At 67.8% G+C, this 230686-nt stretch carries 182 protein-coding genes, 2 tRNA genes, 3 rRNA genes and 6 pseudogenes (1 of these 193 only partly in view); 89 read left to right on the top strand and 104 right to left on the bottom strand.

The features are described from left to right. The 6 genes from ntrC to AC3ANK_RS18295 all read right to left on the bottom strand — a co-directional run. Positions 1-104: the beginning of a nitrogen regulation protein NR(I) gene (ntrC, locus tag AC3ANK_RS18320; RefSeq protein WP_484171681.1), read on the bottom strand. The gene continues 1330 nt to the left of window position 1, outside the view; the window shows 104 of its 1434 coding nt (coding positions 1-104); the start codon lies at positions 102-104; the stop codon falls past the left edge of the window. A 10-nt stretch (positions 105-114) separates the two neighbouring features. Continuing rightward, positions 115-1176, bottom strand: coding sequence for a two-component system sensor histidine kinase NtrB (locus tag AC3ANK_RS18315; RefSeq protein ID WP_484171680.1), 1062 nt, complete (start codon positions 1174-1176; stop codon positions 115-117). Positions 1177-1215: 39 nt separating this feature from the next. Then, positions 1216-1977 (bottom strand): hypothetical protein, encoded by a 762-nt coding sequence (locus AC3ANK_RS18310; RefSeq protein ID WP_484171679.1) that lies wholly within the window; start codon positions 1975-1977, stop codon positions 1216-1218. Positions 1978-2251: 274 nt separating this feature from the next. Then, complete coding sequence (locus AC3ANK_RS18305) at positions 2252-2599, bottom strand: hypothetical protein (protein ID WP_206862002.1); 348 nt, start codon at positions 2597-2599, stop codon at positions 2252-2254. 17 nt (positions 2600-2616) lie between these two features. Continuing rightward, the gene (locus AC3ANK_RS18300) at positions 2617-3363 is read right to left on the bottom strand and encodes a hypothetical protein (protein ID WP_484171678.1); all 747 of its coding nucleotides are present in this window, start codon (positions 3361-3363) and stop codon (positions 2617-2619) included. A gap of 29 nt (positions 3364-3392) precedes the next feature. Continuing rightward, positions 3393-5774 carry an arylsulfatase gene (locus AC3ANK_RS18295; RefSeq protein ID WP_484171677.1) on the bottom strand — a complete coding sequence of 794 codons (2382 nt, stop codon included), beginning with the start codon at positions 5772-5774 and terminating at the stop codon, positions 3393-3395. 407 nt (positions 5775-6181) lie between these two features. Between AC3ANK_RS18295 and AC3ANK_RS18290 the strand changes: the two genes are divergently transcribed. After that, positions 6182-7531, top strand: a complete 1350-nt coding sequence (locus tag AC3ANK_RS18290; RefSeq protein WP_484171676.1) for an alpha/beta hydrolase family protein — start codon at positions 6182-6184, stop codon at positions 7529-7531. A 214-nt stretch (positions 7532-7745) separates the two neighbouring features. Here the strand turns inward: AC3ANK_RS18290 and AC3ANK_RS18285 are convergent, their stop codons facing one another. The 9 genes from AC3ANK_RS18285 to AC3ANK_RS18245 form a co-directional block, all read right to left on the bottom strand. Next, positions 7746-8414 carry a sensor histidine kinase gene (locus AC3ANK_RS18285; protein ID WP_484171675.1) on the bottom strand — a complete coding sequence of 223 codons (669 nt, stop codon included), beginning with the start codon at positions 8412-8414 and terminating at the stop codon, positions 7746-7748. Beyond that, entirely contained in the window at positions 8411-10138 is a 1728-nt protein-coding gene (locus AC3ANK_RS18280) for a response regulator (RefSeq protein WP_484171674.1), read from the bottom strand. The genes AC3ANK_RS18285 and AC3ANK_RS18280 overlap by 4 nt, the downstream gene beginning before the upstream one ends. Then, positions 10123-15693 (bottom strand): HAMP domain-containing protein, encoded by a 5571-nt coding sequence (locus tag AC3ANK_RS18275; RefSeq protein WP_484171673.1) that lies wholly within the window; start codon positions 15691-15693, stop codon positions 10123-10125. The genes AC3ANK_RS18280 and AC3ANK_RS18275 overlap by 16 nt, the downstream gene beginning before the upstream one ends. A 91-nt stretch (positions 15694-15784) precedes the next feature. Next, positions 15785-16747, bottom strand: coding sequence for a lysylphosphatidylglycerol synthase domain-containing protein (locus AC3ANK_RS18270; protein ID WP_484171672.1), 963 nt, complete (start codon positions 16745-16747; stop codon positions 15785-15787). Continuing rightward, positions 16744-17961 (bottom strand): cardiolipin synthase ClsB, encoded by a 1218-nt coding sequence (gene clsB, locus AC3ANK_RS18265; RefSeq protein ID WP_484171671.1) that lies wholly within the window; start codon positions 17959-17961, stop codon positions 16744-16746. The genes AC3ANK_RS18270 and clsB overlap by 4 nt, the downstream gene beginning before the upstream one ends. After that, positions 17958-18713 (bottom strand): endonuclease/exonuclease/phosphatase family protein, encoded by a 756-nt coding sequence (locus AC3ANK_RS18260; RefSeq protein WP_484171670.1) that lies wholly within the window; start codon positions 18711-18713, stop codon positions 17958-17960. Before AC3ANK_RS18260 ends, clsB begins: the two co-directional genes overlap by 4 nt. Positions 18714-18822: 109 nt before the next feature. Further along, positions 18823-18966 (bottom strand): hypothetical protein, encoded by a 144-nt coding sequence (locus AC3ANK_RS18255; RefSeq protein WP_484171669.1) that lies wholly within the window; start codon positions 18964-18966, stop codon positions 18823-18825. Between the two features lie 377 nt (positions 18967-19343). Next, positions 19344-20381 (bottom strand): NAD(P)H-dependent flavin oxidoreductase, encoded by a 1038-nt coding sequence (locus AC3ANK_RS18250; protein WP_484171668.1) that lies wholly within the window; start codon positions 20379-20381, stop codon positions 19344-19346. A 252-nt stretch (positions 20382-20633) separates the two neighbouring features. After that, positions 20634-20876: a hypothetical protein gene (locus tag AC3ANK_RS18245; protein WP_484171667.1), complete on the bottom strand. Its 243-nt coding sequence runs from the start codon at positions 20874-20876 to the stop codon at positions 20634-20636. A 104-nt stretch (positions 20877-20980) separates the two neighbouring features. Here AC3ANK_RS18245 and AC3ANK_RS18240 point away from each other — a divergent pair, with 104 nt between their 5' ends. After that, a complete protein-coding gene (locus tag AC3ANK_RS18240; RefSeq protein ID WP_484172900.1) occupies positions 20981-22372 on the top strand; it encodes an amino acid permease in 1392 nt (463 codons plus the stop codon). A 67-nt stretch (positions 22373-22439) separates the two neighbouring features. Here AC3ANK_RS18240 and AC3ANK_RS18235 read toward each other — a convergent pair whose 3' ends face one another. The 5 genes from AC3ANK_RS18235 to glnA all read right to left on the bottom strand — a co-directional run bounded on the left by AC3ANK_RS18235 (position 22440) and on the right by glnA (position 27389). Beyond that, entirely contained in the window at positions 22440-23852 is a 1413-nt protein-coding gene (locus AC3ANK_RS18235) for an ammonium transporter (RefSeq protein ID WP_484172899.1), read from the bottom strand. 268 nt (positions 23853-24120) lie between these two features. Beyond that, the gene (locus AC3ANK_RS18230) at positions 24121-24459 is read right to left on the bottom strand and encodes a P-II family nitrogen regulator (RefSeq protein WP_115842812.1); all 339 of its coding nucleotides are present in this window, start codon (positions 24457-24459) and stop codon (positions 24121-24123) included. A 23-nt stretch (positions 24460-24482) separates the two neighbouring features. Beyond that, a complete protein-coding gene (locus AC3ANK_RS18225) occupies positions 24483-25250 on the bottom strand; it encodes a TorF family putative porin (RefSeq protein ID WP_484171666.1) in 768 nt (255 codons plus the stop codon). A gap of 167 nt (positions 25251-25417) precedes the next feature. Then, entirely contained in the window at positions 25418-25885 is a 468-nt protein-coding gene (locus tag AC3ANK_RS18220; protein ID WP_206862014.1) for a GNAT family N-acetyltransferase, read from the bottom strand. A gap of 94 nt (positions 25886-25979) precedes the next feature. Then, entirely contained in the window at positions 25980-27389 is a 1410-nt protein-coding gene (glnA, locus tag AC3ANK_RS18215) for a type I glutamate--ammonia ligase (protein WP_206862015.1), read from the bottom strand. Positions 27390-27691: 302 nt separating this feature from the next. On the opposite strand from glnA, the gene AC3ANK_RS18210 reads away from it, so the two are divergent. Continuing rightward, entirely contained in the window at positions 27692-28546 is an 855-nt protein-coding gene (locus tag AC3ANK_RS18210) for an undecaprenyl-diphosphate phosphatase (RefSeq protein WP_206862016.1), read from the top strand. Between the two features lie 82 nt (positions 28547-28628). Next, positions 28629-29468 carry an META domain-containing protein gene (locus tag AC3ANK_RS18205; RefSeq protein ID WP_484171665.1) on the top strand — a complete coding sequence of 280 codons (840 nt, stop codon included), beginning with the start codon at positions 28629-28631 and terminating at the stop codon, positions 29466-29468. 178 nt (positions 29469-29646) lie between these two features. Here AC3ANK_RS18205 and AC3ANK_RS18200 read toward each other — a convergent pair whose 3' ends face one another. The 13 genes from AC3ANK_RS18200 to AC3ANK_RS18140 all read right to left on the bottom strand — a co-directional run bounded on the left by AC3ANK_RS18200 (position 29647) and on the right by AC3ANK_RS18140 (position 41484). Next, a complete protein-coding gene (locus AC3ANK_RS18200) occupies positions 29647-30273 on the bottom strand; it encodes a YbhB/YbcL family Raf kinase inhibitor-like protein (RefSeq protein WP_484171664.1) in 627 nt (208 codons plus the stop codon). Positions 30274-30350: 77 nt separating this feature from the next. After that, positions 30351-32423 carry a tetratricopeptide repeat protein gene (locus AC3ANK_RS18195; RefSeq protein ID WP_484171663.1) on the bottom strand — a complete coding sequence of 691 codons (2073 nt, stop codon included), beginning with the start codon at positions 32421-32423 and terminating at the stop codon, positions 30351-30353. Between the two features lie 93 nt (positions 32424-32516). Then, entirely contained in the window at positions 32517-33059 is a 543-nt protein-coding gene (locus AC3ANK_RS18190; RefSeq protein ID WP_484171662.1) for a hypothetical protein, read from the bottom strand. Between the two features lie 109 nt (positions 33060-33168). Next, positions 33169-34173, bottom strand: a complete 1005-nt coding sequence (locus AC3ANK_RS18185; RefSeq protein WP_484171661.1) for a YheT family hydrolase — start codon at positions 34171-34173, stop codon at positions 33169-33171. 45 nt (positions 34174-34218) lie between these two features. Beyond that, on the bottom strand, positions 34219-35025 hold the full coding sequence (locus AC3ANK_RS18180; protein WP_484171660.1) for a lysophospholipid acyltransferase family protein: 807 nt from the start codon (positions 35023-35025) through the stop codon (positions 34219-34221). Positions 35026-35149: 124 nt separating this feature from the next. Next, complete coding sequence (locus AC3ANK_RS18175; protein ID WP_206862022.1) at positions 35150-35584, bottom strand: hotdog fold thioesterase; 435 nt, start codon at positions 35582-35584, stop codon at positions 35150-35152. 221 nt (positions 35585-35805) lie between these two features. After that, positions 35806-35991: a hypothetical protein gene (locus AC3ANK_RS18170; protein WP_206862023.1), complete on the bottom strand. Its 186-nt coding sequence runs from the start codon at positions 35989-35991 to the stop codon at positions 35806-35808. A 31-nt stretch (positions 35992-36022) separates the two neighbouring features. Then, entirely contained in the window at positions 36023-36211 is a 189-nt protein-coding gene (locus tag AC3ANK_RS18165; protein WP_206862024.1) for a hypothetical protein, read from the bottom strand. 364 nt (positions 36212-36575) lie between these two features. Further along, the gene (locus AC3ANK_RS18160) at positions 36576-38648 is read right to left on the bottom strand and encodes a phospholipase D family protein (RefSeq protein WP_425492597.1); all 2073 of its coding nucleotides are present in this window, start codon (positions 38646-38648) and stop codon (positions 36576-36578) included. Next, entirely contained in the window at positions 38645-39256 is a 612-nt protein-coding gene (locus AC3ANK_RS18155; protein ID WP_484171659.1) for a YceI family protein, read from the bottom strand. Before AC3ANK_RS18155 ends, AC3ANK_RS18160 begins: the two co-directional genes overlap by 4 nt. Beyond that, entirely contained in the window at positions 39253-39729 is a 477-nt protein-coding gene (locus AC3ANK_RS18150; RefSeq protein ID WP_206862026.1) for a SixA phosphatase family protein, read from the bottom strand. Before AC3ANK_RS18150 ends, AC3ANK_RS18155 begins: the two co-directional genes overlap by 4 nt. A 71-nt stretch (positions 39730-39800) precedes the next feature. Continuing rightward, a complete protein-coding gene (locus tag AC3ANK_RS18145; protein WP_206862027.1) occupies positions 39801-40433 on the bottom strand; it encodes a ParA family protein in 633 nt (210 codons plus the stop codon). Between the two features lie 130 nt (positions 40434-40563). Next, positions 40564-41484, bottom strand: a complete 921-nt coding sequence (locus AC3ANK_RS18140; protein ID WP_484171658.1) for an AEC family transporter — start codon at positions 41482-41484, stop codon at positions 40564-40566. Positions 41485-41650: 166 nt separating this feature from the next. On the opposite strand from AC3ANK_RS18140, the gene AC3ANK_RS18135 reads away from it, so the two are divergent. Next, positions 41651-42796 carry an MBL fold metallo-hydrolase gene (locus AC3ANK_RS18135; protein ID WP_484171657.1) on the top strand — a complete coding sequence of 382 codons (1146 nt, stop codon included), beginning with the start codon at positions 41651-41653 and terminating at the stop codon, positions 42794-42796. On the opposite strand, the gene AC3ANK_RS18130 is transcribed toward AC3ANK_RS18135, so the two are convergent. From AC3ANK_RS18130 to AC3ANK_RS18105, 6 genes are all read right to left on the bottom strand, one after another. After that, on the bottom strand, positions 42797-44458 hold the full coding sequence (locus tag AC3ANK_RS18130; protein WP_484171656.1) for a putative 2OG-Fe(II) oxygenase: 1662 nt from the start codon (positions 44456-44458) through the stop codon (positions 42797-42799). It abuts the gene before it with no gap. Next, entirely contained in the window at positions 44458-46170 is a 1713-nt protein-coding gene (ggt, locus tag AC3ANK_RS18125; RefSeq protein ID WP_484171655.1) for a gamma-glutamyltransferase, read from the bottom strand. The genes AC3ANK_RS18130 and ggt overlap by 1 nt, the downstream gene beginning before the upstream one ends. A gap of 344 nt (positions 46171-46514) precedes the next feature. Continuing rightward, on the bottom strand, positions 46515-47144 hold the full coding sequence (locus AC3ANK_RS18120; protein WP_206862031.1) for a tetratricopeptide repeat protein: 630 nt from the start codon (positions 47142-47144) through the stop codon (positions 46515-46517). Positions 47145-47396: 252 nt separating this feature from the next. Further along, on the bottom strand, positions 47397-49781 hold the full coding sequence (locus tag AC3ANK_RS18115; RefSeq protein ID WP_484171654.1) for a family 20 glycosylhydrolase: 2385 nt from the start codon (positions 49779-49781) through the stop codon (positions 47397-47399). 122 nt (positions 49782-49903) lie between these two features. Then, positions 49904-52555, bottom strand: a complete 2652-nt coding sequence (locus AC3ANK_RS18110) for a TonB-dependent receptor (RefSeq protein ID WP_206862033.1) — start codon at positions 52553-52555, stop codon at positions 49904-49906. A 142-nt stretch (positions 52556-52697) separates the two neighbouring features. Continuing rightward, the gene (locus AC3ANK_RS18105; protein WP_484172898.1) at positions 52698-53747 is read right to left on the bottom strand and encodes a glucokinase; all 1050 of its coding nucleotides are present in this window, start codon (positions 53745-53747) and stop codon (positions 52698-52700) included. Between the two features lie 365 nt (positions 53748-54112). Between AC3ANK_RS18105 and AC3ANK_RS18100 the strand changes: the two genes are divergently transcribed. From AC3ANK_RS18100 to AC3ANK_RS18085, 4 genes are all read left to right on the top strand, one after another. Beyond that, positions 54113-55423, top strand: coding sequence for a sugar MFS transporter (locus tag AC3ANK_RS18100; protein ID WP_484171653.1), 1311 nt, complete (start codon positions 54113-54115; stop codon positions 55421-55423). Between the two features lie 132 nt (positions 55424-55555). Beyond that, complete coding sequence (locus AC3ANK_RS18095) at positions 55556-56587, top strand: LacI family DNA-binding transcriptional regulator (RefSeq protein WP_484172897.1); 1032 nt, start codon at positions 55556-55558, stop codon at positions 56585-56587. A gap of 465 nt (positions 56588-57052) precedes the next feature. Further along, positions 57053-58369 (top strand): peptidase MATCAP family protein, encoded by a 1317-nt coding sequence (locus AC3ANK_RS18090; RefSeq protein WP_484171652.1) that lies wholly within the window; start codon positions 57053-57055, stop codon positions 58367-58369. 190 nt (positions 58370-58559) lie between these two features. Beyond that, positions 58560-58922 carry a cupin domain-containing protein gene (locus AC3ANK_RS18085; protein WP_206862036.1) on the top strand — a complete coding sequence of 121 codons (363 nt, stop codon included), beginning with the start codon at positions 58560-58562 and terminating at the stop codon, positions 58920-58922. A gap of 111 nt (positions 58923-59033) precedes the next feature. Here the strand turns inward: AC3ANK_RS18085 and AC3ANK_RS18080 are convergent, their stop codons facing one another. The 6 genes from AC3ANK_RS18080 to mutM form a co-directional block, all read right to left on the bottom strand. Then, on the bottom strand, positions 59034-60581 hold the full coding sequence (locus AC3ANK_RS18080) for a type VI lipase adapter Tla3 domain-containing protein (RefSeq protein WP_484171651.1): 1548 nt from the start codon (positions 60579-60581) through the stop codon (positions 59034-59036). A 23-nt stretch (positions 60582-60604) separates the two neighbouring features. Continuing rightward, positions 60605-62737: a T6SS effector phospholipase Tle3 domain-containing protein gene (locus tag AC3ANK_RS18075; protein ID WP_484171650.1), complete on the bottom strand. Its 2133-nt coding sequence runs from the start codon at positions 62735-62737 to the stop codon at positions 60605-60607. After that, positions 62721-65210, bottom strand: coding sequence for a type VI secretion system Vgr family protein (locus tag AC3ANK_RS18070; protein WP_484171649.1), 2490 nt, complete (start codon positions 65208-65210; stop codon positions 62721-62723). The genes AC3ANK_RS18075 and AC3ANK_RS18070 overlap by 17 nt, the downstream gene beginning before the upstream one ends. A gap of 100 nt (positions 65211-65310) precedes the next feature. Continuing rightward, entirely contained in the window at positions 65311-68139 is a 2829-nt protein-coding gene (locus AC3ANK_RS18065) for a serine/threonine-protein kinase (protein WP_484171648.1), read from the bottom strand. 116 nt (positions 68140-68255) lie between these two features. Then, positions 68256-68816, bottom strand: a complete 561-nt coding sequence (locus tag AC3ANK_RS18060) for an ECF-type sigma factor (RefSeq protein WP_115844418.1) — start codon at positions 68814-68816, stop codon at positions 68256-68258. 150 nt (positions 68817-68966) lie between these two features. Next, the gene (gene mutM / locus AC3ANK_RS18055) at positions 68967-69794 is read right to left on the bottom strand and encodes a bifunctional DNA-formamidopyrimidine glycosylase/DNA-(apurinic or apyrimidinic site) lyase (RefSeq protein ID WP_206862041.1); all 828 of its coding nucleotides are present in this window, start codon (positions 69792-69794) and stop codon (positions 68967-68969) included. A 55-nt stretch (positions 69795-69849) separates the two neighbouring features. Between mutM and AC3ANK_RS18050 the strand changes: the two genes are divergently transcribed. From AC3ANK_RS18050 to AC3ANK_RS18035, 4 genes are all read left to right on the top strand, one after another. Then, positions 69850-70716: a CHAD domain-containing protein gene (locus AC3ANK_RS18050; protein WP_484171647.1), complete on the top strand. Its 867-nt coding sequence runs from the start codon at positions 69850-69852 to the stop codon at positions 70714-70716. 136 nt (positions 70717-70852) lie between these two features. Further along, a complete protein-coding gene (locus AC3ANK_RS18045) occupies positions 70853-72040 on the top strand; it encodes a DesA family fatty acid desaturase (protein ID WP_206862043.1) in 1188 nt (395 codons plus the stop codon). Positions 72041-72060: 20 nt separating this feature from the next. Continuing rightward, a complete protein-coding gene (locus tag AC3ANK_RS18040) occupies positions 72061-72513 on the top strand; it encodes an EF-hand domain-containing protein (RefSeq protein WP_484171646.1) in 453 nt (150 codons plus the stop codon). Positions 72514-72699: 186 nt separating this feature from the next. Beyond that, positions 72700-73506: an MBL fold metallo-hydrolase gene (locus AC3ANK_RS18035; RefSeq protein WP_484171645.1), complete on the top strand. Its 807-nt coding sequence runs from the start codon at positions 72700-72702 to the stop codon at positions 73504-73506. 53 nt (positions 73507-73559) lie between these two features. On the opposite strand, the gene pdxR is transcribed toward AC3ANK_RS18035, so the two are convergent. Then, positions 73560-75008: a MocR-like pyridoxine biosynthesis transcription factor PdxR gene (gene pdxR / locus AC3ANK_RS18030; protein ID WP_484171644.1), complete on the bottom strand. Its 1449-nt coding sequence runs from the start codon at positions 75006-75008 to the stop codon at positions 73560-73562. 72 nt (positions 75009-75080) lie between these two features. On the opposite strand from pdxR, the gene AC3ANK_RS18025 reads away from it, so the two are divergent. The 3 genes from AC3ANK_RS18025 to AC3ANK_RS18015 all read left to right on the top strand — a co-directional run bounded on the left by AC3ANK_RS18025 (position 75081) and on the right by AC3ANK_RS18015 (position 79575). Further along, positions 75081-75548 carry a cupin domain-containing protein gene (locus AC3ANK_RS18025; protein WP_484171643.1) on the top strand — a complete coding sequence of 156 codons (468 nt, stop codon included), beginning with the start codon at positions 75081-75083 and terminating at the stop codon, positions 75546-75548. 94 nt (positions 75549-75642) lie between these two features. Further along, positions 75643-77994, top strand: a complete 2352-nt coding sequence (locus AC3ANK_RS18020; RefSeq protein WP_484171642.1) for a Tex family protein — start codon at positions 75643-75645, stop codon at positions 77992-77994. Positions 77995-78228: 234 nt separating this feature from the next. Beyond that, positions 78229-79575 (top strand): M20 family metallopeptidase, encoded by a 1347-nt coding sequence (locus tag AC3ANK_RS18015; RefSeq protein ID WP_484171641.1) that lies wholly within the window; start codon positions 78229-78231, stop codon positions 79573-79575. Between the two features lie 61 nt (positions 79576-79636). On the opposite strand, the gene AC3ANK_RS18010 is transcribed toward AC3ANK_RS18015, so the two are convergent. Further along, the gene (locus AC3ANK_RS18010) at positions 79637-80116 is read right to left on the bottom strand and encodes a tRNA (cytidine(34)-2'-O)-methyltransferase (protein WP_484171640.1); all 480 of its coding nucleotides are present in this window, start codon (positions 80114-80116) and stop codon (positions 79637-79639) included. Positions 80117-80147: 31 nt separating this feature from the next. Next, complete coding sequence (locus AC3ANK_RS18005) at positions 80148-80858, bottom strand: SDR family oxidoreductase (RefSeq protein ID WP_484171639.1); 711 nt, start codon at positions 80856-80858, stop codon at positions 80148-80150. Positions 80859-81030: 172 nt separating this feature from the next. Between AC3ANK_RS18005 and AC3ANK_RS18000 the strand changes: the two genes are divergently transcribed. The 4 genes and pseudogenes from AC3ANK_RS18000 (at position 81031) to AC3ANK_RS17985 (ending at position 86833) form a co-directional block, all read left to right on the top strand. Further along, positions 81031-83883 (top strand): M16 family metallopeptidase, encoded by a 2853-nt coding sequence (locus tag AC3ANK_RS18000; protein ID WP_484171638.1) that lies wholly within the window; start codon positions 81031-81033, stop codon positions 83881-83883. Positions 83884-84090: 207 nt separating this feature from the next. Beyond that, a pseudogene (locus tag AC3ANK_RS17995) lies at positions 84091-84384 on the top strand (DUF4156 domain-containing protein); the annotation flags it as partial. A gap of 344 nt (positions 84385-84728) precedes the next feature. Beyond that, the gene (locus AC3ANK_RS17990; protein WP_115844387.1) at positions 84729-85751 is read left to right on the top strand and encodes a 3-oxoacyl-ACP synthase III; all 1023 of its coding nucleotides are present in this window, start codon (positions 84729-84731) and stop codon (positions 85749-85751) included. Positions 85752-85933: 182 nt separating this feature from the next. After that, positions 85934-86833: an alpha/beta fold hydrolase gene (locus AC3ANK_RS17985; protein ID WP_484171637.1), complete on the top strand. Its 900-nt coding sequence runs from the start codon at positions 85934-85936 to the stop codon at positions 86831-86833. A 568-nt stretch (positions 86834-87401) separates the two neighbouring features. On the opposite strand, the gene AC3ANK_RS17980 is transcribed toward AC3ANK_RS17985, so the two are convergent. Next, positions 87402-87785, bottom strand: a complete 384-nt coding sequence (locus AC3ANK_RS17980) for a YkgJ family cysteine cluster protein (protein ID WP_206862054.1) — start codon at positions 87783-87785, stop codon at positions 87402-87404. A gap of 101 nt (positions 87786-87886) precedes the next feature. Here AC3ANK_RS17980 and oleC point away from each other — a divergent pair, with 101 nt between their 5' ends. Both oleC and AC3ANK_RS17970 read left to right on the top strand, forming a co-directional pair. Next, positions 87887-89539 (top strand): olefin beta-lactone synthetase, encoded by a 1653-nt coding sequence (oleC, locus tag AC3ANK_RS17975; RefSeq protein WP_484171636.1) that lies wholly within the window; start codon positions 87887-87889, stop codon positions 89537-89539. A gap of 3 nt (positions 89540-89542) precedes the next feature. Beyond that, positions 89543-91096, top strand: coding sequence for a winged helix-turn-helix domain-containing protein (locus AC3ANK_RS17970; protein ID WP_484171635.1), 1554 nt, complete (start codon positions 89543-89545; stop codon positions 91094-91096). On the opposite strand, the gene AC3ANK_RS17965 is transcribed toward AC3ANK_RS17970, so the two are convergent. Next, positions 91080-92180: a serine hydrolase domain-containing protein gene (locus tag AC3ANK_RS17965; RefSeq protein WP_484171634.1), complete on the bottom strand. Its 1101-nt coding sequence runs from the start codon at positions 92178-92180 to the stop codon at positions 91080-91082. The two genes, AC3ANK_RS17970 and AC3ANK_RS17965, sit on opposite strands and share 17 nt — an antisense overlap. A 177-nt stretch (positions 92181-92357) precedes the next feature. Here AC3ANK_RS17965 and oleD point away from each other — a divergent pair, with 177 nt between their 5' ends. The 7 genes and pseudogenes from oleD to AC3ANK_RS17930 all read left to right on the top strand — a co-directional run bounded on the left by oleD (position 92358) and on the right by AC3ANK_RS17930 (position 98172). Next, positions 92358-93353 carry a 2-alkyl-3-oxoalkanoate reductase gene (gene oleD, locus AC3ANK_RS17960; RefSeq protein WP_484171633.1) on the top strand — a complete coding sequence of 332 codons (996 nt, stop codon included), beginning with the start codon at positions 92358-92360 and terminating at the stop codon, positions 93351-93353. A gap of 88 nt (positions 93354-93441) precedes the next feature. Next, on the top strand, positions 93442-93600 hold the full coding sequence (locus AC3ANK_RS17955; RefSeq protein WP_115844375.1) for a DUF1328 domain-containing protein: 159 nt from the start codon (positions 93442-93444) through the stop codon (positions 93598-93600). A gap of 110 nt (positions 93601-93710) precedes the next feature. Next, the gene (locus AC3ANK_RS17950) at positions 93711-94358 is read left to right on the top strand and encodes a ubiquinone biosynthesis accessory factor UbiJ (protein ID WP_484171632.1); all 648 of its coding nucleotides are present in this window, start codon (positions 93711-93713) and stop codon (positions 94356-94358) included. After that, positions 94355-96031 (top strand): ubiquinone biosynthesis regulatory protein kinase UbiB, encoded by a 1677-nt coding sequence (ubiB, locus tag AC3ANK_RS17945; protein WP_206862060.1) that lies wholly within the window; start codon positions 94355-94357, stop codon positions 96029-96031. Before AC3ANK_RS17950 ends, ubiB begins: the two co-directional genes overlap by 4 nt. A 145-nt stretch (positions 96032-96176) precedes the next feature. After that, positions 96177-96848: pseudogene (locus AC3ANK_RS17940) on the top strand (pseudouridine synthase); the annotation flags it as partial. 225 nt (positions 96849-97073) lie between these two features. Then, positions 97074-97493 carry an alternative ribosome rescue aminoacyl-tRNA hydrolase ArfB gene (arfB, locus tag AC3ANK_RS17935; RefSeq protein ID WP_206862062.1) on the top strand — a complete coding sequence of 140 codons (420 nt, stop codon included), beginning with the start codon at positions 97074-97076 and terminating at the stop codon, positions 97491-97493. Between the two features lie 73 nt (positions 97494-97566). Further along, positions 97567-98172 (top strand): lysophospholipid acyltransferase family protein, encoded by a 606-nt coding sequence (locus AC3ANK_RS17930; RefSeq protein WP_206862063.1) that lies wholly within the window; start codon positions 97567-97569, stop codon positions 98170-98172. A 40-nt stretch (positions 98173-98212) separates the two neighbouring features. Here AC3ANK_RS17930 and AC3ANK_RS17925 read toward each other — a convergent pair whose 3' ends face one another. Continuing rightward, the gene (locus AC3ANK_RS17925) at positions 98213-99181 is read right to left on the bottom strand and encodes a LysR family transcriptional regulator (RefSeq protein ID WP_206862064.1); all 969 of its coding nucleotides are present in this window, start codon (positions 99179-99181) and stop codon (positions 98213-98215) included. Positions 99182-99291: 110 nt separating this feature from the next. On the opposite strand from AC3ANK_RS17925, the gene aceB reads away from it, so the two are divergent. The 4 genes from aceB (at position 99292) to AC3ANK_RS17905 (ending at position 106287) form a co-directional block, all read left to right on the top strand. Then, a complete protein-coding gene (aceB, locus tag AC3ANK_RS17920; protein WP_484171631.1) occupies positions 99292-100911 on the top strand; it encodes a malate synthase A in 1620 nt (539 codons plus the stop codon). Positions 100912-100988: 77 nt separating this feature from the next. Continuing rightward, complete coding sequence (gene aceA / locus AC3ANK_RS17915) at positions 100989-102290, top strand: isocitrate lyase (protein ID WP_484171630.1); 1302 nt, start codon at positions 100989-100991, stop codon at positions 102288-102290. 297 nt (positions 102291-102587) lie between these two features. Continuing rightward, complete coding sequence (locus tag AC3ANK_RS17910) at positions 102588-103640, top strand: GGDEF domain-containing protein (protein WP_206862067.1); 1053 nt, start codon at positions 102588-102590, stop codon at positions 103638-103640. 22 nt (positions 103641-103662) lie between these two features. Then, positions 103663-106287, top strand: a complete 2625-nt coding sequence (locus tag AC3ANK_RS17905) for a putative peptide modification system cyclase (protein ID WP_484171629.1) — start codon at positions 103663-103665, stop codon at positions 106285-106287. On the opposite strand, the gene AC3ANK_RS17900 is transcribed toward AC3ANK_RS17905, so the two are convergent. The 3 genes from AC3ANK_RS17900 to AC3ANK_RS17890 all read right to left on the bottom strand — a co-directional run bounded on the left by AC3ANK_RS17900 (position 106230) and on the right by AC3ANK_RS17890 (position 107531). After that, the gene (locus tag AC3ANK_RS17900; protein WP_206862069.1) at positions 106230-106577 is read right to left on the bottom strand and encodes an NHLP-related RiPP peptide; all 348 of its coding nucleotides are present in this window, start codon (positions 106575-106577) and stop codon (positions 106230-106232) included. The genes AC3ANK_RS17905 and AC3ANK_RS17900 overlap by 58 nt on opposite strands. Positions 106578-106718: 141 nt before the next feature. After that, positions 106719-107153, bottom strand: a complete 435-nt coding sequence (locus AC3ANK_RS17895; RefSeq protein ID WP_206862070.1) for an NHLP-related RiPP peptide — start codon at positions 107151-107153, stop codon at positions 106719-106721. A gap of 24 nt (positions 107154-107177) precedes the next feature. Further along, entirely contained in the window at positions 107178-107531 is a 354-nt protein-coding gene (locus AC3ANK_RS17890) for an NHLP-related RiPP peptide (protein ID WP_484171628.1), read from the bottom strand. A 132-nt stretch (positions 107532-107663) separates the two neighbouring features. On the opposite strand from AC3ANK_RS17890, the gene AC3ANK_RS17885 reads away from it, so the two are divergent. The 3 genes from AC3ANK_RS17885 to AC3ANK_RS17875 all read left to right on the top strand — a co-directional run bounded on the left by AC3ANK_RS17885 (position 107664) and on the right by AC3ANK_RS17875 (position 110076). Then, the gene (locus tag AC3ANK_RS17885) at positions 107664-108833 is read left to right on the top strand and encodes a putative peptide maturation dehydrogenase (RefSeq protein ID WP_484171627.1); all 1170 of its coding nucleotides are present in this window, start codon (positions 107664-107666) and stop codon (positions 108831-108833) included. Positions 108834-109075: 242 nt separating this feature from the next. Then, positions 109076-109546, top strand: a complete 471-nt coding sequence (locus AC3ANK_RS17880) for a hypothetical protein (RefSeq protein WP_484171626.1) — start codon at positions 109076-109078, stop codon at positions 109544-109546. A 53-nt stretch (positions 109547-109599) separates the two neighbouring features. Further along, positions 109600-110076 carry a hypothetical protein gene (locus tag AC3ANK_RS17875; protein ID WP_484171625.1) on the top strand — a complete coding sequence of 159 codons (477 nt, stop codon included), beginning with the start codon at positions 109600-109602 and terminating at the stop codon, positions 110074-110076. Between the two features lie 140 nt (positions 110077-110216). Here the strand turns inward: AC3ANK_RS17875 and AC3ANK_RS17870 are convergent. Beyond that, positions 110217-111098, bottom strand: a pseudogene (locus tag AC3ANK_RS17870) (YifB family Mg chelatase-like AAA ATPase); the annotation flags it as partial. A gap of 135 nt (positions 111099-111233) precedes the next feature. Between AC3ANK_RS17870 and AC3ANK_RS17865 the strand changes: the two are divergent. Beyond that, positions 111234-113420, top strand: coding sequence for a phage infection protein (locus AC3ANK_RS17865; RefSeq protein ID WP_484171624.1), 2187 nt, complete (start codon positions 111234-111236; stop codon positions 113418-113420). 130 nt (positions 113421-113550) lie between these two features. On the opposite strand, the gene AC3ANK_RS17860 is transcribed toward AC3ANK_RS17865, so the two are convergent. Further along, positions 113551-113781, bottom strand: a complete 231-nt coding sequence (locus AC3ANK_RS17860; RefSeq protein ID WP_484171623.1) for a helix-turn-helix domain-containing protein — start codon at positions 113779-113781, stop codon at positions 113551-113553. An 87-nt stretch (positions 113782-113868) separates the two neighbouring features. On the opposite strand from AC3ANK_RS17860, the gene AC3ANK_RS17855 reads away from it, so the two are divergent. Continuing rightward, positions 113869-114825, top strand: a complete 957-nt coding sequence (locus AC3ANK_RS17855) for a lysozyme inhibitor LprI family protein (RefSeq protein WP_484171622.1) — start codon at positions 113869-113871, stop codon at positions 114823-114825. Between the two features lie 2 nt (positions 114826-114827). Here the strand turns inward: AC3ANK_RS17855 and AC3ANK_RS17850 are convergent, their stop codons facing one another. Further along, the gene (locus tag AC3ANK_RS17850) at positions 114828-115517 is read right to left on the bottom strand and encodes a recombinase family protein (RefSeq protein ID WP_484171621.1); all 690 of its coding nucleotides are present in this window, start codon (positions 115515-115517) and stop codon (positions 114828-114830) included. 84 nt (positions 115518-115601) lie between these two features. Between AC3ANK_RS17850 and AC3ANK_RS17845 the strand changes: the two genes are divergently transcribed. After that, entirely contained in the window at positions 115602-116093 is a 492-nt protein-coding gene (locus AC3ANK_RS17845; RefSeq protein WP_484171620.1) for a hypothetical protein, read from the top strand. A 240-nt stretch (positions 116094-116333) separates the two neighbouring features. On the opposite strand, the gene AC3ANK_RS17840 is transcribed toward AC3ANK_RS17845, so the two are convergent. The 3 genes and pseudogenes from AC3ANK_RS17840 to ubiK all read right to left on the bottom strand — a co-directional run bounded on the left by AC3ANK_RS17840 (position 116334) and on the right by ubiK (position 119100). Next, entirely contained in the window at positions 116334-118130 is a 1797-nt protein-coding gene (locus AC3ANK_RS17840; protein ID WP_484171619.1) for a recombinase family protein, read from the bottom strand. A gap of 49 nt (positions 118131-118179) precedes the next feature. After that, positions 118180-118818, bottom strand: a pseudogene (locus AC3ANK_RS17835) (magnesium chelatase domain-containing protein); the annotation flags it as partial. 12 nt (positions 118819-118830) lie between these two features. Then, positions 118831-119100 carry a ubiquinone biosynthesis accessory factor UbiK gene (ubiK, locus tag AC3ANK_RS17830; RefSeq protein WP_206862089.1) on the bottom strand — a complete coding sequence of 90 codons (270 nt, stop codon included), beginning with the start codon at positions 119098-119100 and terminating at the stop codon, positions 118831-118833. 177 nt (positions 119101-119277) lie between these two features. Here ubiK and AC3ANK_RS17825 point away from each other — a divergent pair, with 177 nt between their 5' ends. After that, positions 119278-119616 carry a P-II family nitrogen regulator gene (locus tag AC3ANK_RS17825; protein ID WP_206862090.1) on the top strand — a complete coding sequence of 113 codons (339 nt, stop codon included), beginning with the start codon at positions 119278-119280 and terminating at the stop codon, positions 119614-119616. Positions 119617-119639: 23 nt separating this feature from the next. Here AC3ANK_RS17825 and AC3ANK_RS17820 read toward each other — a convergent pair whose 3' ends face one another. Together AC3ANK_RS17820 and speE are read right to left on the bottom strand one after the other, a co-directional pair. Beyond that, entirely contained in the window at positions 119640-120299 is a 660-nt protein-coding gene (locus AC3ANK_RS17820; protein ID WP_484171618.1) for a phosphotransferase, read from the bottom strand. 302 nt (positions 120300-120601) lie between these two features. Then, on the bottom strand, positions 120602-121456 hold the full coding sequence (gene speE, locus AC3ANK_RS17815) for a polyamine aminopropyltransferase (RefSeq protein ID WP_484171617.1): 855 nt from the start codon (positions 121454-121456) through the stop codon (positions 120602-120604). Between the two features lie 186 nt (positions 121457-121642). On the opposite strand from speE, the gene speA reads away from it, so the two are divergent. From speA to AC3ANK_RS17800, 3 genes are read left to right on the top strand one after another with little or no spacing between them, the layout of a single operon-like run. Continuing rightward, positions 121643-123532, top strand: a complete 1890-nt coding sequence (gene speA, locus AC3ANK_RS17810) for an arginine decarboxylase (protein ID WP_484171616.1) — start codon at positions 121643-121645, stop codon at positions 123530-123532. Further along, entirely contained in the window at positions 123529-123798 is a 270-nt protein-coding gene (locus AC3ANK_RS17805; protein WP_484171615.1) for a YciI family protein, read from the top strand. Before speA ends, AC3ANK_RS17805 begins: the two co-directional genes overlap by 4 nt. A gap of 41 nt (positions 123799-123839) precedes the next feature. Continuing rightward, positions 123840-124694 (top strand): NAD(P)-dependent oxidoreductase, encoded by an 855-nt coding sequence (locus tag AC3ANK_RS17800; RefSeq protein ID WP_242525270.1) that lies wholly within the window; start codon positions 123840-123842, stop codon positions 124692-124694. A gap of 285 nt (positions 124695-124979) precedes the next feature. Here AC3ANK_RS17800 and AC3ANK_RS17795 read toward each other — a convergent pair whose 3' ends face one another. The 3 genes from AC3ANK_RS17795 to radC form a co-directional block, all read right to left on the bottom strand. Beyond that, positions 124980-125858, bottom strand: coding sequence for an SPOR domain-containing protein (locus tag AC3ANK_RS17795; protein WP_484171614.1), 879 nt, complete (start codon positions 125856-125858; stop codon positions 124980-124982). Beyond that, positions 125859-127547, bottom strand: a complete 1689-nt coding sequence (gene argS / locus AC3ANK_RS17790; RefSeq protein WP_206862098.1) for an arginine--tRNA ligase — start codon at positions 127545-127547, stop codon at positions 125859-125861. A gap of 63 nt (positions 127548-127610) precedes the next feature. Then, positions 127611-128285 carry a RadC family protein gene (gene radC, locus AC3ANK_RS17785; RefSeq protein WP_206862099.1) on the bottom strand — a complete coding sequence of 225 codons (675 nt, stop codon included), beginning with the start codon at positions 128283-128285 and terminating at the stop codon, positions 127611-127613. A 224-nt stretch (positions 128286-128509) separates the two neighbouring features. On the opposite strand from radC, the pseudogene coaBC reads away from it, so the two are divergent. From coaBC to AC3ANK_RS17770, 3 genes and pseudogenes are all read left to right on the top strand, one after another. Then, positions 128510-129732, top strand: a pseudogene (coaBC, locus tag AC3ANK_RS17780) (bifunctional phosphopantothenoylcysteine decarboxylase/phosphopantothenate--cysteine ligase CoaBC). 131 nt (positions 129733-129863) lie between these two features. Then, the gene (gene dut / locus AC3ANK_RS17775) at positions 129864-130322 is read left to right on the top strand and encodes a dUTP diphosphatase (RefSeq protein ID WP_206862100.1); all 459 of its coding nucleotides are present in this window, start codon (positions 129864-129866) and stop codon (positions 130320-130322) included. Positions 130323-130336: 14 nt separating this feature from the next. Then, positions 130337-132655: a phosphomannomutase/phosphoglucomutase gene (locus AC3ANK_RS17770; RefSeq protein WP_484171613.1), complete on the top strand. Its 2319-nt coding sequence runs from the start codon at positions 130337-130339 to the stop codon at positions 132653-132655. A gap of 207 nt (positions 132656-132862) precedes the next feature. On the opposite strand, the gene AC3ANK_RS17765 is transcribed toward AC3ANK_RS17770, so the two are convergent. From AC3ANK_RS17765 to AC3ANK_RS17755, 3 genes are all read right to left on the bottom strand, one after another. After that, positions 132863-133510: a hypothetical protein gene (locus AC3ANK_RS17765; RefSeq protein WP_206862102.1), complete on the bottom strand. Its 648-nt coding sequence runs from the start codon at positions 133508-133510 to the stop codon at positions 132863-132865. Between the two features lie 91 nt (positions 133511-133601). Then, on the bottom strand, positions 133602-134267 hold the full coding sequence (gene pyrE / locus AC3ANK_RS17760; protein ID WP_484171612.1) for an orotate phosphoribosyltransferase: 666 nt from the start codon (positions 134265-134267) through the stop codon (positions 133602-133604). Then, positions 134264-134794 carry a GNAT family N-acetyltransferase gene (locus AC3ANK_RS17755; protein ID WP_206862104.1) on the bottom strand — a complete coding sequence of 177 codons (531 nt, stop codon included), beginning with the start codon at positions 134792-134794 and terminating at the stop codon, positions 134264-134266. The genes pyrE and AC3ANK_RS17755 overlap by 4 nt, the downstream gene beginning before the upstream one ends. Before the next feature lie 82 nt (positions 134795-134876). On the opposite strand from AC3ANK_RS17755, the gene AC3ANK_RS17750 reads away from it, so the two are divergent. The 3 genes from AC3ANK_RS17750 to AC3ANK_RS17740 are packed head-to-tail and all read left to right on the top strand — an operon-like array spanning position 134877 to position 137402. Next, entirely contained in the window at positions 134877-135650 is a 774-nt protein-coding gene (locus AC3ANK_RS17750) for an exodeoxyribonuclease III (RefSeq protein ID WP_484171611.1), read from the top strand. Continuing rightward, positions 135640-137040 (top strand): AmpG family muropeptide MFS transporter, encoded by a 1401-nt coding sequence (locus AC3ANK_RS17745; protein WP_206862106.1) that lies wholly within the window; start codon positions 135640-135642, stop codon positions 137038-137040. Before AC3ANK_RS17750 ends, AC3ANK_RS17745 begins: the two co-directional genes overlap by 11 nt. Before the next feature lie 26 nt (positions 137041-137066). Beyond that, positions 137067-137402: a hypothetical protein gene (locus AC3ANK_RS17740; RefSeq protein WP_206862107.1), complete on the top strand. Its 336-nt coding sequence runs from the start codon at positions 137067-137069 to the stop codon at positions 137400-137402. 19 nt (positions 137403-137421) lie between these two features. Here the strand turns inward: AC3ANK_RS17740 and AC3ANK_RS17735 are convergent, their stop codons facing one another. Both AC3ANK_RS17735 and AC3ANK_RS17730 read right to left on the bottom strand, forming a co-directional pair. Continuing rightward, positions 137422-138594, bottom strand: a complete 1173-nt coding sequence (locus AC3ANK_RS17735; protein ID WP_484171610.1) for an anhydro-N-acetylmuramic acid kinase — start codon at positions 138592-138594, stop codon at positions 137422-137424. Between the two features lies 1 nt (position 138595). Continuing rightward, the gene (locus AC3ANK_RS17730) at positions 138596-140038 is read right to left on the bottom strand and encodes a peptidoglycan DD-metalloendopeptidase family protein (protein ID WP_484171609.1); all 1443 of its coding nucleotides are present in this window, start codon (positions 140036-140038) and stop codon (positions 138596-138598) included. 192 nt (positions 140039-140230) lie between these two features. On the opposite strand from AC3ANK_RS17730, the gene tyrS reads away from it, so the two are divergent. From tyrS to rrf, 6 genes are all read left to right on the top strand, one after another. Continuing rightward, positions 140231-141457, top strand: a complete 1227-nt coding sequence (gene tyrS, locus AC3ANK_RS17725; protein WP_484171608.1) for a tyrosine--tRNA ligase — start codon at positions 140231-140233, stop codon at positions 141455-141457. Between the two features lie 568 nt (positions 141458-142025). Then, positions 142026-143570, top strand: a 16S ribosomal RNA gene (locus tag AC3ANK_RS17720). A gap of 114 nt (positions 143571-143684) precedes the next feature. After that, positions 143685-143760: transfer RNA gene (locus AC3ANK_RS17715), tRNA-Ala, on the top strand. A gap of 74 nt (positions 143761-143834) precedes the next feature. After that, positions 143835-143911 (top strand) — tRNA-Ile (locus tag AC3ANK_RS17710). 232 nt (positions 143912-144143) lie between these two features. Beyond that, positions 144144-147007: ribosomal RNA gene (locus AC3ANK_RS17705) — 23S ribosomal RNA — on the top strand. Positions 147008-147164: 157 nt separating this feature from the next. Continuing rightward, a 5S ribosomal RNA gene (gene rrf, locus AC3ANK_RS17700) occupies positions 147165-147279 on the top strand. Together the 16S, 23S and 5S rRNA genes with 2 tRNA genes alongside form the textbook arrangement of a ribosomal RNA operon. Positions 147280-147847: 568 nt before the next feature. Here rrf and AC3ANK_RS17695 read toward each other — a convergent pair. From AC3ANK_RS17695 to AC3ANK_RS17680, 4 genes are all read right to left on the bottom strand, one after another. After that, entirely contained in the window at positions 147848-148579 is a 732-nt protein-coding gene (locus AC3ANK_RS17695; protein ID WP_484172896.1) for a 2OG-Fe dioxygenase family protein, read from the bottom strand. Positions 148580-148613: 34 nt separating this feature from the next. Next, positions 148614-149012 carry an MAPEG family protein gene (locus AC3ANK_RS17690; RefSeq protein ID WP_484171607.1) on the bottom strand — a complete coding sequence of 133 codons (399 nt, stop codon included), beginning with the start codon at positions 149010-149012 and terminating at the stop codon, positions 148614-148616. A gap of 96 nt (positions 149013-149108) precedes the next feature. Next, positions 149109-150857, bottom strand: a complete 1749-nt coding sequence (locus tag AC3ANK_RS17685) for a M28 family metallopeptidase (protein ID WP_206862425.1) — start codon at positions 150855-150857, stop codon at positions 149109-149111. Positions 150858-150978: 121 nt separating this feature from the next. Continuing rightward, positions 150979-151641 (bottom strand): DUF4097 family beta strand repeat-containing protein, encoded by a 663-nt coding sequence (locus AC3ANK_RS17680; RefSeq protein ID WP_484171606.1) that lies wholly within the window; start codon positions 151639-151641, stop codon positions 150979-150981. Between the two features lie 147 nt (positions 151642-151788). On the opposite strand from AC3ANK_RS17680, the gene gpmI reads away from it, so the two are divergent. The 4 genes and pseudogenes from gpmI to AC3ANK_RS17660 all read left to right on the top strand — a co-directional run bounded on the left by gpmI (position 151789) and on the right by AC3ANK_RS17660 (position 156349). Then, positions 151789-153327: a 2,3-bisphosphoglycerate-independent phosphoglycerate mutase gene (gene gpmI, locus AC3ANK_RS17675; protein ID WP_484171605.1), complete on the top strand. Its 1539-nt coding sequence runs from the start codon at positions 151789-151791 to the stop codon at positions 153325-153327. Between the two features lie 89 nt (positions 153328-153416). Beyond that, positions 153417-154592: a murein hydrolase activator EnvC family protein gene (locus tag AC3ANK_RS17670; protein ID WP_242525316.1), complete on the top strand. Its 1176-nt coding sequence runs from the start codon at positions 153417-153419 to the stop codon at positions 154590-154592. A 129-nt stretch (positions 154593-154721) separates the two neighbouring features. After that, a pseudogene (locus tag AC3ANK_RS17665) lies at positions 154722-156053 on the top strand (S41 family peptidase); the annotation flags it as partial. 5 nt (positions 156054-156058) lie between these two features. Then, on the top strand, positions 156059-156349 hold the full coding sequence (locus tag AC3ANK_RS17660; RefSeq protein ID WP_484171604.1) for a hypothetical protein: 291 nt from the start codon (positions 156059-156061) through the stop codon (positions 156347-156349). Here AC3ANK_RS17660 and AC3ANK_RS17655 read toward each other — a convergent pair. The 3 genes from AC3ANK_RS17655 to AC3ANK_RS17645 form a co-directional block, all read right to left on the bottom strand. Next, on the bottom strand, positions 156327-156896 hold the full coding sequence (locus tag AC3ANK_RS17655) for a hypothetical protein (protein WP_484171603.1): 570 nt from the start codon (positions 156894-156896) through the stop codon (positions 156327-156329). The genes AC3ANK_RS17660 and AC3ANK_RS17655 overlap by 23 nt on opposite strands. 9 nt (positions 156897-156905) lie before the next feature. Further along, complete coding sequence (locus AC3ANK_RS17650) at positions 156906-157226, bottom strand: DUF1820 family protein (protein ID WP_484171602.1); 321 nt, start codon at positions 157224-157226, stop codon at positions 156906-156908. Between the two features lie 83 nt (positions 157227-157309). Then, entirely contained in the window at positions 157310-158002 is a 693-nt protein-coding gene (locus AC3ANK_RS17645; RefSeq protein WP_206862417.1) for a rhomboid family intramembrane serine protease, read from the bottom strand. 239 nt (positions 158003-158241) lie between these two features. Between AC3ANK_RS17645 and AC3ANK_RS17640 the strand changes: the two genes are divergently transcribed. Continuing rightward, entirely contained in the window at positions 158242-159585 is a 1344-nt protein-coding gene (locus tag AC3ANK_RS17640) for an OmpP1/FadL family transporter (RefSeq protein WP_484171601.1), read from the top strand. A 57-nt stretch (positions 159586-159642) separates the two neighbouring features. On the opposite strand, the gene AC3ANK_RS17635 is transcribed toward AC3ANK_RS17640, so the two are convergent. From AC3ANK_RS17635 to putA, 4 genes are all read right to left on the bottom strand, one after another. After that, positions 159643-160359, bottom strand: coding sequence for a winged helix-turn-helix domain-containing protein (locus AC3ANK_RS17635; protein ID WP_484171600.1), 717 nt, complete (start codon positions 160357-160359; stop codon positions 159643-159645). 179 nt (positions 160360-160538) lie between these two features. Beyond that, positions 160539-162311, bottom strand: a complete 1773-nt coding sequence (locus AC3ANK_RS17630; protein ID WP_484171599.1) for a S8 family peptidase — start codon at positions 162309-162311, stop codon at positions 160539-160541. Between the two features lie 69 nt (positions 162312-162380). Continuing rightward, the gene (locus tag AC3ANK_RS17625) at positions 162381-165602 is read right to left on the bottom strand and encodes a YadA-like family protein (protein WP_484171598.1); all 3222 of its coding nucleotides are present in this window, start codon (positions 165600-165602) and stop codon (positions 162381-162383) included. Between the two features lie 291 nt (positions 165603-165893). Continuing rightward, the gene (putA, locus tag AC3ANK_RS17620) at positions 165894-169115 is read right to left on the bottom strand and encodes a bifunctional proline dehydrogenase/L-glutamate gamma-semialdehyde dehydrogenase PutA (protein ID WP_484171597.1); all 3222 of its coding nucleotides are present in this window, start codon (positions 169113-169115) and stop codon (positions 165894-165896) included. 345 nt (positions 169116-169460) lie between these two features. Here putA and coxB point away from each other — a divergent pair, with 345 nt between their 5' ends. The 5 genes from coxB (at position 169461) to AC3ANK_RS17595 (ending at position 173873) form a co-directional block, all read left to right on the top strand. Beyond that, complete coding sequence (gene coxB / locus AC3ANK_RS17615) at positions 169461-170393, top strand: cytochrome c oxidase subunit II (RefSeq protein WP_206862411.1); 933 nt, start codon at positions 169461-169463, stop codon at positions 170391-170393. 25 nt (positions 170394-170418) lie between these two features. Next, positions 170419-172035, top strand: a complete 1617-nt coding sequence (gene ctaD / locus AC3ANK_RS17610) for a cytochrome c oxidase subunit I (protein ID WP_206862410.1) — start codon at positions 170419-170421, stop codon at positions 172033-172035. Between the two features lie 160 nt (positions 172036-172195). Further along, positions 172196-172330 (top strand): hypothetical protein, encoded by a 135-nt coding sequence (locus AC3ANK_RS17605; RefSeq protein ID WP_267896508.1) that lies wholly within the window; start codon positions 172196-172198, stop codon positions 172328-172330. A gap of 77 nt (positions 172331-172407) precedes the next feature. Next, positions 172408-172953, top strand: coding sequence for a cytochrome c oxidase assembly protein (locus AC3ANK_RS17600; RefSeq protein ID WP_206862450.1), 546 nt, complete (start codon positions 172408-172410; stop codon positions 172951-172953). A 44-nt stretch (positions 172954-172997) separates the two neighbouring features. Continuing rightward, complete coding sequence (locus tag AC3ANK_RS17595; protein ID WP_206862409.1) at positions 172998-173873, top strand: cytochrome c oxidase subunit 3; 876 nt, start codon at positions 172998-173000, stop codon at positions 173871-173873. Between the two features lie 145 nt (positions 173874-174018). On the opposite strand, the gene AC3ANK_RS17590 is transcribed toward AC3ANK_RS17595, so the two are convergent. Continuing rightward, positions 174019-174234, bottom strand: coding sequence for a twin transmembrane helix small protein (locus AC3ANK_RS17590; protein WP_158983730.1), 216 nt, complete (start codon positions 174232-174234; stop codon positions 174019-174021). 66 nt (positions 174235-174300) lie between these two features. Between AC3ANK_RS17590 and AC3ANK_RS17585 the strand changes: the two genes are divergently transcribed. Genes AC3ANK_RS17585 through AC3ANK_RS17565 form a run of 5 tightly spaced genes read left to right on the top strand, consistent with a single transcriptional unit; the run spans position 174301 to position 179162 of the window. After that, positions 174301-175023, top strand: coding sequence for an SURF1 family protein (locus AC3ANK_RS17585; protein ID WP_484171596.1), 723 nt, complete (start codon positions 174301-174303; stop codon positions 175021-175023). A 9-nt stretch (positions 175024-175032) separates the two neighbouring features. Further along, positions 175033-175653, top strand: coding sequence for a hypothetical protein (locus tag AC3ANK_RS17580; RefSeq protein ID WP_484171595.1), 621 nt, complete (start codon positions 175033-175035; stop codon positions 175651-175653). Between the two features lie 43 nt (positions 175654-175696). Next, positions 175697-176863 (top strand): COX15/CtaA family protein, encoded by a 1167-nt coding sequence (locus AC3ANK_RS17575; RefSeq protein ID WP_484172895.1) that lies wholly within the window; start codon positions 175697-175699, stop codon positions 176861-176863. A gap of 11 nt (positions 176864-176874) precedes the next feature. Continuing rightward, entirely contained in the window at positions 176875-177798 is a 924-nt protein-coding gene (locus AC3ANK_RS17570; RefSeq protein WP_484172894.1) for a heme o synthase, read from the top strand. A gap of 26 nt (positions 177799-177824) precedes the next feature. Continuing rightward, positions 177825-179162, top strand: a complete 1338-nt coding sequence (locus AC3ANK_RS17565) for a Xaa-Pro dipeptidase (protein WP_484171594.1) — start codon at positions 177825-177827, stop codon at positions 179160-179162. Between the two features lie 207 nt (positions 179163-179369). Here the strand turns inward: AC3ANK_RS17565 and AC3ANK_RS17560 are convergent, their stop codons facing one another. The 6 genes from AC3ANK_RS17560 to rpsU all read right to left on the bottom strand — a co-directional run bounded on the left by AC3ANK_RS17560 (position 179370) and on the right by rpsU (position 185818). Beyond that, positions 179370-179933: a hypothetical protein gene (locus AC3ANK_RS17560; RefSeq protein WP_206862405.1), complete on the bottom strand. Its 564-nt coding sequence runs from the start codon at positions 179931-179933 to the stop codon at positions 179370-179372. A 178-nt stretch (positions 179934-180111) separates the two neighbouring features. Further along, positions 180112-182097 (bottom strand): S9 family peptidase, encoded by a 1986-nt coding sequence (locus tag AC3ANK_RS17555; protein WP_484171593.1) that lies wholly within the window; start codon positions 182095-182097, stop codon positions 180112-180114. Between the two features lie 102 nt (positions 182098-182199). Then, positions 182200-182721 (bottom strand): hypothetical protein, encoded by a 522-nt coding sequence (locus AC3ANK_RS17550; RefSeq protein WP_484171592.1) that lies wholly within the window; start codon positions 182719-182721, stop codon positions 182200-182202. Positions 182722-182822: 101 nt separating this feature from the next. Beyond that, positions 182823-184595 carry a DNA primase gene (gene dnaG / locus AC3ANK_RS17545; protein ID WP_484171591.1) on the bottom strand — a complete coding sequence of 591 codons (1773 nt, stop codon included), beginning with the start codon at positions 184593-184595 and terminating at the stop codon, positions 182823-182825. Between the two features lie 360 nt (positions 184596-184955). After that, positions 184956-185402 carry a GatB/YqeY domain-containing protein gene (locus AC3ANK_RS17540; protein WP_206862401.1) on the bottom strand — a complete coding sequence of 149 codons (447 nt, stop codon included), beginning with the start codon at positions 185400-185402 and terminating at the stop codon, positions 184956-184958. Between the two features lie 200 nt (positions 185403-185602). Next, positions 185603-185818, bottom strand: coding sequence for a 30S ribosomal protein S21 (rpsU, locus tag AC3ANK_RS17535; protein ID WP_031371286.1), 216 nt, complete (start codon positions 185816-185818; stop codon positions 185603-185605). Positions 185819-185989: 171 nt separating this feature from the next. Between rpsU and tsaD the strand changes: the two genes are divergently transcribed. From tsaD to AC3ANK_RS17515, 4 genes are all read left to right on the top strand, one after another. Continuing rightward, positions 185990-187027: a tRNA (adenosine(37)-N6)-threonylcarbamoyltransferase complex transferase subunit TsaD gene (tsaD, locus tag AC3ANK_RS17530; RefSeq protein ID WP_484171590.1), complete on the top strand. Its 1038-nt coding sequence runs from the start codon at positions 185990-185992 to the stop codon at positions 187025-187027. An 87-nt stretch (positions 187028-187114) separates the two neighbouring features. Beyond that, entirely contained in the window at positions 187115-187468 is a 354-nt protein-coding gene (folB, locus tag AC3ANK_RS17525; protein WP_484171589.1) for a dihydroneopterin aldolase, read from the top strand. Positions 187469-187487: 19 nt separating this feature from the next. Beyond that, a complete protein-coding gene (gene folK, locus AC3ANK_RS17520) occupies positions 187488-187970 on the top strand; it encodes a 2-amino-4-hydroxy-6-hydroxymethyldihydropteridine diphosphokinase (protein WP_484171588.1) in 483 nt (160 codons plus the stop codon). A 153-nt stretch (positions 187971-188123) separates the two neighbouring features. Beyond that, complete coding sequence (locus AC3ANK_RS17515) at positions 188124-188948, top strand: DUF6159 family protein (protein ID WP_484171587.1); 825 nt, start codon at positions 188124-188126, stop codon at positions 188946-188948. A gap of 193 nt (positions 188949-189141) precedes the next feature. On the opposite strand, the gene AC3ANK_RS17510 is transcribed toward AC3ANK_RS17515, so the two are convergent. Continuing rightward, positions 189142-189894, bottom strand: a complete 753-nt coding sequence (locus AC3ANK_RS17510; protein ID WP_484171586.1) for a pteridine reductase — start codon at positions 189892-189894, stop codon at positions 189142-189144. A 74-nt stretch (positions 189895-189968) separates the two neighbouring features. On the opposite strand from AC3ANK_RS17510, the gene AC3ANK_RS17505 reads away from it, so the two are divergent. The 3 genes from AC3ANK_RS17505 to AC3ANK_RS17495 all read left to right on the top strand — a co-directional run bounded on the left by AC3ANK_RS17505 (position 189969) and on the right by AC3ANK_RS17495 (position 194537). Continuing rightward, entirely contained in the window at positions 189969-191201 is a 1233-nt protein-coding gene (locus tag AC3ANK_RS17505) for a class I SAM-dependent methyltransferase (RefSeq protein WP_484171585.1), read from the top strand. A gap of 5 nt (positions 191202-191206) precedes the next feature. Further along, positions 191207-191617, top strand: coding sequence for a VanZ family protein (locus AC3ANK_RS17500; protein ID WP_206862394.1), 411 nt, complete (start codon positions 191207-191209; stop codon positions 191615-191617). 250 nt (positions 191618-191867) lie between these two features. Then, a complete protein-coding gene (locus tag AC3ANK_RS17495; protein ID WP_206862393.1) occupies positions 191868-194537 on the top strand; it encodes a TonB-dependent receptor plug domain-containing protein in 2670 nt (889 codons plus the stop codon). Positions 194538-195016: 479 nt separating this feature from the next. Here the strand turns inward: AC3ANK_RS17495 and AC3ANK_RS17490 are convergent, their stop codons facing one another. The 5 genes from AC3ANK_RS17490 to AC3ANK_RS17470 all read right to left on the bottom strand — a co-directional run bounded on the left by AC3ANK_RS17490 (position 195017) and on the right by AC3ANK_RS17470 (position 200059). Continuing rightward, positions 195017-196243, bottom strand: coding sequence for a multifunctional CCA addition/repair protein (locus AC3ANK_RS17490; protein ID WP_484171584.1), 1227 nt, complete (start codon positions 196241-196243; stop codon positions 195017-195019). After that, positions 196240-196617 (bottom strand): PH domain-containing protein, encoded by a 378-nt coding sequence (locus AC3ANK_RS17485; protein ID WP_206862391.1) that lies wholly within the window; start codon positions 196615-196617, stop codon positions 196240-196242. Before AC3ANK_RS17485 ends, AC3ANK_RS17490 begins: the two co-directional genes overlap by 4 nt. Before the next feature lie 87 nt (positions 196618-196704). Continuing rightward, positions 196705-197025, bottom strand: coding sequence for a hypothetical protein (locus AC3ANK_RS17480; protein ID WP_206862390.1), 321 nt, complete (start codon positions 197023-197025; stop codon positions 196705-196707). An 82-nt stretch (positions 197026-197107) separates the two neighbouring features. Then, a complete protein-coding gene (locus AC3ANK_RS17475; protein WP_484171583.1) occupies positions 197108-198007 on the bottom strand; it encodes a complex I NDUFA9 subunit family protein in 900 nt (299 codons plus the stop codon). A gap of 27 nt (positions 198008-198034) precedes the next feature. Beyond that, complete coding sequence (locus AC3ANK_RS17470) at positions 198035-200059, bottom strand: lytic transglycosylase domain-containing protein (RefSeq protein WP_484172893.1); 2025 nt, start codon at positions 200057-200059, stop codon at positions 198035-198037. Between the two features lie 170 nt (positions 200060-200229). Between AC3ANK_RS17470 and AC3ANK_RS17465 the strand changes: the two genes are divergently transcribed. Then, positions 200230-201030: a sulfite exporter TauE/SafE family protein gene (locus AC3ANK_RS17465; RefSeq protein WP_484171582.1), complete on the top strand. Its 801-nt coding sequence runs from the start codon at positions 200230-200232 to the stop codon at positions 201028-201030. A gap of 8 nt (positions 201031-201038) precedes the next feature. On the opposite strand, the gene AC3ANK_RS17460 is transcribed toward AC3ANK_RS17465, so the two are convergent. Further along, positions 201039-205280: an ATP-binding protein gene (locus AC3ANK_RS17460; protein WP_484171581.1), complete on the bottom strand. Its 4242-nt coding sequence runs from the start codon at positions 205278-205280 to the stop codon at positions 201039-201041. A gap of 510 nt (positions 205281-205790) precedes the next feature. Here AC3ANK_RS17460 and AC3ANK_RS17455 point away from each other — a divergent pair. From AC3ANK_RS17455 to AC3ANK_RS17435, 5 genes are all read left to right on the top strand, one after another. Next, positions 205791-206360 carry a fimbrial protein gene (locus tag AC3ANK_RS17455; protein WP_484171580.1) on the top strand — a complete coding sequence of 190 codons (570 nt, stop codon included), beginning with the start codon at positions 205791-205793 and terminating at the stop codon, positions 206358-206360. 79 nt (positions 206361-206439) lie between these two features. Beyond that, positions 206440-207165: a fimbrial biogenesis chaperone gene (locus AC3ANK_RS17450; protein WP_242525312.1), complete on the top strand. Its 726-nt coding sequence runs from the start codon at positions 206440-206442 to the stop codon at positions 207163-207165. Positions 207166-207323: 158 nt separating this feature from the next. After that, a complete protein-coding gene (locus AC3ANK_RS17445) occupies positions 207324-209888 on the top strand; it encodes a fimbria/pilus outer membrane usher protein (RefSeq protein ID WP_484171579.1) in 2565 nt (854 codons plus the stop codon). 171 nt (positions 209889-210059) lie between these two features. After that, the gene (locus tag AC3ANK_RS17440; RefSeq protein ID WP_484171578.1) at positions 210060-210764 is read left to right on the top strand and encodes a hypothetical protein; all 705 of its coding nucleotides are present in this window, start codon (positions 210060-210062) and stop codon (positions 210762-210764) included. Beyond that, a complete protein-coding gene (locus AC3ANK_RS17435; protein WP_484171577.1) occupies positions 210728-211090 on the top strand; it encodes a fimbrial protein in 363 nt (120 codons plus the stop codon). The genes AC3ANK_RS17440 and AC3ANK_RS17435 overlap by 37 nt, the downstream gene beginning before the upstream one ends. Positions 211091-211229: 139 nt before the next feature. Here AC3ANK_RS17435 and AC3ANK_RS17430 read toward each other — a convergent pair whose 3' ends face one another. From AC3ANK_RS17430 to AC3ANK_RS17420, 3 genes are all read right to left on the bottom strand, one after another. After that, positions 211230-212750, bottom strand: coding sequence for a DUF1254 domain-containing protein (locus tag AC3ANK_RS17430; protein WP_484171576.1), 1521 nt, complete (start codon positions 212748-212750; stop codon positions 211230-211232). A gap of 45 nt (positions 212751-212795) precedes the next feature. Beyond that, a complete protein-coding gene (locus AC3ANK_RS17425; protein ID WP_484171575.1) occupies positions 212796-214175 on the bottom strand; it encodes a DUF1214 domain-containing protein in 1380 nt (459 codons plus the stop codon). A 114-nt stretch (positions 214176-214289) separates the two neighbouring features. Continuing rightward, a complete protein-coding gene (locus AC3ANK_RS17420) occupies positions 214290-214652 on the bottom strand; it encodes a hypothetical protein (protein ID WP_484171574.1) in 363 nt (120 codons plus the stop codon). Positions 214653-214701: 49 nt separating this feature from the next. On the opposite strand from AC3ANK_RS17420, the gene AC3ANK_RS17415 reads away from it, so the two are divergent. The 5 genes from AC3ANK_RS17415 (at position 214702) to AC3ANK_RS17395 (ending at position 222939) form a co-directional block, all read left to right on the top strand. Next, positions 214702-215256 carry a fimbrial protein gene (locus AC3ANK_RS17415; protein WP_484171573.1) on the top strand — a complete coding sequence of 185 codons (555 nt, stop codon included), beginning with the start codon at positions 214702-214704 and terminating at the stop codon, positions 215254-215256. Between the two features lie 69 nt (positions 215257-215325). Next, positions 215326-216060: a fimbrial biogenesis chaperone gene (locus AC3ANK_RS17410; protein ID WP_484171572.1), complete on the top strand. Its 735-nt coding sequence runs from the start codon at positions 215326-215328 to the stop codon at positions 216058-216060. A gap of 196 nt (positions 216061-216256) precedes the next feature. Beyond that, positions 216257-218815, top strand: coding sequence for a fimbria/pilus outer membrane usher protein (locus AC3ANK_RS17405; RefSeq protein WP_484171571.1), 2559 nt, complete (start codon positions 216257-216259; stop codon positions 218813-218815). Next, complete coding sequence (locus tag AC3ANK_RS17400) at positions 218812-219786, top strand: fimbrial protein (protein WP_484171570.1); 975 nt, start codon at positions 218812-218814, stop codon at positions 219784-219786. Before AC3ANK_RS17405 ends, AC3ANK_RS17400 begins: the two co-directional genes overlap by 4 nt. Positions 219787-220038: 252 nt before the next feature. Then, a complete protein-coding gene (locus AC3ANK_RS17395; RefSeq protein ID WP_206862379.1) occupies positions 220039-222939 on the top strand; it encodes a TonB-dependent receptor plug domain-containing protein in 2901 nt (966 codons plus the stop codon). Here AC3ANK_RS17395 and AC3ANK_RS17390 read toward each other — a convergent pair. The 5 genes from AC3ANK_RS17390 to AC3ANK_RS17370 all read right to left on the bottom strand — a co-directional run bounded on the left by AC3ANK_RS17390 (position 222917) and on the right by AC3ANK_RS17370 (position 226615). Continuing rightward, on the bottom strand, positions 222917-223273 hold the full coding sequence (locus AC3ANK_RS17390; protein WP_206862378.1) for a hypothetical protein: 357 nt from the start codon (positions 223271-223273) through the stop codon (positions 222917-222919). The genes AC3ANK_RS17395 and AC3ANK_RS17390 overlap by 23 nt on opposite strands. A 33-nt stretch (positions 223274-223306) precedes the next feature. Continuing rightward, entirely contained in the window at positions 223307-224062 is a 756-nt protein-coding gene (locus tag AC3ANK_RS17385) for an endonuclease/exonuclease/phosphatase family protein (protein ID WP_206862377.1), read from the bottom strand. Positions 224063-224077: 15 nt separating this feature from the next. Next, entirely contained in the window at positions 224078-224893 is an 816-nt protein-coding gene (locus AC3ANK_RS17380) for a thiol:disulfide interchange protein DsbA/DsbL (RefSeq protein WP_206862376.1), read from the bottom strand. Positions 224894-224996: 103 nt separating this feature from the next. After that, a complete protein-coding gene (locus tag AC3ANK_RS17375) occupies positions 224997-225647 on the bottom strand; it encodes a thiol:disulfide interchange protein DsbA/DsbL (protein ID WP_206862375.1) in 651 nt (216 codons plus the stop codon). Positions 225648-225766: 119 nt separating this feature from the next. After that, positions 225767-226615: a c-type cytochrome gene (locus tag AC3ANK_RS17370; protein ID WP_206862374.1), complete on the bottom strand. Its 849-nt coding sequence runs from the start codon at positions 226613-226615 to the stop codon at positions 225767-225769. A gap of 206 nt (positions 226616-226821) precedes the next feature. Here AC3ANK_RS17370 and yihA point away from each other — a divergent pair, with 206 nt between their 5' ends. Then, on the top strand, positions 226822-227436 hold the full coding sequence (gene yihA, locus AC3ANK_RS17365) for a ribosome biogenesis GTP-binding protein YihA/YsxC (RefSeq protein WP_206862373.1): 615 nt from the start codon (positions 226822-226824) through the stop codon (positions 227434-227436). Positions 227437-227867: 431 nt separating this feature from the next. On the opposite strand, the gene AC3ANK_RS17360 is transcribed toward yihA, so the two are convergent. Next, entirely contained in the window at positions 227868-230639 is a 2772-nt protein-coding gene (locus AC3ANK_RS17360) for a TonB-dependent receptor (RefSeq protein ID WP_206862372.1), read from the bottom strand. Positions 230640-230686: the final 47 nt, after the last annotated feature.

The following is a 230686-nucleotide window of genomic DNA, read 5'->3' as shown; positions in this document are numbered from 1 at the left end:
ACGCGATAGCCGGCCTCGCGCAGCGCCGTGGCCAGCACGAAACGCACGCTGCGGTCGTCGTCGACCACCCAGATGCGGGCGTCGTTCGCGTCGTGCGGCTTCATTCGGGCAACCTCATTCGGGCGATTCCTCGACGTGCATCGGCAGCAGCAGGGTGAACACGGTGTGGCCCGGGCGCGAGCGGTACGCGAGCGAACCGCGATGCTCGCGCGCGACCTGCTGCGCGAGCGCGAGCCCGAGCCCGCTGCCTTCCGCGCGGCCGGACACGAGCGGCAGGAACAGGCGTTCGCTGAGTTCTTCCGGTACGCCACGTCCGTCGTCGACGATCTCCAGCCGCAGCGCGATCGGATGCACCGCATCGGCGATGCGCACCGCGTGTTCGGCGCGCGTGCGCAGCGTGACGTTCGCCGCGCCGGCCTCGATCGCGTTGCGCACCAGGTTCCAGACCGATTGCATGAGGCGGTCGGAATCGCCGGCGAACTCGGGCAGGCTCGGGTCGTAATCGCGCACCAGCCGCACGGCCCAGCCCGCCTCGCTTTCGGCCAGGCGCAGCACGCGTTCGAGCACCGCGTGGATGTTGAGCGGCGCGTGCGGACGCGGCGGCGCGGGCGTGAGCAGGCGATTGACCAGCGCGGTGAGGCGTTCGACTTCCGAGCCGATCATCGCCACCAGTTCACGCGAATCGCCGTGGTTCTCGCCGTCGAGCCGACGCGCGAGCAGCTGCGCGGCACCCTTCAGCCCGGCAAGCGGGTTGCGCAGTTCGTGCGCGAGTCCCTTCAGCGACGCGGACAGCGCCGACGGCAGCAGCAGCGCCGGATCGTCGCCGGGGAATTCATCGACCGGATGCGCCTCCAGCAGCCAGCCGCCGTCGTCGCGCCGGCTCAGCCACACGTCGGCGAAGCACTCCTCGCCATCGGCGTAACGCAGGCGGCTGCGGCGCAGGCGCAGCGGGGCGTCGGTCGCGTCGAGCCGGCCCATCGCGTCGGCAAGACGCCCTTCGCCACCATCGAGCCCCGCCAGCGGCCAGCCCATCAGGCGGCGCGCGCCGACCCCGAGCCAGCGCGAGAACGCCGCGTTGCAGCCGACGATCGCGCCTTCCTCGTCGCTCCACGCGACCGGCGTGGTCAGGACGTCGAGCTCGGGGCGGGCGGTCTCTGGCGAGGGCGGGACGGGCATTGCACCATGTTAGTGCAGGCGCGCCCGGCGAATGCGCCTCTACGGGGTGGATTCGTCCGGCGCGGGTGCGGTCACCTTGTCCACCTCGCCGACGTTGACGGTGCCGGCGCCGATCCGCTTCATCAGCGCGCGCAGGTCGAGTTCCTCCTGCGCCCAGTAGGCATCCGGGCGCATGCGCTGGTCGGCGTAGAACGTGGTGCCGTCCGAACGGGCCGGACCCGGACGCGTGCCGCCGCCGCCCGCCCAGAACTCGGGCCGGCCGAGGCTCACCGTGAGGGGCGAGGTCAGTTGGCCGGTGCGACTGCCGGTCTGGTTGCGCGCGAACCGGCGCAGCTCGCGGTTGGTGCGTTCGCGTGCGGCCTCGTCGCCGTAGCGCTCGTAGAAGCGCGGGCCCTGTTCCAGCACCTGTGCGCGCTGCTCCACCGTGAGCGCGGACCAGATGCGTTCGCGCATGCCGACGAGGTCGGGGTTGTCGCTGCCATCGGCCGCCAGGTCGGCCCAGATGTAGGCCTGCACGGGATCGCGATCCACGCCCTCGCCGTTCCAGTACATCATCGTGAGCAGGTGCCGGGAGAGCTTGTCGCCATAGGACGCGGCGCGCTCGAACTGCTGCCGCGCCTCTTCCATGCGGCCGTTGTCGTAGGCCCACAGGCCGTGCCAGCGCGCAAGTTCGTTGGGATGGCCCTGCGCCTGCTGCAGCGCGACCTGATAGGTCTCCAGCGTGATCGCGCGCTCCTGCGCCCACGCGGGCGCGGCGATACAGCCCACGACCAAGCAAACGCCCGTCAGAAGCGGATGCATCGACTGCCCTCCATTGGTGATCGATCGCGTCGCCGCGAGCATACCCCCGGTTGCGTAGCCCGGGTAAGCGGAGCGCACCGCGCCTCCGTGCAACTCGGTTGCGGTAGTGATGAACGCGCCGCAGCGCGCTGCACCCTAGACGCGCGCGCGTTCCTGGGGACTCGCCACGGCAACCCGGGTGCGCTTCGACGTCGACGCGCATCATCCCGGGTGCGGCCTTCGGCCTTGCCCGGGCTGCAAAGGCCGGCAATCCGAAGCGCTCCCGGCAAGCGCATCACCGGTACAGCAGGATCAGATGCGCCACCCGCCAGAACAGCACCAGGTACACGGCGACGAGCAGCGTGTGCCATCGGCGCGGCAGGCGCGCCTTCGACAGCCGGTGCATGCCGTCGGCGAGGTTCAGCAGCACCAGCGCCGCGCCGATCGCCGCGACGAGATAACCGGTCGAGCGGAAGGCGAGGGGGCCGATCTCGCGCGGGTCGTGCCGGGTCGCCTCCAGCCCCGCGGCCAGGACCAGCGTGGCGACGACCAGGTTGCGCGCGTGCTCGAAGATCAGCCGCGACACGCCACGTTCGAACAGCACGTGCCGCAGCACGCGCAGCCGGTTCGCCCCTCGCGCCATGCCGCCGGTCCCGCGCGTCAGAACGCGAAGCCGTAGCCGATGGCCGGACCCTTGACCACCAGGTCCGTGGAGACGTCGCGCGCCTGCGCGTCCACGTCGAGATAGCGGTAGCCGAAGTACCACGCGCCCGACTTCATCCGGTAGTTCGCGATGAGGCTCGCGTTCCACGTGCCCTCGGTCTCGCCCCACGATCCGTCGCCGCGCAGCGTCAACCCCCAGCGTTCCGCGAACGACCAGGTGTAGCGCGCGCCGAGCATGAAATCGCTGAAGGACTCGTCCAGGTCCACGCGCATCTGCGGCACGCCGAGCGGGCCGGTCGGCGTGATGGTGCTGGCGATGTCGAGGTCGAGATAGCGCAGCCCCGCGAACACCTCGCCGCCCGTGAAGCGCTGCCCGCCGGGGCTCCACACCGCGGCGGCCTCGAACAGGCGCGTGTCGAGGTCGGATTCGGCCTGGAAGAGCCGGCGCGAGGAATCCTGCGACAGGCCGAGGTAGGTGAAGTCGGCGAACGCGCCGAAGTGCTCGCCCTGACCTTCGGCGTGCATCTGGAACGCGCCGTCGAGCTTGTCCACCACATCGCCGAAGCTCAGCCGGCGGGTGATCGCCGCCGACGCCGGGGGCGGTGTCTCCAGGTCCGTGCTGATGTCGACCGCCCACACGTAGGGCGCCACGATCCAGTTCCAGCGATCCTGCGCGCCCGCGGTGCCCGACCAGGCGAGCAGGCCCAGCGGCAGGACGAATGCACAACGCGTCATCGGCCTCATGGCGTTTCCTCCCTGCGACGAAGCGGCGCTTACTTCAGGTACTCGACGTCGAGCTTGTCGATCGTGCCGTTGTACGCGAACGGCTTGCGATCGAAGTACGCCTGCGACACCGGCGAATAGCTGTCGCGACCGACGTCGAAGGCATCGTTGGCGGTGAACGTCAGCGGCGCCGACCGCGGCACGCGGCCCTGCGCGACGGCCTTGCCGTTGACGCGAACTTCGACGTCGAGCGGCCCGGCGTGCTTCTCGTCCGCCTTGCGCGTTTCCACCTCGATCTTCACCTTGCCGGTGGGAAGCGGCGCGGACGACGCGAAGTTCGTGCGTTCGACCTCGAACAGGTTGTACTCGTAGTTCAACCTGCCTTCCTCGACCCACAGCGCGAGGCCGCCGGAGAACGCGCCCAGCGCGTACAGCACGCCCTTCGAATCGGGCTTCAGTTCGGTTTCGATCGTCACCAGGTTGCTGCGCGCGCCGAGCTTGGGCGCGGTGAACTCCGGCACCGCGAAGACTTCCTGCGTGTAGCTGAACTGCGTGGCCGGATTCGACGGTGCATCCTCGGGATGGAACACCGCCGACCACAGGCCGCCGCCAACCGGCCACACCTTGTTCGCCTTCGCCTGCGCATCGAACGACTGCTTCAGCGCAGCGACCTTGTCGGGATGCTGCGCCGCCACGTCCTTCGCCTGCGAATAGTCGGTGCGCAGGTCGTGCAGCTCCCATGCGTCCTTGTCGGGCGACCAGGTCATGATCGCCGGATCGACGCCCGCCTTCCACGGAATGCGCGGGCCGAACACCGAGGCGATCCACTCGTCCTCGTAGTAGGCGCGGCTGCCCATGATCTCGAAGTACTGGCCTTTCTTGCGTCCCGCCGCCTTCGGCGCGTCGAAGGTGTAGGCCATGCTCACGCCGTCCAGCGGGTCCTGGGTGATGCCGTCGACGAGCCTGGGCGGGGTGATGTCGAGCACGTCGTAGATCGTCGGCACGATGTCGTTGACGTGGTGGAACTGCGTGCGGGGCGTCTTGTCGGGCTTGATCGTGCCCGGCCACGACACCACCAGCGGCGTGCGCGTGCCGCCGAAATGCGCGGCGACCAGCTTGGTCGAGCGGTGCGGCGTCGAGCCGGCCCATGCCCAGCCGGCGTGGTACATGTTGTCGGCCTTCGGCGAGCCCAGCACCTCCATGCCGCCGAGTTCGTTCATCGCGCGGATGTGGTCGCTGATCTGCGTGGCGATGCCGTTCTGCGCGAGCAGTTCGCTGATCGTGCCGTTCTGGCCTTCCGCGCTGGAGCCGTTGTCGCCCCAGATGTAGAAGACCAGCGTGTTGTCGCGGACGCCCATCTCGTCCAGCGCATCGATGATGCGACCGGCCTGGTGGTCGGCATGCTCGGTGTAGCCGGCGAACACTTCCATCAGGCGGCGCTGGAAGGGCTTTTCGTCCTCGGGAATGTCCGACCACGCGGCGAGCGAGTCCGGACGCGGCGTCAGCTCGGTGTTCTTCGGGATCCAGCCGAGCTTCTTCTGCCGCGCGAACACGTCCTCGCGCATCTGGTCCCAGCCGGCGTCGAACTTGCCCTTGTAGCGGTCGGCCCATTCGTTGGCGACGTGGTGCGGCCCGTGCGCCGCGCCCGGCGCCCAGTACATGAAGAACGGCCGTTCCGGCGCGAGCGCGTGCACCTGCTTCATCCACGCCACGGCCTTGTCGGTCATGTCTTGCGTGAAGTGGTAGTTCTCCTTGCCGTGCGAGGGATCGATGCGCACGGTGTTCTCGACCACCGCCGGTTCCCACTGCGAGGACTCACCGGCGAGGAAGCCGTAGAAGTAATCGAAGCCGATGCCTTCGCCCGCCGGCCAGTCGGTGTACGGGCCGATCGCCGTGGTCTCGTTCGCCGGCGTGTTGTGCCACTTGCCGAACGCGGCGGTCGAATAGCCGTAATAGCCCAGCACCTTCGCCGCGGTGGCCGAGGTGCGCGGGATGCGGCCGGTGTAGCCGTCCCAGTCGTTGGCGAGTTCGGCGATCTGCCCGTTGCCGACGCGATGGTGGTTGCGACCGGTCAGCAGCGACGCGCGCGTGGGCGAACACATCGCGGCGTTGTGGAAGCGGTTGTACGACACGCCCTGCTTCGCCAGGCGGCTCAGGGTCGGCGTGTCGATGACGCCGCCGAACGTGCCGGGCAGTGCGGGCCCGACGTCGTCGAGCATGATCACCACGATGTTCGGCGCGTTCGCGGGCAGGTGCGGTTTCGCCGGCAGCGGACTGTAGGTGGACTGCGCGATGGTCGGCCCCGCCTTGCTGCCGGAAGGGTTGGGCGGGAACGGCAGCGATTCCTGCGCGAACGCCGGCGCGGCGAGCAGCATGGCGCCGATGGCGATGGCGAGATTGCGGACTTTCAAACGGCTTCGAATGGCGGGCATGCGAACCTCCGTCGGGACGCAGACCGGGGGCGTTCTGCGTTGGGTGTCCTTGCTCGGCCGGGCGGGATTCACGAGCGCGCGCTGCGGCCGGGAATGCATTCAAGCGGGGCTCAGCCTTCTCAACTTGGCGTGAAGGCGGGGTGAAGCGGTCGTGCACGGCCACCCCTCCCACTCTTGTGGCCCGGGCAAGCGAGGCGCACCGGGGTCTGCAAGGTTGGTTCGCGCGTCATCCCGGGTGCGGCCTTCGGCCTTACCCGGGCTACAAACGCGGAGGTGGATGTCGATGCACGAACGCGCGCGCATGCATCGCCGAACGCGCATTCAAACCGCCACGCCACCTCGCGCATCCCAGCCCACGTGGCATCGCCCGATGCCGTACAGTCGGCGCGGCCGACGGAGGATCGCCCATGCGGAAGGTGTTGGTGACGGTGCTGGTGCTGGTCGCGGCGGGAGCCGCCGCGGTGTTCTGGTGGACCCGGCCGGAGCGCGACAAGCCGCTCGATCCGCGCATGGCCTGCCACGTGGGGATCTACAGGCTCGATGACGGGCGCCTGGTCGACGTGGCGCCGGTCTCCGACGAAGGCCTGCGCTGGCGCACGATGGACGGGCGCACCGGCAGGGTGGTCCAGGACGCGGCCGGCAAGTGGAGCGGCACCGTCGGCTGGAGCGAGCGCCCCGACACGACGCAGGTCTCGCTGGGCAGCTGCGAAACGCCGGCGTTCGCCTTCGAAGGGCATCGCGGCACGAAGCTCGAATTCCCCGCCGTCGAAACGCGTTTCCAGGGCAATGACGAAACGCTCGCCGGCCGGCTGGTGATGCCGCCGGGCAAGGGGCCGGTGCCGATCGCGGTGATGGTGCACGGCTCCGAGCGCTACTCGGCGCGCACGTTCAACGCGTTCCAGCGCATCTTCCCGGCGCACGGCATCGGCGTGTTCGTGTACGACAAGCGCGGTACCGGCGACAGCACCGGGCGTTACAGCCAGGACTTCCACCTGCTCGCCGACGACGCCGCCGCCGCGCTGAAGGAAGCGCGCCGTCTGGCCGGAGCGCGTGCCGATCGCGTCGGCTACAGCGGCGGCAGCCAGGCGGGATGGATCGAGCCGCTGGCGGCGCAGCGCAGCGATCCGGACTTCGTCGCGGTGAGCTACGGCCTCGCCGACAGCCCGCTGGCCGAGGATCGCGACCAGGTGCAGCTCGACCTGATCGAAGCAGGCTTCAGCGGCGACGCGCTGGCGAAGGCGCGCGAAGTGACCGACGCGACCGGCGAGGTGATGGCGTCCGGCTTCAAGGACGGCTACGACCGCCTCGAGGCGCTGAAGGCGAAGTACGGCAAGGAGCCGTGGTGGGATGCGATGAAGGGCGAATACACGCGCGACCTGGTCACGCATTCGCCGATGATGCTGCGCCTGTTCGGCCCGATGCGCGAGGAGGGCACGACCTGGCGCCACGACCCGATGCCGCCGCTGCGCGCGATGAAGGTGCCGCTGCTGTGGCTCATCGCCGGCAGCGATGCCGAAGCGCCGCCGGAGGAGACGCGACGCCGGTTGCTGTCGGTGGCGCGGGTGAATCCGAACGTGGACGTGGTCGAGTTCCCGGGAACGGATCACGGGATCATCGAGTTCGAGACCGGGGCGGATGGCGAGCGCACCGGGCTGCGGTATGCGGACGGGTACTACGCGATGCTGGTGGACTGGATTCGCGACGGGGCGTTGAAGGATCGCGCCTATGGGAATGCGGAGCGGTTGGCGCCGAGGTGAGTTGGCGCTTCAGCGCTGCCGGGCACCCTCTCCCTCCGGGAGAGGGGTTGGAAGGCGCCGCTTGCGAACCACCGGTTCGCGCGTCTTCGAACGCCCGAACGGTATGCGTTCGGGCCGGACAGGGTCGGGGCGTGCGAGGTAACGATGCGGCGATGCATTTCATCGGCGTTGCCGAGCGGTGCACCTCACTCCCTGCAAGCAGGGGAGGGAGCTGTCACCTCCGCACCGGCAACCGCAGCACCACCTCCACCGGATCCCCATCCCCCGCACGCGTGCCCAGCTCGCCGCCGTGGCCCGTCGCGATCGCGCATGCGATCAGCAACCGCAACCCGAGGCCATCGCCCGCCGGCGCCACCTGCGGCTCGGTGAACAGCGTCTCGACGTTGCTGCCCGCGCGCAGCGCCGGGCTCAGTGGCCCGGTGAGCTGCACCCAGCCGTCGCTCATCGCGATGGTCGCCGACGGCTGCGTGCCGTTCGCCGCCGCGCCGTCGCGCGGCGCCGAGACCAGCCAGAAGAACGTCGACAGCAGGTTCGCCAGGCGCGACGCGTCGCCTTCGAGCAGCGCGTTCTCGGCGTCGTTCTCGTAACGCACCTCGACCGCGTCGGCGCCGAGGCCGCGGCTGGCCTCGACGATCAGCGCCAGGTCGATCGGTCCGCTGCGCGTGAGCAGCCGGCCCTGGTCGGCGCGCACCCAGTCGCCGATCTCGTCGATCATGCCGGTGAGCCGGCGCATCTGCCGATCGATCAGCTCGAACAGCTCGTCGCGTTCGTTCACGTCGTTGCCGCCGTGGCGCAGCAGGAACAGGGCGGACTGGATCGGTGCGAGCGGGCCGCGCAGGTCGTGCGCCCACTTGCTCATCCAGGACGGACTGGAACCGGTCATGGCGATGTGTCCTCCGCGAGCGGACGCAGTCCCTTGCTGCAGATGTCGGTGATGGCCTGGATGTCCGGCGGCTTCACCAGGTGATGGTCGAAGCCGGCCTGCAGCGTGCGCAGGCGATCCTCGGGCTGGCCCCAGCCGGTCACGGCGACGATCACCAGCGCGTCGCCGTGCGCGGTGCGCAGCGCACGGGCGACGTCGTAACCGCTGCGGCCGGGCATGCCGACGTCGAGGAACACGACCTCCGGCGTGAAGGACGCCACTTCGTCCTCCACCGCCTGCGGGTCGTACACGGCGCGCGTTTCGTGGCCGAGCAGGCGCACCATCATCGCCAACGTGTCGGCGGCGTCGTGGTTGTCGTCGACGACCAGCACGCGACGCGTCGCCGCGGTCGCTTCGGGCGCGGGTGCGGCTTCCTGCATGGCGGACACGGACGTTCCCGCGCACGGCAGCCGCACGCGGAACGTCGATCCGCGTCCGGGGCCGTCGCTGTGCACTTCCACGCGCCCGCCGTGCATCTGCGTCAGGCGCTGCACCAGCGTGAGCCCGATGCCGAGTCCGCCGCGCGAACGCTCCACGGTGGTGTCCACCTGGTGGAACATCTCGAACACGGTGTCCATCTGCTCGGGCGTGAGACCGATGCCCGAATCGCTGACCCACACCTGCACCTGGTCGCCGTCGAGCGCGGCGCCCAGTTCGATGCGGCCCTGCGCATCGGAATACTTCGCCGCGTTGTTGAGCAGGTTCGCGAACACCTGCGCCAGCCGCGCGTGGTCCGCTTCCAGCGGCACGGGGGTGTCGGGCAGTTGCAGGTGCAGCGTGTGGCCGCCGTCTTCGATCAGCGGTCGCGCGGTGTCGACCGCGGCGGCGATCACGTCCTGCAACACCGTGGGCGCCGGACGCAGGGTCAGCTTGCCGCGCGTGATGCGCGCGATGTCGAGCAGGTCCTCGATCATCCGCACCAGCAGCGACAGCTGGCGCTCCATCATCGCCAGCAGCGGATCGTGGTCGTCGGGTTCGCGCAGGCGGCGCACCGCGAGCGCGTTCTGCAACGGTGCCAGCGGGTTGCGAAGTTCGTGCGCGAGCGTGGCGAGGAACTCGTCCTTGCGCTGGTCGGCCTCGCGCAGGCGGCGTTCGGCGCGCGTGCGTTCCTTGTTCTCGGCGATCAGCTCGCGATTGCGCAGTTCCAGTTCCGCATTGGCGGCGCGCAGCGAGGCGTTCAGGCGTTCGAGTTCGCGCGCCTTCTCCGCCTGCAGTTCGCGATGCGCGGTCGCCAGGTTCGCGTTGAGCGCCTGCAGCTGGCGCCGCTTGCGGTGCAGCTCGGCGAGCACGGACACCTTGGTGCGCATGATCTCGGGGATCACCGGCACCATCACGTAGTCCACCGCGCCAAGCTTGTAGCCGCGCAGGCGGTCCAGGTCGGAGAGGTTCACCGCGGTGACGAAGATGATCGGCGTGTTCTCGAAGCGCGGATGCTGGTGGATCATCGTCGCCGTCTCGAAGCCGTCCATCACCGGCATGTTCACGTCGAGCAGGATGACGGCGTACTCGTCCTCCATCAGCAGCTTCAGCGCTTCCATGCCCGAGCGCGCGTCGACCAGCTCCTCGCCCAGCGGCTCCAGGATGGTGCGATAGGTCAACAGGCGCCCGGGCTGGTCGTCGACCAGCAGGATCTTGACCGGCGCGGCGGCCGTGGCCGCCGCGGCATCGTTCAACGTTGCAGCCATTGACGCAGGACTCCGAGCAGCTGGTCGGTGACGACCGGCTTGGCCAGGTAGTCGGAGGCACCGGCCTCCAGGCATTTTTCGCGATCGCCCTTCATCGCCTTGGCGGTGAGCGCGACGATCGGCAGCGTGCGACGATCGCCCAGCGCGCGGATCTCGCGCATCGTGTCGTAGCCGTCCATGCCGGGCATCATGATGTCCATCAGCACCAGGTCGAGTTGCGGCATCTCGCCGACCTTGCTGATCGCATCGCGGCCGTTGCCGGCGGTGTGCACGTGCATGCCGTGGCGTTCGAGCACGCTGGACAGCGCGAAGATGTTGCGCACGTCGTCGTCCACCACCAGCACGTTCTTGCCGCGCAGGCCGTCGTCGGATTCGTGCAGGCTGCGCACCATGCGCTGCTTGGCCGGTGGCAGGTTGCCGATCACGCGGTGCAGGAACAGCGCGGTCTCGTCGAGCAGGCGTTCGGGCGATTCCACGCCCTTGATCACCACGCTGCGCGCGACGCGGCGCAGGCGTTCGCTTTCATCCGCGCTGAGGTCCTTGCCGGTGAACACCACGATCGGCACGTGCTTGAGCGAATCCTCGGCCTGGATGCGGTCGATCAGCTCGAAGCCGGTCATGTCCGGCAGGCGCAGGTCGAGCACCGCGCAGTCGTACTCGCCTTCGAGCAGGTTGCGCAGCGCGTCCTCGCCGGAGCCGGCGGTGACGATCTCGACGTCGTCGTGGCGGAGCAGTTCGACGATGCTCATCTGCTCGTTGGCGTCGTCCTCCACCACCAGCAGGCGCTTCACGCGCGGCGTCGCGTAATCCTTGATGCGCTGCAACGCCTCGCCGATGGTCTCCGACGTGGACGGCTTGGCCAGGTACGAGAACGCGCCGCGCTCGATGCTGTGGTGGCGGCTTTCCTCCACCGTGACGATCTGCACCGGGATGTGGCGCGTGGATGCGTCCTGCTTCAGTCGTGCGAGCACGGTCCAGCCGAGCATGTCGGGCAGGAAGATGTCGAGCGTGATCGCCGTCGGCTTGTACTCGCGCACCAGGCGAAGCGCTTCGTCGCCGCGATTGGCATGCAGTACCTGGAAGCCGCGCGAACGGGCGAGGTCGCGCAGCACCGACGCGTAGTGCGCGTCGTCCTCGACGATCAGCAGCGTCGGCACGTCGGCCACCAGCGCGTGGCGGTCGTCCTCGAGGCGCTCCGTCGCGGGCATGTCGGCGGCGGCGACGTGCTCGGCCGGCACCGGCACTTCCACACGCACGCGGTTCGCGCTGCGGCCCGCCTCGGGCAGGGTGCGGTCCTGTCCGCTGCCGGGGTTGTTGCCCACGTAGTTGAGCGGCAGGTACAGCGTGAACGTACTGCCTTCGCCCTCCACGCTGTGCAGGCGCAGTTCGCCGCCGAGCAGGCCCGCGATCTCGCGGCTGATCGCCAGTCCGAGGCCGGTGCCGCCGTACTTGCGCGCGGTGCCCGCATCGGCCTGCTGGAACGCTTCGAACACGATGCGCTGCTTGTCCGGCGAGATGCCGATGCCGGTGTCGGTGACTTCGATGGCGACCACCACCGGCGCGCGCGACAGCACCGGGTGGTCCTCGCTCCAGCCGCGCGTGACCGGACGCGCGCTGAGCCGCACGCTGCCCTGTTCGGTGAACTTGAACGCGTTCGACAGCAGGTTCTTCAGGATCTGCTGCAGCCGCTTGGGGTCCGAGCGCAGCGTCGGGCCGAGGTCGCGGGTGAAATCCACGGCGAAATCGAGCTTGCGGCGTTCGGCTTCGTGGCGGAAACCGCGTTCCAGGTTCTCGCGCAGGTGCGCGAAGCTGATCGTCTCGATGTCGATGGTGACCGTGCCGGACTCGATCTTCGACAGGTCCAGGATGTCGCTGATCAGGTGCAGCAGGTCGGTGCCGGCGGCGTGGATGGTGCGGCCGAATTCGACCTGGCGCTCGCTGAGGTTGTCTTCCGGATTCTCCGCCAGCTGCTGGCTGAGGATCAGGATGCTGTTGAGCGGCGTGCGCAGCTCGTGCGACATGTTGGCGAGGAACTCGGACTTGTAGCGCGAGGTCTGCGCCAGCTCCGCCGCCTTTTCCTCCAGCGCGCGGCGCGCGTGTTCGATCTGCAGGTTCTTCTGTTCGACCTCCGCCTTCTGCGCGGCCAGCAGCGAGGCCTTGAGCGCGATTTCCTCGTTGGTCTGCTGCAGTTCGTTCTGCTGCGTCTGCAATTCGCCGGCCAGCTGCTGCGACTGCGACAGCAGGCGCTCGGTGCGCATCGTCGCCTCGATCGTGTTGAGCACGATGCCGATGCTGCCCGACAGCTGCTCCAGGAACGCGCGCTGCGACGGAGTGAACTCGTGCAGCGTCGCCAGTTCGATCACCGCCTTGACCTGGTCCTCGAACAGCACCGGCAGCACGATCACGCTGCGCGGCGCGGCTTCGATCAGGCCCGACTGGATGCGCACGCCGTGCGCGTCGTCGTCGCGTCGGATGTTCTCCAGCAGGATCAGCCGCGCCTCGGCCGCGCACTGGCCGACCAGGCCCTCGCCGAAGTCGAGCGTGCGGCTCGCCATCGGCGCGCTGTCGGCGTAGCCGGCGAGCTGGCGCAGGCGGCGCACCTCGCCGTCGGCGCCTTCGTCGACGATGTAGATCAGGCCCTGTTGCGCATCCACCAGCGGCGCGAGTTCCGACAGCAGCATCTGGCCGAGCGTGAGCAGGTCGCGCTGGCCCTGCATCATCGAGGAGAACTTGGCGAGGTTGGTCTTCAACCAGTCCTGCTCGCGGTTCGACTCGGTCGTCGCGCGCAGGTTGGCGATCATCGCGTTGATGTTGTCCTTCAGATCGGCCACTTCGCCGCGCACGTCCACCTGGATCGAACGCGTGAGGTCGCCCTGCGTCACCGCGGTGGCCACCTCGGCGATCGCGCGCACCTGGTTGGTCAGGTTCGCCGCGAGCTGGTTCACGTTGGCGGTGAGGTCCTTCCAGATGCCCGCCGTGCCCGGCACCTTCGCCTGGCCGCCCAGGCGCCCTTCCACGCCGACTTCGCGCGCCACGGTCGTCACCTGGTCGGCGAAGATCGCGAGCGTGTTGGTCATGTTGTTGATGGTGTCGGCCAGCTCGGCGACTTCGCCCTTGGCTTCCACCGTGAGCTTGCGGTGCAGGTCGCCGTTGGCCACCGCCGTCACCACCGCCGCGATGCCGCGCACCTGCGTGGTGAGGTTGGACGCCATCGAGTTGACGTTGTCAGTGAGGTCCTTCCACGTACCGGCCACGCCCGGCACGCGTGCCTGGCCGCCGAGCTTGCCTTCGGTGCCGACCTCGCGCGCCACGCGCGTCACCTCGGCGGCGAAGCCGTTGAGCTGGTCCACCATCGTGTTGATGGTTTCCTTCAGCTGGAGGATTTCGCCTTCCGCGTCCACCGCGATCTTGCGCGACAGGTCGCCCTTCGCCACCGACGTCGCCACTTCGGCGATGTTTCGCACCTGCGTGGTGAGGTTGGACGCCATTGAGTTGACGTTGTCGGTGAGGTCCTTCCAGGCGCCGGTCACGCCCGGCACCTGCGCCTGGCCGCCGAGCTTGCCTTCGGTACCCACTTCGCGCGCCACGCGCGTCACCTCGGCGGCGAAACCGTTGAGCTGGTCCACCATCGTGTTGATGGTCTCCTTCAGCTGGAGGATCTCGCCCTTCACGTCCACCGCGATCTTGCGCGACAGGTCGCCCTTCGCCACCGCGGTGGTGACTTCGGCGATGTTGCGCACCTGCGCGGTGAGGTTGGACGCCATCGAGTTGACGTTGTCGGTGAGGTCCTTCCACGTGCCCGCGACACCCGGCACCTGCGCCTGGCCGCCGAGCTTGCCATCGGTACCCACCTCGCGCGCCACGCGGGTCACTTCGGCGGCGAAGCCGTTGAGCTGGTCCACCATGGTGTTCATGGTGTCCTTCAGCTGCAGGATTTCGCCCTTCACGTCCACGGTGATCTTGCGCGAGAGGTCGCCCTTCGCCACGGCCGTGGTCACCTCGGCGATGTTGCGCACCTGCGAGGTGAGGTTGGACGCCATCGCGTTGACCGAGTCGGTCAGGTCCTTCCACGTACCGGCGACGCCCGGCACGACGGCCTGGCCGCCCAGGCGGCCTTCGGTGCCGACTTCGCGCGCCACGCGCGTCACTTCCGACGAGAAACCGTTGAGCTGGTCCACCATCGTGTTGATGGTGTCCTTCAGCTCCAGGATTTCGCCGCGCACGTCCACGGTGATCTTGCGCGAGAGATCGCCCTTCGCCACCGCCGTGGTCACCTCGGCGATGTTGCGCACCTGCAGCGTCAGGTTGGACGCCATCGAGTTCACGTGGTCGGTGAGGTCCTTCCACGTGCCGGCGACGTCGGGCACCTGCGCCTGGCCGCCGAGCTTGCCTTCGGTGCCCACCTCGCGCGCCACGCGCGTCACTTCGGAGGAGAAGCCGTTGAGCTGGTCCACCATCGTGTTGATGGTGTTCTTCAGTTCGAGGATTTCGCCGCGCACGTCCACGGTGATCTTGCGCGACAGGTCGCCCTTGGCCACGGCGGTGGTCACCTCGGCGATGTTTCGCACCTGCGAGGTGAGGTTGGACGCCATCGCGTTGACCGAGTCGGTCAGGTCCTTCCACGTGCCGGCGACGCCGGGCACGACGGCCTGGCCGCCCAGCCGGCCTTCGGTACCCACCTCGCGCGCCACGCGCGTCACTTCCGAGGCGAAGCCGCGCAGCTGGTCCACCATCGTGTTGATGGCTTCCTTGAGCTGGTGGATCTCGCCGCGCACGTCCACGGTGATCTTGCGCGAGAGGTCGCCGTTCGCCACCGCGATGGTCACGTCGGCGATGTTGCGCACCTGCGCGGTGAGGTTGGACGCCATCTGGTTGACCGAGTCGGTCAGGTCCTTCCACACGCCCGAAACGCCCTTCACCTTGGCCTGGCCGCCGAGGCGTCCGGCAGTGCCCACTTCGAGTGCGACGCGCGTCACTTCCGAGCTGAACTCGCCCATCTGCGCGATCATGCGGTTGACGATGTTCGCCGAGCGCAGGAACTCGCCCTTGAGCGGACGGCCGTCGGCTTCCAGCGGCACGGTGCGGGTGAGATCGCCCTTGGCGACGCCGGCCATCGCCTCGCTCATCGTCTCCACCGGACGGACGAGGTCGTCGATCAGCGCGTTGACCGAGTCCTCCATCTCCAGCCACTGGCCTTCGCGGTTGGCCGGCACGATGCGCTGGCGGGTCTGGCCTTCGCGGCCGACGGCTTCGCCCACGCGCGCCAGTTCGGCGGCGAGGCGGCGGTTGTGGTTGATGATCTCGTTGAGGATCTGCGCGAGCTGGCCTTCCTGTCCCTGCCAGTTGAGCGGCAGGCGCACCGAGAAGTCGCCGGCGCGCACCGCGTCCATCGCTTCGATGATCACGTCGAGCCGATCGCGTGGCGGATCGCGCAGGGGCTCGCGCAACGGCTCGGCCTGCGCGCGCCGTTTCGGTGCCGTCGCGACGGCCTTCGCTGGCGACGGCTTCGCCTTGCGCGCCGATGGCGAACGGCGCGATTTCGTTTCCGTGGTCACCCGAACATCCCCCATGCACTGCGGCTTCGCGGAAAATCACCCGAGCTTATCGCAGCGCCGATGACGGGATGTTCACGGGGATTGGCGTGTTCTATGGGTCGGCGGGCACCCGCGCGTGGCCGCGATCGCCCCCGCGCACGCGCGCTTCGAGCGCGGCGTAGCCGGCGATGGCCAGCAGCAGCGGCCCCAGGTAGTAGCACGCGCGATAGGCCAGCAGCGCCGCGAGCATCTGCGGCGGCGGCACCTGGTGGCCGAGCAGCGCGATGAACACCGCCTCCAGCACGCCGATGCCCGCCGGGATGTGCGCGATGGCCGATGCCACCGCCGCCGCCAGCAGCGCGCCGAGCACCGACGCGTACGACACGTGCGGCGGCATCAGCACGAACAGCAGCGCGGCCATCAGCGACCAGTTGGTCGCGGCGAGGGCGAGCTGGACCAGCGCGAGGGGCACCGAAGGCAGGCGGAAGTGGTGGCCGCGCAGGTGGAAAACCCGGCCGTGCGTCACGCGGCAGGCGACGAGGTACACCGCCACCGCGACCAGCATGGCCGCGCCGAGCCACGGCAATGTGCGCCCGGATACCGGCCAGTGCGGCGGCGGCACGACCCGTCCCGACGCGAACAGCGCGCCCGCCAGCAGCAGGTAGCCCAGCCAGTTGGTGCCGACGGTGAAGGCGACGATGCGGCTGATCGTGCCCAGCCCGAGCCCCGCGTGCGCATACAGCCGATAGCGGAAGCCCGCGCCGCCGACCAGCGCGCCGACGTTGAGGCTGAAGGCGTAGCAGACGGTCGATATCGCCATCACCCGCGGTGCCGGCAGCGGGTGCCGCACGTAGCGGCGCGCGGCCAGGTCGTAACACGAGTACAGCAGGTAGCTGCCGACGGTGATCGCGATGGCGATCGCCAGCGTGCCCGACCCGTAGCCGGCGAGCGTGGCGCCCACTTGTTCCCAGTCGACCGAGCGCGCGTAACGCACCAGCAGGAACGCGACCAGCGCCAGGAAGACATAGAACGCGATGCGCCGGGCGCGACGCCAGCGGTGGCGGTGCGCGGTCACTTCGACGAGTCCTCGGAATCGTCGGGCCGCACCAGCGCCGTGCGCGGCGTGTGCGCGGGCAGCCAGCCGGCCCATTCGGGGAACTTGCGCAACACATGGAACAGCAGCGGGCGCGTGATCGGCTGCCAGAACCTGCCGCGCGGCACGTCCGCCGGGTCCACTTCCTTGCAGTGGTTGTCGATCAGCGTGCCGAGGCGGCGGCGCAGATCGCCCGCGAACTCGCGGTCGCGGATGAACACGTTGGCTTCCAGGTTCAGCGAGAGGCTGAGCGGGTCGAGGTTGCTGGAACCCACGGTGCTCCATTCGTCGTCGATCACCGCCACTTTCCCGTGGAACGGGCGCTGGCAGTACTCGTGGATGCGCACGCCCGCATCGACGAGATGGCGGTACAGCCAGCGCGCGGCGATCAGCGCCATCGGCGTGTCGGGCTCGCCCTGGAAGATCAGCTGCACCTTCACGCCGCGCCGCGCGGCGTCGCGCAGGTCACGCAGGAAGCCGTAGCCGGGGAAGAAGTAGGCGTTGGCGATCACGATTTCCTGCCGCGCGGCGCGGAAGGCTTCGCGATAGGCCTGTTCGATGCTGCGCGAACGGCGGCCGTTGTCGCGCGGGAGGAAGCAGACGTCGGCGTTGCCGGCGGGCTTGCCGGTCTCGTGCGTGGTGTCCGGCTCCCAGCGCTCGCCGGTGCCGCGCGTGGCGATGGCGTGGCGCATGAAGGCATGGATGTCGGCGACGACCGGGCCTTCCACTTCGACCGCGTAATCCTGCTTGGCGGTGGGACCGAAGTCTTCGAGATGGTCGGCCGAATAGTTGATGCCGCCGACGAAGCCGATGCGTTCGTCGATCACGACCAGCTTGCGGTGCATGCGCCGGAACACGTTGAGACGGATGCCGAACAGCGTGGGTTGCCGGTCGAACATGCGCAGCTGGACGCCGGCTTCGGTGAGCGCGCGCAGGAAATCCTCCGACAGATCGGGCGAGCCGAACGCATCCACCAGGAAATGCACGCGCACGCCGCGCCGCGCCGCCGCGATAAGCCGCTGCTGCAGCGCGATGCCCACCTTGTCCTCGAACCAGATGAAGGTTTCCAGCAGGATTTCGCGTTGCGCCGCGTCGATGGCCTCGAACACGCGCGCGAAATACGCCTCGCCGTTCTCCAGCAGGCGCGCGCGGTGGCCGTGCCGCCAGCACGAATCCATGACGCGCCAGAACTTCACAGCTGGACCCTCGCCAGCAGTGGCAGGTGGTCGGACAGGTGCGACCACGGACGCGACGCCAGCACGCGCGCTTCGACCACGCGCGCGTTGCGCACGTAGATGCGATCCACCGGCAGCGTCGGCCAGCGCGAGGGAAAGGTGCGCGCCAGCCGTCCGCGCGTGTGTTCGAACGCTTCCACCAGTCCGCAGCGGCGGACCAGCCGATGGCCGCGCACGCGCCAGTCGTTGAAGTCGCCGGCGACGATCAGCGGCGCATCGTGCGGCACCTGTCCGGACACCACGTCGCACAGCAGGCCGATCTGCCGCTGCCGGTGCGATTCGCGCAGGCCCAGGTGCACGCAGATCGTGTGCACCTCGGCTTCCTGGCCGGTGTCCTCGTCGGGCACGCGCACGATGGCGTGCAGGAGGCCGCGGTTCTCGTGGCCGTGCACGGAGACGTCGCGGTTCTGGTAGGACGCGATCGGGAACTTCGACAGCAACGCGTTGCCGTGATGGCCGTGCGGGTATGCGGCGTTGCGGCCGTAGGCGAACTGGGTCCACAGCGTGTCGGCGAGGAACTCGTACTGCGGGCCCGACGGCCAGTCGGCATGGCGTTGCGCGTGGCGCGCGTGTTCGCCGAGCACTTCCTGCAGGAACACCATGTCGGCCGACACGCCGCGGATCGCTTCGCGCAGTTCGGGGAGCACGAACCTGCGGTTGAGCAGGCTGAACCCCATGTGCATGTTGACGGTCAGGACGTTGATCGAGGTCATGCAGCGACGTGTCGTCGGACTGTCCTGCATTCTGCCGACGGCCCGCGCGATGTCGCGTGAGGGCCGGTGGGGGCGCGGCAGGGGCGGTGTGCACGGCCGTCGCGCCGGCTCAGAGCCATCGGCGCACGCGGCGCGCGTGTTCGGGAAACGCGACCGGAAAGCGTTTGGCGAGCGCCGCTTCCTCGGGCGGGATCTGCAGGCGATCGACCCAGACCACGTAAGCGGCCACGGCGGCGACACCGAGCGGATGCACGATCGCGATCGCCCAGCCGGCGAGCGAATCGTTCTCTGCGCGGGATGCCCGACATCGAAACAAACGTTCAAAGGTCGGATCCAGCTGTTGCAGCTCTTGTAGCCCGGGTAAGCGGAGCGCACCCGGGGGCGCGATGCGATTCGGATGCGATATCGGCCCGGGGCCCCGCTTTGCGACGCGATGACATCGGTGAGGGGTGATGCGGAGCGATGGCGCGGCGAGGGCGTTGGCGGCGGTGTGCCCGGAGCTCCGTCGCCCCCCGGTGCGCTCCGCTTACCCGGGCTACAAAAGCCCTCGGCGTCTCGGCTCCCTGCTACGCGAACGCAACGCACGCGCCGCAAACCATGCGCTCGCCACACGCCACACCCGGCGCTTCCTCACCAGCCCCGCGCGAGTTCCTTCGTGACCTCCGCCGCCGGCACCGCGCGGCAGCCGGTGGTGTTCTGCCCGGCCCAGAGCGGCGAGAAGTCGCCGCTGCCCGCCGCTTCGGCCTTCGCGCGCAGCGGCGACACGGCGCCGGCCGCGAGCGGGAAGGCCGGCACGTCATCGCGCATCGCACCGAGTTCCCGCATCAGCCGGTTGCGGATGCCGCGCGCGGGACGTCCGGTGAAGAGATTCGTCAGCACCGTCGACTCGCCGGCGTCGGTGCTCAACGCCAACCGGTGCACGGGGCTGGTCGTGGTTTCCGGGCACAGCAGGTAAGCGGTGCCGACCTGCACGCCGGCCGCGCCCAGTGCCTTGGCCGCGGCGACGCCAGCCGCGTCGGCGATGCCGCCCGCCGCGATGACCGGCACGCGCACCGCGCGCACGATGCGCGGCAGCAGCGCGAACGTGCCGGACTGCGCGTCGAGGTCGTCGGAGAGGAAATGCCCGCGATGCCCGCCGGCCTCCAGCCCCTGCGCGATGATCGCGTCCACGCCCTGCGCCTGCAGCCAGCGCGCTTCCTCGACCGTCGTCGCCGACGAGAACACCTTCGCGCCGGTCGCGCGCACGCGTTCGAGCAGCTCCGACGACGGCAAGCCGAAATGGAAACTCACCACCGCCGGCGGCAGTTCCGCCAGCACGTCGGCGAGGTCGTGGTTGAAGGGCGCACGCGCCGGTCCGGCGACGAGTGCCGCGGGATCGAGCCCGAACTCCGCGTAGTACGGCGCCAGCACCGCGCGCCACGCGGCCTCGCGTTCGGCATCCGCGCCGGGTTGCGCGTGGCAGAAGAAGTTGACGTTGATCGGCCCGCTGCCGCGTTCGCGCATCGCGTGGAGATCCCGACGCAGCGCTTCGGGCGTGAGCGTGGCCGCCGGCAGCGAACCGAGGCCGCCGGCCTGCGTCACCGCCAGTGCCAGCGATGCGCCCTGCACCCCCGCCATCGGCGCCTGCACGATGGGGAGCGTGATGCCGAGGAGGTCCTGGATCGTCATGGGTCCACTGTAGAGGCCGGCGGCAGGATTCGGGAATGGCCGGACTTCCCTCCGTGCGGTCGCCATGGGTCGCGCCGGCGTGTCGGGTTTGCTCCGACGCCGTCTTCCGAATTCCCCGACAGCGCCCGGCCACCATGCCGCGCAGACTGAACGGGCCCCGGCGCCGAGGCCGATCCTCTTCCCCTCGGACCTCCCCGTCCGAACTCCAGTCGGCTGCCCATCCGGCGCCGGGGCGAAGTCCCTCCGACGCGATCACGTGGACAGCAGCGGCCCCGGACGGGCTTCGTCGTCCTCGCGATAGCTCTCGCCGGTGAGCGCCATCGCCGCCGCGAGCTGCTTCACCGCCTCGGACTGCGGCGTGCCTTCCTCGATCTGCCACCGCGCCTCCGCGCCGTCGGCATGGACCAGGCGCAGCACGCACGCGCGGCTGCCGGGGAAGGGGCCGGTCGCTTCGATCCGCCAGCCCGGTGGCAGGGTCTGGGTGCGCGTGTCCATGCGGCGACGGTAGCGCGGCCGGTGGCAGGCGCGCGTGATCCCTCCACCGGCACGGTGCCGCCATGCCGCGACGCGGTATGGTGTCGCCCCTCGAAGCCGCCAAGATGCCGATGTCCGAAGCCACCGTTTTCCCGAACGCCGCGCCGCAACTGGGACACGCCCTCAAGCCGCGCCAGCTGATCATGATGGGCCTGGGGAGCGCGATCGGCGCCGGGCTGTTCCTGGGCTCCGGCGTCGGCGTGCAGGCGGCGGGACCGGCGGTGCTGGTGTCCTACCTCATCGCCGGCGCGCTGGTGATCATCGTGATGAACGCCCTGGGCGAGATGGCCGCGGCCAAGCCGGCCAGCGGCGCGTTCTCGGTCTACGCCGCCGACGCGCTGGGCGCGACCGCCGGCGCCACCGTCGGCTGGCTGTGGTGGGCGCAGGTGGTGGTCGTGGTCGCCGCCGAATCGGTCGGCGCGGCCGGCCTGCTCGCGACGATCTGGCCGCAGATCCCGGTGCCGCTGTCCTCGCTCGCCTTCATGCTGTTCTTCACCTTCATCAACCTGATGGGGGTGCGGAACTTCGGCGAATTCGAATTCTGGTTCGCGATCATGAAGGTCGTCGCGATCCTCGCCTTCATCGCGATCGGCGCCGCGCTGCTGCTCGGCCTGCTGCCGGCGGTGCCGTCGCCGGGGCTGTCGAACGTCACCGGCCACGGCGGCTTCGCGCCGAAGGGCTGGGCGGGCATCGGCGCGGCGCTGCTGGTGGTGGTGTTCGCGTTCGGCGGGACCGAGATCGTGGCCGTCGCCGCGGCCGAAACCTCCGATCCCTCGCGCAGCCTCGCGCGCGCGATCCGCACCGTCGCCTGGCGCATCCTGGTGTTCTACATCGGCTCGATCAGCGTGATCATCGCGGTCGTGCCGTGGACCAGCGAAGCGCTGCGCTCGCCGTTCGCCGCGGTACTGGAAGTGGCGCGCATCCCGTATGCGTCCACGACGATCACGCTGATCGCGGTGATCGCGCTGCTGTCGGCGCTCAACGCGAACCTCTACGGCGCCTCGCGCATGATCTACTCGCTCGCGCAGCGCCGCGAGGCGCCGCACTGGCTGGCGCGCGTGAACGGCCGCCAGGTGCCGGTGCTCGCGGTGCTGTCGTGCGTGGTGTTCGGCTTCGTCGCGACGGTGTGCGAGCTGTGGTATCCGGACCGCGTGCTGCCGGTGCTGCTCAACATCGTCGGTTCGACGTGCCTGCTGGTGTGGACGATCTCGCTGGTGTCGCAGCTGATCCTGCGTCGCCGCGCCGATCGCGCGGGCACGCCGCTGCCGTTCCGCATGCGCGGTTTCCCGTGGCTGACCGGCGCGGCGCTGGCGATCCTGGCGCTGATCTTCGCGCTGCTGCTCGCCAACGGCGAAACGCGCGGGCAGTTCCTGTCGATGGCCGCGCTGACCGCCGGCATCGCGCTGGCGAGCGAGCTGGCGCGGCGTCATCGCGGAAAAAAGCGCGCGACGGCGTGAGCCGTCGCGCGCTGCCGCGGCGTGCGCGGGAGGGGTTACGCACGCCTTTGCCCTGGTTCGCGACGGCTCAGGTCTCGTAGGCGGATTCGCCGTGCGAGGTGATGTCCAGGCCTTCGCGTTCGGATTCCTCGCTGACGCGCAGGCCGACCGTGTACTTCACGATCACGAAGGCGACCAGCGCGACCACGCCGGAGAGCACCACCGTCACCAGCACGCCCTGCAGCTGGATCCACACCTGCGAGGCGATGCTGTACTCCGGTAGCGCGGTTTCGGTGACGTAATCCCAGATGCCCGCGCCGCCCAGCGAAGGCGACGCGAACACGCCGGTGAGCAGCGCGCCGAGGATGCCGCCGACGCCGTGCACGCCGAACACGTCGAGCGCGTCGTCGGCGCCGAGCAGCCGCTTCAGACCGTTCACGCCCCACAGGCACACCGCGCCGGCGAGGGCGCCGATCACGATCGCGCCGCACAATCCGACGAAGCCCGCGGCCGGCGTGATCGCCACCAGTCCCGCCACCGCGCCCGACGCCGCACCCAGCATCGACGGCTTGCCCTTGCTGATCCATTCCATCGCGGTCCAGCCGAGCACCGCGGCGGCCGTCGCGAGGAACGTGTTGACGAACGCCTGCGCGGCGACCGCGTTGGCTTCCAGCGCGGAACCAGCGTTGAAGCCGAACCAGCCGACCCACAGGATCGACGCGCCCACCATCGTCTGCGTGAGGTTGTGCGGCTTGATCGCCTCGCGCCCGTAGCCCACACGGCGGCCGATCACGTACGAACCCACCAGTCCCGCGACGGCGGCGTTGATGTGCACCACCGTGCCGCCGGCGAAATCCAGCGCGCCGCGCGCGAACAGGAAGCCCGACTGCGCGAGCACGCCGGGCACCGCGTCGTTGCCGGTGAACGCATCCGGGCCCGGGAAGAACCACACCATGTGCGCCATCGGCGTGTAGGCGAAGGTGAACCACAGCACGGTGAACAGCAGCACGCCGGCGAACTTCACGCGCTCGGCGAACGCGCCGATCACCAGCGCGCAGGTGATGCACGCGAACGCGCCCTGGAACACGAAGAACACCAGTTCGGGAATGTAGACGCCCTTGGTGAACGTCGCGCCCATCGCGCTGGCGTCGAGTCCTTTCGCGAACACGCGGTCGAACCCGCCGATGAACGGATTGCCCGGCGTGAACGCCAGCGAATAGCCGTACAGCGCCCACAGGATCGCCACCAGCGAGAACACCAGCAGGCACTGCATCAGTACCGACAGGACGTTCTTGCTGCGCACCAGGCCGCCGTAGAACAGCGCCAGGCCCGGCAGCGTCATGAAGATCACGAGCGCGGCGCAGACCAGCAGCCAGGCGATGTCGCCCTTGTTGGCGGTGGGTGCGGCGGCGTCCTGCGCGAAGGCGAGGGCGGGCGTGGCGAGGGCTGCCAGCGTCGCCAGCGCGGCGAGTGCGGGCGTGCGCGTGCGAAAGCGTGCGATTGCGCGGGCATGCAAGCTGTCCGCGTTTTCCCGCGTCGCGATCTCGAAGCCGGTGCTTCCAGAATCCTCGCTTGCCGGAACCGCGTGCGTCCGCGCGTGCGTATCGTCGTCCCCGCGAAGGCGGGGATCCATCTGTGCATGCATCACGGTGAGGTTTCCTTCTTTCGTCGAAGTTGCGGCGATCGGGTCGATGGATTCCCGCCTTCGCGGGAACGACGGCATGAACGCGTCGATGTGATCGGTATGGGAGGTCGTCATGGCCGCCCCCTCACAACGCATCGTCATCGAGCTCGCCGGTGCGGATCCGCACCGTGCGCTCGAGCGATTGCACGAAGATCTTTCCGTCGCCGACCTTGCCCGTGCGCGCGGCGTTGGCCAGCGCTTCCAGCGCCGCTTCCAGCGAGCTTTCCGCGACGGCGCATTCCACTTTCAGTTTCGGCAGGAAATCCACGACGTACTCGGCGCCGCGGTACAGCTCGGTGTGGCCTTTCTGCCGGCCGAACCCTTTCACTTCGGTGACGGTGATCCCGGACACGCCGACTTCGGTGAGCGCTTCGCGCACCTCGTCGAGCTTGAACGGCCGGATGATCGCGGTGATCAGTTTCATCTCGCAGCTCCGTGGGTGGATGTTCAGAACGTCTTCGTGAGCGTCAGCACGACGGTGTCGTCGCCCAGGTAGTTGCCGTGGACGTTGGTGTAGAGGGCTTCCTCGGCGTCGGTGTCGCTGTAGGCCAGTGCGATGGCGAAGCCGCCGTCGAAGGACTTGGTGACGCCGAGCTTCCAGTCGACGTACTCGAAGTCCTCGTTGTTCTCGATCCACTGCTTGCCGGCGTGCGCGTTGAGCGTCCAGGTCGGCACGAAGTCCCAGTTCACCGCGGCGTCGAGATAGCCCGAGCCATCCGAATCGGCGTAGCCGAACAGGTCGGTGAGGGCGTAGGAATACTTGGCGGCGAACACGCCGGCGCTGATGCCGAAGTACAGTTCGGCGGTGTCCGGGCTGTTGAAGCCGGACGGATAGTCGCCGGGATACCAGTAGTACAGCGCGCCGACGTCGAAGCCGACCGCGTCGCTGAACCTGCCGCGATAGCCGCCGTAGAAATCCAGCTCGACGCTGTTGGAGATGTCGTCGTCCAGCACCGGCGTGTCGGAGAGCCAGCTCACGTTGCTGCCCCAGCCGCCGACGTAGAAGCCGCTGTCGGCCGCGTATTCGATGCCGGCCTGCAATGCCGGTTCGGTGTTGTTCTGCGAGATGCCGCGAAACAGATAGTCGCTCGTCAGCGCGACCGAGCCGGACACGCCGGCGATCGCCTCACTGGGCAGGGCGAACGAAAGCGCGCCGGCCAGCACGACGGTGGCGAACGATGCAGCGGACTTGCTTGCATGGATGCGAGACGACATGACGCAGGCTCCTCATAAGCGGTGGCCCCTCCCCGGTCATTTGGTGTTCGTGCTCTGCGATGTCGGGCGATTCGCCGGTGCCCGGATCGCGCGGGACGCACTCGCCTTGCGGCGGGCGGCGGCCCGTCGTTTTTGTTCACCTCGTGCGTTGTGTTGCGGTGGAGCGGTTACGGCCGCGCTTGCACGGCCCGCGTCATGAAGACGCTGTTCGGATCGTCGGTGTAGTCCGCGAACGGACCGCAGGGTTCGAAGCCATGGCGCGCGTACAGCGTGCGTGCCGCTTCGAATCCCGCCATCGAGCCTGTTTCCAGGCTCACCTGCGTGTACGCGCGACGCTGCGCTTCGGCGAGGATGTGCGCCAGCATCGCGGCGGCCACGCCCTTGCGGCGGTGCCGTGATGCGGTGCGCATCGACTTGATCTCGCCGTGCGCGGCATCGAGCTGTTTCAGTGCGCCGCAGCCCATCAGTTCATCGTCCTGCCAGGCCGACCAGAAGGTGATCGGCGGCTGGCGCAGGCCGTCCAGGTCGAGCGCGTGGATGCTTTCCGGCGGAGACAGCTCCGCCATGCCGCGCAGGTGTTCCTGCAGCAGCGCGACGACGTCGGGATGATCGAGACCGCCGGTGCGGATCTCCATCGCGAACCTCCGTGGGAGAGGGATCGAACTCGGAGCGGATTTTCGTGACGCCAAGCAACACGGCCCGGAGCATCCGCCCCGGGCCGTCCGATCGTCAGATCGTGTAGTACATCTGGTATTCCAGCGGATGCGTCGCCGCGCGGAAGCGCGTGACTTCCTGCATCTTCAGCGCGATGTAGCCGTCGATGAAGTCATCGGTGAACACGCCGCCGGCCTTGAGGAACTCGCGATCCTTGTCGAGCGCTTCCAGCGCCTGGTCCAGGCTGTGGCAGACGGTCGGGATGTTCTTCTCTTCTTCCGGCGGCAGGTCGTACAGGTCCTTGTCCGACGGCGCGCCCGGATCGATCTGGTTCTTGATGCCGTCCAGGCCGGCCATCATCAGCGCGGCGAAGATCAGGTAGCCGGAGTTCATCGGATCGGGGAAGCGGATCTCGATGCGGCGCGCCTTCGGATTGGCGACGTACGGAATGCGGCACGAGGCCGAGCGGTTGCGCGCCGAGTAGGCCAGCATCACCGGCGCTTCGAAACCCGGCACCAGGCGCTTGTAGCTGTTGGTGGTCGAGTTGGCGAAGGCGTTGATCGCACGGGCGTGCTTGAAGATGCCGCCGATGTACCACAGCGCCATCTGCGACAGGCCGCCGTAACCGTCGCCGGAGAACAGGTTCACGCCGCCCTTGGCCAGCGACTGGTGCACGTGCATGCCGCTGCCGTTGTCGCCGACGATCGGCTTGGGCATGAAGGTCGCGGTCTTGCCGTTGCGGTGCGCGACGTTCTTGATGACGTACTTGGTCGTCAGCAGTTCGTCGGCCTTCTTCACCAGCGAGTTGAACTTGGTGCCGATCTCGCACTGGCCGGCGTTGGCGACTTCATGGTGGTGCACTTCGACCTCGATGCCGACCTGTTCCAGCGTCTTGCACATCTCGGCGCGGATGTCGTGCAGCGTGTCCAGCGGCGCGACGGGGAAGTAGCCGCCCTTCACCATCGGACGGTAGCCGGTGTTGCCGCCGTCGTACTCGCGGCCGGAGTTCCAGTGCGCTTCCTCCGAATCGATGTGGAAGAAGGTGTGGCCCATGTCGTTGGCGAAGCGGACCGAGTCGAAGATGAAGAATTCCGGCTCCGGACCGAAGAACGCCTGGTCGGCGATGCCGCTGGCCTTGAGGTAGGCCTCGGCGCGCTTGGCGACGCCGCGCGGGTCGCGCGAGTAGGCCTGCATGGTGGCCGGATCGAGGATGTCGCAGGTCAGCACCAGGGTCGGATCGGCGGTGAACGGATCCAGGAACGCGGTGCTGGCGTCGGGCAGCAGCACCATGTCGGACTCGTTGATGCCCTTCCAGCCCGAGATCGAGGAGCCGTCGAACATCTTGCCGTCCTCGAACAGGCTCGGCTCGACGATCGACTTCGGGAAGGTGACGTGGTGCTGCACGCCGCGCATGTCGACGAAGCGCAGGTCCACGAACTCGACCTTGTGGTCCTTGATGAGCTTTTCTACGTGATCGATCGACATGGGGTAACTCCGGGATTCGGGATTGGAGATTCGGGATGGGGAAAGCCGGCCGCGTTCGCGGTGACCCTCATTCACAAGCATGGGCCGTGCCAACGTTCACGCGGTGCTAACGCATTGATTCGAAAGAGCCAGCGGCCGGCGCCCTGATCGCCTTGCACCAGAACAGTGCGTGAAGCAATGCGATTGCGTCGACATGGTGCACGCAGGCCCGTCCGGTATGCTGCGCCGTTTCGTGCCTGGCCGCCAAGAACACGTCCGCGGTTCCACGAATCCCGATCCCCCATCCGAATCCCAGCTCCCCAATGACCGACCTGCTAGCCGCCCTGCTCCTCGGCATCATCGAAGGCATCACCGAATTCCTGCCGATCTCCAGCACCGGCCACCTGCTGATCGCCGAACGCTGGCTCGGACATCGCAGCGATCTGTTCAACATCTCCATCCAGGCCGGCGCGATCCTCGCGGTCGTGCTGATCTACCGGCAGCGCCTGTGGGACCTGGCGATGGGATTCCTGGGGCGGCGCGCGCTGGCCGAACACAGCCCGGCCGGCATGCCGATGGACGCCGCGCAGGCGCGCGATTACGCCTTCAAGCTGGCGGCGGCGTTCGGCGTGACCGCGGTGCTGGGCCTGGTGGTGAAGAAGCTGGGCTTCGAACTGCCCGAGCAGGTCACGCCGATCGCATGGGCGCTGGTGCTCGGCGGCCTGTGGATGATCGTGGCCGAACACTTCGCGGCCAAGCGCGCGGCGGCGCTGGGCGAGCGCGCGACGATCACCTGGACGGTGGCGATCCTGGTCGGCATCGCGCAGGTGGTGGCGGGCGTGTTCCCGGGCACCTCGCGTTCGGGCGCGACGATCTTCGTGGCGCTGCTGGCCGGCACGACTTCGCGCGCGGCGGCGACGGAATTCGCCTTCCTGGTGGGCATCCCGACGATGTTCGCCGCCACCGCCTATGAGCTGATCGACGTGGTGCGCAGCGGGCAGGCCGGGCACGAGGACTGGGGCGACCTCGGCGTGGCCTTCGTGGCCTCGGCGATCACCGCCTTCATCTCGGTCAAATGGCTGTTGCGCTACATCCAGAGCCACCGTTTCACCGCATTCGCGATCTACCGCTTCGTCCTCGGCGCGGCGCTGCTGTACCTGGTGCCGGCCGGCAGTTGAGCCGCGGCGGCGTTCGCGCCGCGCGCTCCATTGAGTTCCCAATGCCGGGCCAGGACGGACCCGGCCACCGGAGGAGACGTCCATGAAGCGATTCGCCCTGCTCACCCTCGCCCTCGCACTGGCCGCCTGCACGCGTTCGCCGCAGGAGGCTTCGACATCGCCCGCGACCGGCAACCCCACGGCGACCGCCACGCCCGCGGCGGATGCGGCGGCGCTCGACACCGCCGTCCTCGGCGGCCATCACTGGGCGCTGGACACCGCCGTCGACGCGAACGGCCAGCGCATCGACGCGCTGCTCGCGCACGCCGACAAGCCGGTGCGCCTGGATTTCAGCGACGGCCGCGTGGCGGTGTCCAACACCTGCAATCGCATGTCGGGCCGTTACACGGTGGAGGGCGCGAAGCTCACCATCGGCGACATGGCCTCCACGATGATGGCCTGCGCCGACCAGACGCTGATGGCGCTGGACCGCGCCGTCGGCGAACGCCTGCGCGGCACGCAGACGGCCGCGCTGCAGGGCGGCGCCTCGCCGACGCTGAAGCTCACCAACGCCGGTGGCGACGTGCTCACCTTCCGCGGCGAACCGACGGCGCAGGCGCGTTTCGGCGGGCCGGGCGAGACGGTGTTCCTGGAGATCGCGCCGAACGCGAAGCCGTGCACGCATCCGGACGTGCCGAACCGCCAATGCCTGCAGGTGCGCGAGGTGCACTTCGACGAGAAGGGCATCCGCACCGGTACGCCGGCGGAATGGCAGCCGCTGTACCAGGACATCGAGGGCTTCGAACACGTCGAAGGCGAGCGCAATGTCGTGCGGGTGAAGCGCTTCGTCTCCGGAAACCGGCCCGAGGGCGAGCAGGTGGCGTACGTGCTCGACATGGTGGTCGAGAGCGAGGTCACGCCGGGAGCGGCGCCGCGGCGGTGATGGGTGGCATGGGTGACGGCGCGTGGGCGCCGTCGTCCCGGCCTGGCGGAGGACGCGGTGCTTCTGTAGCCCGGGTGAGCGAAGCGCACCCGGGTTGGAGCGGCGACCGCGTTCCCGGGTGCGCTTCGCTTACCCGGGCTACAACGGCGGCAAAGGCGGCGACGACAACCTCGGCCGCTCAGCCCTTCACCGACGCATTCAACGAATACGTCCCGTAGATCGCCACCTCGTCCAGCACATGCGCGTGCATCGCGCGCTGCACGTCCTTCGCGGTGAAGCGTTCGGGCAGATCCAGGCGCGCGACGTCCAGCGCGTACAGGCGGAAGAAATAACGGTGCAGGCGCAGATCGTTCGGCGGCGGGAACGGGCCGTCGTAACCGTGCCAGTCGCCGGCCATCGAGGCGTCGCCGGCGAACCAGCCGGTGTAGTCGTTCAGACCCTGGCGCGCGCCGGCCGGACCGGGCGGGTTCTGCTTGCCGTGGGCGACCACGCCGTCGCTGCAGCTGCCCGCGGCGATCTCGCGCACGTCGGCCGGAATGTCCGCGACGGCCCAATGCACGAAGTCGGTGCGCGGCTGGTCGGCGGGAATCTCGACGCCGGGCTTGCCGACCATCTCCGCCACCGTCGGCACGTCCGGATCGATGCACAGCAGCGCGAACGACTTCGTCCCGGCCGGCACGTCGTCCCACGCCAGGTGCGGATTACGGTTCGGCGCGAAGCCGAAGCCGTCGGCGGTGGGCTGGCCGGCGGCGAATTCGGCCGGCAGGCGTTCGCGATGCTGGAAGCTGTTGCTGCGGATCTGCATGGCACTCGTCTCCGGTGATTGGAAGGAACGCGGACGCGCGCGTCACGGCCCCGTCGCGATGCGAGGGGCGCGCGACATCACTCGGCCGGATACCCCAGGCGCCGCGCGACCGGCGTGAGCAGGTCGAACGCGTCGCCCAGCGCGTCGCGGAAGTGGCGCCAGTGGCCGGGATCGAGATGCGCCGGACCGAATGCCTGCTGCGGCGCGACCGCCACGCGGATCTGCAACGCGTCGGCGACGGCCTGCGCGACCGCGGTCGGGTCGTTGGCGATGTCGTCCAGCTTGATCAGCCGGTGCGGGAAGAGGTCCTGCTCGTGCAGGTCGGCGATCTGCGAGAGCGTCGCCGCGAGCCAGCGCGCGCCCGCTTCGGGCGAGGACAGCGCGAACGGCACCGGCGAGCCGAAGGCCAGCCAGTCCACCAGCATGTCGCGCGGATCGCGCACCGCGATCATCGCCACCGCCTCCGGCAGGTGCGCGCGCAGGCCGGTCAGCAGCGCGTTGTCCCACCACAGCAGCCAGTCGAACACGTTGCCGTCGTTGATGCCGCGCGAGGGCAGCGCGGCGCGCCACAGTTCGACCATGTAGGCCGGGTCCAGCGAACCGTCGACCAGGCCCGGCACCGTCGTGTAGCGCTGCATCGGATCGTTCGGCGGCTGCGCGCCGAAGCGGTCGGCGCGCAGCGGCGCGCCGGCGTGCTGGAAGGTGATCGCCAGGCGCTCGACCAGCGAACCCGGCGCGCCCCACAGCAGCAGCACGGCGGAGGCCGGATCGGGCAGCGGCGCGAGGTCCGGCAGGCGCAGGGCCGCGGTGCTGATCTCCGGCAGCGGCAGGCGTTGGTCGACCACCTCGGCGTGCAGTTCGGCCCAGGTCGCGGCGGCGGCGTCGGGCTGGCCGGCGATGTCGAAGCAGCGGCCCAGCAGCTGGCGCAACGAGCGCTTCACGTTCGGGTCCGGCGCCTGCGCGAGCAGGCTTTCCACGCGCTCGACGGCGGCTTCGGGATCGCGCTTGAGCAGGCCGTCGATCAGGCGCAGCTCGGCCTGCGTGTGGCCGGGCTGGAGTTCGGTGATGCGGCGGGCGATCGCTTCGGCTTCATCGGCCTGGCCGAGCCGGTCGTGCAGCGTGCCCTGCGCTTCCAGCGCCGGGACGAAGTCGGGCATCGCCGCGCGCCAGCGTTCGATCACCTCGCGCGCCGCGTCGCTGGCGAATTCCTCGAACAGCAACCGCGCGCGCCACAGGTCGGCGGCCTCGGGGTGTTCCTCCAGCGCGGCGTCGAGCGTGGTGCGCGCTTCGTCGAACAGGTTCTCGCGACGCCAGGCTTCCAGCAGCGGCAGCACGTTGCGGCGATCCAGCGGCTGCGCGGCGAAGGTCTGGCGCAGCAGCGCGAGCGCGCGATCGTTGCGGCCGGCTTGCAGCTCCAGCTCGCCGACCAGGCGCTGCATCGGCACGGTCGTGTCGGCGCCTTCCAGCAGCGGCGCCAGTTCGTCCGCGGCTTCGCCCGGACGCCCCTGGCGGCGCAGCAGGTCGGCCACGAGCACGCGCAGCGGACGCGAGGTCGGGTCCTGCTCCAGCAGCCGGCGGAACGCCTGTTCGGCGAAGGCGAAATGGCCCTTGGCGAGGTAGGCGAAGCCCAGCGAATGACGCAGCTGCGGATCGTTCGGCGCGCGCTCGGCGGCGGTGCTGATCAGCGACAGCGCGCGGTCGACGTCGCCGCGACGCATCGCGACGCCGCCTTCCAGCGCGGCCACGTGCGGGTGTTCCGGCGCGATGCGCGAGGCGGTGCGCGCCAGCCGCGCGGCTTCCTCCAGGTCGCCACGGCCGAGCGCGAGGTGGCCCTGGATGATGTACGCGGGGAACTGGTTCGGATCGAGCCCGGTGGCGCGGGCGAGCGCGGCCTGGGCTTCGTCGAGCTGGCGTTCGTGCAGCAGCAGGCCGGCGCGTTCGAGGTGGAGATCGGAATCCTCGGGCGCCAGGGCGATGGCCTGGTCGATCGCCGACAACGCGGCCTCGCGTTCGCCGCCCAGGCGCAGCGCGGCGGCGAGCAGGCGGTGCGAGTTGGCGTCCTGCGGCTGCGCGGCGACGGCCTCGCGCGCGGCGGCCAGCGCTTCGGGGGCGGCGCCGCGGCGCAGGGCATCGATGATGGGTTCGTGCATGGACTACTCGGACGCTCGTCTAGGCGAAAACGTCGATTGTAGCCGCATGCGCGGGGCCGCCCGGGCGTGCCGGACGGGCGCCGGAAGCCGGTTTCAGCGGACCAGCGGACCCCGGCCGGGCATCCCCGGCGGAGGCGGCATCGGCGCCTCCGCCGGTCCGTGGTAGCCGGGGCCATAGGCGCCGGGCCCGTAGTAGCCAGGCCCGTGGTAGCCGCCCGGCCCGAACGCCGGACCGTCGGCGCGACCGACGTTGATGTCGATGTTGACGTGGCGCGTGTCGCCGTCGTCGTCGGTCGTGGTCTTGTCCAGGTTGAGGTTGACCGCCTGCCACTGGCTGCTGCCGGCGCCCTTGGACCAGCCGACGCCCGCTTCGACCGCACCGTGCACCTGCCAGTCGCCGTTGGCGGTGTCGGCGGCGGTTTCTTCCGGAACGCCCGGGCCGCCATGGTCGCCGTACCAGGTGCCAGGCGGATCGTTGCGGTAGTTCGCGCCCGGATCGGTGCTGGCGAAGTGGATGCGTTCGGCCGGCACGCTCAGGTCCAGCGCGGGCGGATCGGCTTCGTCCTGCGCGATGGCGCCCGTGCTCGCGCATGCGGCGAGGGCGAACAGGGCGGCGCGGATGGCATCGCGTTTCATGCAGGACCCCTGTGGAAGTGGCGAAGGCGCGTCGCCGACCGCGCGACGCTAGCAATGACGGGTTGAATGCTGGCTGTCGGGATGACGCGTGGCGTGCCTTCCCGCGCCTTCAGCGGCCCAGCATCCTGCTGATGCGCCCGGCGATCCAGCGCTCGGCGAAACCGTCCAGCTTCGCGCTTTCGAGGAAGCCGCAATGGCCGCCCCACGGCGAGATCTCCAGCAGCGCGCCGGCCGGCAGCTGCAGCTTGCGGAAGGCGTCGATCGGAATGACCGGGTCGTCCTCGGCCATGAGGATGCTCGCCGGCACCTGCAATGCGGCCAGGCGATCACCGGCGATCGAATAACCGTCGAAATAGCGCTCCAGCGTGCCGAAATCCGTGTGGCGTTCGACCATCCACTGGGTCAGCGGGCGCATGCGCAGGCCGAGCACCTGGTCGTCGAAGGCGTGCGTCTGCGGGAACAACGCGCGCTTGCGCGCCAGCGATCCGCGCCACTTGCGCTCGAAGTACCACAGGTAGACCGGCAGCCCCTGCTCCATCGAATCCATCGTGCGCGCCGGATCCAGCACCGGGCACACCGCGGCCACGTGCGCGAGGCGCAGGCCCGCGGTCGGCGCGCGCAGCGCCAGGCGCAGGGCGAAGTTGCCGCCGAGCGAGTAGCCGGCCACGGCCATCGGGCGGTCGGGATACAGCTGCGCGACCTGCACCGCCGCGCGCACCACTTCGTCGATGCGGTTGGAGTGGAACAGGCCTTCGTTGAGGTGGTGCGTGTCGCCGTGGTCGCGGAAGTTGAGGCGGAACACCTCGAAGCCTTCGCGCAGCAGCTCCACCGCGGTCAGGCGCATGTAGCTGGAATCCACGCTGCCTTCCCAGCCGTGCAGCAGCAGGACCAGCCCGCGCGAGGCCTTTTCGGGAAGGGCGGTGTGCACGCCCTGCAGGCGCACGCCGTCGCCGGCGTCGACGGTGTGCAGGGTGCTGACCGCGTCGAGCTGCGCGAGGCTGCGCTCGCCATGGCGACGGCGCAGCGGACTGGAGCCCAGCACCGACTGCACGTGCGCGTTGCGCAGCCAGCGCGGCGGACGGTAGTCGGACGCGTTCAGCATGCCGGAAGCCATGGCGCCTCGGATCGCATTACTGCCTTACACCTGCCAACGTGAAGTTCAGCTCTTCATGGCCTCGACGATCCGCGCCCGCGCGGTTTCGGCGATGCGGCGGCGGCCGTCGGTTTCGCCGGGCAGGATCGGTTCGAGGAAATGCACCTCCGCCAGCCGCGGCGGTTCGCCGAGCAGGCGCAGGAAGTTCGCCAGGAAGCTCTCGCCCGGCTGGAACGCCACCACGTGCTGCGCGTCGCCATGCTCCCCATAGCGCAGCGCGACCGGCTGCACCGGCACGCCGGCTTCGACGGCGGCCAGGAAGATGCGCGCGTGGAACGGGCCGATCTCGCGCCCGCCGCGCGTGCCGCCTTCGGGGAACACGCCGACGCTGCGGCCCTCGCGCAGCCGGTTGAGCATCTCGTGCAGCACGCCGCCGAGCGACTCGGTGCTGCCGCGCGCGTGGAAGATGGTTTCGCCGCGCGAGGCGAGCCAGCCCACGACCGGCCAGCTGGCGATCTCGCGCTTGGCGACGAAGCCCATCATGCGCTGGCTGTGCAGGGTTTCGATGTCGATCCAGCTGACGTGGTTGGCGACGAACATCGCCGCGCCCGGCAGCGGCGTGCCGACGCGGCGCAGGCGGAAGCCGAAGATCCACATCAGGCCGGCCGACCAGGCGCGGATCGCGCGGTGCTCCAGCGGCTCGTCGCCGACGCGGACGTTTCCGGTCAGCGGCGTGGTCGTCAGCAGGGTCAGGGGCAGGTCGACGAACACGTGCCACAGCAGCAGCGGCACGCGGATCAGATAACGGAGCGCGCGCGCGGCGGGCGCCGTGGCCGGCGCCGTCGCGCCGGCGTGGGGGGACGGCGCATTCATTGAACGCACGATACCTAAGCCGCGAGGCCGCCACCAGCGCCGCGCACAGGATGCGACGTGCCGTCCAGACAGGTTCCGCAATGCGCGGGCAGGGAGCCGCCGGCGCGATCGACGGCGCGAAGGCTCAGGGCCGCGGAATCACCGCCAGCGTGATCCGCGAGATGCACACCAGGCGCTGGCGTTCGTCCTCGATGCGGATCTCCCACACCTGCGTGCGCCCGCCCACGTGCAGCGGTCGTGCGGTGCCGGTGACGGTGCCCTCGCGCACGCCGCGCAGGTGGTTGGCGTTGATCTCGATGCCGACGCAGGCCTCGTCCTCGCCGACGCAGAGCATGCCGGCGCTGCTGCCGAGCGTCTCGGCCAGCAGCACCGACGCGCCGCCGTGGAGCAGGCCATAGGGCTGCCGGGTGCGTTCGTCGACCGGCATGGTCGCGCGGATGAAATCGTGCCCGACCTGCGTGAACACGATGCCCAGTGGCTCCATCGCGGTGTTGCGCGAGAGCGCGTTCAGCGCGGCGAGGTCGGGCGGGGTGCGGAATGGGGAGCGGGGCGTATCCATCGCCACACCATAGCCGAGCGTCCGGGCAAAAAGGGGCCCGGCAGTCAGTGCGTCGTTACGGAGAGAGTCCGACGCACCGGCTCCGGGCCAGGGGGGAAATGGAGATGACTTCTTACGACGGGGAAGCGATGGGGTTCGGGCATGGTCCTGAGCGGGTGGTGCCGCCCTTGCGGGCGTGTCGGGCGTGCGGCTGGGACACCGCTACCTTGTCGCGATCCTGCTTACGCGCAACGGAAGCGCGGCTGCATCCAGTCCCGGGCGTAGTGGCGGGTGGCGGCGTAGCCGCTGCTGTTGCCGTAGCCCACGCCGAAGTCGCGATCGCGATGGACGTGGCGCACCGGCAGCGGGACGACGACGTTCGCGCGCGGGGCGTTCGGGTTGGTCGGGATGGCAAGGAAGGCGTTCATGGCGGTGTCCTGGAGTCCGGTCTTGCGGGGATCAGGCAAAGCGGAAGCGCGGGGGCGCCCACTCGGTCGTGTAGCGGCGGTTGCTGGCATAGCCACTGCTGGAGCCGTAACCGACGCCGAAATCGCGTTCGCGGTGGTTGCGCGACGGGGCGTTCATCAGGGCCAGCGGGGAAACCGGAACCGACTTGGCGGAGGAAGCGAAAGTGTTCAGGGCGTTCATGGCGGGGTCCTTCGTGGGGTGGGGTAGTGCCTCGGTGTGTTGGTAAAGTACAACACCAGATCTATTCCGCCATGGGCCAGAAGTCACCCCACCGAAGACCTACCTTGGCGAGGCACGGCCGCAGCCGGAACTCGCTGATATAGATGGACATTTCTGGCGTTCCGTTGCCATGACTGATGGCAGGGGGGACCCCGCCGGCCGCGCAGGCGCGCCCGGCGCTCTCTGACCGGGGCGAGAGGGAGGGTGAAAACCGTCACGTTCAGGAAGCTGGCTGCGCGACCGCGGATGGGGGGCGCAGCGGCCAGTGCGCGAAAAGCGCAGGTTCGGCTCCTTCCCCTGCAAGCTGGAGAGGGGGAAACAACCCCTACAAAATCGGCGCCAAGCCCGCCCCGAACGCGGTGAAGATCCGCGTCGTGATTCCCTTCAACCCCACCGCCACTTCCGGGAAATCCCCCACCGGCTGGTAGCACGCGCGGAAATCCGGATCGCTCGGCAGCAGCGGTTGCGGGCATTGCTCGCTGCGCACGAATTCGTAGCTGGTCGCGTAGCGCATCGGCCACAGGTCCAGGATCGGCATCGCCTCGAACATCTTGCCGATCGAGTAATTGAGCCCCGAAAACACCGGCGGCTTGTCGCGGCGCGCGATCACCCACGAATTGGCCGGCGCGATGTCGCGCTTGATGCTCGCCCGCAGCGCCTGGGCGAAGTCGCGGTCCTCGATCACCACCGCGCTCTCGGTGTTGTAGTGATCGCCGCGCGGATCGAAGTTGTGCGTGCCGACCACGCCGATGCGCCCGTCGATCACCATCGACTTGGCATGCAGTCCGATGCGCACGCCCGCGCGCTGCAACGGCACGGGCTGGTTCGCGCGACGCGTGCTGTAGCGCAGCGCGGTGTATTCGCGCGAAAGCGCGCGCTGGTACTGCGCACGCTCGACGCTGCTGCGGCGGTCGTAGCGGTCGCGCAGTTCGCGATGGACCTTGCCCCGATCGACCGGCGTGACGTCCTGTGCCTCGTCGTCGGGCCGGGCCGAAGACGACGCCGCGGTGCCTCCGCTTTCGCCGGTCAGCGCGCGGCTGGGCGAGATCGAACCCGGGTCGGCATCGGAACCGTTGTCGGGCGCGTTCCCGTCGGGAAACAGGTCCGGCAGTGCGCCGGTCGCCGCGATGTCGATCGGCGCGTCCGTCGGGAAGGGCTTGTACTCGAAGATGTTGAAGCCGAACTCGCGCAGGTAGCGGCGCTTGTACTTGTACGACAGCGCGTAGGCGATGAACGCGTCCGTCGCCGCCAGGCTGTTGGTGGAGATGATGATCTTCGGGCGCTGCTCGAACGGGCGCTGGTGCAGCTGCCGGAACAGGTCCTGCGCCGCATCGGACAGCACCAGGTACGGCGTCTGCAGGACGACTTCCTCCTGCGCCGATTCGATCAGCCCGCGCAGCGAACCGGAGGCCACCGCCTGCTGGTCGGCGTCTTCGGCGTGGTGTTTCTCCGGCGTGTCGGAGATGTAGCGCACCTCGCCCACGCGCATCGCCCGCGAAGCCAGGCGTTCCTCGACGAGCGCGCGATCGCCCGCGTCGCGCAGCATCGCCTTCGCGCGCTCCGGGCGCTCGAACTGCGCCGGCGGCAGCGCCGGGACGCCCTGGGCGAGCAGCCGCGCGCCGACGTCGTTGAGCCGCTCCACCGGCACGCTGCGGCGATCGTTCCAGAACAGCGCGAAGTCATCGCGCATCACCCGCGCCACGGGACCGGCGACGAGCAGGTCGCGGTCGCGGAAGTTGTACTCGTCGTCCCAGTCGTAATAGTCGTCCTGGTAATTGCGCCCGCCGGTGATGCCGACCGCGCCGTCCACCAGCAGCAGCTTGGTGTGCATGCGCTGGTTGAGCTTGCGCCAGCAGCACGCCGCCGCGAGCGCGTACTGCGGGTAGGTGATCTGCGCGCGATCCAGCACCGGGCTGTACAGCTTCAGCTCGAAATTCGCGTGCGCGCCGGCCAGTGCGGCCAGCGTGTCGACGTGCTTGAGCGCGGAAAGCTGGTCGATCAGCACGCGCACGCGCACGCCGCGGCGCGCGGCGGCGAGCAGTTCGTCGAGCACGAGCCGCCCGGCGTCGTCCTCGTCGAAGATGTAGGTCTGCAGGTCGATGGCGGTGGTCGCGCTGCGGATCAGGTTCACGCGCGCGAGCAGCGCGTCCGGGCCGCGGTCGAGGATCAGCGCGTAATGCGCCGGCGCTTCGGGCGTGGATTCGGCCAGCGCCCGCGTGGCCAGTTCGCGCAGCGGCGAGCGCTGGGCGCAGGCGTCCAGGCGGGTGCAATCGACCTGCGTCGAACGCGCCTGCACCACCATCGCCGTCGCGTGGTCGCGCTGCGTGTGCGACAGCGAGGCGCAAGCGCCCAGCGCCAGCGACAGCACGGCCACGCCCAACCGCACGATCGCTCTCACGGCGCGGCCTCCACCAGGCGCACGCGCAGCATGAAGCGGACGCGGTCGACGAGCGCGAAGCGCCAGCCGTCCAGGCCGTAGTCGTCGCGGCTGATGCTGCCGCTGGCGACCACGTCGCAATCCCGGCCGGGCGCGTCGCAGTCGGCGCGGTTGATGGTGAACGTCTCCATCCGGGTCATGCCGTGCATCGACAGCCGGCCGCGCATGCGCCCGCCGGTACGGATGAGGGAATCGGGGTGCGGTTCGGAGACGAATTCAATGGTCGGGAAACGCTGTGCATCGAAGAAACTCGGGCCGCGCGCGAGCGCGGTGTAACGATCGGAACCGGCGACGATCACCCCGTCGGTGCGCAGCACGATGCGTACGCGACGGCGGCCGTCGGCGAGGGTGGTCACTTCGCCTTCGTACTGCGGGAAGACCCCCGACACCCGCTGCCCCCAGCGGGTGCGCAGCTCGAAGCCGAAGCGGGTGAAGTGCGGATCGAAGGACCGGGAGGAGACGGCAGGGGTCGTGCCTTCGACGGCGACCGGCTCCTGCGCCCATGCCGGCCAGAGGGCCAGCAGGGACAGCAGCGCGATGCAGGACAGGCGCGGCGGGCGTTCCCTCACGGCCACCAGAAGGCGCTGAGCTGCGCCGAGCCGGGCTCCAGGCCGGCGTCCGCAGGCACCGTCAGGACCGCGATCCCCGCCGGCGGCATGCCGCGGTAATCGCCGGACTGCCCGCTGTGCAGCAGTGCCGCCAGGCGCTCCAGCCCGGGATTGTGGCCGACCAGCATCAGCCGTTCGGCTTCGCCGTGCGCGTCGGCCAGCGAGATCAGCGTGCCCGGCGTGGCTTCGTAGATCGACGGCTCGATGCGCTGGTCGACGTAGCCGATCGCCGCCAATACCGCTTCGAGCGTCTCGCGCGTGCGGCGCGAGGGCGAGCACAGGATGCAGTCCGGGATCAGCTTGTTCTCGGCGAGCCAGCGACCGGCGGCCTCGGCTTCGGCCAGTCCTTCGGCCGAGAGCGGGCGGTCGAGGTCGGCCTGTCCGTTGCCGGCGGGTTCCGCGTGGGCGTGTCGTAGCAGGATCAGTTCACGCATGCGCGGGCGGCTCCGGTTCGGCGAGGACAGGCGGGTTCATGGCCGCCATTATCACGTAACGACGTGATGGCTCAGGCTTTCCTGAGCCATTTGAGCAAGGGCTGCCAATCGTCCTGGTGTTCGCGCACCTGTGCGGAGTGGTAGTCGAACAGGCTCTTCCCCAGCCCGGTGAGCACCACGTAGGCCTGGCTGTCGCGCAGCTGCGCGACCACCGGATAAGGCCACGCCGCGAGCAGGTCGAGCGCCTGCTGCGAGGCGTTGGTCCACGGCTTGAGCTTGTTGCCCACCAGCCCGACCCGCAGCTGGCCCTTGCGCACGCGCGGGTGCTTCGCGAGCGAATCCAGGAAAGGCACCGTCGCCTCGATGTCCAGCGCGGACGGCTGCACCGGCACGACCACGGCGTCGGCGTCCTCGAGGAAGGCGTCGAGGTCGTCGGCCATCGCGCCGGCGGCGGCGTCGATCACCAGTCGCTGGGTGTCGTCGGGCAACTGTTTGCGCCACGCCTTGCGGCGGGTGCCGTCGAGCGGCAGCACCGCGCTCTCCAGCCCCGCCCGGCGCTGCGCCCAGCGGGTGGAGGATTCCTGCGGATCGGCATCGACCAGCGCGGTGCGCAGGCCTTCGAGCGCCGATTGCGCGGCGAGGTGCGTGGCGATCGTGGTCTTGCCCACGCCGCCCTTGGAACTGGCCACCAGCACGGTCTTCATGCGGACTCCCCTCTGGATGGAAGCCGCAGCGTACACGGGGCCGGGCGACGGAACCATGCGCCGGACGCCCGCCCGGGCCGGGCGAAGGGCGCGTCACCCGGTAGGCGAACTCCGCGATGGAGCGTAAGCCTCACCCGCCCAGCACCCTCGCAAGCGCGGCCGACCACAGCGGCAAGGTCGCCAGCGACAGCAGCAGCCCGTAGCCCACCATCGCCGCCGCCAGCCGCGGCGCCAGTCCGTGGGCGATGGCGAGCGCGCCGGCGGTCACCATCGAGGGCATGGCCGCCTCCAGCACCGTCACCCGGGCCATCGGTCCCTCCAGTCCGAGCAGGGGCACCAGCAGCAACGCGATCGCCGGCATCATCGCGAGCTTCAGCACCAGCCCCATCGCCAGCGGCTTGAGTTCGTCGCGCGGCAGCGCCAGGCGCACGGACAGGCCGATGGTCAGCATCGCCAGCGGCAGCAGGGCGTCGGACAGCCGCTGCAATCCGCCGTCGAGCCACGCCGGCGGATCGGCCGGCATCACCGTGAAGCCCGCGACCAGCGCCCATAGCGGCGGGAACTTCGCCACGCGCAGCGCCATCTCGCGCGGCGACGGCGAATGCTCGCCGCCGTAGCGCGCCAGCGCCCACAGGCCGAACGTCGACAGGATCAGGAACGTGCCGAACTGGTCGTACACCACCGCATAGGGCAGCGCGTGGTCGCCCACCAGCGCGCGCGTCAGCGGATAGCCGAGGAAGCTGGTGTTGCCGAGCGCGACGGTGAGCATCAGCACCGCGGTCTCGTCGCGCCGGAACTTCAACCAGCGCGACAGCCCCGCCACCGCCACCACGGTCGCGCCCAGCAGCAGCCACGGCACCGCGATCACGCCCAGCAGCGAGACCTCCAGATGCAGTCGCGGCACGTAGCGCAACACCGCCGCCGGCAGGCAGACGTAGAGCACGACGAGGTTCAGCGTCTGCGCCGCATCGCCGGGCAGCACGCGCAGGCGCTGGAACAGATAGCCCAGCGCGAGCATCGTCAGGACGAGGGCGAATGCGTCGAAGGCCATGGAGCGCTTCCCAGGCGAAGGCACTATCGTCACCGCTGCGACGCACCGCCTCAAGCTCGACCAATGGCCATGCCATCCGCAAGGCCGATCGAGGCCGTGACCTCCGGGCCACGCGCGGCGCGCGCGCTGGCGTGAACATGCGGCGAGTTTCCACCGAGCGCCCGCCATGGCCCGCGTGTTCCCCCGTGTCCTCGCCACCGCGCTCGCGGCCTGCCAGTGCCTGCCGGGCGTGGCGCCGGCGTTCGAGAATCCAGCGCCATCGCGTCCCATCGCACAGGACGGCTACTTCCAGACGATCGCGCGCGTCGACGACGGCCTGTGGCTGATCGCGCAGCCGCAGCCGTTCCACATCCAGCCCATCGGCAACGTCGTGGTGATCGAACAATCCGACGGCGTCGTGCTCATCGACGGTGGCGGTTCGCCCGGCGCGGGACGGCGCATCGTCGATCTCGTGCGCTCGGTGACCGGCAAACCGGTGAAGACCATCGCGATCACGCACTGGCACGGCGACCACGTGCTCGGCGTGGCGTCGATCGTGCAGGCGTGGCCGACGGCGGAAATCATCGCCACCGACGTCACCGCCGCGCATCTTCGCGGCCGTTCGATGAAGGCCTACCCGAAAGGCGCGCCGGACGCCGCGCTGCAGGCCGCATTCGACCAGCGCCTCGACGGGGCGGAAACCTCGCTCCGCGACGCGCTCGCCAAACCGGATCTGTCGACGCGCGAGCGCGAAGGTTTCCAGGCATCGCAGCGGTTGCTCGCGCAGTACCGCGAGGACACGCGCAATCTCGTGCTGGCGCTGCCGACGCGCACCTTCGTGGAGTCGCTGAAGCTCGACGACGCGACGCATCCGGTCGAACTGCGCCATCCCGGTCGCGGCAACACCGACGGCGACCTGATCGCGTGGCTCCCGCGCCAGCGCGTGATGGCGACGGGCGATCTGCTGGTCGCGCCGGTGCCGTTCGGATTCAACGCGTATCCCGCCCAGTGGCAGGCCTCGCTGCGCGCGATGCAGGCGCAACGTCCGTCAATGTGGCTGCCGGGCCACGGCGCACCGATGCGCGACGATGCCTACGTCGGGCGCGTCATCGAACTCATCCAGCACACGCGCGACGCCGTCGCGCCGCTGGCGAAGCAGGGCGTCGGCGCCGATGCGGCGAAGAAGCGCGTCGACCTGTCCGCCGATCGCGCGCGCTTCGCCGGCGACGACGACTGGCTCAAGCGCTGGTTCGATCGCTACTGGACGCAGCCGTTCGTCGATGCGGCGTATCGCGAGGCGAAGGGCGAGCCGATCGAGCAGGGCGAAGGCTGATCACACCGCCGCGAGATCGAACGAGATGCTGATGCGCTCGCCACTGCCGGTGTACGGCAGCGTGCGGTGGAACAGGTACGAGGGGAACAGCAGCAGCGTGCCGACTTTCGGGCACAGGTGCCGCAGCGCGGCGTCGGGTGGCTGCGGAAGGCTCGCGAACGGGCGGCCGAACTCGATCCAGCCCGCGTGCGTGTCGTCGTCGTCATGGATCGCCGGCGGCAATTCCACGTAATACGCGCCGGAAAGCCACGAATCCTCGTGGATGTGGGTGTCGATGAAGCCGCGTTCGGCGGCCTGCGTCGCCCACACGTGCATGCGGTAACGGGCCGGCAGATTGCGCAGGAACACATCGTTCGCCAGCGCATCCCCGCCGAGCGAACCGTCGCCCGCACGCGCCGCGCGACAGCGTTCGATGAACGCGTCGATCGCCTCGCGCAGGCGTTGCTCGAAGCCGGTGATCGCGGGCGTGCGGTCGGCGAGCAGGTCGCCGCTCAGGTACGCATTGCGTGCCGCGAGCCCGGCCGGCTCCCAGCGCTGCTGGCTGTGGCGACGGATGTCGTCCGCGAGCGCGACGTGGAATTCGTGCGCGTCAGTGAAACCGTCGGGCACGGGCAATGCGAACGCATGCACGTGCCGATGCAGCCCCAGCCACTGCGCCGCGCGCGCGGCATCGTCCTGCGCGACGGCCACGCCGAGGTGCGCGATCGCGCGCTGGTCGTCGGGCGCGTGGCGAAGCGCGTCGGCGAGTTCGTCGCGCGCTGCCTCGAGCCGCCCGTCGTGCAGCAGCGCGATGCCGTGCTGGCGGTGCAGCGTCGGCGATTCCACGCCGGTCGCCAGCGCGTTCGCGTAGACCGACACCGCTTCGCCCGTATTGCCGTTGAGCTGGAGCTGCTCGCCGAGCGTGTCGATCGCGTCGATGTCGTGCGGCGCGAGTTCGAGCGCGCGCCGCGCATGCGCTTCGGCGCCCGCCGGGTCGCCAAGCTTGCGCGAGAGGATCGCCGCGTTGCGATGCGCTTCGCCCAGCGAGGGATCCAGTTGCAGCGCGCGCAACGCATGGTGCAGGCCTTCCTGCAGCGACGCGCGATCGAACAGGTTGGACTGCAGCGCGGCCAGTGCCTGGTGTGCGTTCGCATCGTCCGGGCGCAGGCGCAGCGCGTTGCGCGCGGCGGCGATCGCGGCGACGTAGTCCTGTCGCTTGCCGAGCGCGGCGGCGAGGTTGTTCCAGGCTTCGGTCCAGTCGGGTTTCAACCGTGCAGCCGTTTCGAAACCGGCTGCCGCCTGCGCGTGATCGCCGGCATGGAAGGCCGCCGTGCCGTAACGGAACGCGGCGCGCGGCTCCTGCGGCAGGCGTTGCATCGCCAGTTGCAGCGATGCGAGCGCGGCTTCGATCTCGCCCGCATGCAGCTGCATCGTGCCCAGATCGAGCGCGGTCGCGCCGTCGTCCGGACGCAGCGCGAGCGCGCGTTGCAGGGCCGTGCGCGCGTCGGCCGCTTCACCGAGCGCCTGCAACGCCATCGCGTACATGCGCCATGCATCGAAGGAATGCGGCGCGCGTTGCAGCGCCGCTTCGCAATCGGACCGCGCGGGCGCCGGCTGCCCCTGCTGCAACGCGGCCCATGCGCGGCGCAGCAGCGGGACGACGTCGGCGTCGGCGCCGTTCATCAGTAGCCCGCGGCCTGGCCGTCCTTGCGCGATTCGCTGGCGCCGATGTAGCCGCCGTTCGGGTTCACCATGATCGCCTGGTAGCCGCCGTACGGGCCGTCGGCGAAGCGCACGCTGTGGCCCTTGCGCATCAGCGCGCGCACGGTTTCGTAGGGGAATCCGGATTCCAGGTCGAGCTCGCCGCCGTCGCTCATCGCAGTGGCCTGTCCGGCCGGATCGGTGCTGCCGTCGTGCTGGATGCGCGGCGCGTCGCCGGCTTCCTGCAGGTTCATGCCGAAATCGACCAGGTTCATGATGATCTGCGCGTGGCCCTGCGGCTGCATCGCCCCGCCCATCACGCCGAAGCTCAGCCACGGCTTGCCGTCCTTCGTCGCGAAGGCGGGAATGATGGTGTGGAACGGCCGCTTGCCGGGCGCGTAGGAATTCGGGTGGCCGTCCCTGAGCACGAACTGCTCGCCGCGATCCTGGAAGATGAAGCCCAGGCCCGGAGGCGCCATGCCGCTGCCCATGCCGCGGTAGTTCGACTGGATGAGCGAGACCATCATGCCGTCCGCATCGGCGACCGTGAGATAGATCGTGTCGCCTTCGTTGAGCTGCGGGATCACGCCGGGCTCGACCGCGCTGGCGGCCTTGTCCATCGAGATCAGCTTGCCGCGCTCGCGCGCATACGGCTTGGAAAGCAGCTTCGCGGTCGGGGTTTTGTAGAAGTCCGGGTCCGCATACGACGCGGCGCGGTCGGCGAAGGCGAGCTTCTTCGCTTCGGCGAACAGGTGCACGTGCTCGGGGCTGCCGAAGCCGTAGGACTTGAGGTCGTAGGGTTCGAGCAGGTTGAGGATCTGCAGCGCGGCGATGCCCTGGCCGTTGGGCGGCAGCTCCCACACGTCGACGCCGCGGTAGTTCGTGCTGACCGGCTCGACCCATTCGCCGTGGTGCGCGGCGAGGTCGTCGTAGCTGAGGAAGCCGCCGTTCGCCTTGAAATACGCGTCGATCGTGCGCGCGATGTCGCCCTTGTAGAACGCGTCACGACCACCGCTGGCGATCTTCTCCAGCGTGTTGGCGAGGTTGGGGTTCTTCCACATCTCGCCGGTGCGCGGGGCGCGCCGCTTGCCGTTCGCGTCCGCGACGGTGAACTGCTCCGCGTAGCCCGGCCACTTCGACAGCGCCGGCACGCTGCGGTCCCAGTAATACGCGATGACCTCGTGCACCGGATGGCCTTCGCGCGCGTAGCGGATGGCCGGCGCGAGGTCGTGCGCGATCGGCTTGCGGCCGAAGCGTTCGTGCAGCGCGAACCATGCGTCGACCGTGCCCGGCACGGTGACCGGCAGCGGGCCGTGCGGCGGGACGTCCTTCAGGCCGCGGCGCTGGAACTCGGCCAGCGTCAGCGACTTCGGCGAGCGGCCGGAGCCGTTGTAGCCGTGGAGCTTCTTCGACTTCGGATCCCAGACGATGGCGAACAGATCGCCACCGATGCCATTGCCCGTGGGCTCCATCAGGCCGAGCGCGGCGTTGGCGGCGATGGCCGCATCGACCGCGCTGCCGCCGGACTTCATCACGTCCAGCGCGATCTGCGTGGCGAGCGGGTGCGAGGTGGCGGCGATCGCATGCGGGGCGTAGACCTCGCTGCGGGTGGCGAAGGGCTTGCCGGTGATGCGGTCGGCGCACATGGCGGTGATGGGCAGGCTGAGCAGGGCGGTGGCGAACAGCAGGCGCATGAGGTGCGTGGATCCCCGGTGTGAGGGTGCATCCTAGCGCGATGGGGCGTGCGGGATCGGCTGGTTCCGCAGTACGCAGGCGTGCGTGGTTGGGGCACGCCGTGGGGTTTCATCCCCCGATGGCCGCGGGGTTGGGAAGGCATGACGTACACGGCCTGCGTAGCCCGGGTAAGGCCGCAGGCCGCACCCGGGGCAGCGTCACCGGAGACGCAACACCCGGGTGCAATTCGCTTGCCCGGGCTGCAGGAACGGCAACCGCATCACCGCACGGCATGCCCCGAGCCCTGTCCCGGTGGGAGAGGAGTAGACCATCCCATCCGAAGAGGGAATGGCAGCCGGATCGCTTACGGCCAGCTGGGCGGATTCGCCGCCCACGCAGCCTGTACTTCCGCCAGCGTCGAACGCTCCGCATCGCGCCACTCCGGCAGCAGGCGCGCGAACTGCGCGGTGCTGTTCCACTGCTGCGGTTCGCTGCGCACGGCGGCGGCGTACCACTGCACGGCTTCCTCCTTGCGGCCGAGCGACCACAACGACAGCGCCAGCGTCGGCGGCATCCACGAGGCGGTCACCGAACGCGCTTCGACCAGCGTGCGCCACTGCGCGAAGGCGGCTTCGAAATCGCCGGTGCGATACAGGTCCCAGCCGTAGTTCCAGACCACGGAACGCCACAGCGCATCGCTGCGGTCGATCGCGCCCAGCGCGCGTTCGTACAGCTGCTTGCCGAGGTCGGTGCGGCCGGCGTCCATCGCCATGTGCGCGAGCTGCGCGACCTCGCCCTTCGCGCGCGGATTGCGTTCGATCGCCTTGACCAGTTTCTCGGTCGCGGCGTCGCCGGATTCGCGTACGACGACCACCGGCTTGACGGTGTTCGCGTCCGCGTCGAAATAGAACTCCGACGGACGCGGCAGGCTTTGCGCCGACACGGCGCCGGAGACGGCCAGCAAGGCCGTCGCGAGAAGAGTGCGACTGAGCATCTGTGAATCCCCCTGTGCAACGCAGCAATCCTAACCCGTACCTGGGCGGAATCGCGGCGTCGTGACGTCCCATTCCGGGTTATCGACGGGGTCGCGGCAAGCTGGAGGGCCGGTTCGGCAAGGCGGGGCGGCGCCGTGGCCGCCCCGCTCCGAACCCCGCAGGGGATCAAACGGGACCCGATGGCATTCGCCGGCCCGTGAGCCGGCGACGCCCTGCCCCTGCATGCGCAGGGGCGTTCCCATACACCCGGATCAGCGCGCCGCGGGCAGCAGCGCCACCTCGTCCAGCACCCACATCGGGTTGTGCTCGCCCGAGGCGAAGCGGAAGCACAGGTCGTGACGGCCGGCCTGGCCCGGCAGCGGCGCGGTCAGCGTGGTCAGGCCGTCGGACTTGCGGGCCGGGGCCAGCGGCAGGACGGCGATGGGCTCGCCCTCGCAGTCGTCCAGGTGCACTTCGAGCGCGCCGCCGGGCACCTTCGCCGGACGCGTCACGACCTTGCCCGCCTCCTTCCACAGCTGGAAGTTGTGCGGCAGCTGGCCGACGCGCACTTCCACCGTCGCGATGCCGTCGAGTTCCGCCTCGTCGTAGATCCAGCACGGATCGAAGACGTCCGCCGTCAGCAGCTGGCGATCGGCGTTGCCGCCACCGGCCGGGGCGTCGTCCTCCATGCGCAGGGTCAGGTCGTTCCGGCACGAGCGCAGCGCGTGGCTGCCGCGCGCGCGCAGGCCGCGCACGTCGAGCGCGAACGCGCGCGATGCCGCGAGCACGCGATCGTCGGCGAAGGCGTTCGCCTTGATCGTCGACGGCAACGCCAGCTCGAGCGGATGCGTGTACGCCTGCGAGGTCGCGGTCGGTTCGCTGCCGTCGAGCGTGTAGCGGATCGTGCCGAAGCCGCTCTGGTTCGACAGCGCAAGCGAGCCTTTGCCGTTTGCGATCGGCTGCGGCGTGAAGCGCACCGCGAACGCGCTGTCGGCCGCGTCGAAGCCGGTCAGGCGATAGCGCGTCATCTGGAACGCCATGCGCTGGAGGAAATCGTTCCAGTCCAGGCGCGATTCCGGCGACCAGGTGACTTCGGCCAGCGCGGCGCCGCGCGGGAACAACGCACGTTCGACGCGCTGCATCGTGCGGTGGTGCTCGGTCCACAGGTTGCCCTGCGCGCCGAGCACGTGCGTGGCCTGCTCCGCGCTCAGCTGCGCCGGCACGACCTTGAAGTCGTACACGTTCCGGAGCGACTTCACTTCCAGCCGCCCCGGCGTTTCGTCGCCGGCGTCGCTCTGCACGTGGTTGAGATAGAGGTCGGGCGAAGGCGACAGCACCACGTCGTGGCCGGCGCGCGCGGCTTCGATCGCGCCGTCGGTGCCGCGCCACGACATCACCGTCGCGTCGGCCGGCGGCCCGCCTTCGAGGATCTCGTCCCAGCCGATCAGGCGCTTGCCGTGGCCTTCGATGTACTTGCCCAGCCGGCCCATGAACCAGCTCTGCAACTGCATGTCGTCCTTCAGGCCCAGCGACTTGCGCTTCGCCTGCACCGTGGCCGACTGCTCCCACTGGTCCTTCGCCGCCTCGTCGCCGCCCAGGTGCACGTAGCGGCCGGGGAACAGCGGCATCACTTCGTCGAGCACGTTCTGCAGGAACCCGAACGTGTTGTCGTCGACGTTGAACAGCCATGTGTGGATGCCCCAGTCCGGCGACACCGGCGGCGCCTGGCCGGTCACGCCGAACTCCGGATATGAGGCGATCGCCGCCTGCGCATGGCCGGGGAGGTCGATTTCCGGCACCACGGTGATGTAGCGCTCGGCGGCGTACTTCACGATGTCGCGGATCTCGTCCTGCGTGTAGAAACCGCAATACGGCTTCGGCTTGCCGTCCGCATCGCGCCCGGCCGCGCCGGCGGGAATGCGGCAACCGCCCACTTCGGTGAGCTTCGGGTACCGCTTGATCTGGATGCGCCAGCCCTGGTCGTCGGTCAGGTGCCAGTGGAAGGTGTTGAGCTTGTGCAGCGCCATCTGGTCGAGCACGACCTTCACTTCGTCCGGCGTGCGGAAATGGCGCGCGACGTCGAGCATCAACCCGCGCCAGCCGAAACGCGGCGCGTCCTCGATGCGCTGGGCGGCGATCGACGCCTCGCCCTGCGCGCCGTCGGCGAGCAGCTGCCACAGCGTCACCGCTCCGTAGAACAGGCCGGCGGGCTTGCGCGCGGTGATCTTCGTGCCCTGCGCCGTGATGTCGACGACGTAGGCCTCGTCGCCGGCCGGCGCGATGTCCGGATCGATCGCGAACACGACCGCCGCGCCCTCGGCTGCGCCTTCGACCGGCGGCGCGAAGCCGCGCGCCTGCTGCACGCGCGATGCGAAATCGCGGGCGATGCGCGTGGCTTCCGCATCTCCACAGGCGACGGCGATGCGCGACTGCGGGCCGAACGCGAAGCGGCCCTCGCGCAGTTCGACCTTCGCCGGGCGCGGAATCACCGGCGTTGCGGCGACGTTTGCGGAGATCGTCGTTGCCGCCGCCGTGTCCGCCGGTGTCGCGGCGGTGGCCTTCGTTGCGTCCGCTTTCGGCGCGTCCCCGCGCTGGCAGGCGGACAGTCCCATCGTCAGCGCCACCGCGGCGACGCCCAGCATGAATTGCCGTTTCATCGTTCCCTCACTCTCTGTCGCGTGCGCCGCGCCGGGCGCCGGAAACAAGCGGGCCCGGCATGACCGGGCCCGCTGTGTTTACACCAGATTTCGATCCGATGTGGTTTCGACCACTACGACCATCAGTAGTTGAAGCGCAGCGTCAGCGCATAGCGGCGGCCCGTCAGGTAACGGTTGGCCGGCTGGCTCTTGCTGCCGAAGTACTGGAAGTACTCCTCGTCCAGCAGGTTCTGCGCGTCGAACGTCACCTGCCAGTTGTCGTTGAAGCGCCAGCCCAGGCTCGCACCCAGATCGCCGTACGCATCCACGCTCACCGGCGGTGCGCCGGCCACGAAGCCGCCTGCCAGGTAGCTGCTGCGCCAGCTGTACGTCAGGCGGGCCGACAGCGGGCCCTTCTCGTAGTACGGGCTGAAGCTGATCTGGTTCTCCGACTGGTACGGCAGGTCATTGCCATTCGCGGTCTCGCCGTCGGCGTAGGTGTAGCTGGAGTTGAGGCCGAAGCCGCTTTCGCCGAATACCTGCTGGTAGCTCAGCGTCGCGCCCTTGACCTTGCCCTTTCCGGCGTTGCGCGGACGGATGATGCTGTAATCGCAGAAGCCGTCGGTGGTGCAGGCGCCGGAGGCCACGAGCGCGAGGAACTGCGCCGGATCCGGATCGTCGCTGATCGAGTTGAACTGGCGCTCGATCTGCGCATCGCTTTCGATGAAGTTGTCGATGTCCTTGTAGAAGACCGACAGCGCGGCCAGCGCGCCTTCGTCGAAGTACCACTCGGCCGTCATGTTGAGGTTGGTCGACTCGTACGCACCCAGTTCGGCGTTGCCGCCGCTGCCGGTCAACGTGGTGTCGTTGAGGAACAGGTTAGGCGCCATCTGGTTGTACGGAGCCCACGCCACGACCTTGGCTGCCGCGAAGCGCAGGATGACGTCATCGGTCGCCTCGTAGGCCAGGTTGAACGACGGCAGCCAGTAGTCGTCGTCGTTCTTCTGGGTGAGCCACCACTCCGGCTGCGCGGGCAGCGTGGGAACGTCGCCGTTCAGCACGTACGCGGAGCTTTCGATTTCCGCCTTCACGTAGCGCAGGCCCACGTTGCCGCGCACGCGGTCGTAGGAGAAGTTGCCCTGCACGTAGGCTGCGGTGTTCGTCTGCTCGAGCGAATAGGTGTTGTTGAGGAAGCTCGCCGCGTCCGGCGCCGCGAAGTTCGGCGGGCTGTTGCGCACCCAGTTGATCACGTTGTCGCGACCGGCGTAGATGTGGTTGCCGTGGTCACGCGAGAACCCCGGGAAGCCGCCCATGGTGTCGGCGAAGCCGATGGTGCCCACATCCGCCAGGCTGCCGACCGGCGAAATCGGATACACGTTGAGCGAGAAGTCCTCGGTGTGCTCGTGGCGACGCACGCCGGCCTGGATCTCGTAGAACGGGCTGTCGAACTTCTTGCTGAAGTCCAGCTGGCCGTAGGTGTCCTCGGACTCGGTCTCGAATATGCCGTTGTTGCCGAAGAAGCCTTCGCCCACCCAGTTCGCTGGATCGCGTGCGGCTTCCGGATCGTCGAACGTGATGCCCTTGTTGATGTCCCAACTGTACGCGCCGCGGAACACCGGCTCGATGAAGTACTGCACCAGATCGTTGTCGGCCTTGCTCTGGCCGATCTGGCCGGAAAGGCCCCAGCCGCCGCCTTCATAGTCGAACGTCAGGTCCAGGCCCTTCGTCGTCGGCTCGGATTCGCGGGCGTTGTTGTCGTAGAAGACCGGAGCGTTCGCACCGGCGTGGCCGCTGGTGACGATGCCGTTCGGTCCCACGTTCAACCCGTCGACGGAGGCGGCGTCGAACGTCAGGAAGTTGTACATCGACTGGTTGTAGTTGTCGAAGTCTTCCTTGATGTACAGACCGCTGAGGTTGAACTCGAGGTCGTCGGTCGCCTTGAACTGCAGGTTCGCGGCGATGCTGTCGCGCTTGCGCTCCTGCTGGAACCACGCGGCATTGATGAAGTTCGGAACCTGCGCGTCGCCCGGCACGTTGGTGACGTTGGGGAACGAGGAAGCCGGAACGTAGCCGAAGATCTCGATGCCCTGGCGATCGACCTGCTCCTCGTAGTGCTGGGCGGCGATGTTGAAGCCGATGGTCTCGGCATCGTTCTTCCAGCTGTACAGGATCGACGCGCTCGGCTTGCCTTCGCTCGCCTGGTCGCTGTAGTTGTAGCCGATGGAGCCGCTGATCGAATTGGCGTCCATGTCGAATGGCTTGCGCGTGTACATCATCACGGTGCCGCCGAGACTGCCCTCGGGCAGGCGGGCTTCAGGCGACTTGAACACTTCAAGCCGGCCGATGATCTCGGACGCGATCTGGGTCTGGTCGAAGCCACGGTTGGGCTGCTCGCCGAACAGCCAGATCGACTGCGCGACCGGGTGACCGTCGAGGAAAGTCAGGTTGAGGCTCGGGTCGGTGCCGTCAATGCTGACGCGCTCGCCCTGGCCGAAGCGGCGGTCGATGGTGACACCCGGAATCTGCGACATCGCCTCGGCGACGTTCGTATTCGGGAACTCACCGATGTCCTCCGCTGTCAGTGCCTCGACGACGGCGTCGGCGCTGCGCTTGGTGTCCATCGACTTCATCAGGCTAGCGCGGATGCCGGTGACCGTGACGGTGTCGAGGTCGGTGGCCTGCGAGGACGTGGCGCTCTGCTGCGCGGTGGTGGCCTGTTCCTGCGCCGCCACATTGCCGCCAATACTCAGCGCGAACACGATGCTGGCCGATAGTGCTGTCTTGCGAAGCTTCATTGCTCTCCCTCCCACGGGTTGATGTACGACTCCGCAGTGCCGGTTCTTGCCTGCCGGCGTTACGAAGCCCGTTTCCTGGCCGGCGCAAACGGGCGCGCGGCCGTATTCCTTGTGTGGTTCGTGGCGTGGTTGGCGACCGCGCTCACGCGCCACCGCCTCCCGACGGCCCGCACTGCGACAGGCTGCTTTGCGACAGGTGTTCCAGGGTCCAGCTGGCGGCGCCGATGACGCCCAGCCGGTCGTTCTCGATCAGCCGCACGGGCACGCGCTCGAGCGCGGCGTGCATCACGCCCTTGTCGAGCAGGCGTGCGTGGAATTCGCTGTGCGGCAGGAAATCCTTCAGCTGCGGCAGGATGCCGCCGGCGATGAACACCGACTTGGCGCTGCTCACGGTGATGAGGTCGCCGATCACGCTGCCCAGCAACGCGCAGAAGGTCAGCACGGCCTCGCGCGCGGGCGCGTCGAAGCGGCGCGCGGCTTCGGTGATCGCGGCCGGCGCGCGCAGTTGCGGCTCGATGCCGTCGATCGCGCAGATCGCCTCGTACAGGTTCACCAGGCCCGGGCCCGAGACGAAACGCTCGGTCGGCACGTGCGAGAAGCCGCGCCCGCGCGTCCATTCGAGTATCGCCGTCTCGCGCGCGTTGCCCGGGGCGAAGGCGATGTGGCCGGCTTCGGTCGGCAGCACGACCGTGCCGCCGCGATGCGGGATGCGCACTGCCGCGCCCAAGCCGGTGCCGGGGCCGACGACCAGCACCGGACCGGCCGCGCCCGCGCTCACGCCGGGCGTGAGCAGCAGCGAGTCGGCCGGATCCATGCACTGCGCGGCATGCGCGGCGGCCTGGAAATCGTTGATGTAGTGGAGCTCGCTCAGGCGCAGTTCGCCGCGAAGCTGCGACAGCGAGATGCGCCAGGGCAGGTTGGCGTTGATGACCACGTCGTCCAGCACGACGCCGGCCGAGGCGATGGTCACCCGGCCGATGCCCGCGCACGCGCCGTGGCTGGCGATGAAGTCGGCGAGGATCGCGCCCAGGCTCGGATATTCGGCGCACACGTACTTTCGGTGCGCGAGCACCACGACGGCCGATTCGTCCGCGCCGCCCGCGCGGACCAGACCCACGCGGGTGTGAGTTCCGCCGACGTCGGCGGCCAGGAAGCGGATGTCGACCCGGGTCAGCGGCGGCACGGCGCTCATCCGCGCAACGCGCGCGGAGGCTGCGCGTTCGAGTGGCATGACCGGTCTCGTGCTTCCTTCGTATCCCACCGCATGGTTCCTCCGCTCACGCCGGGTCCCAGCCGGCGCGGCCGAGATTGGCGCGCCTCTGACAACGTTGTCAACCGGAAGTTACAAATTTGTCAGAAACACCGGTGTCAGTCCCGACGAACGGCCAAATCCATGCTGCGCCGCAGCAGCGAAAAAGGCGCCATCGCTGCGCGGCAGCGACTTTGTAGCCCTTCGCTGGCTTGCGGACGGAAGTTGTGACAACGTTGGCCCACCGGATGTCGCGCAGGCCAAGCCGGTCGCCATCCAACACCGCATTCCTTGGGAGGGGAATCCGCATGTCCACGTCCACGCCCGCCGCCTCGCGCAGCCATTACGGGTCCATCGCGATCATCGGCGCGCTGTTCTTCATCTTCGGTTTCGTCACCTGGCTCAACGGTCCGCTGATTACCTTCGCCAAGCTCGCCTTCAACGTGAGCGAATCGGCGGCGTTCCTGATCCCGTTCGCGTTCTACATCTCGTACTTCGTGCTCGCGCTGCCTTCGTCGGTGATCCTCAAGCTCACCGGCATGAAGAAGGGCATGGCGCTGGGCCTGTTCCTGATGGCGGTGGGCGCGGTGGTGTTCGGCCAGTACACGACGGCGCGCGTCTATGGCGGCGCGGTGACCGGCATCTTCGTGATCGGCGCGGGCCTTGCGATCCTGCAGACCGCGTCCAATCCCTACATCAGCATCCTCGGGCCGATCGAAGGCGCGGCGCAGCGCATCGCGGTGATGGGCATCTGCAACAAGGTCGCGGGCATCCTCGCGCCGCTGGTGATCGGCACGCTGGTGATGCACGGCATGGGCGACCTGTCGACGCAGGTGGCCAACGCGGACGCGGCGGGGAAGGAGCAGTTGCTCAACGAATTCGCCGCGCGCATCCACGACCCCTACATGTTCATGGCGGGCCTGCTGGCACTGCTGGCGGTCGGCATCGTGTTCTCGCCGCTGCCGGAGATCAAGGCCGAGGACGTCAACGCCGACGGCGACACCGGCAGCACGCGCAAGACCAGCCTGTTCCAGTTCCCGCACGTGTGGCTGGGCGCGCTGTGCATCTTCGTGTACGTGGGCGTGGAAGTGATGGCGGGCGACGCCATCGGCACCTACGGGCAGGGCTTCGGGTTGCCGGTGGACAGCACCAAGTTCTTCACCTCCTTCACCCTGTTCGGCATGTTGCTGGGCTACGTGGTGGGCCTGATCGCGATTCCGCGCTTCATCTCGCAGGAACGCTATCTCACCTTCTCCGCCGTGCTCGGCGCGTTGCTGGCGGTCGGTGCGTTCCTGACGAAGGGGTACGTGTCGGTGGGCTTCGTTGCCGCGCTCGGCTTCGCGCACGCGATGATGTGGCCGGCGATCTTCCCGCTCGCGATCCAGGGCCTGGGCCGCTTCACCGAATACGGTTCGGCGTTGCTGATCATGGGCATCGCCGGCGGCGCGGTCATCCCGCAGCTGTTCGTGCACCTCAAGCAGGACCACGACTTCCAGCTGGTGTTCGTCGCGCTGATGGTGCCGTGCTACCTCTACATCCTGTACTTCGCCAAGCGCGGCCACAAAGCCGGGCAGCGGCACGACGTGGTGAACGGCGCCGCCGCTTCGCAACATGGCTGACCGCTTCCGCATTCCGGTGATGGCCGACCGCCCGACCACACGCCACCGCACGTCATTCCCATCGTGGATGGCGGTGGTTAGGCTAGTCGTTCCCATCGAATCGCCATGAAGTCGGGACCACGCGAGGCTCCGGTGCGCAGACCCACGATCAAAGACGTCGCCGAGCGCGCCGAGGTGTCGCTCAAGACGGTCTCTCGCGTCATCAACGACGAACCCAGCGTGCAGGCACGCACGCGCGAACGCGTGCGGCAGGCGATCGCCGAGCTGGGCTACCAGCCCGATCCATCCGCGCGCAGCCTGCGCAGCGCGCAGCCGTACGCGCTCGGGCTGGTCTACGACAACCCGAACCCGTACTACGTCATCGCCGTGCAGAACGGCGTGCTGTCGGTGTGCCGCGAGACCGGCTACGGATTGCAGATCCATCCCTGCGATTCGTCCTCGCCCAACCTCGCCAGCGAGCTCATCGAGCTGGTGCAGCATTCGCGCCTGGCCGGACTCGTCCTCGCGCCGCCGATGTCGGAACGCAACGAACTGGTGACCGAGCTGGTCGCGCACGGCATCCGCCTGGTGCGCATCGTCTCGGCGGCGGCCGATCCGCAGGACGGCAGCGCCTGCGTCTACGTCGACGACCGCGACGCCGCCTACGACATCACCGAACACCTGATCCAGCTGGGCCACAGCCGCATCGGCTTCCTGTGGGGCGGCAAGTCGCACGGTTCGTCGTGGGAGCGCTACAAGGGCTACGAGGACGCGCTGCGCGAATACGGCATCCCGCTCGATGCGGAGCTGGTGGTCGAGGGCGATTACGCCTTCGACGACGGCTTCCGTGGCGCGCGCCGCCTGCTCGCACTGCCCGACCGCCCGACCGCGATCTTCGGCAGCAACGACGAAATCGCCGCCGGCGTGCTGGCGGCGGCCAAGTCCAGCGGCATGAACGTGCCCTACGACCTGTCGATCGCCGGCTTCGAGGACAGCCCGTTCTCGAAGCAGAGCTGGCCGGCGCTGACCACGGCCAAGCAGGCGACGCAGGACATCGCGCGCCACGCGGCGCACCGGCTGCTGCAGGAAATCCGCGAACACGGGCCGAAGCCGGTGCCGAACGAGGGGTTCAGCCCGGAGCTGGTGGTGCGGGGATCCACGGCGCCGCCGCGGCCGAAGGCATGAGATCCAAGCCTCTCTCCCTGCGGGAGAGTGGGTGGGGGCGAGGGGCGACAGCGCCGCGAGTCGATCAGCCCTTCGCCACGCGATAAGTACCGCGTATTCATCGGCATCGTCCTGATACGAAGGGGCGGCAAAGACAAGCGGGGGCGGAGAAGGAATGGCGGCGGCTGGCTGCATCGTGCGAGGCCGCATCACGCGCATTTGCAGCCCGGGTAAGGCCGAAGGCCGCACCCGGGACGAAGCGCGTCAACGCCGAAAGCACCCCGGGTGCGCTCCGCTTACCCGGGCTACAAGAGCTGCGGCAACGGCGTGAGCGCGGCGAACCAGCAGTGCAGCAAGGCGCTGTGGTTTTGCTCCTGACGCTCCGTTACCCGAACGGTGAGGACTTCGTGGCGGCGGGTAACCTCACGGCGCCGAAACGATCCTGATGCTCTCCTACCCAGCCGGGCGCATCGATCGGGGCCGACCATGAACGCGAATCCGCACTTCGCTTCCGTGCTGGACGAGCCGGGGATCGCCCGGCTGCTGGAACAGGACGCCGCGCTGGTCGCGCTGGGGCGCCAGGTCTGCGTGCTGAAGGCGATCGGCTGGCCCGCATCGCTGGAAACGAAGTTCCTCGAGCAGTGGCGCCAGGGCCGGCCCGAACTGCCCCAACCGCCGACACAGCCGGTCGACCTGTCCGCGACCCTCGACGGCCTGCGTGCGCTGATGCGCCAGATCGACCGCCGCCATCCCGTCGGCCGCTGGCTCTACAAGACCGCGTGGAGCTACAACGTCGCCGCGCAGATGCTCGGTGCGATCGGTTCGCCGGAGTTCACCCGCTGCTCGGCGCTGCTCTACGGGCGGCCCGATTACCGCTACCGCAGCCAGGACATCACCAACGTCGACAGCGCGCGCGAAGTGCTGTCGATCACCGACGAACTGATCGACAGCCGCCTGCTGCCCGACGTGCCGGCCGACATTCCCGCCGACGAGTTCGCGCGGCTGCTGCGCGAGCACATCGTGCCGTTCTTCCACCATGACGATGTCGAGGTCGTGCTCGATCCGGAGCTTCCGTCGAAAGCCACCGCCGGGAGCCGTCGCATCAAGCTGCGCTCCAGCGCGATGTTCTCCGAACGCGACCTGCACCAGCTGGTCGAGCACGAAGCCTTCATCCACACCGCGACCCTGCTCAACGGGATTCATCAACCGCACGTGCATTCGCTCGGCATCGGCGCGCCGCGCACCACGCGCGTGCAGGAAGGGCTGGCGACGTTCTCCGAGATCGTCACCGGAGCGCTCGACATCGCGCGCCTTCGCCGCATCGCGCTGCGCGTGGTGATGGTGAAGCAGGCGCTGGACGGCGCGGATTTCATCGAGGTGTTCAAGGGCTTCCTCGATGCCGGGCAGAGCGAGAAGGAAAGCTTCTGCAGCGCCGCGCGCGTGTTCCGCGGCGGCGACGTGCGCGGGCGCGTGTGCTTCACCAAGGACGGTGCGTACCTGGAAGGCGTGATGCTGGTGCACGTGTTCGTGCGCAAGGCGCTGCAGGAAGGGCGCGGCGAACTGCTGCCGATGCTGTTCGCCGGGCGGCTGACCACGGCGGACGTGATCGAACTGGCGCCGTACCGCGAGAACGGCCTGATCGCGCCGCCCCTGTACGTGCCGCCATGGGCGCGCGACCCGCAACGGGTCTTGGCGACGATGGCGTTCTCCACGGCGACCCAGCGGCTGCGGCTGGACCGGCTGGACCTGCAGCGTTTCGTCGAGTTCGAGGACGAGATCATCGAGGAATCGGGCATCGGCTGACGGCCGGCCCGCGCGCGGTGCCGCGTTTGCTTCCACGTCCGCGCGGCCACCCGACCCGCGCGGGGCAGCGCAACGTCGGGATCACCGCTGGCGAGCGCACCGACCCACCGACATGCTGCCCGGCCTGCCCCGCGACATGCCCTGACGCCCGGACGTTCCCGCTCGCCGCAATGAGCAGGGAGTCTCAGCCATGAAACATCCGATCGCGATGGCTTGCGCCGTCGCCTGCGCGGGGTGCATCGGCACCGTCGCGGCCCAGGACCTGGCGCAGACCGCCGGCAGCAACGCCAAGGTCGTGCTGGACAACGCCGACGTGCGCGTCATCGAACTGAACATGCCCGTCGGCGCCAGCACCGGCAAGCACGAGCACAAGACCGACCAGCTCGTCGTGTTCCTTACCGACGGCACGGCGCGGCAGACCGGCGCCGACGGCGAATCGAAGACGCTGACGCGCAAGGCGGGCGAGGTCGCGTGGAGCGCACCGACCACGCACGACACGCTGAACGCGGGCGACAAGCCGGTGCGCACGCTGGTGATCGAGCTGAAGAAGTAACCACGGTGGCAAAGCGAAGGCAGGGACGCCTTCGTCGCTGCGCTTGCGTGTTCCCACACGGCGTTCGCCTCGCCATTCCGCGAAGGTGGAATGGCGAGCGCCTTCCTGCGCCTATGCGACTGGATCGGACGCGTTACCAGCGCCCAGCATCCTGATCGGATCAAGTTCGCCATCGATGAGGCGGCGATCCGGATAGATCATGGGCTCGCGCGATACTTCGGCTTCACGCTTGCGGGGCAAGTCGGGTTCGGTGGACTGCTGCGGGCGCAGTTTCGGTTCGAAGCGGTCCTCGGGTTGCGCCTGCGCGGGTGTGATCAGGAAGAAGCTCGCTTCATCCTTTCGTCGCAGCGGGATGACGGCACTGGGCGAGCCGGATTCGGCGGTAGCCATGGTCGCTAATGCCAAGGCGACGAAGGGTGCGGCGGTGCCGGTGTCGCCCAGGCGCGCGGTCACGTCGATGCCCTCGTCGGGTTCGGTCAGATCCAGCGGACTGCCGGCCTGCCGCAGCACCGGTGCCAGCTCCGCCATGCCTGCGCCCGGACGGCCGGCGTCGAAGAACACGCGTGCGGGTGCGGCGGTCTGGACCATCGTGGCCCAGGCTTGCTCCAAGGCGGCCTGCTGCTCGCGTTGCCTGAGCGGCTTGTCGTGTTCATCGACGCGCCGCGCGACGACAGGGCGGTGCAGCGTCGCGAGAGTGGGCATCTCGTCCCATTGCTTGAAGTGTGCGCGTGTCCACGGTGTGGGAAAGAACGGCGTTGGCTTGAACGGACGAGGTGGGGTGCTTTCCCATGCATGGAAACCCGGATACAGCGGGTTGCCATTGATCTGCGTATAGGGTGCGAACGGGCGCAGCCATTCGACGCGTTCGCGGCGGGCGAGGAGCAGGGCGCTAGAAGCGGCAGAAGGATTCTCCCTTCGTCTGCGTCCACCGCTGTACGGTCCTCCCCAAGGGCCTTCAACGTAGACCAAGAGGGCTGGAATGTCCGGATGACGCTCAAAGGTACGGAACACGCCCTCCACTACCTCGTCAGGATTGTTGTTGTAGATGGTCCCGATCTGATTGATCTGGCTCCAGTGCAGCCCGGCAGGCATGCGCATGCTATCGAGGTAACGCTCGTAGTAGGCCTGCATTTCCTCATCCATGGCGCGTTCTGGCTCCCGGAACACCGCCACTGCCGGAATTGGCCATGCCTCCACCATGTCGTACAGAGCAAGTTCCAAAGTTTGTGCTTGGCGCTGTTCGGCAATTCCCCAGCTGCCCGCATGTTCCCACGCGGGGTCATCATCCGAAGGCAAGACATTTTGATGAAAGTTAGTCGCCTTCTTGACCTCACTCCAGACTTCTCCTTGGCGGTACATCTCGATAGAGAGTCCGACACCAACAACGTCCAGCGTAGTCAAGCGTTCTTCTGCACTCATGCGCGGTGCCTCGGGAATGGGTGAGGGCATCGGAGCGCCGGGCCAGGTATTGCGGCTCAGGCCGGCGAAATCATCAGGTGACTGCTTCGAGTCATAATCGGCCGGCCGTGGCGGTGCACGATCGAAAGCCAGCGGGTCTGGCATCCATCGCTCGGCTGCAGCGAGCCAGCTTTGCTTGTCGTCGCTCGTGGAACTGGTCGATGTGCAGGCCGCCAGACAGAGCAGCAGCAATGAGAACACGAGACGTGTAGGTCGATGCACGGTCAGGCCCCACGCAGAAGTCGGTCGAGCACGGCGTTGTCCGCTGCGACGCGCGCATCGTGCTGCTCGCGCAGCGCTGTCGAATGAGCTTGTTCTTCCATTGCATCCTGGAGGGCCGCAGCGTGACGTGTGTCCCCCGTGGACGGTTGCTGACCACCTGCGCGAGCCGCCAGGGTTTGGCTTACCACCAAGCGAGGTAGCTCGCACTTTGCCCACTTCACAGGCAGCTGCCCTGTTTGACGATAGGCAGCAGTTGCGTTGATCAGCTCCCGAGGAGCCCCGGACTCGTTCTTGATTAGATCGAGCGCCTTCCTATAGAGATCTCTCTCCTTCTCCGAGAGTTCCGGGTCGTCGTCAGCCTTCTGGCGGACCTTTTTCCAATCCGTCCTCCAATCCGCCACGAGACACAAATACAGGTGATACACCGGGTCATCGATTGCCTTCGCCTGCCCGATCGCCAGGTCGTACGCGGTGACATAGCGACTGTGCTGCGCATTGGCGACGATGCTGGAGTGGAAGGAGTTCTTGTTGTCGTCGGTGCCCTGCGTGTCCATCCAGCGTCGACGGCCCTGTTCCGGGGTCTCTTCCGGCTTCAGATCCTGTGTGATGGCGATGGAGGCGTCGATCGGCGAGAGTTCCTGCCACGCCGGCCCGAGGTGCGGTTTGAGCGGCGGTGACAGTGCTTCGCCGGTGATGCGCACCTGCTGGCCGGACCAGAAGCCGCCGCGACCGGCCTTGTCCGTTGCGGTCAGCGTGGTGCCGGTCCAGGCGTTCTCGTTCCAGGTTTCCAGCACGTAAGGGCCGGGTGGCGCCCCGACCAGCAGCGGACGGCCGTCGCGCACGCGGCGGGTGAAGCAGCGCTGGCGGAAGCGCTCGCCCAGCGTCGGCAAGGCCGACACCTTGCGGGCGTAGGACTCCGCCGCCGGCGGCGCCGTTCCGTAGAGCCGCGCCTGCTCCCACCGCTGGTACGCGGCGGCATCCAGCGCCTGGACTTCGTCCGGTACGCCCTGCCAGTCGATGCCCTGGACGTTGAACAAGGCGACGGTCTGATCGTCGGGACAGAAGTACAGGTAGACCTTGCCGCGGTTGTCGCGCTCCACGAACGGCACCGGCCTGCCCTCGACGCGTTTGACGGCGGCGTTGGGTTGCCATTGGCCGCCCGCGACGACGCCCTTCGCGCAGCCCGGTCCGCCCAGCCGCGCGAAGGCGGGCTGTGAATGCTGCGTGCCCGTCATGAAGCGCACGATGTTCTGCAACGTGGCGAGCCGGGCAGGCGTCGTCTGCTGCAACTGGCCCAGCTCCATGCCCTCGGCGAACGTTTCGAACAAGCCGTAGGGCGGATGATTCATCACCAGCGTATCGATGGGGCGGTCGCCGGACTCCTCCAGGAAGGCGTTGGCGAGCAGGGTGATCAGGCAGCCCTGGCTGTGTGCGACGACGTTGATCGTGTCGTCCGGCGAATTGCCGCGCACCATGCGGACCAGCATCGCCAGGCGCTGCGCCGCGAGCACCATGTAGTGCCGCGATGGAGCCTGCAGCAGAGGACGGGTGGCGCCGGGGCTGACGTGCTTCGACGAAATCGGCGTCGGGCCCATCTTCCCGCTGAATCCGGGCTGCCACATGTCGGGCACGGTCGTGGTGGCGTTGGCGAACGGCCCACCGTTCTTGGCGCCGTCCTTGTCCAGACGATTCCCGTAGCGGTCGAGGTATTCGCCGTGGCGCTGCCTTCTGTCGATCCATGGAATGAATCGACCGCGCTTGTCGGTGTAGCCGCCTTCTTCTTCGCGAAATCCCCAATAGAACGGAATGACCGGACTGTTGACCTCGCCCTTCGTGTGGTCGCGCCGGAAGTACACCGCGTCAGGATCGCTCGCGTCCCGGTCCTTCGCGGTGGGCACACGGTACCGCGCCGGGCGCAGCTGGCTGCCGGGATACTGCCGATCGAGCCGTTCGCCAAGCCCCTGGCAGAGGCCCTTCTCCTGCTCCACGTAGGCTTCGCCGACGTCGTTGACGCCATGGATGAGGATCACGATGCCCGGCTTGGGCAGCGGCAGCGGTACTTTCACCGTGGTGCCGCCCGGAAGCGTGCACAGCTTCGCGGTCGCCACCGGTGCGGCGTCATTCGGCTTCGTCATCGAACACCTCCAGTTGTGCGATGCGCAGCGCGTCGCGTTGCAGCAGTGGCGTCAATCCTTGCGCGTCGGTGCGGCCCTCCATGACTGCACCGTCGTCCAGCGTGATCCGGAATCGCCGATCGGGGATGGGCTGCGTTCCATCCGGCGTGACCAGGCCGAATCGGCCGGCGGTGTCCACATGGCCGAACGAGGCGAGCGCCTCTTCCAGCGATGCCGGGCCGGTACGATCGACGTCGGCCTTGACGGTGAACTTGCCCGGGCATCCCAACTCGATGTTGCCGCCCGACATGGTCAGGTAGGCGCCACCGCACATGAACGTCAGACGCTCGGCGCCGTGGACGACCACGTGCTTCGCGCCCAGCTGCATGTTCTCGGCCGCCTGCGCGCGCAGGTGGCCGTGTTGCGCCTGAAAGTCGATGTCGTCGCGGTGGGCGATCTGGGCGATGCCGCCGTCGTAGGCGAACTGGCTGATGCCGTGACCTGCCGTGATGCGAATGCGCTGACTGGCCGTCGCACTCATGTCGTGCTGAGCGGATACCTCGATGTTCTCACCGGCGGCAAGCAGCATGGTTTGCGGAGTGCCCGCGACGATGCCGTCGGGAGCGCCGAGCGCGATGATCGCCTTGGCGCCGGCTTCCCCGGGCCGATCGTTGGCACCTGCACCGAGTTGTCGTATCGCATCCAGTGCCGTTGATCGGGCCGAGTGATCGGCGGCGGGTGCCTGATGTTGTGCGGCCGTATCCAACAGGGCGGCAACGTCTTCGTTGAACTTGTGCAGGAGGTCCAGCAGCTCGGATACGTCGAGCTGACGGCCTCGGGCGAGTTCACGCGCATAGGCGCTGAACAGCAGCGAGCTGGCGCGCAGCGCTCCGGCCTGATCGCTGCGCAGCTCGAAGCCTTCGCCGCGTGGCTCACCACGTCCGTCGGGTGTTCGCGCGTGGGTGAGATTGCCGATGTTCAACTGCGTCGCGCCGTGGCTGCTGTGCAGTTGTGCCTTCAATTCGCCGCTCGTGTCGTCGATCAGCAGCTCGTTATGACCGCTGCCCTTGTGTTCGCGGCTGCGAATCGTACTGACCGTCTTGAGGCCAGGCAGGGCAAGGGGTGGCCGATTGGCGGCATGAAACGTGCGTCCGGTTACGATCGGTTGATCAGGATCGCCGTTCACAAAATCGACGATGACTTCCTGGCCCACCCGGGGCAGGAACAACGTACCAAAGCCGGCCCCCGCCCAGTTCTCCGAGACGCGGATCCAGCACGAGCTGTTCTCCATGGGTGCTTGCCGATCCCACGGGAACCAGACTTTCACGCGGCCGTGCTCGTCCGGGTAGATCTCCTCCCCTTTTTCGCCGACAACGTGGGCGATCTGTACCCCGTCCATCACCGGGCGCGGCAATGCAGGAGGGCGCCATTCCATGTGGCCGGGGACGGCCTCGGCGGTGTACTCGTAATACGTTCCCTGGTTCGCTTGCGCGCCGTCCTCTTCCTGCGAGACGTCCTGCCGGCCGGAGTGGCGCATGGCGATGACGCGCCAGTCGCGATTGAGCGCGTCGCCAGGGTGTCCTTCCAGCAGGAACGCGAGCCCGGGCCAGAGACGCGCATCGTCGCCCGCGAGCGTGGCGATGGTTGCACCGGTGCGAAGCTGTTGCAGCTTCGTCGCGGTAAAGGGCTTTCCCGATTGATCGCGCTTGTATCTTCCGGGGAAATCGTAGTGTTCGTACCGGCCGATCGCGTCGCGCGCGATGCTGGCGTGTTCCAGCGAGTAGTCCGGATTCCTGAATGTATTGTCGCGTTGGGTGACCTGCGTCGGCGCAAGTTCCCGGCGAAGCGCGAACTGCCACAGCCTTGGTTCGGGCGCATCGCCACCGGCCTGGGGTTGGTACACCACCGTGCCGATATCGTCCGGATCGGGGAGTCGCGGAGCCGCCAACAGTGAATCGGTCAGCACCAGCTGCGACTGCGCGAAAGCGTCGAAGAAGAAGACGAAGCCCTCCTCGGCTGCGAGTCGGGCAAAGAACGCGAAGTCCGTCTCGCGGTGTTGAATGCAGTACTCGCGCACTTCGTGCGATCGCGACGCCACGAAGCGACCCTGTTGGCCGCGGTCCTTCAACCGGATCTTGAGAATGTCCGGAACGGAAAGTTGCTGATGAATGCGGCTGCCATGCCATAGGCGCAGCCTCGCCAGAGACGGTTCGACGACTACGCGGTAGCGCGTGCGTCTGAATCCGGCCACGCACTGCTCGAACAACGACACGCTTCCGTGAAGCGCCCGCACAGCCAGGTCGTCCCGCTCGATCGTAAAGGTCGCGTCGACATCAAGCAGCGAATCCAGATCAATGTCGGAATCCGCGCTGGACAGCTCCAGTTCCAGACGGAATGGTTCGGAAAGCCCTTCTCTCAGTTCGAACCGGACGATGTCAAATACGGGCCCGCCAGGAACTTCGAATCGGAATCGGATTTCGGATTGAGCAGCCATGCACACCCCGTTCCTTGCGATGAAGTCCGCAAGGTCGGCTGCCTTGATTCAATAGTCGAGGCGACATTTTCCCGCGACTCGGCGCGCCGCTCGGACGAGATCACCCGCACCCGCGCACGATCGCCGCCACTTCCCGCGGAATCGCCCCGCCGTCCGGCTGTGCGTCCCGCAGCTGTTCCTGCAAGGTGTCCAGCCGCGCCATTGCCGGATCGCGATCGGGTCCGTGGCAGCGCAGCTGCGCGGCATAGGCCTGCGCGCGCCACGCGGTGCGGCGCAGGTCGAGGTCGCTGTGCGACAGGCCGGCGAGTGCGTCGAGCCGCGTCAGCGCGCCGTCGTCGCCGTCCAGCGCCTGCGCGCGGGCGAGGGCGAGTTCCGCCTCGCGCGTGTTCGGATGCGTGCTGCCATAACCGCTGCGGGTGAGCGTGACCGCCTGCGCGAGGTGCGCCATGCCCTGGTCGTGTTGGCCGAGCGACAGTTCGATCTGCCCCAGCAGCCGATCGCTGTCGCCGACCAGCGCATGGCGCGGTCCGAACTGCGCGATGCGGAGTTCGCGCGCCTCGCCGATCGAGGTGAGCGCGGCGCGATCGCGCCCGCTCGCATGCAGCAGGCGTGCCTGATCGAACAACGCGTCGGCCAGCCGCATCTCATCGCCTTCGCGGCGCGCGAGCGTCACCGCGCGCTGCATCGACGCCAGCGCCGTGGCGACGTTGCCGCGTTCCCACGCGACCCGACCGAGTTGCCGCTCCAGTCGTCCCAGTTCGCTGGCGCCGCGTCGCGCCTCGCCCGGATCGCCTTCGACTCCCACGCGCCGCTTCTGCATGGCGATCGCCTCGCGCAGTTCGCGCTCGGCCTGCGCGTAGCGGCCCTGTTCGATGTGCAGGCCGGCGAGCTGGCGGCGCAGCGAAAGGGTGGCCGGATGCTGCGCGCCGTACACCTCCAGTGCCAGCGCGAAGGCGTCCGCGGCGGAGCGTTCGGCGGTGTCGGTCTGGCCCAGGCCCTGGCGCAGCGACGCCATGCGCGATCCGATCTCCACCATCAGCGCATGCCGCGCGCCGACCTTCTGCTGAAGCTGATCGCGCGCCTGCTCGTAGCCCTGCAACGCCGCGCCCGACTGACCGGCGTCGGCCTGCAGGTTCGCAAGATCGATGAGGTTCTCGACGGTGCCCACGTCGTCGCGATCATCGCGCCGCAACGCAAGCGAGCGTTCGAACAGCTGGCGCGCGCCCTGGCGCTCGCCGTTGTCGCGGCGGCAGCGGCCCAGCTGCGAGTAGAACTCGCTCACCTGCGGCGGCAGTTGCGCCTGTTCGCGACGCGCCGTCGCCAGCGCGGGCTGCATCAGGCCGATGCACTGCCGCGCCTCGCCGAGCAGGCGCAGCGCCTGTCCGCGTTGCGTCAGCGATTCCAGTTGCAGGCTCACCGGCACGTCCGCGGCGGTGTCCAGGATCACCGCCTGGCGGTTCAGCAGCGCCAGCGCTTCGCGGTAATCGCCCAGGCCGATGCGCAGCCGCGCGATCACGCCCAGCAGTTCCGCGCGTGCGCGCGGCTGTAGCGCGAGTTCGCGATTGCCGCGTTCGAGCGAGCCGTCGAGCAGCCCGCGCAGGTCGAGCGCCTGGCCTTCGGGTGTGCCGCGCGCGCTTTCGAACACGCCGACCATGAAGTCCTGCATCGCCTGCGCGCGACCCGCTTCGGCCACCGCCTGGCGCGCCTGCCAGGCGACGATCGCCAGCGCCGCGCTCAGCACGATCGCCACCAGCGCGCCGGTCGCCAATGACCAGCGATGCCGGCGGAGGTATTTGCCGAAACGATAGCCCACGTTCTGCGGACGCGCCTGCACGGGGCGCCCGGCTTCGTAGCGGCTGAGATCGAGCGCGAGCGCCTCCACCGACGGATAGCGTTGTTCCGGGCGCTTGGACAACGTCTTCAGCACGATGTTGTCGAGGTCGCCGGCGAGCATGCGCGCCTGACGCCGCAGCGCGTGCACGTCGGCGCCGGCGTCCTCCGCGCTACGCAGCACGGTCTGCGAAGGCCGCTGCGGATCGGCGGCGAGGATCGCCTCCTCCCACTCCGCGTCGGTCTGTCGTTTGAGGCGATACGGCTTGGTGTCGGTGAGCAGTTCGAACAGCACCACGCCCAGCGCGTACACGTCGGTCATCGTCGTGACCGGCTCGCCGCGCACCTGTTCGGGCGCGGCGTAGTGCAGGGTGAACGCGCGCACGCCGGTGCGCGTCTGCTCGATCATCGGCGCATCGGAATCGAGCAGCTTGGCGATGCCGAAATCCAGCAGCCGCACGTCGCCGCTGGGCGTCACCAGGATGTTCGACGGCTTGAGATCGCGATGCACGATCAGGTTCGCGTGCGCGTGGCTCACCGCGTCGCAGATCTGGTGGAACATGCGCAACCGGTGCTCGAGCGGCAGCAGGTGGTTGCGGCAGTAATCGGTGATCGGTTCGCCTTCGACGTATTCCAGCGCGAGATAGGGCAGACCGTCGCTGCTGATGCCCGCATCGAGCAGGCGCGCGATGTGCGGATGCGCGAGGCGCGCGAGGATCTGCCGTTCGCGCGAGAAGCGCAGGCGCAGGTTGCTGTCGGCCAGGCCCGGGCGCAGCAGTTTCAGCGCGACGCGGCGCTGGTAAAGACCATCGGCGCGCGCGGCCAGCCACACCTGGCCCATGCCGCCTTCGCCGAGCAGGCGTTCCAGGCGATACGGTCCGACCTCGCCGCCGGCGCGCAGCGCCGACAGCGGCGGGATCAGCGGTTCGGAAAGGAAATCCTCGTGGCTTTCGTCGAGCGTGATGAGCGTCTGCAGCTCATCGGCGAGCGCGGGATCCTCATCGCGCAATTGCGCCAGGCGCAGCTCGCGCGCCGGCGGCTCCAGTTCGAAGAGCGCGTCGAGCAGCGGGGAGATGCGTTGCCAGCGCTCGGGATCCATGGGGGCTCAGGAACTAGAAACGAGGAGCGGGAGACGATCGGGGAATCACGAACCGGGGCACTGCGGGCGCAGGCGCACTTACTCGTTTCACGTTCCTCCGCACTCGTTCCCCGCCGTTACTCCTTCAGGGATGCCAGCAGAAACAACCGCGCCTTCTGCCAGTCGCGGCGGATGCTGCGCTCGGAACGTTCCAGCAGCGCGGCGATTTCCAGTTCCGACAGTCCGGCGAAATAACGAAGTTCCACCACCTGCGCCAGGCGCGGATCGACGGCGGCGAGCTTGGTCAGCGCGGTGTCGAGGCCGAGCGTGTCCTCGTCCAGGCGCAGGCCGCCCTCGACGTCGTCGGGAAGCTCCGTCACCCGATGCAGGTCGCCGCCGCGCTTCTGCGCCAGGCGTTGCCGCGCGTAATCGACCACCACGCTGCGCATGGCGGAGGCGGCATAGGCGAAGAAATGCGCGCGATCGTCGAACTGCGCCTCGCGGCGGCCGATCAGCTTGAGGTAGGCCTCGTGCACCAGCGCGGTCGCGTCGAGCGTCTGGCCGTGCTGGCCGGCAAGCTGCCGGCGCGCCATCGTGTGCAGTTCCTGGTAGAGCGTCGCCAGGACGCGATCCAGGGCGCCACGGTCCCCTTCCCGTGCGGCATCCAGCAGCAGCGTGATATCGGCGGTATCGGCCATGGGCAGCCCCGTGCGCAGTGCTCCGGACTATACGCTTTTCCGTGACTGTCACCACGAAATAGTCGCGTCAGGATTTCACTCGAAATACCCTCAGTTTTTTCCGACAGGCTCCTCTCGGAACGCCCGTCCGGAACCGCTGTCGAGTCCGACCTACTTCTGGCAATGGCCGCACCAGACCGTGGTGCGCTGGCCGATCGACGCCTGTTTCAGCAGCCGTCCGCAACGCGGGCAGGGTTCGCCGCCGCGGCCGTAGGCGGAGAGTTCCTGCTCGAAGTAGCCCGGCGCGCCGTCCGGGGCCAGGAAGTCCCGCAGCGTGGTTCCGCCGCGTTCGATGGCGTGGCCCAGGACGCGGCGGATCTCGTCGGCGAGTCGCTGGTAGCGCTCGCGCGAGACCTTGCCGGCAGCGCGCAGCGGCGAGATTCCCGCGGCGAACAGCGCCTCGGCCGCGTAGATGTTGCCGACGCCGACAACCACCCGCTGGTCCATCAGGAAAGTCTTCACGGGTGCGTTGCGGCCTCGGCTCAGGGCGAACAGGTAATCGCCGTCGAACTCGTCCGAAAGCGGTTCCGGGCCCAGCCCGGCGAGCAGTTCGTGGGTTTCGCCCGGCGGCTGCCACAGCAGGCAGCCGAAGCGGCGCGGGTCGTTGAATCGCAGCACGCGCGCGCCTTGTCGACCGGTGGCATCGAGCTCGATGTCGACATGGTCGTGCGCGCGCACCGGCGTGTCGGCGGGCAGCACGCGCAGGCTGCCGGACATGCCCAGGTGCAGCAGCGCGCTGCCGGCCGCGGTGTCCAGCAGCAGGTATTTGGCGCGACGGCGCACCGCCTGCACGCGCTGGCCGGGGAGCAGGCTCACGACCTCGTAGGGAATCGGCCAGCGCAGGTCCGGCCGGCGCAGGACGACGCCGGTCACGCGGCGGCCTTCGACGTGCGGCGCGAGGCCGCGACGGGTGGTTTCGACTTCGGGAAGTTCGGGCATCGGGGCGAGGGTACTATCGGTTGCGTGCTGTCCGCCTGCGACCGGAGTCCGATGGATGGGTGCGGCAAGTGCGCTCGACAAGGCGTCCGCGACGCCTCCGGCGGTGCCGGGGCCGGCGCTGTGCGCTCTCGCGTGCGCCGAACTGGAAAGCGCACGCGAATCGCTGGCCGATCCCGACCTTCATGAAGGCGTCCACCAGGCGCGCAAGGCGATCCGCCGCGCGCGGGCCATCCTCGCGCTGGGCGACGGCCTGCTCGGGCCCGGCGCGGGGCTGATCGATCGCGAACTGCGCACGCTCAATCGCAGCCTGTCGTTCCTGCGCGACGCGCACGCGCTGGTCGAGGTGCTCGACCGGCTGCTCGCCCGCGAACGCAAGGACGACACGCGCAAGGTGCTGCAGCGCGCCCGCGAGGCCGCCATCGCCGCGCGTGCGCGCATCGCCGGAGCGGCCACGCGTTCGGACCCGGGCCTGCACGCGCGGCGCGCGATGCTCGACGTCCTCGGCGCCGCGCTGCCCGCGCTGGACTGGACGCGATCCACGCCCGCCGGCCTGCGCATGGCGATCGCCGACAGCGACCTGCGTTCGCACGAAGCGCGCCTGCGCGCCTGCGAAAGCGGGGAGGACGAGGACTGGCACCGCTGGCGTCGCCGGGCCCGCCGTGCCGCGCACCAGCGCCGCGCGCTGGAGGCCGTCGGCGTGCCGGTTCCGCCTGATTCGGACCGTTTCGACCGGCAGACCACCCATCGCCTCGGGCAGGCGCAAGACCTCGCCCTGCTGCTGGACCATTGCCGCCGCGATTCCCCGTTCAGCAAGGACGATCGCCACTCGCTGCGCGAGCGCGCGCAACCGGCGTTGCAGCGCGCGCGCCGGCACATCGCGCGTCACGTGGCTGAACGCCGCGACGCTTGCACGACGGACTGAACGACCCCATCACACAACCACGCCATACCGGCGCGAACGGTGGCGCACGGCTGGCATCATCCTTCCAGGCCGCGCGCAAGCCCGGTCGGAATCCTTGCCGGAAAGCGCGCTGCGCCGGCGTTCGCGGAGTCGAAGAATGTCCCTGTCCCTGCTCGATTTCATCGCTGCCGGCCTCCTGCAGGCCAGTTGGGGTGAACTGCTGATCTACCTGCTGGTGGTCACCCAGCTGACGATCTTTTCCGTCACGCTCTACCTGCACCGGTCGATGGCGCATCGCGCAGTGGATTTCCATCCCGTGCTCGCGCATTTCTTCCGCTTCTGGAGCTGGCTCACCACCTCGATGATCACGCGCGAGTGGGCGGCGATCCATCGCAAGCACCACGCCAAGTGCGAGACCGAGGAAGATCCGCACAGCCCGCAGTTCAAGGGCATCGACACGGTGATGTGGCGCGGCGTGGAGCTGTACCGCGAGGCGCGCGCGCAGCGCGAGGACATCGAGAAGTACGGCAAGGGCTGCCCGGACGACTGGATCGAGCGCCACCTCTACACGCCGCACGCGACGATGGGCCCGGTGCTGATGCTGCTGGTCAACTTCGTCCTGTTCGGCATGTGGGGCGTCGCGCTGTGGGCCGTGCAGATGTTGTGGATCCCGTTCTGGGCCGCGGGCGTGGTCAACGGCCTGGGCCACTGGTGGGGCTATCGCAACTTCGAGACCACCGACACCGCGACCAACCTCACGCCGTGGGGCTTCTGGATCGGCGGCGAGGAGCTGCACAACAACCACCACGCATTCCCGTCGTCGGCGAAGTTCGCGCTGCGCAAGTGGGAATTCGACATCGGCTGGAGCGCGATCAAGCTGCTGGAAAAGGTGCGCCTGGCGAAGGTGCTGCGCGTCGCGCCGACGCTGGACGTGCGCCCGAACATCGCCATTCCCGACGGCGAAACGCTCAAGGCGCTGCTGGCGATCCGCTTCCAGGCGATGACCGACTACTACCGCAACGTCACCCTGCCCGCGCTGCGTGAAGCCAAGCTCAAGCTGCCGCGCCACATGCGCCAGGGCCTCGCCGACGACGGCCGCTGGCTCGACGAGGACAAACGCGCGAAGCTGCAGGCGTGGCTCGCCGAGCGCCCGAAGATGGCCACGCTGGCCGAATTCCGCCAGCGCCTGGCGCAGGTGCTCGACGACCGCTCGCACGACGCGCAGGCCACGCTCGCCAAGCTGCACGCGTGGTGCACCGAAGCCGAAGCCAGCGGCATCCAGGCGTTGCAGCAGTTCTCCGCGCGCCTGAAGGGCTACGCGATCGTGCCGGCACGCACGGCCTGAGGTCGTTGCCGGTGATCGCGATGGATCGCATCGCCACACGCAGGCCCGCGCGGAAACGCGCGGGCCTTTTGCTGTGCCTCGCGCTGGCGTGCGCGTTCGACGCGTCGGCACAATCGATTCCGTTGCGCCTGAATCGCGCGCCGGCGGCGCCAGCGCCTACGGCTCCGTCCGAACCGGTCGCGCCGGCGAATGCCGGTGCGGTGGACGCCAGCACCGATTACCTCGCTCGCATGGACGCCGATGGGGACGGACGCGTGTCCCTTGCCGAATACCAGGACTGGCTCAGCTACGCCTTCACGCGCATGGATGCGAACGGCGACGGCGTGCTGACACCCGACGAACTGCCCGGCGGGCGCGGCCGGCCGGTGAGCCTCGCCGATCATCGCCGGACGGTGGCGGAGCGGTTCGGGCGGCAGGACGGCAATCGCGATGGCTTCCTCGATGCCCGGGAGCTGCTGGCACCTCCGCAATGAAGCTTTTGTAGCCCGGGTAAGCGAAGCGCACCCGGGTTTCCCCGACGTCTCAAGCCCCGGATCGCTCCGCCTATCCGGGCTACAACGGCGCGACGACGGACTGGTTCCTGCCATTCCGCACGAACTGGCCCACGCGCCGCACCGCCCGCTTCCTAGTCTGGCCCCGACATCATCGAGGCCACGACCATGCCCCGCTTCATCTGCGAAACCTGCGGCACCCAGTTCGCGCAAGGCGCCACGCCGCCGTCGCATTGCCCCATCTGCGAGGACGAACGCCAGTACGTCGGCTGGCATGGCCAGCGCTGGACCACGCATGAGGAACTCGCGCGTCGCTTCAAGCTGCGCATCGAGGACGACGCGGGCCTGCTCGGCATCGGCATCGCCGGCGACTTCGCGATCCCGCAGCGCGCGCTGCTGCTGCCCACCGGCGCCGGCCACCTGATGTGGGAATGCGTGAGCCTGGTGACCGATGAGGCGGTCGCCGCTTTGAACGCGCGCGGTGGCGTGGATCGCATCGTCATCTCGCACCCGCATTTCTACAGTGCGATGGTGGAGTGGAGCGAGGCGCTCGGCGGCGTGCCGATCCTGCTGCACGAAGCCGATCGCGCGTGGGTCCAGCGTCCCTCCGATCGCATCGGGTTCTGGCGCGGCGATGCGCTGCGATTGTCGGACGACGTCACGCTGCTGCGCGTCGGCGGCCACTTTGACGGCAGTACGGCGCTGCACTGGAACGGCGGCCCGCGCGAAGGCGGCGCGCTCTTCCCGGGCGATGCGTTGCAGGTCGTGCTCGACCGGCGGCATGTCACCTTCATGTACAGCTATCCGAACTACATCCCGATGAAGACGCGCGACGTGCATGCGATGCGCGCGCTGCTCGATGGCGTCGACTTCGCCGACGTATATGGCTTCACGTGGGGTCGCAACATCATCGGGAATGGTCGCGCGGCGGTGGATGCGTCGTTCGAGCGTCATCTGGCGGCGATCGCGGCGTGACACACGCACTCCCTCCCCTGCAGGCAGGGGAGGGGGACAAGCAATGCCGCCTGTCATCGCCGCAGCACCCCCGCCAGCACCTCCAACCGCTCCCGGATCATCGATTCATCCACGCACCCGATCCCGAACGCCACCCCATGCAATGCATCTTCCCGCCGCGACAACGTCCGTAGCGGCATCGCGCCCACCGCATGCTCACGCACGCGCGGCAGCAACGCGTCCGCGGAATCCGCATCGACGAACCGGGCCGCGACGTGGATCCCCGCTTCCGACGGCACCGCTTCGAACCACCGCGACAACGGCCCGTCCAGCATCTCGAACAACGCCGTCCGCCGGCCCGCATACACGCGCCGCATCCGCCGCACATGCCGCGCGAGATGACCTTCGAGGATGAACTCCGCCAGCGCGTCCTGCACCTGCACGTTGCCGCAGGTGTCCGCGCGTTCCTTCGCGGCGGCGAACGCGTCGCGCAGCCATTCCGGCGCCACCACGTAGCCCATGCGCAACGACGGGAACAGGCTCTTGGAGAACGTGCCGACATACACCACGCGACCTTCGCGATCGAGCGTCTGCAACGCATCGAGTGGCCGCGCGCCATAGCGGAATTCGCCGTCGTAATCGTCCTCGATCACCAGCGCATCGCGTTCGCGCGCGAAATCCAGCAACGCACGGCGGCGCGCCATCGACATCGCCACGCCCGTCGGATACTGGTGCGACGGCGTCACGTAGACGATGCGCGCCTCGCGCGGCAGCGCGTCCACGCGCAGGCCTTCGCCGTCCACGGGTACCGGCACGACATCGGCGCCGGCCGCCGCCATGGTCGCGCCCACGGTCGGATACCCCGGGTCCTCGACCGCGACCACGGTGCGCCCGGGCACCACCAGCAACCGCGCGAGCAGGTCGAACGCCTGCCGCGCGCCGGACGTCACCACCACGTCCTCCGCGCGGCACGCCACCGCGCGCGCGAACGACACGTGTCCGGCGATCGCCTCGCGCAGGCGTGGCCGGCCGTGCGGCGGCTGGTATCCGAAGGCGGCGCCGTGACGCGGGTGGAAGGCGCGCGCGAGCAGCCGGCGCCACACGTCGAACGGCACTTCGCGATGGTCCGGCACGCCCAGTCGGAAACCGGGCGTCCACGCATCGCCGCTCGACACCGCGCTGCTCCACGCCGGCGGCTGCCAGCGCGCGCGCAGGTGGCCGTCGGCGAGCCGCGGGGCCTGCGCCGCCGGGCGGGATGCGACCTCCGCGACGACCGTCTTCGCCCCCGCGCGGGTGATCACGTACCCCTCGGCGACCAGCAGGTCGTACGCGGCGATGACGGTGTTTCGGGCGATCCCGTAGGCGTTCGCGACGCGACGCGTGGACGGCAGCCCGGTCCCGGCACGCAGGCGGCGGTCGAGGATCGCCGCGCGCAGCGCCTCGTGCAGCGCCCGCGTGCGGCCGGTCGCCGCGATCCCGCCCAGGTCCAGGGGGAACTCGAAAACTGGTTCTGTGGAGGTCATCGCAACTGGTCCGCCGATGGGTCCAGTCGAAGCCTACGGTATCGACATCGACCACCGCATCCGGAGCGCCCCATGACCGCACGCCATCGCCCGCTCGACGACTTCCTCCCCGCTCGCGTCGCCGCCGCGGCGGGCACGCCGTGGATCCCGATGTCGCCGCAGAAATCCTGGAAACCGCTGCGCTTCCTCGAAGGCGGTCGCGGTTTCGTCGAACTGCTGCGCATGACGCCCGGCGCGATCATGCCGTTGCATCGCCACACCGGCGAAATCCACGCGTACAACCTCGCCGGCACGCGCACGCTCTGCACCGGCGAGGTGATCGGCCCGGGCGATTACGTCTACGAGCCGCCCGGCAACACCGACTGGTGGCGCGTGACCGGCGACGAGGAGATGACCGCGCTGGTGGTCGTGATCGGCGCGGTGGAGTTCCTCGGCCCGGACAACAGCGTGACATCCCGCGCGGACGCGCATTCGCAACGCCGCGCGTACGAGGCCTGGTGCGCTGAATACGGCCTTCCGGTGCTGGACCTGTCCGAATGAGGGCGCGCGGCGATGTCAACGGGTACCGCGCCGCGGTGCACATTGCGACAATCGCCCCTCTCCCGGATTCGCCGGGCTTTGACGATTGGAAGCAATGCAGCACACCAAGCAAGTCGCCGCAAAGATCGCCCGCCTCATCGCCGAGGAAATCAACGCACAACCGCAGCAGGCGCAGGCCGCCATCGCGCTGCTCGACGAGGGCGCCACCGTCCCGTTCATCGCGCGCTACCGCAAGGAGGTCACCGGTGGTCTCGACGACACGCAGCTTCGCAACCTCGAAACGCGCCTGACGTACCTGCGCGAACTGGAAGACCGCCGCGTCGCGGTGCTCGCCAGCATCGAGGAGCAGGGCAAGATGACCGACGAACTGCGCGCCGACATCATCGCTGCCGACAGCAAGGCGCGCCTGGAAGACCTGTACCTGCCGTACAAGCCCAAGCGCCGCACGCGTGCGCAGATCGCGCGCGAAGCGGGGCTGGAACCGCTCGCCGATGGACTGATGGCCGACCCGACGCTCGTTCCGGAGGAATTCGCCGCCGGTTTCGTCGATGCCGAAAAGGGCGTCGCCGACGCGAAGGCCGCGCTCGATGGCGCGCGCGCGATCCTGATGGAGCGCTGGGGCGAAGACGCCGCGCTGGTCGGCGAACTGCGCACCTGGCTGGGCGAGGTTGGCGTGATCCGCTCGCGCGTGGCCGAAGGCAAGGAAGCGGCCGGGGAGAAGTTCCGCGATTACTTCGATCACGCCGAACCGCTGTCGAAGATCCCGTCGCACCGCCTGCTCGCGCTGTTCCGCGGGCGTCGCGAGGAGTTCCTGTTCATCGACCTCGACCCGGGCACCGATGCCGACGCCGGCCACCTGCAGGGCGAAGGCCGCGTCGCGCATCACGCCGGCATCAAGGCGCAGGGCCGCGCGGCCGACAAGTGGCTGATGGACTCGTGTCGCCTGACGTGGAAGGCGAAGCTGCACCTGCACCTCACGCTCGACCTCTTCTCGCAGGCGCGCGAAAAGGCCGAAGCCGAGGCCATCGACGTCTTCGGCGACAACCTCAAGGACCTGCTGCTTGCCGCGCCCGCCGGCCCGAAGGCCGTGCTCGGCCTCGATCCAGGCCTGCGCACCGGCGTGAAGGTCGCCGTGGTCGATCGCACGGGCAAGCTCGTCGATACCGCGACCATCTATCCGCACGAACCCAAGCGCCAGTGGGACCAGTCGCTGATGATCCTGCGCGCGCTGTGCGCGAAGCACTCGGTGGAACTGATCGCCATCGGCAACGGCACCGCCTCGCGCGAGACCGACAAGCTCGCCGGCGACCTGATCAAGCTCGCGCCGGAGCTGAAGATGCAGAAGATCGTCGTGAGCGAAGCCGGTGCGTCGGTGTATTCGGCGTCGGAATTCGCGGCGAAGGAATTCCCGGATCTGGACGTGTCGCTGCGCGGTGCGGTGTCGATCGCACGCCGGTTGCAGGATCCGCTCGCGGAACTGGTGAAGATCGAACCCAAGGCGATCGGCGTCGGCCAGTACCAGCACGACGTGGACCAGTTCAAGCTCGCCCGCGCGCTGGATGCGAAGGTCGAGGACTGCGTGAACGCCGTCGGCGTCGACGTGAACACCGCCTCGGCGGCATTGCTCACGCGCGTGTCGGGCCTGTCGTCGACGATCGCGCAGAACATCGTCGTGTATCGCGATGCGAACGGCGCGTTCAAGTCGCGCAAGGAACTGCTGAAAGTGCCGCGCCTGGGCGACAAGACGTTCGAGCAGTGCGCCGGCTTCCTGCGCATCGCCGACGGCGACCAGCCGCTGGATGCGTCGTCGGTGCATCCGGAGGCCTATCCGGTGGTCGAGCGCATCCTCAAGCAGTGCGGCCGCGAGGTGAAGCAGTTGATCGGCGACGCGTCGCTGTTGCGTTCGCTGAAGGCAGAGCAGTTCATCGATGAAACCTTCGGCGTGCCGACGGTGCGCGACATCCTGAAGGAGCTGGAAAAGCCGGGCCGCGATCCGCGTCCGGAGTTCAAGGCCGCGCGCTTCGCCGACGGCGTGGAAGACATCAAGGACCTGCGCGAAGGCATGATCCTGGAAGGGGTGGTGAGCAACGTCGCCGCGTTCGGCGCGTTCGTTGACATCGGCGTGCACCAGGACGGCCTGATCCACATCTCCGCGCTGTCGGACAAGTACGTGAAGGACCCGCGCGAAGTCGTCAAGGCCGGCGACATCGTCAAGGTGAAGGTGCTGGAGGTCGATGTCGCGCGCAAGCGCATCGCGCTTACGCGTCGCCTCGACGACAGCGCGCCGGCGCCGCGTGGCGATCGCGACGATCGCAATGCACCGCGCGGCGGCGCACCGCGGGGCGGACGCGATGCACGCGGCGGCTTCAACGCCGCACGCGCGAACACGCCGCCGCCGATGAACAACGCGCTGGCAGCCGCGTTCGCCAAGGCAAAGAAAAGCTGAGCCCGCTTCTGTAGCCCGGGTAAGCGAAGCGCACTCGGGTTGCCGCGGCGAGTTCCACAAGGACGCCTGCACGTTGATGGTGCAACGCGCTGCGGCGCGTTCATCACTACCGCAACCGAGTTGCGCCGAGGCGCGGTTCGCTTCGCTGACCCGGCTGCAAATGCGTGCGGGCGGCCCATTGCCGCAAACCCCCGCTGGGTTAGGATCGGCGCATCACTCCGGGAGTCACCGTCGATGCGCCTGATGCCCGCGCTGCTGAGCAGCGCCCTGCTTGCCACGCCGTTGTTCGTCCACGCGCAGGCCGCCGCGCCGCAGGAACGGCCGGAAGTCGCCGCCGCCGCGAAGGCCGTGCAGCAGAAGGTCGTCGCGTGGCGACGCGATTTCCACCAGCATCCGGAGCTCTCCAACCGCGAGCAACGCACCGCGGCGAAGGTCGCCGAACACCTGCGCGCGCTCGGCCTGAAGCCGAGGACCGGCATCGCGCATCACGGCGTGGTGGCGATCATCGAAGGCGGCAAGCCCGGCCCGAAGGTCGCGCTGCGCGCCGACATGGACGCGCTGCCGGTGACCGAACAGGTCGATGTGCCGTTCGCGTCCAGGGCCACCGCGACGTTCCGTGGCGAAACCGTCGGCGTCATGCACGCGTGCGGCCACGACGCGCACACCGGCATCCTGCTCGGCATCGCCGATGCGCTGGTGAAGATGAAGGCCGACCTGCCGGGCTCGGTGATGCTGGTGTTCCAGCCGTCCGAGGAGGGCGCGCCCGATGGCGAGGAAGGCGGCGCGTCGCTGATGCTGGAAGAAGGCCTGTTCAAGGACTTCAAGCCCGATGCGATGTTCGGCCTGCACGTGTTCTCGACGTTGCAGGCCGGCCAGATCGGCGTTCGCCAGGGGCCGCTGATGGCGGCGTCGGACAAATTCACCATCAAGGTGAAGGGCCGCCAGACGCATGGTTCGCGGCCATGGGGCGGCATCGATCCCATCGTCGCCGCGGCCGACGTGATCGGCACCGCGCAGACCATCGTCAGCCGCCGCACCGATATCGCCAAGCTCCCGGCAGTGGTGAGTTTCGGCGCGATCAAGGGCGGCATCCGCTACAACATCATTCCCGACGAGGTCGAGCTGGTCGGTACCATCCGCACGTTCGACGAGGGCATGCGCCAGCGCATCTTCACCGACCTGAAGAACGTCGCCGAACACGTGAGCGTCGCCAACGGCGCCACCGCCGAGGCGAGCGTGCCGGACCAGGACGGCAATCCGGTGACGGTGAACGATCCCGCGCTGACCGCGCGCATGATCCCGAGCCTGAAGGCCGTCGCCGGCGCCGACAACGTCATCGAACCGCCGCTGCAGATGGGCGCGGAGGACTTCTCGTACTACGCGAAGGAAGTGCCGTCGATGTTCTTCTTCGTCGGCGCGACGGCGAAGGGCATCGATCCGGTGACCGCGCCGAGCAACCATTCGCCGAAGTTCGCGCTGGACGAATCCGCGCTCGACCTCGGCCTGCGCGCGTTGTTGCAGGTGACGCTGGATTACCTGCATTCACCGACGCAGGGCGCTGCCGTCGCCGACGCGCGCTGAGACGTAGCGCTTCGACGCCCTCCCCTTCAAGGGACGGGTCGGGACGGGACGGCGTCAGCGCCTAGGCGCTGCCATCGAACCCTCGTTGCCGCCACGCCTCGAACACACACACCGCCACCGCATTGGAAAGATTGAGGCTGCGGTTGTCCGGCCGCATCGGCAGCCGCAGGCGTTGCGCGGCCGGCACGCTGTCCAGCACGTCCGCCGGCAATCCGCGTGTTTCCGGCCCGAACAGGAAGGCATCCCCCGCCTGGTAACGCGGCGTATCGAAGCGCACCGTGCCGCGCGTGCTCAGCGCGAACAGCCGCGGCGGCGCGCCGTTGGCGGCGGTGATCGACGCCAGCGCCGCGGTCAGGTCCGCATGCACCCGCAGCGTCGCGTACTCGTGGTAATCCAGTCCCGCGCGCTTGAGCTGCTTGTCCTCGAGCGTGAAGCCCAGAGGTTCGATCAGATGCAGCCGCGCGCCGGTGTTGGCGCACAGGCGGATCACGTTGCCCGTGTTGGGCGGGATTTCCGGCTGGAAGAGGATGACGTCGAACATGCGTGCATGATCGCCGCGACGCGCGCCCGCGTCACCACGGCACGGGCTTTCCGCGGTAATCGAAGAACGCCCCGGTGTCGGCGATGCGCAGGCCGTCGATGACCTTTAGCAATCCGCGCACCGATTCGGCGGGCGCGATCTGCGCGCCGCTGCCGCCCATGTCGGTCTGCACCCACCCCGGATGCAGCGCGACCACCGCGATGCCGCGCTCGCGCATCGCCGAGGCGAGCAGGGCCGTCGCCATGTTCTGCGCGGCCTTCGACATCGCGTAGCTGGGCGTATGAAAGCCCTCCACCGACGCCACCGAACCGAGCACCGACGACAGGTTCGCGACCTTCGCGCCATCGACGAGGCGTTCGGCCAGCGCCTGGGTGAGCAGGAACGGGCCGGTCGCGTTGGTGCGGAGGCTGTCGTCGAGGTTCGCCGCCGGCACATGGCCGAAGCGCTCGCCCGAATGCAGCACGCCGGCGTTGTTGATCAGCAGGTCGATGCCGTCCATCACCAGCGGCAGCTCGCGCGCCAGTTCGGCGTGGGACCGGGGGTCGGCCACGTCCAGCGGCAGGACGTGGAGGCGTCCCGGATGTTCGCCCACCAGCTGGTTGAGTGCGTTCGCCTTGCCCGGATGTCGGCAGGTCGCGACCACGTGGTCGCCGCGGGCGAGCAGTTGCCGGGCGAACTCCAGTCCCAACCCCCGATTGGCGCCGGTGACCAGGCTGCGGCGAGGCGGGTGCGCAGGCGTCATCGCGAAGCTCCGGCGGGAAGGGGCGGCCAGTGTAGGGGCCGGAGCGTGAGCGTCCGACGACGGCCTCCCACCCCAACGCGAGCCAAATTCCTACGGCCGGTGGGACTTGTGGCCTAGTGCCCCCTCTCATGGGCGGCGGCTAGGATGCCCGTTCGAACCACAGGAGTCCCCCATGCCCGCTTCGTCCCGCCCGCGCATCGCCGCGCTTGCCTTCGCCCTGGCCGCCGCCTTCGGAGGCGTCGCGCTCGCCCCGGCGCACGCGTGGGCCGCGCCGAAGGCGACGGTCGACATTCCCTTCGAGGAATTCACCCTGCCCAACGGGCTGCGCGTGGTCGTGCACACCGATCGCAAGGCGCCGATCGTCGCGGTGAACCTGTGGTACCACGTGGGCAGCAAGGACGAACCGGCCGGACGCACCGGCTTCGCGCACCTGTTCGAACACCTGATGTTCAACGGTTCGGAGAACCATCGCGGCGAATACTTCGAGCCGTTCGAACTGGTCGGCGCCACCGACATGAACGGCACCACCAATTCCGACCGCACCAACTACTTCCAGAACGTCCCCACCACCGCGCTCGACATGACGCTGTGGATGGAGTCCGACCGCATGGGCCATCTGCTCGGCGCGATCGACCAGAAGACCCTCGACGAGCAGCGCGGCGTCGTTCAGAACGAGAAGCGCGAGGGCGAGAACCAGCCCTACGGCCAGGTCTGGGACGCGCTGGGCAAGGCGCTGTATCCGAAATCGCATCCGTACCACCACAGCACCATCGGCTCGATGGCGGACCTCGACGCCGCCTCGCTCGACGACGTGAAGGGCTGGTTCCGCACCTGGTACGGGCCGAACAACGCCGTGCTGGTGCTCGCCGGCGACATCGACGTCGCCACCGCGAAGCAGAAGGTGGCGAAGTACTTCGGCGACATCCCGGCCACGCCGACCATGGCGCAGCCGCAGGTCGACGTCGCGCCGCTCGCGAAATCCACGCGCGCGACCATGACCGACAAGGTGCCGCAGGCGCGCATCCACCGCGTATGGAACGTCGCCCAGGCCGGCACCCCGGACCTCGACAAGCTGCAGCTGTTCGCGCAGGTGCTGGGCGGAAGCAAGTCCTCGCGCCTGGACAAGCGCCTGCTGCATGAGGACAAGCTCGTCGACAACGTCTCCGCCGCCGCGTACGCGATGCAGCTGAGCTCCAATTTCGTGATCACCGCCGACGTGAAGCAGGGCGTCGACCCGGCGAAGGTCGAGGCGATCATCGACGAGGAACTGGCCCGCCTGCTCAAGGACGGTCCGACGAAGCGCGAGCTGGAACAGGCCCGCACCGTGTTCAAGGCCGGCTTCGTGCGCGGCATCGAGCGCATCGGCGGTTTCGGCGGCAAGGCCGACGCCTTGGCCGAATGCACGGTCTACACCGGCGATCCGGGCTGCTTCCGCGACAGCCTCAAGATCATCGACACCGCCAGCGCCCGCGACCTCACCGCCGTCGCCGGCAACTGGTTGACCAAGGGCAGCCACACGCTGGTCGTGGTGCCGGGCGATCGCACCATCGTCGCCGAGGACGCGTCGGTCACGCCGGCGCCGATGCAGCTGCCGGCGGTGGATCCGAAGTACACGACGCTTCCGGCCACCGTCGACCGCAGCGCCGGCGCGCCGAAGACCAGCCAGTTCCCCGACCTCAAATTCCCGCAGCTGCAGCGCGCGACGCTGGAGAACGGCACCACGGTGATCCTGGCCGAGCGCCACGACATCCCGGTGGTGCAGATGAGCTACGAATTCGCCGGCGGCTACAGCGCCGACCAGGGCCGCAAGCTGGGCACGTCGAGCTTCGCGATGGGGATGATGGACGAAGGCGCGGGCGAGCTGGACGCGCTGGCCTTCGGCGATCGCGCCGAGTCGCTGGGCGCCAACCTCGGTGCCGGCGCGTCGCTCGATGGCGGCAAGGCCTACCTGTCGGCGTTGAAGCAGAACCTCGATCCGTCGGTCGCGCTGTTCGCGAAGATGTTGCGCGATCCGCGCTTCGACCAGAAGGAAATCGACCGCGTGAAGGCGAGCTGGGTCGCCGGCATCAAGCAGGAGAAGGCGCGCCCGAACGGCGCGGCGATGCGCGTGCTGCCGCCGCTGCTGTACGGGGCGGGCCACGCATATGCGATTCCGTTCAGCGGCAGCGGCACCGAGGCTTCGATCGCCGCGCTGACCCGCGACGATCTGGTCGCCTTCCACCGCGACTGGGTGCGCCCGGACGGCGCGACGCTGATCGTGGTCGGAGACACCACGCTGAAGGAAATCGTGCCGCTGCTCGACAAGCACCTGGGCGACTGGAAGCCCGCGGGCGATGCGCCGGCGCGTCCGCAGATCGGCGAGGTCGCACGTCCGGCGAAGCCACGCGTGTATCTGATCGACCAGCCCGGCGCGGTGCAGGCGAACATCTTCGCCGGTGAAGTCGTGCCGTCGACGAAGGACGAGAACTCGGTCCGTTTCGACATCGCCAATTCCGTGCTGGGCGGCGAGTTCTCCTCGCGTCTCAACATGAACCTGCGCGAGGACAAGCACTGGGCCTACGGCGCCTACAGCTTCTCGGCCAACGCGCTGGGCCAGCGCCCGTGGATGGCGTTCGCACCGGTGCAGATCGACAGGACCGCCGACTCGCTCAAGGAACTCAGCCGCGAAATCGCCGATTACGCCAGCGGCAAGGCACCGCCGAAGCCCGAGGAAGTGGCGAAGATCCAGGCGACGGAAATCCGCAGCCTGCCGGGCGCATTCGAAACGGCCTCGTCGGTGATGGGCGCGATCAGCGGCATCGTCCGCTACGACCGTCCGGACGATTACGTGTTCCAGCGCAAGGCGCAGATCGAGGCGCTCACGCCGGAGCAGGTGAAGGCCGCTGCGGCGACGCTCGATCCGAACGCGCTGACCTGGGTGGTGGTCGGCGACCTCAAGCAGATCGAAAAGCCCGTGCGCGCGCTGAGGCTGGGCGAGGTGCAGGTGCTCGACGCCGACGGCAACAAGGTGACGAGCACGCCATGACGGGTGGCGTCATCGCCTCGCCGTGACGGCGCATCTGGCAGAACGCGACACCTGCAAACAGTCGAACCGCGACAAAGGCCTCAGTCGCGGTTCACTGCCTGGCGTTCACAACGGTGGCCGGTGCGGCGACAATCGCGCCCGTCCATTCAAGCGCGGCGACCGCGTCGCGCGAAACACGGGGTAACGATGCGCAAGTCGATGTTCGGGATGGTTCTGCTCGGGGCGCTGGTCGCCGGCGGTTGCACGTGGGTCGACATGGCCCCTGGCGCCTCGTCGGTACGCGTGATCGACGGCAACGGCCCGCCGGCCGGTTGCGAGAAGCGCGGCGAGGTCGAGGTGACCGTCAAGAACAAGGTCGCCTTCTACGAGCGCAACCAGTTGCGCGTGCGCGAGGAGCTGGAAACCCTGGCCCGCAACGAGGCGCTCGGCCTGCAAGCCGACACCGTGCAGCCGATGGGTGGCCCGATCAACGGTTCGCAGCGGTTCGCCGCCTGGCGCTGCGGCGCTGCGCGACGCGGCGCGGTCGTGCCGGCTCCAGCGCAGACCACGGGTAGCGCGCGGACCTATCCGCTGGGTGGTTGATGGCGGGCAAGCCTGGCCGGCGCGGGGGGAGGGCAGTCCCAGCGGTTCCTGTCAGGCGGCCCGCGAGCAACTGGCAGTTCCGTCAGACGACGAGGCATCCAGTGGGTGCCAGCGCCGGCCCCAGGGCCGCAGCCCTCATCACACCGCTGAATCCCAGCCGCCGTCCGTCGCCAGGAGCGCACCCACCATACGCAACCGGATGGCGGCGGAGGGAAATTAAGCGTTAACATGGCGTGTTCGTTTCCGTTTCCGGTCAGCCGCCCATGTTGTTCCAGCACGTCGCCATCGCCGGTCTTGCCCATATCGATGCTCCCCGCCGGCTGACCTCGGACGAAATCCACGCCCGCCTCAAGCCCACGCTCGATCGCCTGGGCATCAAGTACAACGTGCTTGAAGAAGTCGCCGGCGTGCGCGAACGCCGCCTGTGGGACGGCGAGGTCAAGGCCTCCGACGCTGCCACGCTTGCGGGCGTCAAGGCGCTGGCCGACGCCGGCATCGACGCCGATCGCGTCGGCCTGCTGGTCAACACCTCGGTCAGCCGCGACTACCTGGAGCCGTCCACGGCGTCCATCGTGTCGGGCAACCTGCGCCTGCCCGATACCTGCCAGAACTTCGACGTCGCCAACGCGTGCCTGGCGTTCCTCAACGGCATGGACATCGCCAGCCGGATGATCGAACGCGGCGAGATCGATTACGCACTGGTCGTCAACGGCGAGACGGCCGAACTGGCGTACGAGAAGACGCTCGACCGCCTCAGCCGCGACGACGTCACCGAAGAGCAGTTCCGCGACGAGATGGCCACGCTGACGCTGGGCAGCGGCGCCGCCGCGATGGTCCTGGCGCGCAGCGAACTCGCCCCCGGCGCGCCGCGTTACCGCGGCAGCGTCACGCGTTCGGCGACCGAATGGAACCAGCTCTGCCGCGGCGACCTCGTGCACGACCGCATGATCGCCGACGGCCGCATGCTGATGATCGAAGGCCTCAAGCTTGGCCAGAAGACCTTCGCCGCCGCACGCGCCGCGCTCGGCTGGGTGGTGGAAGAGCTGGACGAATTCGTCATCCACCAGGTCAGCAAGGCGCACACCAAGGCCTTCCTCAAGGCGTTCCGCATCGACCCGAAGAAGGTCCTGACCATCTTCGGCGAGCACGGCAACATCGGCCCGGCGTCGGTGCCGATCGTGCTGAGCAAGCTGCGCGAGGGCGGTCGCGTGAAGAAGGGCACGCGCATCGCGCTGCTGGGCATCGGCTCGGGCCTGAACTGCTCGATGGCCGAAGTGGTCTGGTAAGCGACGCGCACGCAGTACGAAGAACCCGGCCGCGCGCCGGGTTTTTCTTGAGCGGCGCCCGTTGATGCCGCGCACCGCACCATCCACCGAACATCCAGCGTCGTCCCGCGAATGCGGGGCCCAGCGATCCACCGAGGCGCCCGGGAATTCCGCACAAGCGGAACGATGAGCAGGAAACACCGATGACGATCCATCTGCCGCTTCCCGATTACCCCTTCACGCCGCAGCGTTTCGACGTGCGCCCTGGCATCGCGATGAGCTATCTCGACGAAGGCCCGCGCGACGGCGAAGTGGTGGTGATGCTGCACGGCAATCCGTCGTGGAGCTTCTACTGGCGCAAGCTGGTGCTCGGTCTACGCGAACGCTACCGCTGCATCGTGCCGGACCATGTCGGCATGGGGCTGTCCGACAAGCCGACCGACGAGCGCTACCGCTACACGCTGCAATCGCGCATCGATGACGTGGAAACCCTGCTCGATCACCTCGGCATCAAGGGCGACGTCACGCTGGCCGTGCACGACTGGGGTGGCGGCATCGGCTTCGGCTGGGGTCTCAGGCATTCGGACCGTATCCGCCGGCTCATCGTCACCAACACCGGTTCGTTCCCGCTGCCGGCGAGCAAGCCGCTGCCGAAGTCGCTGAAGTTCGGCCGCGACTCGGGCCTGGGCACGTTGCTGATCCGCGGCTTCAACGCGTTCTCGTCGGTGGCGTCCTTCGTCGGCGTCGAGAAGAAGATGCCCGCGGACGTGCGCCGCGCCTACGTGGGCCCGTACGACAGCTGGGCGAACCGCATCGCGACCTCGCGCTTCGTGCAGGACATCCCGCTGGGTGAAGGCGACGCCGCGTGGCCGCTGGTGCAGGCGATGGGCCGCAAACTGCCGGAGTACGCCGATCGGCCGGCCTTCATCGCATGGGGCCTGCGCGATTTCGTGTTCGACAGGCACTTCCTGCAAGGCTTCACCGATGCGCTGCCCAACGCGCAGGTGCACGCGTTCGAGGACGCCGGGCATTACGTGATGGAAGACAAGGGCGACCTGCTGGTGCCGAAGATGCGGGCGTTCCTGGATTCGAATCCGCTTTGAGCGTTGGGCTTTGCCTTCCGCCTTTGGCCTTAGGGCTTTTGCGTTGAGCCCCTCTCCCTCCGGGGGGTGGAGTAGGGACGTGCGTTGCGTCGACGATCACCGGCACCCGCTTTCGCTGAAACGCCATCACCCTGGATCCCGGCCTTCGCCGGGATGACGATGTTCTCGCGCCGGATGACGATGTTCTTGTAGCCCGGGTAAGCGAAGCGCACCCGGGGCACCGGCCACCTCCCCGGGCGCGCTTCGCTTACCCGGCTACAAAAGCCGGATTCGAATCCGCGTTACGCTTTTGGGAGGCTTCGTGTTCCGAGCTTCGAGCATCGGGCGTTGAGCCCCTCTCCCTCCGGGAGAGCGGTTGGGGCGTGGGTAGGGACGTGCGTTGCGTCGACGATCACCGGCACCCGCTTTCGCTGAAACGCCATCAGCCTGGATCCCGGCCTTCGCCGGGATGACGATGTTCTCGCGCCGGATGACGATGTTCTTGTAGCCCGGGTAAGCGAAGCGCACCCGGGGCACCGGCCACCTCCCCGGGCGCGCTTCGCTTGCCCGCGTTGCAAAAGCGGCGGCTTCAAACCTCCGGCAACGGATTCTTCTCGCCCTCGTCCACGCCCACCCAATCCTCCGGCGTGAGTACCGCCAGCCCGTGCGCCAGCCGCGCCTTGTCGCACTGCGCGCTCGCCTGCCCGAACTCCCACGACGCCGGCACCAGCGCGCAGACGGACGGACGGCGGTCGTGGATCGTGCAGCGGCTGTAGCGGCCGATGTCCGCGTCCAATGCGACGCAGCGCGGATTGGATTGCGACGTACCCCGCATCACGCGTTCGTGGGTGCGCAGGCTTTCGGTCAGCTCGGGGGGCACCTGGCCGCCGAGCTCGGGGTCGGCCTCCGACCAGTGGAAACTCACGCGGAAGAAGGCGCAGCAGGCGCCGCAGGTCAGGCAGGGGTGGCGCATGGGTGGACCGTCGCGGGGTCCGGAGACATGGGGCGGGTGCGGAATTCTGAGGCTTCCAGCGGCAGGCGCAAGCGCGGCGCCGTTCGGGCGAAAATGAATGCATGAACGAGCCGTGCAACATCGCCGTGACCCTGCCCGGACTGGCCGCCCGCTTCCCGGACCGCATCGCCATGCGCTGCCCCGGCACGCGCGGCCCGGACGGCCTGGCCCGCTTCGACCTGACCCTGACCTACCGCGATCTCGACGCCCGCAGCGACGCCGTCGCCGCCGGCCTGGCGCGGCGCGGCATCGTTCGTGGCACCCGCACGGTGGTGATGGTGCGGCCGTCCCCGGAGTTCTTCCTGCTGATGTTCGCGCTGTTCAAGGCCGGCGCCGTGCCGGTGCTGGTCGATCCGGGCATCGACAAGCGCGCGCTGAAGCAGTGTCTGGACGAAGCGCAGCCGGAGGCCTTCATCGGCATCCCGCTCGCGCACGTCGCGCGGACCGTGCTGCGCTGGGCGACGTCCGCGCGCATCCGCATCACGACCGGTACGCGCGCATGGCTGAGCGATGCGACGCTCGCGCAGATCGAACGCGATGGCGCGAACGCCGGCTCGCAGCTCGCCGCGACGCAACCCGACGACGTTGCCGCGATCCTCTTCACCAGCGGCTCCACCGGCGTGCCGAAGGGCGTGGTGTACCGGCATCGCCACTTCGTCGCGCAGATCGCCATGCTGCGCGACGCGCTGGGCATCCAGGCGGGCGGCGTCGACCTGCCGACGTTCCCGCCGTTCGCGCTGTTCGATCCCGCGCTCGGGCTCACCTCGATCATCCCCGACATGGACCCGACCAAGCCCGCGCTTGCCGATCCGCGCAAGTTGCACGACGCCATCGCGCGCTTCGACGTCGACCAGCTGTTCGGCTCGCCCGCGTTGATGGCGGTATTGGCGAACTTCGGCGCGAAGCTGCCGACGGTGAAACGCGTGACCTCCGCAGGCGCGCCGGTGCCGGCCGACGTCGTGGCGAAGATGCGCGAGCTGCTGCCCGAAGACGCCGGCTTCTGGACGCCCTATGGTGCGACCGAATGCCTGCCCGTCGCGGTGATCGAAAGCCGCGAACTGCAATCCACGCGTGCGGCCACCGAGACCGGCGCCGGCACCTGCGTCGGTCGCGCGGTCGCGCCTAACGAGGTGCGCATCATCGCGATCACCGACAACGCGATCGCGCACTGGCGCGACGCGCGCATCGTGGAAGTGGGCGTGGTCGGCGAGATCACCGTCGCCGGTCCCACCGCAACCGACACCTACTTCAATCGTCCCGCGCAGACGAAAGCCGCGAAGATCCGCGAGCCGGTTGGCGACGGCGGCGAACGCGTCGTGCATCGCATGGGCGACGTCGGCTATCTCGATGCGGAAGGCCGGCTGTGGTTCTGCGGGCGCAAATCGCATCGCGTCGAAACCGCGCAGGGCCCGCTGTACACCGAGCAGGTCGAACCGGTGTTCAACACGCACGCCGATGTGCGCCGCACCGCGCTGGTGGGGGTCGGTCCGATGGGTGCGCAGCGGCCGGTGCTGTGCGTCGAGCTGGCGAACGGCACCGATGATCGCGAATGGCCGCGCATCGAGCGCGAGCTGCGCGACATCGGTTCGCGCCACGCGCATACGGCGCGCATCGACACGTTCCTGCGCCATCCGAAATTCCCGGTCGACATCCGCCACAACGCCAAGATCGGGCGCGAGAAGCTCGCCGTCTGGGCCGCGGGTCGCGTGCGCTGACGCATGACGACGCGCTACCGGCTCGATGATCTCCTCATCGACGTGCCGCGCCAGCGCGTGGAGCGCGATGGCGTGCTGCTCGACGTCGGCGGGCTGAGCTTCCGGCTGCTGGAATTCCTGCTGGAGCAGGGCCAGCGCGTGGTCGGCTTCGACGAGCTGATCGAGCGCGTGTGGGCGCCGGCCGTCGTCAACGAGGAGACCGTCACGCAGCGCGTGCGCCTGTTGCGCCAGTCGCTGGGCGATGACGGGCGGAATCCGCGATACCTGCGCTCGGTGCGCGGGCGTGGCTATCAGCTGTGTGTGCCGCCGCAGCGCATCGATGACGCCAGCGGCGACACGACGCTTCGTCGCAGCGCGAACCGCAACCCCGTCTACGTCGGCATCGCGGTCGTGCTGCTCGTCGGCGGTGCGGTGGCGTGGTGGCTGCAACGCGGGGACGAGCAACACGAGCAGCCGCCTTCGCCGCTGCTCCAGCGTGCCGCGTACTACGCCGGCATCGGGCAGCGCGACGACAACGAGCGCGCCATCGCGCTCTATCGGCAACGCCTGCAGGAAGCGCCCGACGATCGCGACGCACTCGTCGGCCTGAGCCGTGCGTTCAGCGCGCAGGTGTGCCTCTACAACGGCGAGGCCGCGCAGATCGATCGCGCGCAGGCGCTGGCCGAGCGTGTGATCGCCGCGGATCCGAACCATGCCGCCGCGCATGCCGCGGTCGCGTATTCCTTCGACTGCCGTGGCCGCATCGACGACGCGCTGCGTGGCTACGAGCGCGCGCTGTCGCTGGATCCATCGAACGACGGTGCGCGTGCCTCGGCGGCGTATCTGTACGAACGACGCGGACGCCTAGCGGACGCGTTGGCCGCCAACCTCGCCGTCCGCGATCCGTCGCGCGCGCGGTTCCTGCAGATCCAGATCGCGGCCAATCTCGACCTGCTGGGCTATGCCGCCGAAGCGGAGACGCGCTATCGCCGCAGCTTCCAGCTGTATCCCGACAACGTGTTCTCCAACCTCGCGTGGCCGTCGTTCCTGATGCGCCACGGCCGCAACGCCGAAGCGCAGGTCGCGCTCGACGAGGCGATGAAGCGCGGCACCGATCACGCGGGCCTGCATCTGCTCGCGGCCGAACTCGCGTGGGCGCGGGGCGACCGCGATGCAGCTTGGCGCGAAGCCTCGCGTGCGGCGGAACTTCGCCCGCAGGGCAGCTTCGCCAGGACCGTGCTGTGGTCGATGTCGCCGGTGCAGCCGCCCGCGCACCTGCTCCGCGCACGTGCCGAATCGCTGCGCGCGGGGCTGCGCGCCGGCAGCGATCCGTTCGATGGGCTCGACGCCGCATTGTTGCTGGCGATGATCGACGACCGCGATGCCGCGATCGCCGCACTCTCCGATGCAGTGGCGATGGGCTATCGCGACGCGGCCTACCTGCGCGCGACGCCGCTGCTCGCGAACGTGCGCAGGTCGCCGCGATTCGATGCGCTGATCGCGGCCATCGACACGGCCATCGCGCGCGAACGCGAGGCGGTTCGCGCGCGCAAGCTGGACGTCAGCGCAGCGCCTTGAGGATGTACTCCGACATCAGCCGCTGCGACTGCGCGTGCATGTCGCGCTGGTTGTAGCGCGTGCGCGTGATCACGGCGACCAGGCGTTCGGACGGCACGACGAACACGTAATTGCCGCCGTTGCCCGACATCGCCCATGCCGCGTGTTCCGTGCCGCGCGCGTCGAATCGGAATCGCCACAGCAAATAGCCGTAATCCGCGTCGTCGCGTGCCTGGGCCTGCACGGTCGTCATCGCGCCGATCCAGTCGGCGGAAATCACCTGCTTGCCCTTCCATCGACCGCCATCGAGCAGCAGTTGCCCGAGTTTCGCCAGGTCGCGACTGCGGTAACGCGTGCCGCCGCCGCCCATGCCGACGCCTTCCGACGAACGTTGCCATTGGCTTTCGGTGATTCCCAGCGGTGCTTCGAGCACGTCGCGCGCGAACGTCGCCAATGGTCGCCCGCTCACGCGCTCCACGATCGCGCCCAGCAGGAACGAACCGGCGGTGCAGTACGCGAACGCGCGCCCGTGCGGGCTGTCCTCCGGCCGCTTCGTCCACGGCGCGTAGCCCCTGATCGGGAGATCGAGCGCGAACTGCGTCCAGTCCGCGCTGAGGTACATGCGCTCCTCGTTGCCGGCGGAGAACTGGTTGTCGTCGTCGCATTCCCATTGCGAACTCATCGTCAGCAGGTCCTCGACGGTGAAGGCGCTCTTGCGCGGGTCGGGATGGTCCCACTGCCGATCGGCAAAGAATCCGTAGACCGGCGCCTTCGCGCCATCGATCAAGCCGCGGTCGACCGCCGCGCCGACCAGCAGCGCGGTGACGGACTTGGTCGCCGAGCGCGTGTCGTTGAGCACGTCCGGTCCGCCCTGGCCGAAATAGCGCTCGTAGACCAGGCGGCCGTCGCGGGCGATCAGGACGCTGGTCGTGTCGGGCGCCTCGCCGCCGACGACCGCGGTTTCCAGGGCGGCGAGCGTGGCGACGTCGAAGCCCGCGCGGGCGGGATCGGCCACGCGCCAGCCGTCGTCCCGCGCGGTGGGCGGTGCGGCGCTTGCGGTGGCGGCGAGCAGGGCAAGGAACGGCAGGGCGAGCAGGCGACGCATCGGGCGGACTCCGGTGGTGGAGCGGCCATTGGCGCCGATGCGCGTATGAAGCGCCTGAAATGCGGATGAAGATTCATGAAGGACGGGTTGCGACGGCCTTCGCGCCCACCGGGCCGGGCGTTGGAACCTGCCGCCGGCCCCGTTATGGTGTGACCCCTTTGCGAACGGAGACGCCCGATGAAGATCCTGGTGACCGGTGGCGGCGGGTTCCTCGGGCAGGCGCTGTGCCGCGGCCTGCGCGAACGGGGGCATGAGGTCGTCAGCTTCAACCGGGGCCGATACGACGCGCTCGACCGGCTCGGCGTGGCCCAGGTGCAGGGCGATCTCGCGCAGCGCGACGCCGTCGCCGCCGCCGCGGCCGGCTGCGAGGCGATCTTCCACAACGCCGCCAAGGCCGGCGCGTGGGGCAGCTACGAGAGCTACCACCTGGCCAACGTCGTCGGCACGCGGAACGTCATCGACGCCTGCCGCGCGCACGGCATCGCACGCCTGGTCTACACCTCCACGCCCAGCGTCACGCATCGCAAGACGCATCCGGTCGAAGGCGGCACCGCCGAGACCGCGCCCTATGGCGAGCACCTCAAGGCGCCGTACGCGGCGACCAAGCAGATCGCCGAGAAGCTCGTCATCGCCGCCAACGACGCCGCACTCGCCACCGTCGCGCTGCGTCCGCGGCTGATCTGGGGCGTGGGCGACAACCAGCTGCTGCCGCGCCTGGTCGAACGCGCGAAGGCGGGGCGCCTGCGTTTCGTCGGCGACGGCAACAACCGCATCGACACGACCTACGTCGACAACGCCGCGCAGGCGCATTTCGACGCGTTCGAACACCTGCGCCCCGGCGCCGCGTGCGCCGGCCGCGCGTACTTCATCAGCAACGGCGAGCCGCGCACGGTGCGCGAGATCGTCAACGGCCTGCTCGACGCCGCCGGCGCGCCGCAGGTGTCGAAGACCATTCCGTTCGGCGTCGCGTACGCCGCGGGCGTGGTGTGCGAAGGCTTGTGGCATGCGCTGCCGTTGAAGGGCGAACCACCGATGACGCGTTTCCTCGCCGAGCAGTTGAGCACGACGCACTGGTACGACATGGCGCCTGCGCGACGCGATTTCGGCTACGTGCCATCGGTCAGCATTCACGAGGGACTCACCCGACTGAAGGCGGCCTGCATGGGCGCTTGAGGCGGCGCGGATCGTCACCTTTCGGCGACCGCTCCGTGCCTAGCATCGATTACACCCAGTCAGGCGCACCGCGCCACGGAGTGCACCGATGCTCAGCTACGCCGTCATCTTCTTCGTCATCGCGATCATCGCCGCGGTCCTCGGCTTCAGTGGAATCGCCGGCGCCGCCAGCAACATCGCCTGGATCCTGTTCGTCGTGTTCCTGGTGCTGGCCGTCATCTCGATGCTGCGCGGTCGCCGGGTCTGACCGCCTGATCCGACTCACGTAATGCCCGCGCCGGACGGCCGGTTCGAGGGGGCCGTCCGGCGCGAAAGGCCAGGGCAGGAGCGGGTGCGGGGCGCGGCTACAATGGCCGCATGACCGACCCGACTTCCTCGCCATTGGCCGCACTGAAGCCGCTGGCCGGGCGCGCCCTCGAAACCGCCCTCAACCGCGCCCTCGCGCTCGATCCCGAAACCCGCGACCAGTTGCGCGCCCTCGACGGGCGCCGCGTCGTGCTGCGCGTGTCCGCGCCCGCGCTGGCGCTGCAGGTGCGCGTGGTGGGCGAGCGGCTCGAGGTCGGCCCGGTCGCCGACGAGGAGCCCGACCTGTCCGTTCGCGCCACGCTGGGCGGGCTGCTGTCGCAGCTGCCGTTCCTTCGCAACGACGATGCACCGCCGGTCGGCAAGCTGCGCATCGAGGGCGACGCCGATCTCGCGCGACGCCTGCAACGTCTCGCCGAACGCTTCGATCCGGACTGGCAGCAGCCGTTCGTGCGCGTGTTCGGCGAGATCGCCGGCGTGCAGATCGCCAACGCGGTCCGCGCCGGCCTGCGTCACGCGCGCGGCGCCGCCGGTGCATTCGCGACGAACGCGGCCGAGTTCGTCACCGAGGAATCGCGCGACGTCGTGCCGCGCGAGGAGCTCAACGCCTTCCACGACGACGTCGACACCCTGCGCGACGACGTCGAACGCCTGGCCGCACGCGTGTCGCGACTGCGCGTCCGTGCCGGAGGCGTGGCATGAAGCCGGTGTTCCGCGCCTGGCGCATCGGCCGGGTGCTCATTCGTTACCGCCTCGACGACCTGCTCGACGACACGCCCGTCGAAGGCTGGCTGAAACTCGCGCGCCCGTTCGTGCCGCGCGCGTCCGCCGAAGTCGCCAGCCTTTCGCGCGGCGCGCGGCTGCGCATGGCCCTGCAGGAGCTGGGGCCGATCTTCGTCAAGTTCGGGCAGATCCTCTCCACGCGCCGCGACCTGGTGCCGCCGGACATCGCCGAGGAGCTCGCGTTGCTGCAGGATCGCGTGCAGCCGTTCGACGGCGAGACGGCGCGCCTGATCGTCGAGAACGCATTGCAGCGGCCGGTGAGCGAGGCCTTCGCGCATTTCGACACCACGCCGCTGGCGTCGGCGTCGATCGCACAGGTGCACGCCGCGACGCTTCCGCCCGACGCGAACGGCGTCTCGCGCGAGATCGTGGTGAAGGTACTGCGGCCGGACATCGAGAAGCAGATCGCCGGCGACATCGCGCTGCTGAAGGCCGTGGCCGGCGTCGTCAACCGCACGCATCCGGCCGCCGACAAGATCCGTCCGCACCTGATCGTCGAGGAGGTCGAGAACACCCTTGCCGCCGAACTCGACCTGCAACGCGAAGGCGCCAACGCCAGCGTGCTGCGCCGTTTCTGGCAGGACAGCGACGACCTGTACGTGCCGGAGGTGATCTGGTCGCACACCGCCGAGCGCGTGCTGACGCTGGAACGCGTGTACGGCATTCCGTCGGACGACATCGCCGCGCTGGACGACGCCGGCATCGATCGCCACGCGCTCGCCGCCAAGGGTGTGCGCGTGTTCTACACGGAAGTGTTCCGCGACAACTTCTTCCACGCCGACGCGCACGCCGGCAACATCTGGGTCGACAGCGATCCGGCGCGCCGTACGAACCCGCGCTTCATCGCGCTGGATTTCGGCATCGTCGGCCAGCTCTCGGACGAGGATCAGTACTACCTCGCCGAGAACTTCATGGCGATCTTCAACCGCGATTACCGCCGCATCGCCGAACTGCACGTGCGCGCGGGCTGGATGCCGTCGCACATCCGCATCGACGAACTCGAAGCCGCCGCGCGCGCGGTGTGCGAGCCGTATTTCACGCGGCCGCTGAGCGAGATCTCGCTGGCCGAGGTGCTGCTCAAGCTGTTCCGCACGGCGCAGCGCTACGAACTCACGCTGCAGCCGCAGCTGATCCTGTTGCAGAAGACGCTGCTGAACATCGAGGGCGTGGGTCGCCTGCTCGATCCGAAGCTCGACATCTGGGCGGTGGCACGTCCGGTGCTGCAGCGCATCCTCATCGAGCGTTACAGCCCGCAGCGCCTGGCGAGCGAGTTCCGCAAACGCCTGCCGGAACTGGTCACGCACGCGCCGGAAATGCCGCGCCTGCTGCACGCGTGGCTGACGCAGCAGGTCGAGGGAAAGCACGAGTTGAACCTGCGTTCGCGCGACCTGGTCGAGCTCAACCGCACGATCCGCACCGCGCAGCGCAAGGCGGTGGCGGCGGTGCTCGGCGTCGGCCTGCTGATCTGCGCGGCGGTGCTGTACGGCCTGGAAGCGGGCGGGCCGCGTTTCTGGTCGGTGCCGGCGTCGGCGTGGATCGCGGGGCTGGGTGGACTGTGGGCGCTGCTGGCGGCGTGGCCGCGTGGGCGATAGGAAAAAACCCCACTGTTCTTCGCTCCCTCCCCTGCAAGCAGGGGAGGGAGCAGAAGCTGACGCCTCCCCCTGCTTGCAGGGGGAGGTTGGGAGGGGGTGCGAGGCGCGTAGCGCCGAGGCTCCTGCGCTGGAGGTCATCCATGCCGACGACACGCTCGCCATCGTCAACAAGCCCGCGGGCCTGATGGTGCATGACAGCGCCCTGGCGCGCGGCGAGACGGACTTCGCGGCCGACCGTCTGCGCGAGCAGTTCGGCCGGCCGATTTTCCTGGTGCATCGGCTCGATCGCGCGACCAGCGGCTGCCTGTTGTTGGCGTTCGATCGCGAGACGGCTTCCGCACTCGGCAAGGTGCTCATGTCGCGCGAGGTGGAGAAGGACTACTGGGCCGTGTGTCGCGGTTGGCCGGAGGAGGCGTTCGCCGTCGACCACCCGCTCGATGGCGGCCCCGGCAAGCCGCTGAAGAAGCCGGCGGTGACGCGCTTCACGCGGCTGGCGACGACCGAGTTGGCGATGCCGTCGGCGGGATTCGAAACCTCGCGTTATGCGCTGCTGTGCGCGCAGCCGGAGACGGGGCGCTTCCGGCAGATCCGGCGCCATCTCAAGCATCTGTCGCACCACCTGATCGGCGACACCAGCCACGGCGACGGACGCCACAACCGCAATTTCCGCATGCTCGGCATCCACCGCATGCTGCTGCATGCGCGGCGGTTGGCGTTCGTGCATCCGGCCACGGGCGAGCGGATCGAGGTGCGGGCGCCGGTCGATGCGGAATTCGGCAAGGCGTTGGCGTTGTTCGAGGGGTTCGTGGCGGAGTAGGGAGGGGCGAGAGGTGTCGCCTCTGTGGCCCGGGGTAAGGCGAAGCCGCACCGCACCGCGGTGCAACTCAGTTGCGGTAGTGATGAACGGGCCGCAGCGCGTTGCACCCTCGACGTGCACGCGTCCTTGTGGAACTCGCCGCGGCAACCCGGGTGCGGCTTCGCCTTACCCGGGCTACAGAAGCTCCGCGACTCCCAATCCCGAATCCCGCTAAAGTCCCGCCCCATGCTCCAGATCACGCCCCGCCTGGCGATTCCCGACGCCGAACTGGTCGAGCGCTTCGTGCGCTCGTCCGGGCCGGGTGGGCAGAACGTCAACAAGGTCGCCACCGCGGTCGAGTTGCGGTTCGACATCGCCACGTCGCCGTCACTGCCAGAAGCCCTGCGCGAGCGGCTGCTGGCGAAGCGCGACCGGCGCATCACCGACGATGGCGTGCTGGTGATCAGCGCGCAGCGCTTCCGCACCCAGGAGCGCAACCGCGAGGATGCGCGCGAGCGGCTGGCGGCGTTCATCGCGGGCGGGCTGCAGGTCGCCGCGCCGCGCATCGCGACCCGTCCGTCGCGCGCGTCGAAGGAGCGACGGCTCAGCGGAAAGCGCGAACGCGGTACGATCAAGCGCGAGCGGTCCCGGCGCGACTGGGACTGATCGAAGCAAGAGCCTGCGAAGGGCCGACCGCCGCACGAACACCGCACCACCACCGCACGACCCACGAGGGGACATGTCCGACGCCGCTTCTCCGGTGCTGCCGCTGCCGCCCAGCGCGCCGCGCATCCATCGCAACGCATTCGTCCGCTGGATCGGCAGGACCGTGCTCCGACTGGGAGGCTGGCGCATGGAAGGCGCGTTCCCCGACCTGCCGAAAGTGGTGCTGATCGGCGCGCCGCATTCCTCCAACTGGGACGGCGTGTGGGGCTTCGCGGTGTTGATGGCCTTGGGGCTGGACCTGAAGGTGCTCGGCAAGGACACGCTGCTGAAGGTCCCGGTGATGGGCCCCGTGCTCAAGCGCCTGGGCGTGATCCCGGTGGACCGCAAGGCCGCGCAGGGCGTGGTCGAACAGGCGGCGCAGATGATCCGCAGCGCCGACCGCTTCTGGTACGGGCTGGCGCCGGAAGGCACGCGCAAGGTCGTGGAGAAGTGGAAGCCTGGCTTCTGGCGCATCGCCAAGGCCGCCGGCGTGCCGGTGGTGCCGGCGTATTTCCATTACGGGCGCCGGATCATCGGCATCGGCGCGCCGTTCGAGCTCACCGACCACTACGAATCCGACGTCGCGCGCATCCGCGAGTGGTATCGCAGCGTGTCCAACGGCAAGAACCACGACGCCTGACGATCACGCCTCGCTGAGGTCGCTGATCCCGGCTTGAACGTCAGCGCTCGGACTGGCCGGTCGAGTAATAATCCCCGCGTTCGAACAGCGCGGGTTTTATAAGCTCCACAAATGCCCGCGCTTGCGGCGACAAATACTTGCCCTTCCGGACCACCACGCCATAGGTGCGGGAGGGGAAATACTCGGCCAGCGAGCGCGCGGAAAGCCGTTCGCGATCGGCTTCGGTCAGGCAGATCGCCGTGACGATGCTGATCCCCAGACCCATGGCCACATACTGCTTGATCACCTCCCAGCCGCCCACTTCCAGCGCGACCGTGTAGGGCACGCGGTTCTGCTGGAACACCAGGTCGATCAGGCGATACGTGGTCAGGCGCTGCGGCGGCAGGATCAGGCCGTAGGGCGACAGGTCGTCCAGCGCGATCTTCTCCTTCTGCGCCAGCGGGTGGTCGCGCGGGGTGATCAGCATCGGCTCGAAGCGGTAGACCGGCTCGTAGCTCAGGTCCGCCGGCACGTCGAGCATCGAGCCGACCGCCAGGTCCACGGCGTCCGAGCGCAGCAGGTCCAGGCCGCTGGCGCCGGTGACGTTGTGCAGGCTCAGGCGCACTTCGGGATGCGCGGCGCGGAAGGCCTCCACGATCGGCGGCAGCAGGTAGAGGATGGTCGAGCTGCCGGCGGCGACGTTCAGTTCGCCCGCATCCAGACCGCGGATGCGCTCGTGGAAGGCGGCATCCAGGCCGTCGAGCCCTTCGACCAGCGGCCGGGCGAGGTCGTACAGCTCCTGCCCCTCCCGGGTCAGCGCGATGCGGCGGCCACTGCGCTCGAGCAGGCGCACGCCCATCTCTCGTTCCAGCGCCTGCAACTGCAGGGTCACCGCCGGTTGGCTGAGGTACAGCGCCTCGGCGGCCCGTGAGACCGACCCCAGCCGCGCCGTCTGACAGAAGGCGCGAAGCGGCTTCAGGCGGTCGCCCTTGTACGCGAAACGGGGCGTGCTGGACGGGTTGGAGGCCATCTTTGGCGATCCGTATTAGCAGAACTAATGATATGCATTGACAAAGCTTCATTGTCAAATAACAAACGCCGGCGCATGGTGGCCCTCCACGGTTACCACGGAGTTACAGCATGTCGGCAGTCATGGCGCAGCCACAGCAGGCGGCACCCGAACAGCCCGGGATCGAGGTCATCGCCCAGGTCGCCGGCCAGGCGGACGTACTGAGCCCGGCCGCGCTGGCCTTCCTCGCCGATCTCCATGCGCGTTTCGAATCCGCCCGCCAGGCGCGTCTCAAGGCGCGTCGCGAACGCCAGGCCTTCTTCGACGCAGGTGGGCTGCCGGATTTCCGCGACGACACGAAGGCCATCCGCGACGGCGCCTGGAAGGTCGCCCCGTTGCCGCAGGCGCTGCTCGACCGTCGCGTCGAGATCACCGGCCCGGTCGATCCGAAGATGGTGATCAACGCGCTGAACTCCGGCGCGAAGGTCTACATGGCCGACTTCGAGGACAGCACCGCGCCGACCTGGCCGAACCTCATCGCCGGCCAGCGCGCACTGATCGACGCCGTGCGCGGCACGCTCGAATTCACCAGCGACGCCGGCAAGCACTACGCGCTGCGTCCGTTCGGGGAGCAGGCCGTGCTGATGGTCCGTCCGCGCGGCTGGCACCTGGACGAGAAGCACGTGCGCATCGATGGCATCGCGATGTCGGCGAGCCTGTTCGACCTGGGCCTGTTCGCCTTCCACAACGCGCGCGAACTCGCGGCGATCGATCGCGGCCCGTACTTCTACCTGCCCAAGCTGCAGTCGATGGAAGAGGCGCAGCTGTGGAACGACGTGCTCGACCACATCGAACGCGCGCTGCGCCTGCCGCCCGGGCAGATGAAAGTCACGGTCCTGATCGAGACGCTGCCAGCGGTGTTCGAGATGGACGAGATCCTGCACGCGCTGCGCACGCGCATCGCCGGCCTCAACTGCGGCCGGTGGGATTACGTGTTCTCGTACATCAAGACCTTCCGCGCGCACCGCGACAAGGTGCTGCCCGAGCGCGCCCAGGTGACGATGGCGCAGCCGTTCCTCAAGGCGTATTCGGAACTGCTGATCCAGGCCTGCCACAAGCGCGGCGCACACGCGATGGGCGGGATGGCGGCGCAGATTCCGATCAGCGGCGACGAAGAGGCCAACGAGGCCGCGCTCGCGAAGGTGCGCGCGGACAAGCTGCGCGAAGTCACCGCCGGGCACGACGGCACGTGGGTCGCGCATCCGGCGCTGATTCCGCTCGCGCAAGCCATCTTCGACGAACGCATGCCCACGCCGAACCAGCGCCACGTGCTGCGCGAGGACGTGTGGGTCACGCGCGACGACCTCGTCAAGCCGTCGCTCGGAACGATCACGCGCACCGGCTTCGAGAACAACGTCGAGGTGTGCGTGCGTTATCTCGCCGCATGGCTCGACGGCAACGGCTGCGTGCCGATCCACTGGCTGATGGAGGACGCGGCGACCGCGGAAATCGCGCGTACGCAGCTGTGGCAATGGCTGCACAGCGAAGGACTGCACCTCGACGACGGAACGCCGGTCGACTTCGCGCTGCTCGAACGCGCCTTCCTCAATCTGCCGGCACGCCTGGGCGATCGCTCGCGCATCGCGGGCGGCAGCCGCATCAACGAGGCGATCGGCGTGCTCGATCGACTGACGCACTCCGACACGCTGGAGGACTTCCTCACGCTGCCCGCGTACGCGCGGCTGGATTGAAGCGCCGCGAAACACCATTCCCACCCGACCTTCCCCTGAAGGGGAGGGCTTCAAAATCGAAAGCAGAGGGCACCGCCATGAACACCTCGCTGCAAACCGCAGAACAACTCCGCCACGACTGGGCGACGAATCCGCGCTGGGCCGGCATCACGCGCCCGTACTGTCCGCAGGACGTCGTGCGCCTGCGCGGCACGGTGCAGGTGGAACATTCGCTCGCGAAGCTCGGCGCGCAGAAGCTGTGGAATTCGCTGCACAGCGAGCCGTTCGTCAACGCGCTCGGCGCGCTCACCGGCAACCAGGCGATGCAGCAGGTGAAGGCCGGATTGAAGGCGATCTACCTCTCCGGCTGGCAGGTCGCGGCGGATGCGAACATCGCCGGCGAGATGTATCCCGACCAGTCGCTGTATCCGGCGAACTCCGTGCCGCAGGTCGTGCGACGCATCAACAACACGCTGCTGCGCGCGGACCAGATCCAGTGCGCGGAAGGCACCGGTGATGTCGACTTCCTGCAGCCGATCGTCGCCGACGCCGAAGCCGGTTTTGGCGGCGTGCTCAACGCGTTCGAACTGATGAAGGGCATGATCGAGGCCGGTGCTGCGGGCGTGCATTTCGAAGACCAGCTCGCCAGCGTGAAGAAGTGCGGCCACATGGGCGGCAAGGTGCTGGTGCCGACGCGCGAGGCCATCGAAAAGCTCGTCGCCGCGCGCTTGGCGGCGGACGTCATGGGCGTGCCGACGCTGATCGTCGCGCGCACCGATGCCGAAGCCGCCGACCTCATCACCTCCGACATCGACGACAACGACAAGCCGTTCTGCACCGGCGAACGCACCGTCGAAGGTTTCTACAAGACCAGCAAGGGCCTGGACCAGGCGATCAGTCGTGGCCTCGCCTACGCGCCGTATGCGGACCTGGTGTGGTGCGAGACCGGCAAGCCGGATCTGGAGTTCGCGCGCAGGTTCGCCGAGGCGATCCACGCGAAGTTCCCCGGCAAGCTGCTCGCGTACAACTGCTCGCCGAGCTTCAACTGGAAGAAGAACCTCGACGACGCGACGATCGCGAAGTTCCAATCGGCCCTCGCGTCGTACGGGTACAAGTTCCAGTTCATCACGCTGGCCGGCTTCCACAGCCTGAACTACGGCATGTTCAACCTGGCGCACGGTTACGCGCGCCGGCAGATGAGCGCGTTCGTCGAACTGCAGGAAGCCGAGTTCGCTGCGGCCGAAAAGGGTTTCACTGCGGTGAAGCACCAGCGCGAGGTCGGCACCGGGTACTTCGACGCGGTGACGCAGACGATCCAGGGCGGGCAGTCCTCGACCGTCGCGCTGAAGGGGTCCACGGAGGAAGAGCAGTTCCACGAGAAGCGGGCTGCGGCGGCGTAAGCCTTCCCGAGACCTGCGCCGCTACTCCCTCCCCTGCAAATGCAGGGGGGGTGAAGTAGGCACCGCAGCGCGACAGAACCGCACGTTTGAACCGCGACGTGCGGGCCGCTCACCACATCGCACGCGCCGACCCTTCCCCCTCGCCGAGGCAAGAGGGCTCAGAAGCCCCCGAACCCGCAGCGGAAACCGCCACGCGCGCCCATTCAGCACCGCTTGTCCGCCCTCGCCCGTGTCCTCCGTTAGACATCCAATTCAGGTGCTATTCTCCAGCCTCCCCAGGGTCTGGGCCCTCGTTGGATGACTCGTGACAGCGTGGCGTCCCTCCGGACGCGCGATTCCATCAACTCCGGTAGCTCCAGCACGGCGCCTGCGGATGTGGCGACGGCGGTGCTCACCGAAGCGGAATACGAGCTGTTCGCCGAACTGGGCCGTCCGCGTCGCGTCGAAGCAGGCCAGCTGCTGTTCCGTCGCGGCGAGCTGGGCACGACGATGTTCGTCATCGCACGCGGTGTCGTCGACCTGGATTTCGGCGACGACCTCGTCGGCAAGCGCCTGGGCCCCAGCGAATTCTTCGGCGAACTCGGCCTGCTCATCGGCGACCACGTCCGCAGCGCGGATGCGGTGGCCGCCAGCGACGGCCTGCTGATCGAACTGCGCCACGAGGAATTCCAGCGCCTGGTCGATCGCGATCCGGGCCTGGTGTCGTATTTCCTGCGCCGCGCCATCCTGCGCGTGGTGCTGAACGAGCAGAGCCTGATTCGCCGCCTGCGTCGTCGCAACGAAGAACTGCAGTCGGCGCTCGACAGCCTGTACGCCGCGACGCACCAGCTCAACCAGACTGAAGAGCTCGTCCGCACGGACGAACTCACCCGCCTGTACAACCGCCGCGGACTCACCCTGCACCTGCAGGAATGCCGCGACCTGGGCACGCCGCGCAGCATGGGGCTGCTGCTGGTCGACTGCGACCGCTTCAAGCAGGTCAACGACGACCACGGCCACCTCATCGGCGACCGCGTGTTGCAGGGCGTGGCGAACATCCTGCGTTCGGTCGCGGGGCCGGACGATTTCGCCTGCCGCCTAGGCGGCGACGAATTCTGCCTGCTGGTGCAGACCGACCAGCGCGGCGAAGTGATGCGCTTCGCCGACTTCATCGTGACCACCGCGCAGGGCCTGATGCAGATGTCGCACGGCACGCCGCTGATGTGTCCTTTGAGCGTCGGCGCCTGCCTGATCGACCCCGCGCGCGACTGGAACGACGCATACGCACACGCCGACGCGGCGCTGTACCAGGCCAAGCGCCTGGGCGGCAACCGCGTGCATTGGCACGACATGGAACTGACTTCGGCCTGAGCCGACGGAGCGGAAGGACGCGATGAACGAGATGACCCATCGCCCCTCGATCGAAGCGCCACAGCTGCGCACGCTGCTGCTCACCGATCTTTGCGATTCGACCACGCTGGTCGAGCGCATCGGCGACGTGCAGGCGGCCACGCTGTTCCGCGACCACGATCGACTGGTGCTGGATCTGCAACAGCGCTGGCGCGGCCGGTTGATCGACCGTTCCGACGGTCTGCTGCTGCTGTTCGAACGCCCCATCGATGGCCTGGGCTTCGCGCTCGACTACGTGCGCGAACTGCGCGAGATGGGCGACGCGCGCCGGCTCGAGCTGCGCGCGCGCGCTGGCCTGCACGTCGGCGAAGTGCTCACCTGGCGCAACAGCGACGAAGCGGTGCAGGTCGGCGCCAAGCCGCTCGAAGTCGAAGGCCTCGCCAAGCCCATGGCCGCGCGCCTGATGGCCATGGCGCGCCCCGGGCAGATCCTGCTGTCGGCCGTCGCCGAGCCGCTGGCGCATCGCGCCGCGCGCGAACTGGGCGAACGCGGCCAGCACCTGCTGTGGAAATCGCACGGTCGCTGGCGCTTCAAGGGCGTGCCCGACGGCCAGCAGATCTACGAGGTCGGCGAACCCGGCATTGCGCCGCTGCGCATGCCGCCGAACACGCCCAAGGCCTGGCGCGATCTTCCGTTGTGGCGTCGCCCCGCCGCGCTCGCCGCCGAGGCCGCGATCATCGCCGGCATCGGCGTGGGCGTCTGGTTCGCCACGCGCCCCGCGCCGGCGATCGCCTTCAACCAGCGTGATTGGGTTGTGGTTGCGGACCTTCGCAACCTCACCGGCCAGAGCGTGCTCGACGACTCGCTCGAACAGGCATTCCGCATCAGCCTGGAGCAGTCGCGCTACGTCAACGTGCTGAGCGACTTGAAGGCGCGCGACACGCTCACGCGCATGCAGCTAAAGCCCGACACCATCCTCGACCGCGCCATCGCGTCAGAAATTGCCCTGCGTGATGGAGCGCGTGCGGTGATCCTACCGACGGTCGCCGAAGTCGGTGGCAAGGTGCGAGTCAGCGCCGAGATTATCGACCCGCATACGCAGACGACGATTTATGCCAAGTCGGCGGATGGCATCGGTGCCGACTCGACCCTCACCTCGATAGATGCGGTGACGGCAACGCTTCGGGAAACTCTGGGTGAAGAGCTGCCGTCAATTCAAAACGACTCGATACCACTTCCGAAGGTGACCACTAGCAGCCTGGATGCCCTCAGGGCCTATGCCCTAGGTCAACAGGCCATGGCGCGTGCCAACTATGCCGAAGCGCAGCAGTTCTATTCGCGGGCTACGTCATTGGATCCGAAGTTCGCCTTGGCTTGGCTGGGGCAGGTTCGTGTCACGTTCGGAACCGAGAATCTGCAGACGGCGCTTGAACCGCTGACGAAGGCGGAGCAGCTGAAGGATCACCTCTCCCCTAGGGAGCGCATGTACTTGGACGCCTGGACCGCGAGGATCAAGGATCCGGCGCAGGCAGTGAAGAAGTGGGAGGAGCTGGCGAAGTTCTATCCAGACTACTTCCCGGCACAGGGCAACCTTGCGATCGCGCATTATCGGGACGCCCGTTACGCACAGGCGATACGATTCGCCAAGGCGGCCACGTCCGACCAGTACGAATATGCGCCGATGAACCTGGACATCCTCGGCAGGCTGCAACTTGCGACCGCTGACTACGAGAATGCGCGCGCATCGTTCCAGCGTGCCGTGGCTCGGGGGCGTAACGGCAGTTTCCGTCGCCTCGCGGCGCTGGAAGCCACCCAGCGAAAGTATCCGAGCGCCGAGCAGATGCTCGCGAAAGTGCCCGGCGACGACCTCCACGGCTGGATCGAGAAGACCACGATCGCGCTTGACCAGGCACGCTGGAAGCAGGCCCAGGAGGCCTCCAGGACCGCGCTGGCGATGATCGATGATCCGGATAGCTTCGATGCGCGCGCGTTCCTGCTCCCCGCCGCGACTTCGAGTTGGCTGGCGGGCGACAAGCCCGCAGCGATGCGCTCTGCGCGCGAGGCGTCCCGGCGCGCGGTCGCGGCGCTTGAATCGACGACGAATGTTTATGCAGACGAGGACGTCGCCGTAGCAGTGGGAGGTGCTCTGCTCGCGCTTCGCATGGGTGAACCATCAGTCGCCGGAGACGTGGACCGCGCCCTGGCGACGCGGCCCGATCTGATGAAGGTGAGGAGCCTGGCGGAACTCCGCGATGTAATGCGCGCGGAGGTGCTGCGACTCCAGAAACGTCCAGGCGAGGCCGTGGCGCTCCTGACGCCATATCTGGACGATGGTGAGCGCTACCAGACGCGCGTCGTGCTTATGCGCGCCCAATTCGATGCGGGGAACCTGCCTCAGGCGCTCGACCACGCCCGATGGCTGCAGCGCAAGCGGGGTGTGGCATTCATGGAGCTTCGTTGTGGTCAGTGCCTGCAGAGTCTGAACATTGCAGACAGCAACATCGCAGCCTTGGTCGAAGCCCAGATCCTAAAGAAGCAGGGGAACACCAAGGAGTTCGAACAGAAAATGCAGAGCTTCGATCAGTTCTGGCCAACCGAAGCTCTACCGGATTACTTGCGAACCCAGCGCACGTCCGCAGTTGCGACGTCCAGGTTGGGGACTGTTTGATCGAGGCCACGCATCAGCATGGCGCGAATCTCGTCCCGCGCCGCCTTGATGACGTCCTTTGACACCAGATTCTTGACCTTGCACTCGCGGAACGGCTCCAGTTCAGTGGCCGGAGCCACTTCACCACAAGCCGTCATTTGTCCCGGCGACGGCGATTCATAGCCGAGGGTGCGCAGCGCGGCGAGATGATCGCGCTGGAAGCGCTCGCGAAACAGGTCGTCGGTGCTCAAAAGGTCCAGGAGCCGGTCGGCCAAAGCCGGGTCCAGCGGTGCGGTCAGCGGCTTGTTCATCCCCAATCTTCCCCGTCAAAGAGCCCGTTGCGGGCCAATCCGGCAAAATCTAACCGGTTTGTGCTTGCTGTCACAACCGCGTGTCGGATGCTTGGTTGGCCCCCGCCGCTTTCGCGGCGGGGGCGAGAGCAGAGAGACCGACTACTGCTTCAGGCGGCGGCTGCTTTCGAGACCGCTGTCCAGCTGCGGCACAGTCTGGCCGAGGCCCGCCAGCAACATGGAGAGGATTTCCTCTTGAGCAGCGCGGATGACCTCCTTGGGCGCCAGTTGCGTGATGCCCATCTTGCAATCCCACCAGAACCAATCGATCGTGTCCTGATCAAACTGCCAGGTCTCCAGCGCCATGCGCGCATCGCGCATGAAGACGTCGCGGAACTCGTCGTTGGTCGCGAGCAGATCCACCAGCTTGATCGCCGCCGGCCGGTTCATCGGCACGGTGCGGGTCTTGCCGGACGTTTCCGTCCGCACTTCCTGTTCGGTCGATATCGCTTGCATGTCCTTTCTTCCGTTGAGTGACTTGCGTTGATGGGCAGCATTTCCCGGCGCGCGGTGGCGCTGGAGCGGCACCGCGCTCACAGCGATCTCCGGCGCGCCATGACGTTACTGATGCAGGCGGTGTTGACTTGAGTAGTCCGCATCAAGCTTCGGGGCAACCTGCGACAGGCCTGCCGTCAGCATCGAAAGGATTTCATTCCGCGCAGCGCCGATCACTTCTTTCGACGCCAGTTGCCGGATGCCCATCCTGCAATCCCACCAGAAGAAGTCCTGGGTCTGCTGGTCGAACTGCCAGGTTTCCAGCGCCGTGCGCGTATCGCGCATGAAGATTTCGCGGAACTCATCGCTGGTCGCGAGCAGGTCCACCAGCTTGATGGCAGCCGCGTGGGTCATCGGCACAGCGCGGGGCTTGCCGGACGTCTCCGTCCGTACTTCCTGTTCGGTCGATATCGCTTGCATGTCCTTTCCTTCCGTTGAGTGACTGCTTGGCATTGGCCGGCGACCCGGGCGATCCCGCGCCGGCACGCCAACCTACTTCCCAACTGGCCCGGCCGCAAGCAAAGTAGCCGCTTCGCCAACAGGGACCCGGGCATGCGTATCCGTCGTTGTGGAGTGGTGTATTTCGAGCCGCGCGAACAGGTGGAATTCGACCTTTCCCTCCTGTTGACCGGCGGCGACGGTCTCAATCGCGAGCGGCGCTGGCTCGCGCTCGCGCCGCATCTGGGCCAGGAAGTCGAGGTCGATGGCGACGAGCGCGAACTGCTCGGCGTGCTTAGCCCCGGTCAATGGATCGACGCGGATTCGATAGAGGCCGACGCGGGTACGCTCGCGCGCCTGCTGCGCGAAGGGCTGGTGGTCAGCGACGCGCCCGAACACGCCGACATGCGCGAACGCGACGAATCGCTGCGTCGCACGTACTGGCATCCGCTCGCCGCGACGCTGCACGCGTTCACGCGATGGAGCGGCGTGGACACGGTGCAGAACCAGAAGGACAGCGGCACCGAAACCGCGGTCGCGATGCGGCAGGTGCTCGGTGCGCCGCCCGTGGAAGCCGCGCGCCGCGTCGACGACGATGTGTGCGTGCGGCTTCCGCGCATCGCGCCGACGTCCTTCGACGACCTGCTCGCGCGCCGTGCGACCTGCCGCAATTTCGATGCGTCGCGCACGTTGCCGTTCGACACGTTCGCGCAGGTGCTGCAACGCGTGTTCGCCGCGCAGGCGGAAGTGCGCGTCACCGACGACACGGTGTTCCTGAAGAAGAACGTGCCCTCCGGCGGCGGCCTGCACCCGATGGAGTGCTACCTGATCGTGCAGCACGTCGACGGCGTCGCGCCCGGCCTGTATCACTACCAGTCGCAGGAGCACGCGCTCGGACCGTTGCCGGCGCCGGCCAAGCCGCTGCGCGAGTTCGTGATGGACATGGTCGCGCAGCAGCATTGGTTCGCCGACGCGCACGTCGTCGTCCTGCTGTCGCCGCGCTTCGATCGGACCTTCTGGAAATACCGGAACCACGCGAAGGGCTATCGCGTGATCGCGCTGGAAGGGGGCCATCTGTCGCAGACGCTCTACCTGGCCGCGACCGACGCCGGGCTGGGCGCGTTCATCACCGGCGCGATCAACGAGGTCGAGCTGGAGCAGGCCTTCGGTCTGGATCCGATCCACCAGGGCGCGCTGGCGATCTGCGGCTTTGGCTGGCGCGGGCCGGTGATGGAGACGGCGGAGCTCGATCCGGCCGAAAGGGTGTGGCAGCGGGCGGAGTGAGCAGGGCGGGCGGCGCCGGCGGGCCGCCGGTAATGCCAGGCGAAGCGGCCGACAGGGAGGGTTGGGGAAGGGGAAGTGGCGCACGACGGCGTGCGGGTGCGGCGTGACGGCTCCCCGGGTGCGCTGCGCTTACCCGGGCTACAAAACGGGGGTGGCTGAACGATGTTATTTGCCGCACAGGGCAGTCGACATTGCCGAATCTGGCGCGATATCGTTGGAGACTCGTCACAAGGACTGTCGAAATGCGCGCCCTCCGCTTCGTTCCCGCCGTTGTCCTGGGCCTGGCACTGGCCGCCCCGGCGTTCGCGTCCGTCGACAGCCGCGTGCTGATGCTCGACGACATCCGCACCCAGCAGTACGAGATCCGTGACGGCGTGGAGGCGCGCACGGGTCGCTACAAGGACCTGTCGGCCTCGCAGCGCAGCGAACTGTTGAACAAGCAGGCGCGCATGCTTGAGACGATCGACGGCAAGCGCTCCACCGAGGAGCTCAACGACCAGCAGAAGACGGAAGTCTTCAACACGCTGGAATGGATCGAGGCCGTGGTGAACAACCAGGACGACGAGCGCATGGTCTGCGAGCGCCGTCCGGTGCTGGGCAGCACGCGCAAGGAACGCATCTGCAAGACCGCCGCTCAATGGCGCGAGCAGCGCGAGGCCGCGCGCAACATGATGGATTCGCGCGGCGCCTGCATGGATTGCAAGAGCGATTGATCGCGGCATCCCAGGCCGCAGCATGGCGGCATTCCCGATTGGAGCGCAGTGGCATGAAGATGCATTCGTTGATGGCGCTGCTGCTCGCCCTGGCGATGGTCCTGCCGTTCGACGCATTCGCGCAGGATGAGGCCGCGCCGCCCGAGAAACTCGACCGCATCCTCGCGCAGCAGAATGAACTCAAGCGCGACCTCGACGCCGGCAAGACCGAGGGCATGACCACCCGGCAGGTCAATGCCATCCGCAAGTCGCAGGCGGAAGTGTTCGCGGTGACGGAGGGCAAAACCTCGCTTGACGAACTTTCGATGGACGACAAGGTGCGACTCGAGAACGCGCTGGAGCGCATCAACGCGGAAGTGAAGAACACCCGCGCCGGTCGCGACGACAAGCAGGTGTGCTGGCGCGAGCGCATGTCCGGCACCAACACGAAGGTCACGCGCTGCGGCACGGAAGCCGAGATGCGCGAAGCGCGTGAAGGCGCACGCGATTTCCTCGAACGCCCGAAGGTTTGCGGCGACCGCTGCGGTTGATCGCTTGCACGCGCTGGCTGAAAGGCTGGAGCGATACATCGCTGGCGGGATCGCGTGTGGCGATTCACCGTCGCCCGTTCCTCGTCGTTGCGTGCGTGGCGACGCGCTTATCTGTATGCGATTCCTCTGTCGCGCTGCACTCAAGCCGCCGCGGCTTCGATCCCGCGCGTCGCCCGTCGCAGCGATATCGCTTCGGTGAGATGCGCGGTGCCGATGGCATCGGCGCCTTCCAGGTCGGCGATCGTGCGCGCCACGCGCAGGATGCGGTGCATCGACCGTGCCGACAGCTGCAGCGCTTCCACCGCGCGTTCGAGCAGCAGCCGGTCGGCGTCGGCGAGGCGACACGCGGAGGCGGTCTCGGGCTGATCCAGCACCGCGTTCGTCTTCCCCGCGCGCGCGTACTGGCGTTCCCGGGCTTCGACGACGCGGGCGCGTACCGTTGCGGTCGATTCGCCCGCGGGCGCGTCGGGCCGCAGCTCGGCCGGCGGCAGTCGCGCGACTTCGACGTGCAGGTCGATGCGATCGAGCAGCGGTCCGGACACCCGCCCGCGATAACGCCGTACCGCATCCGGGCTGCAGCGGCAGCGGCCGGACGGGTCGCCCGCCCAGCCGCAGGGACAAGGATTCATCGCCGCGACCAGCTGGAAACGCGCCGGGAACTCTGCACTGCGCGCCGCACGCGAAACGGTGATGACGCCGGACTCCAGCGGTTCGCGAAGGACTTCCAGCGCGCGGCGATCCCATTCGGGCAACTCGTCGAGGAACAGCACGCCCTGGTGCGCTAGCGAGATCTCGCCCGGCCGCGGCTGCGCGCCGCCACCGACCAGTGCGACCGCGCTCGCCGTGTGGTGCGGCGAACGGAAGGGCCGCTCGCGCCAGCGCGCCGGGTCGAGGCCGCGCCCGCTCACGGACGCGATCGCCGCCGCTTCCAACGCTTCGTCCTCCGTCGCTTCCGGCAGCACGCCGGGAAGACGCGAAGCCAGCAGCGTCTTGCCGCAGCCGGGCGGTCCGATCAGCAGCATAAAAGGGCTGATTAAACCAACCTCCCGCTGAGGCGGGGCGGACGGTCGCACCCTGTGAGATGGGGGCTGGGACAATTGGTCCATCCGCCCCGAATGGCGGAAGATGCGGCTGGGGAACCACAGGGGAATTGCGGCATGGACAAGCTGTTGCTCGATCTTGAAAACTGCTACGGCATCAAGAAGCTGAGTGCTGAACTGGATTTCACGCAAACGGGGGTAGTCGCCATCTACGCGCCGAACGGCGCGATGAAAACCTCGTTCGCTGAAACGTTCCGTGACATAGCCGGCGGTCGTCAGACCAAGGATCGAATCTTCTCTTCACGTTCGACGAAGCGCGTTGTTCGTGATGAAGCGGGCAATGAGCTCAGCGCAGACTCGGTTGTTGTAGTTAAGAGCTACGACGACGTCCTGCCGAACGAGAAGCTATCGACCCTACTTGTTAACAGTGCGCTTCGCGTCGAGTACGAGAAGCTGATCAAAGGGGTCTCCGAGTCGAAGGAGCGATTGATCAAGGCGCTGCGGGCAGTCTCTGGCTCAAAGAACATAGAGCGCGCTGTTTCATCCACTTTTACATCGTCGGACAACGCGTTCATTCAAGCGCTGGCGCGCGTCAGTGGTGAGGTGGCTAAGCAGAGTGATGCACCGTTTGCATCCGTGAAGTACGACCTGATCTTCGATGAGAAGACCTTGGGTGTAATCAGTGCGAAGGACTTTAAACAAGCTCTCGAAGCGTATGTTAAGAGTTACAACGCGCTCCTGGATAAGTCACAGTACTTTAAGCGCGGCGTCTTCAACTACTACAATGCGTCGACAATCGCTCGAAGCCTAGCGGAGAACGGCTTTTTTAAGGCGAAGCATGTCGTTCGTCTCAATGGCTCGGAGGAACGAGAGATCGCGGACGTTTCGGAGTTGGAGCAGATCATCCAGCAGGAACGCGACTCGATCACCAATGATCCTGACCTGAAGCAAAAGTACGATGCCATTGAGAAGGCGCTGAACAAGAACGCCGACCTTCGTACCCTGCACGCATTCCTCTCTGAAAATGAGCACGTGCTCCCGTACCTCGCTGATATCGAAGGTTTCCGTGAGCTGGTGATCAAGTCGTACCTGAAGGTCTGCTTTGAGCAGGTCCAGGAATTGATATCGCTCGCCGAGGCAACGGATGAGAGCAAGCGAGGTCTAGAAGAGGCTGCCGCTAAAGAGCGGACCGAGTGGGAGAACGTGATCGATGTGTTCAACGATCGCTTCTCGGTGCCCTTCCGGCTTGAAGTGAAGAACCTCGTTCCCGTCATCCTCGGAATGGACAAGCTTCCGACGCTTGGGTTCACGTTCCACGATGGAAATGAGGCTGCGTCGATCGAGCGCGACAATCTTCTGACATCGTTGAGCATGGGCGAGAAGAAGGCGTTCTACATCCTCAATGTTCTGTTTGACATGCAAGTTCGGATGCGATCTGGGCAGCCGTCCTTGTTTGTGATTGACGACATTGCTGACTCATTCGACTACAAGAATAAGTACGCGATCATCGAATACCTCAAGGATGCCGCCGACCACGACAACTTCCGGCAAATCCTTCTCACGCACAACTTCGACTTTTTCCGCACAGCATGCTCCCGAATCATGAAGGGACGCGACGCCTGCTTCATGGCGGTCAAGACGCAGGATGGAATTACGTTGCAGAAGGCATACGGGGTTAAGAACGTCTTCGACCACTGGAAGAACAACTACCATTCCAATCGAGTGATCAAGATCGCGACGATCCCATTCATCAGGAACATTGCGGAGTACACGCAGGGGCAATCTTCGGCGCCTTACGTGCTGATGACAAAGATGCTTCACATCAAGCCTGACTCAGGCACGCTGACCGTTGGTGATCTCGATGCTCAGTTCAACTCCATTCTGTCGAAGAACGTAGTGGATGCTGATCCCGGTCGAAACCTCATGGCGTTCATTCATGAGGTCGCGGCTGAATGCCTGGCGGCTCCTGAAAGCGTGAATTTCGAGAATAAGATCGTCCTCTCGATTGCCATTCGGCTAGCAGCAGAGGAGTTCATGATTAGCCGGATCAATGATCCGGCGGCGGTTGAGGCAATCAAGGGGAATCAGACCGCTGGGTTGTACGATTTGTATAAGGTCAAATTCCACGACGACGCCGACGGTAATGCCCTTATGCGTCAAGTTCTGCTCATGACGCCTGAAGCGATCCATCTCAACTCGTTCATGTACGAGCCGATTGTGGACATGTCGGACGAGCACCTTCGCCGGCTCTATCGGAAGTTAAAGCCTGAGCCGAAGAAGGTCGCTGAAGCCGAAACGGCGTAGAAGCTCGCGAGCGTCCAACTTCTACTACGCGTCAATTGTTACGACGGCTCGACCTTTACACCGCGGCATCAATGCGGTTACACCGGGGCGGCTTCCGCGGCTCTGGCGGAGTGAGCACCGCTCCGGTGCCCTAACGGGATGCCTCGGCATCCTTTAGGACCTCCCACATCGGAGCCTTCAGCCCCACGCAGACCTTCGCCAGCGTGTCGAGCTGAAGGTTTTTCTCCCCTCTCTCGATTGCGCTGTAGTAGGTCCGGTGCATGCCGATGTGATCGGCGAATCCCTCTTGACTATATCCAGCCGCCTCTCGGCGGACACGTAGCGCTTTTCCTAGTCGCTGCAGAAGGGGGGTGGCGGTCATGCCGCCACGGTAGGAAAACGCTCCTTTTAGCTCTACATAGTTGGGAGTAGACTACTTATAGGTAGCTATCCGGCAAAGGGGGTAGGCATGGGGAAGGTTCTCAGCTGCGGCGGGCTCGCATTGGTCCTGTTGGTGGTGGCGGGCTGCTCACAGGATGCGCAGGAGTCCACCGCGTATCCGTCGGCACAACAGGAGTTCTCGTCGCTCAATCGAGTGTGTCAGGTCGAATACGCTGACGGGCACAACGAGATTCAAAGATCGCTGTCGTTCAACCGTTGCAACACTGAGCGGCTTCGATTCTCGAGCCGCGGGATTACAGGATGGGTTGGCGAGATTTCGGATATCAGTACCGACCAGGGCGCGGATGTTGTGTCAGTGACAATCGACGCCGATGTTGCCGGGGTTGAGATGTCGTTCGGTACAGTCGGCAATCGCCTCTCGGATCTCTATGCCGGTTCATTGATTAAGCCGACAGACCGGTTGTTCAAGTCGCTGGCGCAGATGCGCGTAGGCGACAAGGTCTACTTCGACGCCTCGTTCCTTCCGCACCCGGAGCGCGAAAAGGGGATTTGGGAGGCAAGCCTGACCGAGCAGGGATCGATCGAGAATCCAGAGTTCATTGTTCGGTTCTCAGACATCCGGTCGTACTCGGCGAACGCAGCCGCGCCAGCGGTCCAACACAGGCAAGCACAGATACCGGCGGAGCCCGCGGCGAATCTGGACGATGAGGTGCCTGACGTTTCGCTCAGCGATATCCCACCAAGCTTCGATTGCCGGAAGGCTCGGACTGCCTCTGAGAAGACAATCTGTGCCAACTCGAACTTAGCGCGTGCTGACGCCTACACCGCTCGGATGTACACGTGCCTCCTGAAGCGATCACCGGATGAAGCAGACCGACTCCGTGCCACGCAGCGTGGCTGGCTTCCGAAGCGCGACGCGTGTGCCGACGATGTTGGTTGCCTGAGGATGGCATACGGAGATATTGCTCATGAGTACATGGCGATACAGAGCTTCGACCAATGCCAAGCGACGGAGAGTTCTTAGATTCAGCTGCTAGACACGACGTCAGTGCCCGCGGAGAGGCGATCGATGCGGGCAAGTAGGTTCTTTACGCTCGCAGCTGTCCATCGACCGCCACGTGGTGTCTTCACTCCGCTCAGCTCCAAAGCGGTGGCGAGTCTGGAATACGCAGTTATGCCGCTGCCCTTCAGGGCGCGAATCGTAGGGGCAAGATTCAGCGCATACGTATCGGCTTGACTCTGGTTTTTCGCGACTCCTTGGAGCGATAGCGAGCCAATATTCGGATTTCCGAGTAGTACACCGCGCGCCTTCGCAGCGGAGAGCGATGCCTTGGTCCGTTGAGAAATCACGTCTCGCTCGTACTCAGCCATCGCCGCGATGATGTGGATGGTGAGCTTGTTCGCAGTTGGCATATCTGCCACAACGAACTCGACACCGGTTTCGAGTAGCTCAGAGATGAAGTGAACGTTACGTGCGAGGCGATCCAGCTTCGCAATGACCAGCATCGCGCGTTTGGTCCGGCAATATCCAAGCGCCGCCCTGAGCTTAGGTCGGTCCGCTTTGCCGCCGGACTCAATTTCTTGGAACTCAGCCAAGAGGTCACCATCGACGCTCTCGACGTAGCTAGCGACTGCCTCTCGCTGTGCCTCCAGCCCCAAGCCGCTGCGCCCTTGACCCTGTGTCGAGACCCGGTAGTACCCAACGAACGCCGCCATGACGACCTCTATAAAGACCAAATGACCGTTTGGTGATTATAACTATTGCCTTCCTACATAGGGGTTTCCACTAGAAGAACCCCTGTGCCCCCAACCGCTCAGCTCCATCATGACGCCCTGCTCGCATGGGTAGCCGACCGACGTTTCGGCGTCGCCGGCACCCTTTCGTTCCGCCCCTACTTGAGGGGGGACTATGGAAAGCGCCGCTACCTGACCGTCCGCGACGCCCAGTCCACCATCAGCCTCTACCTGAGGCGGCTCGACCGTGCTGCATTCGGCTCAGCAGGGGCAAGGAAGGGGAGGCGGGTCGGTGCAATCGCCGTACGGGAGGGAGGGGATGACTGGTCGTCAAAGCATCTTCATTACCACTTCGCCCTGGCGGTGCCCGACGGGTACACCGCCGAAGATTGGGCTGGGGTCGCCGAGCGAACCTGGACCTGCCTTGACTGGTCAGGTCCAGACCAGAACGTCCTAAAGCCGATGTGGAGCGATCAGTGGCTGCCCTACATCTTCAAGACCCGCGATAAACCGAATTACCTCGACGCAATGGATTTCGAGAACTGGCGCTTGGTCTAGCGCCAGCCTCAACAAAGTTCAGTACGGATCGTCTGCTTTGGAAATCGACGAACAGGGCAACCGGCAGCGGTTGCCTTGATAGGCGAGTATTGCCTGAAGAATGCCCGCGCGCCCGACGGGAACTTGTAAACAAATTGAGCATGGAGTAATCGCTGCCCGGACCGAGGCGAGGAATGGTGTCCCGTGAAATCTCCCAACAGCGACCTAGTCCGACGCGAAGCGTCTCGCGAAGCGAAGGCTTCAGCCGAGCTGATCCCGGAGTCGGACCGCTTCCTTGAATAGACTGAAGCGCCCCGACCAATTCATCTCGAAGGAGACGCGGGTGACCGGATCAATATGGTGCTCCCGTCCGTTCCGGTAGATGAAGACGAACTCAAAGTCGAGCTTTCGAAACAGCGCGGAGAGCTCAGCCGCGGATATCCCGTAGGATGCAAGCAAGCCGGGGTCGTTCTCCACGAAGTCGTCGTCAACCGACGCGTCATACTGCTCAGGAACACCGCGCTGGGTGTCGAGGATTTCATGCGCATATCTGGTGGTTCCGCGAACTACAATCTTCTCAAGGCTGCGGCGCAGTTCGGCAGAGAGCGACCTTCGTACTTCGACGCGCCTATCTCCGCCACTCCGTGATTGGCTAATCGCCTTCAGAAGATCATCAAGTCGGGCTCGCATCGACTCGGGATCGAATCTTTCGAGCTCGAGCATCTGTTGTTCTAGGGCTGCTCGCCGAGTGCGCAGGTCATTGAGCTGGGCTTGATCGTGCTCACTTTCCGCCATGAGGGCAGCGATTGGCATATTGCTGAGGCGGATTGCGTCCGCTGCTCTAGCTAGCCGTTTTTCGTACATTTCAATCTCATCGTCGACTCGACTTGCCTTGAACGACAGGTCCGCGCGCAATCCTTCCTTCGACCGACCTTCAAGCACATAAGAAACGTCTAGATCATCCATTGCTTCGAGCAAAGCGGTCTCGATTAGCTCGTAGCGCCATGCGCGGGCACTGCATCTCTTCCCCTTCGCGTGCGCGACTGAGCAGCGCAGGTAGCGACCACCCTTCGGAGGCTGCCCCTTATTGATGTAGGTCATTCCCGCTCCGCACATTCCGCAGATGAGCAGCCCGGAGAACAGGTTCGCGTATTCGGGTCCCTTTCGACCGCGACCGGAAAGCCGCCGCCCACTCATAGCTGCGCGAGCTGCTTGGTAGAGCTCGATATCAACGATTGCAGGGTAGTACCCTGGAATAGGGTCGCCATCCGGAACTCGCGACGTTCGTCCTTCACTGAACGCGAGGCGGTGCGGGTGATACTCGCCAAGGACCGTTCTGCCATGTACCAGCTTCTTGATGTAGGACTCGCGCCAAACCGCGCGTCGTCTCGTGCTCCAAGCAGGTATGCCGCGTTGATTGAGTTCACGTGCAATCGAATATGCGCCCCAACCGTCTCGCACCATCACGAATATCTCGCGAACGATGTTGGCGCGTTCTTCGTTGGGCACTATGCCTTCATTGGTCAGATGCAGCCACGCGGGAATTCGCTTCGTCGCAATTTCAAGATTCGCTGCCCTCAGCTTCTTCTGCTTCCATGCCTTAGCAACGCGTTCCGATTTGACCTTCGATTCCTCATGGGCACGGACCATTGCAGTCAATGCAAGGAGTAAAGGTGTGATCGACTGAAACGAGTCCGAACGATAGATCTGATGAGGTTGGAGCGTGACTACCATCACCCCCTTGGAGATGATGCGGCGAAGCAAGTCGAATGAAGCCTCGACGCTTTGCCGAGACAAGCGGTCGAGTGATTCAACGACCAAGTAGCTGTCTGGCTCGACGCGGTGATTGTCGATCAGCTCCAGGAAGCGAGCCAGCGCTGAGTCGCCGTCCGTATTCTTCCCTCTGAATGCCGACTTCCCGAGATCGTGTAACTGCTCATCGACCTCAAGCCCCAGAGAAGTTGCGAAGGCTTTCGTGTCGTCCATCTGGCGCCTGAGCGAGTCGCCGCGGATTTGTTCCGCTGTCGACATTCGGACGTACGAATACACCTTCGCCATGGCGTCTCCTAAGTTACTGAGACTACTATACTTTATTCAGCCCTCAGGTTAGCAGGTGATGACCGCCTGCCGCGGCGATCTCCAGTGCGCGCCGCGCCTGCGCCTGGCCGCGCACATCGGCGAGATCGGGACCGGGCGTCCGTTGCAGTGCCGGCGCGTGCGCGTGCGGTAGCGGCTTGCGGCCGGTGAGGTGGCCGCAGACCTCGAGCAGGGTGCGCGCGGTGCGTACTTCGACGCGGCTGGCGAGCGCGGCTTCGGATCCGTTCCCGGCCGGCACGATCAGCCGGCGCTCCGCGTCGCCGGCCGCGAGCGCCGCCGGCAGCGCGCCATCGACCGCGCGCAGTTCGCCGGTGAGGCCGAGCTCGCCGAGGAATTCGCAGTCGGCCATCGCCTCCAGCGGGATCTGCCCGCTCGCCGCGAGGATGCCCAAGGCGATGGGCAGGTCGAAGCGCCCGCCGTCCTTGGGCAGGTCGGCCGGCGCGAGGTTGACGGTGATGCGCCGCGCCGGGAATTCGAACTGCGCGCACAGGATGGCCGCCCGCACGCGGTCCTTCGCCTCGCGCACCGCGGCTTCGGGCAGGCCGACGATCGACATCGTCGGCAAGCCGCCCGCCAGGTGCACTTCGACCCGAACCGCGGGCGCACGGACGCCCGATCGCGCACGGCTGTGCACGAGTGCCAGATTCATGGGGACGGCGACTTAGTGGTGCGGCAGCGTCGGCGACTGCGCGAGCTGTGCTTCCAGCTCGGCCACGGTGCGCTGGAGTTCTTCCAGCTTCTCGCGCGTGCGCAGCAGCACCGCGCGCTGGACCTCGAACTCCTCTCGGGTGACCAGGTCGAGCTTGGCCAGTCCGGTCTGCAGGACGGCCTTGAAGTTCTGCTGCAGTTCTTCCCGGCCTTCGCGCACGCTCGGGGGAACCAGGGTGCTGAGGCGTCGTGCGAGGTCGTCGATGGGGTTCAGGTCGATCATGAGGGAAGGTCCTCGGGCGTTCACCGAAGAGTGCGGGGTGGGCCGTGAGGACGCCGTCGGCGCGGGCCGCGGCGGCGTGTGGGGGAAGTCCGAAAGTGGCGTCACTCTACCCCAGGGCCACCCGGCACGGCACCGTCTTCGCTATCCTGCCGCCCACGCTGGCAGGAGAACGAAGCGATGAAGATGGTCATGGCGGTGATCAAGCCGTTCAAGCTCGACGACGTGCGCGAGGCGCTCGCCGAGGCCGGCGTGGCCGGGATCACCGCGACCGAGGTGAAGGGCTTCGGGCGCCAGAAGGGGCACACCGAGCTCTACCGTGGCGCCGAGTACGTGGTCGACTTCCTGCCGAAGATCAAGCTGGAAGTCGCGGTGACCGACGAGCAGGTGGACGCGGTGGTCGAGGCGATCATGAAGGCCGCCGGCACCGGCAAGATCGGCGACGGCAAGATCTTCGTCTGGGACCTGGAGCGCGCGGTGCGCATCCGGACCGGCGAGATGGATGCGGATGCGCTTTGAGGCGCGTGCGTTCGTGACGCGACTCAACCGCCCTTGATCCGACGATAGATCCGCTTCCAGCCCAGCCGGATCGCATCGACCCAGCGCGGCGGGGCGAGCAGTTCGGCTTCGCGCGGACTCGGCGGCTCGCCGGTAAGGCGCTGGCGCATCTTCACCACGTTCGCGAGATCGCTGCGGCGCAGTTCGCGTACCAGCGGCACCCATCGCAGCCAGCGCGGGGTGCGCATGGCGGAGGCGAAGTCGATCAGCACCGGCGTCGATCCCGCCACCAGCACGTTGGCCGGGTGCAGGTCGTTGTGGGTGATGCCTGCCGCATGCAGCGAAGCGACCGCGCCGCGCAGCTGCTGGAACACGTGCGAGCCGGCCTCCAGCGCGACTTCGCCCAGCGCCACGCCGGGAATGAATTCAATGCCCAGCGCGAGGCCGCCGATGGTGCCGAGCAGCGCCGGCGCATGGCGCCAGCCGCGCAGCAGGGCGAGCACGCGCGCTTCGCGCCGGACCAGCAGCCGCGCCAGCGGCGACAGCGGGGTCCAGCGGTAGCGGCCGTAATCCTTGACCACGGCGGGGCGACCATCCACGTCGAGGACGTAGACGTCGGGTTCGAGGAAGCGTTCGCCGCGCTTGAGCAGGCGAACGTCGGGCGGCAGCGACCGGGGGTCGCGCGGCAGGGCATTGGCGTTCATGGCGATCCGGCGACGCGCGTCGTGCTCGGGGGAGGGCGGCGCGGCGGTTCACTGAACCGGACGGTTCAGTAGCGAAATTTTAACGACGCGGATTCGCCGGGCCGATCGGGGTATGCGGCACTCACCGTTTCACGGGCGCGCCCGATTCGGCATAGCTGCAACAACGAAAAACCCCGCGGTAGCGGGGCTTCGGTGCGACGTTCTTGTAGCCCGGGTAAGCGAAGCGCACCCGGGTCCAGGCCGCGCAACGTCTCCCGGGTGCGCTTCGCTTACCCGGGCTACCAGAGCGGGTAAGCGGCGCCTCAGCCTTCGCCGAGTTCCGCCGCGACGAACGGCGGCAGCACCGCGGCGCCCTGGTGCGCATCGGCGGTGTAGTACTTCGTGTCGAAGTCCTTCGCACGCGCGTCGGCGACGCGGAAGTCGAAACCCTTCCCCTTGCGCGCCAGCGTGCAGCTCCACCAGCCGGTCGGGTAGCACGGCTGCGGGAACGGCAGGGTCTGGAACGTGGTGAAGCCGGCCTTGCCCATCTCGGCGCGCATTTCCTTGATGAGCGAGAGCAGCATCAGCGGCGACTCGGACTGCTGGACCAGGATGCCGTCGTCCTTCAGCGCGCGGAAGCAGCTTTCGAAGAAGGCCTTGTTGAACAGGCCCTCGGCCGGGCCGACCGGGTCGGTGGAGTCCACGATCACCACGTCCAGCGAGCCCGGCTCGCAGTTCTTCATGTAGGCGATGCCGTCATCGAACAGCAGCGTCGCGCGCGGGTCGTCGTTGGCGTCGCACAGTTCCGGGAACCACTTCTCGGCCATGCGCGTGACCTGCTCGTCGATGTCGCACTGGACGGCCTTCTTCACGCCCTTGTGCTTGAGCACCTCGCGCAGCGTGCCGCAGTCGCCGCCGCCGATGATCACCACGTTCTCGGGCCTGGCGTGGGTGAACAGCGCCGGGTGGGACATCATCTCGTGATAGAAGAAGTTGTCCTTCGTGGTCAGCATCATCGCGCCGTCGATGAGCATCAGGTTGCCCCAGTCGGTGCTCTCGAAGATCTCGATCTTCTGGAACGGCGACTGCACTTCGTCCAGCTTCCGGGTGATGCGGTAGCCGATCGCCGAACCGGTCGGGTCGAAGTTCTCGTAATGCCAGGAAGTGTTGGTGCTCATGCGCGCGTCCGAGGGGAAGGGCCGTCCGGAGCGCCGTCGTGGACGGCCGGGCGGCGGGAAAAGGGGCGGCATTGTAGCGGAGAGCGCGTTACGGGCCGGATTCGTCACCGATCGGCCCTGGGGACGGGACCGTCCGCCCCCGGGCTGTAGAATGCGCGTCCCCCCGCCTCCCCCGGAACCGCGCCGATGTCCCACTGGTCGCTCGATCAGGCCCGCAAGACCTACTCGATCCCGCACTGGTCGGAAGGCTATTTCGACGTGGGCGCGAACGGGCAGGTCGTCGTGCGGCCGCGCGGCGAGAAGGGCCCGGCGATCTCGCTGCCGCAGGTCGTCGACGCCGCCAAGGCGAACGGCGCCAAGCTGCCGCTGCTGGTGCGCTTCCCGGACATCCTCGGCGACCGCCTGGGCAAGCTGCAGGCCGCCTTCGCGCAGGCGCAGGCCGACTGGGGCTATGCCGGCGGCTACACGGCGGTGTATCCGATCAAGGTGAACCAGCATCGCGGCGTCGCCGGCACGCTGGCGTCGCACACCGGCGAAGGTTTCGGCCTGGAAGCGGGCAGCAAGCCGGAACTGATGGCGGTGCTCGCGCTGTCGCGCCCGGGCGGCCTGATCGTCTGCAACGGCTACAAGGACCGCGAATACATCCGCCTGGCGCTGATCGGCCGCAAGCTCGGGCTGGAGACCTTCATCGTCATCGAGAAGCCCTCCGAACTCGCACTCGTGATGGACGAAGCCGCCGCGCTCGGCGTGAAACCGGGCCTCGGCGTGCGCATGCGGCTGGCCTCGCTCGGCGCGGGCAAGTGGCAGAACAGCGGCGGCGACAAGGCGAAGTTCGGCCTCTCGCCGCGGCAGGTGCTGGACCTGTGGAAGAAGCTGCGCGATTCGGACATGACCGATTCGCTGCAGTTGCTGCATTTCCACATGGGCTCGCAGATCTCCAACGTCCGCGACATCGCCAACGGCATGCGCGAGGCGACGCGCTATTTCGTCGAGCTCTCGCGCTTGGGCGCCAACGTGCGCTACATGGACGTCGGCGGTGGCCTGGGCATCGACTACGAAGGCACGCGTTCGCGCGGCTTCTGCTCGATCAACTACGGCGTGCAGCAGTACGCCAACTCCATCGTGCAGCCGCTGTCGGATGCCTGCGCCGAACACGGGCTGGTGCCGCCGCGCATCGTCACCGAATGTGGCCGCGCGATGACCGCGCACCACGCCGTGCTGGTGGCGAACGTGGCCGAAGTCGAGGAAGCGCCGGAAGGCCGCATCCCCGACGTGCACGACGACGAGCCGGCGGTGATCCGTCACCTGCGCGAGGTCTACAGCGAGCTGGAGCAGCGCCCGCCGGTGGAGCTGTTCCATGAGGCGCAGCACCACCATGCAGAAGGCCTGCAGCTCTATGCGCTGGGCCAGCTCGACCTGGTGCATCGCGCGCGCATCGACGACCTGTTCTACGCGATCGCGCACTCGGTGCGGAAGCGCCTGAGCTACGACGAGAAGAGCCATCGCGAGCTGCTGGACGAACTCAACGATCGCCTCGTCGACAAGTACTTCGTCAATTTCAGCGTGTTCGAATCGATCCCGGACGTGTGGGCGATCGACCAGGTGTTCCCGATCGTTCCCATCGAACGCCTGGACGAGGAACCCACGCGCCGCGGCGTGCTGGCCGACATGACCTGCGATTCCGACGGCACGGTGAAGACCTACGTCGAGAACGAGGGCCTGGACACCTCGCTGCCGCTGCACGCGACGCGTTCGGGCGAGACGTACCGCATCGGCTTCTTCCTGGTCGGCGCGTACCAGGAAATCCTCGGCGACATCCACAACCTGTTCGGCGATACCGACGCGGTGGAAGTGCGCATCGAAGGCGACGGTTACCATCTCACCCAGCAGCGCCGCGGCGACACGACGGACGTGATGCTCGACTACGTCGGCTACCGGCTCGACGACCTGCGCGCGGCGTATCGCGAGAAGGTCGCCGCCGCCGCGTTGCCGGCGGACGAGGCGGCCCGGCTCGATGCCGCGCTGGAAAGCGGGCTCACCGGTTACACCTACCTCGACGACGTGCCGCTGGCATGAGCGACGGGCGAAAGCGGTACCTGGTCCTCGCGTGGCGTACGGAGGGCTTCGACGCGGCGGTGATCGCACCGCATCATGCGCACCTCGACGCGTTGCGCGACCAAGGCCGGCTGGAACTGGCCGGGCCGTTTTCCGACAGGAGCGGGGGCGCGTACGTGGTGAGGGCGGACGACCTGGCCCAGGCCGAATCGATCGCGTTCGCGGATCCGCTGCATACCACCGGTGCGTCGGACGTCACCGTGCATGAATGGAACGCCGCGCCCTGAGCGGCACACGCGTTCCCCTTATCAACAAACGGAACAAGCAGATGAAAGTTGGCTTCATTGGCCTCGGCGCGATGGGCGCCCCGATGGCCCGCTACGTGCACGCCAAGGGCCTGCTCACCGCGGTGGGCAACCGCACCCAGGCCAAGGCCGACGCGTGCGCCGCCGAACTGAACGTGCGTGCCGCGCGTTCGGCGGCGAACTTCGCCGACTGCGACGTCGTGGTGCTGTGCGTGTCACTCGACGCCGACGTGCTGGAAAACGTCACCGCGCTGGCCGACGTGCTCAAGCCGGGCGCGATCGTGATCGACCATTCGACCGTCGCCGTGGATACCGCGCGCCGCTGCGCCGCGATGCTGGCGACGCACAACATCGGCTTCCTCGACGCACCGGTGTCCGGCGGCGTGGAAGGCGCGCGCAACGGCAAGCTGTCGGTGATGGTGGGCGGCGAGGCGGACGTACTCGAAACCGCGCGCCCGGTGATCGAAAGCTACGCCGCGCGCATCAGCCACATGGGCGCGACCGGCGCCGGCCAGGCGACGAAAGCCGTGAACCAGGTGCTGGTGGCCGGCATCAACGAAGCTGTCTGCGAAGGGCTCGCGCTGGGCGAGAAGCTCGGCCTGGATCCGGAAAAGCTGCTCCCCACGCTGATGGCGGGCGCGGCGAACAACTGGTTCCTCGACAAGCGCGGCGCGACGATGCTGCGCGACGAGTTCACGCCGGGCTTCAAGTGCGCGCACATGCTGAAGGACCTGCGCATCGTCTCGGCGATCGCTCGCGATACGGGCGTGCGCATGAGCACCGTCGAACAGGCGCTGGCCGACTACGCCGAGCTGATCGAGCGCGGACAGGGCGAGGCGGATACGTCGGCGCTGATCACGCTGAAGCGGGGCGGGTAGGCCGCTCAAGGTTCATCGGGGCCTTGCATGCAGGCGAGGCTCCCCGGCCCGGACTTGAGCGTTCGGCGGTGCGATCGACAGCGGACGCCTCGACGTCATTTCCGAGGAGTGACGCGCCTTTCCTGGGTAAGCGGCTTGTCCGGCTTCACCCGTTGCAGGTGAGCTCGACGACTCTGAATCGCGGACGTAACGGCGACGCGATGACCTGCACCGGGGGCCCGAACGTGCGGGCCTCGCTGCGACGGCGGGCTCCACCGCCGTGGAGCGATCGGCGCGCGCTGCGCCTTATTTCACCTTGATCGCCATCGCCTGCAGCCCGCCACCGGCGAGCTTGCGCTTGGCGTCGGCGAGGTCGCTGGCGGTGCCGTAAGGGCCCATGCGCACGCGGTAGACCGTGTTGCCGTTGATGCTGGCCGATTCGACGCGCGCGCTGAGGCCGAGCATCGCGATGCGCGCCTTCATTTCCTCCGCCTGGCCGGACGCCTGGAACGCGCCGGCCTGAAGCAGGTAACGGGTTCCGTCGTCGGCGGATGCGCTCGCAGCGGCCGGCGTGGTCGCGGCCGTGGGGGCCGTGGACGTGGTGGCGGAAGGCGTGTTCGTCGGCGTCGAAGCCGTGGCCGTGGCCGGTTTCGGCGTGCTGGCGGGGATTGGCGTGCGCGAGGGGACGGTATCGGTTTCCACCGGACGCGGCAGCGGCGCGGCGGTCGGCGCGACCGGCGTTGGCGTGGCTGCCGCGTCGGCATCCTCGGCGGCCTGGCGCGCCTGCTTCTCGCGCTCGGCGGCGCGCTTGGCCTCCGCCTTTTCGCTGGCGGCGAGTTCGGCGTCCGACATCGGCACTTCACGACCCGGAAGCAGGGTGTAGAAGTCGTAATCGGTGTCCTTCTTCGCCGGCGTTTCGGCGGGCTCGCGCTTGCCCTTGGATGGCGCGGGCGCGGCTTCGTCGGCGATGGGCTCCTCGTCGGCGCCGCTCACCGTCGCGGGCTCGGCGTCGGGATTGGGCTGCGGGCGGAAGAAGCCGTCGCCGCTGGACTTGAAGTACTTCGGCGCGACCAGGATCGCCACCACCGCCAGCAGGACGCCCAGCACCATCCACGCCCAGCCGGGCAGGCTGCTGTCGCCGCCGGAATTGCGCCGCGCCTGGGACTTGCCTCGCTTTGCCGCCACTTACATCACCTCGGGGGCGCTTACGCCCAGCAGTTCGAGACCGTTCGCCAGCACCTGCCGCGTCGCCATCGCGAGCACGAGACGCGCGTCGCGGGTGTTGGCGTCGTCGACCAGGAACTGGTGGTCGTTGTAGTACGTCTGGAAGGTCTGCGCCAGCTCGAGCAGGTAGGCGGCGATCTGGTGGGGTTCCAGGTCGCGGCCGGCCGTTTCGACGACATCGGCGTAGCGCAGCAGCGTGGCGATCAGCTCGCGCGCGGGCGCATCGTCCAGGTCGAGCGGCTGGGCCAGGCCGTTGGCGGCGTCGAACGACAGCCCGCGCTCCTTCAGCTGGCGCATCAGGCCGTGCATGCGCGCGTGCGAAACCTGCACGTAGTACACCGGGTTGTCGAGCGACTGGCTGCGCGCGAAGTCGATGTCGAAGGTCAGCTGCGAGTCGGGCTTGCGCGCGATCAGGAACCAGCGCGTCGCATCGCGGCCGACCTCGTCGATCAGGTCGCGCAGCGTGACGTAGCTGCCGGCACGCTTGGACAGCTTCACTTCCTCGCCGCCGCGCATGACGGTGACCATCTGGTGCAGCACGTATTCCGGCCAGCCTTCCGGGATGCCGCAATCCAGCGCCTGCAGGCCGGCGCGCACGCGGGCCAGCGAGCCGTGGTGATCGGCGCCCAGTTCGGTGATCGCGCGCTCGTAACCCCGCAGCCACTTGCTGCGGTGGTAGGCCACGTCCGGCACGAAGTAGGTGTACGTGCCGTCGGACTTGCGCATCACGCGGTCCTTGTCGTCGCCGAAGTCGGTCGTGCGCAGCCACAGCGCGCCGCCTTCCTCGTAGGTGTGACCGTGGGCGACGAGCTCGCGCACCGTCTCGTCCACCTTGTTGTCGGTGTAGAGCGAGGACTCCAGGAAGTAGACGTCGAAGGAGACGCCGTAGGCTTCCAGGTCCAGGTTCTGCTCGCGACGCAGATAGGCCACGGCGAAGTGACGGATCGCGTCGAGATCGTTCGCGTCCTTCGCGCCGGTGACGACGTGACCTTCCACCTCGACGCTGTCGCCGCGCAGGTAGGACGCCGCGACGTCCTTGATGTAGTCGCCGCGATAGCCGTCTTCCGGCCAGTCCGGATGCTCCGGACCCTTGCCGAGCGCGCGTGCCTGCACCGAAATGGCGAGGTTGTTGATCTGCGCGCCGGCGTCGTTGTAGTAGAACTCGCGCGCCACGTTCCAGCCGTTGGCATCGAGCACGCGCGCGATGCAGTCGCCGATCACCGCCGCGCGGCCGTGGCCGACGTGCAGCGGACCGGTCGGATTGGCCGACACGTATTCCACGCCGGCGCGATGGCCCTTGCCGCTCTCGTTCCGGCCGTATGCGGCGCCACGCGCCAGCACGTCGCCGATCTGCCGGCGCCATGCGGCTTCGTCGACGTGGAAGTTGATGAAGCCGGGTCCGGCGATCTCGACCTTGGCCAGGTCCGCGGTCGTGGGCAACGCATCGACCAGCGCCTGCGCGATCGCGCGCGGGTTCGAGCGTGCGGGCTTGGCCAGCAGCATGGCGGCGTTGGTGGAGAAGTCGCCCTGCCCGGCATTCTTTGGGCGCTCGATGACGAACTCGGGCGTGGCCAGGTCGGCCGGCAGGGTGCCTGCGGCGCGGAGGGCGTCGATGGCCTGCGCCACCAGGGCGCGGAGAGTGGATTTCACGGGAATGGGCGGGGTGCTGCGGGACCGCGCATTGTACGCGAGCGGGCGTGCCGGGCCGGGCGTTCACAGCCAGCCCCGGGCGGCCAGCGAGACCGGCGTCCCGTCGCCGACCACGATGTGGTCGAGCAGCCGCACCTCGACCAGCGCCAGCGCTTCCTTGAGTCGCACGGTGATGCTGCGGTCGGCGCCGCTGGGCTCTGGATTACCGCTGGGGTGGTTGTGGCCGCAGATCGCCGCCGCCGCGTTCAGCGCCAGCGCGCGGCGCACGACCTCGCGCGGGTGGACGTGGGCGCCGTCGATGGTGCCGTGGAAGAGTTCCTCGAAGGCGATCGCGCGGTGTCGCGTGTCGAGGAACAGCACCGCGAACACCTCGCGCGATCGCCCGCGCAGCCGCTGCGAGAAATAGCGCCCGGCAGCGGGCGGATCGCTGAGCAGCGCGCCGCGCTCGAGTTCCGCGCCGAGCATGCGGTTCCCGAGTTCCAGCGCCGCCGCCAGCCGGCACGCGCGGGCCGGGCCCAGACCGGGCAGTTGCGTCAGCGCGTCCGGCGGCTGTTCGAGCAGCGCGCGCAGCGGGCCGTGTGCCTGCAGCAGCTCGCGCGCCGTGGTCACGGCATCGCGTCCGCGCAGGCCCGAGCCGAGGAAGATCGCCAGCAGTTGCGCGTCGGAAAGCGCGCTCGCGCCGAACGCGAGCAGGCGCTCGCGCGGGCGTTCGTCGGGTGGCCATTCGCGGATGTGCATGGGCGCAAGGGGTGAGGGAAGGAATGAGGGCGGGCGGCCGCCGTTGCGCGGGGCGATGCACCACTGAGCACCGCCCCGCGCCGCATCACGAGCCCGCACCACCGCACTCGTGTGACGGCCGCCCGCCATGGGCGTATTGCATCGCGTCGGCGCGGCGGGCGCAGGCGGGCTGGGCAGGTCATTCGGGTAAGCTAAACGCCGATTCGGCGGTAGGTATTTTCCAGATGGTCGAGCCCGGCTCCCTGCGCGGACGCAAAATCCTGCTGTGCGTGTGCGGCGGCATCGCCGCGTACAAATCGGCCGAACTGGTGCGCCGTCTGCGCGACGCCGGTTGCGAGGTGACGGTGGCGATGACCGGGAACGCGCAGCACTTCGTCGGCACGACCACGTTCCAGGCGTTGTCGGGCCGGCCGGTGCGCACCTCGCTGTGGGATGCCGCCGCGGAAGCCGCGATGGGGCACATCGAACTGGCGCGCTGGGCCGATCGCATCGTGCTCGCGCCCGCCACGGCGAACACGCTGGCGAAACTGGCGCACGGGTTCGCCGACGATCTGGTCAGCACGTTGTGCCTGGCGACCACGGCGCCGATCACGATCGCGCCCGCGATGAACCACCGCATGTGGCTGCATCCGGCCACGCAGGCCAACATCGCGACGCTGCGCGAACGCGGCGTGCAGGTCGTCGGACCGAACGACGGCCCGCTCGCCGAAGGCGAATCCGGCCCGGGCCGCATGAGCGAGCCGGCGGAAATCCTGGCCGCACTCGAGCAGGCCTTCGCATGAGCGCCACCCAACGCCTGCGTGGAACGCGCATCGTGGTGAGCGCCGGCCCCACGTACGAGGACATCGATCCGGTCCGCTTCATCGGGAACAGGAGCAGCGGGAAGATGGGCTTCGCCGTCGCCCAGGCCGCGGCCCGCGCCGGCGCGCAGGTGGTGCTGGTGGCCGGACCGGTGTCGCTGCCCACGCCCGAGGGCGTGACGCGCATCGACGTGCGTTCGGCCGCGCAGATGCACGAGGCCGTGCTCGCGCAGCTGCCGGCCGATATCTACATCGGCGCCGCGGCGGTGGCGGATTTCGCACCGATGCAGGCCGCCGCGAACAAGATCAAGAAGACCGCCGGGCAGGACACGCTGACCCTGACGCTGGTGCGCACGCGCGACATCCTGGCCGATATCGCCGCGCACGAGCATCGACCGCGGCTGGTGGTGGGTTTCGCCGCCGAGACCGACCACGTCGAGGCCTACGCGCGGCACAAGCTGCAGAACAAGCGCCTGGACCTGATCGCCGCCAATCGCGTGGGCGTGGCCGGCAGCGGGTTCGAGAGCGACGACAACACGCTGGCCGTCTACGCCGCCGATGGTGCGAGCCACGTGCTCGGCCCGGCACCGAAGACCGCGCTGGCCGACGACCTGCTCGGACTGATCGCCGCGCGCCTTCCGGGCTGACGCCGCGGTTGGCACGGCCCTTGCGTCGTTTTCGCAGGATGCTTCCCGGAGCGTTTCCGGATTGACCGCCGAACGACGATCCACCCGTTCGCGCCCATCGATGCCGGCGCGAACCCTCAACGACGGACCGCATGAACCACACGCTCGAACTGAAGATCCTCGACCCGCGCTTCGGCGGCGAATGGCCGCTGCCGACCTACGCCACGCCCGCCAGCGCCGGCCTCGACCTGCGCGCCGCGCTGGACGAGCCGCTGACGCTGCAACCCGGCGACACCGCGCTGGTGCCGTCGGGACTGGCGATCCACCTGGGCGATCCGACGATGTGCGCGGTGATCCTGCCGCGTTCGGGCCTGGGGCATAAGCACGGCATCGTGCTCGGCAATGGCACGGGGCTCATCGATGCCGACTACCAGGGGCCGCTGCTGATCAGCGTGTGGAACCGCGGTCGGGAGGCTTTTACGATGCAGCCGGGGGACCGCATCGCGCAGCTGGTGATCCTGCCGATCGTGCGGGCGCAGCTTGCGGTGGTGGACGAATTCGAAACCAGCGCGCGTGGCACGGGCGGCTTCGGCCACACCGGCGTGCGTTGACAAAGGGGATGGGGATGAAGGGTCTGGAAAAAGGGCAACTCGCGGCCGGCGCCGCGCACCTGAAAGTGGTGCTGCCGCTGGTGGTCGCGCTGTTCGTACTGCTGGCGGCATTTTTCGCCTGGAGCGGCTGGCAGCTGCATCGCGACAGCGCGCGCCAGCTGGCCATCGCCCAGGCGCGCAACGCCGCCGTCGAAGGCGCGACGAAGGCGCTTGGCGCCGAACAGAAGCAGCTCGCCGAACGCCTCGCCGCACCCACGCTGCAGGCCGCGCTGACCGCCGGCGACCTGGCGGCGGCGGCGCAGGAACTCGGCAAGGGCTGGAACGGCGCGAGCGATGTCGCGGTGCTGCCGCTGGACCTGACCGCCGAGTACGCCGCGCTGCCGAAGGGCGGCTACGGGCGGCTGGGCGTGATCGAAGCGGCGATCGCGGCCAATCGCCCTGTGTCCGGCCTGGTCCGCCACAACGGCGGGCCGCAGCTGGCGCTGGCCGCGCCGGCCCGCGTCGCCGATCGTGTCGTCGGCGTGGCCTACGTGCGACTGCCGATCAATCGGATCGCAGCGGGCCTGGAGCAGGTGAACGTCGCCGACGACAGCTACCTGGCGCTGCGCCAAGGTGGGTTCAGCGCTATCGAGCGCGGCGACAGGAGCCTGTCCGGCGGCGCCGAGGCGCTGGCCGCGAAGGTGCCGGGCAGCGACCTGCGCGTCGCCGCCGCGGTGCCGGACGTGGCCGGCGGCCCGTTCGGACTTGGTGCGCTGGGGTGCTTCATTGCCGCAGCGGTCTTTGTGCTGCTGGCGTTCCTGGCGTGGCGTGCTCCGCAGTTCGCGGCAAAGCGCAACCTCCCTGAACAGGAAGATGAAGGGGCCGTTCAGACGCTGGCGGAGAGCATTGAGGCCAATCCCCCTGAACCGGTAACCGCCTCCGTGACTCCCCCGAAGCCCGCAGCTCCTGTCCCCACCGTCGCCATCGATCGTGGCATCTTCCGCGCGTACGACATCCGCGGTGTGGTCGGTCAGTCGCTGGACGCTGGCGTGGCGGAGATGATCGGCCACGCGATCGGCTCGCTGATGCACGAGAAGGGCCTGACCGACATCGTCGTCGGCCGCGACGGCCGTCTGTCCGGGCCGGCGCTGGTGGAAGGCCTGATCGCCGGCCTGCGCAAGGCAGGCCGCAACGTCATCGACATCGGCCTAGCGCCGACGCCGGTCGTGTACTTCGGCGCCTATCACCTGCGCGCCGGCTCCTGCGTCTCGGTGACCGGCAGCCACAATCCGCCGGACTACAACGGCTTCAAGATCGTCGTCGGCGGCGAGACGCTCTCTGGCGACGCCATCACCGACCTGTACGCACGCATCGCCGACGACCGCCTGCACATGGGCGACCTGGGGTCGCTGGTCCAGCGCGACATCTCGGAGGACTACGTCCAGCGCATCGCATCCGACGTGCAGATCGACCGTCCGCTTCGCGTGGTCGTCGACGCCGGCAACGGCGTGGCGGGCGAGATCGGACCGCGCGTGCTGGCGGCGATCGGCGCCGACGTGACGCCGCTGTATTGCGACATCGACGGGACCTTCCCGAACCACCATCCGGACCCGAGCGAGCCGCACAACCTCACCGACCTGATCCGCATGGTGCAGCGCCTGGAGGCCGACATCGGCATCGCCTTCGACGGCGACGGCGACCGCCTGGGTGTGGTCACGCGCGAAGGCGAGAACATCTTCCCGGACCGCCTGCTGATGCTGTTCGCGGCGGACGTGCTCGAGCGCAACCCGGGCGCGGTGATCCTGTTCGACGTGAAGTGCACCGGGCGCCTGCCGGGGCACATCCTGCGCCACGGCGGCAGCCCGCTGATGTGGAAGACGGGCCATTCGTTGATCAAGGCCAAGATGCGCGAGACCGACGCGGAGCTGGCCGGCGAGATGAGCGGCCACTTTTTCTTCAAGGAGCGCTGGTACGGCTTCGACGACGGCATTTACTCGGCCGCACGCCTGCTGGAGATCCTCGCCGCGCAACCGCGTTCGCCAAGCGAGACGCTCGCCGCGCTGCCCAACGGCATCTCCACGCCGGAGATCAAGGTCGATGCGCCGGACGGCGACCCGCACAGCTTCGTGGAGTGGTTCCGCGACGAGGCGAAGTTCGAGGGCGCGCGCCTGTCGACCATCGACGGCCTGCGCGTGGACTGGCAGGACGGCTGGGGCCTGGTGCGTGCGTCCAACACCACGCCGGTGCTGGTGATGCGCTTCGATGCGGATTCGCCGGAGGCGCTGGCGCGCATCAAGGCGGAATTCCGCACGCAGCTGCTGGCGCTGCGGCCGGACCTGGCACTGCCTTTCTGAGCGAGGAACGAGGGGAGAGGAACGAGAACCGGGTGATGGGCGCTTCGATCAGGCGTTCGCAGCGGACTCGCTGATTTCCTTGCCCCGAAGAAGAAGGCCGGCGGTTTGTCACCGTCGGCCTTCTGTTTTCCGGGTTCCCTGTACAGGTTCGGGGGCGGTCCTGCGAGACGCCTGCTGCTCCCGTATCTGGTTTCTCTCCGCTGGTTCCTAGCTCCTGGGCTGCCTGAGCGCGTGATAACGCTCCAGCGCCGCGGCGAGCTCCTCGTCGATCACCTCGCGCTCGGCCAGCTGCTGGACGAGCAATTCCTGCTGGCGGATCAACTGGTCGTGCTGGATGCGCACGTTCTGCTGCGCCGGCTTGGGCACCGGCTTGCCGGACAGTTCGTTCTCGCCGGCGCGACGCAGCAGCGCGATGAGCGTGTCGCGACGACCTTCCACGCCCAGGCGCGAGGCCTTGATCGATTCGTCCATCACCGCCTGGCGTTCGCCGAAGGCGCGGCGCAGGTCGTCCTCGGTCGCGTAGGACTCGGCCATGGCGCGATCGCGACGGTTCTTCGCTTCGTCGAGCGCCGCCTTTTCCTTGTCGAGCTTCGCCTGCGCCTCGGCCGCGGCGCGTTCCTGCGCGGTCAGCGCGCGCGCCACTTCCTTGGTCGCCAGGCCGCTTCTGGCATTGATCTCGGTGCGCGCGTTGTCCACGGCGTGGGCAGGCAGCGCATCGCCGCACACGCGGGCGCCGTTCTCGTTCCAGCAGTACAGCTTCTTGGCGGCGCCTTCGCCGGATTTCTTCTGGGCGATGGCGACACCGGTCGTGGCGAGCATCAACGTGCAGGCGAGCAGCGGCAGAGTGCGGTTCATGACGTCAGCAAAGTCCGAAGGAGCCGTCGGGAATTCCCCCAGAAACATGCAAGAGTCACGCCAGCGTCGCTGCCGGCGTATAGCGTCACGCTCAGGCGGCCTCATCGCTCCCGTAAGCCTGCCGATACGCCAGCAGGCGCTCGCGCTGCGCGGCGAGTTCCGGATGCCCGCCGGCGAAGGCGAGCAGGTCGGCCAAGGTCGCGACCGCGATGACCGGCAACCCATGGTCGGCCGCGACCGATTGTGCCGCTGAGCGTCGGGTTTTGGCCGGGTCGATGGCTTCCTGCCGATCGAGCGCAATCACGATCCCCGCCGTTTCGCCACCTGCGTCACGAATCAGTCTGAGCGCCTCGCGGATCGCGGTGCCGGCGGTGATCACGTCGTCCACGATCAGCACGCGCCGGCCGGCGAGTGGCGCGCCGATCAGGTTGCCGCCTTCGCCGTGCGTCTTGGCTTCCTTGCGGTTGAATGCGACCGGCAGGTCGCGACCGCGACGCGCGTACTCGCAGGCCAGCGCGGTCGCCAGCGGGATGCCCTTGTAGGCCGGGCCGAACAGCAGGTCGAAGCCGACACCGTGCGCGTCGATCGCATCGGCGTAGCACGCGGCCAGCCCCGCGAGCGCGGCGCCCGAATCGAAGCGCCCGGCGTTGAAGAAATACGGGCTCTGGCGGCCCGACTTGAGGGTGAACTCGCCGAAGCGCAGGGCATCGGCGCGCAGGGCCAGGTCGAGGAATCGGGCGCGGTGGTCTTGGGTCATGTCGTCGGGTGCGGATGGAGGGATTGCAGCATTACGTGCTGCGGGCCGGCGCTGCCGCCGTGGAAAAGCTCGCCGGTGTCGGTGAAGCCGGCCTTGCGGTAGGCGGCGATCGCCGGGGCGTTGATGCAGTTCACCGTCAGCACCAGCAGTTCGCGATCGGGATGGCGCCGGCGCAGGTCCTCGCAGCAGGCTTCCATCGCCATGCGGCCGTAGCCGCGACCCTGGTGGCGGTGGTCGATCACGAACGCACGCAGGCCCACGCTGGGCGCGCCGAGCGAACGCCCGACGACGGCATTGGGTGCGAAATCGAGCCGGTAGAAGCCGACGACGACGTCGTCGGCGATCACCGACATCGCCTCGCTCATCGGATCGCGCAGCGTGTCGCCGAGGTTGAAGGCGGTGTCGCCGACGTAGCGATACTGGTCCGGGGCCACGCGCAGCGCCCGCACCGAATGCGCGGCGGGCGAATCGGGATCCACGATCGGTTCGACGCGGACGCGGGCGGTGACGGCGGACATGGCGTTCATGATAGCCCCGAGCCGATTCGAGCCGTTCCGTGCGGCGCCGCGCGAGGGGCTATGATCGCCGGCACATCGTCGTGGAGTGCGCATGCGCATCATCAGTTTCAACGCCAACGGCCTGCGCTCGGCCGCCAACAAGGGCTTCTTCGACTGGTTCCGCACGCAGGACGCCGACGTGTTGTGCGTTCAGGAAACCAAGGCGCAGGAACACCAGCTCGCCGGTCCGCAGTTCCTGCCCGAGGGCTACCGTGCGTGGTTCAAGGACGCGATCACCAAGAAGGGCTACAGCGGCGTCGCGATCTACAGCAAGCGCGAGCCGGACGAGGTGCGCACGTCGATGGGGTGGGCCCCGTTCGACGATGAAGGCCGCTACATCGAGGCGCGATTCGGCAACCTGAGCGTGGTGTCGTTCTACATCCCGTCGGGCTCGTCGGGCGAGGAGCGGCAGGGGTTCAAGTTCAAGGTGATGGACTGGCTGAAGCCGCACCTGGACGAATGGCTCGCCAGCGGGCGCGAATACGTGCTGTGCGGCGACTGGAACATCGTGCGTTCCAGGCTCGACATCAAGAACTGGACGAGCAACCAGAAGAACTCCGGCTGCCTGCCGCCCGAGCGCGAATGGCTGAACGGCCTGTGCGTGGACACTGCCGGCTGGGTCGACGCGTACCGCGCGCTGCACGCGGAAGGGCAGGACTACACCTGGTGGAGCAACCGCGGCGCCGCGCGCGCGAACAACGTGGGTTGGCGCATCGATTACCAGCTGGTCACGCCGAACCTGGCGCCGAAGCTGCGCGCCTGTTCGATCCTGCGCGAACCGCGTTTCTCCGACCACGCGCCGTTCAGCGTCGACTATGACCTCTGAGAACGCGCAGTCGCAGGCGCCGCAGCAACGCAAGGGCTGGCGACTGGTCGCGGCCAACCTGCGCGAGCCGAAAGTCCTGGTGATGCTGTTGCTGGGCTTCAGCTCCGGCATTCCGATCTACCTGGTCGGCAACACGCTCGGCTACTGGATGCGCGAGAACGCGATCGAGCTGTCGACGATCGGTTTCCTCTCGTGGGTCGGCCTGGCGTACTCGCTGAAATTCCTGTGGGCGCCGCTGATCGACAAGCTCGATGCGCCGCTGCTCGGGCGGCTCCTTGGGCGACGTCGCGGCTGGATGCTGCTCGCGCAGATCGTGTGCGCTGCCGGGCTCACCGGCATGGCGATGGTGCAGCCGCAGGAAGGCCGGCTGATGCTCGGCGGCGTCGAACTCGACCAGCTGGTGGTGTTCGGCGCGATGGCATTGATCGTCGCGTTCGCTTCGGCGACGCAGGACATCGTGATCGACGCCTGGCGCATCGAGATCGCCTCCAGCAACGAGCAGCAGGGCCTGCTGACGGCGACGTCGGCGCTGGGCTATCGCGGCGCGCTGCTGGTCACCGACTCGCTGATCCTCATCTTCGCCGCGCACATCGGCTGGTCGATGTCGTACGAACTCATGGCCGCGCTGATGGGCGTGGGCATCGTCGCCACGTTGCTGGCGCGCGAGCCCGCGGCGAGCGTGCAGGCCGCCGCCGCACCGCATGCGTCGATGCTGTCCGTGCAGGGCCTGTACGACGCCATCGTCGCGCCGTTCGTCGTGTTCTTCCGTGCACACGGCAAGTGGGCGCTGGTGATGCTGTTGGCGATCAGCCTGTACCGGCTGCCCGATTTCGTGCTCGGCCCGATGGCGAACCCGTTCTACGCCGACCTCGGCCTGGACAAGGAAACCGTCGGCGCGGTCCGCGGCAGCTTCGGCCTGCTGGCGACGACGCTGGGCATCGCCGCCGCCGGGCTGTGCGCGGTGCGGTTCGGCTTCTTCGCGACGCTGATGGCCGGCGCGGTGCTGGGCCCCGGCTCGAACCTGGCGTTCTCGTACCTGGCGCTGCACGGCGCCGACGCCGGTGTCTTCACGGCGGTGATGGTGATCGACAATTTCTGCTCCGGCTTCGCCGGGGTGGCGCTGATCGGTTACATGTCCAGCCTGACCAGCGCCGGCTACACCGCCACGCAGTACGCGTTGCTCAGTTCGTTCTACGCCTTGCCCGGAAAGGTCCTGAAGGGCCTGTCGGGCTGGACCATCGAACAACTGGAAGTGGGCCGCAGTTTGCTGGAGGCGTATTCGCTATTCTTCGCCGGAACGGCCCTGATCGGCATACCGGCGCTGCTGTTGTGCCTGGTCCTGGCCGCTCGCCGGACCGGCGCGACCGCGCGCACGCCGGCGGTGGAATGACCAGGCCCGGCCTGGAAGGAACCTGCATGACCGACATCATCCTGCACGACATCGACCCGCTGCTCCTCGATCGCGTCAAGCGCGTGGCCCAGGCGCGCTCGTGGCCGCTGCAGGAAGCGCTGGTGCATCTGCTCGAACACGGCCTTTTCGCCTGCGAAGCCGAGCTGGCGGCACGTTTCACCGATTCCGATGCGATGGCGCTGCAGGCGGCGATCGCCGCGCTGGAACACATCCCGAGCGATCCGGGTTTCTCGAAGATCGGCCGCATGGAGCGTCCGGCGGATGTCGCGGCGCTCCCGCTGGAAAATCAGGGCCTGACCGACGTCGACCGCGACCTGATGGCCTACGCCCAGAAGGGCTGACGGCGGGATGACGGCCGCGTCAGGCGGCCGGATGCACCACGCCGAGCACGCGCGGCCCGCGCGCGCCGGTCACGCTGGGGAGATTGCCGGGCAGACCCGACAGCGTCTGCCGTGCCAGCCACGCGAACCCCATCGCTTCGACGAAATCCGGATCGACGCCGTGATGCGCGGTCGATTCGACCGCCACCCCCGGCAGATGCGCACCGATGCGCTCGATCAGGCGCGGGTTGTGCACGCCGCCGCCGCACGCCAGCACGCGACGCGTGGCCGGCTGGTGCGCGCGCAACGCGTCGGCGATGGTGATCGCGCTCAGTTCCAGCAACGTCGCCTGCACGTCGGCGGGCGATTCGTCGCCGTCGAGGCGGCGTTCGACCCACGGCAGGTGGAACTGCTCGCGGCCGGTGCTCTTGGGCGGCGGCAGCATGAACCACGGCTCCTCGAGCATGCGCGCCAGCAGCTCGGCATCCAGCGTGCCCTGCGCGGCGAACGCGCCGTCGGCGTCGAACGCCGCGCCGGTGTGGCGGTGGCACCACGCATCGAGCAGGCAGTTCGCCGGGCCGGTGTCGAAGCCGCGCACCGGTCCGTTCGCCGGCAGCAGCGTGAAGTTGGCGATGCCGCCGAGATTCAGCACCGCACGGTCTTCGGAGGCATCGGCCAGCAATGCGGCATGCAGCGCCGGCAGCAGCGGGGCGCCGTGGCCACCGGCGGCGACGTCGCGGCGGCGGAAATCGGACGCGGTCGCGATGCCGGTGCGTTCGGCGATCAGTCCGCCGTCGCCCATCTGCCAGGTGAAGGGGCGGCGGCCATCGAAACGCGCGCCGTCCGGGCGATGGCGGACGGTCTGTCCGTGCGAGCCGATCGCGCGCACCTCCGCCGCCGGGACGCCGGCGTCATCGAGCAGGCGCAGCGCGGCGTCGGCGAAGGCTTCGGCGATCTGCACGTCCAGCGTGCCCAGTTCGTCCAGCGATTGCGCGTCGAGGCCCTGGCCGAGGGCGACCAGTCGCGTGCGCAGCGCTTCGTCCCAGGCGTACGTGCGGCCGAGCAGCAACTCGACCGTATCGCGGGAACCGGGGCGACGTTCGAAACGGACCAGCGCGGCGTCGATGCCGTCCGCGCTGGTACCCGAGATCAGGCCGACGAAAAGACCGTCGACGGCAGAGCCGTCCACCGGCCCGGCCGGGTTGTGGGGCATGTCAGGCCTTGGTCTTGGCGGACTTGGCCGGCTTGCGCACGGCCGGCGACGTCTGGGAGACGTCGGCGTAGATGATGTTTTCGACCTTCTGGATGCGCGCCAGCGCCACGGCCGTCTGTGCGCGGAACTGCGCCAGCGCGGCGCCCGACAGCGGTTCCGGCGGCGGCATGGTGATCGAGAGCGGGTTGCGGTGCGCGCCGTTCACGCGGAATTCGTAATGCAGGTGCGGGCCGGTCGACATGCCGGTGCTGCCGACGTAGCCGATCACCGTGCCCTGCGCGATGCGCTGGCCCCGACGGATCTTCGCCACGCGCGACATATGGCCGTACAGCGTGGTGTAGCCGCGGCCGTGGTCGAGCACCACCGCGTTTCCGTAGCCACCGTGCCAGCCGGCGGAGACGACACGCGCGTCGCCGGCCGCCATGATCGGCGTGCCCGTGCGCGCGGCGTAGTCCACGCCCTTGTGCATGCGCATGCGGCCCAGCACCGGGTGGCGACGCGCGCCGAAGCCCGAGGTCAGGCGCGCATACGGGATCGGCATGCGGATGAAGCTCTTCTTCAGCGGACGGCCGTCGCCAGTGAAGTACTCGGCCTTGCCGTTGCGCTCGAAACGAAAACCGGTGTGCAGCTTGCCGCCGGTGGTGAAGGTCGCCGCCAGAACGGGGCCGGTGCGCAGCAGTTCGCCTTCGCGCCAGATCTGCTCGACCACCACGCTGAAGCGGTCGTTCGCGCCGACGTCCTCGTTGAAGTCGATGTCGTACTTGAAGATCTCGTCGGTCAGCGTGTTGATGTTGTTGCCCGACAGGCCCAGCTTGCGCGCCGAGCGGAACAGCGACTTGCCGACCTTGCCGCTGATCACCACGGTGCGGGTTTCGGTCGGGCGGACGATGACTTTCTCGGTGACCTGGTCCCCGGCGACCGACAGCTCGACGCGATGGCTGTCGTCGCGGTCGTAACGGAACGTGCGTAGCTCGCCGCTGACCGGCAGGTCGAACGCGAGTTCGGTGCCGGGCTTCAGGCGCGTCAGCACGGACTTGTCGCCCGGCACGGCGTCCAGGATCCGGTGCATGGTCGACGCCGGCAGGTCGAGATCCTCGAACACCGCGCCCAGCGTCTGGCCGCGCTCGACGCGCACGATCTGCCAGCTGTCGCCGTTATGGCCCTTCAGGCGGGCCAGCGGCAGCGGCGGCAGCGCGAGCGCCAGCGAACTGCGCTGCGCATGCATCGGCGCGGGGGCATTGGAAGTGTGGCCGAAACCGGGCACGATCGCCGCGACCAGTACGCCGAGCGTCGCGAACAGGCTCGCGTGCGCCCAGTGGCGACGCGTCCAGCGGCCGTTGAAACCCCGGGACACCTGGGTCGCCGACACCGGACGATGCAGAGCGGCTTCGCGTAGCGCCTTGAGACGTTGGCGCCGATCCGTACCGTTCTCGGAAGCTGTCATTTTGGTGTCCCGCGCGCAGGTGTGAAGGCCGTGTAGCGGCGTTACCATAGAGGTGCGAGCAGTGTGCGTCAAACCCTTGAACTGAATAGGGTTTTTCTTCACGTGCCCCGGCGGTTATGTTTAACCGTGATTTAACCCGAATCCATGATCGTGATCGCATTGCGCGTTCACCATTCACCAGCGAGTCTCACTTTGCCGCCCCAGATTTCCGCCCCTGTCCAAGATGCCCTCGACCTGATCAGCCGCGGGGCCGAGGAGATCCTCAAACGCGAGGAACTCCAGGTCCGGCTCCAGCTGGGCCGCCCCTTGCGCATCAAGGCCGGTTTCGACCCCACCGCGCCCGACCTGCACCTCGGCCACACCGTGCTGCTCAACAAGATGCGGCAGTTCCAGGACCTGGGGCATCAGGTGATCTTCCTGATCGGCGACTTCACCGGAATGATCGGCGACCCGACCGGCAAGAACGTCACCCGCAAGCCGCTCACCCGCCAGGACGTGCTGGCCAACGCGCAGACCTATGCCGAGCAGGTGTTCAAGGTGCTGGACAAGGACCGCACCGAAGTGCGCTTCAACTCCGAGTGGTTCGGCCAGATGGGCGCGGCGGACATGATCAGGCTTGCCGCGCAGCACACCGTCGCACGCATGCTCGAACGCGACGACTTCGCCAAGCGCTATGCGGCGCAGCAGTCGATCGCGATCCACGAATTCCTGTATCCGCTGGTGCAGGGCTACGACTCGGTCGCATTGAAGGCCGACGTCGAACTCGGCGGCACCGACCAGAAGTTCAATCTGCTGATGGGCCGAGGCCTGCAGGAGCACTACGGCCAGCCGCCGCAGATCGTGCTGACGATGCCGTTGCTGGAAGGCCTGGACGGCGTCAACAAGATGTCCAAGTCGCTGGGCAACTACATCGGCATCAACGAGCCGGCGATCGACATCGTCACCAAGACGATGAAGATCGACGATGTGCTGATGTGGCGCTGGATCGACCTGTTGAGCTTCGACATCGGCATCGCCGAGGCGGAGCAGCTCAAGCGCGACATCGCGGGCGGCCAGCTGAATCCCCGCGACCTGAAGCTGCGCCTGGCGCGTGAGCTGGCGGCACGCTTCCAGGGCGAATCCGCCGCGGAGCAGGCGGTCGCGGGCTGGAATGCCGCGGTGCGTGGCGAGGGCGATACCGCGTCGCTGCCGATCAACGACGTCGCCGTGCCGGCGGAAGGGCTGCGCATCGCTGCGTTGCTGACGGCGGCAGGCCTGACGCCCAGCAATTCCGAAGCGAACCGCAAGCTGAAGGAACGCGCGGTGCGCATCGACGGCGAAGTCGTCGAGGACGCGCAGCGTGTGTTCGCGCCGGGCTTCGAAGGCGTGCTCGCGGTCGGCAAGCGCACGTTCGCGCGTATTCGCCTGGTCGCGGCGTGATGCTTCGGCGCGTGCGATCGCGCACGCGTTCATGCGTCACGCGTGGCGTTCGCGAAGGCCTAAAAAAATTTCTTCGAAGACCTCTTCCAATTCGTGTTGTGCGTGTGCACAATGCGCGCCCCGCCGAGGTGAATCACTGACGCGGGGCGCGGTTGAAGCGGCGGATTTCGAGGGGCGGTTGACGAACTTCGAAGGTGCTGTAAGATGCGCGGCCCGCTCCCCGGGACGGCCTCTCAAGAGGCGCTGAACGGAGGGCGGGGGCGGCGAAAAAGATCCCGACACGGTGTTGACGGAATCGAAATTCGCTGTATAGTAGTCGGCTCCCTCGGGCACTTCGGTGCGGCGGGGTGAGGCAAGAAAAAGGGAAAGGCGCTGAGGCCGGCCCCGGGATCTTTGACAGTGTGCGCAGGTGACTTGTGCGGGCGTCTGGCGAGTGGATGGTTGTCCATGAGCAGACGTTCGTAACAGAGCAACAAGTCAATTCAAATGCATGCAAATGCAAGCGAGTAATTTGGTGCCTGGGACGGGCTCTGCACTCAAGATATTGAACCTTCGGGTTCAGCAATTTTAAGTGAAGAGTTTGATCCTGGCTCAGAGTGAACGCTGGCGGCAGGCCTAACACATGCAAGTCGAACGGCAGCACAGAGGAGCTTGCTCCTTGGGTGGCGAGTGGCGGACGGGTGAGGAATGCATCGGAATCTGCCTATTTGTGGGGGATAACGTAGGGAAACTTACGCTAATACCGCATACGTCCTACGGGAGAAAGTGGGGGACCTTCGGGCCTCACGCAGATAGATGAGCCGATGCCGGATTAGCTAGTTGGCGGGGTAAAGGCCCACCAAGGCGACGATCCGTAGCTGGTCTGAGAGGATGATCAGCCACACTGGAACTGAGACACGGTCCAGACTCCTACGGGAGGCAGCAGTGGGGAATATTGGACAATGGGCGCAAGCCTGATCCAGCCATGCCGCGTGTGTGAAGAAGGCCTTCGGGTTGTAAAGCACTTTTGTCCGGAAAGAAAAGCGCTCGATTAATACTCGGGTGTTATGACGGTACCGGAAGAATAAGCACCGGCTAACTTCGTGCCAGCAGCCGCGGTAATACGAAGGGTGCAAGCGTTACTCGGAATTACTGGGCGTAAAGCGTGCGTAGGTGGTTTGTTAAGTCTGATGTGAAAGCCCTGGGCTCAACCTGGGAACTGCATTGGATACTGGCTTACTAGAGTGCGGTAGAGGGTAGCGGAATTCCCGGTGTAGCAGTGAAATGCGTAGATATCGGGAGGAACATCCGTGGCGAAGGCGGCTACCTGGACCAGCACTGACACTGAGGCACGAAAGCGTGGGGAGCAAACAGGATTAGATACCCTGGTAGTCCACGCCCTAAACGATGCGAACTGGATGTTGGGTGCAACTAGGCACTCAGTATCGAAGCTAACGCGTTAAGTTCGCCGCCTGGGAAGTACGGTCGCAAGACTGAAACTCAAAGGAATTGACGGGGGCCCGCACAAGCGGTGGAGTATGTGGTTTAATTCGATGCAACGCGAAGAACCTTACCTGGCCTTGACATGCACGGAACTTTCCAGAGATGGATTGGTGCCTTCGGGAACCGTGACACAGGTGCTGCATGGCTGTCGTCAGCTCGTGTCGTGAGATGTTGGGTTAAGTCCCGCAACGAGCGCAACCCTTGTCCTTAGTTGCCAGCACGTAATGGTGGGAACTCTAAGGAGACCGCCGGTGACAAACCGGAGGAAGGTGGGGATGACGTCAAGTCATCATGGCCCTTACGGCCAGGGCTACACACGTACTACAATGGTGGGGACAGAGGGCTGCGAACCCGCGAGGGCAAGCCAATCCCAGAAACCCCATCTCAGTCCGGATTGGAGTCTGCAACTCGACTCCATGAAGTCGGAATCGCTAGTAATCGCAGATCAGCATTGCTGCGGTGAATACGTTCCCGGGCCTTGTACACACCGCCCGTCACACCATGGGAGTTTGTTGCACCAGAAGCAGGTAGCTTAACCTTCGGGAGGGCGCTTGCCACGGTGTGGCCGATGACTGGGGTGAAGTCGTAACAAGGTAGCCGTATCGGAAGGTGCGGCTGGATCACCTCCTTTAGAGACTAAGGCAGCTAATTGCTGGCCGGACGTCCGCACAAGTGACCTGCATCTAGTTCCGGAAGCTCCCAAGGGGGAGTTTCGCGGGAGCGTCCCGTTCACTCGATTGAACATGGGGCTTTAGCTCAGCTGGGAGAGCACCTGCTTTGCAAGCAGGGGGTCGTCGGTTCGATCCCGACAAGCTCCACCAAGCTATGACGCGAATCCTTCGCAACAGCCCGCACATCCCTGTGCGGACTATTCAAGGAAACACGCACGACTTTTGGGTCTGTAGCTCAGGTGGTTAGAGCGCACCCCTGATAAGGGTGAGGCCGGTGGTTCGAGTCCTCCCAGACCCACCACTCCCGAACGAAACTAGATTGCGCACACATCAAGAATTGAAGCGGTGCGGCGTTGAGGCCGGATCGTGTTCTTTGAAAACTGGGAAAGTAGCGAGCGTTTTGAGACGAATGTCCATGACGTGTCGTGAGGCTAAGGCGGGTGCCGAAAGGCACCTTATATTGAGTCGTTGAATTCGCGTCCGGGCTTTGTACCCCTGGACACAGACGACCCTGAGGCGACTTGGGGTTATATGGTCAAGCGAATAAGCGCACACGGTGGATGCCTTGGCGGTCAGAGGCGATGAAGGACGTGGCAGCCTGCGAAAAGTGCGGGGGAGCTGGCAACAAGCATTGATCCCGCAATGTCCGAATGGGGAAACCCACCTGGTAACAGGTATCCTGCAGTGAATACATAGCTGCTGGAAGCAAACCCGGAGAACTGAAATATCTAAGTACCCGGAGGAAAAGAAATCAACCGAGATTCCCTAAGTAGTGACGAGCGAACGGGGACCAGCCCTTAAGTCGAATGAGTTTTAGCAAAACAACCTGGAAAGGTTGGCCATAGACGGTGACAGCCCGGTATGCGAAAGGGCTCATTCGATGAAATCGAGTAAGGCGGGGCACGAGAAACCCTGTCTGAACATGGGGGGACCATCCTCCAAGGCTAAATACTCCTGACCGACCGATAGTGAACCAGTACCGTGAGGGAAAGGCGAAAAGAACCCCGGAGAGGGGAGTGAAATAGACCCTGAAACCGTGTGCGTACAAGCAGTCGGAGCCCGCAAGGGTGACGGCGTACCTTTTGTATAATGGGTCAGCGACTTACTGTTCGTGGCGAGCTTAACCGTATAGGGGAGGCGAAGGGAAACCGAGTCTGATAAGGGCGCATAGTCGCGGGCAGTAGACCCGAAACCGGGTGATCTAGTCATGCCCAGGGTGAAGGTTGAGTAACATCAACTGGAGGCCCGAACCCACTCCCGTTGCAAAGGTAGGGGATGAGGTGTGATTAGGAGTGAAAAGCTAATCGAACCCGGAGATAGCTGGTTCTCCTCGAAAGCTATTTAGGTAGCGCCTCATGTGAATCTTCCTGGGGGTAGAGCACTGTTATGGCTAGGGGGTCATTGCGACTTACCAAACCATGGCAAACTCCGAATACCAGGACAGACTGCATGGGAGACACACGGCGGGTGCTAACGTCCGTCGTGAAAAGGGAAACAACCCAGACCCACAGCTAAGGTCCCAAATTTCGTGCTAAGTGGAAAACGATGTGGAAAGGCACAGACAGCCAGGAGGTTGGCTTAGAAGCAGCCACCCTTTAAAGAAAGCGTAATAGCTCACTGGTCGAGTCGGTCTGCGCGGAAGATTTAACGGGGCTAAGCACGGAACCGAAGCTTGGGGTGCACACTTTGTGTGCGCGGTAGAGGAGCGTTCCGTAAGCCGGTGAAGGTGTGTCGAAAGGCATGCTGGAGGTATCGGAAGTGCGAATGCTGACATGAGTAACGATAATGCGGGTGAAAAGCCCGCACGCCGAAAGCCCAAGGTTTCCTTGCGCAACGTTAATCGACGCAGGGTGAGTCGGCCCCTAAGGCGAGGCAGAAATGCGTAGTCGATGGGAAGCTGGTTAATATTCCAGCACCTCGCGTAAGTGCGATGGAGGGACGGAGAAGGTTAGGCAGGCCGGGCGTTGGTTGTCCCGGTGAGAGAGTTGAGGCGGTCCCCTTAGGCAAATCCGGGGGGGCAACGTTGAGACTAAGGACGAGTCCTTTAGGACTAAGCTGCCGATATCACGCTTCCAGGAAAAGCTCCTAAGCTTCAGCTTACGCAGACCGTACCGTAAACCGACACAGGTGGGCAGGATGAGAATTCTCAGGCGCTTGAGAGAACTCGGGTGAAGGAACTAGGCAAAATAGCACCGTAACTTCGGGAGAAGGTGCGCCCTTTTTGGTTCATAGCTGAGAAGGGCCGCAGTGACCAGGCCGCTGCGACTGTTTATCAAAAACACAGCACTCTGCAAACACGAAAGTGGACGTATAGGGTGTGACGCCTGCCCGGTGCCGGAAGGTTAATTGATGGGGTCAGCCGCAAGGCGAAGCTCTTGATCGAAGCCCCGGTAAACGGCGGCCGTAACTATAACGGTCCTAAGGTAGCGAAATTCCTTGTCGGGTAAGTTCCGACCTGCACGAATGGCGTAACGACAGCGGCGCTGTCTCCACCCGAGACTCAGTGAAATTGAAATCGCTGTGAAGATGCAGCGTTCCCGCGGCAAGACGGAAAGACCCCGTGAACCTTTACTATAGCTTTACACTGAACGTTGAGTTCGTCTGTGTAGGATAGGTGGGAGGCTATGAAGCGCAGGCGCTAGCTTGCGTGGAGCCATCCTTGAAATACCACCCTGATGTGCTTGACGTTCTAACCTAGGTCCGTAATCCGGATCGGGGACCGTGTATGGTGGGTAGTTTGACTGGGGCGGTCTCCTCCCAAAGTGTAACGGAGGAGCACGAAGGTACGCTCAGCGCGGTCGGACATCGCGCACTGTGTGCAAAGGCATAAGCGTGCTTGACTGCAAGATCGACGGATCAAGCAGGTACGAAAGTAGGTCTTAGTGATCCGGTGGTTCTGTATGGAAGGGCCATCGCTCAACGGATAAAAGGTACTCCGGGGATAACAGGCTGATACCGCCCAAGAGTTCATATCGACGGCGGTGTTTGGCACCTCGATGTCGGCTCATCACATCCTGGGGCTGTAGTCGGTCCCAAGGGTATGGCTGTTCGCCATTTAAAGTGGTACGCGAGCTGGGTTCAGAACGTCGTGAGACAGTTCGGTCCCTATCTGTCGTGGGCGTTGGAGATTTGAGAGGGGCTGCTCCTAGTACGAGAGGACCGGAGTGGACGAACCTCTGGTGTTCCGGTTGTCACGCCAGTGGCACTGCCGGGTAGCTATGTTCGGAAGCGATAACCGCTGAAAGCATCTAAGCGGGAAGCGCGCCTCAAGATGAGATCTCCCGGGAGCTTGACTCCCCTGAAGGAACCATCAAGACCAGGTGGTTGATAGGCTGGGTGTGTAAGTGCAGCAATGCATTGAGCTAACCAGTACTAATGATCCGTGTGGCTTGACCATATAACCTCAAGTGGCCTTGGACTTACGACAACGTCGTGACGTTCGGCTCACTCGCTACTTATCCCAACCTATCCGCGAAGGACGGCAACGTCCCAAGCAACCCAACGAGAGCGTGTGCGCGATCCAGTACACCGGAACCGCGACCCTCCACCCTCTCCCTGGTGACAATAGCTGTGTGGTCCCACCCGATCCCATTCCGAACTCGGAAGTGAAACGCACATGCGCCGATGGTAGTGTGGCTCAAGCCATGCAAGAGTAGGTCATCGCCAGGGGCTTTACCCCAGAAGGCCGGTCCGACAGGACCGGCCTTCTTCTTTTGTGCGGTTGAATAACCATCCGAGCGCCGCGCGACTCATGTGCGCGCGCCCAAAGCACTGGCCCGCTTCCAGTCCGAAGCATCACCTGCGAATAAATGCCGACTCCTGAGCCGGCATTTGCTTGCGAGGTGGAAACGGCACCCACCGCAGCCAGAACGCGAAACTCGAGCCTGCCCAGTGGCGCTTTTCACGGCCTAGAACAGCGATCCCGTAGTTCCGGGCGCCTCCGGCTCGGCTTCGAGGTCGGATCCGTGTGGATTCCCCGGATCGTCGACAGACAATCGAGCATGCGCATCGTCGCAGCTACTGATCGGCGAGCAAGTTACATTCCGCCGAGCGGCGTAAGGCCAAACGCCAGGTGCTCTTGCTCTTAATGAAGAGGGCCAACTACGGCGACCGGCTTCGAAGCCTGGTGGGCCGTCGCCAATAAGTGCCCTGTCACGCAAAGGCCGCACCCGTGCTCAAGCGCAATCGACGTCGTCACCAACGGCGACAGAACCACGAATCCCGCCAACTCAGGCCCCTACGCGTTCCGCCGAAATGTCACCACCAACACATCCCGATGCGAAGCCGCATCCGGATCCTCCGGCTCCACCGGCGTCACGCCATGGAACACGCGCGAATCATCGACCAGCGCCGCATCCAGCGGATGCGTGAGGGTGAAGCTTCCGAGCAGCTCGCCGTCGGCGGAATGGATCGTGGTCGTCCCGCTCGCAATGTTCAGCCGATCGATCAGCAACACCAGCACGTAATCGACGCCGTCGCGATGTACGCCTTCCGGCGTCGGTTGGCCTGGCTCGCCCGGACGCGCCTCGATGCGAAACTGGTGCACTTCGATATGCCATGCACGCACAGCCGGCGAGAGCGCCCCGAAGAATGAGTGGCAGAAGCCCAGAATGCCGCGAAGGCTCGCGCTCTCCGCCACGCCCGGCAGCACCGGCGCGAACCAGCGCTCGATGCCGCCCTGCAGCGTGTTGTAGTCGCGACTCTGGTAATGCGGCTGATGCGGCTCGCGCGCGATCCCATCGTTCTCCGCAGTGAACACCGCGTGGCGTCGCCGCCGGTGCAATCCCACGCTGGCGAGATAGGTGTCCGGCTCGAGCGTATTCCAGCTGTCAGCGAACGCCTCCCAGTCGGAAAGCGGACCCACGATTTCCAACAGGCCACGCATGGCCTCGCCTTCGACGAAGCGGAACCCGCTTGTCCGAACGTCGGCTTCCAGCTCGGACGGCGTGGGTTTCGAGGCGTGCATCATCTGAGTCAACGTGCGATATCCGGAAGGGCGCCCATCACGGCGAGATGTGCAGCGCCGCCTGCACGAGCAGCCAGAGCACGCAGGCGAAGGCCGATGCCCAGACGAGCGTGCGCAGGAAATGCCGTCCGGCGATGTACACCAGGCCATGCAGCACCCGCAGCGCGACGAACGCGAGCGACAGCGCGGCGATCTGCGAATGCGCGACTCCGGCGAGTTGCGCCAGCACCACCGCGGCGGCGAACGGCGCGAACGCCTCGTAACTGTTGAGCTGCGCCGCGTAGGCGCGCTGCGAGCGCGGACTTTGCTGCTTCTCCTGCCAGCGGCGCGGATCGCGATTGTCGTAGCGCTCGCCGCTCGCCTTGGCGATGGAAACCCATAGGTACGGCAGCAATGCGGCGATCAGGACACACACGTATGCGGTGGTGAGCGTCATGGCGGCGGCTCCGGCGGCCTTGGATGTCGCATCAGCGTAGCCGAAAACGGAAACGGCGCCCGAAGGCGCCGTCCCGGTCGAAGCCGCGAAGCGGTGTTACTTCGCCGACTTCATCAGCTTGTCGTGCGCGGCGCGGAAGGCATTGCCTTCGTACCAGTTCGGCCATTGTTCGCTGCCCGCGAGCGTGCGGCCGACGCCGTACAGCGCGTCCAGGTCCTGCACCACGCCTTCCATCTTCCACGACGGATCGAACTGGTCGCCCGGCTTGTGGTAGCGGTTGTCGCGGTAATCGGACTCGGCCTTGCGGCCCGCATCGACGCCGCCCTCGACCAGGTCGCCGCCGCCCTTGGCGTACAGCGCGGGTACGCCGGCCTTGGCGAAGTTGAAGTGATCGGAACGGAAGTAGAAGCCGTCCTCCGGCGTCGCTTCGGCGTGCAGCACGCGCTGCTGGCTTTCGGCCTGTGTCTTGAGCAGATCTTCCAGCTCGGAGCTGCCGAAGCCGACCACGGTCATGTCCTTCGCCGCGCCGATCACCGGCATCGCATCCAGGTTGATCACCGCCACGGTCTTGTCGAGCGGGATGCTCGGGTGCGCGACGTAGTACTTGGACCCCAGCAGGCCCGATTCCTCCAGCGTCACGGCGAGGAACAGCAGGGAACGATCCGGCGGCGGCGTCTGCTTGCTGAAGGCCTCGGCGATTTCCAGGATGCCCGCAACGCCGGTCGCGTTGTCGATCGCGCCGTTGTAGATCGTGTCGGCGTGCGGCTCGGCGGCGGTCGCCCCGCCGTGCTCGTCGGCCTCGTGGCCGTGGTTGCCCAGGTGGTCCCAGTGGGCCATGTAGACGATCGCCTCGTCCGGACGCTTCGCGCCCGGCAGCAACGCGACCACGTTGCGCGAGGACTTCTCGCTGGTGGTGCTCTTCAGGTCGACCGAGAGCTTGCCGTCCAGCGGAATCGCCTTGAAGCCCGGCTTGTTGGCGGCCTTGTAGAGCTCGTCCAGGTTCTGGCCGAGATCCGCCAGCAGCGTGCGCGCGGCCTCGCCGGTGATCCACCCCTGCACCGGCAGGCGCGGTTCCGGATCGTCCTTCGCCGGCAGGTCGAACTGCGCGCCCGACCAGGAATTCTTCACCACGTCCCAGCCGTAGGACGCGCCTTCGGTGTCGTGGATGATGATCGCCGCCGCGGCGCCCTGGCGCGCGGCCTCCTCGAACTTGTAGGTCCAGCGGCCGTAATACGTCATCCGCTTGCCTTCGAAGAGCTTCGGATCCTGGCTGTGGAAACCCGGATCGTTGACGAACATCACCACCGTCTTGCCCTTCACATCGACGCCGGCGTAGTCGTTCCAGTTCTGCTCGGGCGCATTGACGCCGTAGCCGACGAACACCAACTGGCTACCGTCGACTTTCACGTCCGTCTGGCCGGTACGCGTGCCGACCACCATGTCGGTGCCGAACTTGAGCGTGTGCGGCTTGCCCTTCGCGTCGATCTTCAGCGCGGTGGACTCGTCCGCCGTGGTTTCCACCATCGGCACGGTCTGGAAGTAGCTGTCGCCGTTGCCGGGCTTCAGGCCCATGCGCTTGAACTGCGCTTCCAGGTACTGGACGGTCTTCTCTTCGCCGGCGCTGCCGGGCGCGCGACCTTCGAACTCGTCCGACGCCAGCACCTTCACGTGCTCGGCGAAATCCGCGGCGTTGATCGCGTCGTTGAAGGAATGGCCGCCGGCCGTCGCGGCAGGCGTCTGCGGGGTGGCGGCGGTGGGCGCGTCGCTGGGCTTGGAGCAGGCAGCCAGCGCGATCGCGCCGACGATGCCGGCCACCGCCGTGCTGAGCAGGGAAACTCGGGACATGGGACCTCCGGATTGGACCAGGGCCCCACGGCGGCTCGGGGCCGCCGCGAGGCGAACCCCATTCTAGGCACGCTTTCCGGGCCGCGGCCGTGCGCGGTCCGTCAATTCGTCGCAGGACGGCTTACTGGCCCGGCGGCGTCGAACCGGTGTAGCGCACCGCGGTCGCCCCGGTCACCGGGCCGATCTTCGCGGTGTCGTGGACGTACAGCTCGACCTTGCGCTCGAACACCAGCGGCCCTTCGACCACCGCGTTCGGCCCGATGATGATCTTCGGATCGCGCTTGTTGAACGAGAACCACGACGTGCTCGGCTTGGTGTAGCGGATGCCGCCCTTGACGTGCGAGTTCACGCCGACGGTCGTGTCGCCGTTGACCGTCGTGATGCCGCCCGACAGGTCCGTGTCGACCAGGCCGATGGCGCCGTTGACGGTCTCGATGTCGCCGCGCACGTCGCCGCCGCGATCGATGAAGATGCCGCCGTTCACCGTGGACAGGCTGCTGGAAAGCTTGCCGTTGCCGGCCACGCGGATGGAGCCGTTGACCGTTTCCAGGCCTTCGGCTTCGACGTTCTCGGCCACCGTGATGCTGCCGTTGACGGTTTCGGCCTTGCCGGTGCGGGCGCCGGCGCCGATCTTGATGGAGCCGTTGACGGTCTCCAGGTCGCCGGCGGTCTGACCGGCCTCGACGGCGATGCTGCCGTTGACCTTGTCGATGTCCTGGGCGGCGAACGCCGGCGCGGACAGCGCCAGGGCGAGGGGAAGGACGTACAGGGAGCGGATTGCCATCGTTTCGGATTCCGTGTTGGGACGGGCTTCAAGTCGATGGATGCGGTGAAGGCGCCGTCGGTTTAGGCCGCTTCGCTACAATCGCAGCGATCGCGGGCACCGGCCCGTGCCCGAAGTCATCATTCCACCCCTCAACTGGAATCCGACGTGCCCGCCACCTCCCCGCGCCCCAAACCCGTGGTCCTGCTGATCCTCGACGGCTGGGGGCATCGCGAAGACCCGACCGACAACGCGCTGGCCCAGGCCCGCCTGCCGAACTGGGACGCGCTGGTGGCCGCCGCGCCGCACACGCTGATCCACACCGAAGGCCGCCACGTCGGCCTGCCGGACGGGCAGATGGGCAATTCCGAAGTCGGCCACATGAACCTCGGCGCCGGCCGCATCGTGTACCAGGATCTCACCCGCATCGACGCGGCCATCGAGGACGGCAGCTTCTTCGGCAACGAGGAACTGCGCGCCGCTTGCGCCGCCGCGCAGGCCAGCGACGGCACGCTGCACGTGATGGGCCTGCTTTCGCCAGGCGGCGTGCACAGCCACGAGAACCACATTTTCGCGATGCTCGAACTGGCCAGCCAGGCGGGCGTGGCGAAGGTCGCCGTGCACGCGTTCCTCGACGGCCGAGACATGCCGCCCAAGTCGGCCGAGTCGAGCCTGGCGAAGCTGCGGGACGTCTGCCGCAAGCTCGGCAACGCGCACGTCGCGAGCGTCAGCGGACGGTACTACGCGATGGACCGCGACCAGCGCTGGGATCGCGTGAAGCGCGCATGGGACGCGATGGTCGAAGCGAAGAGCGAGCACGTCGCCACCGGCCCGATCGAAGCGCTGCTGCAGGCCTACGAGCGCGGCGAGACCGACGAGTTCGTCGCACCGACCGTGATCGAAGGCCACCTGCCGATGGCGGACGGCGACGCCGTGGTGTTCATGAATTTCCGTGCCGACCGCGCGCGCCAACTCACCGCCGCGTTCGTCTCGCCGACGTTCGCCGGTTTCGACGCGCGACGCCCGAAACTCTCGCGCTTCGTCTGCCTCACCGAATACGACGCGAAGCTGCCGGCGCCCGTCGCCTTCGGTCCGGACGACCTGCGCAACACGCTGGGCGAAGTGCTCGCCGCCAACGGCATGACGCAGCTGCGCATCGCCGAAACCGAGAAGTACGCGCACGTCACCTTCTTCTTCAGCGGCGGTCGCGAAGAACCGTACGAAGGCGAAACCCGCATCCTCGTGCCGAGTCCGAAGGTCGCCACCTACGATCTGCAGCCGGAAATGAGCTGCCCGGAAGTGACGGAGAAGCTCACCAGCGCCATTCGCTCGGGCGAGATCGATGTCGCCATCTGCAACATCGCCAATCCGGACATGGTCGGCCACACCGGCGACATCGCCGCGGCGATCAAGGCCGCCGAAGCGGTGGACGTCGCCATCGGGGCGATTGCGCAGGCCGTGCGCGACACCGGCGGCGCGCTGCTGGTCACCGCCGACCACGGCAATCTGGAGATGATGCGCGACCCCGCCACCGGGCAGCCGCATACCGCGCACACGGTCGGCCCGGTGCCGTTCGTGTATCTCGGCCCGCGCGCGGCGAAGCTGCGCGACGGCGGCGCATTGCGCGACGTGGCGCCGACCATCCTCGACCTGCTCGGATTGCCGAAGCCGGCGGAGATGAGCGGAACGAGCCTGCTCGCGGACTGACCCGGATGCGGCGCTTCGTCGTTGCGATGAACCGCGCCGCGGCCAGGTGCGCTGCGGTCAAGTGCGCAGTCCTGCTTGTCGCGGGCCTGATGCTCGCGACGCCGGCCTTCGCACAGAACAGCCGCGAGGCCGAGCGCAAGCTGGAGAAGATCCAGCGCGAGCTCAAGTCGGTCGCCGCCGAACGTCGCAAGATCGAAAGCCAGCGCGGCAGTGCGTCGCGCCAGTTGCGCGAGGCCGACGAGAAGGTTGGCGTGTCCAATCGCCGCCTGCGCGAGATCGAATCGCGACTGGCGAAGGAAGAAGCCTCGCTCGCGTCATTGCAGGAGCAGCGCGCGCAATTGCAGCAGCGCATGGGCGCGCAGCGGCAGGAGCTCGCGCAACTGCTGCGAGCGGCCTACCTGCAGGGGCAGGACGCGCCGCTGAAGCTGCTACTTGCGCAGGACCGCGTCGCCGACGGCAACCGCATGCTCGCCTACTACGGCTACCTGCAGCGCGATCGCACGCGTCGCATCGCCGAACTCGACGCGCAGCTGCGCGAACTCGACGAAGTGGAGCAGGCCATCGCGCAGCGTCGAAGCGAACTCGACCGCACGCGCGAGGAGCAACGTTCCCAGCTCGGCAAACTGCGCAGCGACCGCAAGGCGCGTGCGAGCCTCGTCGCGCAGCTCGACGAGCGTTACAAGGACCGCAGCACGCGCGAGCGCGAACTCGGCCGCGACGCGCAGGGGCTGGAGCAACTGCTGAAGAAGCTGCGCGCCGCCGCGGCCAAGGCGGAAGCGCAGCGCCGTGCCGCCGCCGAACGCGCGGCGCGCCAAGCCGCATCCACCGGCAAGGACACCCCGCCGCGTCGCAAGCCCACGACCGTCGCCAGTGCGCCGGCGCCGCAGGTCGGCGGGCTGGGCTGGCCGGTCTCGGGCGCGCTGCTGGCGGGTTTCGGCGCGACGATGCCCGACGGCCGCGACAGCGACGGCCTGCTGATCGCCGCCGCCGCCGGTACGCCGGTCAAGGCGGTCGCCGACGGTACGGTCGTCTACGCCGAATGGATGACCGGCTACGGCCTGCTGCTGATCGTCGATCACGGCAACGGCTACATGAGCCTGTACGCGCACAACGACGCGCTGCTCAAGGACGTCGGCGACACGGTGAAACGCGGCGATTCCGTCGCCACCGTCGGCACTTCCGGCGGTCACGGCCGCGCCGCGCTGTACTTCGAGCTGCGCCGCAACGGCTCGCCGGTCAATCCCGGAACATGGCTGCGCCGTTGACGCTGAATGCCGGGTCCCGTTGCGGCAGCGATTAACGAAAGCCTTCCATTGCGCTCCCCCGCCGTGCCCATAATCACGCCACGGCGGGCCCTCGCGCCCGCGGCTCACCGCACCACCGGAGTTGCCCGAATGTCCCTGCGTCGCCTCGTTCCGCTCGCCCTGGCCGCCTTCGTCGCGCTGCCGGCCACCGCGCAGGAGGCCGACCAGGCCCCGCTGGCCGACGCCCCGATCGAATCGCCCGACGCGGAAACCGCCGAGGCCAAGGTGCCGCTCGACGAGATCCGCCGCTACGTCTCGGTCTACAACGCGGTCAAGCAGGCGTACGTCGAGCCGGTGGACGACCAGAAGCTGATGCATTCTGCGATCCGCGGCCTGCTGTTCGACCTCGATCCGCACAGCGTCTACCTCGACAAGGAAGACGCCGAGAGTTTCGACGAGCAGTCGCGCGGCGCCTACGACGGCGTCGGCGTCGAACTGATGCGCCAGCCCGACGGCTCGCTGCGCGTGATCGCGCCGATCGACGACACGCCCGCCGCGCGTGCGGGCATCAAGGCGGGCGATGTGATCACCGCGATCGACGGCAAGCCCTTCAAGCCGGACGAGGGCGACCAGTCCGGTCCGCTGCGCGGTCCACCCGGCAGCAAGGTGACGCTGACCATCGTGCGCGAAGGCAAGGACAAGCCTTTCGACATCACGCTGGCGCGCGAGACCATCCGCGTGGCGAGCGTGAAGAGCCGCATGCTCGAACCGGGCTACGGCTACGTGCGCATCAGCGCGTTCCAGGCCGACACCGCGGCGGATTTCGAGAGCCAGCTCGAGAAGCTCAAGGCGCAGTCCGGCGGCAAGCTGCGTGGCCTGGTCATCGACCTGCGCAGCAATCCGGGTGGCTTGCTGACCTCGGCGGTGCAGATCGCCGACGATCTGCTCGATGCGGGGAAGATCGTCTCCACGCGTGGCCGCATCGCCATCAGCGATGCGGAATTCGGCGCGACGCCGGGCGATCGCCTCGACGGTGCGCCGGTCGTGGTGCTGGTCGACGCCGGTTCGGCGAGCGCGGCGGAAGTACTCGCCGGCGCGCTGCGCGACAACGATCGCGCGCGCATCGTCGGCAGCCGCACCTTCGGCAAGGGTTCGGTGCAGACCGTGCTGCCGCTCGACAACGGCGATTCGGTCAAGCTCACCACCGCGCGCTATTACACGCCCAGCGGCAAGTCGATCCAGGCGCTGGGCATCTCGCCCGACGTCGTGCTGCAGCCGGGCAAGGACGCCGACAAGAGCATCCGCAACTTCAGCGAAGCGAGCCTGCCGGGCCACCTGCGCGGCGACGACGAGAAGGTCGGCGAGGACGCGCTTCCCGGCGAGAACGCCGGCGACGTGCTCGACGGCGACGCGCCGATCGCGGCGGCGCTGGTGGAGCTGAAGAAGCCGGTGGCGAGCGCGGTGACCAGGCCTGCCGCCAAGCAGCAGTGAGCAATCGCACGTTCGCATGCCTGCGCTGCCGCAAGTTGCAGCGTAAGCCGGTGAGCCTGGCGACGTTCAATTGCCCGCAGTGTCATGCCGAGTGCATATGCGTGCACTGGAAGTTGCACGTTCCCGCTCCGCGAAAACGACGCAAGTGGGATCGCTTCTGGGCGCAGTACCTTCTGGAACTGCGCATGATCGAGCAGTTCCGCGACGGGCAGCTCGGGGACGAAATGTACCTGCCATTGCTGAACCAGCGATGGCAGCGTCGGGCTAACGACTACCGGGCTCGCTGATCAACCCGCACGAAATCCGGACCGGCGCCCGCAGGGCAACCGCAAGCGCATCCTGGAACATCCCGCAATCGAGCAGGTTGTCCGGCGCCGAACGCCGGCCCGAATACACGTTGATGTTCACCTGCGGCGCATCGGGTGCAACGGTCCATGCCAGTTGCCCCGGATCGAGCGCGACCGCGGGGAAACGCGCCGTCGCCGTGTCATCGAGCTGCGCGACTTCGAGTTCCACCTGCGCGCGATGCAGCGTGAGCCACGGGTTCTCGCTGCCGGGCACGCGCTCCGATACCGCGCGTTCGCTCGGATAGCCGAAATATTCGGCAGTGGCGATCAGCGATTCCTGCTTCGAGACGAGCCGTTCGCGCGCGGCGGGCGAAAGCGCGATCTCGACGGTGAAGGCGTTCGCTGCGGCCTGGACGGGCTGTCGTGCGGCGTCAGTGGAAGCCGCAGACGCGGACGAAGGTGGCGTGCTGGTCGCGCTTTCGCGCTGGCACGCGGCGGTCGATAACAGGAATGCGACGAGGCAGGCGGAGCGCGCGATGCGTTTCATCGCACCAAGCTAGCGCGGCTTCGCCGGCAGCGGGAAGGGGGTGACGACTTTTTCGCCTGTCGCCGCATCGCGGATCGCCGCCTGGCCTTTGCGCTCGACTTCCTCGATGCGCACGATGCTGTGCATCGGCAGGTGCAGCGAGCGCGTGTTGCCGAACTCGTCGCGCAGGCGTTCCTCGGTCGGGTCGATCACCACGCCGTCGTGCACGTCGAACACCAGGTCGCTCACTTCCGTGAAGCCCCACAGCGCGCCGGACGCGACGTTGCGCGCGTACAGCTCGTACACCTTGCCGGCGTTGAGGAAGGTCACCTTGTAGAGCGGCTTGGACATGGTTCGTGGCGTCGCGTGGCGGATTGCACGGTGACGATGGGGTCGCCGCGGGCGGCAATCAAGCCGGGACCGGACCGCCGGCGTCAGAAGCCGCGCCGCCGCCGCAGGCGCCGCGCGATGCCGGCACGGGCGATCAGCGCGAAAATGCCGCCGAAGGCGAAACCGGCCAGGTGCGCCGACCATGCCACCGCGCCGAAGGCCGGGCCGATGAAGGTGAAGACCAGCTGCAGCAGGGCCCACACGCCGATCAGCAGCGGCGCGGGCACCTTCACGAATTGCAGGAACAGCCCCAGCGGCACCACCACGCCCAGCTTCGCGCCGGGAAACAGGGCCAGGTAGGCGCCGATCAGCGCCGACACCGCGCCGCTGGCGCCGATGATCAGCCGGTCCGGCGTGCTGATGGCGATCACCGCCGCGAGGTTCGCCATCGCCCCACCGAGCAGGAACAGCACCAGCAACCGCCACGGCCCCATGGCGCGCTCGGCCGGCAGGCCGAAGATCAGGAGGAACACGAGGTTGCCCAGCAGGTGCGCCCAGTCGGCATGCAGGAACAGCGCCGTGAACAGGCGCAGCACGCTGCCGCTGCGGATTGCCTGGATCCAGGCCTCCGGGGTGCCCAGCCCGCCCGACAGCGCGCCCCATTCGGTCAACAGCCGGCGTTGCTCGGTGTCGGGCATCAGCTCCACGGCGATGAAGCTCGCCCAGAGCAGGCTGAACAGGGCGGGGGTCGCCCAGCGCAGCGGCATCCGCTCCCGGCCGGGGATGGTCACGAACACCGGCGGTGGCCTCCCCCGTTCAGCCAGGCGAGCGGGCCGGAACGAGAAAAAACCCCTGATTTACAAGTGCGGACGGGCATGCCGGCTAATGTTAGCCTCGGGTTAAAAGCCGGGTTATAGTGCATACGGCGTCGTACGTCGGGAGGGGTTTCCGGCGAGCACTGGCGACCGGACTGCCGGGCCAAGGCAATGACGCGGCCTGACGAAGACGAAAAAATACTCCATTGGAGACTACACGCATGCAACACGCTTCTCGTTTCATCCAGCTGTCGGCGCTCGCCTTCGGCATCGCCGGCGCGCTGGCCGTTGGCCAGGCCCAGGCTTCGGGTTTCCAGCTGAAGGAAAACAGCGTCAAGGCCATGGGCGCGGCGTTCGCCGGTGCCGGCGTCAACGAGACCGATTCCTCGGTCGTCGCCAACAACCCGGCCACGATGGCCCGCTTCACGGGCACCACCGTCCAGGCCGACGTCACCGCGATCGACCTCAGCTACGAATTCAAGGGCACCGGCACCGACGCACTGGGCCAGCCGCTGACCGGCGGCAACGGCGGCGACGCGGGCGACATCACGCCCGTTCCGGCGCTGTCGGTCGTGCACAAGCTCGACAATGGCCTGGCGTTCGGCGCCATGGTCAGCGCGCCGTTCGGTCTGAAGACCGAGTACGACGATAACTGGCAGGGCCGCTATTTCGCGCATACCTCCGACGTCGAGATCGTCGACCTGACGCTGGCCGCCGCGCTGGACATCGTTCCGGACCGCTTCTCGGTCGGCGCCGGCATCATCTACTCGCGCGCCGACGTGACGCTGTCGCAGTCGGTCGATTTCGGTACCGCGCTGTTCGCCAACCCGGCCACGCGTCCGCTGCCGTTCGCCCGCCCGCAGATGCGCGACGGCTTCGCCGAAGTGCAGGGCGACGACACCGGCTTCGGCTGGACGGTCGGCGCGAACCTCAAGCCGACCGACAAGCTGGCCATCGGCGTGAGCTACCGCTCCGAGATCGACTACGAACTGGAAGGCTCCGCCGACTGGACCGTGCCGACCGACGTCGCCGCGATCCTCGCCGCCACCGGCCGCTTCCGCGACGGCGGCGTCACCGCCAAGCTGACCACGCCGAGCGTGCTGAACGTCGACCTGCGTTACGACTTCACCGACCGCTTCGCGATGATGGCCACCTACGCCGAGACCGGCTGGGAATCGCTGCGCGAAGTGCGCATCGACTTCGACAACGCCGCCGACCCGGATTCGGTCGAGCCGTTCGCGTGGAAGGACACCTCGTTCTCGTCGCTGGGCGCGGAATACAAGCTCAACGATGCGTGGACCCTGCGCGGCGGTATCGCGTACGACGAAACGCCGACCCACATCGAGACCCGCACGCCGCGCCTGCCCGACGCGAACCGCTGGTGGTACTCGGTCGGCGCGACCTGGAACGCGACCGAAGCGCTGGAAGTGAACTTCGGCTACACCCGCATCGAGCCGGATTCCCCGCGCATCGACGCGACCAACGCCGCGAGCGGCTCGCACCTGGTCGGTCCGTTCGACGGTCACGCGAACCTGTACGGCGTTTCGGCGCAGTACAAGTTCTGATCCAACGCGTCACGCTGCAACGGAAGGCCCCGCTTCGGCGGGGCCTTTTTTCATGCGTCATTCGAACCGGTTCGGTCGCCCGGCGGCCGGCGCGATCTTCGCGGGCGACGCCAGGCAGTCCACCGGCTCGAAACGCGCGATCGCTGGCGGGCATGACGCTGGCGTGCATCCCTGCGACGCAGTGCGAACGCGTGCGTCGTCGTCGCATTCCGATGCTTCCGACGTGCCGATGGACCCTTTCACACTCGCGTGGCTTGTCGGCAGGTTCGCACTGCGTTGCACGGATGCATCCTGCGATGGCCGAGTCGCCGCGCGCGCAAACAGCCATCCGGAAAACGCGGCCGCACCCGCCAGCATGAGCGCGCCGGACCATCCGAGCCACGTGCGTCGATCATGGCGGGCGGCTCGCCGCGCTGGTAACGCATAGGCTTCGGCAGACGCGATGCCTTCCGATCCCACTTCCAGTACGGGCGCGATCCACTGATAGCCGAAGCGCGGCACCGTACGGATCGTCCGCTGCAATGCCCCCGAGTCGCCCAGCGCCTTGCGGGCACGCAACATGGTCTGTGCGACGACCATGTCGGTGACCTCCAAGCGACCCCACACGGCCGCGATCAGTTCATCGCGACCCACCGCGCGGTCGCGGTGCATGACCAGGTAGGCCAGGCAATCGAACGATTTCGGCGGCAGCGCCACGCGTTCGCCATCGCGGAGCAGGTCGCGCGAGGGCGGATCGATTTCGAACTCCTGGAAGCGATACCTGGTGCGTCGCATGCGCCGGTGTCCTGTACCTGCACCGATGCGCGATGCGTCGGGCCGTTCCCGATGCTATGCGACGCGTTCGTCCGCAAGGCGAGTTGAATGCCGCCTGCACGACGCAAATCGCCAAGAAAAAGTCTCTCTCTACTGCGGTGCGCGCGACGCAGATCGCATCGCGCGCACGGCACGTTCCCTCAATACGTCCTTGCCCGCACGAGCACCCCCGCCGCGTCGGCCGTCGCCACGATCTTGATGTAGTAGCGGCCCTTCGCGGGCGACATCGTGTTCAGGACCTGGTTCGTACCCGGCCGCACCGAAGCGCCCATGTTCGACGCCGGCATCGGTTCCGCCTCGTAGTTGAGATACGCCGCGAGCGTGCCGCGGCCGCCGTAGCTGGTGAACTCCAGACGGCTCCTGCCCTCGGGAACGTCGATGGCGTAGATCACGCTTTGACCTGCGGCCAGCGGCGGCATCGACTCGGCGACGTTGTCGGTCAGGCGCAGCGCCTGGATGGGCTGGCCGAACCGCTTGGCACGATCCACCGCGGCTGCCGCGTCGACGATGCCCGCGCCGATCGGCCGATCGGGCCTGGTGGGGAACGGCCGCGCCGACGACACCAGCAAGCCCTCGACCTGCGCCGGCGTGAGTGGCATCGCGGCGATGCCCTGCATCAGCGCGACGATGCCCGATACGTGCGGTGCCGCCATCGACGTGCCGGTCATGCCGACGTAGCGGTCGCCTTGGGGCACGGTCGCGCCGGTGTTGTGCGTCGACCAGATGTAGCCGTTCGGCGAGCCTTCGACGCCTGCACCGCCGGGCGCGGAAACATCGACGCCGCTGCCGTAGTTCGAGTATCCCGCGCGTTGTCCGCTGTAGCCGGTCGCGCCGACCGCCACCACGCGTGCGCAACTCGCCGGCGCATGGCCGGCGACATCCGCGTTGTCGTTGCCCGCCGCGACGACGACCGTCGCACCGAGCGACACGGCCTTGTCGATCGCCGCCTGCGTGTCGGCTTCGCACGCGTGCGAGCCGCCCAGGCTCATGTTGATGACTTCTGCGGGATTCGCGTTGTCCGGCACGCCGTCGATGTGGCCGCCGGCGGCCCACACGATCGCGTCGTTGATGTCGGAGGTGTAACCGCCGCAGCGGCCGAGTACGCGCACCGGCACGACCTTGGCGTCATACGCCACGCCCGCGCCACCGATGCCGTTGTTGGTGACTTCGGCGATCGTTCCCGACACATGCGTGCCGTGCCAGCTGCTGCTGCTCGCGGTCGAGCCGGCGCCACACTGGCCAGCGACGGTGAAGTCGCCCAGGTCCCAACCGCCCGGCACGCGGTCGTCGTCCGCGCGCCCCGAGACTTCATGGTCGGTGATGAAGTCGTAGCCCGGCAGCAGGTTCGCGGCGAGGTCGGCGTGATTCGTCGCGCCGGTATCGAGCACCGCGACCACGATGCCCGCGCCGGTCGCGCCGGCATTCCACGCGCTGGTGACACGCGCACCGCCGGCGCCGGTGCCGTAGTGCCACGTCTGGTGCGTGGCGAGCATCGGATCGTTCGGCAGCGCGGTCGGGCGCATCAGGCGGTCGACGCTGACCGATTCGACGTTCGGGTCGCTGGCGATCGCGCGCATCAGCGCTTCGGCCTGCGTCCGGTCCAGGCGTTGCGATGCGCGCACGACGCGGCGACCGGTCGCGGTGGCGCGCAGGGAATCGATGCGCAACGCGGCGGCGCCGCGCAGGCCCGCGATGCGCGCGCCCATCTGCGGACGCGCGCGCTCGGCGGCCGCGGTCATCGCGCGCTGGCTCGCGGCCGGCTGCGTGCGTTCGGCGCTGCCGTCGCGGTATTTCACGATGAAGCGGGGCGAGACGGTGGCGTCGTCGATCGACGACAGGTCGACGACGCCTGCGAACGCGGGCGCGCCGGCGGCGGCGATCAGGAGGCTCAACAAGGTGCGGCGGAAGGTCATGCGTTATTCCTCGAATGGACGTGCGGAAGAACGGCGCCCGGGGTGGGGGCCGCTTCGATGCGGAGCGGGTTACAGGTCGATGCCGAAGCCGACGCCGGCGGCGTTGTCGTCGCTGCTGAAGGCGCCGCCGATGGAGAACGAAGCGCGGTCGCCGATGGCCTTCGAGTAGCCGATCGACAGCGCGCTCTCGCCGTTCTGCCAGCCGGCACCGACGCCGATGCGACCGCGCGGGCTGCGCGCATTGGCCGCGTTGATCGACATGTTCATCATCGCCGCGCTCATCGCGCCCTGGCGGTCGATGCGTTCGTCCTGTTTGCCCAGGCGATACCCGATGTCGTCGCGCAGTTGCGTGAACTCATCGCTCATCGCCTGATAGCGGCTGTCGGTGTAGGCATTCGCGCGCGACAGCGTCTGCGCGTCGCCGGCCTGCACCTGCCGCACGTTCGCGGCGTCGTGCGCGTTGACGCCGTCGGCGACCTGCGTGACGCGCCGCTGCGTCTGCGCATTGCCCACCGACACGGTGTCGGCTTCGTCCGCGACCGAGCCGTGGCCCAGCGCGACCGCGTTGTCGGCCGTCGCCGAGGCGCCCTGTCCGACGGCCGTGCCCGATTCCGCGGTGACGCTCGCATCGGCACCGATGGCGACCGCATTTGCCGCGTGCGCGGTGATCGTCGCGTGGCTGCCGACCGCGGTGCTGCCGTCGGCCTGCACCGATGCCCCCGTGCCGATGGCGGTGTCGTTGGGGCTCAGTGCGACGCTGCTTTCGCCAACCGGCAGGCCGGCACCGGTGCCGACCGGCACGTCGCTGTGCGCGCCGCCGAGGTGGTTCTCGACGACGGTGAGGCGATCGCCGAGACCGGCGATACCGGCATCGAGCGCGTCGAACGCCTGCGCAACCGTGTGGTACTGCGCGCCGAACAGGTGGAACGTCGGCGCGGTCATCAGCCCGTCGGCGTCAAATGCGGCGCCGCCGCCGAAGCCGGCGAGCACGGAACCAAGCTGCTCGACGTTGACCGCGTCGCTGCCGGCGATGCCCGCGCGCAGGTTGGCGATCGTCGTGCCGGTGGTGCCGCCGAGCGTGACCTGGTCGCGCGTGGCCGGGTCGTCGTACTTCACTGCCGCGTCGTCGAGGGTTCCGATGGAGTCGTCGAACTGCGCGATCGCGGTGTTGAGCTGCGCGACGTTCACCGCGTCGGTGTCTTCCGTGCCGGCGGCGACGTTGGCGATCTGGCGTTCCTGGCCGGCCGAGCCGACGGACACGGTGCCCGCGCGATCGGCCACGGCGCCGGCGCCGATCGCGACGCTGTCGTCGGCCAGCGCCATCGCGCCGCTGCCGAGCGCGGTGGAGCGCGCGGAATCGGCGACGGCGTAGCTGCCGACCGCGGTGCTTTCGATGCCGCCGGCGAACGCGTTGAAGCCCATTGCGCTGCTTGCGGTGTCGGTCGCGAACGCATTCGCACCGACGGCCACGGCGTTGTCGGCGCCAGCATAGGCGTACGCGCCCGTCGCGGTGGTGTGTTCGCCGAAGGCCTGCGCGCCGTTGCCGATCGCGGCCGCGTTCGTGCCGGTAGCCTGTGCGTTGGCGCCGAGCGCCGACGCGCCAATGCCATCCGCCGATGCGGCATCGCCCAGTGCGATGGCATCGTCGGCCAGCGCTTCGGCACCGGTGCCCAGCGCCATTGCGTTGCTGATGCCGCCGCCGCCGCTGGTGCCGACGTGGGCGCCCACACCGAAGGCGATGTTCCCGGTACCGAAGCCGCCCCACGTCTTCGCATCGGCACCGATCGCCACGTCGTCATGCCACGACGCGACGGCCGAATCGCCCAGCGCGATACTGCGCATGCCCCACGCGACGGTGTCGTTGCCGATCGCGACAGAGAACGCGTCATTGGCCAGGCTCGACGTGCCCAGTGCGGTGCCCAGATGGCCACGTGCGTACGCGCGGAAGCCCAGCGCCGTTGCGCCATTGATGACGGTGAGATCGTTGGACTGGTAAGGCGCGGTGCCGCCCTGCGCGCTGTAGAACGAGCTGGTGATCGCACCCGGCCCGACGGCGGTGTCGTAGTTGCCAAACGCACGGGAGCCGCTGCCGATGGCTTGCGAACCGGTGCCGAGCGACTGCGTGTACACCGTGCCCAGCCCGGAGCCGGGGAACGTCACACCCAGGTCGAGCAGCCCACCGATGGCCGTGGACTGGTAAGCGACGGCGTAGCTGCGCGTGCCCAGCGCCGTGGTCTGGTAGCCGTAGGCGATTGCCCGATAGCCCAGCGCCGTGCCCCAGCCGCGCACCGTGGCAGCGGAAGCGCCGATGACCGTGTTGTTCTGGTCCTTGAGCAGCCTGGTGCCTGTTGCGTCCATGCCGTCGCCCAGCGTTTGCGCATCCGCGCCAATGACCACGCTGTTGCCGCCGAGCGCACGGGCGTTGTTGCCGATCACCGTCGTGCTGTTCGCAGGTCCGGCGGTGAAGTAGTTGCTCGTGCTGCCAAAGCCGGTGAGCGTCTGGCCCAACTTCGCTTCGGCCAGCGCATTGGCGCCGATCACGACCGTGCCATCGCCGTTGGCGCGTGCGTTCGTGCCCATCGCCATCGAGTTCTGCGCCGGGCCGGCGGTGGTCGTCTGCACCAGCGTGCTGACGCCCGCCGTCGTGCTCATGGCGAGGGTGTTGGCGACCTTCTCCACCGTCGCGCCGGTGCCCAGTGCGATGTCGTTGCTGCCGTTGGCGCGCGCCTGGGTGCCCATCGCGATGCTGCCGGTCTGGTTGCCCGTTGCCGGTGCCGTGGCGGTGGTCGTCGTCACGGTGTCGGGCGTGCCCTGGACGGTAGTCCTGGTGGTCGTGGTGACCTGCGCCTGCGTCTGCGCCTGGTTGCCTACCGCGATGCTGTTGTCGCCAGTCGCGACCGCGCGCACGCCTACGGCGACGCTCGAGGCGCCCAAGCCCTGCGCCGCCGCGCCAATGGCCGTCGCGTTGTCGCCCTTGGCCCACGTGATTTCGTCCGGATCGACCTGACCGTCGCCGTCCAGGTCGATCCACGAGCCGATCGCCGTGGCGTTCTTTCCCGATGCGGTGGACTCATCGCCGACAGCGACCGCTCCGGCACCGGGTGCCTGGGCGTCGGGACCGCAGGCGAGGGCGTTTGCACCTGAGGCCGCGCTGTCGATGGGCAGCAGCATGCCCGCGTCGTCGAACAGCTGGCAGTTGCCGCCGGCGAGGGCGGGGCTGGCAATCGCGGACAGGAGCGCGAAGGTCAGGAGGCGGCGTTGCGGTCGGGCATGCGGCTGCATCGGGGACATGGCGGTACTCGCTGGTGGGAAGGGCACCGGACGACGTCGTCCGGGCGAACCCCACCGTTGCGTGCGCCACCGTGGCCGGCTTGAAAGCGCCATGACAGGCGATTCCGCCGGATCAAAGACCGATGACAGAGCCGCCACCGCCCCATCAAAAGTTGTAGGAACGCCAGAAATGCCGCTCGGAACTTTCCGAACGCCGTGCGCGAAACCCTACAAACGAAAACGGCCCCGGCAGCGTTGCCGGAGCCGTCTTCGGTTTTCAGTGCGGGCGACCCGGGCGGGCGCCCGCGAGGCTCAGTCGCCCAGCGTCAGGAGCGAGGCGTTGCCGCCTGCGGCCGTCGTGTTGACGGTGATGGTCTTCTCGGTGGCGAAGCGCGGCAGGTAGTGCGGGCCGCCGGCCTTCGGGCCGGTGCCGGACAGGTTCTGGCCGCCGAAGGGCTGCACGCCGACGACCGCGCCGATCTGGTTGCGGTTGACGTAGCAGTTGCCGACCTTGATGCGCGAGGCGATCTTCTCGATCGTCTCGTCGATGCGCGAATGGATGCCCAGCGTCAGGCCGTAGCCGGTCGCATTGATCTGGTCGATCACCGCGTCGAGCTGGTCGGCCTTCCAGCGGATCACGTGCAGCACCGGTCCGAAGATCTCCCTGTGCAGCTGGTCCAGCGACTTGAGCGTGTACGCGCGCGGGGCGAAGAAGCTGCCGTTCGCGGCTTCCGCGTCGAGCGTGACTTCCGCGATCTTGGTGGCTTCGCGATCCATGCGCTCGGCGTGGTCACGCAGCATCTTCAGCGCGTCCTCGTCGATCACCGGGCCGACGTCGGTCGACAGCAGGCCCGGATCGCCGACCTTCAGCTCGGCCATGGCGCCGGCGAGCATCGTGGTGACCTTGTCGGCGATGTCGTCCTGCACGAACAGCACGCGCGCGGCCGAGCAGCGCTGGCCGGCGGAGGTGAAGGCCGAGGCGATCGCGTCCTTCACCACCTGCTCGGGCAGCGAGGACGAGTCGGCGATCAGCGCGTTCTGGCCGCCGGTTTCGGCGATCAGCACGCCGATGGCGGCGTCGCGCGCGGCGAGCGCGCGGTTGATCGCGCGCGCGGTGTCGGTCGAACCAGTGAACGCAACGCCGGCGATACGCGGATCCTTGGTCAGCGCGGCGCCGACGGTGGCGCCGTCGCCCGGCAGGAACTGCAGCACGGCTTCGGGGACGCCGGCTTCGTGCAGCAGCTTCACCGCGTAGTAGCCGATCAGGTTGGTCTGCTCGGCCGGCTTGGCGATGACGCTGTTGCCTGCGGCGAGCGCCGCGGCGATCTGGCCGGCGAAGATCGCCAGCGGGAAGTTCCACGGGCTGATGCAGACGAACACGCCGCGGCCGGACAGCTGCAGCGTGTTGGATTCGCCGGTCGGGCCCGGCAGCGGCTCGATCGCGAACTGCTTGCGCGCCTGCGCGGCGTAGTAGCGCAGGAAGTCGACGGCTTCGCGCACTTCGGCCACGCCGTCCGGGATCGACTTGCCGGCTTCGCGCGTGCACAGCGCGATGTATTGCGGCATGCGCTGCTCGAGCAGGTCGGCGGCATGCTCCAGGATCGCGGCGCGGCTGGCGGCGGGCGTCATGTTCCAGGCATCGTGCGCGGCGACGGCGTTCTGCAGGGCCTTCTCGACGGTCGCGCTGTCGGCGGCCTGCCACTGGCCGACGGTCTGGCGACGGTCCGCCGGGTTGGTCACCCCGATCTGCGGGCCGGTGACGTTCGCGCCCGGCACGAGCGGCGTGGCGCGCCATTCGCTGCGCGCGGCGGCGTTGATCTGGTCGGCGAGCGTGCGCAGCTGGTCGTCGTTGGCGAGGTTGATGCCCATGGAGTTGGTCCTGTCGATGCCGAAACTGCGGTACAGATCGAGCGGCTGCGGGATGCGCGGGTGCGCGATGGATTCGAATGCGGAGACGGTGGCGACCGGATCCTGCACGAGATCATCGATGGCGATGTCCTCGTCGGTGATGCGGTTGACGAAGCTGGAGTTGGCGCCGTTCTCGAGCAGGCGGCGCACCAAATACGGCAGCAGGTCCTCGTGCGAACCGACCGGCGCGTACACGCGGCACGGCACGTCCAGGCGATCGGCCGGGATCACCTCGGCGTACAGGTCGTCGCCCATGCCGTGCAGCTTCTGGAATTCGAAGTGCTTCGCGCGGCCCATCGATTTCGCGCGCTGGTGGATCGTCGCGATCGTCTGCGCGTTGTGCGTGGCGAACATCGGGTAGATCGCGTCCGACGCCTCAAGCATGCGGCGCGCGTTGGCGAGGTAGCTCACGTCGGTGTTCGGCTTGCGCGTGAACACCGGGTAGCCGGGCTGGCCTTCGACCTGCGCGCGCTTGACCTCGCTGTCCCAGTAGGCGCCCTTCACCAGGCGCACCGGGATGCGGCGGCCGGTACGGCGGGCGAGATCGGCGATGAAGTCGATCGCCTCCGGCGCGCGCTTCTGGTACGCCTGAATCGCCAGGCCGTAGCCTTCCCAGCCGTCGAGCGAGGCGTCCGAGTACGCGGCGGCGATGACGTCGAGCGAGAGCTCCAGGCGGTCGGCTTCCTCGGCGTCGACGGTGAAGCCGATGCCGTAGGACTTCGCCATCTGCGCCAGTTCGAGCACGCGCGGCACCAGTTCGGACATCACGCGCGCGCGCTTGGCGTGCTCGTAACGCGGATGCAGCGCGGAGAGCTTCACCGAGATCGACGGCGCCGCGAAGACGTCCTTGCCCTTGAAGTCGCCGCTCTTGCCGATCGCGTGGATCGCATCGCGGTAGGCCTGCAGGTAGCGCAGTGCGTCCTTCGTGGTGAGCGCGCCTTCGCCGAGCATGTCGAAGGAGTAGCGGTAGGCGGCGTTGCCGTTCTTCTGCGAACGGGCGAGCGCCTCGCCGATTGTGCGACCCATCACAAATTGATGGCCCATGATCTTCATCGCCTGGCGCACGGCCAGGCGGATCACCGGCTCGCCGACACGGCCGAGCAGGCGCTTGAAGGCGCCGTGCACGTCGCGCTTGGTCTCGTCCGCCAGGTCGACCAGGTGGCCGGTCAGCATCAGGCCCCAGGTCGAGGCGTTGACCAGCACCGAGTCCGACTGGCCCATGTGCTTCTTCCAGTCCGCATCGCCGAGCTTGTCGCGGATCAGCTTGTCGGCGGTTTCCTGGTCCGGAATCCGGAGCAGCGCTTCGGCCACGCACATCAGCAGCACGCCTTCCTCGCTGCCCAGGTCGTACTGGCGCATGAAGGCCTCGATCGCGCCCTGGTCCTTGGCGCGGGCACGGACGCGGCGGACGAGGTCCGCCGCGGTGGCCTGCGCCTGGAGGCGGTCGGCCTCGGGCAGGCGGGCGCGGTCGAGCAGGGCGCGCACGTGGCTGGCTTCGTCGCGGACCCAGCCGGCGGTGATGGCGGCGCGCGGCGCGGCGGGGACGGGCGGGAGTTCGGGGCTGATCAGCGCGTGCGGCGCCGGCGGGCCGTCGCTTTCGACGGCGGTGGCGGAATGGATGGTCATGGGCCAGGAGACAGCCGAGGGAAGCCCGATAGTCTAGAGGTTCCGTGTCGCGCCCGGTGTTGCGCGCTTGGCCTGCTAGCGTCGTCGCGACGCGCCGGGGGTGCTGGACGGGCGCGGCCGGTATTGCGAAATTTGCCGGAAGTCCGGTGCGGTTTGACCGGCGCGGTTGTTGGGTTCGTGAACCGCAGGTAAAATGAGCGGTTCCGCGGGGCAGTTTTCCGGTTCCCTGTTTGGGTCCTACAAGGGCTGTGATGCCCACTGCCCCGAGTCGCGGATGAGCCCGCCAGCCAAGCCGAACGGCTCAGCCAGTCCAAAACATCAAGCGTACTTTTGGGGCTCGAACAGATGAAAGCCGGTCGTTTCAAGCAGTGGGGCGCGGGCATCGCCGCGATGGCGCTGCCGGTCCTTGCCAGTGCGCAGGCGGCCGATCCCAAGCCGTGGCAGCTCAACATGGGCCAGGGCGTGACCGTCCAGTCGGCCAACGCCTACAGCGCGCACATGTTCGCCCTGTGGGTGTGCGTGATCATCGGCATCCTGGTGTTCGGCGCCATGGGCTACGCCATGTTCAAGTTCCGCCACGCCAAGGGTGCGGTGCCGGACAAGGATTTCACCCACAGCACGAAGCTCGAGGTCATCTGGACCGTCGTCCCCGTCGTGCTGCTGGTCCTGATGGCGTTCCCCGCCACCAGCAAGCTGATCAAGATGTACGACACCCGCAACGCCGAGATGACCGTCAAGATCACCGGCTACCAGTGGATGTGGAAGTACGACTACCTGGGCGAGAACGTCGGCTTCACCAGCCGCCTGGACCGCAAGAGCGACCAGATCCGCCAGAGCGGCGTCGATGCCCGCACGGCCGACCACCCGCACTACCTGCTCGACGTCGACAACGTGCTGGTGCTGCCCACCGACACCAAGATCCGCTTCGTCATCACCGCCGACGACGTGATCCACGCGTGGTGGGTGCCGGCGCTGGGCTGGAAGCAGGACGCGATTCCGGGCATCGTCAACGAGGCCTGGACCGACATCAAGGAGCCGGGCATCTACCGCGGCCAGTGCGCGGAACTGTGCGGCAAGGACCACGGCTTCATGCCGATCGTGGTCAAGGCCGTGCCGAAGGCCGAGTACCAGCAGTGGCTCGCCGCGCAGAAGGCGAAGAACGCTCCTGCACCGGCTCCGGCCGCGCAGCCCGCCGCCCCGGCCCAGCCGGAAGCGACCACCCCGAACACCGACGCCACGGCCGCGACTGCTGCAAAGCAGACGCCGGTCGCCGGCTGATCGTCCCGAAATCCTGAGGTAGGCCATGGCCGTCACGCACGCTGACACCCACCATCACGATGATCACGCCCACAAGCAGGGCTTCATCGAGCGTTGGTTCTTCTCGACCAACCACAAGGACATCGGGACGCTGTACCTGATCTTCAGCTTCATCATGTTCATCATCGGCGCAGGCATGTCGGTGGTGATCCGTGCGGAGCTGCTGCAGCCGGGTCTGCAGTTCGTCGAACCGATGTTCTTCAACCAGATGACCACCGTGCACGCGCTGGTCATGATCTTCGGCGGCGTCATGCCGGCCTTCGTCGGCCTGGCGAACTGGATGATTCCGCTGCAGATCGGCGCGCCGGACATGGCGCTGCCGCGCATGAACAACTGGTCCTTCTGGATCCTGCCGTTCGCTTTCGCGATGCTGCTGCTGACGCTGTTCCTGCCGGGCGGCGCCCCGGCCGGCGGCTGGACGCTCTATCCGCCGCTGTCGCTGCAGGGCGGCAGCAACGTGGCTTTCGCGATCTTCGCCATCCACATGATGGGCATCAGCTCGATCATGGGCGCGATCAACGTCATCGCCACCGTGCTGAACATGCGCGCGCCGGGCATCGACCTGCTCAAGATGCCGATCTTCTGCTGGACGTGGCTCATCACCGCGTTCCTGCTGATCGCCGTGATGCCGGTGCTCGCCGGCGCGGTGACGATGCTGCTGACCGACAAGTTCTTCGCCACCTCGTTCTTCAACGCGGCCGGCGGCGGCGATCCGGTGATGTTCCAGCACATCTTCTGGTTCTTCGGCCACCCCGAGGTCTACATCATGATCCTGCCGGCGTTCGGCGTCGTGTCGGAGATCATCCCGACCTTCAGCCGCAAGCCGCTGTTCGGCTACCAGGCCATGGTGTACGCGACCGCGTCGATCGCGTTCCTCTCGTTCATCGTGTGGGCGCACCACATGTTCACCGTCGGCATGCCGCTCGGTGGCGAGATCTACTTCATGTTCGCCACGATGCTGATCGCCGTGCCGACGGGCGTGAAGGTGTTCAACTGGGTGACCACGATGTGGCGCGGCTCGATCTCGTTCGAGGCGCCGATGCTGTGGGCGATCGCGTTCGTGATCCTGTTCACCATCGGTGGTTTCTCGGGCCTGATGCTCGCCATCGTCCCGGCCGACTTCCAGTACCACGACACCTACTTCGTGGTGGCGCACTTCCACTACGTGCTGGTGACCGGCGCGCTGTTCTCCATCATCGCCGCGACCTATTACTGGTGGCCGAAGTGGACCGGCCGCATGTACAACGAGGGCTGGGCGAAGTTCCACTTCTGGTGGACGATGATCTTCGTCAACCTGCTGTTCTTCCCGCAGCACTTCCTGGGCCTGGCCGGCATGCCGCGCCGCATCCCGGACTACAACGTGGTGTTCGCGGACTGGAACTTCGTCAGCTCGATCGGCGCGTTCGGCATGTTCGTCACGCCGTTCATGATGGCCTTCATCCTGTGGCGCTCGAAGGCCGTGGGCGTCAAGGCCGAAGCCCGCGCCTGGCCGACGGCCCGTGGCCTGGAGTGGACCGTGCCGAGCCCGGCGCCGCACCACACGTTCTCGACGCCGCCGGTCATCAAGGATGGCGATCTCGCGCACGGCGACATCACTCATTAAGAGGTAGCAGAGGAAAAGGCGCGGAGGTTTCCGGCTTCGGATACGTGGTCGCTCTTCCACAACCCCGCCGTTACGCCGCTTCGCGATGCAACGGCCGCCCCCTTCACTCAAGGGGGCTCCAGAAGCCAAAGCCTCTTCGCCCCTCACGTTGGACACCGCAATGAACCAGCCCGCCCACAACCCCGACGAGATCGCAGCGCGCCGCAAAGCCGCGCGTCGCACGGCGTTGTGGGTGGCGGCGATCGCGGTCGCGGTGTACGTGGTGTTCATCGCGATGAACACGGTGGGCAAGTGAACGGCGCGCAGGGCCAGCACGACCAGCACGAATCCGCACCGGCGGCGCCGGCGCGCAAGAGCGCGGGCCTGGCGAAGATGGTGGTCGTCGCCATCGGCGCGTTCGCGCTGACCTTCGCGCTGGTGCCGCTGTACCGCATCGCGTGCGAGAAGGTGTTCGGCATCCGCCTGGAGCGCACCGCGGCCGAGGGCGTGCAGGACGCCCACGCGGCGCCGGCGAAGCGCGTGATCACCGTGCAGTTCGACGGCGGCGTCAATTCGAAGCTGCCGTGGGAGTTCTCGCCGAACCAGGTCACGATGCAGGTCGTGCCCGGCGAGCTGTACGAAACCACCTACCACGCGCGCAACACCTCGCAGCGTACCGTCGTCGGCAGCGCCGTCCCGTCGGTCGCGCCGGCGCGCGCGTCGGGCTACTTCAGCAAGACCGAATGCTTCTGCTTCACCGCCCAGACGCTCAAGGCCGGTGAAGTGCGCGACATGCCGGTGCGCTTCATCGTCGATCCGAACCTGCCGGCCGACGTGAAGACCATCACCCTGTCGTATACCTTCTTCAAGAACGACGCGCTCACCGCCCAGGCGCAGGGAACGGCCCACGCCGCGCCCGCGCCGATGTCGGCGCCCTGACGCGACCCTTTCCCAGCAATCGCACCACTGACCGGAACGCCGCCATGGCCCAAGCCCAATCAGACGCCAACATCTACTTCGTGCCGCACAGCAGCCGTTGGCCGTTCCTCGGTTCGATCGCGCTGTTCACCACCATGGTCGGCATCGCCAGCTGGTTCAACGAAGTCAGCTGGGGCAAGCCGGTGTTCTTCTTCGGCATCGCGCTGATGGTCGGCGTGCTGTTCGGCTGGTTCGGCGACGTCGTGCGCGAGTCGGTGCGCGGCAACTACAACAAGCAGGTGGACACCTCGTTCCGCATGGGGATGATCTGGTTCATCTTCTCGGAAGTGATGTTCTTCGGCGCCTTCTTCGGCGCGCTGTTCTACGCCCGCCAGTACGCGATGCCGTGGCTGGGCGGCGAAGGCGACGGCGTGATGACCAACTCGCTGCTGTGGCCGGGCTTTTCGGCAGCGTGGCCGAGCAACGGCCCGGGCGGCATCGGCGGCGTCTACCAGACGATCCCGGCGTGGGGCCTGCCGCTGCTCAACACGCTGATCCTGCTCACCTCGGGCATGACGGTCACCATCGCGCACCACGCGCTGAAGGCCGGCCACCGCAAGCAGCTGCTGGTCTTCCTCGGCCTGACCGTGCTGCTCGGCGCGCTGTTCCTGTTCTTCCAGGCGGAGGAATACATCCACGCCTACACCGAGCTGAACCTCACGCTGGGTTCGGGCATCTACGGTTCGACGTTCTTCATGCTGACCGGCTTCCACGGCGCGCACGTCACGCTCGGCACGATCATGCTGGCGGTGATCTGGTTCCGCTGCCTGAAGGGCCACTTCACCAAGGACAACCATTTCGCGTTCGAAGCGGTCGCCTGGTACTGGCACTTCGTCGACGTGGTGTGGCTGGGCCTGTTCCTGTTCGTCTACGTGCTGTAACAGCACGTGATTCGTGATTGGTGATTCGTGATTCGCTGAAAGCGCAGCCGCATTCACCAATCCACAAGAAAGGCGACGGGATAACCGTCGCCCTTTTTGCTTTTACGAATCACAAATCACGAATCACGATTCACCGACCGGCGCCTTACGGCCCGCCGTGGAACTTGATCCACCCCATGTAGTTGGCCAGCACCACGAGCAGGATCAGCGCGATGGACAGCGCGATGCGGCGGGTGAGCGCGTTGACGGTGCGCTTGCTCTCGCCCTTGTCCACGAGCATGTAGTAGAGGCCCGCGCCCAGGTTCCACAGGATGACGATCAGGAAGGCGATGATCAGCAGTGTCTTGAGCGAGTCGTTCATGGGGGCCTCCCGTCGGCCCCGGATCGGGGCGTGCCGGCCATTATGGCGCCGCATCGAGAGGAAGTCGTGAGCCGGAACCGCACGCTCGTGGTCGGCTGGGTCGCCGCGCTGGTGGCGATCGCGCTGTTCGTGAACCTGGGGCTGTGGCAGTCGCGGCGCGCCGTGGAGAAGCAGGCGATGCTCGATGCCGCCGCGGCCGTGATGGCCGACCGCACGCCGCAGCCGCTGTCGCTGGCCGGCGATGCCGCACGTGCGCGCGAGTACGACTGGGCCGCCGGCAGCGGCACGTTCGATGCGCGCGATGCGCTGCTGCTCGACAATCAGCAGCGCAACCGCCGCGCCGGCGTGCGCGTGTATCGCATCTTCGTGCCGGCGCAGGGCGCCCCGATGCTGGTGGATCTGGGCTGGTTGCCGCTGTCGGGCGATCGCAAGCTGCCCGGGATCCCCAACCTGGATGCCCCGCAGGCGCTGCGCGGCCTGCTCGTGCCGCCGCCGTCGAGCGGCCTCGCGCTCGGTCCGGCAATGGCGAAGCAGGGCGACGTCTGGCTGATGACGCGCGTCGACCTGGCGGCCATCGCGAGCGAAACCGGCCTGTCGGTACCGCTCGCGCCGCGTGTGCTGCGCCTGGACCCGGACCTGCGCATCGGCTACGAGCGCGACCTGGAGCTGCTGCCCAACACGCTGCCCCCCGACCAGCATCGCGGTTACGCCGTGCAATGGTTCGCGCTCGCCGCGGCCGTGCTCGCGACCGCGTTGATCCTCACCTTCCGCAAGCGCCGTCGGCCATAAGGAGGTCGCATGAGCGACGACACGATCCCCAATCGCGATATGCCCAACAGGCGCCGCAACCGCATCCTGCTGCTGCTCCTGTTCGCGATGTTCTTCGGCAGCATGCTGGTCGCGGGTTTGCTGCGTTTCTCCGGCTGGCGTCCGTCGGGCACGAAGAACGTCGGCGAACTGCTCGATCCGCCGGGCGATGTGCGCACGCTGTCGCCGCGCCTGCTCGCCGGTGGCGAGTACGTGTGGAAGGGCGCCGAGCGCACCTGGCGCATCGTGATCGCGCCGCCGGCCGATTGCGGAGCCGAATGCGAGACGCTCGCGCGCGAGGTCGACATCGTGTGGCAGCTGTTCGGCAAGGACGCGGACGACGTGCACGTGCTGTGGCTGTGCCCGACCGACGCCTGCGCCTGGCCCGCCGGCGCGCCGCAGCCGGGCACGCTGAAACTGCTGGCGCCCAACGCGCAGCTGCGCGCGGGCTTGGCGCGCGTCGACGACACCGTCGTCGCCGGCAAGCCCGGTGCCCGCGGCGTGCCCGCCTACGTGATCGATCCCTACGGCTTCGTCATTCTGCGTTACGCTCCCGGCTTCGATCCGTCCGGCCTGCGCACGGACGTCGCCCGCCTGGTCAAGTTGAAGTGACCGGCGAACGACGAAGGAACAACGACAGGTTCTGATGAGCAGCATGACCATGCCCACCGAATCCCGGACCGGCTCGCGCCCCGCGGTTTACCGACATTTCCATCGCCTCGCCTGGCTGGCCGTCGCACTCGCGTTCGGCGTCATCGTGTTCGGCGCGTTCGTGCGCCTGTCGAACGCCGGCCTCAGCTGCCCCGACTGGCCGACCTGCTACGGCCGCGCCGCGTGGCCGACCGTCGCGCATGAGGTCGTCGACCACGCCGCCACCGCGATCCGCCCCGTCGAAGTGCACAAGGCGTGGCGCGAGCAGTTCCACCGCATGATCGCCGGCACGCTCGGCGTGCTGGTGCTGGGCCTGGCGCTGCTCGCCGCGCGTCGTCGCAAGTACGGCGTGGCGCAGGTGATCGCGGCCTCGGTGCTGGTCGCCATCGGCATACCGCTCTACATGCACGGCGAACACGTCGCCGCGTCCGTGCTGGCCATCGCCGGCGAGGCGATCCTGCTGGTCGCCGCATTGCGCTGGAGCAACGTCGACCTCGCGCGCGTGGCGTCGATCACGCTCGCGGTGATCATCTTCCAGGCGCTGCTGGGCATGTGGACGGTGACGTGGCTGCTCAAGCCGATCGTCGTGATGGGCCATCTGCTCGGCGGCCTGCTGACGTTCTCGCTGATCCTGTGGATGGCCTGGCGCGCCACGCACATTCCGATCCGGCTTGCCGAAGCCACCCTCGTGCGCCGCCTGGTGATCGCCGGCATCGTGCTGCTTGGCGTGCAGATCGCGCTCGGCGGCTGGACCAGCGCGAACTACGCCGCGCTCGCGTGCGGCAACGATTTCCCGACCTGCGTCGGCCAGTGGTGGCCACGGCACGATTTCCGCGAAGCCTTCGTCCTGTGGCGTGGCATCGGCGTGGATTACGAAGGCGGCATCCTCGACGGCGAGGCGCGCATCGCGATCCAGCTCGCGCACCGCATGATGGCCGTGGTCGTGTTCGTCTATCTGCTGTGGCTCGCGCTGCGCCTGATCCGCACGCCGGGCATGCGCGGCTGGGCGACGCTGCTGGGCCTGCTGGCGTTCGCGCAAGTGGGCCTGGGCATCGCGAACGTGAAGCTCGGCCTGCCGCTGTCGGTCGCGGTGATGCACAACGCCGGCGCGGTGCTGCTGCTGTTCGTGCTGGTGTCGCTGCTGGCGCGCCTGCGCCCGCCGGAGCCGTGATGTCCGCCGCCATGCCCAAAGCCACCGCCAGGCAGTACTGGGACCTCACCAAGCCGCGCGTCGTCGCGCTGATCGTGTTCACCGCGCTCGTGGGCATGTTCCTGGCGGTGCCGGGGCTGCCGCCGCTGCGCGAATCGGTGCTGGGCTTCCTCGGCATCTGGCTCGCGGCGTCGAGCGCGGCGGCGATCAACCAGCTGCTGGACTCGCGCATCGACGCGAAGATGGCGCGCACGTCGTGGCGTCCGATCGTCGCGGGCCAGATCACGCCGACGCAGGCGCTGGTGTTCGCGCTGATCCTCGCCGGGCTGTCGATGACGATCCTCGTGGTGTGGGTGAACACCATCACCGCGATCCTCACCTTCGCCTCGCTCATCGGCTACGCGGTGATCTACACCGTGTTCCTCAAGCGCGCGACGCCGCAGAACATCGTGATCGGCGGCATCGCCGGCGCGGCGCCGCCGCTGCTGGGCTGGGCCGCGATCACCGGCATGCGCGGCGAATGGGACTGGCCGCATGCGCTGCTGCTGGTGCTGATCATCTTCGTGTGGACGCCGCCGCATTTCTGGGCGCTGGCGATCTTCCGCCGCGCCGACTACGCGCGCGCGATGGTGCCGATGCTGCCGGTCACGCACGGCGTGGAATACACGCGCTGGCAGATCCTGTTCTACACGGTGCTGCTGGTCGCGGTGACGATCCTGCCGTGGGCGGCCGGCATGAGCGGACTGTTCTACCTCGGCGGCGCGCTCGTGCTGGGCGTGGTGTTCTTGGGCTACGCATGGCGCCTGATGAACCCGCCGGACGAGATGTACGCGATGAAGGTCTTCAACTACTCCATCGTGTACCTGATGGCGCTGTTCGCCTTCCTGTTGCTGGACCACTGGCTGATGCCGCTGCTGCAGCCGGCGCCGGTGATGGAGTTCCAGCCGCAACCCTGACCCGGGCCGACCATCGAGACCGCCGAATGACGCGCAACCGCTCCCGCCTCGCACTGACTTCGTTGTTCGCCGGCCTCGTTGCCGCCACCTCCGGCGCTTCCGCGCAGGCGCCGACGCTGATCGAACCACGGTCGCCGCCGGGGGAGGTCGTCGTCACCGCCGATCGCCTGCTCGACGTGCGCACCGGCCGCATGGTCGAGCGTCCGCAGGTGCTCGTGCGCGACGGCCGCATCGTCGAGGTCGCGCGCGCCGGCGCCGCGCTGCCGCCGAACGCGCGCCGCATCGACCTGCCGGGCATGACGCTGATGCCCGGCCTGATCGACATGCACGTGCACCTAGACATCGACCCGACCTACGGCGGCTACACCGGCCTGCAGTTCAACGACCGCTTCTGGTCGATGATTTCCGTGGGCAACGCGCAGCGCACGCTGCTGGCCGGCTTCACCACCATCCGCAACGTCGGTGCGGATGCGTGGAACGACGTCGGCCTGCGCCAGGCGATCGACGAAGGCAAGATCACCGGTCCGCGCATCGTCACCGCGGCGTATTCGTTCGGCGCGACCGGCGGGCATTGCGACTCGACGTTCTTCCCGCCGTCGATGAACCAGAAGAGCCCGTACAACGCCGACACGCCCGACGAAGGGCGGCAGCGCGTGCGCGAGCTGCGCAAGTACGGCGCGCAGGTGATCAAGATCTGCGCGACCGGCGGCGTGTTCTCGCGCAACACCGAACCGGGCCAGCAGCAGATGAGCCTCGCGGAGATGAAGGCCGTCGCCGACGAAGCGCACCAGTGGGGCCTGAAGGTTGCCGCGCACGCGCATGGCGCGGCAGGCATCCGCGACGCGATCCGCGCCGGCGTGGACACGATCGAACACGCGAGCCTGATCGACGACGAAGGCATCCGCCTGGCGAAGCAGCATGGCGCGTGGCTGTCGATGGACATCTACAACACCGACTACACGCAGGCCGAAGGCAGGAAGAACGGCGTGCTCGAGGACAACCTGCGCAAGGACCGCGAAGTCGCCGACATCCAGCGCGAGAACTTCCGTCGCGCGCACGCGGCCGGGGCTAGGATGGTCTTCGGCACCGATGCCGGCATCTATCCGCACGGCCACAACGCGAAGCAGTTCGCGGTGATGGTGCGGTATGGCATGACGCCGCTGCAGGCGATCCAGTCCGCGACGCTCGGCGCATCGCAGGCGCTGGCCCGCGAGGACGTCGGCGTGATCGAGGCGAACCGCTGGGCGGACCTGATCGCGGTGCAGGGCGACCCGACGCAGGACGTGACGCTGCTGGAGCGCGTGCCCTTCGTGATGAAGGGTGGGGTGGTGGTCAAGGGTGAGGGCGCGACGCGCGACCTCTGAGCATTCAACGGCCCCTCATTCGACGAACCACCCTCGGATCAACCGTCATCCAGTACCCCGTCATCCCGGCGAAGGCCGCGATCCAGGCCCGTAACGCACGGGCACTCCCGTTCCCGCTCTTGTAGCCCGGGTAAGCGAAGCGCACCCGGGGACGCGCCTGGAAGCGGAATGCCTGACCCGCGCGCTGCGCATGGCCGGCCATGTTGCCTACTGCGCCGCGATCCTCGGCTCCATCTCCGCATCCAGCAGTGGCGTGGCCGAAGGCAGGCGTGCCGGATCCAGCAGCGCCGCCATCGTCGGATCGGCCGGATACGCCGTGCCGTCGAATTCCAGCGCGACGGTGCCGGTTTCCTCGCCTGAGCCGACGTTCACCAGCAGATCGTGCCAGCCGCGATGGGTGCGCGCGCCAACGGCGATCGGCGCACGCACCGACACCGACTGGCTGACGAGCTTGAACCCGTCCTTCCCGCCGCGGAACACCAGCAGCGTGCAGCCGTCCGACTGGCACCAGTTCTGGTCGTCGAGCAGCATCAGCAGATCCTTCGTGCCGTCGCCGTCGAGGTCGGGCATCGCATCGCGGTGCGCGGGCATCTCGCGGATGCTGCGCGAGGCGAGGAAGGTCTGCAGCGCATTGTCGGCGAGTGCCTTCTCGTTGACGGGCGGCGGCAATTCGGCGCTTGCCTGCGCATCGTTGCGCGCGTTGGTGCTGCATCCCGCGCACGAGAACACGGCCAGGGCGAGCGCCGCAGCCAACGTGAATGGGGTTCGCATGTCCAGCTCTCCACCGAAGCTGGCTCAAGCTTGCGCCCGCTGGCGTGGTGGCGGAGTGATCGCTTTTCGGGGGCCGTGTGCGCCCTTGCAGCCCGGGTAAGCGAAGCGCACCCGGGGTGGGGCGCGACAGGTCCCCGGTGCGCTTCGCTTGCCCGGGCTGCAAAGCGTCGCCGCGGATCTACTGCGCCAGCAACGCCTCCTCCCAGAACCGCACCATCGCCGCGTTGAAGAAATCCACGTTCGTCTTCTTCCTGAAACCGTGACCTTCATCGTCGAACAGCAGGTACCAGACCGGCTGGCCGTTCGCGCGCACCGCCTTCACGATCTGCTCCGCCTCGGTGTACGGCACGCGTGGATCGTTCTTGCCCTGCGCGACGAACAGCCGCGCGCGGATGCGGTCGGCATGGTTGAGCGGCGAGATCGCATCGAACACCTTCGCCATCTCCGGATCGCGTTCGTCGCCGTATTCCGCGCGGCGAAGATCGCGGCGGTAGCTTTCGGTGTTCTTCAGGAACGTGCCGAAGTGGGAAATGCCCACGACGTCCACGCCGGCCCGGATGCGGTCGCTGTAATGCATCAGCGAGGCGAGCACCATGTAGCCGCCGTAACTGCCGCCGTACACGCCCACGCGCGAGGCGTCGAGTTCGGGCTGCCGCGCGATCCAGTCCAGCAGCGCGCCGATGTCCTTCACCGAATCCTCGCGCTTTTCCGCGTTGTCCAGGCTCAGGTACGTCTTGCCGTAGCCTTCCGAACCGCGCACGTTCGGCAGCAGCATCGCCACGCCGAGTTCGTTCGCCATGAACTGCGCGGTCGGGTTGAACAGCGGCAACGACTGGCCTTCCGGGCCGCCGTGGATGTTGATCACGACGGGAATCTTCTTTCCGGCCGGAACGTTCGCAGGACGGTAGTAGAACGCCGGGATCTCGCGCGGCTTTCCATCGACCGTGTCGAATGTCGGGTAATGCACCAGCGTCGGCGCGACGAATTTCGACGCGTCGAGGCCGCCCACTTCGCTCTGCGTCCAGCGCGTGAGCTTCGCGGCGTCGAGATCGATGACGTACACATCGCTCGGCGACGTCGCCGAGTTGAGCGTCACCGCCAGCCGCCCGCTGTCGGGCGAGAAGCCGAGGTTCACCACCACGCCCACCGGCAGCTGCGGCAGCTTCAGTTCCCGGTGCGACGGCAGCGCGAGCACGTGAAGCTTGTAGATGCCGTCCTCGTTCGTGGTGTAGGCGAGGTGCTTGCCGTTGTCGGCGATCGTCAGGTCCGCGACGTCCCACGGCGTATCGGCCGTGAGCACCTCGAACTTGCCGGTCTTCGGATCGTGATGGCGCAGGGTGAGGAACTCCTGCGCCTTTCCGTCGATGGGTTCGTCGGAGATGTAGTACACGCCGCGTCCGTCGGGCGAATACCTGAAATCCTTGAGCGCCGCCTTGCCGCCATCCACGGGAAGCATCTCGAGCCTGCCGGTGGCCACATCGACCACGCCCGGATACGATTCGGCGGCCGAGACGTACTTCAGCACCAGCAGTTCGCGGCCGTCGGGCGAGAAGTCCATCGCGTTCCACTGCCCGCCTTCGGTGACGAGCACGCGCGGCTTGCGCGTGGCGAAATCCATCACCCACACGTCGGTGTCCTTTCCGTTGCGCGCGGTGCTGCTCCACGCGAACCGCGTGCCGTCGTGCGAGAACAGCGGGCCCTGGTTGCGCGCCTTGCCGTCGGTCAGCAGCGTGGTTTCGCGCGATTTCAGATCGAACCAGTGCAACTGCCAGAACTCGTTGCCGCCGACGTCCTTGCCGAACACGAAGCCGTCGAGCTTCGCGCGCGGCGGCGCCGCTTCGATCGCGGCGAGCGGCTCGGGATAGAACGTGAGCTGCTCGCGCATGCCCATCGGCGCGCACACGCGATGCGCCTGCGCGGTCTCGGCGAAGCGCGTGCTGACGAGCAGGCAGTCGTCGCTCCAGCCACCGAAGACCGCGCCGCGCGTGTTCTGGTAGCGGCGCAGGCGCTCGGTCAGTTCGGGCGGAATCGGCGGGATGTTCTCGCTGATGCGATTGCCGGCCTGCTCGCGCACCACGGCGGACGAGGGCTTCGGTTCGGGCGCTTTCGCCTTCTGCGCGGCGGCCGGCGCGGCGCAGGCGAGGAGCAGGGCGGACAGGAGCATGGAACCGCGTGGCGACATGGGCGTTCCCCCGGGATGAAAGCCCGAGCTTAGCCCGCGCCGCCTTTGCCGCGCCGGGCCGGTGCCGCGATCGCCGGCGGACGGTCAGCCCGCGCCGACGGCACCCGGGCGTATCCGGCGCCACAGGGCGCGCACGCCGAAGCGCACGCCCGCCGAGAGCGCGGCGAAGACCAGCGCGACCAGCAGCGGCAGCACGCCACCGAACGTGAAGGCCATGCCGGCGACGAAGCCCGCGATGCACTCGGCGCGATAGACCGGCGCGAGGATCGCCACGCCGAACAGGCCGAAGAACAGCGCCTGCATGAGGCCCTGCGCCCCGAACTCGAAGCCGGTGGCGAGCGCCATTCCGTACAGGAACGACAGGATCAGCCCCGCCCACATGGCGCGCGTGAACCCACCCAGCCGTCGCGCGCGCCAACCCAGCGCGAGGCCGATTGCGGGCAGCGTCAGCAGGCCGAACGCGTTCGAGATCGCGGGCATGTCGGCGCGGTTGAGCAGGTGGTGGCTCTGGATGCCGCCGCCGAGCGCTTCCAGCGTGAGCTGCACGATCGCGCAGGCCAGCCCGATCGCTGCGGGCACGAGGAGCAGGCGGGTCGAAGACGGCATCGGGAACGCGCTCGGCGGGAGGATGCCGTCACTGTCGCCCGGCGTCCGCTCCCGTCGCATATGCGGAAAGTTCGGGTGACGTTCCGCCCGACCGGCGGTACTCAGTGCCGCTGCAGCAACCGCAGCGACAACAGCTCGCGAAGCTCCTGCTTCTCCGCATCGACCAGCGTCGCCATCCGTGCCTGCAGCGCTTCGATGCGCGCCTGCAACGCCTGCGCGTCGAGGCGCGCGATGGCATCGAGGAACGCCTGCTGCCGGCGGTCGGCGTCGTCCAGCACGCGCGCATCCAGCGGCGTGGCGGCGGTGGTCTCCACCGCACCCGCGGTGGCGAGCCTGGTCAGCGCCGGCGCTTCGTTGCGGTCGGCGAAATGCTCCAGCAGCAGGCCGGTGGAGATGTCGGGCCGCTGATGCACCAGCTCGATGATCTCCACCAGCAGACCGATGCCCGGCTGGTCGAGCGAGGCGAAATGCAGCGACGGCGGCAGCGCGAGCGCGACCTGCGGCTGCTGCATCAGCATCGTGATCGCGCTGCGCACCAGCGAGGGTTTCGAGCCATGCGGCGCGTTGCCGGCCGTACGCGCGCGCTGCGCGGGAACGTGCGTTTCCGGCGAGCTCGCACGTGCGCCGACGCCGGTGAGTTCGGTCAGGCGCTGCTTCATCAGGTCGCCGAACGCGCCGTCGGGAATCTGCGCGAGCAGCGGCTTCGCGCGTTCGGCGAGGCGACCCTTGCCTTCGAGCGTGTGCAGGTTGACGTCGCTGGAGAGCGAGTCGAAGAAGAACTGTGACAGCGGCGTCGCCTGTTGCAGCCGCGCTTCGAAACCGTCACGACCTTCGGCGCGCACCAGCGAATCGGGATCCTCGCCCTCGGGCAGGAACAGGAAGAACGCCTGGCGACCGTCCTTCATGCGCGGCAACACGGATTCCACGGCCTTCCATGCGGCGCCGCGACCGGCGCGGTCGCCGTCGAAACAGAAGTACACGTCGGGCGCGTTGCGGAACAGCAGCTCGGCGTGATCGGGCGTGGTCGCGGTGCCGAGCGTCGCCACCGCCGTGTCGAAGCCGTTCTGGAACAGCGCGATCACGTCCATGTAGCCTTCGACGACGATCAGCCGTTCGATCCTGTTGTGCGCCTGGCGCACCTGCCACAGGCCGTAGAGTTCGCGGCCCTTGTGGAACAGCTCGGTTTCCGGCGAATTGAGGTACTTCGGGCCGTTTTCCTTGTCGAGCACGCGACCGCCGAACGCGATCGTGCGACCGCGGCGGTCGTGGATCGGGAACATCACGCGATCGCGGAACTTGTCGTAGACGTGGCCGCGATCGTTCTTCGAGAACAGGCCGCCGCGTTCGAGCAGCTTCATGCGTCGCGGATCGGTGCCCAGCGCATCGCGCAGCGCGTTGAAACCATCGGGTGCGTAGCCGAGCGAGAAACGCGCGCGTGTTTCGGCATCGACACCGCGACTGTCGAAATAGCCCAGCGCGCGGCCGTTGTTCGCCAGCTGCTTCTGGAAGAACTTCGACGCCGCATCGAGCGCGCCGTACAGGTCCTGGCTGTCGGGATTCGCGTTGCGCTGGTGCGTGTCGCGCGGCACTTCCATGCCCAGGCGCTTGGCGAGTTCTTCCACCGCGTCGAGGAACTCGAGGCGGTCGTAGTTCATCAGGAAGCTGATCGCGGTGCCGTGCGCGCCGCAGCCGAAGCAGTGATAGAAGCCCTTCACCGGCGAGACGGTGAAGCTCGGCGAGCGCTCGTCGTGGAACGGGCAGCGCGCCGAATATTCCTTGCCCTGGCGCTTGAGCTGCACGCGCGAACCGATCACCTCGACGAGGTCGGTGCGGGCGAGCAGGTCATCGATGAAAGCGTCGGGGATGCGGGCCATTGGACGATAAGGATGCCACGCGGCTGCAGAGGCGACGAAGCCGGGCATGCGCCCGGCTTCGGTGTTCGATCGATCCCTGACGTAATGGAGGCGCTGCGATCCTTCAAAGCGCCCGGCACGGAGGCAGCAGTTCCTTGAACCTCCGGGGCGAGCCGCATCGGCATGGATCGTTGCGGCCGGGCTTCTCCACCCGCTCCTCGTTTCCATGCACCATCCGGTCGCCGCGCTTCACGCGCGTCCGGGACGGGTATCCCTTGCGGCGCTTACTCGTGACCTCGAAAGCAGGCGACGGCGTGGTGGTTGTTCTTCATGGTGCATCTCGTTGCCAAGGCCCGCCGGGTGGCGGGCCGGAAAACGTCCTTACGGGCTCAGGCGCTTCTTCACCAGCGCCGACACCTGCCCCATGTCGGCCTGCCCGGCGAGCTTCGCCTTCAGCGGGCCCATGAGCTTGCCCATGTCGGCCGGACCGGACGCGCCGGTTTCGGCGATGGCGGCGTCGATGGCGGCCAGGATCTCGGCCTCGCCCATCTTGGCCGGGATGTAGCGCTCGATCACGACGATTTCGTCGCGCTCGACCTGCGCAAGGTCCTCGCGGCTGGCCGCTTCGTACTGGCTGACCGAGTCGCGGCGCTGCTTGACCATCTTGTCGAGGACGGCGATCACGGCGGCATCGTCCAGCTCGACGCGTTCGTCCACTTCCTTCTGCTTGATCGCGGCGTTGATCAGGCGGATCACGGCCAGGCTGTGCTTGTCGCCGCCCTTCATGGCGGCCTTCATGTCGTCGGTGAGTCGCTGCTTGAGGGTCATGGCTGGGGTCCCGGGATCAGGATTGGAGGATTCGGGATTCGAAACGCCGGGGCCCGGCTGGGGGGAGGCGGGTCTGATCCCGAATCCCCGATCTCGAATCCCGAGAATCGGAAACACAAAAAGCCGGCAGCGCAGGGCGCGGCCGGCTTGTGCGATGCGTCCGGAAGCGGGTCGCGCGAGGCGCGGGCCCGCCAGGGCGATCAGTACAGGCGCTGACGCTTGGTCACGTCGCGCGAGGCGCGGCGCGCCTGGCGCTTCACCGCGGCTGCGGCCTTGCGCTTGCGTTCCTGGGTCGGCTTCTCGTAGAACTCGCGCTTGCGGGTCTCGGCCAGGACGCCGGCCTTCTCGCAGGTGCGCTTGAAGCGACGCAGAGCAAACTCAAAAGGCTCGTTTTCGCGGACTTTGACGCTGGGCATACGTAATCTCGTTTCGGTAACCGGCCCGGGCAGGCCGGGGAAGAGCCGCGCATTATAGCGGCGGGCTTCTTGAAGGTGCAACATAGGCCCACACTTCGGACGCAGGTCCTTGAATCCACACGCGTCCGGCCCGCCGGAAGCGGCCCTGCGCCCCCTCGCGGAAGTCCTTCCTTGAAAGTCCTCGGCATCGAAACCAGCTGCGACGAGACCGGCGTGGCCGTCTACGACACGCAATCCGGCCTGCGCGCGCACGCCCTGTACAGCCAGATCGCGCTGCACGCCGAATACGGCGGCGTGGTGCCCGAGCTGGCCAGCCGCGACCACGTCCGCAAGCTGCTGCCGCTGGTCCGCGAAACCCTGCGCGAGGCCGGCCTGAGCACGTCGGACCTCGATGGCGTCGCGTATACGGCCGGTCCCGGCCTGGTCGGCGCGCTGCTGGTGGGCGCCGGCGTGGCGCGTTCGATGGCGTGGGCGCTGGACGTCCCGGCGATCGGCGTGCACCACATGGAAGGCCACCTGCTGGCGCCGCTGCTGGAGGACGATCCGGAGCGCGGCCGTCCCGAGCCGCCGTTCGTCGCGCTCCTCGTCTCCGGCGGCCATACCCAGCTGGTGCACGTGGAGGCCATCGGCCGCTATCGCCTGCTCGGCGAGACGCTGGACGACGCGGCCGGCGAGGCCTTCGACAAGACCGCCAAGCTGATGGGCCTTCCCTATCCCGGCGGCCCGCAGCTCGCCGCGCTGGCCGAGCAGGGCCGCCCCGGCGTGTTCAGGTTCGCCCGGCCGATGACCGACCGCCCCGGCCTCGATTTCAGCTTCAGCGGCCTGAAGACGCAGGTGCTGCTGGCGTGGAAGGACAGCGACCAGGGCGACGCGGTCCGCGCCGACATCGCGCGCGGCTTCGAGGACGCCGTGGTCGACACGCTGTCGATCAAGTGCGAACGCGCGCTGGACGCGGCCGGTTGCGACACGCTCGTCGTCGCCGGTGGCGTCGGCGCGAACAAGCGCCTGCGCGCGAAGCTCGACGAGATGGCGCGCAAGCGCGGCGGCCGCGTGAGCTTCCCGCGCCCGCAGTTCTGCACCGACAACGGCGCGATGATCGCCTACGCCGGCGCGCTTCGGCTCGCCGCCGGGCAACACGGCGACCTCGCGGTGCGCGTCACGCCGCGATGGGATATGGCGACGCTCGAGGCCGTGGTTCATGGTTCGTGATTTGGTGATTCGCGAGCGCAACGGCGCGTCGGGTTAAGCTTTCGCTGTTCGAATCACGTATCCCCAATCACGAATCACGGCCTTCCCATGGACCACGTCTTCATCGAAGGCCTCGAAATCGAGGCGCTGATCGGCATCTACGACTGGGAGCGGCGCATCCGCCAGCCGCTGGTGTTCGACATCGAAATGGCCTTCGACAACCGCGTGCCGGCGGCGAGCGACGCGATCGAGGACACGCTGAACTACAAGGCCGTCAGCAGGCGCGTCGTCGAGTACGTCAGCCAGTCGGATTTCGGGCTGGTGGAAACGCTGGCCGAACGCGTCGCGCAGATCATCCTCGACGAGTTCGGCGTGCAGCGCGTGCGCCTGAAACTGAGCAAGCCCGGTGCGGTGCGCGGTGCGCGCGCGGTGGGCGTGACGATCGAACGTTCCGCATCCTGAAGCTGGCGCCACGTTCCGCATGAGCCGCGCCTACCTGAGCCTGGGCAGCAACGTCGATGCCGTGGCGCATCTGCGCGCCGCCGTGAACGCATTGCGCGAACGCTTCGGCGACGTCGTGCTGTCGGCGGTGTACCGCACGCGCGCCGTCGGTTTCGACGGCCCCGATTTCCACAACGCCGCCGCGATCATCGACACCGACCTGGACCCGCACGCGCTCAACGCGTGGCTGCACGCGCTGGAAGATGCGCACGGCCGCGACCGCAGCGGCCCGCGTTATGGCGATCGCACGCTCGACATCGACATCGTGCTGTTCGATGGGCTTTCGCTGGAGGGCGCGGGCAACCTGCGCATTCCGCGTCCCGAGCTGAAGCACGCATTCGTGCTGCGCCCGCTGGCGGAAATCGCGCCGGACGTCGTCGTGCCCGGCACCGGCCGCACGCTGGCGCAGTTGTGGGATGCGCATCCCGAGCGGGAGGCGACGCTCGAGACGGTGGGGCTGTAAGGCGCTTCGGTATTCGGGAAAGCGGGCCATGCGTCGCGCTTTTCCGCTCTTGCCGATCCCGGATCCCCAATCCCGAATCCCCGCCCCCTTGCCACCACGGCCACGCCGGCCCGACGATGCGCGCTGGTCCATGGGGGACCGGGGAAAATCGCGATGTTCGAGAAGTTCTCACGCAGTTGGGAGCTGGTGAAGGCGAGTGCGGCCGTCCTGCGCTCGGACAAGGAGCTGATGGTGTTTCCGATCATCTCCGGCATCGCCACGCTGGTGGTGCTGGCGACCTTCCTGGTGCCGGTGATCGGCTGGCGCGTCTTCAGCCAGGGCGCCGCATCGGGCGTGGTGTGGGTGTTCCTGTTCTATTTCTGCCAGTACACGGTGATCGTGTTCTGCAACAGCGCGCTGGTGGCCGCGGCGATGATCCGGCTGGACGGCGGCGATCCGACGCTGGCCGACGGCTTCAATGCGGCCAAGGCGCGGTTGCCTTCGATCCTGGGGTATGCGGCGATCGCGGCGACGGTGGGCGTGATCCTCAAGCGCATGAAGGACGACGACAACCTGCTGATGCGCCTGGTCGGCGGCGGCCTGGGCGCGGCGTGGACGCTGGCGACGTTCCTGGTGGTGCCGGTGCTGGTGCACCAGGAAGTCGGTCCGTTCGAGGCACTCAGGCGCAGCGCCAACCTGCTGCGCCGCACCTGGGGCGAGAACGCGATCGGCAACGTGGGCATCGGCCTGGCGTTCGGGCTGATCTCGTTCGCGATCGTGGTGGTCGGCGCGCTGGTGGCGTTCGTGGCGGCGCAGCTGTCGGCGGCGCTGGCGGTGGTTGTCGTCGTGCTGTTCGTGATCGGCCTGCTGATGCTGGGCGTGTACCAGGCGGCGCTGAGCGGGATCTATTCGGCGGCGTTGTACCGCTACGCGATGGAAGGCGAGGCGCCGCCGGCGTTCCGCGCGCTGCAGTTGGAGTCGGCGTTCGCGGCGAAGTGATCGCAGTGCCGGGGCCCCGGCCTTCCTTGGATGGCGGTGTTCTCGGGAGGCGATGTTGCCGGTCGCCGATGTTCTTTCGTAGCCCGGGTAAGCGAAGCGCACCCGGGTAGGCGGGGTGATGGCGTCCCCGGGTGCGCTTCGCCTACCCGGGCTGCAACACCCGCCCATGCAGGCGACCAGCGCGCCGATCGAACTAGACCCCCAGCAACCGCCCCCCATCCAGATGCAGCACCTGCCCCGTGCTGTAGTGCGCATCCTGCAGCAGCCAGCGCACGGCGTCGGCGACTTCCTCCGGCGTGCCGGTGCGGCCCAGTGGAGTGCGGGCGAGCATCGCCTGCTGCGCCGACGTGTCGCCGCGATCTTCCGGCCACAGGATCGCGCCCGGCGAAACCGCGTTGACGCGCACGTCCGGCCCGAGCTCCAGCGCGAGCGAGCGCGTCATCATCAGCAGCGCCGCCTTCGCCATGCAGTAGAGCGTGTGCTCGCGCAGCGGGCGTTCGGCGTAGAGGTCGCACAGGTTGACGATCGCGCCGCGCGAGGCGCGCAGGTGCGGCGCCGCGGCCTGCGCGAGGAAGAACGGCGCGCGCGCATTGCTGGCGAACAGCGCGTCCCACTGCGCCGGCGTCGCCGTGCCGATCGGCGTGGGCGTGAATGTCGATGCGTTGTTGACCAGCGCATCCAGCCGGCCGAAGCGGCCGATGCACTGTGCGACGAGCTCGGGCAAACGATCGAATTCCGCCAGATCCGCCTGCAACAGCAGCGTGCTTCCGGGGCGCGCGCGTTCCAGTTCCGCCGCCAGTGCGTGCGCATCAGCGGCCGAGTCGCGGTAATGCAGCGCGATGTCGTATCCCGCCGCATGCAGGCCGCACGCGATCGCGGCGCCGATACGCCGGGCCGCGCCGGTGACCAGCGCGACCGGCGGCGTGGCGGGGCGGGGCGTGCTCAACGGGGCATGCTCATGACGGGGCGCTCCGGCGCGTGGCGTATCCTGAGCGGCCAGTGTTCCCACGGCGATGCCGCATGTCCACCGATTCCCCCTCGCATCGCCCCGACCCGCGAGAGCGCCAGCGCGAAGCCAATGCCCTGCCGGCGCCCGACGCCGACGCGCTCGCGCACAGCGCGCGACTGGGCGAACTGATCCGCGCGCAGATCGCCGACAACGGCGGCGCGATTCCGTTCTCCCGCTTCATGGAACTGGCGCTGTACGCGCCGGGCTTCGGCTACTACAGCGCCGGCACGAGCAAGTTCGGCGAGAGCGGCGATTTCGTCACCGCGCCGGAACTCGGACCGATCTTCGCCGCCTGCGTGGCCGACAGCGTCGCGCCGGTGTTCCGCCAGATGGGGCCGCAGGCGCGTTTCCTGGAACTGGGCGGCGGCACCGGCGCATTCGCCGAGGTCGCGCTCAAGCGGCTGATGGAACTGGATGCGCTGCCGGACCGCTACTGCATCCTCGAGCCCAGCGCGCAGCTGCGCCATCGCCAGCGCGAACGCCTGCAGGAACGCCTCGTGCCGCCGCTGTTCGAGCTGGTCGAATGGCTCGACGGTCCGTTCAACGACGAATGGGACGGCGTGCTGTTCGCCAACGAGGTGATCGACGCGCTGCCCACGCCGCGTTTCGCCATCGAAGCGGGCGAGGTGTACGAGGAGCACGTCGCGATCGAAGCCGGCGAACTCGTGCGCGTGCTGCGTCCGGCCGATGCGTTCCTGGGCAATGCGGTGCGGCACCTGGAGCGCCAGCTCGGGCGCGAGTTCGAACACGGCTACCGTTCCGAAGCGCTGCCGCAGCTGCCGTACTGGGTGCAGGCGGTGTCCGGCGGCATGCGCAGCGGCGCGATGCTGTTCGTCGATTACGGCTATCCACGCGGCGAGTACTACCAGCCCGATCGCAGCGACGGCACGCTGCGCGCGTTCTATCGCCATCGCATGCACGGCGAACCGCTGCTGTGGCCGGGCCTGCAGGACCTCACGGCGTCGGTGGATTTCACCGCGCTGGCCGAAGCCGGTGTCGCCGCGGGCTTCGATTTCGCCGGTTACTGCTCGCAGGCGAGTTTCCTGCTCGGCAATGGCCTGGCCGGGGTGCTGGAGCGGATCGAGCGCATCGCCGACCAAGACGAGCGCATGAAGCGCACGCAGGAAGTGAAGCGCCTCACGCTGCCCAGCGAGATGGGCGAACGCTTCCAGGTGATGGGCTTCGAGAAGGGCGTCGAATTCGGCGCGGCCTTCCTCGTCGGCGACCTGAGTTTCCGCCTGTGAGCGCCATGGCGACGACCCGGCGGCGGTGGCTGCGCGAGTTCCGCTGGCCCGCGCTGTGGGTGGCGATCTGGATCGCGATGATCGCCGCCGTGGTGGCGTCCTCGCTGCTGCCGGCGCACGACCTGCCGGAGGTGCCGGACGGGTTCGACAAGGTCGAGCACTTCCTCGGCTACCTGCTGCTCGGCGCATGGGCGGTGATGCTGTTCGCGACGCGGCGGGCGCAGGCCGTCGCGGCGGCGGGGCTCATCGCGCTGGGCGTGGCGCTTGAAGTCGCCCAAGGCGCGTGGACGGTCTCGCGCATGGCCGATTCGGCCGATGCGCTGGCCAATTCGCTCGGCGTGCTGGCCGGGCTGATGCTGGGCCCCACGCCGGTGGCGCGGGCGTTGCTGCGGGTGGAGGCGGCGATCCGGCGCTGATGCGGGCGGTTTGCTGAAGTTGCCAGCGCACGGCAGCAGGTTGCGCGACGTTCGTGTGCGATGGTTGACCCCGCCAGCCTCCAAACCTCGGGAAGCGACCTCATCGCAGGCGTGGGAATCGGACAAAAGATCGCCATAAAACCAGATTAGGCAAAGTTTCGATAGGTATTGCGCAAAGGTTAAAGGCTGGTTAAAGCTCCGGGCTGGGCTCGACAGGGGGAGTCCGCCCACCCTGAGCAAGGAAACCGCCATGCCCGTTGCCACCCGACATCGCCTGACCACGGCCGTCGCCGCCGCGCTGTTCGCCACTGCTCTTCCCGCCGCCGCGCAGGACGTCGCGCAGGAGGCGGCACAACCGACCCAGGCCGCGACGCCGGCGGCGCAGCCCGCCCGCCAGGACGCCGTGGATCTCGACAAGCTCGTCGTCACCGGCACGCGCGTGCAGGGCCGTTCGCCGACCGAATCGCTCTCGCCGGTCGACGTCTTCCGTCCGGCCGACCTGGAGAAGCAGGCCTCGGCCGACTTCACCGACCAGCTGGCCAACATCGCCCCGTCGTTCAACACCCAGCGTTTCCCGATCGCCGACGGCACCGCGTTCGTGCGTCCGGCCAACCTGCGCAACCTGCCGCCCGACCAGACGCTGGTGCTGATCAACGGCAAGCGCCGGCATCGCTCGGCGCTGGTGAACCTGCAGGTCGAACCCTTCGGCACCGTCAACCAGGGTTCGCAGGCGGTGGACTACAGCCTGATTCCCTCCGCCGCGATCCAGCGCGTGGAAGTGCTGCGCGACGGTTCGTCCGCGCAGTACGGCTCCGACGCCATCGCCGGCGTGATCAACGTGCTGCTCAACGACTATGCCGACGGCGTGCGCATCGACGGCCAGTACGGTTCGACCTACGAGGGCGACGGCGACAAATGGCGCAGCTCGGTCAACTTCGGCGTGCCGCTGAGCGACAGCGGCTTCTTCAACATGACGTTCGAATACTTCGACAGCGACCACACCTCGCGCGGCATCCCGCGCGCGGACGCGGCGCAGGTGGGGGCGGCCGTCGGCAACGACCTGGTGCCGTTCGAAGGCCTCGGCCAGCGCTGGGGCGACCCCGACGGCGAAGGCCTGCGCACGTTCTTCAACGCCGAATACCCGATCAGCGAGAACGTCAGCCTGTACGGTTTCGGCAGCTACGCCGACACGAAGTACGAATCCAGCTTCTTCTACCGCACGCCGGTCGGCGTGCCGGGCGTGGCGCCGCGCAACACGCTGCTGGTGGACACCGAGGGCGCGTTCGACGCGGACGGCAACCCGATCGGCGACGGCCTGCCCGATCCGGTCGCGCAGTCGATGATCGACGACATCCTCGCGCGCGGCCTGGATCCCGCCGACTACCTCACCGCCGATGCGTCGAGCCCGTCGGGCTGGGTCGCGCTCAATCCGATCTACACGCTGTTCCCGGGCGGCTACACGCCGACCTTCGGCGCGGACCTGAAGGACTACGAGGGCGTGTTCGGCGCGAAGGGCGAAACCGCCGGCAGCCTGCGCTGGGACGTGAGCCTGCGCCAGGGCGAGAACCGGATGGTCTACAAGATGGCCGACTCGATCAATCCGAGCCTCGGCCGCCTCAGCCCCACGCGTTTCGAGCCGGGCGACCTGACCCAGCTCGAACGCGGCGCCAACGCGGACTTCGTGTGGCCCTGGCAGAACGACGTGTTCGCAACGCCCGTCAACGTCGCCTTCGGCGCGGAATGGCGCGAGGAAACCTACAAGATCCGCGCGGGCGATCCGGCGTCGTGGGAGAACGGCCCGACCGGCGCGCTGTTCGGCGTGGGTTCGGACGGCTTCCAGGGCGACTCGCCGGAAGCCGCGGGCGATTTCAGCCAGTACAGCCGCTCGGCTTACCTGGACCTGGAAACCGACGTGGTCGAACGCTGGACCGTGGGCGTTGCCGGTCGTTACGAGGACACGTCGAACTTCGACAGCACCTTCGACTGGAAGGTCTCCACGCGCTTCGCCTTCACCGACGCGTTCGCCGTGCGCGCCACCGTCAACACCGGCTTCCGCACGCCCACGCCGGGCCAGCTCAACACGCTGGACGTGACCACCACCGCCGATTCCTCGGGCAACCTGGTTCCGCTGGGCACGTTCCCGGTGAACAGCGATGCGGCGATCGCGCTCGGCGCGCAGCCGGTGACGGCGGAGGAATCGCGTGCCTACTCGGCCGGCTTCGTGTATGCGCCGAACGATGTCTTCAGCCTCACGCTCGATTACTACAACATCGACGTGGACGACCGCATCGCGTTGCAGACGATCAACGTCGCCGACGGCTCGCCGGAACAGCAGGCGCTGATCGACGCCGGCGTGCCCGGTGCGGAACTGCTGCGCCAGGTGTCGTACTTCGTCAACGGCTTCGACAGCACCGTGCAGGGCGTGGACCTGGTGGCAGTGTATCGCGCCGACTTCGGCGGCATGGGCACGGGCGTGTTCGACTTCCGCCACAGCTACAACAAGCAGGAAGTGGACAGCGTCGCGGTGATTCCGGGCACGACCACGCCGGTGATCGACGCCGAACGCGTGGCGGACCTGGAGAACCAGCTGCCGAACAATCGCAGCGTGATCACCTTCGACTGGCGCTCGCCCTGGAACGTGAACATCACCGCGCGCGCGAACTACTACGACAGCTGGGAGGACTTCACCTTCGGCGAGCAGGGCGAGTTCGGTTCGGAGTGGCTGTTCGACCTCTCGGCGACCTTCAGCTTTTACGAGGACAAGCTGCACGTGACCGTCGGCGGGACCAACATCTTCGACAACTATCCCGACCGCGAGACCAACAGCACGCTGACCTTCCTCGGCGCGAAGTACCCGCTGTCCTCGCCGTTCGGCTTCAACGGCGGCGAGTGGTACATCAAGGCGAACTACCAGTTCTGAGGCTGGAGCGTGACGTGCCGGCCGGCGTACGCGCCGGCCGTGCTGAATGGAGCGGTTTTCGCGGCTGCGACGGTGTTCACGGTTGCGTGCTGGAAGCGCTTCCTGCGCGGTTCGCGCGAGCGGATCCTGTGACGGCTGCATCGGTCACTAACGCATTCTTCACGTATCGTGCGCTTGCGATGCCCGCCTGAACAGCGGCTCCAAACGTGGTCGATCCCGGTGCCAGGGGGCGAGGGAATCCGACACGAAAGACCCAACGGGGGGAAGAAACGCCGGGCGACTGGGGAGTCGTCCGGCGTTTTTTGTTGCGAGGTCATGGCGCGCCTCTCTGAGCGATTGCCTTGAGCCCTGGCGCGGCGAGATCGAGCTTTTGTAGCCCGGGTAAGCGAAGCGCCCCCGGGTGGGCAGCAAGGGGCCCGGGGTGCGCTTCGCATACCCGTGCTACAAGAGCAAACGCGCACGGCCTCCGAAGCGACGAACTACAGCTTCTTCCCCGTTGCCTCCGCGATCGCGCGGATTCTCGCCTTGCGGATCGCCTCGCCGACGTCCGGTCCGCTCAACCCACGCGCGACATCCTCCGCGCGCACCGTCATCGCCGCGGCGAGTGCGGCCTTGAGGGCTTCGCCCTGTGGATACGGCACGTCCTGCAGTCCGGCGCGGCCGCGCTTGTCGGCCTCGCACACCAGCGCCATCTGCGCGATGCGCGCCGGCTTGCGGAAGCCGTCGCAGCGCGCGATCAGCTCGTACACCGTGCGCGCGCGCAACTCGTCGAAGCGATGCACGTTGAGGTGCTCGCGGCAGACGGCTTCGGCGAGCTGGCGATGTTCGGTCGGCACCTTCAACCGGTCGCACAGGCGACGCAGCGGCGCGACGCCAGCCTGTTCGTGGCCCAGGTGCTTGGGCAGCACGTGTTCGGGCGTCAGCGCCTTGCCGAGGTCGTGCGTCATGGCCGCGAAGCCGATCAGGTCGTCGCCCGGCGCGAGGCGCGCGGCCATGTCGCACACGAGTTCGACGTGCACGCCCGTATCGACTTCCGGGTGGTACTCCGCGCGCTGCGGCACCCCGTACAGCGCGTCGACTTCCGGCAGCACGACGGCGAGCGCACCCGCATCGTGCAACGTGCGCAGGAACGCCGACGGCGTCGCGCAGGCCAGCGCACGCCGCGTTTCCTGCCAAACGCGCTCGGCGGTGAGTTCGGCCAGTTCGCCCGAGGCCACCATCTGGCGCATCAGCGCCATCGTTTCCGGCGCGACGGTGAAGCCCAGCGAGGCGAAGCGCGCCATGAAGCGCGCCGCACGCAGCACGCGCAACGGATCCTCCGCGAACGCCGGCCCGACGTGGCGCAGCAAGCGGGCCTCGATGTCGCGCGCGCCGCCGTAGGGATCGACCAGCGTGCCGTGCTCGTCCTGCGCGATCGCGTTGATGGTGAAGTCGCGGCGCTGCAGGTCGTCTTCCAGCGTGACCGAAGGATCGGCGTCGACGACGAAGCCGCGATAGCCGCGACCGCTCTTGCGTTCGGTGCGCGCGAGCGCGTGCTCCTCGCCGGTGCGCGGATCGAGGAACACCGGGAAATCGCGACCCACGGCGCGGAAGCCGGCCGCTTCCATCGACGCCTGGGTTTCGCCGACCACCACCCAGTCGTTGTCGCCGGGCGGCAGGCCGAGCAGGCGGTCGCGGACCGCGCCACCGACCAGAAAACGCTTCATCGCGGCGCGTGCTGGGCGAGCAGCGCGAGGATCTCGCGCACGCCGCTGTCGCGGCCGAGCGTGCGTGCGATCGGCGCCGGCTGGCCCGACAGCCAGATGCGCAGTTCCGAATCCATGTCGAAATGCCCGGCCGTTTCCACCGAGAACATCACGATGCTCCGGTACGGAATGCTCAGGTACTGCACCTTGCTGCCGGTGACGCCCTGCTTGTCGACCAGGATCATGCGGCGATCGGTGAAGACGATCAGGTCGCGAACCAGGCCGAACGCGCGTTGCAGGGTTTCGCCCGGGGCGAGCAGCGGCGCGAATTCCTCGGCGAGCTTGTCGACCGGCTTTTCGCCGGCGTGGCCGAGCAGGGTATCGATGAGGCCCATGGTCCTCTCCTTTCGAGTGAGGCCACGGATGTTAAACGCACACGCACGGAGCCAGCGTGCAGGCTGGCTCCGTGCGTGGGGCGGTGATTACTGGGCGCCGCCGAGGTCGATGTTGTTGAGCGAGCGGCCACCGCCGTTCAACGCATCGCGCGCATCGGAGGCTTCCTTGCGGCGCTGCGCCGCGGTGCGGCAATCGCGCGAGACCATGTTGCTGCCGACGGTGCGGACCTTGCGGCAGATGAGCTTGTCGTCGGCGTCGCGGGAACCGAGGACCTCGCTCGGCTTCTCGGCCGGCTGCGGGCTCGCCTGCTCGGTGGGGGCGGGGTGTGCCTGCGCAGCGGGGGCGGGCGCGCCTGCCTGTCCGATGGCCAGACCCACGACAGCTGCCGCGATGAGGGAAAGGGTCATGTCGATGCTTCCTTTGCGGTGGGGCGGCCGGGGCCGCAAACGCCGAGCCTATCAACTTTCCCGGCACGTTGCGCAAAGGGGATCAGCAGCCGGCGAGAGCCTCTCCGATGCGGGGTTCCACCGGCGTGGGGGTGATGCCGAGCCGGCGCAGGCCGTCCTCCAGGCTGACCGAATCCAGCTGCAGGGACCGCCAGTTGTCGCGGCTGATCGGCTTCCCGGGCAGCCATTCGCCGATCTCGGCCTGGAACTTGCCGAGCGATGCCGGCAGCCCGAGCACCCCGCGATGGCGCCCGCGCCCGCGCGCGGCGAGCTTCACGATCTGCCGGAGCGTCATCACATCCGGGCCGATGAGGTCGTAGGCCTGGCCGGCGCTGCGCGGTTCGTCGAGCGCCCTGGCGTACGCCTCGACCACGTCGCCGACCCACACTGGCTGGAAGCGCGCGTCGGCGCGGCCGATCGGCAGGATCGGCGCGAACTTCAGCAGGCCGTCGAACCGGCAGAACAGGCCATCGCCGGGGCCGGCGATGACCGACGGACGGAACAGCGTCCAGTCCAGGCCGGATGCGCGCACGTGCTGCTCGGCGCGCCCGCGCGAGCGCAGGTAGTGGCTGTCGCCGCGGCCGGCGTTGAGGGCGCTCATCTGCAGCAGGCGACGCACGCCCATGCGCTTCATCGCGTCGATCAGCGCGTCGGTGATGCCGACGAACACGCGTTCGAAGCCGTCGCCGCGATCGCCCTTCTCGTTGAGGATGCCGACGAGGTTGACCACCGCGTCGGCGTCGTCGAGCACGGCGGCGAGGAAGTCGGCATCGGCGACGTCGCCTTCGATCAGGCTCGCGCCGTTGGGCTTGAGCGCACGCTTGCCGGCGTCGACGCCGCGACTGAGCACGGTCACGCGATCGCCGCCCTGCAACAGGCGCGCGACCAGATGCCGGCCGACGAAGCCGGTGCCGCCGAGAACCACCACGTGACGTTGTGCCATGGACGAAAGTCTAGGCGACGGCGGCGTTCAACGCTGTGATCTGGAACGGGATTGTGTCGCCGGTGGCACCGGCGCGGTGGCCGGGGTGGGGCATTCGAAACGCTTGCGCGGGCCGTCGGTGCGCCCGCGCAGCCTGTCGCTCAGACGCAGCGCGTCGCCGTTGAGGCGCCAGTCGTACAGCACGCTGAAGGCCAGCACGCGGGCGACGTATTCGCGCGTTTCCTTGTAGCTGATGGTCTCGATCCAGAAGTCCGGATCCATGCCCGGCCGCTGCGACTGCCAGCGTCCCAGCGGCGCCGGGCCGGCGTTGTAGCCGGCGATCACCTGGTAGGGCTGGCCGCCGTATTTGTCCATCAGCTGGCGCAGGTACGCGGTGCCCAGGACGATGTTGGTGTCCGGATCGAAGAGGCTGTCCGCGCCGCCCCACGGCATGCCGATGCGGCTCGCGACACCGGCACCGGTGCCGGGCAGGACCTGCATCAGCCCCATCGCGTTCGCCGACGAACGCGCACGCGGGTAGAAGATGCTTTCGGCGCGGATTTCCGCCGCCACCCACGCCGGATCGAGGTTGTTCTTCAACGCCTCGCGCCGGATCGTCGCCTCGTGATGCAGCGGGAAGCGCAGGCCGTACAGGCGCTGTTCCTCGGGATTCTTTCCGAGCGAGAACACCGCGCGATCGAACCAGCCGTTGCCCTGCGCCACTTCCACCGCGATGCGGCGCTGCTCGTCGTTGAAGCGAGAGAGCGCATCGTCCCATTCGCGCGTCGCCCAGCCGGTGCGGTCGATCTGGAACAGCCCCATCGCGCGAACCATCGCCGGATCGCGCGCGACGGCCTGCTGCGCCGCGGTGCTGCTTTCCGGCAACCACGGGCACAGCGCATACGGCTGGTCGAGACGATCGGCGGCAAGGAAGCCGTGGAATTCGGGCTTTCTCGCGGCCTCGCGGAACAGGCGCTCGGCATCGGGCTTGCGTCCGGCCAGTTCGCTCAGGCGCGCTTCGAAGTAGGTCCAGCGCGAATCGTTCCGCTGCTTCGCACCCATCTTCTGGATCGCCGCCAGCGCGGCCGGCCAGTCGGATCGCGACATCGCCTCGCGCACGCGCCATTCGTGCAGGCGTTCGTCGTACGCGGAGGCGGGCACCGCGTTGAGGCGCCGCGCCGATTCGGGTTCGTAGGACGCCACCGTCCACAGCGCGATCTGGTACAGGACGCGGCCACGTTGCGCTTCGCTCAAGCCCAGCGCATCGGCATGGCGCGGAAGGATCGCCTCGGCGCCGGCCGGGGACGACTTGCCGTACTTCGCCAGGCCCTGCGATGCGATCTCGCGGCTGCGTTCGGTCTTCGGCCAGGCGAGCGCGCGTTCGTGCGGGCTTTCGAGGAACGCCGCGTAGTCGTTCGCCAGCGCGGCCTGGTCGGGCGGCAGCCCACTCGCGGCTGCGCGCATCACGCCCGGCTGCCATTTCGCGGCGGCCAGTTCGATGCGCTCCCACCGCAGTTCCGGTGTCAGCCCGCCCTGCGCGGAGAGCGCGGCGATCGGATCGTCGCAGGCATCGGGCAGCGAGTCGCCGGTGCGCCAGATCGCCTGCATGTCGCGGGTCCATTGCGCATCCGCGCGGCCGACGGCCTGGCGCGCATTGAGCTCATGGCAGCGCAGGGTCGTGCTCTTGATCGACGGACTCCACGCGGCCAGCACCGAGGACCAGTCCTGGCGCCGCGCCGAAGCGGCGATCCAGCTTTCGCGGAACGCCTCCGCTGCAGCCTGCCCGCGATTGCGCGAGAGGAAGCCCTGCGCGATGCCGGGCGACAGGTTGTCGATGTCGCGCCGAAGCGAGGCGTACTCGATCCACGGGTACAGCGGATGCTGCGCGAGGTCGGAGAACTGCGTCGCATCGAAGCGGCCGGTTTCCGCGGCCTCGAGCGCGTCGCGCACGCGCGGCAGCCTGGAGTCGGCGAGCGGCCTGGGCAACGCGGGAATGGAGACGCGCGGCGCGGCGGCGGGCGTCTGCGCGCAGGCAGACGCCGCAACGGCAACGCTGCACGCAGCGAGTACGATGATGAATGGGCGGGGGACCATTGCCGGGACTATAGCCCAGCATCGTGAAGCGGCCGTCTCCATGATGCCGGTCGCGGTCAGGCACGGTTCCGGTTGCGATGGGCCGTGCGATGGATCGTCGTCGTCGTCGCGCGTTTCGTCATTGCACTTGCTTTCGATCTGGAGCTTCCATGTTGCTTGCACTGTTCGTGTTCCTGGGTCTTGGTGCGATCGCCGGTGTTCTCGCGGGCCTGCTCGGCGTGGGCGGTGGCCTGGTGCTGGTGGCGGCGCTGGCGTGGTTGTTGCCCGGCATGGGCATTCCGAAAGAGGCCGCGATGCACGCCGCACTGGCCAGTTCGCTGGCGAGCATCGTGCTGACCGCCGCGGCATCGGCGCGCGCGCACGCCAGGCGCGGCAGCGTGTCGTGGCCGACGGTGGCGTGGATGGTGCCGGGCCTGCTGGTCGGCGGCTGGTTCGGCAGCGCTCTGGCCGTGCGCATCGACGACGGCGTGCTGCGCTGGATCGTCGCGGGTTACTGCTTCCTCGCCGCGGCGCAGCTGATCTTCGGCGGCACGCGCGCTGCCGGCGATGCGCAGGTGCCCGCGCCGCGCGGCGTGCCGATGACCGCGGCCGGCGTGGGTATCGGCGCGATGTCCGCGGTGGTGGGCATCGGCGGCGGCAGCATGACGGTGCCGCTGCTGGTGTGGCGCGGCGTGGTGCCGGTGCGCGCCGTTGGCACGTCGTCCGCGTGCGGGGTGGCGATTGGCCTTGCGAGCGCCGTCGGCTATGCGTTGCATGCGCCGGCCGGCGCGCTGCCGCAGCACGCGGTCGGTTACGTCTACCTGCCCGCGGCGATCGGCGTTGCCGCCGCCTCGGTGTTCGCGGCGCCCTACGGAACGCGGCTGGCGCATTACCTGCGCGGCGACACGCTCAAGCGCGTGTTCGCGGGTTTCCTGGTGCTGGTGGGTACCAGCCTGCTGCTGGGCGCCTGACGGCCGCATCAACCGACCGCGTCGCCGACGCCCCGGGCCGATGGCGCCTTTCCCTGGCGCAACGCCGACTCGATGCTGTCCAGCGTCGCGATGATGGCGGCGCGACGAAGCACCACGTCGCGGGGTTCGTCGTCCTGCGGCGCGGTGTGTGCGCCAACCAGCACCAGCGCGCCTTCGATGCGATGCAGAAGCTCGCGTTGCCGCGCGGGGTCGCCTTCGCCGATCGCCTCGTCCAGTTCCGCAAGTTCCGTGCGACTGATGGCGAGCAGGTCGCCAAGCACGCGCCGGTAGTCCGCGTCGTCGTCGTACATCGCCCGCAGGCGATCCAGCCCTTGCGGTTCGCTGGCGACGAACGTTGCGCGCGCCATCGCGGGCGACAGCAGGAACGACGACAGCTTCGCCGCCAGCGCATCCAGCTGGATGGGTTTGCCGAGAAAATCGTCCATGCCCGAATCCCGGCAACGCTGGATCTGCTCGGGCAGCACGCTGGCGGACAGACCGATGATCGGCATGTGCGCGCCGCCCGTTTCCGAAGCACGCACGGCGCGGGTGAGTGCGTAACCGTCGAGCACCGGCATGTGGCAGTCGGTCAGCAGCAGGTCGTAGTGCGCGCGCTGCAGTTCCGCGAGCGCTTCTTCGCCATTGGCGGCCATCGCGAAGGCGTAGCCGAGGCTTTCGAGCTGGCGCCCGATGACGGCGCGATTGATCGGATGGTCTTCGGCGACGAGGATGCGCGCCTCGCGCGGCGCGCTGGCGCGGACCGAAGCCGGTGTGTTCGCATCGCCCACGACCAGGCCGAGCGCTTCGTGGCAGGCGCGCGCCAGCGCACGCGTGGTCTGCGGGTCGCCGGGAAGCCGGACCTCACCGTCCAGCGGAGGACGCGGCTCGCCCTCGCGCACCACGCGCACCAGCGGGCGGCCCGACAGCGTGCCGGGGACGACCACGTCCGCATCGACGAGCAGCAGGTCCATGTCGCCGGCGTCGAACTCCACCAGATCGGACGATTCGGCTTCGATCAGGCTGAAGCCGAACGAGCTCAGGCCATTGCAGATCTCCTGCGAACGCAACTCGTCGGCGACGCACACCACGGCCGAGCGCCCTTCGAACTCCGGTCGCCCCTGCAACGGCTGCACGACGCCCAGCGAAAGCTCGAGTACCGCACGCGTACCGCGCCCGGGCTCGCTTTCCAGCTGCAGGCTGCCGCCCATCATCTCGGCGAGGCGACGACTGATCGACAATCCCAGCCCCGTACCGCCGTAGCGGCGGGTGGTGGATTCCTCCGCCTGCGTGAAGGGCTGGAACAGGCGCGCGAGGTGCTCCGGGGCGATGCCGATGCCGGTGTCGGCCACTTCGATGCGCAACTGCTGCCCACGCGCGGTTTCGCTGATCAGGCGCACGTGCAGTGCCACGTGGCCGTGCGAGGTGAACTTGAGCGCGTTGCTGAGCAGGTTGGCGATGATCTGCCGGATGCGCATCGCATCGCCATGGAATCGCGTGGCCAGGCGCCAGTCGACGATCGAGTACATCCGGACGTCGCCTTCGGTGGCGCGTACGCCGAACAGGCCGGCGACGCCGTCCACGAGTTCGCGCAGGTCGAAATCGGCATCGCTGATGGCCAGCCGGCCTGACTCGATGCGCGAATAGTCGAGGATGTCGTCGAGGATCTGCAGCAACGCGCGCGCCGAATCGCGCGCCATCGTCGCCATGTTCGCCTGTTCGTGATCCAGGCGCGTGTGCGTGAGCAGTTCCATCAGGCCCAGCACGCCGGTCATCGGCGTGCGGATTTCATGGCTCATCGCGGCCAGGAAGATGCTCTTGGCGGCCACGGCGGACTCGGCCTGCGCCTTGGCTTCGCTCAGCGCCTGCGCCTGCTCGTGCATCGTGGTGGTGTCGACCCAGTAGCCGCTCCATTCGACCGAACCATCGGGCAGGCGGCGCGGCGGGCCGCCTTCCGTGCGCAGCCAGCGCCAGTCATCGCCGATGCGGAAACGCACGTCGAACGGCGCGATCGGCTTGAGCGTCCGCGCCGCCGTGTCGGCTGCTTCCAGCACCCTGGGCTGGTCGTCCGGATGCAGGCGGTGGAACGTGGATCGCTCGTCGTCGACGATTTCCTCGGCGGACAAACCCATGATGCCGGCCGCATCGCCGGCGACGTACGTGAAGCCGCGCGTGCCATCGGCCCCCACGCGGAACTGGAAGACCGTGCCGGGCATCGCCTGGGTGATGTCGTGCAGGCGCTGCTCCGATGCGCGCGCCCGCGCTTCGGCTTCGCGGATCTCGGTGACCTCGACGATCGTGCCGATCAGCCTGACCGTACCGTCCTCGGGCGTGGCGAGCGGATGGCGCCATACGATGAGGTGATGCACGCCGTCGCCGTTCCGCGCGGGCACGGTGAGTTCGCGGCGGGTGCCCGTGCCGGTGGCGAGCACCTGCATGTCCTCGCCGGTGAGGACGTCATCGGCGATCCCGCTCACGTGCGCGCTCTCCCGCGCCGTGCGCCCGACCAGCTGCTCGCGCCTGACGCCGAACATCGCCTCGTACGCGCGGTTCACGGTGATGTAGCGGCCTTCGCTGTCCTTCACGAATACGGCGTAGGGAATGTTCTCCAGCAGCGTCTGCTGGAACAGCAGCTGCGTGGCCAGCGCGTTCTCGGCGCGCGCCTGCAGTTGCGATGCCCGGCGCAGGCGCTCATACGCCAGGCCGATCGCGCCCAGCGCCAGCATCACCGCCGCCGTGCCCAGCAGCACCCAGCGCCATGGCACGCCGTAGACGTAATCGGTGGTGAGCCAGCGCGCGCGGATCGCCTGGCGTTCGGCTTCCGGCATGTTGTCGAGCACGCGGTCGACCAGCGGAATCAACGCCTCGTACTGGCGCGACACGCCGAACGCGAGTTCGGTATCGAAGCCGGCCGGGCCGACGACGTGCAGTTCGCCGGCGTAGCGGTTGCGGATCAGGGCGTCGATGGCCGGCAGCGTGCCGATGTAGGCATCGGCGCGGCCACTGGCGACGAGCGCGAGTCCCGCTTCGTTGCCGCCGACGGTTCGCAGCCTCGACAGCGGCAGCAACGCGCGCAGCGACGCGACCACGCCCGGCTCGTCGCGCACGGCGACGGTGAGGCCGCCCAGATCCGACGCGCTGGCGATCGCGGGCCCGTGCAGTCGCGCGACGATGACCTGCGGGAAGCTCTCGTACGAGCGGCTGAACACCATCGCGTCGCTGTCGATGTCGCCGCTGCTGCCTGCCGCGACCAGGTCGACCTCGTTCGCCAGCGCCATGCGTTGCAGGCTGTTCCAGTCCGGCGCGGGCACCAGCTGGACGCGCAGGCCGAGCTTGCGCTGGACAAGCTCCAGGTAGTTCGCCGCGATGCCGTCGAAACCGCCTTCGCGCGCAAGGAAGCTGTAGGGGAAGCGATCGACTTCGTAGCCCATGCGCAGCACGGGAAGCGAGGCGATCCATTCGCGCTCCGACCGGCTCAGGCCCACCGCATGCGACGTCGCCAGCGAAGGCACGTCGCCCGCGCCCCAGCGCACGCGCATCTGCTGGATTTCGCGATCGGGAATCCTCGCCTCGGCCTTGCGCAGGATGCTGGCCAGTTCGCTGCGGTCGCGTCGCACCGCGGGCGCGAGCTCGAACGTGGGCAAATCCAGCGGGCCGAGGATCGACACGTCGTCCGCGCGTCGCTGCCGCACCAGTGCCGTCGTGCGTGGCAGCGTGACGCCGAGATACGCATCGGCCTGTCCGCGCGCGAGCATGTCCAGCGCCTCGTGGCCGTCGTCGGCGTAGACGAGCGTCGCGCGCGGATGGCGTTCGGCGAACGCCTTTGCCGAGAGCAGGAATCGGCGTTCGATGGTGACGCGCGCCGAATCGAGGTCGCGCGGGCTGCGGATCTGCAGGTCGCCCTTGCGCGCGACCAGCATGATCTGCTGCGACGACACGAACGGCCGCAGCATGTGGAAGCGTTCCATGCGCTGGCCGATCACCGGCTGTGCGAGCAGCACGTCGTAAGGCGGCGCCTGTTTCGACTGCCCGATGGCGATGCCTTCCCAATCGGTGAACGGGTGGAACTCCAGCCGCATGCCGGCGCGCGCCGCCAGCGCGCGCATGTAGTCGACGCCGAGGCCTTCCGGGCGGCCACCGCGCCACGCTTCGAAGGGGATGAAGTCGCCGGCGAACACCCCGACCTCCACGACGGGATGCTCGCGTCGCCAGGCTTCTTCCGAAGGCGTCAGCGAAATGGCGGGTTCGGGCACACGCGACGCACGTTGCGAGGGCCGCGCGGCCTGCACGTTCGCAACGCCGCAAACAACGAGCATGAGGCAGAGCAGACACCGCAAGGTGAGTCCGTGGCGATGCATGTGGTGGCCCAGGCTCATGCGTGTCTCGTCGTGAAAGAACGTGCTTTCACCGCAGCCTAGGCGGCACCCCCATGTGCCGCCATCAGACGGGTCTGAATCTCCCCTTTACTCGCGCCGGCAATGTCAATGGTGCGTGAAGGCGTGCGCGTTGCGTTTTTTCCGCGAACGCTTGCCGCGCAGCGGCGCCTCCGTCGCGGTCCTGACACAGAGCGGCGGGACATCGTTTCGACCCCGTTCGCACGCCTACCCGGAGTTGCGATCACTTCTTGTCGAATCTGGCGATTTATCTGATTGATTTCGGAACTGTCCGATGTTTACGACCGACGCCGGCCCGCACCATGCGCGCCGTCGCCAGGGCCACGGCCTTGCGGCTCCAACCACCCCAAGCACCTCAGGAATTCCGCAATGAAGAAGACCCTGCTCTCCACCGCCCTGGTCGCCGTCGTCGCCGCCGTCGCCATGCCGTCCGCCTTCGCCGCCACCGGCAAGATCACCATCAATGGCCTGCTGCAGGCCGGCACCTGCACGGTGACCCCGGGCACCAACGCCACCGGTTCGGCCGCCGACATGACGGTCACGCTGGATACCGTCCAGGCCTCCTCGCTGTCGGCCGCCGACAGCTACGCCGCCACCAAGCCGTTCGAAATCAGCGTCGGCGGCGGCGGTTCGGACACCTGCAATGGCGCAGTGACGAAGCTGATCTTCGAAAACGTCGGCGCCCCGGGCTCGCTGATCAACGCCGACGGCTTCCTGGACAACTCCAGCACGGCCACCGCCACCAACGTCGGCGTGCGCCTGCTCAACGGCAACACGCACGGCGTGATCAACCTGGTCAATGGCACGAACAACCCGACCGCTACCCCGGCCTCGGGTACGCCGGGCGTCCTGAAGTACCAGGCGCAGTACTACAGCAAGGCCGGCGGTGCCACGGCCGGTACGGTCAACACGTTCGTGACCTACACCGTTTCGTACTGATCCAAGCGCACCACCAGCGATGCCGGCGCGTGCCGGCATCGCTTCCACTCCGTACGGCCCTGCTCCGCGAGACCTCCCCATGACATTCCCCCATCGCACAACCCTGGCGCTGATGCTCACCGCCATCGGATGCTTCTCGTCGGCCCACGCGGGCATCTCGCTGGTCGGCACGCGCGTGATCTATCCCGCCGCCGAGCGCGAAGTCACCGTCACGATGAACAACAAGGGCGATTCGCCGCGCATCGTGCAGTCGTGGATCGACGACGGCGATGCCAACGCGACGGCCGAAACAGCCAAGGCGCCGTTTCTCCTCACGCCGCCGCTGTCGCGCGTGGAGCCGGGCAAGGGCCAGACGCTGCGCATCATGTTCACCGGCGGCGACCTCCCGCAGGATCGCGAATCCGTCTACTGGCTAAACGTGCTGGAAATTCCGCCGAAGCCGACGTCCGACACGCGCAGCTTCCTTCAGTTCGCCGTTCGCACGCGCGTCAAGATCTTCTACCGCCCCACCGGGCTGACGGGCGACGCCGCCAGCGCCATCGGCCAGGTCACCTGGCGCCTAGTGCACGGCAAGGACGGCATGGCGATGGAGTGCACCAACGGCACGCCGTACAACGTGTCCATCGCCGATGTGCGCCTGAAGGATGCGCCGGTCGATCCCACCATCGGCAAGGGCGGCCTGTGCCCGGCGATGGGACGCGAGAGGTTCCCGATCAAGGGCGGCAACGATTCCGGTCGTCTTGTGTACCGCGCCATCGACGACTACGGCGCCTATCTCGACGGTGAAGCGACGTACACGCGCTGATTCGGCGCGCTGACGCCTGAGCCACGCCGCAGGCAACGCGGCAATTCCGATTCGCGATCCCGGCGCCTCCACACGAGGCGGACGGGGACGTCATGCCTCACGAATGCGCGGCGCGAGCTGCGGCAACGCGGGGCCCACCACGGTCAACGGTACCTTCCATGTCCCGCAACACTCCGCTTACGCGAATCCCGCAACCGCTCTATCGCCGCACGCTGACCACCTCCGTCCTCGCCGCCCTCGGCACCGTGCCGGTGATGGCGTTCGCCGCCCCGGGTCCGGATCCTTCGCCCAATCCGTCGCCCGAACCGCAGGTCGTCGAATTCAGCCCGGCGTTCCTCAACGGCAGCGCCAGCGCGGACCTCTCGCGCTTCGAGCGCGGCAATCCGATCCTGCCCGGCCCGCAGTCGGTCGACCTGTACGTCAACGACGCGCTGATCTCGCGCCAGACGGTGACCTTCCGCGAAGCCGGCGGCGAGATCGAAAGCTGCTTCGACCTGAACCTGCTCGTCGCCGCCGGTGTCGACACCAGCAAGCTGCGCGCCGAAGGCCATTCGCTCGACGGCGATTGCCTGGACCTGCGCGAGCTGATCCCTGATGCGCGCGTGCGCGCCGACGCCGGCGACATGGGCCTGCACCTGTCGATTCCGCAGGGCTACCTCAGCCACAGCGCACGCGGTTACGTCGATCCCAAACTGTGGGACGAAGGCGTCACTGCATTCACGCTCGGCTACAACGCCAACCTCAACAACAGCGATTCGGACCTGAGCGGCAACGCGCGCTCCGGTTACCTGGGTTTGAACGCCGGCCTCAACATCGCCGGCTGGCGCGTGCGCAACCAGTCGTACTACAGCTGGAACAAGCGCGGCGGCTCCGACTTCACCAACATCAGCACGTACGCGCAGCACGACATCGATGCGCTGAAGTCGCAGCTCACCGTCGGCGACACGTTCACCTCGGGGCAGATGTTCGATTCGGTCGGTTTCCGCGGCGTAAGCCTGGCGACCGACGATCGCATGCTGCCGGACTCGCTCAACGGCTATGCGCCCATCGTGCGCGGCATCGCCGAGACGAATGCGACGGTGGAGATCCGCCAGTCCGGCTACGTCATCTACCAGATGAGCGTCGCGCCGGGCCCGTTCGAGATCGTTGACCTGCCCGCGGCGGGTTACGGCGGCGACCTGGAAGTGATCGTCACCGAAGCCGACGGCCGCCAGCGCTCGTTCAATGTGCCGTTCGCGGCGGTGCCGAACCTGCTGCGCCCCGGTTCGTGGCGTTATTCGGCCGTCGCGGGCGAGCTGCGCAACGAGAACCTGCTGGATGCGCCGAAGTTCCTCGAAGCCACCTACCAGCGCGGCATCAACAACTGGGTCACCGGCTACGGCGGCATCCAGGCCAGCGACGGCGACCTGTATCGCAGCGCCGTCGTCGGCGCGGCGTTCAACACGCCGGTCGGTGCGGTGTCGCTCGACGTCTCCGGTTCGCGCGTGAACTTCAGCGACGACCGCGGCAGCCAGTCCGGCTACTCCGCGCGTGCCACCTACAACAAGAACATCCCGTCGACGAACACCAACTTCGCGCTGGCCGCGTACCGCTATTCCAGCCAGGGCTATGCAGACCTGTCGCAGGCCGCGCAGTGGGACGACCTCATCCGCAATCGCGGCATGAACGGCCTGCTCAAGGATTCCGGCGTGGAGCGCAACCGCTTCTCCATCAGCATGAGCCAGAGCCTCGGCCGCGCCGGTTCGCTCAGCCTCACCGGTTCGCGCCACGACTACTGGTCCGGCCGCGACGTCAACACCAGCTACCAGCTCGGCTGGTCCGCACGCTGGCGCCGTGCGAACTTCGGCGTCAACGCCGGCCGCACGCGCATCAACGACGGCAGCTACGACACGACCTACGGCATGACGTTGTCGGTGCCGCTGGGCAGCGATCGGAGCCTGAGCGCGCCGGTGCTGACGGTCGGCTCGGCGCACGATACGCAGGGCAATCGCGTGCAGGCCGGCGTGGCCGGCATCGCCGGCGATCGCCACCAGTACAGCTATGGCGCGACCGGCAACTTCAGCGACGAGAACAATGACACCGTCAACCTCTACGGCGGCTGGCGCGGTGCCTACGGTTCCGTCAACGGTTCCTACACGCAGGGCACGGGCACTCGCTCGCAGAGCCTGTCGGCACAGGGCGGCCTGGTCGTGCATCCGGGCGGCGTCACGCTTGCCTCCTCGCTGGGCGACACGATGGCAATCCTCCACGCCGACGGCGCCAAGGGCGCGCGCCTGGGCGACGGCATCGGCAAGATCGACCGCCGCGGCTATGCCATCACCAACGGCCTCATGCCGTACCGCCTCAACGACGTGTCGCTGGATCCGAAGGGCATTTCGTACGACGTCGAACTCGAGCAGACGCGCGCCGCTGTCGTTCCGCGTGCCGGCGCAGTCGTCCCGGTGTCGTTCGAAACGAAGACCGGCCACGCCTACGTCATCCAGGCCACGCGCGATGACGGCAAGCCGCTGCCGTTCGGATCGGAAGTGAAGAACTCGAGCGGCGCGATCGTCGGTTACACCGGCCAGAACGGCCAGGCCTTCGTGAGATTGCCGGACGACAACTCAGTCGCGCTGACGGTCGGCTGGGACGGTGGCCAGTGCGCACTGGATTGGCAGCCGGCCAATGCCACCGTCAATGCCGCCGGACTGAACGTCGTCGCGGGCACCTGCCATGCGCGCTGACTTTCGAGATCGCGCCGCACAGCGACGTGCCCGTGGCGGCGACGACGCCAGGAAGATTCTGCGCATCGTGTCCGCCAGCGAGCGCCACACCATCCGAAACATGCATCGCACCAACCAACACACATCGCGCCGTGACCTGATTGCCCAGGTCATCGCGCACCGGAGCCATCCATGAAACGTATCCTTGCCCTGTGTTCCGTGCTCCTGGCACTCGTGCTTCCCACCGCCGCATCGGCGACCTGCGAATGGCATTACGTGATGTCAGGTGGAGCGAAAGTGGTAACGACCGGGCCCTTCGTCTTTGAATTCGACGGAACCCTGAGCCAGGTCAATGCGAACGCCCCCAAAGGCACTGTCCTCTACTCACAGAACATGACCCCGGCGAATGTCGTCGGAAATCCAGGAGGCGGGCCGGAGGTCGCGTGCACGAACTACATCCTCTATTGGCAGCGGATCGTGACGACGGGGCCGGCGACCGGGTACATGGGCACATACGAGACCAACATTCCCGGTGTCGGTATCCGAGTGTACGGCTCCGGTGGCGCCTACTTGTTCACCGGCGCCTACGAGTCGATATACAACGCGTACAACGTCTATTTCAGTCCAGGCACGAAGTACCAGATCGAACTGATCAAGACGAGCGACACGCCGCTGACCGCCCCAGGCGAGATCACCGGACCCATCGCCGAATGGCGCGTGGATCAGGGCGGACCCATCGTCGCGGCGCTCTTCCGAATGCGGACGCCGATCACCATCCAGCCCAAAGTGCCGACCTGCGCGGTTTCCACGCCTGACATCATCGTGCGCTGGACCAGAAGTCGCCCGTCGATTTCCCGAGCGTGGGCAGCGCGCTGGGCGAGAAGGACTTCAATGTGACGCTTGGCTGTTCCGGTGGTGATCCGAACACGAGCACGAACATGCATATGTTCCTGACCGATCAGACGACGCAGGCGAACCAGACCAACATCCTGTCGCTGACGCCCGCTTCCACTGCGACTGGCGTGGGCGTGCAGATTCTCGACGGCACCTCTCCGGTCGTATTCGGGCAGGTAGGAACCGCGCCGACGACGGACATCACCCGCAACATCGTCGTCGGCACGCCGACGGTCGACATCCCGCTGAAGGCCCGCTACGTGCGCACTGGCAACATGACCGCGGGCACTGTCACGGCGATTGCGACGTTCACCGTCGACTACCGGTAAGTCGTCGTCTTCGATGACATTGACGCCGGGTGCGCATCGCGAAGACACGCGATACGCATCCGGCGTTTTCGTTTCCCGAATGGAAAGGAAAACGGCGGGATCGCTTCCGCCGTTCTTCATTTTCAACTGATGCGAGGACTCAGGACGAAACCGGCTTCACCGCCGGCGGCGACCACTGCCCGTCGAGGATCGCCTGCTCCGGCCAGTACGTGCGCACGTACAGCGAGAAGTCCGCGCCCTTGGGGGAGGGCAGCCAGTTCGCGCGCTGGACGGGATCGCTCGGTGCGTCCGCCTGCACGTAGATCGTCAGCGTGCCGTCGGGGTTGGGCTGGAGGTCCTTGTTCTTCGTGCCGACGGAATAGCGGTTGATCTCGTTCGGTGCGAAGAAGTGGTCCGCGTCGTACAGCGTCAGCGACCAGAAGCCCTTCACCGGCGGGCCGCCCTTGTCGAAGGTCACCGTGTAGCGCTTGCTGCCGTTGAGTCGCGCGCCGGTGTCGTCGAGGTCCTGGTAGAAGTACGTCGCCTCGTTCGGTTTGTTGACGTAGATGTTCGACTTGGCGACCGCGGTGCGCGTGAAGTAGTCCGTGCCGAACTGCGCGCCATTGCGCACCGTCGTCCAGTTGTGCGGCAGCGGCACGCCGAAGTTGCGGAACTGCAGCAGCGGCGCGATCAGTTCCTGCTCGGCCTTCTTCGCTTCGTCGATGGCGGCGACCTTCAAGGCCGGATCCTTCTGTAGTGCTTCCACCAGTGCCAGCGCCTGCGCGTAACGCGACTCCTCGCCGGGCAGCGGCTTGGCATCCTTCAGCACCACGGGCAATTCGTCGAAGAACTTTGTCGGGTCCACCTTCGGCGCTTCACCATTGCCGGGCGCACGCGGCGCTTCGGGGAACGAGGGATTCTTCGACCAGTCGTGCTGCTTCAGCGTTCCGTCGAACTGCGACAGCGGATACATGTCGATCTGCGCGACCAGCGGCTGCACGGCGGCGCGGTCCTCCGCGGTGTCGAGCAACGCGACGCGCGGAATCACGTAGCCGGTGTTGGTGCCGGAGCGGAAGACTTCGTTGATGCCCTGCGGCACGTCGCCCTTCCAGTCCGGGCCGGCGAGCAGGTAGAAGCCCGGCTTCGTGCCGTACATCTTGCCGAGGTTGACGAAGCTGTCGGTGCGCGAGTCGACGACCTGGTACACCCAGAAGCGGTCGCCGAAGTCCGGCACCTGGATCACGACCGGTTCGACGTCGAGCGCGAGCGGCCCGCCGCCGTACACGACGTCCTGGTTGGGGCAGGCCACTTCGCGTTCTGACGGCGCGACGTAGTCGGTCAGCATCATCAGGCTGTTCGGTGGTGCGGCGGGAAGCACGCCGCCGAGCTTTCCCGGACCCGGGAGATCCTTGAAGCCGAGCCGGCGGTTGTAGATGTTCACCATCGGCCATGCCCAGAAATACGTGTCGCGTGCGGCCATGCGCACGTACGGTTCAGTGAGGCGTGTCCCGGCGACGGGGCCGGGCACGCTGGCGACGGCGGGTTCCGCAGCGGACCGCGCCGGCGTGGTGGATGCAGCGGGCTGCGATGCGGGCGTCGCCGTCTCGGGCGACGGTTGTTTCTGGCACGCCGCCAGCGAAGTCGCGGCGACGATGGCGAGAGCGAGCGTGTGCGAGCGCATGGGAGATCCTTGTCGTGTGGTTCGTGTGTTCGTGCGCATGGGCGATCAGGAACGCCTGATCATCGGCGGCGGGAAATAGCTGCCGTCCTTCACGCCGCCCTTGGGCCCGTAGAAGCGGAAGGTCAGGCGGTAGTCCTGTCCGCGCGGCGTCGGCAGCCAGTTGCCGTCCGGTGCGTCGTCGGGTTTTTCGGCTGCGAAGTAGAGCGTCAGCGAGCCGTCGGGGTTGTACTTCAGGTCCGACTGGTTGTTGATCAGGAAACGATTCTTCGGATTGGGCAGCACGCGATGGGCCCTGGTGTCCACCGCGATGACCGACCAGAAATAGTTCGCGTACTTCGGTGGCAGGTCGTCCTTCGGGAACGTCATCGTGTAGACGTGGTCGCCGCTGAGCTGCGCGCCGCTGTCGTCGAGGTTGCCCTTGTAGTAGATGACCTCGTCCGTGGTGTTGGCCCAGATGCCACCCAGGTTGGCGAGTGAACGTCCCAGCCAATCGTTGTTGTACGCGCCGGTCACGGCCGGACGCGCCCAGTGGTTCTTCACGGTTCCGTGGCCGATGGTGGGCGAGGCGGCCGCGAAATCGGCCATCACTTTCTTGCGGATCACGTCCTCAACGCGCGCGCGCTCGGCCGGATCGCGCACGCCTTCGGCAATGGCGCGCACCTTGGCCGCCATCGCGTCCATGCCCGGATTGAGGTCCGATTCGCTGTCCAGGACGGCCGGTGCGTCCTCGAACGCTTCCACGCCCGGCAGATTTTCCAGGTCGAACGACGGAATCTGGGGACCTGGCGCAGGCGTCGCCGGCGAACCGGTGGGCTTGAAGGTCACCTGGTGCTGCAGCGCCTCGGCTCCCTTCCAGTCCTTGCCCAGTTCGATCCGCGCGAGCACGCGCACCTGCTTCACCGGAAGATCGATGCGCGTGACGTTCGCCGGCAGCTGCACGTTCGCGCCCTTCAGGCACACCGCGTAATCGCCCGCGCCCTTGGGTTGCGTGCGCTCGTTGATGTTCGCCAGCGTTTCGCCCCAGCCGTTGAGGAACTGCACGGTGTAGTAGCGGCCGGTGATCTTCGGCACCGTCACGATGGTGCAGCTGTTCTCGTCGATCGCGAGCCACGCTTCCGAATTTGCGACGTCGAGGTTGGGATTGGCCCAATCGACCGCGCCCGGCTTGCGGTGGACGATCTCGTTCCACTTGAAGCCTTCCTTCAGGTCGAGCTGCTGCTGGCGCAGCACCAGCAGGCGGGAGAGCAGGTAGATGTACGCGTCGCTGATGTCCTGGTCGGTGTACGCGCGCGTCGTCGCCGGCGCCGCGGCCGTTGAAGGCGCGGCCGATTCCGGGGCCGGTGGCGTCTGTGGTGCGCGGCTGCAGGCGGTGAGTGCCGCGAGCGCGACGGCGATGGTGAAGGGCGTGAGGCGGGAGTAAGGCATGACGCTGATCTCCTTGGTGCCGGGGGGATGGAGCAAGCCGCGGAGCGTACCGCCGGTTGCGGTGCACCCGCTCCCGGTCGTGGGCGAATTATTCGCACCAGAATGCCGTGAATGTCATGCGCAGGCCGACGGCCGGTTGCCTCGGCGCGTGTTCACGCAGGTGTTCAGATTCGCACCGGTGATGCGTGATGCGTCGTGATGCAACGCGATCGGCGTCGTGGACGCTTTGCCCGTGCGCGTTGCATGCGTTCGTTGCATTGCAACGAAGAGAACGAAGCGGCACCCGCACGCGTCGCCGACCTTCGCTGCATTCCATGAAGCCGTGAAAACGGGCGCGATCACGATTGCAGGTTCAGGTTGGCGTTGGATGCAACCGAAGATGCATTTCGCCAGATTCCTCTGATTTCCGCCTCCAGCCGCCGCGCCGAGGATGTCGCCGTCGCTGGGGGAGCGACAGAAGGAAAGCAGTTCGAGCACATCGCCTCCCTCAACGGCGACATCTCACAACAACTGGACATATGGACGTATGAGCAAGATCTTGATTTCCGCCGCACTGTTCGCGGCCGCCGGCCTCACTTCGCTCTCCGCCGCTGCCGCGGACGGCAAGATCACTTTCAACGGCACGATCTCCGATGTCACCTGCACCATCACCGGCGGCGACAACACCGATGGCGGCACCTCCAACTTCACCGTCAACCTGCCGAGCGTTTCGACCTCGGCACTGGCGTCGTCGGGCCAGAGCGCGGGCGACACGCCGTTCAGCGTGGTGCTCGGTGGCGCCAACTGCAAGGACAAGATCGCGAAGCTGTGGTTCGAATCCAGCACGCCGGCCATCGACGCCGCAAACGGCGGCCGGTTGAAGAACACCGCCACCGGTGGCGCGGCCAACGTGCTCGTGGGCCTGCTGAACAAGGCCGGCGCGGCGATCAACCTGTCCAGCAACGCCGGTGGCGACGGCTCGAAGGAAACCATCGTCGGCAACACCGCCACGCTGAAGTACACCGCGCAGTACTACGCGACCGGCGTGGCCACGGCGGGCGCGGTCAACACCTACGTCAACTACTCGGTCGTCTACAACTGAGTCGTGCGTGACGCATCACGGCGGGGTCTTCGCGACCCCGCCGCTTCGGGGAACCTCCAGGAAAGGCTCATGAAACTGCTCGCACGAGTGGGCTGCGCGATCGCGTGGATGGCTTTCGCCGCCCTTGCGCCGGCGCATGCCGATATCCAGATCACCGGCACCCGCGTGATCTATCCGGCCGACGAATCCGAAGTCACCGTCCAGGTGGACAACAACGGGCGTGGTCCCCGTCTGCTCCAGGTCTGGACCGACGCGGGCGACGCGAATGAAACCGCCGCGACCAGCAACGCGCCTTTTCTCGTGACGCCACCGATGTCGCGGCTGGAACCCGGAAAGGGCCAGGCACTGCGGCTGATATTCAACGGCGGGGACGTGCCGAAGGATCGCGAGTCGGTCTACTGGCTCAACGTCCTGGAAATCCCGCCGCGTCCGAAGGGGAAGAGCGCGCAGGACAACTTCCTGCAGTTCGCGGTGCGCACGCGCATCAAGATCTTCTATCGGCCCGAAGGACTGCGCGGCGCGCCGCTGGATTCGATCGGCCAGCTGACATGGCGCCTGGTGCGTTCGGGCGGTGCCGCATCGCTGGAATGCACCAATCCCACCGCCTACAACGTGTCGTTCGCGCAAGTGCGGGCCGAGCGCGCCACGGGTGAGGCGACGCCTGCGGGCGGCATGTGCCCGGCCATGGGGAGCGCGACATTCCCGGTGCAAGGCGAGCCCGGACACGGCACAGGCACCGTGCTGTTCACCGCCATCAACGACTACGGCGGCCTCGTCGAAAGCCGGGCGTCCTATTCGGACTGAAGCAGGCCACGGGCGACGTCGCATCGAATCCGCCACTCCATAACGAAGCGCAAAACGCGCGGACGACGCGCTGCCGCGCGCGAACACCGCGCGCGCCGGCCGCGAGCCGTCAGCAACGCGAGATCGAGACATGCATCCATTTGATCCATGCACCATCGCGCCCGCCGCGAGAGGTTCCAGGCGAAGCCGCCTCGCAGTGGTGGTACTGGCTGCGCTGGGGCAGGTGCCACTGTGCGCCACGGCCGCGCCGGAACCTTCGCCCGCTCCGGAACCGGCGCCGGAGCCCGCGCCGGATGCGGTCGAGTTCAGCCCGCTGTTCCTGGGCGACGCCGCCGGTTCCACCGATCTGTCGCGGTTCGAAAGGGCCAATGCCGTCCTGCCTGGACAATATCTGGTCGACATTCATGTCAACGGCAATCGGGTGACGCGCCAGTCGGTCGAGTTCGCCGCGGTGCCCGGCGGCGATGTGCGTCCATGCCTGTCGTCGCAGGTGCTCGCGACGCTGGGCATCGACACCGCCCGGTTGGCCGCCGACGGCGTCGACCTTTCGCCGCCGTGCATCGACCTCGAGCGCGCCATCGCCGACGCACGCGTGAGCTTCGACATGAACCAGCTGCGCCTGGACTTGTCGATTCCGCAGGCAGCGCTGCGGCGCAGCGCGCGCGGCTACGTCGATCCGGCGTTGTGGGAGCGCGGCGTCAATGCATTCACGCTGGGCTACAACCTCAGCGCCAGCCAGCTCGATTACGACGCTGGCGGCCACACCACCGGCGCCCATGCCGGGCTCACGATGGGGTTGAACGTCGCCGGCTGGCGCCTGCGCAACCAGTCGTCCTACCGATGGGGGCGCGGTGCGGGCGATGATTTCCAGAACATCCGCACGTTCGCCGAGCACGACGTCACCGCGCTGCAATCGCAGTTTTCCGTGGGCGACTCCTTCACCTCGGGCGAGCTGTTCGATTCGATCGCGTTCCGTGGCATCAAGCTGGCCACCGACGATCGCATGCGGCCGGACTCGATGCGTGGCTATGCGCCGGTCGTGCGCGGCATCGCCGAGACCAACGCCCGGGTGGTGATCCGCCAGGCGGGCTTCGTGATCCACGAATCCAACGTTGCGCCGGGTGCGTTCCAGATCGACGATCTCTACGCGACCGGTTACGGCGGCGACCTGGAGGTGACGGTCATCGAGGCCGATGGCCGCGAACGCACATTCTCCGTGCCTTACGCCGCCGTGCCGCAGCTGCTGCGTCCGGGGGTGTGGCGCTACTCGGCCGTCGCGGGGCAGGTGCGCGATGAAACGCTGCGCGGCAGCGCACCGGTCTTCGTGGAAGGCACCTTCCAGCGCGGCCTGAGCAACCAGCTCACGACGTACGGCGGTGTGCAGGCCACCGATGGAGACCTCTATCGCAGCGTGCTCGTCGGCGCGGCCTTCAACACGCCGGCAGGTGCGGTGTCGCTCGATGTCACCGCCGCGAAGACGAAGTTCGCCATCCCCGATGAGGACTCGTCCGGCTACAGCGCGCGCCTGACCTACAGCAAGAGCGTTCCGCAGACCCATACCGACTTCGCGCTGGCCGCCTACCGGTATTCGAGCCGCGGCTATCTGTCGCTGGACGATGCGGTGCGACTGGACGATGCGGTGCGCCACGGCGAACTGCGCGGAGGCGTAAGCGAAGGTGCGCACAGCCAGCGCAGCCGCTTCCAGGTGACCATCAGCCAGAGCCTGGGCGAGCGAGGGGGATCGCTCTTCGTCAGCGGCGCGCGCAACGATTACTGGAGCGACACGTTGCCGGTGGATTCGAGCTATCAGGTCGGCTGGAACCGGCAGTTCCGCAACGTCTCGCTGGGGGTCAACGCAAGCCGCAGCCGCGTGGTCGGTCGCGGTTACGACGACCAGGCTGCCATCAGCCTCTCGATGCCGCTGGGAAGCCCCAACTACCGCAGCACACCGCCGCAGCTGACCCTCGCCGCCGGGCACGATCGCGACGGAAATTCCGTGCAGGCCGGCGTGAACGGCACCGCGGGCGGGCGCCGGCAGTTCAATTACGGCGTCAGCGGCAACTTCAACGACCGCGACACCGACACGCTGGGCATCAATGCCGGTTGGCGCGCCGCGTTCGCCGCGCTCGGCGCGTCGTATTCGCACAACGCGCGCAGCCGGCAGACGTCGGTGTCGGCGAGCGGTGGCGCCGTCGTGCACGCGGGCGGAATCACGCTGGCGCAGCAGCTCGGCGACACCATCGGCGTGGTGGAAGCAAAGGGTGCGCAAGGCGCACGCATGGGATCCGACGGTGTCGGCCGCATCGATCGGCGTGGCTACGCGATTGCCGGGAACCTGACGCCGTACCGCTTCAACGAAATCGTGCTCGATCCGAAGGGCCTGTCGGCGGACGTGGAGCTCGACACCTCCCGCTTGCAGACTGTTCCCCGCGCCGGCGCGGTAGTGCCGATCACGTTCAAGCCCAACGTCGGACACGCCGCACTGCTGCGGGTTCGTCTCGACAACGGAGACGCGCTGCCCTTCGGCGCACAACTGCTGGACGCCAGGGGCGACGAAATTGGCGTGGTCGGCCAGGCAGGCCAGGTGTACGTGCGCACCTCGGACGCGACGCAGGCGCCGATCACCGCCCAATGGGGTGATGGACGCTGCACGCTCGCAGGGTGGCCGTCCGGGGCCGGCGGGCAGGCGCGCCCGGCATTGCAATCTTCCGTCTGCACCTCGGGGCAGGCACCGACCATGAATCTAGGGCAATGACGACCATGCGCGTTTCCATCCCGCTTCTGGGTGTGGCTTTCTTCTGGCTTGGCGTGTGGGACGCAGCGACGGCGGCGTGTTCCGGCTCGACAAGCACCAACAGCTATTTCACCCTGCCCGCGTCGTTGAGCGCCAAGCGCAATGAGGCGGTCGGGAAGGTTCTGTACGACTCGGGCTGGATCAGCGACGGCACGCGGGCCTACGTCAGTTGTTCGGGTTCGTACGCGTTGACGGCGGGTTTCACGTCCGCGATGACGGCCGTGTCCGGCATGAGCGGCACCTACGCAACCGGGGTCCCCGGCCTCGGCATCAAAATCGACTACAACAATACCGGCGCCTGGTACCCGGCCACGGGCATGCGTTGGCCGCGCACGTCGGAGTCGTTCTCCGGCTACGCAGACTTCACGCCGTGGGGATGGTTCCGCGTCCAGTACATCGTGACCGGCCCGCTGTCGTCGGGAACGATGAACCTCCCGAACCCGACGGCAACGGTGCTCTACGGCGGCGTCCTCACCAACAAGGTCACCTTCAGCCGTACGTCCGTGAACGTTCTCAGCACGGGGTGCCGCGTCCTGAACGGCGACATCGCCGTGTCCTTGCCCGACATCGCGGCTTCGGCATTCACCGCCGTGGGCGCCACGCCCGCCTCGCGGGACTTCACCCTCGATCTGACCTGCGATGCCGATGTCGCGGTCTTGTACCGGATCGACGCCACGCCCCCGGCCGGTGTTCCCGCCACGAGCGGCGTGATCGCGGCGGCCTCCGGCGCGGGGCAGGCAACCGGTGTCGGCGTGCAGATCAGGAACGGCAGCTCGGCCGTGCCCCTGGGCTCCAGGTTGTCGTATCTGCGCACGACGAGCGCCGGTCAGGCGGTCAGCATCCCGCTGACGGGCGCGTACTACGCCACGGCGATGCCGGTGGGTGGCGGTGCATTGACCGCGGTGGCCACCTTTTCGCTGTTCTACGAGTAAGGGCGCACCGCTGCTGTCGCGGCCCGGAAGGGCCCCACCGCGGACGAACGCCACAGGTCGAAAGGACAGGCTTGCAGGCCCGCTTGGCTTCCAGAGCGACTCCGGAGGCAAAGGCGACCGCCAAACTGTGCCGAACGTTGGCCAACACTTTGCCGCTTGTGGCTGATTCACGAATTGTTTACAACCTTGGGGGTGCCGCCCGGGCAGGGGAGGCGGCCGTTGCTGCTGTTCATTCATTCGAGGGAGAGAGTAATGAAAGCCATGCGTCGTCAATCGCTCACCCGGGCGATCCAGTTGTCCTTGTTGTTGTCCCTGCCGGGCCTCGCGGCCGCGCAGGAGACCACGCCGGCCCCGCAGGGTTCGGCCACCACGCTCGACACCGTCACGGTGACGGGTTCGCGCATCAAGCAGACCAATGCGGTCACCGCCCAGCCGGTGTTCGTGCTGGACAGGGCGAAGATCGACCAGACCGGCCTCCAGACCGTGGGCGACCTGCTCCAGCAGATGACCTCCAGCGGCAAGGCGCTCAACGCCAAGTTCAATTCCTCCGGCAACTTCGGCTATCCGCCCGATGGCGGCGGCATCGGCGCCGGTTCCGCGCAGGTCGATCTGCGCAACCTGGGCTCGCAGCGCACGCTCGTGCTGGTCGATGGCGTCCGCTGGGTCAACGAGTCCTCCGCTTCCGGCGTGAGCGGCAGCGCCGACCTCAACACCATCCCGCTGGCCATCGTCGAACGCGTCGAAGTGCTGGAAGACGGTGCGTCGGCGATCTACGGTTCCGACGCCATCGCCGGCGTGATCAACATCATCACCCGCCGCAATTTCGACGGCGCCGAAGTGCATGCCTACTACGGCGAATACGAAGACGGCGGCGAAACGACCGAAGCCAGCCTCACGCTCGGCGGCAGCGGCGATCGCTGGTCGGCGGTGTTCACCGCCAGCTATTTCGAACAGCAGGAAATCAGCTCCGGTTCGTGGGAGCAGTCGGCCTTCCCGACGCCCGGCACCGGCGTGCGCGGCGGCAGCTCGGGCATTCCGCAGGGCCGCTTCTTCTTCTGCGACCCGACGCGTCCCGAAACGGGCGTGGGCGGTTGCGATGCCGACACCGAGAACTGGTACGACATCACCCTCAACGAGGGCACCACGACGCCGGTGTTCGATCCGGACAACCCGAACGGCGGCACGTTCAACTCGTTCGACGGAAGCGACCGCTTCAACTTCGCGCCGTACAACTTGCTGCTGACGCCGCAGAAGCGCAAGTCGATCTTCGCCAGCGTCTACTACGACATCACCGACAACACCCGTCTGCACGTCAAGGGCCTGTACAACAACCGCACCTCGACCAACCAGGCGGCGCCGGAGCCGATCTTCGTCGGTCCGGGCGCCGGCACCGGCGGCATCGCCGACACCATCAGCATCCACGCCGACAACCCGTTCAACCCGTTCGGCTACACGCTGGATGCGAACTCGAACTTCCTGGTCGCCACGCGTCGTCCGGTCGAAGTCGGCCCGCGCATCTTCAACCAGGACGTGGACACGGTGTACTTCAACACCGGCCTGGACGGCACGTTCACCGTCGGCAACCGCAGTTTCGGCTGGGATTTCAACTACGCCTACGCCGACAACAAGGCCACGCAGGAATTCCTCAACGGCTACAACGTCGCCAAACTCAAGCTCGCGCTGGGCGATCCGGCGATCTGCGCACAGGTGGCCGGCTGCGTGCCGCTGGACATCTTCGGCGGCCAGGGCCGTCCGATGACGCAGGAGATGATCGATTACATCCGCACGCGCCAGATCGACTCCTCGCAGCAGAAGCTCGACCTGTACTCGGCGAACATCACCGGCGACATGTTCGACATCGGCGATCGCACCGCGGGCTTCGCGGCGGGCGTCGAACATCGTCGTTATCGCGGCGACTTCAACCCCGATCCGCTGCGCCAGAGCGGCGAGTCTCAGGACTCCTTCGCCGCACCGGTGTCCGCGTCGTACGACGTGGACGAGATCTACGCGGAATTCAGCTTCCCGGTGCTCTCGACCCTGGACCTGAGCGCGGCCGTGCGTTACTCGGATTACTCGACCTTCGGCGGCACCACGACCGGCAAGGCCGGTTTCCGCTGGCAGCCGATCGAGGACCTGGTGATCCGCGGCACCTACTCGCAGGGCTTCCGCGCGCCGAACCTCGGCGAGCTGTATGGCCTCACGCAGTTCGGCGCGACGCTGGTCGATCCCTGCGGTTCCACCGGCAGCCCCGGTCCGGCCGATCCGTCGTTCGCGGCGGGCTGCGCGGCGCAGGGCGCGCCGCCGAACTTCGAGCAGGCCAACACGCAGATCACCACCTTCACCGGTGGCAACCCGAACCTGCAGCCGGAGGAATCCGACAGCTACACGTTCGGCGTGGTGTACGCACCGGGCTGGGCATCGGGCCAGTCGTGGTCGGATCGCCTGGACTTCGAAGTGGGTTACTACAACCACGAAATCGATGATGCGATCCAGGCACGCGACATCCAGGCGCTGCTGGAAACCTGCCTGCGCGAAGGCGGCGTCGGCTCGATCAACTGCACGCCGTTCTCGCGCGGTGCCGGCGGCAACCTCAACCCGCCGGAGAACTTCCTCGACAACCTGGGCCGCATCAAGACCGACGGCGTCGACTTCAAGGTCAACTGGGTCGGTCCGGAATGGGGCTGGGGCCGCCTGAGCGCGTCGCTGCAGTCGACGTACGTCAACGACTACGAGGCCGTGGACGTGGACGGCAACCGCTCGCAGCGCGAGGTCGGCATCGAGGTCAACGACAGCGCGATCCCGGAATGGCAGACCAACCTGCAGACGAACTGGACGCTGCAGGACTTCAACGTGGGCTGGACGATCCGCTACATCTCGTCGGTGGACGAGCTGTGCTCGAACGTGCCGGTGGACGAGGCGCCGGGCTGCATGGGCGGCGCGGAGTTCAACACGCTGGGCTCGACGACGTACCACGACCTGCAGTTCAACTGGAGCAACGCGGGCGTGGAGAACCTCAAGTTCACCGTCGGCGTGAACAACGTCTTCGGCAAGGAGCCGCCGGTGTGCCTGACCTGCTCGCTCAACGGTTACGACGCGGGCACGTACGACCTGCCGGGCGCGTTCTGGTACGTCAGCGCGGACTATCGCTTCTGACGGGACTGATCGGCTGATCGCGGGTTCGCGGTCGGCCGGTCATCGAGGTGTGGAAACGGAACGGCCGGTGGTTCGCCATCGGCCGTTTCGGTTTGCTGTTGCTCTTGCCCGTCATCCCGGCCTTCGCCGCGATGACGAGCTTGTTGGGAAGGCGATGCTGCTTTTGCAGCCCGGGTAAACGAAGCGCACCCGGGGCTTTTCGCGCGGTGAACCCGGGTGCGCTTCGCTTACCCAGCTGCAAGAACCAGGCAACAGCAAATGGGTTCCAGCTTTCGCTGGAATGACGGGTGAGGTGGTTTCCAGCAAAAACAAAAACGGCCAATGCTTTCGTCATCGGCCGCCTCAGGTCATACGCTGCCCGCGAAGATCACCGCAGCGCCGCATCCGGCACATGCAGGTCGATCGACAACGCCAGGTGGTCCGACGCTGCCGCGGGACGCGCGCGCGCATTCGACGTCTTCAGCCCATCGCCCACCAGGATGTGGTCGATCGCGCGCTGCGGGCGCCAGCTCGGGAAGGTGAAGACTTCGCCCTCCGGCAGTTGCAGTCGCGTGTTGCGGAACAACGCGCGCATTTCCGGGCGATCGATGGAGCAATTGAAATCGCCCATCAGCACCGCGTTGGGATGGTCGTGCAGCAGTTCGGCGATGAAGCCCAGCTGCGCGGCGCGCGAGTTGGCGCCGAGCGAGAGATGCGCCACCGCGACCAGCAATCCCTTGTCGCCCTCGCCGTAGCGGGCGAGCAGCACGCCGCGCCCGGCGATGCGGCCGGGCAGGGCGTGGTCGATGACTTCCTTCGGTTCCAGCCGGCTCAGCAGGCCATTCGCGCTGGAGGCCACGCCGCCGACGCGCCGGTTCGGCTGGTGGCTCCAGTAATCGAAGCCGGCGCGCTGGGCGAGGTAATGCGTCTGGTTGGTGAAACCCGACCGCAGGCTGCCCGGATCGCTTTCGTTGAGGCCGACGATGTCGTGCTCGCCGGCCAGCTGCGCGATCGCGTCCAGGCTGTTGCGCTTGCCCGCCGGCAGGACGTGGGACCAGCTGCGCGCGACGTAATCGTGGTAGCCGCGCGTGCTGGACCCCGCCTGGATGTTCGCGCTGAGCAGGCGCAGCCGGCGGGTATCCATTCGATCGTGGTGCGCTTACTGCGCTGCGGTCGCGCCGCCGGCCTTCGCGCGCTCCTGCGCGACCAGGTGGTCGGCGATGCGCAGCGTGTCCTCGAAGCCCTTGCCGGTGATGCGGTACTTGCCGTTGATCACCATCGTCGGCGTCGAATCCACGCCGCTGCGCGCGATGAACTGGCCGGCGCGCTTCATCTTCGCGTCGATGGCGAAGCTCGACATCGTGCTGGCGAACTGCTTCGCGTCGACGCCGTACTTGCCGTAGAAGGCGCCGATCTGCTCGTTGGTCGGCAGCGGCTGCACCGGCAGCGTGCGGTCGACGTGGATTGCGTTGAACACCGCTTGGTGCGTCTTGTCGAGCACGCCCATGGTCTGCGCGGTGTAGAACGCCTTCGCGTACGGCTCCCAGTAGCCGCCGAACGGCGCGGCGAGGGCGATGAACTTCACGTCGGCCGGCTGCTTGGCCTTCCACGACTCGACCAGCGGCTCGAAGTGGGCGCAGTGCGGGCAGGTGTAGCCGAACACCTCGACGACCTCGATCTTGCCGCCGGTGGGTTCGTACGGCTGGCCCCCGGCGACTTCGACGTAATCGGTGCCGGCCACGGGCGCCGGGCCCTGCGGCGGCGTGGCCGCGGCGGCGGGTGCGGGCGTGGCGGCCGGAGCCGCGGCGGTTTCGGCCGGAGCGGCGGGCGCCGGAGCCGGCGCGGTTTCGGCAGCCGGCGCGGTGGGCGCGGCCGGGGCGGCGGTCTCGGCCGGGGCCGGGGCCTGCTTGGAGCAGGCGGACAGGGCCAGCAGTCCGGTCAGGACCACGGCGAGATGGGGCAGACGCGAATTCATGCAGACAATCTCCGCAAAGGTCGGGAAAGCATGGGCCGGCGCGATGTCGGGCCGGCAGGGCACAGGCAAGAATACCGGCCACGCGCGGCCGGCGACACACGGCTCAGCGCGTCTTGCCCTCGTGTTCACGCGCGACGAGCTGGTCGGCGATGCGCAGCACGTCGTCGAAGTCATGGCCGATGACGCGATAACGCCCGTTGACCACCAGCGTCGGCGTGCCTTCCACGCCGCTGCGGCGGATGAACTGCCCGGCCTTCTCGACCCGCTGGGCGACGTCGACGCCGTCGTAGGCGGCCTGGAACTTCGCGGGATCCACGCCGTAGCGCGCGTAGAACGGCGCGATCTCGCCCGGCGTGGCGTTGCGCAGCGGCAGCGTGCCGTCGGTGTGCAGGGCCTGGAACATCGCCTCATGGGTCGTCCCGGCCACGCCCAGCACCTGCGCGGCGTAGTAGGCCTGCGCGTACGGCTGCCAGGAGCCGCCGAACGGCGCCGCCATCGGAATGAAGTTCACCGTCGAGGCGTTCTTCCGGGCCCAGGCCGAGACCTTCGGCTGGAATTGCGCGCAGTGGATGCAGGTGTAGCCGAACACCTCGACTACCTCGACCTTGCCCTTCACCGGCGCGAACGGCGTGCCGCCTTCGATCACTTCGTAATCGGTGCCTTCGACCAGGGCGGCCTGCGGCGTGGCCGCGAGCGCGGCGAGCGGGAGCAGGGCGAGCAGGACGAGCGAGCGGAGCAGCGGTCGGCGGGTCATCGGCGTTCTCGAAAAGGTGGGGCCGGAAACGAAAGCGCCGACCGTGTAGCCACGGCCGGCGCAACAGACAACTCTGGAGTACCGCCTGGGACCACGGTCACCGGCGGAAGTTCACCGGCTCAGGAACCGGTCGCCGGCTCGGCCGGCTGCTCCGTGGGTGCCGGAGCCGGAGCCGGCGCGGCTGCCGGCGCGGCCGGTGCGGTGGCGACGGCCACGTCGTCGCGGCTCGGGTGCAGGCCCTGCAGGTAGCTCGACAGCGAACCGATTTCCTCGTCGGTCAGCTGCTTGGCGACGGCGGCCATGATGTTGAACAGGTGCGCGTCGCGCTGCACGGTCGTGCCGGCGCGGTATTCCTCCAGGCGGCGCTGTGTGTACGGCGCCTGCTGGCCGGCGATGTGCGGGTAGGCCGGACCGGGGTTGCCGGCGCCGTCCGGGCCGTGGCACGCCATGCACGCCGGGATGCCGCGCGCCGCGTCGCCCGAGCGGAACAGCTGCTGGCCGATCTCGAAGTACTTCTTGCCGGCGTTCGGGCCGGTGGCCACGGCGGTGTCGTCGGCGACGCCGGCGCCGGCCTTCTGCGTGGCGAAGTACGCGCCGACGTCGCGCGCGTCCTGGGCCGACAGCGCGTCGGCGAAGGGCTTCATCACCGCGGCCATGCCGGTGTTGCGCTCGCCGGTCTTGAACAGCGCGATCTGGTGCGCGATGTAGCGCTCGCTCTGGCCGGCCAGGCGCGGGTACTGCGGATCGGTCGGGTTGCCGTCCAGGCCATGGCACGCGGCGCAGGTGCCGGCCTTGGTCGCGCCGGCCTTCGCATCGCCCCACACGGTCTTTTCCGGCGCGGTGTTCAGCGGTGCCTGCTCGACCGGCGCGTTGTTCGGAACCGGGGTGACGGTGGTCTGGGCATAGGCGACGGCGGCGGCCGCGAGTGCGACGATGCCGACGATGCCGAGGACGCGGGCTTGGCTCATGTAGCTGGGCTCCGAAACACAGATGAGGCGAACCGCCGGGCGGACGCCGGAACCGCGGAATTATCGTCGGCGCTCCGGGGGCGGTCAACGCGCACGCCGTGCCGAAACCGGCCGCAGTCCGCGGTTTGGCGGGACCGCGGCCCGATTTCGCGTCGTTGGCGCGGGCTTGCGGCGGCTTCGCGCGTCGCCCGTGCGATCCTTGTGCGATGGCCAATCCCTTCGTCCGCGCCCGCTACCTGCTGTCGGCGCACACGCACAAGCAGCTCCCGCCCGATGGCGGCTTCGAGGTCGCCTTCGCCGGCCGCTCCAACGCGGGCAAGTCCAGCGCGCTCAACGCGCTGTGCCAGCAGAACGCGCTCGCCCGGGTATCCAAGACGCCCGGGCGCACGCAGCAACTGGTGTTCTTCGACATGACGCCGCCCGAGATGGACCCGCCGCGTTACCTCGTCGACCTGCCCGGCTACGGCTACGCGAAGGTCCCGCAGGACCTGCAGGCGCACTGGCAGGCCTTCATCGACCAGTACTTCCGCACGCGCGAGGCGCTGAAGGGCCTGGTGGTGGTGATGGACATCCGCCATCCGCTCAAGGAATACGACCGCCAGATGCTCGGCTACGCGGTCGAGCGCGGCCTTCCGGCGCATGCGCTGCTGACCAAGGCGGACAAGCTCGGTCGCGGGCAGCAGTCGCAGGCGCTTCTGGCGGTGAAGAAGGAACTGTTCAGCGCGTTCGGCAACACGGTCAGCGTGCAGGCGTTCTCGGGCGAGTCGAAGCAGGGCGTGGACGAGGCGCGGGCGGTCGTGGCGGGGTGGCTGGGGTTGTAGCGGTTGCGTTTCCGGCGGTGATACACCTCAGCGTCATTCCAGCGGAGGCTGGGCCCCATTTGCCCAGCGCTCACTGACGCACATCCTGGGCGGCTCCCTTGGGGGCGCGATGGGCTGTTCGAGAACAGCAACGGCAAAAAGCTCTTGTAGCCCGGGTAAGCGAAGCGCACCCGGGTTGGAGGAGCGATCGCGCCCCGGGTGCGCTTCGCTTACCCGAGCTACAAAGACAACAACCACGGCAAATGGGTTCCGGCTTTCGCTGGAATGACGGTGATCTGGTTCGCCGGTAACGGAGTGCCCGAGTGTTGCGGGCCTGGATCCCGGCCTTCACCGGGATGACGTGGTTCCGGCACCGGGGAGCAGAGGCGCCCCAAAAAACAAACCCCCGCCGACTCGCATCGGCGGGGGTCGCAAGCACCGCGGGAGGCGGCCTAGAACTTGTAGTTCACGCCGACCAGGTAGGTGCGGCCCCACTCGATGTATTCCAGCGGACGATCCTTCGTGCCCGCATACGTCTGGTACGGCGAGTTGGTCAGGTTGCTCGCCTCGAACAGCAGCGTCAGGCCCGCGAGCGAGCTCGCCTCACCGAACGTGTAGCTCACCTGCGCGTCCAGCTGGTCCTCGCCCACCACGTAGCGCAGCGTGCGGTTGCCGTCGAAGTTGCCGATCTCGCCGATGAAGTCCGAACGCTTGCGCTGGCTCACGCGCGCCTCGAAGCCCGCGCGCTCGTAGTACGCGGTGAAGTTGTACACCTCGTCCGACAGGCCCGGCAGGCTGATCGGATCGGTGCCCACGCTGCTCGCGCTTTCCGGATCGAGGATCTCGATGTCGCTGTCGTTGAAGCTCGCGCTGGCGACGATGCCGAAGCCTTCCAGCGGCGCCCACAGCATGTCCAGCGGAATCGACGCGCTCAGCTCGATGCCCTGCAGCTTCCCGCCCTGTCCGTTGTACGGCGCGGTGAAGTTGCCGGTCGTCTGCGCCGGCGGCGAACCTTCCGGCGGCACGTAATCGGCCACGAACGACGAGAAGTCGAAGCTGTCGTTGGTCTGCGTGTAGATGTAGCTGCGCAGGTCCTTGTAGAAGTACGCCGCCGCGACGTACGCCTTGGTGCCGAAGTACTTCTCGTACGAGACGTCGAACGCGTTGGCGCGCCACGGATCCAGTTCCGGATTGCCGCCGCTCGCGCCCGGGCGACCGGTGGCGGTATCCACGCCGAATTCCAGCGACGCACGCAGCTGGTCCACGCGCGGACGCGCGACCTGGCGAGCCAGCGCGAAACGCAGCGTCTGGTCGTGCGGGAACAGGAACGCCAGGTTCATGCTCGGCAGGTAGTCGGTGTAGGTCTTGCCGTTCTCGTACGGCTGCACCTCGTTGCCTGCCGGCTGCGTGGAGTCGAAGAAATTCGCGCGCGAGGACTGGTCCGCGTGCTGGATCTGCACGCCCACATTGCCGCGCACGCCGACCGAACCCCACTCGGTGTCGATGTTCGCCTTGATGTAGCCGGTGGTGAGCTTCTCGTCGACCGTCCACGCCTTCGGGATCAGGTACGACAGGTTGTCGACCGGCTCGAAGCTCATGTAGCGCGCGACGGCGCCCGGCACGTTCCACGCCGGGATGTAGCCCATGCCCGCGAAGCCGAGGTTCACCAGTCCGTACTGCAGGTCGCGTCCGATCGCGATGTCGCCCTGCGCGCCGAGGTTGATGTTGCCTTCCGGCTGGGTCTTCTGCTTCTCGCGGTCGGCGTAGTTCAGGCCGACGTCGATGTCGGACAGGAAACCGCTCGCGAACTGCGGCGCCGGCAGCGAGGCCGCCAGCGTGTAGGTCTTCAGCTCGTCCTCCACGCGCGGCACCTTGCCGTAGCCGGAGCCGTAGATCGTGTTGGTGAGGAACAGCGTTTCCGGATTGGAGTAGTCGCGACCCGGCACCAGCCACGAGAAGCCGTTGCTGTTGTACGCAAGGCCGAGGTTGTCGAGCTGCGGCCTCGGGATCTGCTGCGTGTTGTTCTCCAGCAGCAGTTCCTCGCGCTCGGCGCGCGACCAGCCGATGTCGGCCTTCACGCGCGCCAGGCCCACGTTGAAGTCGTTCGCCCAGCCGAACGCGTCGATCTTGTCCTCGCGCTTGCGGTACATGCCGCGCACCAGCGGATAGACGTTCATCGCCGTGCCGCCGGTGAACGTGCCGTCGCTGTTCACCTGCGGATTGACCATCACCGGCACCGGATCGAAGCCGCCGTTGTAACCCGACAGGTTCACCTCGAACTGGTTCGCCGTGTCTTCCTGGTCGGCCTGCGTGTGGAACAGGTCGAGCGTGCTGGTCCAGTCGTTCGACGGACGGTACTGCAGCGTCGCCATCACCGCGTCGCGCTCGATCTCGCCGGTGCGGCGCAGCGCCTTGATGCCGTCGGCGAAGAACGTGCCTTCCGGCACGCCGTTGCGGAAGCGGTCGCCGTCCGGGCCGGTCGTCGCGCTCCACGGCTCGTACAGGCCGACCTGGTTCTCCTGGATCGGCAGTTCGGTATGCGAATAACCGATCGAGAAGCCCAGCGTGCGATCCATGAACTGGCCGATGTAGCTGGCGTTGATGCGATTGCCGTCGCCGTCGGCGTTGGCGGCGTCGCCCAGCGAATTGCGCTGGTAGCGGCCACTCACCGCGATCACCGGCTTGTCGTAGTCCAGCGGACGCACGGTGCGCATGTCGATCGTGCCCGACAGGCCCTGGCCGACGAGGCCGGCATCGGGCGTCTTGTACACGGTCACGCCGCTCATCAGCTCGGCGGGATACTGGTCGAACTCGACGCTGCGGTTGTCGCCGGTGGAGACCATCTCGCGGCCGTTGAGCAGCGTGGTGGCGAAGTCCGGCGAGAGGCCGCGCACGCTGATCACCTGCGCGCGACCGCCCACGCGCTGCGCGGACAGGCCGGGCAGTCGGGCGATGGATTCGGCGATGCTCACGTCGGGCAGCTTGCCGATGTCCTCGGCGGACACCGCTTCGACGATGGACGTCGATTCCTTCTTGGTGTCGATCGAGGTCTCGATGCCGGCGCGGATGCCGGTGACGACGACCGAGTCGAGCGTCCTGGTTTCATCGGTCCGCGACGGCTCGCCTTCCGGCGCCTGCGTGGCGACCTGTGCCTGCGCGCCGGCGGCGACGAGCATCGTTGCCGATGCGAGCGCCACGCTCAGCAGATTGCGCTTGAGTTGCATCTCCCCTCCCACTGGTTCGATTCTGAAATCGGGTTCTAGTCGTTGTG

This window comes from Lysobacter sp. SCRH-1R, from assembly GCF_057747855.1.
This window is presented reverse-complemented; position numbering and strand designations above follow the sequence as displayed.

Coding starts and splice junctions, on each gene's coding strand:
- AC3ANK_RS17875 (WP_484171625.1), top strand. CDS start 109,600: ATGAAGATGCATTCGTTGATGGCGCTGCTGCTCGCCCTGGCGATGGTC.
- AC3ANK_RS18185 (WP_484171661.1), bottom strand. CDS start 34,173: ATGGCTTCCGGCATGCTGAACGCGTCCGACTACCGTCCGCCGCGCTGG.
- AC3ANK_RS18085 (WP_206862036.1), top strand. CDS start 58,560: ATGAAACATCCGATCGCGATGGCTTGCGCCGTCGCCTGCGCGGGGTGC.
- arfB (WP_206862062.1), top strand. CDS start 97,074: ATGCTCCAGATCACGCCCCGCCTGGCGATTCCCGACGCCGAACTGGTC.
- AC3ANK_RS17475 (WP_484171583.1), bottom strand. CDS start 198,007: ATGGCACAACGTCACGTGGTGGTTCTCGGCGGCACCGGCTTCGTCGGC.
- AC3ANK_RS18050 (WP_484171647.1), top strand. CDS start 69,850: ATGGGTGCGGCAAGTGCGCTCGACAAGGCGTCCGCGACGCCTCCGGCG.
- oleC (WP_484171636.1), top strand. CDS start 87,887: ATGAACGAGCCGTGCAACATCGCCGTGACCCTGCCCGGACTGGCCGCC.
- AC3ANK_RS18220 (WP_206862014.1), bottom strand. CDS start 25,885: ATGGAGATCCGCACCGGCGGTCTCGATCATCCCGACGTCGTCGCGCTG.
- AC3ANK_RS17490 (WP_484171584.1), bottom strand. CDS start 196,243: ATGAAGCGTTTTCTGGTCGGTGGCGCGGTCCGCGACCGCCTGCTCGGC.
- AC3ANK_RS17380 (WP_206862376.1), bottom strand. CDS start 224,893: ATGAATTCGCGTCTGCCCCATCTCGCCGTGGTCCTGACCGGACTGCTG.
- AC3ANK_RS18245 (WP_484171667.1), bottom strand. CDS start 20,876: ATGGACACGCGCACCCAGACCCTGCCACCGGGCTGGCGGATCGAAGCG.
- AC3ANK_RS17910 (WP_206862067.1), top strand. CDS start 102,588: ATGACTCGTGACAGCGTGGCGTCCCTCCGGACGCGCGATTCCATCAAC.
- speE (WP_484171617.1), bottom strand. CDS start 121,456: ATGAGCACCAACACTTCCTGGCATTACGAGAACTTCGACCCGACCGGT.
- AC3ANK_RS17880 (WP_484171626.1), top strand. CDS start 109,076: ATGCGCGCCCTCCGCTTCGTTCCCGCCGTTGTCCTGGGCCTGGCACTG.
- putA (WP_484171597.1), bottom strand. CDS start 169,115: ATGACCATCCATTCCGCCACCGCCGTCGAAAGCGACGGCCCGCCGGCG.
- AC3ANK_RS17685 (WP_206862425.1), bottom strand. CDS start 150,857: ATGTCCCGAGTTTCCCTGCTCAGCACGGCGGTGGCCGGCATCGTCGGC.
- folK (WP_484171588.1), top strand. CDS start 187,488: ATGAGCCGCGCCTACCTGAGCCTGGGCAGCAACGTCGATGCCGTGGCG.
- AC3ANK_RS17550 (WP_484171592.1), bottom strand. CDS start 182,721: ATGCCGTCTTCGACCCGCCTGCTCCTCGTGCCCGCAGCGATCGGGCTG.
- AC3ANK_RS17865 (WP_484171624.1), top strand. CDS start 111,234: ATGGACAAGCTGTTGCTCGATCTTGAAAACTGCTACGGCATCAAGAAG.
- AC3ANK_RS17990 (WP_115844387.1), top strand. CDS start 84,729: ATGTTGTTCCAGCACGTCGCCATCGCCGGTCTTGCCCATATCGATGCT.
- AC3ANK_RS18025 (WP_484171643.1), top strand. CDS start 75,081: ATGACCGCACGCCATCGCCCGCTCGACGACTTCCTCCCCGCTCGCGTC.
- AC3ANK_RS18250 (WP_484171668.1), bottom strand. CDS start 20,381: ATGACGATCCAGGACCTCCTCGGCATCACGCTCCCCATCGTGCAGGCG.
- AC3ANK_RS18295 (WP_484171677.1), bottom strand. CDS start 5,774: ATGCCCGCCATTCGAAGCCGTTTGAAAGTCCGCAATCTCGCCATCGCC.
- aceB (WP_484171631.1), top strand. CDS start 99,292: ATGTCGGCAGTCATGGCGCAGCCACAGCAGGCGGCACCCGAACAGCCC.
- AC3ANK_RS17385 (WP_206862377.1), bottom strand. CDS start 224,062: ATGGATACCCGCCGGCTGCGCCTGCTCAGCGCGAACATCCAGGCGGGG.
- AC3ANK_RS18005 (WP_484171639.1), bottom strand. CDS start 80,858: ATGACGCCTGCGCACCCGCCTCGCCGCAGCCTGGTCACCGGCGCCAAT.
- AC3ANK_RS17850 (WP_484171621.1), bottom strand. CDS start 115,517: ATGGCGGCGTTCGTTGGGTACTACCGGGTCTCGACACAGGGTCAAGGG.
- AC3ANK_RS17635 (WP_484171600.1), bottom strand. CDS start 160,359: ATGCGACGCACCAGGTATCGCTTCCAGGAGTTCGAAATCGATCCGCCC.
- AC3ANK_RS17825 (WP_206862090.1), top strand. CDS start 119,278: ATGAAGATGGTCATGGCGGTGATCAAGCCGTTCAAGCTCGACGACGTG.
- AC3ANK_RS18045 (WP_206862043.1), top strand. CDS start 70,853: ATGTCCCTGTCCCTGCTCGATTTCATCGCTGCCGGCCTCCTGCAGGCC.
- AC3ANK_RS17390 (WP_206862378.1), bottom strand. CDS start 223,273: ATGACGAAAGCATTGGCCGTTTTTGTTTTTGCTGGAAACCACCTCACC.
- ggt (WP_484171655.1), bottom strand. CDS start 46,170: ATGCGCCTGCTGTTCGCCACCGCCCTGCTCAGCCTGCCCATCACCGCC.
- AC3ANK_RS18170 (WP_206862023.1), bottom strand. CDS start 35,991: ATGAACGCCTTCCTTGCCATCCCGACCAACCCGAACGCCCCGCGCGCG.
- yihA (WP_206862373.1), top strand. CDS start 226,822: ATGGCCAATCCCTTCGTCCGCGCCCGCTACCTGCTGTCGGCGCACACG.
- speA (WP_484171616.1), top strand. CDS start 121,643: ATGTCCCACTGGTCGCTCGATCAGGCCCGCAAGACCTACTCGATCCCG.
- pyrE (WP_484171612.1), bottom strand. CDS start 134,267: ATGACCCAAGACCACCGCGCCCGATTCCTCGACCTGGCCCTGCGCGCC.
- AC3ANK_RS17595 (WP_206862409.1), top strand. CDS start 172,998: ATGGCCCAAGCCCAATCAGACGCCAACATCTACTTCGTGCCGCACAGC.
- AC3ANK_RS18280 (WP_484171674.1), bottom strand. CDS start 10,138: ATGGCTGCAACGTTGAACGATGCCGCGGCGGCCACGGCCGCCGCGCCG.
- AC3ANK_RS17985 (WP_484171637.1), top strand. CDS start 85,934: ATGACGATCCATCTGCCGCTTCCCGATTACCCCTTCACGCCGCAGCGT.
- AC3ANK_RS17670 (WP_242525316.1), top strand. CDS start 153,417: ATGCTCGCGACGCCGGCCTTCGCACAGAACAGCCGCGAGGCCGAGCGC.
- AC3ANK_RS17840 (WP_484171619.1), bottom strand. CDS start 118,130: ATGGCGAAGGTGTATTCGTACGTCCGAATGTCGACAGCGGAACAAATC.
- AC3ANK_RS18000 (WP_484171638.1), top strand. CDS start 81,031: ATGCCCGCTTCGTCCCGCCCGCGCATCGCCGCGCTTGCCTTCGCCCTG.
- AC3ANK_RS18110 (WP_206862033.1), bottom strand. CDS start 52,555: ATGAAGCTTCGCAAGACAGCACTATCGGCCAGCATCGTGTTCGCGCTG.
- AC3ANK_RS18060 (WP_115844418.1), bottom strand. CDS start 68,816: ATGGCCGATACCGCCGATATCACGCTGCTGCTGGATGCCGCACGGGAA.
- AC3ANK_RS17450 (WP_242525312.1), top strand. CDS start 206,440: ATGACATTCCCCCATCGCACAACCCTGGCGCTGATGCTCACCGCCATC.
- AC3ANK_RS17950 (WP_484171632.1), top strand. CDS start 93,711: ATGACCGACCCGACTTCCTCGCCATTGGCCGCACTGAAGCCGCTGGCC.
- AC3ANK_RS18120 (WP_206862031.1), bottom strand. CDS start 47,144: ATGCTCAGTCGCACTCTTCTCGCGACGGCCTTGCTGGCCGTCTCCGGC.
- AC3ANK_RS17770 (WP_484171613.1), top strand. CDS start 130,337: ATGAAGGGTCTGGAAAAAGGGCAACTCGCGGCCGGCGCCGCGCACCTG.
- AC3ANK_RS17755 (WP_206862104.1), bottom strand. CDS start 134,794: ATGAACGCCATGTCCGCCGTCACCGCCCGCGTCCGCGTCGAACCGATC.
- AC3ANK_RS17980 (WP_206862054.1), bottom strand. CDS start 87,785: ATGCGCCACCCCTGCCTGACCTGCGGCGCCTGCTGCGCCTTCTTCCGC.
- AC3ANK_RS18305 (WP_206862002.1), bottom strand. CDS start 2,599: ATGGCGCGAGGGGCGAACCGGCTGCGCGTGCTGCGGCACGTGCTGTTC.
- AC3ANK_RS17540 (WP_206862401.1), bottom strand. CDS start 185,402: ATGACCCTCAAGCAGCGACTCACCGACGACATGAAGGCCGCCATGAAG.
- AC3ANK_RS17580 (WP_484171595.1), top strand. CDS start 175,033: ATGAGCGACGACACGATCCCCAATCGCGATATGCCCAACAGGCGCCGC.
- AC3ANK_RS17480 (WP_206862390.1), bottom strand. CDS start 197,025: ATGACCCTTTCCCTCATCGCGGCAGCTGTCGTGGGTCTGGCCATCGGA.
- AC3ANK_RS18130 (WP_484171656.1), bottom strand. CDS start 44,458: ATGAACGGCGCCGACGCCGACGTCGTCCCGCTGCTGCGCCGCGCATGG.
- AC3ANK_RS18260 (WP_484171670.1), bottom strand. CDS start 18,713: ATGACCTCGATCAACGTCCTGACCGTCAACATGCACATGGGGTTCAGC.
- AC3ANK_RS17900 (WP_206862069.1), bottom strand. CDS start 106,577: ATGAACAAGCCGCTGACCGCACCGCTGGACCCGGCTTTGGCCGACCGG.
- AC3ANK_RS18210 (WP_206862016.1), top strand. CDS start 27,692: ATGACCGACCTGCTAGCCGCCCTGCTCCTCGGCATCATCGAAGGCATC.
- AC3ANK_RS17445 (WP_484171579.1), top strand. CDS start 207,324: ATGTCCCGCAACACTCCGCTTACGCGAATCCCGCAACCGCTCTATCGC.
- AC3ANK_RS17805 (WP_484171615.1), top strand. CDS start 123,529: ATGAGCGACGGGCGAAAGCGGTACCTGGTCCTCGCGTGGCGTACGGAG.
- AC3ANK_RS18195 (WP_484171663.1), bottom strand. CDS start 32,423: ATGCACGAACCCATCATCGATGCCCTGCGCCGCGGCGCCGCCCCCGAA.
- AC3ANK_RS18230 (WP_115842812.1), bottom strand. CDS start 24,459: ATGAAACTGATCACCGCGATCATCCGGCCGTTCAAGCTCGACGAGGTG.
- AC3ANK_RS17560 (WP_206862405.1), bottom strand. CDS start 179,933: ATGCGAACCCCATTCACGTTGGCTGCGGCGCTCGCCCTGGCCGTGTTC.
- AC3ANK_RS17605 (WP_267896508.1), top strand. CDS start 172,196: ATGAACCAGCCCGCCCACAACCCCGACGAGATCGCAGCGCGCCGCAAA.
- AC3ANK_RS17885 (WP_484171627.1), top strand. CDS start 107,664: ATGCGTATCCGTCGTTGTGGAGTGGTGTATTTCGAGCCGCGCGAACAG.
- AC3ANK_RS18300 (WP_484171678.1), bottom strand. CDS start 3,363: ATGAGGCCGATGACGCGTTGTGCATTCGTCCTGCCGCTGGGCCTGCTC.
- glnA (WP_206862015.1), bottom strand. CDS start 27,389: ATGTCGATCGATCACGTAGAAAAGCTCATCAAGGACCACAAGGTCGAG.
- AC3ANK_RS17690 (WP_484171607.1), bottom strand. CDS start 149,012: ATGACGCTCACCACCGCATACGTGTGTGTCCTGATCGCCGCATTGCTG.
- rpsU (WP_031371286.1), bottom strand. CDS start 185,818: ATGCCCAGCGTCAAAGTCCGCGAAAACGAGCCTTTTGAGTTTGCTCTG.
- AC3ANK_RS18135 (WP_484171657.1), top strand. CDS start 41,651: ATGGCCCGCGTGTTCCCCCGTGTCCTCGCCACCGCGCTCGCGGCCTGC.
- AC3ANK_RS18140 (WP_484171658.1), bottom strand. CDS start 41,484: ATGGCCTTCGACGCATTCGCCCTCGTCCTGACGATGCTCGCGCTGGGC.
- AC3ANK_RS17555 (WP_484171593.1), bottom strand. CDS start 182,097: ATGCTCCTGTCCGCCCTGCTCCTCGCCTGCGCCGCGCCGGCCGCCGCG.
- AC3ANK_RS18225 (WP_484171666.1), bottom strand. CDS start 25,250: ATGTCGTCTCGCATCCATGCAAGCAAGTCCGCTGCATCGTTCGCCACC.
- AC3ANK_RS17570 (WP_484172894.1), top strand. CDS start 176,875: ATGCCCAAAGCCACCGCCAGGCAGTACTGGGACCTCACCAAGCCGCGC.
- AC3ANK_RS17440 (WP_484171578.1), top strand. CDS start 210,060: ATGAAACGTATCCTTGCCCTGTGTTCCGTGCTCCTGGCACTCGTGCTT.
- AC3ANK_RS17745 (WP_206862106.1), top strand. CDS start 135,640: ATGACCTCTGAGAACGCGCAGTCGCAGGCGCCGCAGCAACGCAAGGGC.
- mutM (WP_206862041.1), bottom strand. CDS start 69,794: ATGCCCGAACTTCCCGAAGTCGAAACCACCCGTCGCGGCCTCGCGCCG.
- AC3ANK_RS18150 (WP_206862026.1), bottom strand. CDS start 39,729: ATGCGTGAACTGATCCTGCTACGACACGCCCACGCGGAACCCGCCGGC.
- AC3ANK_RS18075 (WP_484171650.1), bottom strand. CDS start 62,737: ATGACGAAGCCGAATGACGCCGCACCGGTGGCGACCGCGAAGCTGTGC.
- AC3ANK_RS17630 (WP_484171599.1), bottom strand. CDS start 162,311: ATGACCTTCCGCCGCACCTTGTTGAGCCTCCTGATCGCCGCCGCCGGC.
- AC3ANK_RS17740 (WP_206862107.1), top strand. CDS start 137,067: ATGACCGACATCATCCTGCACGACATCGACCCGCTGCTCCTCGATCGC.
- AC3ANK_RS17680 (WP_484171606.1), bottom strand. CDS start 151,641: ATGGCAATCCGCTCCCTGTACGTCCTTCCCCTCGCCCTGGCGCTGTCC.
- AC3ANK_RS17890 (WP_484171628.1), bottom strand. CDS start 107,531: ATGCAAGCGATATCGACCGAACAGGAAGTACGGACGGAGACGTCCGGC.
- AC3ANK_RS18240 (WP_484172900.1), top strand. CDS start 20,981: ATGCCGATGTCCGAAGCCACCGTTTTCCCGAACGCCGCGCCGCAACTG.
- AC3ANK_RS17730 (WP_484171609.1), bottom strand. CDS start 140,038: ATGACAGCTTCCGAGAACGGTACGGATCGGCGCCAACGTCTCAAGGCG.
- radC (WP_206862099.1), bottom strand. CDS start 128,285: ATGCACATCCGCGAATGGCCACCCGACGAACGCCCGCGCGAGCGCCTG.
- AC3ANK_RS18200 (WP_484171664.1), bottom strand. CDS start 30,273: ATGCAGATCCGCAGCAACAGCTTCCAGCATCGCGAACGCCTGCCGGCC.
- AC3ANK_RS18090 (WP_484171652.1), top strand. CDS start 57,053: ATGAACGCGAATCCGCACTTCGCTTCCGTGCTGGACGAGCCGGGGATC.
- AC3ANK_RS17410 (WP_484171572.1), top strand. CDS start 215,326: ATGAAACTGCTCGCACGAGTGGGCTGCGCGATCGCGTGGATGGCTTTC.
- AC3ANK_RS18315 (WP_484171680.1), bottom strand. CDS start 1,176: ATGCCCGTCCCGCCCTCGCCAGAGACCGCCCGCCCCGAGCTCGACGTC.
- AC3ANK_RS17855 (WP_484171622.1), top strand. CDS start 113,869: ATGGGGAAGGTTCTCAGCTGCGGCGGGCTCGCATTGGTCCTGTTGGTG.
- AC3ANK_RS18165 (WP_206862024.1), bottom strand. CDS start 36,211: ATGAACGCCCTGAACACTTTCGCTTCCTCCGCCAAGTCGGTTCCGGTT.
- AC3ANK_RS17495 (WP_206862393.1), top strand. CDS start 191,868: ATGCCCGTTGCCACCCGACATCGCCTGACCACGGCCGTCGCCGCCGCG.
- ubiK (WP_206862089.1), bottom strand. CDS start 119,100: ATGATCGACCTGAACCCCATCGACGACCTCGCACGACGCCTCAGCACC.
- AC3ANK_RS18180 (WP_484171660.1), bottom strand. CDS start 35,025: ATGAATGCGCCGTCCCCCCACGCCGGCGCGACGGCGCCGGCCACGGCG.
- AC3ANK_RS17485 (WP_206862391.1), bottom strand. CDS start 196,617: ATGGGCCTCATCGATACCCTGCTCGGCCACGCCGGCGAAAAGCCGGTC.
- AC3ANK_RS17695 (WP_484172896.1), bottom strand. CDS start 148,579: ATGATGCACGCCTCGAAACCCACGCCGTCCGAGCTGGAAGCCGACGTT.
- AC3ANK_RS17430 (WP_484171576.1), bottom strand. CDS start 212,750: ATGCGCTCGCACACGCTCGCTCTCGCCATCGTCGCCGCGACTTCGCTG.
- AC3ANK_RS18310 (WP_484171679.1), bottom strand. CDS start 1,977: ATGCATCCGCTTCTGACGGGCGTTTGCTTGGTCGTGGGCTGTATCGCC.
- AC3ANK_RS17500 (WP_206862394.1), top strand. CDS start 191,207: ATGGCGACGACCCGGCGGCGGTGGCTGCGCGAGTTCCGCTGGCCCGCG.
- AC3ANK_RS17425 (WP_484171575.1), bottom strand. CDS start 214,175: ATGCCTTACTCCCGCCTCACGCCCTTCACCATCGCCGTCGCGCTCGCG.
- AC3ANK_RS17370 (WP_206862374.1), bottom strand. CDS start 226,615: ATGAGCCAAGCCCGCGTCCTCGGCATCGTCGGCATCGTCGCACTCGCG.
- AC3ANK_RS17465 (WP_484171582.1), top strand. CDS start 200,230: ATGTTGCTTGCACTGTTCGTGTTCCTGGGTCTTGGTGCGATCGCCGGT.
- AC3ANK_RS17970 (WP_484171635.1), top strand. CDS start 89,543: ATGACGACGCGCTACCGGCTCGATGATCTCCTCATCGACGTGCCGCGC.
- folB (WP_484171589.1), top strand. CDS start 187,115: ATGGACCACGTCTTCATCGAAGGCCTCGAAATCGAGGCGCTGATCGGC.
- AC3ANK_RS18175 (WP_206862022.1), bottom strand. CDS start 35,584: ATGGATACGCCCCGCTCCCCATTCCGCACCCCGCCCGACCTCGCCGCG.
- AC3ANK_RS18290 (WP_484171676.1), top strand. CDS start 6,182: ATGCGGAAGGTGTTGGTGACGGTGCTGGTGCTGGTCGCGGCGGGAGCC.
- AC3ANK_RS17800 (WP_242525270.1), top strand. CDS start 123,840: ATGAAAGTTGGCTTCATTGGCCTCGGCGCGATGGGCGCCCCGATGGCC.
- AC3ANK_RS17375 (WP_206862375.1), bottom strand. CDS start 225,647: ATGACCCGCCGACCGCTGCTCCGCTCGCTCGTCCTGCTCGCCCTGCTC.
- AC3ANK_RS17575 (WP_484172895.1), top strand. CDS start 175,697: ATGACCATGCCCACCGAATCCCGGACCGGCTCGCGCCCCGCGGTTTAC.
- AC3ANK_RS17735 (WP_484171610.1), bottom strand. CDS start 138,594: ATGCCCCACAACCCGGCCGGGCCGGTGGACGGCTCTGCCGTCGACGGT.
- AC3ANK_RS17590 (WP_158983730.1), bottom strand. CDS start 174,234: ATGAACGACTCGCTCAAGACACTGCTGATCATCGCCTTCCTGATCGTC.
- AC3ANK_RS17930 (WP_206862063.1), top strand. CDS start 97,567: ATGTCCGACGCCGCTTCTCCGGTGCTGCCGCTGCCGCCCAGCGCGCCG.
- AC3ANK_RS18115 (WP_484171654.1), bottom strand. CDS start 49,781: ATGAAACGGCAATTCATGCTGGGCGTCGCCGCGGTGGCGCTGACGATG.
- AC3ANK_RS17600 (WP_206862450.1), top strand. CDS start 172,408: ATGGTGGTCGTCGCCATCGGCGCGTTCGCGCTGACCTTCGCGCTGGTG.
- AC3ANK_RS17650 (WP_484171602.1), bottom strand. CDS start 157,226: ATGTCCAAGCCGCTCTACAAGGTGACCTTCCTCAACGCCGGCAAGGTG.
- pdxR (WP_484171644.1), bottom strand. CDS start 75,008: ATGACCTCCACAGAACCAGTTTTCGAGTTCCCCCTGGACCTGGGCGGG.
- AC3ANK_RS18015 (WP_484171641.1), top strand. CDS start 78,229: ATGCGCCTGATGCCCGCGCTGCTGAGCAGCGCCCTGCTTGCCACGCCG.
- AC3ANK_RS17750 (WP_484171611.1), top strand. CDS start 134,877: ATGCGCATCATCAGTTTCAACGCCAACGGCCTGCGCTCGGCCGCCAAC.
- AC3ANK_RS17905 (WP_484171629.1), top strand. CDS start 103,663: ATGAACGAGATGACCCATCGCCCCTCGATCGAAGCGCCACAGCTGCGC.
- AC3ANK_RS17400 (WP_484171570.1), top strand. CDS start 218,812: ATGACGACCATGCGCGTTTCCATCCCGCTTCTGGGTGTGGCTTTCTTC.
- oleD (WP_484171633.1), top strand. CDS start 92,358: ATGAAGATCCTGGTGACCGGTGGCGGCGGGTTCCTCGGGCAGGCGCTG.
- AC3ANK_RS18100 (WP_484171653.1), top strand. CDS start 54,113: ATGTCCACGTCCACGCCCGCCGCCTCGCGCAGCCATTACGGGTCCATC.
- AC3ANK_RS17360 (WP_206862372.1), bottom strand. CDS start 230,639: ATGCAACTCAAGCGCAATCTGCTGAGCGTGGCGCTCGCATCGGCAACG.
- AC3ANK_RS17505 (WP_484171585.1), top strand. CDS start 189,969: ATGTCCACCGATTCCCCCTCGCATCGCCCCGACCCGCGAGAGCGCCAG.
- AC3ANK_RS18285 (WP_484171675.1), bottom strand. CDS start 8,414: ATGACCGGTTCCAGTCCGTCCTGGATGAGCAAGTGGGCGCACGACCTG.
- AC3ANK_RS17565 (WP_484171594.1), top strand. CDS start 177,825: ATGACGCGCAACCGCTCCCGCCTCGCACTGACTTCGTTGTTCGCCGGC.
- AC3ANK_RS17515 (WP_484171587.1), top strand. CDS start 188,124: ATGTTCGAGAAGTTCTCACGCAGTTGGGAGCTGGTGAAGGCGAGTGCG.
- dut (WP_206862100.1), top strand. CDS start 129,864: ATGAACCACACGCTCGAACTGAAGATCCTCGACCCGCGCTTCGGCGGC.
- AC3ANK_RS17925 (WP_206862064.1), bottom strand. CDS start 99,181: ATGGCCTCCAACCCGTCCAGCACGCCCCGTTTCGCGTACAAGGGCGAC.
- AC3ANK_RS17415 (WP_484171573.1), top strand. CDS start 214,702: ATGAGCAAGATCTTGATTTCCGCCGCACTGTTCGCGGCCGCCGGCCTC.
- AC3ANK_RS18145 (WP_206862027.1), bottom strand. CDS start 40,433: ATGAAGACCGTGCTGGTGGCCAGTTCCAAGGGCGGCGTGGGCAAGACC.
- AC3ANK_RS18010 (WP_484171640.1), bottom strand. CDS start 80,116: ATGTTCGACGTCATCCTCTTCCAGCCGGAAATCCCGCCCAACACGGGC.
- AC3ANK_RS17765 (WP_206862102.1), bottom strand. CDS start 133,510: ATGAACCGCACTCTGCCGCTGCTCGCCTGCACGTTGATGCTCGCCACG.
- aceA (WP_484171630.1), top strand. CDS start 100,989: ATGAACACCTCGCTGCAAACCGCAGAACAACTCCGCCACGACTGGGCG.
- dnaG (WP_484171591.1), bottom strand. CDS start 184,595: ATGGCCCGCATCCCCGACGCTTTCATCGATGACCTGCTCGCCCGCACC.
- AC3ANK_RS17955 (WP_115844375.1), top strand. CDS start 93,442: ATGCTCAGCTACGCCGTCATCTTCTTCGTCATCGCGATCATCGCCGCG.
- AC3ANK_RS17395 (WP_206862379.1), top strand. CDS start 220,039: ATGAAAGCCATGCGTCGTCAATCGCTCACCCGGGCGATCCAGTTGTCC.
- AC3ANK_RS18065 (WP_484171648.1), bottom strand. CDS start 68,139: ATGGATCCCGAGCGCTGGCAACGCATCTCCCCGCTGCTCGACGCGCTC.
- AC3ANK_RS18070 (WP_484171649.1), bottom strand. CDS start 65,210: ATGGCTGCTCAATCCGAAATCCGATTCCGATTCGAAGTTCCTGGCGGG.
- AC3ANK_RS18020 (WP_484171642.1), top strand. CDS start 75,643: ATGCAGCACACCAAGCAAGTCGCCGCAAAGATCGCCCGCCTCATCGCC.
- AC3ANK_RS17860 (WP_484171623.1), bottom strand. CDS start 113,781: ATGACCGCCACCCCCCTTCTGCAGCGACTAGGAAAAGCGCTACGTGTC.
- AC3ANK_RS18205 (WP_484171665.1), top strand. CDS start 28,629: ATGAAGCGATTCGCCCTGCTCACCCTCGCCCTCGCACTGGCCGCCTGC.
- AC3ANK_RS17640 (WP_484171601.1), top strand. CDS start 158,242: ATGCAACACGCTTCTCGTTTCATCCAGCTGTCGGCGCTCGCCTTCGGC.
- AC3ANK_RS17455 (WP_484171580.1), top strand. CDS start 205,791: ATGAAGAAGACCCTGCTCTCCACCGCCCTGGTCGCCGTCGTCGCCGCC.
- AC3ANK_RS18190 (WP_484171662.1), bottom strand. CDS start 33,059: ATGAAACGCGATGCCATCCGCGCCGCCCTGTTCGCCCTCGCCGCATGC.
- AC3ANK_RS18040 (WP_484171646.1), top strand. CDS start 72,061: ATGGATCGCATCGCCACACGCAGGCCCGCGCGGAAACGCGCGGGCCTT.
- AC3ANK_RS18105 (WP_484172898.1), bottom strand. CDS start 53,747: ATGAGCGCCGTGCCGCCGCTGACCCGGGTCGACATCCGCTTCCTGGCC.
- ctaD (WP_206862410.1), top strand. CDS start 170,419: ATGGCCGTCACGCACGCTGACACCCACCATCACGATGATCACGCCCAC.
- AC3ANK_RS17965 (WP_484171634.1), bottom strand. CDS start 92,180: ATGCGTCGCCTGCTCGCCCTGCCGTTCCTTGCCCTGCTCGCCGCCACC.
- coxB (WP_206862411.1), top strand. CDS start 169,461: ATGAAAGCCGGTCGTTTCAAGCAGTGGGGCGCGGGCATCGCCGCGATG.
- AC3ANK_RS18035 (WP_484171645.1), top strand. CDS start 72,700: ATGCCCCGCTTCATCTGCGAAACCTGCGGCACCCAGTTCGCGCAAGGC.
- AC3ANK_RS17655 (WP_484171603.1), bottom strand. CDS start 156,896: ATGAAACGCATCGCGCGCTCCGCCTGCCTCGTCGCATTCCTGTTATCG.
- ubiB (WP_206862060.1), top strand. CDS start 94,355: ATGAAGCCGGTGTTCCGCGCCTGGCGCATCGGCCGGGTGCTCATTCGT.
- AC3ANK_RS17820 (WP_484171618.1), bottom strand. CDS start 120,299: ATGAACGCCAATGCCCTGCCGCGCGACCCCCGGTCGCTGCCGCCCGAC.
- AC3ANK_RS17625 (WP_484171598.1), bottom strand. CDS start 165,602: ATGTCCCCGATGCAGCCGCATGCCCGACCGCAACGCCGCCTCCTGACC.